Here is a 226,092-nt window from a genome sequence, read left to right on the forward strand (position 1 = left end):
CGGGCCACCCACGCGGGCAACCGCACGTCGCGAGCCGCGCTCCGCCGGGCGGCGTGCATCTTCGCGCGGGCCTCGTTGAGCTGGGTCGCCTGGTCGAGATCCGGGCCCATCCGGAAGCCCGCGTTGATCAGCTGGATGCCGGTGGCGACCGCGTCTTCCAGCGTTGAAGTGCGGTAGCGGACCATTTCGCCGACCGCGACCGATTCGCCGGGCAACGCGGCCGGGATCCCGCGGCGCAATCCGTCGGCAGCGATGTCCTGCAGCAGCGCCGAATTCCCGGCCGCCCACTTATTGTCCTCATCGGACAGTTCGTAGCGGCGGGTGACCGCGCGAACCAGCTCGGCCGCGTCGAGCGCGACCCGGCGGTCGAGGTACGCCCGGTGCACCCGGTCGTCCACCAGCTGCCCGCCGCGCAGGCCGAGCGACGCGAGCGCGACCCGGGTGTCCCTGGTGCGCGTGACGGCGGAGTTGTGCTTGCTCAATTCCTCCAGCTCGACGCTGATGGTCTGGCTCATGATCGTGGAGGCGACCTTCGCCAGCGCGGTGCCGAGCATCGGCGGATCCGCCGGATCGCAGGTCATCGGCTTGGCTTCGCCGTCGACCGTCGGGACGACGTACAGCAGCAGCCGTCGCACATCCGTCGACGAAGAGCGTTCGAAAATCTCTCGCAACGCCGGTCGCAAGGGCTTGTTCACCAGCACGCCGCCGTCGGCGAGCCAATGCGAACGCACCAGCTCGGTGTAATCGGTCATGTCCGGATGCAGCCGGTCCGCCGCCTCGGGGCCGATCGGCATGCGCGACAGTTCGAAGGCACCGGGGAAGGACGCGCTCGACCGGGCGGCGAGCGCGAGCGGGCCGTGCACCTGGTTATTCCACAATGGACCGTCGAAGCGGAACAGCATGCGATGTTCGGTGTCCCGCACCCGGTTTCCGAGCGCGTCGTCGTACTGGGTGGTCTCGCCGTCGAGCATGGTGCCGGTGAGCAACACGGTCACATCCGGCGGCTCAGTGGGCACGACGCCGGACCCGGTGATGTCGTGCATCGCCTGGACGAGTCCGCCCAGCAGCACCTTGTCTCCGTTCAGCACCGAACGCGGCCGCGTCTCGCCGGGGTCGCGGATCAGATTCTCCAGCGACCCGGCGGAGAACCAGGTGTCGCGCAAGATCGCGGGCGTCGACCGGTACGCCTCCGCCAGTCCGAGACACGCGGCGTTGATGCCGCCCGCGCTCGTTCCGGTGAGCACGTCCAGGCGCACCGAAGCGTGCAAAAGGTCGAGCAGTTTCCGGTAGCCGTTACTTTCGTCCGGCGTGCGCGAAGCGTGCAGCAACGCCGACGTCTCGGTAGCGACTCCCCCCATCCACACTGCCAGGCTGGATCCCCCCACCATGGCCATCGCGATCCGGATTTCCTGCGGCCACGGCACCGCCGTCTCACCCATGAGGGTCAGTCTCCCGGCCCAGCCCGCTCCTCCACAAGGCCCAACCTCGTGAGTGTTTATGCCGGTTCTAACCGGGTTTGCCACTCACGACACCTACGTGGCGAGATGCTCCAACACCAGCACCTGCGCCTCCCCCACCGCGAACCCGAGCACCGCCCCCGTCGCGATGAGAATCCATTCGTCCTGCTGGAAAGCCGGGCGCAGCAGCTGCTCGAACTCCTCGGGCGACAATTCCTTCATCTTGCCGACCAGCACGTTCCGGATGTCCATCGCGTCGGTGGCGTAATCCTCGATGTAGCGCATGGTGTCCGGCAGCCGGGTCATGATCTGCTCGGAGATGGCCAGCTTCATGTCCTGGTAGCGGCGGCTGCCGATAGCGAAGACCAGCAACGGTTTCGCCACGTTCGCCGCCCGGCCCAGCTCGCGGTCGAGCTGCCGCTGGATGAGCGCGAGCACCCGGTCGGAAAGCGGGCCCTGCAGCACCGCCTCGATGACGTTGTGCGGCGTGATGATTTCTTTCGCGATCAACTCGCCGTAGGCCTCGGCGACCTCCGCGCGCCGCTTGAGGAACAGACCCTGCCAGGTGACGCCGAAGTATTTCTTCGGCTCCAGCGGGTAGAAAATCATCCGCAACGCGAGCCAGTCGGTGAACCAGCCGGTGAAGAGGCCGAACAACGGCATGATCGGCGGGAATTTGAACAGCACCCAGGCGACCATCTGGATGACGCCGATCAGGCCGCCGAACACGAGTCCGGAGCGCGCGATGAACTTGAACTCCTCCGCGCCCGCTTCCTGGAAGATCCGGTTGAGCAGCCGTTTGTCCTTGACGAGGCTGGTCACCACCATGCCCTTGAGGTCGAACACACTGTCCACATCGGACTGAATGAGTTCGAGCACGGCCTTGACCATGTGCGGCGATTCGGCCTGCACGCGCTGGATCACCAGCCGCTGCACGCCGACCGGCAGCGATTCCCACAGGCCCGGCTGATAGTGCCCGGCCACCTCGCGCACGATGTCCTCGACCGCCGCGAGCAGCGGTTTCTCGATTTCCTTCGCGATCCGGTCCGCGTCGAGCCTCGCGACGACCTCGGCCGGTTTGATCAGCTGCTCGGTCATCGTGTCGCAGGCGATGCTCGCCATCCGCGCGGCCCGTTTGGGCACGATGCCCTGCCAGCCGAGGAAGGGCTTGACGCCGATGAACTCGACCGGCTGGAACATCATCCGGATCGCGACCAGCTTCGTGCCGTACCCGATCAGCGCGGCGACGATCGGAATGGAGACATAGAGCGGCCAGTGCCGGACGAAGTCGTCGAGAATGCCCGAGACGAACCCGCCCATCGGGTTCAGCCCAGGCTCGGGTCGCAGGCCTGCCAGAACTGCGCGCCGAGCCGCGAGACGTGGATGGTGCGGCGGATGATCTTGATCCGCTTCACCTGCTTCTCCACCTCGCGGACCGACTCGTCGGTCAGCAGGATCTCGTACTGCGTCTCGAGCGAGGGCACCTCCTCGTCCAGTTCGACCAGCCCGAGGCCGATCAGCCGGGTCACGTAGCCGGGCACCTGGTCCGGCAGCGACACCCCGGCCGCCTTGCCGACCGTCGAGGCGTTGCGCAGCACGATCCGGCCGGTGCCGCCCATGGCGCTGCGCTCGGCGACGTCGATCGCGGGGAACGGGGAGCCGTCCGACAGCGCGGCGAGGATGCGCGCTTCGTCGGGCGTGAGCTGGCGGAGAATGATCGCGTACAAGTACTCGCGGGCGCGTTCGCGGCCGAAGCCGATGGAGTGGTTGAGCAGTTCGGCCATCGCCGCGCGCAACGGTTCGACGTGGTCGCGGGCGGGCACCAGCGTCACGGTCGTCTCGACGGCGCGGCTGCCGACGTCGGCCCGGTTCATCGCGGACGCCGCGGTCAACGCCGCGTGATAGGGATCGTCGACCTCGTCGAGGCGGCGGCGCAGTTCGCTCAGCAGGCCGCGTTCGACTTGCTTGAGGCCGCGTTCGGCGGTGTCGATCCCGGGGAGTTTGCGGGTCAGGTCGAAGCCGGTGCGCGCCGCCCATCCGGCGAGCTGGCCTGCCCGGCGGGCCAGGTTGGCCACGTCCTCGGCGGTGCCCCGGCCGTTCGGTCGCTGGTAGTCCACGGGCTGCTCCCCTCACTGTTCGCGCTGATGCTACCTGCGAGTAGGCCGAATGGCCCTGTGATGCCTGGCCGGTGGGTGTTGGATGACGCGCATGACCGCGCCGTGGGGACCGCCGATCGACGTGCTGCCGCTGCTCGTCCGCGAAGAACAGGCGCTGATCGGAGTTCTCTCCGACCTCCGGACGCCCGAGTGGGCCCTGCCCGCGCTCGGCGAACGGACGGTGCACGACCTGACCGCCGACATCCTGGGCCGCAAGCTCAGGCGGCTCTCCCGGGACCGGGACGGCCACTTCGCGGAGGGGTCGTCTTGGGTCTCCGCCTGCCGGCAACTGTCGCCGGAGGTGCTGTTCGCGATGCTCGTGGACAGCACGACACAGCTGACCGAACTGTGGAAGCACCGCGACCTGGACGAACCGGCCGCGGCGCCGTTGTGGCTGACGGTCGCTCGCGACTACGCGGCGCAGTGGGTGCTTCAGCAGCAGGTCCGGGAGGCCGCGGCAGCTCCGCTGCTCGACGAGCCGGAGTTCCGGACGCCGGTGGTGGACACGTTTCTGCGTGCGCTGCCGCAGATGCTGCGAACGGTGCCCGCGCGGGCCGGACGTCAGGTGGCCTGTGCGGTGGAGGGAGCCGGGCGATGGACTCTCCGCGCGACCTCGGCGGGCTGGACGATCGACCGCGGCGCTGCGACGTCACGGTCTCCGCTCGCCTCTCTGGTTACCGACGCGGACGCGTTCTGGCGGCTGTGCAGCGGGACGTTGCCCGCATCGGACGTGGGCGCGCGAGTGCAGGTCAGCGGGGATCCCGCGGTGTGCGAGATCCTGCTGAGCCTGCGAGCGCCGGAATGCGGCTGACGGTACCGGTCAGCGCCGTCGGCGGGCCTGCTTCCGCAACTGGAGGATGCGAGCGCCGCCGATCAACGCGACCAGCGCGGCACCCGCGATCGCGGCGAACAGCATCGCCACCGCGAGCGGCATGCTGCCGGACGCGCCGAGGAAGTGGACGGTCGCCGTGTCCAGGTTCTGCAGGATGAACACCAGCAGGAACGCCAGCACGACGATCGCCACGATGACGGCGATCCAGGTGCCGCTGATCCGAGTGGACTTGACCTTGCCCCGGCGGCCCGCGGGTTTCGCGGCGGGCGGGCGCGGCCCGGGTTCGGCTCCCGGTGCGGTGCCCGGGGCGGCGTGGTCGAGTGCGCCGGGCACCTCAGTGCCCGGCGCCTCGGGAATTTCCGATTTCGCGGCCCCGTCGGGACCGTCGTTTCGCGCGTGGGACATATCGTGATTGTCCGCCCACTCGCCGTGCTGCGCTAATTCAGAGCTTGGCGTCGACCTCGCGCAGCACCCGGAGCGTGTTGCGGCCGGCGAGTTTCGCGCAGTCCTCGTCGCTCCAGCCGCGTTCCATCAGCGCGGCGATGAGCACCGGGTACTTCGACACGTCCTCGAGGCCTTCCGGCAGCTCGCCGACGCCGTCGTAGTCGCCGCCGAGCCCGATGTGGTCGATCCCGGCGACCTCGCGCGCGTGCTCGATGTGCGCGACGACGTCCTCGATCGTCGACTTCGGCTTGGGCGGCGCGTCCCAGGTCTCGGCGAACCGGCCGCGCTGGCCGAGGTCGAGGAACTCCTGCCCGGCGGCGGTCATCGCGTCCCGGAGCTGGTTGTCCCACTCGGTAACCGCGGCGGAGATGAAGGCGGGCACGAAGGTGATCATCGCGACGCCGCCGTTGCCGGGCAGCTGGGCGAGCACGTCGTCGGGGATGTTGCGCGGATGGTCGTTGACCGCGCGGCACGACGAGTGGCTGAAGATCACCGGCGCGCTCGACACCTCGATCGCGGCGCGCATGGTGCTCGGCGCGACGTGCGAAAGGTCGACCAGCATGCCGATCCGGTTCATCTCGCGCACGACCTCGCGGCCGAACTCGGTGAGCCCGTCGTGCTCGGGCTTGTCGGTTCCGGAGTCCGCCCAGGTGGTGTTGAAATTGTGGGTCAGCGTCATGTACCGGACGCCGAGCCTGCGCAGAATCCGCAGCACCCCGAGGGATTCGGCGATGCTGTGCCCGCCTTCGGCCCCGAGCAACGACGCGATCCGCCCGCCGGAGAACGCCGCCTCGGCCTCGTCGGCCGTGGTCACCAGCCGCAGCCGCTCGGGGTAGCGCTCGGCCAGCTGGTAAACCACCTCGATCTGTTCCAGCACCGCGGTGACCGCGCTGTCGCCCTTGAACTCGCACGGGACGTACACCGACCAGAACTGCAGGCCCAGCTTGCCTTCGGCGAGTTTGGGGAAGTCGGTGTGCAGCGTCGGCTGCGGGACCGTGAGATCCACGCCCGCCACCGCCTCGACCGGGTTCGGGCCCGCTTTGTCGCGGAGCGCCCACGGCAGGTCGTTGTGTCCGTCGGCGAGGATCGTGGAGGCGAGCAGGTCTTGCGCGCGAGTCAGCTCGGTCATGCCCCGACCCTAGCGAGCCAGTCCTTCGCCGTGCTGATTCCTTCGACGGTCACCTGATGCCCTCCCGGCCAGCGATGCGTCGCCACCTCCGCGTGCCGCTCGCGGAACTGGCGGACGAGTGCGTCGTTGGCTGGCAGCGGAGCCATCGGATCCTGCTCGCCGTTGGAAAGGAATATGCGAGTTCCGGTGAGATCGAGGCGCGGCAATTCCGGCAATGGGGACATCGACGAGAACAGAATCGCTTCCCGGAGCGCGTCCGGCCTGGTGAGCGCTACCGCGGCCGCGATGTTCGCGCCATTCGAGAATCCTACCGCCACCGCCCTGCCGAACCCGTACTTTTCCCGTGCCTCGTTGAGGAAATCCGCCAGTTCGTCCGCTCGCGCCCGGACGTCCTCGTGATCGAACACGCCCTCCGAAAGCCGCCGAAACCACCGCGCCGCCCCGTTTTCCGAAACCGGCCCCGTCGGCGCGAGCGTCCCCGATTCCGGGCTCAGCTCGTTCGCCACACTGAGCAAATCGTCTGGACCACCACCGGTTCCGCGCAGGAGAACAAGCACCGGGAGGTCCGGGTCGCCCTCGGCGTACCGGTGAATCATCGTCGCTCCTTTGTGGACACCTCAGCCTTCGTTGTCCAGAGTAACTTCTCGCGCGCAAGATGTATTCCGGGTAGACTCCGGAAGATGACCCCGGATCCGCAGACGGACGACGACGAGATCGTGACGTGGTGGGGCCTCGTGATCGAGGGCTATCTGGCCACGCAGAACGCACTGATGGGAGAAATCGCCGAACGGTTCGGCCTGGCTCCCGCGTCGTTCGACATCCTGCTGCGCCTGGTGCGGTCCCCGGAACACCGCATGCCGATGACCCGCCTGGCGACCGAAGCCGCCCTGTCGAGCGGAGGCTTCACCAAGGTGGCGGACCGCTTGGTCGCCGCGGATTTGATCTGCCGCATCCCGAGCCCGGAAGACCGCCGGGTGACGTTCGCCTCCCTGACCGAGCACGGGTTGGAGGTGGCGCTCAAAGCGAGAGCCGCGTGCGCGGAAATCTTGCGGCGGATCGTGCTCGGGCCATTGGGGCCTGATGCCGAGGGGCTGGCGGAGGCGATGCGGACGCTGCGGTCGGTGAACGGGTGATCGCGGGCTACCCGGGTCATGGATAACTGAAGCCGTCGGCCTCCAGCCGACGCCGGAGGACCGTCAAGCAGCGATGCCGGATGCGGCTCACGCTCGACGGGGAGATGCCCAGTTCGGCGGCCAATTGGTCGTGCCGCAGTTCCGGGCAGTGCGCCAGCAGGAGCATCATCCGCCGGTGGCGTTCCGGGAACTTCGCCACCGCGCGCCACAGCGCGGTCGCCAGTTCGCCAGCCAAGGTTTCCGTCTCGGGCGACTTCGCCGGTTCGTGTGCATCCAGGTGCGAGTCGTCGACCAGCTTCACCCGCGCGCGGTTTTCGGCTGCCCGGAGCGCCTGCCGCCACGCGACGGTCGTCAGCCAGCCGGCCAGGCCGTTCGAATCCCGCAAGTCCGGCTGGCGGGTGAGCAATTCCAGCCAGGCCGTTTGGCAAGCGTCGTCCGCGTCGGCGCGAAAGCCCGGGTTCGCGCCGACGATCCGGTTCATCCTCGTCAACAGACGGCGTACTTCGTCCTCGCTCCGCATTCCTCGCACGGGAAGGCTGACGAGCCAGGCCGCGCGGCGGATCCGGTTCAGCTGGGCGAATGCCGGATTGAGTGATCAACTTCGGCTGGATGTATCCAAGGACGAGCGAGTGTCTCGGGCACCTGAAATCAGGTCGCGGCAGGTCGATAAATCGACCGAGGCAACCGCGTCAACTCCGAGCGACCGCCTCCGCATAAGCCGCCGCCAAGCGTTCCGTGGCCGTTGGCCCGTCTCCGTCCGGCCGGGGAATCCCGAGATGCCGCTCCCGGAGCTCCGCCATGAATTCCTCCCACAGCGGCGGGCCGCCAGCTTCCAGGAGTTCCGCCCGGACGCGCAATTCCGGCGTCGTCGGCCGATGCCGCAACCCCCAGCTTCCCAACGCCACCAAAACCGGCACCAGCTGAATCGCCGCCTCAGTCAAACTGTAAGTCGCGCGCTGCCCGCGACCGGCTGAATCGCGCGTGAGCAATCCGGCTTCGGTCAGCGTGCGCAGCCGGTCGGCGAGGATATTCGACGCGATTCCTTCCTCCGACTGCGATTGCAACTGCCGGAAATGCCGCCGGTCGCCGAACATCACGTCGCGCAGGACCAGCAGGCTCCAGCGGTCGCCGACGACCTCGATCGCGGCGTTGATCGGGCACCCCGAGCGCGGGCCGTCCGGCATCGCATACCTCCTCCAAACCACTTGCACTTTACCATCGCCTCCGGCATAGTGCTTGCAAAAGACAAGCAGGGGGTATCGATGCTGGTACGCGTCCAGTGCTTCAACGTTTCCGCCGACGGCTACGGCGCCGGTCCGGACCAAACGCTCGAGCAGCCGTTCGGCCATCCCGACCCGGGACCGCTCTTCGCCTGGGCCGGGGCCACCGCCAGCTGGCCGATGCGCGGCGAACCCGGCGGCACTCGCGGGCTCGACGACTACTTCACCCGCGACATGCACCGCGGTGACGTCGGCGCGGAAATCATGGGACGCAACAAGTTCGGCCCGTACCGCGGGCCGTGGGAGAACCACGACTGGCAAGGCTGGTGGGGCGACGAACCCCCGTTCCGCGCGCCGGTCTTCGTCCTCACTCACCACGTACGACCCTCGATCACCCTGGGCCAGACCACTTTCCACTTCCTCGACACGACCCCGGAGGAAGCACTCGCGCAGGCAAAGAAAGCCGCCGGCGACAAGGACGTGCGGATCGGCGGCGGCGTCAACACGGTGCGGCAATTCCTCGAAGCCGGTCTCATCGACACGCTGCACATCGCCGTCGCACCGGTCGAACTCGGCGCAGGAGAACGGCTCTGGGCGAGCCCGGACGAACTGACCGACCGCTACCACCTCGAGAAAATCCCCAGCTCCAGCGGCGTCGTGCACCACTTGTTCTGGCGCAAATAAACTCAACGCAGGCCGGGCATCAGCCGTAACGCATTACCGGACAGAACACCGTCCAGGACCTCCGCGGGCAACCCCAAATCGGCGACCGCACGGACATTCACGGCAGTTCCCGGCACCCCAGGCCAGTCAGTGCCGAAGATCCATTTCCGGGCCAATCGCACGAGATCGAACCGCGCGTAATACTCCGGCAGTTTCTTCGGCGGCAGCCCGGCGAGGTCGAGCCACACGTTCGGCCTCGCCTGGGCCATGAACGCCGCCACGTCGTACCACCAGCCGCGGCCGCCGTGCGCGAAGACGAAGTTCACCGACGGGAAGTCTTCGACCACATCAGACAGCAGCGAAGGATCCCCATAGCTGGCACGGGATCCCGGAAAGACCGATAGTCCGGAGTGGAGGATCACCGGAATCCCGCGTTCGGCGCACAAGGCGTAGACCGGGTACAGCTCCTTGTCCGCCGGGGAAAACGCGCCGTGCACCGGATGGATCTTCAACGCCACCGCACCCAGCGCGAGCTGGCGTTCCACCTCGTCGACCAGCGGATGGTGCAGATGCGGATTCACATTGGCCACCAGGCGGAACCGCTCGGGGTTGTAAGCGACCAACGGCAGATTGTCTTCGATCGCCTGAATGCCGGTAGCCCGCGGACTGTATTCGCAAAACAGCAGCACCCGGTCGACGCCCTCCTGCGCCATGAGGTCGTCCATCGCCGCGGGGATCACCGCGCCGTCCGCGTCGTACACCGTGCGCCACGGGTACTCGCCGGCGAAGTCGCGCGCCCAGTCCAGCCACGCGGGCTTGAGCGTGGGCAGCCGCGGGGTGTGCACGTGGGCGTCCACCACGAAATGCTCGTCGATCATGCCGGCCAGTCGATCACGATTGCGGCTGCGGCACGAGCAGCGACTCGCGCACCATCTCGCGGATCACGTTCCGCCGGATCTTCCCGGTCGCGGTCTTCGGCAACTCGGCCATCTCGACCACCCCGCGCGGCCGTTTGAACGCGGCCAGCCCCTCCCGGCAAAACTCGATCAGCTCCTCCGCGTCTACGGTGGACGAAGGGGCGGCGACAACGCAGGCGACCGGTTTGTCCAATCCGTCCTCGTCCGGCGCGGCGACCACCGCCACCTCGGCAACGGCCGGATGTTGCAGCAGCCGTTCTTCCACTTCGGACGGAGACACCCAAATCCCGCCCGCCTTCAGCATGTCCCCGAATCGGCCGAGACACGTGTAGGTGCCATCCGAGTTGCGCACGTAGCTGTCGCCGGTCCGCAGCCACGGGCCCTGGAAAACCTGTTTCGTAGTCTCGTATCGCGCCCAATACCCGGTGGCGATGGACGGTCCGGACACGAACAGCTCACCCGGCCGTCCCGCTTCCGAAATCACCGCACCCTGCTCGTCCCGGATTTCGACCGAGTACCCCGGCACCGCCACGCCGGTACTGCCCGGCCGCACCGCACCCGGCTGGTTGGACAGGAAAATATGCAACGCCTCAGTCGACCCGATCCCGTCCAGGATCTCCACCCCGAACCGCTCACGGAATCGCTTGAACAACGCCGACGGCAACGGCTCGCCAGCCGAAACCGCGTACCGCACCGAGGAAAACGAATCGTCCGGCACGTCGCTGGCCAGCAGCGCCGCGTAGAACGTCGGCACTCCGAAGAACAACGTCGGCCGGTCCGCCCGCGCCCGTGCGGCAATGAGCCCCGGCGTCGGACGCGCCGGTTCCAGCAGCGTCGTCCCGCCACAGGAGAGCGGGAAGAACGCCGAGTTTCCTAGCCCATAAGCAAAAAACAACTTGGGCACGGACAGGAACCGGTCCGAAGAGGACACTCCCAGCACCTGTGAGGCGTAGGTCGAGCACACCGCGCGAATGCTCCCGTGCCGGTGCATCGCGCCCTTCGGCTTGCCGGTCGTGCCGGAGGTGTACAGCCACAGCGCGGGCGAATCCTCCCAAGTCGGCGAGGCCACGACATCGTCCGTCGGGGTCAACGGCCACCGGTGCGTCCGCACTCTGGCGGGGAACTCCGCCGGATCGGCCCGGTCGAGCACCACATCGGTCACCTCGGGCGCACCGGTCAGCGCGCCCGCCGCCTGCGCGGAAAACTCCCCGGACACGCACAGCACCCGCGCCCGCGAATCGGCGAGCACCTGGCCCAGTTCGAGCCCGGTGACCATAGTGGACACCGGAACCGCGACCGCGCCGACGAGCATCGCGCCGAGGATCCCGCTCAGCAGTTCGACGTCGTCGACCATGCAGAACATGACCCGCTCCTCCGGACGCACGCCGAGCGCACGCAGTCCGGACGCGACCCGGTGGGTCTCGGCGGCGAGTTCGCCGTAGCTGAGCGTGCGCCGCGGCGAGACGACCGCGAGCGCGTCCGGACGGCCTTGGCCGAGCAGGTACTCCGCGGCGTTGAAATTCGCGGGAACCGTCATCGGTGCCCCCTCAGGTGAGGTACACGTACTCGTAGTCGAAAGGTTTGCCGTTGATGCCCTGCCTCGGCGGCGCGACCCAGCTGGCGATCTTCCCGCGCTCGTACACCGGGTGCATGAGCGACCGGACGAACGTCAGGTCCTCGGCCGTCGGCAGCCATTTGCGCCGCGCTGCCTCCCACGTGGCCTCGTCGACGATGCTGCCGTCCGGAGTAACGTGGTGGCCGGAGTTTATGCCCACCTCGCGGTTGAAACCAGGGTGCGGCAACGCGAACCGGAAGTCGATGCCCGCGTCGCCGAGGATCTTGTTCCACCGGTTGACCCCGGTTTGGCAATCAGCGGTGTACTCGGCGCGCAAGTCGAGATTCAGCAGCAGAATGGCCTGCAATTCCTCGGACGTCCAGGTCCCGTCGTCGCGCGGACGCTCAAGCAGGCGGCTGTCCTCGGTGAGTTTGTGGTCGTCCTTGCGCCGCGTCTCCTGCCAGCGGCCCTTGAGCCCCGCGGTGTAGTAGTTCGCCGCGTTCGTCGACGTTTCACTGCCGAACAGGTCGAGCGACACGGTGTAGTGGAAGTTCAGGTACCGCTGGATCACGTCCAGCGGGATCCCGCCGTGCGACGCGATGTCGTAGGTGTCGTGCTCGCGGATGAGTTCGGCGCTGCGCTGCACCACCCGGTCGACGCCGGTGGTGCCCACCATCATGTGGTGCGCCTCCTCCTTGAGCATGAACTCGCAGGTGCGCGACAGCGGGTCGAACGAGCTTTCCTTCAACGTGCCGAGCTGGTATTTCCCATCGCGGTCGGTGAAGTACGTGAACATGTAGAACGCGAGCCAGTCGGCCGTTTCCTCGTTGAACGCGCCGAGGATGCGCGGCGCGTCCGGACTGCCGGAGTTGCGCAGCAGCAGGCCCTCGGCCTCATCCCGGCCTTCGCGGCCGAAGTACGCGTGCAGCAGGTACACCATCGCCCACAGGTGCCGGCCCTCTTCCACATTCACCTGGAAGAGATTGCGCAGGTCGTACAGCGAAGGTGCGGTGAGCCCGAGGAGTCGCTGCTGCTCGACCGACGCCGGTTCGGTGTCGCCCTGGATCACGATCAGCCGCTGCAGGTCGGCCCGGTATTCGCCGGGCACCTGCTGCCACACCGGTTCGCCGGCGTGCTCGCCGAACGCGATCCGCCGGTCCGGTTCCCGTTCGGCCAGGAAGATGCCCCACCGGTAGTCCGGGACGTTGACGTGGTCGAAGTGCGCCCAGCCGTCGCGGCCGACGCTCACCGCGGTGCGCAGGTAGACGCCCTCGGTCTCCAGCGTGGGCCCCATCTCGCCCCACCAGTTCATGAACTTCGGCTGCCAGCCCTCCAGCGCGCGCTGCAGCCTGCGGTCGTCGGCGAGCTGGACGTTGTTCGGGATCTTGGCGTCGTAGTCGATCTTTTCGGGCATCGGTTCAGACCCGCTTCCTGTCGAAGACCGCCTTCTGCCCGGTGCCGTAACGACGCAGCGCGCCGTCGGGCCCGGAGGCGTTCGGTCGGGTGAAGATCCAGTTCTGCCAGGCGGTCAGCCGCCCGAAGATCTTGGTTTCGATCGTTTCCGGGCCGACGAACCGGTGGTTCGCCTCCATCCCGGTGAGTGCGTCGGGCGACAGCGAGGCCCGGCCCTCCAGCGCGATCCGGATCTCGTCCTCCCAGTCGAGGTCGTCCGGCGCGTCGGTGACCAGGCCGAGTTCGACGGCTTCGGCGGCGCTCAGCGCACGGTCGCGTTCGCGGGCCAGCCACGTCAGATGGTCGTCGTCGCCGTAGAACCGCGACTGGAGCCTGGACAGTCCGTTGCCCATCGGGAAGACGCCGAAATTGGCTTCCGACAGGGTGATCGACGCGCGTTCCGGCGAGTCCTCGTCGTCGATCGGCGGCCCGTCCAGCAGGTACTGCCGATCCGCCGCGAAGGCCAGTTCGAGCAGGCTGCCCGCGAAACAGCTGCCCGGTTCGATCAACGCGATCAAGGTACGGCTGGTGACGTCCAGCCGCTTCAGCGTGCGCTTGTAGTAGTGCAGGATTTCGTTGCTCAGCCAGTCTTTTCCGCTGAGCACGACCTCCTCGTGCGCGAGCACCTGCTCCGGATCGCCTTCGGTGCGCAGCACCCAGGTGCCGAGTTCTGGTTCGTTCGTGCGCAGCCGCAGGATCGCGTCGTCCAGCTCGCGGGTCATCCGCAGCAGCCAGCCGTCGAGCCGAGGTTCGCCGTCCGGACCGAGCACAGTGAGCGTGACCAGTGAGTTCGGCCGGTCATACGCGATCCGGACGTGCCGGTACTCGATGCCGTCGTCGGTCACCGACGGGTCCAGCGGGGCCAGCTCGATCCCCTGTTCAGCGGGCAGCCGGTCGGATTCGGCGGCCAGTTCGTGCGCCCGCGACAGCACCTTCTCGCGGAACCCGACGCGCGGCACCAGCTCGTCCACCAGCCGCCAGTCGACCGCGGTCCGGCCCTTGACCCCGTCCGGCCGCGTCGCGAACACGTCCGCGAGGTCCCGGCGAACCCGCCGTTTGTCGACCACCCGGGTGAGCCCGCCGGTGCCGGGCAGCACGCCGAGCAGCGGCACCTCGGGCAACGCGACGGTGGACGAGTTGTCGTCGACCAGCAGGATCTTTTCGCAGGCCAGCGCGATCTCGTAGCCGCCGCCGGCGCAGCTGCCGTTCACCGCCGCCACGTAGGTCTGGCCGGAGAACTCGGTCGCGTCCTCGATGCCGTTGCGGGTCTCGTTGGTGAACTTGCAGAAGTTCACCTTCCACTCGTGCGGCGACGCGGCGAGCATCCGGATATTGGCCCCGGCGCAGAACACCTTGTCCTTGGCGCTCGTCACGATCACCGCGCGCACCTGCGGATGTTCGAACCGCAGCCGCTGCGTGGCGTCGTAGAACTCGATGTCGACGCCGAGGTCGTACGAGTTGAGCTTCAGCTCGTACCCGGGCACGAGGCCGCCTTGCTCGTCGACGTCCATCTCCAGCCAGGCGACCTCGCCGTCGACGGCAAGCCGCCAGTGCCGGTACGTGTCCGGATGCCGCTCGAATGTGACAGGTGTGGTGGTGGTCACGTCCTCGATTGTCTACATGGTTTCAACGAACGTCAATGTTGTGTAGACATTTGCCCGGCGATGCTCACCCGGTTGAGCCGCATCGCCGCCCAGCACCCGAATACCCACAGCGCGAGTGCCGCGAACGTGTCGGTGAAGATCGTCGCGAACCAGAACGCCGGGACCCGCGGCACGCCGACGAGGAAATGCCCCGCGCTCGCCAGTCCAGACAGCGAGTAGACCAGCAGAAACGCCAGCGAACGCCAGTACTGGCCGCGTGCGTAGGCGCGATAGCCGAGTGCGCCGAACACAGTGAAGACCACCCAGCTGACCGCTACCACGACCTGCGTGACCGGCACGCTGATGCCCGGGATCTGCGGGTAATCCACCGCGCGCACGACGTTGTGGGTGTAGTGCAGGACCGTGCTGACCAGGGTGAACGCCAGAATCACCCGCAGCGGGCCGAGTCCTTTCTCGCGCAGAACGTCCATACTGCTCGCCCCCTTGCGATTTGATAGATCGCTCTAGCGGGAGAGTACCCGGACGGCGGCGACCGGCCAAGCCGTGCGCGAAACTGGAGCCATGACCGAGCAGACCATCGAGGCCGACGGCATCACCCTGTGCCACGAATCGTTCGGCGATCCGTCCGCGCCGCCGTTGCTGCTGGTGATGGGCCTTGCCGCGCCGATGATCTGGTGGGACGACGAGTTCTGCGAGCAGCTCGCCGAGGCGGGTTTCCACGTGCACCGGTTCGACAACCGCGACGTCGGGCGCTCGCAGTGGTGGACCGGCCGGGCCAGCCTGCCGCTCGCGTACTTCCTGCGGTCCGCGCCGTACTCGCTCGGCGACCTGGCCGACGACGCGGGCAAGCTGCTCGACGCGCTCGGCATCGAACGCGCGCACGTGGTCGGCACGTCGATGGGCGGGATGATCGCGCAGGAGTTCGCGATCCGGCATCCGCGGCGCGTGCGGACGCTGACCTCGATCATGTCGACGACCGGCGCGCGGAACGTCGGCCTGCCAAGCCCGCGCGCCGCGCTCGCGATGCTGGCCCCGGGGCCGCGCACGCGCGAGGACTACGTGACACAGCTGGTGCGCACGTCAAAGCTGATCGGCTCGCGCGAGTACCAGTTCGACGAGGACCATTTCCGCCAGCGCGCGGAACGCACCTACGACCGCGGTCTCAACCCGGCGGGCGTGTTCCGGCAGCTCGCCGCGATCCTGTCCGCTCGCGACCGGACCGCCGATCTGCGCCGGCTTTCCGTGCCGTCCCTGGTGATTCACGGCACGGCCGATCCGCTCGTGCACATGTCCGGCGGCCGCGCGACGGCCCGCGCGCTGGGCGCCGACCTCGATCTCGTGCCCGGCATGGGACACGACCTGCCGCGCGAGGTGTGGCCGCGCGTGATCGCCGGGATCAAACGGCTCGCTACCCGCTGATCGTCACCGAGCCCAGGTTCGAGAAGTGCGCGGCGACGCGGGAGCCTGGGCGCAATTCGACGGCGTCGGTCATGCCGCCGGTCAGCACGAGCCAGCCCGGTTCGAGCGCCAATCCGCGTGCGGCCAGCGAATTCGCCGCCAGCGCCAGCGCCTCGGCCGGGTGGCCCTGCACGGCGGCCCCGGTCGCGGTGTCGACGATCTGACCGTCTACTTCGAGCAGCGCGGCTTCCAGTGAAAGGTCCAAAGAGGACGGTGGACGGCCGACCGAGCCGAGCCCGAACAGCGCCGACGAACCGTTGTCCGCCACGACGTCCGGCAACGTGAACCGGTAGTCGCGGTACCGGCTGTCGATGATCTCGATTCCGCCGTACACCTGGGAAACCGCGGCGAGAGCGGTAGCCGCGGTGACGCCAGGACCGGCGAGCCGTTCGCCGAGTACGAACACCAGTTCCGGCTCCGCGCGCGGGTGGATGAGCTGCGGCGTCGGGGCGCCCGCGGGCAGCACCATCGCGTCGGTCAGCCACGCGAGCAGCGGTTCCTCGACGCCCATCCGCTGCTGCTTCGCCCGCGACGTGAGCCCGAGCTTCACCCCGATCAGCGTCTCGCCGCGTTCCTGACGCAGCCGCAGGGCTTCGTCCTGGATCGCGTACGCGGTGGCGAGGTCGAGGTCCGGCCAGGTGTCGGTGAGCTGCGCGCTCTCTTCGGTCCGGTTGAGCAATTCCTGCGCTGCAGCAACGATATCGGCGGTCACTTGTCCTCCTCCGGCGCGAACACCGCGGTCACGCTGCCCAGGCCAGCCATGGTCGCCACGACGGTGTCGCCGGGGCGGACGGTCTGTGCGGCGGTCATCGACCCGGGCAGTACGACGTGGCCGGGCTCCAGCGTCACGCCGAGCGGGCCGACCGTGTTGGCCAGCCACACCAGGGCGTTGATCGGCGAACCCAGCACCGCACCGCCCGCGCCGGTGGCCGCGAGCTGGCCGTTGACATGCAGCGTGCAGCCGGCGAGCCGCAGGTCGACGTCTCGCAGATTGGTCGGGCTGCTGCCGAGGATGACGCCGCCAGACGACGCGTTGTCCGCGACGGTGTCGAAGATCGAGATTTTCCAGTCTCGGACCCGCGAATCGACGATCTCCAGCGACGGAAGCACGAAGTCGACCGCGCGGACAGCGTCGGCGACGGTTACGCCCGGACCGCGCAGCGGCGCGCCGAGCACGAACGCGATCTCCGGTTCGATGCGCGGCTGCAGGAACCGCGTCGTCGGGATCGGCTGGTGTTCGAGCAGGAACATCGAGCTGGTGAGGTGCCCGAAGTCGGGCTGGTTCACGCCCATCTGGCGCTGCATCGCCGCGGACGCGAGGCCGACCTTGTGGCCGCGCACCACGTCGCCCGCCGCCACCCAGGCGCGGACTTGCTCCTGCTGCACGCGGTAGGCGTCTTCGATGGTGCCGTCGGGAAAGGTCTTCACGAGCGGATCGATCGGCTCGTGGCGCTCGTACGCGCTCCTCAGCAGCGCGACGGCGTCCTGCAGCTCAGCGGGTTCCACGGGCCGAACTTTGCCTGACCGCGCCGCCTGAGCCAACCCGGCCGTTCCATTCACCGGTACGGACGAGTTCTCTCGCTCGCTAATCTCTTGCGTGCGAGAGTTTGTCGGCGTACCGTACTTCGTGTTGGCTCCCAGAGAGGACGTGACCTGCCATGGCACCCACCGAGACCGAAGTCGCCCAGCTCGCGCAGGCCCGCGACCGGCTGCGGGAGCAGCACCTGCACCCCGCGGCGGAACGCCCGGCGACGGTCGGCCGCGGCATCCACCACACCGCGCTGCTGTCCAGCGACGTCGAGCGGACGATCACCTTCTACCAGGACATTCTCGGCTTTCCGCTCACCGAGCTGATCGAAAACCGCGACTACCCGGGGTCGAGCCACTTCTTCTTCGACGTCGGCAACGGCAACGCGGTCGCGTTCTTCGACCTGCCCGGCCTCGACCTCGGCCCGTACGCGGAGGTGCTCGGCGGGCTGCACCACCTGGCCCTGTCGCTCACCCCGGAAGCGTGGGCGGGCGCGCGCTCCCGGCTCGACGCCGCCGGCGTGAAGTACCAGGAAGAAAGCGGCACGTCGATCTACTTCGCCGACCCGGACGGCGCCCGGATCGAACTGATCGCGGACGAGCTCGGCGAGATGTACGGCTCGAAGATCGGCTGAACCACTGGACTCGGCACCCCGCCGGGTTCAGAGTGTTGGCCCATGGGCGACTGGGCGGCTTCGCGGCAGAAGGCACGGCTCGACCGGCGGGAAGCGATCGACGAGCTGATCGCGCGAGTCCGCTTCGAGGTGCGACTGCACCTGGCGGAGCCGACCGCGATCAGCCGGTACGACGATCTCGCCGAGGTTTTCGCCCTCGGCCACAGCGAGTGCGCCGCCTTGCTGGCGCACCGCCGGTTGCTGCCGTGGTGGGAACGACGGCTGCTCACACGATTCGCGCGTCGGCTGCACGGCCGCGCGATCGCGGGCAGTGTCGCTGACGTGCCCGCGGGCGAGGCTGTCACTGGTGCTTTCCGCGTGGAGATCGCCCGCCTTCTTCCGGACGCCGGCGACACCGGTGCCCGCTATGACCTGCAAGGACGCGGTCTGCTGACCGTCCTTCGCCTAGCGCTCGGCGCCCGCGGCGAAGCGTGGCCAGACCGGCACGAAGTCGCGTCCACTGTCGCGCGCAATGTTCTGGTGTGCAGCACCGCGTTCCTGCGGCGGTCGCCCTGGCACGTGCTGTGGCCGGTGTATCGCGTCCGCGGCCTGCGGTTGTGGCGGTTGTGACGTGGCGGAATCGTTCGCTGGGCGGGGATGTTGAGGAGAGTATGAAGCCTGAAGAAATTCTCGCCAGCGCGCGCACGATCGCCGTGGTCGGCCTGAGCCGCGACCCGGGCAAGGCCGCGCACGGCGTACCGGCTTCGCTGCAGGCGCACGGTTTCCGGATCATCCCGGTGCATCCGACGGCGACGGAACTGCTCGGGGAGAAGGTTTACCGGTCGCTCGAGGATATTCCGGAGCCGGTGGATCTGGTGGACGTCTTCCGTCCGGCCGACGAGGCACCGGACATCGCTCGTTCCGCGGTGGCGATCGGGGCTAAGGCGTTGTGGCTGCAGCAGGGGATCGTGTCGGCGGAGGCGCGGCGGATCGCTTCGGAGGCCGGGTTGGAGTATGTCGAGGATCGGTGCACTGCCGTGGTTCGGGCGGTCGCGGGGATTTCGCTGGCTTGATTTCCGGCTGTTTGCCGAGGGAGGACCCGCGCTCCGGAACCGACCGGAGCAGTGCCGGTCACGGGTTGACCCCAGAAGACGGCCGCAAGATCGCGATGTCGCCGACTGTGTGCCGCACGTCGAAGAACCGTTCGGTGATCCGCCAGCCTTCGGCGGTTCGCCGTAGCCGGTCCCGGTAGACCCCGAAGCACTCATAGGGGGCCAGCGCGGCGCGCTCGCCCGCGCCGTAGTGGTACACCCTCGCCTTGCACCGGGCGATCGCCTGGTCGCCGTCGAGCTCCACGATATGGTTGCCCAGCAGGTGTTGCGAGGGACCGCATCCATCGAGGAAGGACCGGATGGAGGCCACGATCGCGGCCCTGCCGTTCAGCGCCTGCCCGCCGTAGCGGCCGACGGCGTCGGCGGTGAAGACCTGATCGAGCGAATCCCAGTCCCGCTCGTCCAAGCTGTAGCTGTAACGGTTGACGACCTCGACGATCGCGTCGCGATCGCTGATCTTCGGCGCAGCCATTGCACTCCTCTTGCCGATTTACCGCTGCACGCTAGGGATCGAACGACTGCGCGGACGCGCCCGGTCCCGCTCAGCGGGCAGGCCGGAACGGACCGCCACGGGGCGTCGGTGCGGTCCGTGCCGATCCCGGTCACGGCAGCCGCAAAGTCCGGGCCGCTGGCATTTCACTGATGCGGGCGCAGATCCTTGGCCGAATTTAATCGACGGAATGCTTCGGAACGGTTGGGAGTCGCGATGAAGTCCGCGATGATTCGCGCGCATTCCCGGGGGCTGTGCACTGACGTGTCGCACTCCACGTCGTAATCGCCATGGGCGTGCACGATCGGATACTGCCGCTCCGCCAGACCGGCGGGGCGGTCGCCTCGCACCCGCTCGCGTCGTTGCAGCTCCGGCAGCGGGCAATGCACGCCGACGAAAGTGACTTCCTGCTCCTGCAACACTTCCAGGCAATCGGCGAGCCAATGCGGCCGGAGTACGTGGTCTGCGATCACGCCGTTGCCCGCCGCCGCGAGCCCGGCCAGCATTCGGTGGTAGCCGCGCACAGTCCGTTCGAAAACCTTGTCGAACTCCGGCGTGCCGAATTCGGGCGTCTGCGCCCGCGATCGCATGCTGTTGACCGCGTCCCTCGGCAGGGAGAAATACGGACCCGGCAGCAAATCCAGCAGTTCCGCCGCGATACTCGACTTGCCGGAACTGGACGTGCCGTTGAGGAGGATGACGTGTCCGCTCATCCGACGAGCCGGTAGCCCACCCCGCGCACCGTTTCGATCGTCCGCGTCCCGAACGGCGCGTCGATCTTCCGCCGCAAATACCCCACGTAAACCTCGACCACGTTCTCGTCCCCCTCGTAATGCGCGTCCCACACGTGCCCGAGGATCTCGTTCTTGGTCAGCGCCGCTCCTTGCCGCCGCAGCAGAAACTCCAGCAGCCCGAATTCCCGCGCGGTCAGCTCGATCCGCGTCTCTCCTCTGTGGACAGTGCGCGCGGCCGGGTCGAGCCGCAGATCCCCCGCGGTCAGCACCGCCGGGCGAGCCGGTGCGCCCCGTCGAAGCAATGCCCGCAGCCGAGCCAGCAGAACGACGAACGAGAACGGTTTCGAGAGATAGTCGTCCGCGCCGAGATCGAACGCGTCAGCCTCGTCGTACTCGCCGTCCTTCGCCGTGAGCATGAGCACCGGAGTCCAATTTTCCGCCGCCCGCAAGCGTTTCAGCACTTCGTAGCCGGAAAGCTCGGGAAGCATGATGTCGAGCACCACGGCGTCGTAATCGTGCTCCATCGCCGACCAGAGCCCGTCCCGGCCGGTGTGCGCCACGTTCACCGTGAATCCCTCGGCGACCAGGCCGCGGCGAAGGGTTTCGGCGAACTCCAGCTCGTCCTCCACGATCAGCAACCGCATGCTCAGTCCTCCTCGATCCGGGGCAGTTCGATGCTCGGCAGTTCGATCACGAAATGCGCGCCCGGGTAACTCGGGTCGGCCACGTCGACGTACCGCGCGCGGCCGCCGTGCCGGGCCGCGATGCCGGCCACGATCGACAGGCCCAGCCCGGTCCCGCCGCGTCGTCGCGAAGCATCCAGCCGCACAAACCGCTCGAACACTCGCTCCCGGTCGTCTTCGGCGACGCCCGGGCCGTCGTCGCTCACCTCCACTACGACCATCTCATCTTGCACCGAGCTCGCAATCCGGATCCGCTCGCGCGCGTGCCCGCATGCGTTGTCGACGAGGTTGCGTACGGCGCGACGCAGCTGCGCCTCGTTGCCACGCACCTTCGCCGGCCCTGCGCGCACTTCGATCTCGACAGCCGCTTCGCCGCGTACGCGTTCGGCTTCGGCACGGACGATGTCGTCCAGATCGACTTCAGTACGTGCGGGCCGGTCGGTGGCGTCGTCGGTGCGCGCGAGCATCAGTAGGTCGTCGACCAGCTCCCGCAGGCGCGCGGTCTCGCGCGTGATCACCGGCACCAATTCGTCGGTGGTCTCGGGGTGCTGGTTCGAAACGTCTAGCGCGGTGCTGATGGTCGACAGCGGCGAGCGCAGTTCGTGACTCGCGTCGGCGACGAAACGGCGTTGCGCGGCCTGTGCGGACCCAAGCCGCTCAAGCATCTCGTTGAGCGTGACAGCAAGCCGGTGCACCTCGTCGCCTCCAGGAGGCAGCGGTACGCGCAACGCGAGGTCGCGCGTCGAAATCTCGGCGACAGTGCGCCGCATCCGCTCCACTGGGCGCAGCGCGGATCCGACAGAGCGGTACACCGCGAAGCCAGCGATACCGAGCAGCGGCAGCGAGATCAGCCCTAGCAGCAGCGTAAGCCGAGCAGAGGCTTCAGTGACCGGCTCAAGGGACCGGGCGGAGATGACGGTGAACGGTCCGCCCGGCCCGTTGACGCCTTCCGAGACCAAGCGGTAGTCGCTGCCGTCGCCGTCTAAGCCGAGCGGCAGCGTCTCGACGGTCTCCTGTCCCGGAGCCGGGCGCGCAGCGGTGATGGCCGGACGGCCGACGATCGCCGGGTCGCTCGCGATCGGCGTGCTTCGCGGCCCGAGGACCTGCGTCACGGCTTCGGTGTCCCCAGTGCTCGCGACGTCGCTCGGAGATAGATCTCGCGCGCCCGCGCGCACGAGTTGGACAGCAACCTGCCGCGCGGTACTTCGCGCGCTCTCGGTGACGCTTCGGTCGAGGGACTGTTGCAGCAACAGCACCACGACGACGCACGCGGTCGCGATGGCCAACGCGAGCGCGAGCACGGCAACCCCGGTTGTCCGCATTCGGACACCTGCGGCAGCGAGAAGTCTCACGCACGCAGCGTAACGAGCGCGGAGGGACGTCATCGGGCGCGGCGCGCGGCCAGCCGTTCCGAGCGCAGCGTGTCCACCTCAGTCAGGTCCAACGGCTTCAGCGCATGGCCGAGCACCCACGACAACAGCAGGTCAGCAAGCTCGGGATTGCGCGCCAGCGCCGGGCCGTGGAGGTAGGTGCCGAGAACGTGATCGGTGACCGCGCCCTCGCTGCCGTCGCCGTTGCCGGTGCCCCGGACGACGCGGCCCAGCGGTGCGCTGCCCGGGCCGAGCACGCTCGCGCCCTGATGGTTCTCGAAGCCGGTCAACGGCGTCTCAAGCAGGTTCGGTTCGACGATCAGCTCAGCCACCGCACGCTGCTCCGCCGGCTCGGTGACCAGGTCGAGCAGCCCCAGCCCAGCGTGTTCGATGCCGTCGACGCCGCGGAAGCGCGTGCCGAGAATCTGCAGACCAGCGCACACCCCGAACACCGGACGTCCAGCGTCCGCCGCGCTCCGCAGGCCAGCCGAGTTGCGCAGGAAGTCCGCGGCCAGCACCTGCGCCATGTCCTCGCCGCCGCCGAGCAGGTAGAGGTCCAAAGTGGACGGAACCTCGGAGTCCAGCGAAACCGGCACCACCTCGGCGTCGTAACCGCGCCACTGCAAGCGTTTGCAGAGCACTTGCGCGTTCCCGGAATCGCCGTACGTCCCCAGCACCTCGGGCAGCAAAAGGCCGATTCCGACGGTCGAATCAGACATCGGGCAACCGGTCCACCAGGTCACGGAAGGCGGTGTAGTTCGCGACGAGTTCGACCCCGCCCGGCGGCAGCGTGTCGATCGCGCTGACCGGGTCCGGGGCCGACCAATGCGGCACCTCGGCATAGCAAAGCCGCACCGCGAGATCCGCGGACCGCTCGCCGGCCACGACGACCTGACGGCCGCGCAACCGCTCGAAGTGCACGTCCCAGAGCCACGACAGGTCACGGCCGTCCGCCTCGTGCGCGTTGACCGCGACGACGACCGGAGTGTCCTCGTCGAGCACACGCAACGTTTCGGCCCAGCCAGCCGGGTTTTTCGCAAGCATGAGCCGAACTGAATGCCGCGTGCGGCGAATCGTGCGGTAGCGGCCGCCGATGTCGGTGATTGTGCGCAGCCGAGCCGCGGCGGTGTGCGGCGGCACGCCTACGCAGTGCGCGGCAGCGAGCGCGAGAGCCGCGTTGGCCCGGTTGGCCTCGCCGGGCAGCCGCAGGTCGAGGTCGACTTGCCTGCCGCCGGGCGTGTGGACCAGGTCGCCGTCGAGGTTCCAGGTCGGCTCCGGGCGGGCGAAAGCGCACACCGCGCACCGCCATTCGCGATCGGTGTGCGTGATCGCGCCGCCGCAGCGCGGGCAGGAGACGGAATCGCCCGACCAGCGCCGTCCGGTGCCGACCCACACCGGGCGCGCCGCCGCCGAGGCCGCTGACGTGACCAGCACGTCGTCGCAGTTCGCGACCACGACCGTGCGCGACAGCCCGGCGAAGGCGGCACGGAGGTCGCGCTCCATCATCCGGACCTCGCCGACGCGGTCGAGCTGGTCACGGCTGAGATTGAGCAGCACGAGCGCCGCGGGCTGCACCTGCTCGGCCACCCACGGAACGTAGGTTTCGTCCACCTCAAGCACCGCGTACGGCGCGTCCGGGCGGGCGGCGAGCGCGGCCACGAGACCGTCGGGCATGTTCGCTCCGTCGCCGTTGTGCGCGACCTCGGCGAGCGCTTCGAGCGCGCGGGTCAGCATCAGCGACGTGGTGGTCTTGCCGTTCGTGCCGGTGACGATCACGACCGTGCGATCGCGGCCGAGCCTGCGCAGCGCCTTGGGGTCGAGCCGCAGCGTGACGCGGCCGCCGATCACCCCGCCGCGGCCCAACCGGGCGGTACGGGAAAACCACGCGGTCATCCGCCCGGCGGCGACCGACGCCCGGGTGCGCAGACGTGTTGACATCACGACAAACCGTGCGGCACGAGCGCTGTGATTTTCCTGAGAGGGTGACTCCAGTCTCCGTTACCCTTTGTAAGCAGTCTTACCGATCGGAGGTTGAACCATTCGGCGCAACCTTGACCTTGCCCAATGACAGAGATCGGTCAAGATCTTCCGTCCATACATCGGAGGTGTTAGCGTCCAACCCCGCTTGATGGCACCACGCACCGGTGACCGGGAACGCAGAGCGACAGGCGGAGGGCGAACGTGGACGCAGCAGCACGCGGGCTGGACCAAAGCGGCACCCTGGAGCGCGGGCTGGCGGTGCTCGAACACGTCGGCCAGCACCAGGAAATTTCCACGAACGCGCTCGCCCGGCAACTGGGGTTGTCCCGCAGCGCCGCCTACCGGATCGTCGGCACGCTGAAGCGGCTGGAGTACCTGGAGGCGGACACCGTCACCGGACGCGTGCGGCTCGGCACCCGGCTGGTCGAATTGGGCGCCCGCGCGATGGCGGCGACCGACCTGCACCGCTGCGCGCCGCGGTATCTCACCGCGCTGGCCGAACGTTCCGGAGAGACGACGTACCTCGCGGTGCCGGACAACGACGCGATGGTCTACGTCGCGACCGAGCGCAGCGCCAGCGCGGTCACGTTGTCCTGCCGCCTCGGCACCCGGCGGCCGCAGCACGCGACGTCGCTGGGCAAGGCCTGGCTGGCCGCCTTGCCGGAGGCTGACCGGGTGGAGCGCGTGCGCCGGATGAAGCTGGACAGCCTCACCCTCAAGACCATCAACGACCCGGTCCGGCTGCTGGACGAGCTGGCGCGCACGCGGCGTCGCGGCTGGGCCGTGGACGACCTGGAGAACGAGCCGGACGTCGGCTGCGTCGCGGCGGCCGTCCGGGACCACTCGGGCCGTCCGATCGCGGCGATCAGCGTTGCCGGGCCCGCGCCGCGGGTGATGCGCCGGGCGGACGAACTGGGCGCGACGGTGGCCGGGACGGCGGCCGCGTTGTCGATGCGGCTCGGGTACGTCCGAAACCGCTGAGACCGTTCGGGCGGAGCGTTCGGAGACATCGGACCAGCGGCCCGGGGATGCGGAACTGGGCGCGTCGGCAGCCGGGACCGCAGGCACGTCCGACACCGCTGAGGCCATTCACGGGATCGAGTCGGGCAGCCAATTTCCGTCGTCGCTACCTGCGAAAACAGGTTGTCCACAGGCGTGTCGACTTGTGGACAACCCTGGGGATGGGTGGCAGTGCCACCGGGAATTGTCGGCCCGGTGGCGGATCGTTGCGGGCATGTCGATCACTGCCGCACCGCACGGTGCCCCGCTACCTCGTTCCCGCTTCCAGCTTGCTGCACGACTCGGCCCGCTCCAGCAGCAGCACGCGCTCCCGCTCGTTGCCGGTCATCTTCGCCGCGCGCTCGAACTCGGCGCGCGCCTCGTCCCGGCGGCCCAGTTTGTACAGAAAGTCACCGCGCACGCTCGGCAGCAGGTGGTAATTCTTCAGCGCGGGCTCAGTCAGCAATTTGTCCACCAGCGCCAGCCCGGCTTCCGGTCCCTCCGCCATCGAGACCGCGACGGCCCGGTTCAGCTCGATCACCGGAGACGGCGTGAGCTGCGCAAGACCCGCGTACAGCGCCGCGATCCGCGCCCAGTCGGTCTCCTCCGGCGTAACCGCGATGGCGTGGCACGCGGCTATCGCGGCCTGCGCGGAATACGGCCCGTACGTTCCGTCCGCCAGCCGTTCGGACCGGGCCAGCGCGGTGAGCCCGCGTTGGATCAGCAGGCGGTCCCAACGGCTGCGGTCCTGGTCCATCAACAGCACGGGTTCGCCGTTCGGACCGGTACGCGCCGCCGAGCGCGACGCCTGGATCTCCATCAGCGCGACCAGTCCGTGCACTTCCGGTTCGGCGGGCATCAGACCGGCCAGCACCCGGCCGAGCCGCAACGCGTCCTCGCACAGCGCGGGCCGCATCCAGTCGTCGCCGCGCGTGGCGGAGTAGCCCTCGTTGAAGATCAGGTAGATCACTTCGAGCACGGCCGGGACCCGAGCCACGCGCTCGTCGCCGACCGGCGTTTCGAACGGCACCTTGGCCTCGGCGAGCGTCTTCTTCGCCCGCACGATGCGTTGCGCGACAGTGGATTCCTTCACCAGGAACGCGCGGGCGATCTCGTCGGTGCTGAGCCCGCCGAGCATGCGCAGCGTGAGCGCCACCCGCGCCTGGGTGGACAGCACCGGATGGCACGCGGTGAACACCAGCCGCAGCAGGTCGTCCTCGATCTGCTCGTCGTCGAGCACCGCGTCGAAGTCCGGCAGCACGCCCTCGCCGAGCTGTTCGGCTTCCCGGCCGATCTCGTCGAGCTTGCGGCCGAGGGTTTCGTTCCGCCGGAACAGGTCGATGGCCCGCCGCTTCGCGATGGTCATCAGCCAGGCGCCAGGGTTGCGCGGCACCCCGGTCTCCGGCCACTGTTCGAGCGCGGCGACGAGCGCGTCCTGCGCCAGTTCCTCCGCGAGGCCCACGTCGCGGGTCATCCGCGCGAGGCCGGCGATCACCCGCGCCGACTCGATCCGCCAAACGGCCTCTACCGCACTTCGCGTGTCCACCGGCCCATCAGACCGGCCCGGCCCGCCCGAGGCAACCCTCGGGCGGGCGCGGCGTCAGAGCTCGCCCGCCATCGGACGGATCTCGACGGTGCCCGCCCGCCGGTCCGGATTGGGCGCCCGCTTCATCAGCTCGACGATTTCGGCGAGCGACTCCCCCTCCAGGATCCACACGCCCGCGACGAGTTCCTTGGTCTCGGCGAACGGGCCGTCGACCACGCTCGGCTCCGCGTCGCCGTCGAACCACAGCAGCCGGGCGCCTTCCGCGCTAGGCGTCAGCCCGGCGGCCTGCACGAGGTGACCGGATGCGGCGAGGTCCTCGTTGAACCGGCCCATCTGCTCGATCAATTCGGCGCTCGGCGCGGCTCCCGCTTCCGATTCCTGACTGGCTTTCACCAGCACCATGAACCGCATCAGTTCTGCGCAGCCTGCTCGCGCAGCTTCTCTTCGGCCTCGCGCAGCTCCGGGGTGAGGTTGTCGCCGAAGTCCTCGGCGTCGAAGATCCGCCGGATCTCGATCTCGTGGTGCGCCCCGTCGGTGTTGGGCACCCGCTTGATCCACTCCACGGCTTCCTCGAGCGAACGGACCTGGAGGATCCAGAACCCGGCGATCAGCTCCTTGGTCTCGGCGAACGGACCGTCGACCACGCTGGGCTCGCTGTCCCCGGAGAACTTCACCCTGGCTCCCTCGGAGCTCGGAGCCAGCCCCTCGCCCGCGAGCATCACGCCGGCCTTCACGAGTTCCTCGTTGAACTTGCCCATCTCGGCGAGCAGTTCGGTGCTGGGCATCTGGCCGGCTTCGCTCTCTTCGCTGGCCTTCATGATCACCATGAATCGCATCTTCGGTTCCCCTTCGCTCTCGGCTTGCTTCCACCACTGCGTCGAACGGGCCGGGGCCGGATCGACAAGGTCTTCGAACTTTTTTTCTGGTCGCGAAACTAGCAGGTCAGGCGAACCTCGGAGGACAAAACGGGCATGGGAGAATCGTTGTCCGTGGCAGTACTTCCCGAAGCTCTCCGCGCCGCCCTCGACGACGAGCTGGCCCGGTTCCCCGAATCCCGGCTCGCGCAGGCCGTGGACCGGCTCAGCAAGCGTTATCGACAAGGCGACTCGGCGACGTCGCCGATCCTCTCCTCGGAGCTGGATGTCGCCGCGTATGCCGGGTACCGGATGCCAGCGACGTACGCGGCAGTCAGCGCGGTGCTGGGCGAGGTGGCTGCCGCAGCCCCCGGATTCGTCCCGAAGACGCACGTCGACATCGGCGGCGGCACCGGAGCAGCCGTGTGGGCCGCTGCCGACGTCTGGCCGTCGCTGGAGAAGTGCACTGTCCTGGAGCAGGTGGCTGCCGCGCTGGCGCTGGGACGCAAGCTAGCGGCGAGCGCCGATGAGCCAGCCGTCCGCACCGCGGTCTGGCAGCGCGGGCTGGTCGATTCCGCGTCCGCGGCACCGGAGGCCGACCTGGTCACTCTGTCGTACGTCCTCGGCGAGCTTCCCGAACGCGGCCGTGCCGACGTCGTCAAGTGGCTCGCCGCGAAGGCTGGCACGGTCGTGCTCATCGAGCCCGGCACGCCAGCGGGGTTCGCACGGATCCGCGAGGCTCGCGAAGTCTTGCGCGAGATGGGCCGCAGCGTGGTGGCACCGTGCCCGCACGATGATGTCTGCCCGATCAAACCGGGCGAGGACTGGTGCCACTTCTCCGCACGGCTTCCCCGAAGCGGGGTGCACCGGCGGATCAAATCCGGCACGCTGGGATTCGAGGACGAGAAGTTCTCGTACGTGGCGGCCACGTCGGCACCGGTCGACCGTCCGTCGGCCCGGATCATCCGGCATCCGCGCAAGCACAAGGGGTTCGTGCAACTCGACCTCTGCACCGTCGACGGGCTCGCGCCCGGCACCGTCGTGTCGAAGCGGCACGGCGTGCGGTACCGCGCCGCTCGCGACGCGGAATGGGGAGACGCCTGGAGCGTGGAGTAACCCGGCTTCTCCGGCTGCGATGTCTGGTTGGCCGCGTCGGCTCCGACTGTCTGGTGTCAGCGGATCTGAACCGGAGAGGACACCCCATGGACTTCCACGAGCGTTGCGCCGAGATCCTGCGGCAGACGGAACTGCTCACCGCGGCCGTCGAAGGCGCGGACCGGACGGTGCGGGTCGCGGCGTGCCCGGAGTGGAATCTCGGACAGTTGCTCGACCACGTCAGCACCGGGCACCGGTGGGCGGAGGAAACCGTGCGGACGCGGGCCGGCCATTGGCTGCCCGACGACCACCTCCGGAATCCGGTGGACACCGCACGACCGGAGTCGTGGCTTGTGGACGGGGCGAAGGCGTTGGTGGCGACGCTGCGCGAAGCGGGTCCGGACGCGGAGGTATTCACGCCGGTCCCGAACGGGCCGCCGCGGGCGGCGTTCTACGCGCGCCGGTTCATGAACGAGACGCTGATCCACCGCGCCGACGCGACGCTGGCCGCGGGCGGGGAATTCACCGTCTCGCCGGAAGTCGCACACGATGCGATGGAGGAATGGCTGGAGCTCGGGTCGCTGCCGCAATTGCTGGAGTACGTTCCCGAACGCCGCACACTGCTCGGCCCGGACCGCACGATCCACCTCGCGCCGACCGACCACACGGCGTCCTGGACGGTCGATCTGACCGGCGATCAGCTGGCCTGGCATCCGGGTCCGCCGGCGAACGCGGCGGTCACCGCGGCCGCGCCGCTGGGCGACCTGCTGCTGATGGTCTACGGCAGGCTGTCGCCGGAGATCGCGCACCGCATCGGCGACACCGAATACCTCGACCGCTGGCTCTCGCTCGTCGGCTTCGGCTGAGCCGGTCAGTCCCAGCGGATCGGGAGGCTCTTGATCCCGTTCTGGAAGTTCGACCGCAGCCGGCGGGGTTCGCCCGCGAGCCGGACCTCGCCGAGCTGGTCGAACACCGCCGCGAACAACGCCCGCATCTGCATCCGCGCGAGGTGCGAACCGAGACAGAAATGCGGGCCGTGGCCGAAGGTCAGGTGCTCGCTCGGCGCACGCGTCACGTCGAACACGTCCGGATCGGGAAAGACCGTCTCGTCGCGGTTGGCCGAGGAAAACCACACCACGACCTTGTCCCCAGCCTTGATGTCCACATCGGACAGTCGAGTGTCCTCGGTCGCGGTGCGGCGGAAGTGCATCACCGGCGTGTGCCAGCGCAGCATCTCTTCGACCGCGCCGGGAAGCAGGCTTCGATCGTCGAGAAGCTTGCGGTACTGCTCGGGATGCGCGAGCAACGCGGCCATCCCGCCGGGAAGGCCGTTGCGCAGGGTTTCGTTGCCCGCTACCGAAAACAGCCAGAAAAGGTTCTCGAACTCTTCGATCGACACGCGGCCGCCGTCGTCGTCCACGTAGTGCATCAGGTTGCTCATCACGTCGTCGCCGGGGTGCTCGCGTTTGTGCTCGCCAAGCGCGTGCGCGTAGGCGTAGAGGTCCGGCATTCCGGCGCGGCTGCGCGGATCCGGCATCTGGCCGTCCGGGCCGGGTTCCGGGCGCACGGCCAGCGCGGCACGGGCGAGGTCGGTGACATCGTCGGTGTTGACGGTAGCGCTCACCGCGTATTCGGCGTCCTGGAAGCCGATCACGCGGTTGCTCCAGTCGAACATCAGCCTGCGATCCTGTTCGGGCACGCCGAACACCTCGGCGAGCGTGAGCAACGGCAGATCGGCGGCGATGTCCTTGGCGAAATCGCATTCGCCGCGATCGGCCACCGCCGCGACGAGATCCCGTGCCCAGCCTTCGATCCGTTCCGTGATCCGGCCGACCGCGCGCGGAGTGAACGCCTTCGTGAGCAGCCCGCGCAGTCTGCCGTGCTCGGGCGGGTCCATGTTGAGCATCATTCGGCGCACGTACCGCAGGTCCTCCGCGGTAGCCGGGTCGCGGATCTGCGTACCGCCGGACTGCGACGAAAACACCGCCGGAGTGCGGAGCACGTGCCGTACGTCGGCGTGGCGCAGCACCGCCCAGAAATCGTCGATCCGCGTCACCGGCGTTTCCCGGCGCAGACGGGCAAGCAGGTCGTAAGGCACGCCCGTGACGTAGGTGTCCGGGTCGGCGATGACAGCACTCGACACGTTTCGACCCTAGCCCCGAGACCGCCGCCTGCGGAAAGATCCGTCCGGTGGAAAAGCTGAAGCTGCGCGTCACCGGAGAAGGCGAACCGCCGATCCTGCTCCTGCACGGGCTCGGCGCCACCGGCGCGGTCTGGGACGGCCTCGCCGGCCGGCTCGACCAGCGACTGCTCGCGCCGGACCTGCCCGGCCACGGCGGCTCGCCGCGACTGCCCGAGTACACGTTCAAGGCGCTCGCGGCCGCGGTCGCCGAGGCGCTGGACGAGCCAGGTCCGATCGCCGTCGTCGGCCATTCGCTCGGCGGTGTCGTCGCGCTCGAACTGGCGAACGGCCGCTACGGGCTCGACGTCAGCAGTGTGCTGGCAGTGGGCATCAAGGTGGAGTGGAGCAAAGACGACCTTGCCCGCGCCGAAGCGATGGCAGCCCGTCCGCCGCGGCTGTTCGACACTCGAGAGGAGGCGGAAACCGCCTATCTGAAGATCTCCGGGCTGACCGGCCTGGCTCCGGCAGACCCGGACGGCGTCACCGAAACCGCCGACGGCTGGCGACTGGCCCTTGATCCATCCGCCTTCGGCGTCGGCCGCCCGGAAATGCCGAGCCTGCTGGCGGCCGCGCGCTGCCCGGTGGTGCTCGCCACCGGGGAAAACGATCCGATGTGCCGTCCCGAGCAACTGCGGGCCCTTGTTCCCGAGGCAGTGGTCCTGTCCGGGCTCGGGCACAACGCGCACGTCGAGGATCCGGCCGCGGTGGCGGCGCTGCTCACACCGCGCAGCGACTGAGCAGGCGCTTAGACTGGCCGGGTGACGACGATCGATCCGACCCGGACCGGGCTAGACCAGCTGCTGAAGCTCGAACCGCTCGAGCTGAACCTGTTCCGCGGCTGGTGCCACCAGGGTTCGCCGCAGCGGGCGTTCGGCGGTCAGGTCGCGGCGCAGGCCCTCACCGCGGCCGGCGCGACCGTGCCCGCGGCGCGGCACGTGCACTCGCTGCACGGTTATTTCATCCGCGGCGGACGCACCGACATGCCGATCATCTACGAGGTGGAGCGCACTCGAGACGGCGGTTCGTTCACCACGCGCCGGGTCGTCGCGATCCAGAACGGCGAGAGCATTTTCAGCCTGTCCGCGTCGTTCCAGACCGAGGCGGAAAGCAGTGCGCACCAGGCGCGGATGCCGGACGTCCCAGCCCCGGACGAGGCGGGCGTCGTCGAGCAGGACCGCTCGCCGATCGTGCTGTCCGCCATCGAGGTCCGCTTCGTCAGCAGCCCGGAAACCGGCCTGCCCGACACCGGCCGCGGCCCACGTCAGCAGATCTGGGTCCGGGCGAAGGACGCGCTGCCGGACGCCCCGCTGGCGCACGTCTGCGCGCTCACCTACATCTCCGACATCCGCCTGGCAGGCACCGCCCTGCTGCCCCACCGCGACGACCCGGGCGAACCCCAACTGACGTCGCTGGACCACGCGGTGTGGTTCCACCGTCCGTTCCGCGCGGACGAATGGCTGCTGTTCGACATGGAAAGCCCCAGCTACGCGAACACGCGAGGCCTGACCCACGGCGAATTCTTCACCACCGACGGACGTCTCGTTGCCTCAGTGACGCAAGAAGTGCTGCTGCGCAGGCGCTGACTCAGTCCGATGTAGACAGTTCAGCCAAGCCGAACCCGCACCGGCCCGGCCGGTTCCGCGGCAGCCTCGGCAACCGGCTCGCGCAGCACCTTTGACAACTGCCACGCCTCAAGCCCGGCGAGCACGGTGTTGGCGACGACGAGCACCAAATACAACCCGGCCTGCACCGAAAGCCGGAACGGATGCTCGTCGGAAGCTCCCGCCAGCAACGAAATGTGGCACGCGACAACGACCACCATCGATGCCGCGGACAGCCCGCCGAGCACGATGAGCAACACCCGCAGCACCCGGGTGCGCCGCCAGTTCAGGTAGCCGGTCTGGACCAGATCCGGAGTGCTGACCATGACCAGCCCGCAGCCGTAACCGGAAAACCCGCCGACCACCCCGCCACCCGCGACCAGCGCGGTCGTCAGGTGATACGAAACCGGCACCCGGTAGGCGGCGAGGATCGCGGCCACGCAGACCAGCAGCCCCAACGGCAGGTGCGGCCAGCCGTACCAGGGAAGCCGCCGCTCCATCCGGAGAATCGTCGGCAGATCGATATCGCGGTACGCCTCGGGGTCGCGCAAAGCCATTCGCACCGTTCCTCTCGTCCCGGAAACCCCCGGTGTGTGCGCGGTGACCGGCGAAGCCTAGGGCAGGCCGCCCGGCCGTGCAAAATCCACCTGAACCCGCCGCCAAGAGGCGCCAGGTCACCAGCCCCTTACTTTGGCACCAGGCCCCCGTCCCACCCGCCGACCGGGAAACCCCGCGTGACCCACGCCACCCGCCAGCTCACGCGCATCCTCTCGACCAGCAGGAACTTTCTCCGAATCCGCATTCACTTCTTGCGCTTCCTCCAGGGTTGTCCCGGGATGTCCGGTAGAGCGATTTTCTGTCGGTGGTGCAAGTTAGGCTGCAGGCATGAACACCGACGCACCCACCGTCGCCGCCGAAGATCTCGCCCAAGGCCAGTGGTTCTGGCACGAACCCGCTCCCGGCCTGCGTTCCTGGCCGCTGCAGGTGGCCACGGCCGAGATCCTGGAAGACGCAGTCCGCATCATCACCACCGACGAGGTCCGGGAACTGGTCTCGTACGCTCGCGACCGCCGGGTCCGGCTGGCCGTCGCCTCCTGAACTGAAACACCAACAGCACCACCACTGGGGAAATCTGGGGGACCGGGCCGCCGCGCACGCGAACGGCCCGTCCAATATGGACACCACGTCCGATGCCCCGGCTTTTCGGCCGGATCTCGCGCTGAATTTCCTTACATTTTCGGCAGAACCTGCTGCCCTGCACCCCGCCGCGCCCGTCCACGACGGTCACAACGCGCTCCACTCACTCCGCGATACTCGCCGCGCCCCGGGTCACCGCCGGCCACGCCACATCCACTGCGATCGCTGTCTCGGCCACTGGTTTCTCGGTGCTCCACTGCGCTCGTTGCGGCACACCGCTGCTCCGCGCCGGGATTGCCAATCCACATTGGCACCCACGACAGAATCGGCCGACTGCAGCGCCTGCACCAACGCACACCCGCGCAGCACACCGCATCACGTGGCGTCATCTCGCGCGGCATGCCTGCGGCGCATCGATAGTCACGGTGCCGTCACGTCAGACAATCACGCGGCGTCGTTAGCGCAACGGACCTGCCCCGATCGCCACGGAACCCTCACATCCCGCAACCATGCGGCACATCACGCGAAGTTGCCTAGCACAGCACGCTTGCCGCACGACCGCGTCGCGACCGTCGGCGGTAGCGCGTGAATCCGTTGCCCTGCAAGCAGACCTCACCAGCGTCGATCCGCCGGTTCTGCATGAAAGGCAAGCGCGACCGACCCGGTAAGCCACCCCCGCCGACCGTCGCTCGGCGCAATGAGCCGCGGGTCAGCGGGAAAGGACGCCTTGCAGCAAGACGTCCAAGAGGTGCCGAGCGCGGGTGTCCCACTCGTCCTCGTCCAGGCGCGTCAGGTAGCCGGACAAGATGAAGAAGTCGCGGGCGTCGATGTCGGGGCGGATGGCCCCTTCGGCCTTCCCTGCGTCGAGCAGGAGCGTGATGGCGTCGCCGAGCGGGCCGTGGCTTTCTTCGGACAGGCCTTTCCACACTGCGGTTTCCAGTGCCGCGAAGACGCCGCGCTTGACTCGTGCGTACTCGGTGATCCGGTCGAACCAGCGCGACAGCGCCTCGACCGGTTCGCTGGCAGCCAGCAGTTCCGGAGCCAGCGCGACCAAGTCCTCCACCTCCTGCCGGTACACCTCGGCAAGCAGGTCCTCGCGCGTGGGGAAGTGCCGGTAGAGCGTTCCCTGCCCGACACCGGCCGACTTGGCCACCGCGTTCAGCCGCAGTTCTCCCGAGGAGGCGATCGCTTCGCGGGCGATCTCGACGATCCGCTCCCGGTTCTCCCGGGCGTCGGCCCGCTGAGCCGCGCTCATCGCCGACGACCCGCACCAGTGGAAACGCACATACCGCCACGGTATCGCGGACCACACGAGAGCTGCATAATCTGCGGCCTGGCACGCCCGGCGGCGACCAGGCGCTCGCGGGGAGCATCTCGCTCGCTAACGACCAATCGGCAGCTGGGGAAACGGCGGCCCCGCCAATGTCCGGGGGCAAGAACAGCCGCCTTCACGCTCGACGGCGTCCCCACCCCAACGACCAAGAGCTCCCGGAGAACAGCAGCCGTTGCGCCCGCCGACGACCATGAGGCCCCGGGAACGAGCGGCGTCCCCGACCTTGACGACGAACAGCACACCGTTCCCGACCCCGCCAACCCCAGCCCAAGACTCCGAACAGGACGCCACCCGCCCAACCCCTTCTCCACCAACCAACCCCGCCCATTGATAACCCTCGCCCCCCGGTTAAAACACGCCGCGCATAACTCCCGGTTTCGATTGACAAGCCTTCCGGCCCCGGCAGAGGCTGATCACAAGCTGCCAGCGCCCGGAGCGGTCCGGTTACCCTGTCAACGAGCCGAAAACCGCACCGAAAGGCGAGCCCCGGCGCTGAAGCGTCAACCGTCACGAGTTCCCTAGTGAGGAAAACGATGTCTCTCGAGCACTCCGCACTGTCCGACAGCAGCCAGGACCGGCGGGTGGCCGCGTTGGAGGAGGCCGTCGCGGGGCTGGTGCGGCGGGTTGAGGTGCTTGAGGCCGAGGCGGAGATCCGGCGGGTGCAGGCGCGCTACATGTTCCTCTGCGACACGCCCTGCCCCGAGTTCGGCATCGACGGCGACGACGAGCGCATCGATCTCATCATGGAGCTCTACACCGAGGATGCGGTCTGGGAGGGCGTCGGCGAGTACTACGACGGACAGTTCGGGCGGGCCGAAGGCGCCGCGGCTATCCGGGCGCACTTTCAGCGGTTCTGGGGCGAGAAGAAAGATCCCGAACTTCTCCTGAACGCCCATTATCTCACCTCCGAGCAGATTCACGTGGACGGCGACGAGGCCACCGGGCAATGGATCCACATGCAGCCGTGGCTGTTTTCCGACGGGAAAGCGCTCCTGCGGTCCAGCCGGTTGAACAACGCGTTCCGCCGCGTCGGCGACACCTGGCGGATCACCCGCACGCGCACCGAAAACGTCTTCATCGCCCCGCTGCCGGAAGGCTGGGCCAGCGACTATCCCTCGGCCTCGGTGCTGATGAAGCCATGAGCGACGACCCGGTCGTGCACGTGGTGGACGACGACGAGGACCTCCGGCAGTCCCTGGTGTTCCTGCTGGAGAGCGTCGGCGTGCAGGCATTGACGTACCCGGACGCCCAGACCTTCCTCGACGAATTCGATCCGGCCGAACCCGCGGTCGTGATCGTCGACGTGCGGATGCCTGCGATCAGCGGTTTTCAGCTGCAGGAAAAGCTCGCGGAAATCGACTGCCCGGCTCCGCTGATCTTCTGTTCCGCGCACGGCGACATTCCGATGTCGGTCCGCGCGCTCACCGCGGGGGCGGTCGATTTCCTGGAGAAGCCTTACCAGGCCCAGCGCATGGTCGAGGTGGTCCAGACCCAGCTCATCGAGGCCCGCCGCCGGTTCGCGGAGCATGCCGAGCGGCAGGCGGTCCGGGCTCGGCTCGATACGCTGACTCAGCGCGAGCGCGAGGTGCTGCGACTGGTCGTCGACGGCATGCCCAGCCAGGCGATCGCGCACCGGCTGGGCACCAGCGTCAAAACCGTCGACGTGCATCGGGCGCGGATCAAGGCGAAGACGTCAGCGGACAGCCTGGGGACGCTGGTCCGCGACATCCTCACCCATCGCGTCACCGTTTGAGCGCGGTCTCCGTCCAGCGGCCGGTGACCAGCAGAGCGGTCTCCTCCCACGAACGGCCGACTAGCTGCAATCCCAGTGGCAAGCCAGCCTTGTCGCGCAGGCCTGGGACGGCGATGACCGGCAGGCCCAGCGCCTGCCACGGGCGGCTGAGCACGGGATCGCCGGTCGCGGTCAGACCGGGAGGGGCCGAACCGAGCGCGGCAGGGGCGAGGACGGCGTCATAACCGCCAACGACCTCAGCGAGCCGCGAAGCACCGGAAGCGACGACGTCCAGCGCGGCCTCGTACTCCGCGCGCGGCATCTCCGCGCCAGTACGCAGCAGTTGCGCGAGCGGGACGCTGAGGCGGTCCGCGGAAGCCAGCTCAACAGCGCGTTCCCGCGCCGCTTCGTAGGCCATCACCACGGGGTGTGCGGCAGTCAAAGCAGCGACCAGAGCAGAATCCGGGAATTCGTCGACCACGGCACCGGCGGCGCGCAGCCGGGAAACCGCAGTACCAAGCGCGGTCTCCATCGCTGGGCTCATGCCGGTCGGAGACCACACCAGCAATCGCGGTGCCGAGGAAGCAGCGGCCTCCGGCTCTCCCGACAGCGCTGACCAGGCCAAGGCCAGGTCGGAAACCGTCGCGGTGAACATGCCGTGGCTGTCCAGGCTCGGGCTCAGGCCGGTGACGCCGTCGACCGGGAACCGGCCCCGGCTCATCACCAGCGAGGCGACTCCGCAGAATGCGGCCGGTCGCGTAACCGAGCCAGCGGTCTGCGAACCCAAAGCCAGCGGGACGTGTCCGGCGGCAACGGCGGCGGCGGAACCGCTGGAGGAACCGCCAGGGGTGTGGCCGGGCGCCGCGGGATTATCCGTGGGACCGGGCGCGAAGAAAGCGAATTCCGTGGTGACCGTCTTGCCGATCGGGACCGCTCCGGCTCGACGCCATTCCCGGACGATCGAAGCGTCCACAGTGGCCGGTGAGACATCCGCGCGCAGGACGGAGCCGCAGCGGGTCGGCAGTCCGGCCAGGTCGATGATGTCCTTGACGCCCAACGGAACTCCGCCCAACGGACCCGTCGAAGCAGGCACGTAGGCCGACGAAACCCAAGCGGCGAAGGAAGCCGCCGCGATCCTCGAGCGCGCCTCCGCCACGGCGGCTTCCGGTGTCGTCCGGCCAGCGGTCAGGTCGGCGACCAGCGCGCGCAGCGACCACGGGCCGGTCACGGCTGGGTCCAGGCGGCGTCGGCGGTCCAGTAGTCCATGCCGCTCGCGCTGACCGCGTGCCGCCAGTCGGACGTCCGCCGCAGCAGCGGTTCGACGCGCGCGGTGGCCTCGTCGGCGGCGTCCGGGCCGTCGGCCGGGACCTGCCAGTGCACCCAGTCCAGTTCGCGGCCGTGCTCGTCGTGCACGAAGAGGTCGACGTGCCGCCAGCCGTAGCCGTGCGTGTCGTTGTAGCAGGTCAGGGTCATCCGGTCCACGGGTTCTCCTCGATCAGGCGCTGAGTGCGGCAAGCCGGTGGAAGCGGCGCTGGAAGTACACCAAAGCACCGCTGTCCGGCGCGGTCAGCACCTTCTCGATCTCGACGAACAGCACCGAATGCGACCCGTGCTCCTGTTCGCCGACGATTCGGCCGACCAGCGAGGCCGCCGCGCCGCGCAGGACCGGGGCGTCCTCGCTGTCGAGGTCCCAGCAGTCCCGGTCGAAGCGTTCGGCGGTCGGCACCTTGGTCGCGCCTGCGAAGTGCATGGCCAGGTCCTCCTGGCCGGGGCCGAGGACGTTGACGCAGACCTGGCCGTTGCCGACCAGGATCGCGTGCGACCGGCTCGACCGGTTCACGCACACCAGCACGGTCGGCGGGCTGTCGGTGACCGAGCAGGCGGCGCTCACCGTCATCCCGGCGAGGCCGTGCGGGCCGGCGGTGGTCACGACGTTGACGGCCGCGGAGAGGTTGGCCATCGCGGTGCGGAATTCGCGCTGGGTCCGGGTCAGCTCGGACACGGTGCCTCCTAGGACTGGGGCCGGGACTCCGCTGACCGTACAAAGCCGCACCGGTACCGGGATATCGAGAACTTCCCCGGCGTAGCTGAAGAATTCCTAACCCGGGCCGGTCGCGGGCAGTGCGAAGCCGAAGCGCGAACCGCCGCCCGCGCGGTGTTCGGCCCAGATCGTCCCGTGCTGGCGGGTGATGATGCGGTGGCTCAGCGCCAGCCCGATGCCGCTGCCGCGTTCCTTCGCGGTGAACGACTCGTCGAACGGATTGCGCGGGAAGCCGCGGCCGCGATCGTCCACGGTGACCACGCCGGTGTCGCCGTCGCGGCGCGTGGTGAGCACCAGGCTGCGCCGCTGCTGCGGGCACTGGGCCATTTCCTCGATCGCGTTGAAGCACAGGTTCAGCACGACCTGGCCGGTCAGCACGCGTTCGCAGTGCACGGGCACCGCTTCGCCCGCCCGGTCGAAGGTCACCTCGATCGCGGCCGGTTCAGCTCGCAACCGCACGAAATACAGGCATTCCTCGACGATCTCGTTGAGGTCGGCGACCTGCTCCACGTGCTCCAGATGCCCGACGAAAGCGCGCACGGACGACACGATCTGGCTCGCCCGCTCGATCTGCCGGACGGCGCTGTCGATGCCGTAGACGACGGGCGCGGCATCGAGCGTCCGCGACCGGACCCCGGCCAGGAAGTTGCCCGCGGCGGCGAGCGGCTGGCTCAGCTCGTGCGCGATCGCCATCGCCATGTCGCCCATCGCGGTGTAGCGCGCCAGGTAGTTCTCCCGGTGCAGGTCGCGCTCGCGCTGCACCTCGCCGCGGATGCGCTCGGACACGTCGTAGAGCAGCAACAGAAACGCGTCTCCACCAGGCTCGCGAAGCCGTTCGACGCTTCCTTCCAGCCACACCCGGCCCTGGATTTCCAGCCGCACCTGCGTGGCTGGCACCGCGCGTTCGCGGACCTCGTCCCAAGTGGCCGGACGGTCGTCGAGACGCAGGCCGGCGTAGTCGGTCAGGCGGCCGAGCGGCTCATCGGGCGTCGCCCCGAACAGCGCGACCGCGGAGTCCGTGGCGAACCGCAGCTCGCCCGAGCCGTCGAGCATCAGCGCGACCGCCGACGTCTGCCGGGCCAGCGCGTCCACCCAGGACGTGGTCAACCGCAGCTCACGCTCGATTTCCTGCTCGCGTTCGATGTCGCGGAACTGCACCATCACCGCCGGGCCCTGGGCCAGCTCGACCCGCGTGGCGACCGCGTCCGTCGGAATCACCCGGCCGGATTTCGTGCGGTAGTGCCATTCGATCCGGCTGACCCCCTTGTCGACCGCCTCCTGCAGCCACGCCCGCCCGATCACCCGGTCGTATTGCTGCGCGGAGCTGCTCATGTGGTTCGCCTTCAGCGGCCGCAGCTCGGTGACGCTCCATTCGAGCATCTCGCAGGCTGCCGGGTTGGCCCACAGGATGTTCTTCGTCGCGCCGTCGTGCACGAGCACGCACGTGCGGCTGGCGTTGAGCATCGCGACGAAATCGTGCGTCGTCAGCTCGGGCGCGCGCGGGTCTGCCTCCATCGGCTCAGCGTAAAGCCCCTGGCTGGCGGCTCGCACTGAAGAAATCCCCTACGCCCGCTCAGGCACTACCAATTCCCGCGCGCCGCCGTGGTTCGTACCGTCGGAGCGACCGCACCGGCATTCTGAGGAGCAGCGATGAGCGAAGTCACCATGGAGGAGGTGCTCGCCGAGCTCGCCAAGCGCAAGGACGAGTTCCAGCAGCAGCGCTACGTTCCGCGCGACTTCATTGACCGGCTCAAGCAGCTCGGCATCTACCGGGCCAGCACGCCGGCGAAGTTCGGCGGCAACCCGCTCCCGCCGGCCGAATTCCTCCGCCTGATCGAGCGGATTTCCACTGTGGACGGTTCGACCGGCTGGGTCGCCAGCTTCGGCTCGTCGCTGATCTACCTCGCCGCGCTCCCGCTGGACACCCAGGCAGAGCTGTACAAGGACGGTCCGGACGTGGCGTTCGCCGGCGGTCTTTTCCCGGTCCAGCCCGCCCCGGCGACCGAAACCGGCTTCCGCGTGGACGGCCGGTGGAAGTTCGCCAGCGGCTGCATGGGCGCGGACATCCTCGGCGTCGGCATCCCCGGCGACGAATCGACCGGCGGGAAACCGCGCACCGCGCTGCTGCGGCCCGAGCAGGTCGAAATCGTCCAGGACTGGGACGTCGTCGGCATGCGCGGCACCGGGTCGTTCGACCTGGTCGTACGCGACGTCGAGGTCCCGCGCGAGTGGACGTTCATCCGCGGCGGCGCGCCCATGGTCGACGAGCCGCTCTATCGCTACCCCACAATCGCTTACGCCGCACAGGTTCTCGCCATCGTCGGCGCAGGCGTCGCGCGTGCCGCGCTCGACCACGCCCGTGAGGTCGGCGCTGGGTACACCGGCGTCACCGGAGCGCCGAAGCTCGCCGACCGCGGCTACTACCGCACCGGGTACGCCGACGCCGAGGCCGCGCTGCGGTCCGCCCGTGCCTGGTTCTACGAGGTCAGCCACGAGGTTTGGGACACCGTCGTCTCCGGCGACGAGGCCACCGACGAGCAGAACGCCCAGCTGCGGCTTTCGTCCGCGCACTTGGCGAAGACGGCGTCCGAGGTCGTGTCGAAGCTCGTCGAGATTTCCGGCACCGCGCCGATCTACTCGACGCACCCGCTGCGTGGACTTCAAGGCGACGCACTGGTACCCAAGCAGCATGCGTTCCTGGGCCCGGCCATCCACGACGCCGCCGGCGCGGTTCTCATGGGACAGCCGCCGACCAGCCCCGGATTCCGCTGACCAGCCACCACCACGACGAGGAGTCTCCGACTGTGAGCACGCAGCCCCTGCGGGTGCTTTTCTGCATCGGCATCAACCAGAACTTCTTCGACCTGCCCGCCGACGACATCACCATCGGCGACGTCTGGCAGTCCTTCGTGTCCATGATGGACCAGCTGAAAGCGTTGCCGGGCATCACTTTCATCGGCGACATCGACGACGACGCGCACATGGTCGGCCCGTCTGACGGCTGGCCGTGGACCTGCTACATCCTCGCCGACGCCGACAGCCAGGAAACCGTCAAGGCCGGGTGCAACCTGCTGCGCACGACGGAGGTCGGCAGCAATGGCGTCAAACTGTGGCGCTTCGCCAAGATCGAAGCCCGGATCGGCCGTCCGCTGACCGTCCGCGAAGACGTCGACCTGCCTGAGTGAAATCGGAGAACTCATGACTGAGAACGCGAAAGTTCCCGCCGATTTCGCTGAGAGCCCCCGGGTCGCCGCCCGGCTTTACACCGACCCCGAAATCTTCGAGCGCGAGATGACGCAGATCTTCGAGCGTTCGTGGGTGTGGGTCGCGCACGAAAGCGAATTGGCGCAGCCCGGGAACTTCAAATCCACTTACGTCGGCCGCCAGCCGGTCATCGTGACGCGGGACCGCAAGGGCACCCTGCACACGATGCTCAACCGCTGCCGTCACCGCGGCGCGAGCCTGTGCGAGAAGCCGAGCGGCAAGGCCAACGGCTTCACCTGCCCGTACCACGCCTGGAGCTACGGCCTCGACGGCAAGCTTCGCGGCATCCCTTATCCTGACGGCTACGAAGGCGTGCTGGAAAAGGGCGAGCTGTCGCTGAAGAAACTGCGCACCGAGTCCTACGGCGGCATGGTTTTCGCGACCTTCGCCGAAGAGAGCGAGTCCCTTGAGGACTTCCTCGGCGACGCGAAACTGTGGATCGACCGCTTCATGAAGCAGGGCGGCGGCTACCCGATCAAGGTGCTGGGCAAACACCAGTTCAAGTTCCGCGGCAACTGGAAAATCCAGCTGGAGAACACCACCGACGGCTATCACTTCCCGATCGTGCACCGGTCGTGGATGGCTTCGGTGGACGCGGAAACCGCCGACATGATGTCGTTCATGACCGATCCGTCGGCGATCACGCATTCGCTCGGCAACGGCCACAGCGTCATGCAGATGGTGCCGGAACACTCCGATCTGGACGTCGACGACGGCACCGAACCGCTCCAGGGCCGGTTCGACCACGTCGTGGCCGAGCTGTCGAAGACGCTGGACGAGGCGCAGGTGCGCAAGGTGGTCCGGGCCATGCACGGCACCGGGTTCAACCTCAACCTGTTCCCGAACGTTTCGATGTCCGCGGCGTTTTTCCGCGTGCTGCGGCCGATTTCGGTCAACGAGACGCTGATCGAACACGTCGCGATCGGTCCCGACGGACCGCCGGAACTGGACGTGGTCAACCGCGAACGGCTGCGCATCCACGAACACTTCCAGGGCCCGTTCGGCTTCGGCACACCCGACGACGCCGAGGGCTGGGACCGCGTGCAGCGCGGGGCGCACGGCGGCCCGGACCTGCCGATCCTGGTCAACCGCGGACTCGCGCGGGAGAAGGCGAGCCCCGAAGGCTGGCCGACCTCGCACGTCACCGACGAAACCGGCATGCGCGCCGCGTACGCCCAGTGGAAGGAGATGATGGGCGATGACTGAAACCATCCCCGTCACGGACCCTCGCGTCGCGCGCGCCGTCGAGCTGGTCAACCGCGAGGCGGAACTGCTCGACCGCACGGAATACCACGAGTGGGAGAAGCTGTTCTCCGAAGACGGCATTTACGTCATCCCGATCGACCGGGAAACCGACGATTTCGCCGGCTCGCTGAACATGGTCTACGACGACGCGCGAATGCGGCAGATGCGCGTCGCGCGGATGACCGAGGGCTACGCACTCGCCGCTGTCGATTCCGCCCGCACCGTGCGAACGGTGTCGCGCTTCGTGCCGGAATCCGTCTCCGACGAAGAGGTCGTACTGCGTTCGGCACAGATCCTGGTCGCCTACAAGCGAGGCAACCACGACCTGTGGGCTGCGGATCTGGTGCACCGCATCCGGTTTTCTCCGGAAGGCCCCGAAGGCGACCGGATCGCGTTGAAGGTCGTCCGGCTGGTCAACAGCGACGAAGCCGTTCCGGCCGCGGGATTCCTGCTGTGAGCGCGCCGGAGGAGCCGCACGTCGCGGTAGTCACCGGTGGTGCGAACGGGCTCGGCGAAGCGATCGTCCGGCAGCTGCACGCCGAGGGTTACCGCGTCGCGATCGTGGACGTCAACGGAGAAGCGGCCGAAAAGCTTGCCGCCGCCCTTGGCAACTGCCGCGGCTACGCGGTCGACGTACGGGACCGGGCGGCGCTCGCGCAACTGAAGGACGACGTCGTCCGCGATTTCGGCAGTGTGCAGGTGCTGGTCAACAACGCGGCCCGCACTCAGGCCGCCCCGCTGATGGAGATCACCCCGGAAGACCTCGACGCGGTCCTCGCGGTCAACTTCACCGGCACGTTCACCGCCTGCCAGATCTTCGGCGCGTACTTCGCCGAGCAGGGCTACGGGCGGATCGTGAACATGGCGTCGCTGGCAGGCCAGAACGGCGGCACCGCGACCGGCGGGCACTACGCGTCGTCCAAGGGCGCGATCATGTCCGCGACCAAGGTGTTCGCGCGCGAACTCGCCTCGCGCGGGGTCACCGTGAACTCCGTGTCCCCCGGCCCGTTGGACAGCCCGATGGTGCATTCGATCGTCGGCGAGGACAACCTCGAGGCCTTCACGAAGAACATCCCCGTCGGACGGCTCGGCGACCCGGCGTTCATCGCTCGGATGGTGTCGCTGCTCGCCTCGCCCGGCGCGGCCTCGGTCACCGGGGCCTGCTGGGACGCCAACGGCGGCCTTTACCTGCGCTGAACCGCTTGAAACGGAGAGCCGATGCCGAACACCGTGGTCCGCGTGGCCGAGGTCGTCGAGGAAGCGCCCGGAATCCGGGCGCTTCGCCTCGTGCGCGCCGACGGCCTGCCGTTCGACCCGCATCCCGCCGGTGCGCACGTCGACGTCACCGGCCCGACCGGGATCCTGCGCCAGTATTCGCTGTGCGGGCGGCCGGACGACACGTCGTCGCTGCTGATCGCGGTGAAACGGGAGCCGGATTCGCGGGGCGGTTCCGAGGCGCTACACGCGGTCGCGGAGAACGACAAGCTCGAGATCGGCGAGTCCCGGAACCTGCTTTCGCTGGCTCCGGACGCCGAGCGGCACGTGCTGATCGCGGGCGGCATCGGCATTACTCCGTTGCTGAGCCTGGCTTATCAGCTGCACGCGGACGGTGCGGAATTCGAACTGCACTACTTCGCGCGCAGCCGGGAGTCAGCGGCTTTTGTTTCCCTGCTTGAAGAACGAGCGGAATTCCGGGATCGAGTGCTGCTGTATTTCGGCGTACCGCGCGACGAGCAGCCCGCTGTGCTCACGGAAGTGGCGGCTGGACTCGGCTCCTGCGGGCACGTCTACACCTGCGGTCCGGAAGGGTTCATGGAGCAGGTCACCGGCGTGTTCGCGCCGGTGGTCGGCGAAACGCGGGTGCACGTCGAACATTTCACCGCGGCCGAGGTCGACACGAGCGGCGACCAGCCGTTCACCGTCGAACTCGACACCGGCGAGGTGTTCGAGATCCCGGCCGACCGGTCGATCCTGTCGGTGCTGACCGACAACGGGATCGAGGTGTTCAAATCGTGCGAGGAAGGCATCTGCGGTTCGTGCGTCTCCGGGGTGCTGGAAGGCACGCCGGAACACCGCGACCAGTGTCTTTCGGCCAGCGACAAGGCTTCCGGCGACCAGATGGCGTTGTGCGTGTCGCGGGCCCGCTCCGAAAAACTGGTGATCGAACTGTACTGAGCCACCGGCGGCCGGAATCCCCGGGATTCCGGCTGTCGCGTCTATTAATTGATCGATTTTATTTATCAATCCGCCGCAAATCGGACTTTGCCTCCTTCGTCACGCTTTCCCTAAGCTGTGTCCACCGTTTCCCCACCACCGGACACTCCGCGCATTCCGCGCGAGACGACGAAAGGCCTGCCATGGCCAAGCGCGACGAAGCGCACTCTCCCGGCGTGCTGCGGCTCGGATTCGCCGCCGGCGTCGGCACTTCCCTGGAAATGTACGATTTCTCGATCTACGGCACCGCGGCGGCGCTGGTGTTCGGATCGGTGTTCTTCAAAACCGGCAACGCCTGGTTCGGCACCTTCATGAGCCTCGCGACCTTCGCCATCGGTTTCGTGATGGCCCCGCTCGGCGCGGCGCTTTTCGGCTGGCTCGGCGACCGCCGAGGCCGCCGCACCGCGCTGTACGCCGCGTTTCTGCTGATGGGTTTCGCGACGCTGGGCATGGGCGTGCTCCCGCCGTACGCGGTGATCGGCATCGCCGCGCCGCTGCTGCTCGTCGGACTGCGCCTGCTGCACGGTGCCGCCCGCGGCGGGGAAAGCGCCGGCGCGGCCGTCTTCGCCGTTGAACACGCCCCGGAAAAACGGCGCGGCCTCTACGGTTCCTTCGTCGCACTAGGCTCACCGATCGGGGTCGTGCTGGCGAACCTGGCTTTCGCACTGGTTCTCCTGCTGCCCAACGACGACATCATGAGCTGGGGCTGGCGTCTCCCGTTCCTCGCCGGCGGCATCGTGCTGGCGATCGGCATCTGGGTCCGCCGCGGCGTTTCGGAAAGCCCGGAATTCGAGAAAATGGCCGCCGCGGAAACACGCGCGAAAAAGCCGCTCGCCGACGTACTCCGCTCGAATTGGCGACGGCTGCTGCTGATCGCCGGGGCGAACCTCGGACTCACCGCCTGCACGTTCGCGCTGGTCACGTTCATGCTTTCGTACGCGACCGCCGCCGCCCCGGAAGGCCTCGGCCTCCCGCGCGCCCCGATCGTCACCATTTCGACGATCACCCTGCTGTGCCACGCCGCGGCGAACGTCGGAGCCGCCTGGCTGTCCGACCGGATCGGCCGCAAACCGGTGATGCTGACCGGCTCGGTCCTGTCGATCATCGCCGCGCTCGTGATGTTCCCGATCGCGTCGGCGGGCACCATCAGCTCGGTATTCGTCGCGTTGCTCTTGGGTTTCACCGCCACCGGAATCCTCTTTGGACCGATGTACACCTGGTTCGCCGAACTGTTCCCGCGCGAGCAGCGACAGTCCGGCCTCGGCGTGGGCTACCACGTCGGCGCGGTGCTGGGCGGCGGCCTTTCCCCGATGATCGCCAACCGGATCGTGGCCGCGACCGGCGACGCCCTCGCGGTCGGCTACTACCTGGCCGCGCTGCTCGTGCTGAGCCTGGTCTGCCTGCTGATCCTCCCGGAAACCGCCCCCGCGCGGCGTGCCGCGAAACCGGCTCCCGAACTGGTCAGCTGACGCGGGCTCGGGAGTGGCGGTGCCGGTTCTAACCGGCACCGCCACTCCCGAGTAAGACTAGGCACCATGCGTGAGATCGACGAAGTCCTGGACGCGGTCGGCCCCCGGTTGCGAACCCTGCGCAACCGGCGCGGCATCACCCTTGCCGACCTGTCAGCGGAGACCGGCATCTCGGAAAGCACCCTGTCCCGCCTGGAAAACGGCCAGCGCCGGGCCAATCTGGAACTGCTGCTGCCGCTCTCGCGCGCCTACGACGTGCCGATCGACGACCTGGTCGGCGCGCCCCGCGCCGGCGACCCGCGCGTCCACCTGCGCCCGATCCACCAGCATGGGATGACTTATGTGCCGCTGACCCGGCGACCGGGCGGCGTGCACGCGTACAAAATGCTCATCCCCGGCCGCTCGGCCGAACCCGCTTTGAAAACCCACAGCGGTTACGAATGGCTGTACGTCCTCAACGGCCGCCTCCGCCTGATCGTGGGCGCGAAGGACCTGACCGTCCCGCCCGGCGAGGCAGCGGAGTTCGACACGACGGAACCGCATTGGCTCGGCTCAGCCGACGGCGGCGCGGTCGAACTGCTGATCCTCTTCGGACTCCAAGGCGAGCGAGTGCACGTGGAACCGCGCCCGAATTGATTACGGACATCGCGTAACACTCGTGGCGATCAGTGCGACCTGTTTGTGCACGTTCGATCACGAAAGGCTCGCATGTCCGCCCCTGACTATCCTCAGCCGCCCGCGCCCTATCCGACCCCGCCCGCCCAGCCGAAGAACGGCCTCGGCACCGCCGGGTTCGTGCTCGGATTGCTCGGCCTGATCTTCTCGTTCATCCCCGTCATCGGGCTCGTCGCGTGGCCGCTGGTGATCCTCGGGATCATCTTCTCCGCGCTCGGCTTCGTCCGGAGCCGGTCCGGAAAGGCCACGAACAAGGGCCTCTCCATCGCCGGTCTCGTGCTGTCGGTGATCGGCCTGGTGCTGTGCATCATCTGGCTCGCGACGGCCGCCAAGGTGGTCAACGAGGTCAACAACGAAGCGAACCGCACCGTGACGGTCCACTACGAGGTCTCCGGCACCGCGAAGGACGCCTCGATCACCTACACCACCTTCGGCGACGGCAGCGCGTCCACCAACCAGGAGCAGCCGAAGGCCCTGCCGTGGTCGAAAGACATCTCCACGAAAGGCCTGCTCAAGGGCGGCTCCCTGTCGGTGACCACCGGCACCGAGGGCGGAGAGGTGACCTGCAAGGTCACCGTGGACGGCAAGGAAACCAAGACGGCTAAGGCGTCGGGCAACTTCGCGACCGCCTCCTGCGACGGCTTCTGACTGGTGCGGAGAAGGGTCCGCCGGGCCCTTCTCCGCACCGGCAGCTATCGACGACGCAGCAGGCGAACCACAATCGCCACAGCCACGAGTGCCGCGGCGGGCAACGCAGCCTTCTTCAGCAGCACCGGCGCCACTGCGGCCCCGAGATCGACGGCTTCAGGCTCGGCCGGGGAGAAACCCGGGTCATTCAGGGCTTCCGCGAGCCGGGCGGTGAACTGCTGGACGATCCGGTCGCTCACCTCGGCGAGGATCCCGCGGCCGAACTGCGCGGGGCGGCCGGTGAGCGCGAGTTCGGTGCGCACCCGCACCAAGGTCCCGGCCGGATCAGGAGCCAGCACGGCAGTGACCGTCGCGGACGCAGCGCCAGTGCCACGGCTTTCGCGGCCTTCGAGGTCAAGCACGATCGTCTGAGCGGCCTCGTCGCGGTTGACGGTGCCCGAGCCCTGATAGCTCATCCGCACCGCCCCGACCTTGACTTCGACTCGTCCGGAGAACGACTCCCCGTCCAGCCGGTCGAAGACCGCGCCGGGCAGGCACGGCGCGACCCGTTCGAGGTCGAGGAACAACTGCCAGGCCGCGGCCGGGGTCGCGGGAACGGTGAAAGAGTGGTCGAGACGCATCGCGTTCTTTCCGTTTCGTGAGTGCGGATCAGGCGGACCGCAGCAGGTCGCGCACCCGGCTCGGCGAGAGCGGGCCGCGGCGGACCACCACGCCGTGCGGGCGCAGGGCGTCCTCGACCGCGTTCGCGAGGACCGCTTGGGGCGCGATCGCGCCGCCCTCGCCGAGTCCTTTGACGCCGAGGTCGTTCATCGGACTCGGCGTGTGCAGTTCGTCGAGGTCGAGATCGGGGATCTCGGACGAGGTCGGGACGAGGTAGTCCAGGTACGTGGCGGTGCGCGGCTGGCCGTCCGGCCCGTAGATCATCTCCTCGTAGAGCGCGCCCGCGATGCCCTGCGCGATCCCGCCGGTCACCTGGCCCTCGGCGATCAGCGGGTTCACGATGACGCCCGCGTCGTGCACGACGACGTACTTCCGGACGGCCACCTCTCCGGTGCGCTCGTCGACCTCGACGACCGCCGCGTGCGCCCCGCTGGACACCGCGAACCCCGGCGGGCGGAAATGCACGGTTTCGGACAGCTCGGCACCGGAGATGTCGTCAGACATCGGGGCGCCCGCGACCAGTTCCGCGAGAGTCAGCGACGGTCCGGTCTGGACTCCGCGAACGGTGAACACCCCGTCGGCAAGGTCGAGATCGGTCGCGGCCACCTCAAGCCTGCGCGCCGCTGCCGCGAGCGCCTTCTCCCGCAGAAGCAGTCCGGCTCGGTGGGTCGCGTTGCCCGCGTTGACCAGCGCGCGGCTGGCGATGGTGCCGACCCCGAAGGAAGTGGCCGCGGTGTCGCCGCCGACGACGTCGATCTGCCGCGGCGACACTCCGAGCGCGTCCGCGGCGATCTGCGCCATCGCCGTGCGGTGGCCCTGGCCCTGCGACGGAGTGCCGATCGCCAGCTTGACCCGGCCGCTGGGCGCGAGGTCGATCCGGGCGGTCTCGAACGGGCCGAGTCCGGTGGCCTCGATGTAGAGCGCGAACCCGACGCCGACGCGTTTCCCTTCCACCGCTCCCGATTCCTGCTGGGTTCGGACCGAGGGCAGGTCAACCTTCGCCACCGCGCGGCGGAGCAGCTCCGGGAAGTCGCCGGAGTCGTAGACCTGCGGCTGGCCGGACCGGTCGACCAAGCCGGTCCGGTACGGCATTTCGCCAGGCCGCACCAAGTTCCGCGCGCGCAACTCCGCAGGCTCAAGGCCGAGAGCGGCGGCGAGCCGGTCCATCGCGCGCTCCATCGCGAACACCGCTTCAGGCCGCCCCGCACCGCGATACGGAGTCGAGAACGTCGTGTTCGTGAGCACTCCAGCCACGTCGATCTCGACGTTCGGCACGCGATACGGACCGAGCAGGTGGCACAGCGAGTTGTAGGGCACCACGAGGCCAGTCATGTTGTACGCGCCGAAGTTGACCGTGACCCGGTCGCGCACGCCGAGGAGCCGTCCGTCCGCGTCGGACGCCAGTTCGATGCGATGGATCTGCTCGCGGGCGTGCGACGAGGCGGTGAGATTCTCAGTGCGGTCCTCGCGCCAACGTACCGGTCTGCCGAGGCAGCGCGCGGCGTGCGGGACGATCAGCTCTTCGACGTACAGGATCCCTTTCTGCCCGAACCCGCCGCCGACGTCGACAGCGAGCACCCGCACGTCCTCGGCTTCGAGCCCGAGCGTGCGCGCGATCGAATCGCGAAGCCGGTGCGGCGTCTGGGTTCCCGACCACACAGTCAGCTCACCGCGATACGGGTCCACTTGTGCCGCGACGGCACGGGTCTCGATCGGAGAGGCGACATACCGGTGCGCGTGGAATTCCTCGCTGATCACCGTGTGAGCGGCACGAAACGCGGCGTCCGGATCGCCGACGCGGGCCGTCACAGCAACCGCGGTGTTGTCCTGAAGATCTTCGTGGATCAGCGGTGCCTCGGGTTTCAGCGCCTCTTCCGGATCGACCACCACCGGCAACGACGCGTACCGCACGTCGATCAACTCGAGCGCGTCCTCTGCCAGGTAACGGTTCTCGGCGAAGACAACGGCGACCGGCTGGCCCACGTAGGCCACCTTCTCGCGGGCGAGCAGCGGCATCGGCGTCAATCGCACCGTTGGATCGACGGTCTCCGCGAGACCCGGCGGGATCCGTAATTCCTCGCGGTTGAGCAAGGGGTCAAGCCCCGCCAAGTCTTCTCCGGTCCAGACGGCGGTGACGCCCGGCGCCGCGAGTGCCGCCGACACGTCCACGGAAACCAGGCGCGCGTGCGCTTCGGGACTGCGAAGGAACGCCGCCTCCAACGAGCGCGGAAGAGCTAGATCGTCGACGTATCGGCCTTGCCCGCGCAGCAACCGATCGTCCTCGACGCGAGCCATCGGGCGGCCGATCCAACCGGATTTTCCCGTCATCAGGCGGATTCCTCTCCGAATTGCGCGTCAAGGGCTTGAGCCACGGCACGACGGATGTTGCGGTAGCCGGTGCATCGGCACAGATGCCCGCTGAGCGCGTCGGCGACCTCGGCTTCGGTGGGCCGGTGTTCGGCCGACGCGAGTGCGGTCGTGGTCATGAGGAGCCCGGAAGTGCAGTAACCGCACTGCATTCCGTGGCATTCGTGATAGGCGCGCTGCACGGCGGTGAGCGGCGCGTCGCCCGGCGCGAGGCTTTCGACAGTCTGGATGTCCGTGCCTTCGCACTGCACGGCGAACATCAGGCACGCGCGCACAGGTGCTCCGTCCACGAGGACAGTGCACGAGCCGCAGACCCCGTGTTCACAGCCGGTGTGGGTACCGGTCAGCCCCAGCCGATCGCGCAGGAAATCGGAAAGCAGCAGCCTGGATTCCACTTGCGCGGCAACGGCTTCCCCATTCACAGTCAGGCGGACGGCGTGCCACGCGGACGGTTCGGGCAGTGGCGGATTGCCGGGTGTGTTCATCGAGTGCGCTCCCAAGCGATGGTGACGGCGCGGGTCAGCAGGTGGGCGGCGGCTTCGCGGCGGTACTCGGCGCTCGCGTGCACATCCCCGGCCGGTTCCAGCCGGCTTTGGACGGCACGCGCGGCCGCTGCCAGGTCATCGGCGTCGAGCGTGGTTCCGGTCAATGCGGCTTCGGCGGGCAGCAGCCGGACAGGCACCGGTGCCGCCCCACAAAACACAACCCGTGCTCCGGCGACAGAATCGGCGGCGCGATCGAGCAGGACACCGACTCCGATGGTGGCGAAATCACCGTGCCGCCGCGCCAGTTCCTCGAACGCCCAGCCTCGTTCAGGAGGCTGCGCGGGGAAAACGACCTCGGTGAGCAATTCGTCGTCGGCGAGCGCGGTCTGAAACGTGGCGACGAAGAACTCGGCCGCGGGCACCGTGCGGGTCCCCGCTGGCCCGGCGAGCACGAACCGCGCGGCCAGCGCGACCGCGACGGCCGGGAGTTCAGCGGCCGGATCGTGGTGGGCCAGACTGCCGCACACCGTTCCGCGCTGACGGATCTGCGGATGCCCGATGCGGTCGATCGCGGCGGCGAGCAACGGCCAGCCGCGACGGACGGCCGGGGTGGCCGCGACCGCCGACTGCCGGGCCGCGGCACCGATCCGCAGCTCCCCTTCGGCGCCGACCACGCACCGCGCGAGACCGCCGATCCGGGTGATGTCCACCAGCACCTCGGGCCTGGCCAGCCGCATCGACAGCATGGGCACGAGCGATTGGCCGCCGGCGAGCACCTTGGCCTCGCGGTCTCCGTCGGCCAGCAGCGCGACGGCCTCCGCGACAGTGGCAGGGGCGGCGTAATCGAAGGGGCTCGGTTTCATGCTGACCCTCTCCGGTCAAGTTCGTTGAGCTCTAAGATAGTTACACCAAAGATTTACCGCCGCAAGGATCATTCGCAGATTTCCTCGGCGCAGCCCTGGTGCCAGATCCTCGCAACTCGCCGCAATATTCAGTCCCACCTGGGACATAGCCACTCCTTCCGTCATCCGAAAGCTCTCTCTTGATCATGAACAGATGTTCAAACTCCACCGATTAAGATGGCCGCCATGAGCGCCGACGACGCCCCGCCGCCCCAGGGCGAGACCGCGGGTCGCCGCGGCCGCCCCCAAGATCCGGAAGGCAACCGGCGCGCTGTGCTGGACGCCGCGCGCCGGCTGTTCGCCGCACGCGGCTACGAGGGGACGTCGATCCGAGAAGTCGCGGCCGAGGCAGGCGTGACGGCGGGCTCGGTGATGGCGTACTTCGGTTCGAAGGACGGCCTGTTCCGCGAAATCGTCGGCGGGAGCACGGGCATCACCGTCGACATCGTCGCGGCGGCTGCGGACGGCCCGGCCCGGCTGTCACACGCGCTGGCCAACGCCTACCTCGAACGCTGGGACCGTACGCCGGCCGAACATCCCTGGGCCGCGCTGATCCGCTCGGCGGTCACCCACGAAGCGAGCGCTGAGCAATTACGCGCCATCCTTGACGAACAAGTCACCCAACCGCTTGCCGAACTGCTGGCTGACGCGCCGGACGCGCGAGAGCGGATCGCGCTTGTCCGCAGCGTGCTGTTCGGCGTAGTCATGGAGCGGTACCTCTTCGCGCACGAGCCGGCTCACTCGGTGCCGAGCGCAGCGTTCGCGCCCTATTTCGCCGAAGCGATGTCGGCGGCCTTGGACAGTGCGCACCCGCCTGCCGCGGACACGGTCGACCGCATCCTGGACGAGTGGCGGACCGAAACCCCCGGATTGGACGTGTCCGCGTTCGCCGTTTTCGGCAGGCTGCACCGGTGTTCAGCGCTGTACCGGGCCTCGGTGAGCCGGATCACGGAGAAACACGGGATCAGCATGGCGGCGTTCGACGTCCTGACCGCACTGCGCCGGGCAGGCGCGCCGTACCGCCGCACCGTGGGCGAGATCGCGGAATCCGCACTGGTGAGCCCAAGCGGAGTGACCCTGCGCGCGGACAAATTGGAGGAGGCAGGCCTGGTAGTCCGCGAACGAGACGGCAAGGACCGCCGGGTCGTCCACCTCCGCCTGACCGAATCCGGCCGGGCGCTGATCGACCGCGTGGCACGCGAGCATTTCCCGAGGGAGAACGAACTTCTCGGCCAAGTGGGCAGCGCGGAACGGACCGCGTTGTCGAGACTGCTAGGGCTGCTGGAAAAGTCCCTCTCCTCGGCGGATCCGGGCTGAACCGAAATCTGGTACCGCGAAACAGGCTCGAAACTGGCTCTGGCTGGCACCAGATGGATCTCGCACAGTGAGAGGAAGCACTGAGCGAACCCACCAGCGAGGCAGTCATGTCGGCCCAGATCCTCCCGCTGAACCACCGCGAGCGAGCCACTCTCACCGCCGTCGGCCTAGGCCGCGCCGAAATGACCTGCAGCTGCGAGCCCGATCTCTACATCGACGGCGTCCCGTGCTGCGACCAATTCACCGCCCACCGCCTCGCCCGGTTCGCCTTGGTGGTCCCGCTGCGCGCAGGCCGCCGCGGCGAGCGCGTTCCGGCACTCCTCACCGACGCCGGTCGAGCCGCGATCGATTTGCCTGCCGCTGACGTCCCGCGGTCCGCTGCCTGAACCCACCGCGCACCGAACGTTCGGCAAGCAGCCTCGGTCCGGGCGAAGAAACCCGGCTCGAGCCGCTTTGTCGCGCCTGCTCTGTCGTTTCGGATACGGCATTCTCGCGTCATGGCATACCTCAACGGCACAGCCGAGCGAGTGGTGGACGACGAGTTCCCTGGCTGGGTCGAGGTCCGGTTCTCCGGGGCCGACGGCGCCGAGAACACGCTCGTGGAGAAACTGCCGGTACTCGACGGCGACCTCACGACAGCGTCAAAGTACCCAGCGTCGGTTCGCATCCCTTGCCGCGTGGTAAAGACCGAAGCCAACGGCACCGTGGCTGTGGTCGAACTGGAGCACGAAGCCACCGACCTCGGTGGCCGAAACGTGTTTCGAGTGCCAGCGGACGCGGTTATTACGGGCCCATGATCGAGACGGAGCCGGCAAGGGGGTTCGAACCCCTGACCTTCTGTTTACAAGACAGATGCTCTACCAACTGAGCTATACCGGCACGCACCCGGCGACGGGCGCGCCAAAAGTATATCGGGCCGCTCCCGCCGCACCTGGACAACCCGCCCTAACCCCCAGGTCAGCACCGAAAATCGGCAAGATCCAACCCCATGCGGCACGATCGGCTAGAGGTGTGGCGGACACCACTGCAACAGCTGGGGCGGTACGGCCGATGGTCCCCGGGAACGAACGAGGAGGTGGGGATCGATCATGAAGATCAACGAGCGTGCCGGCCAGGGGACTGCGCGCAGACGGTGGCCGATTCTCGAGCCTCCGCACCCGCGGTCCAGCCAGCGGCATCGGCCGAATCTGCTGCGCCGTCGCGCTTGGCACATTCTCGAGGCTCCGACGGCGGAACAACCCGCGGTCGAGTCCGAAGAGGCGATCGGTCCCAAGCCGCCGGACGACGCGACCGTCAACTTCGTTCTGGATCTCACGCTGCGGATCGGCGAAGTGCAGATGGCCAGCGGCGCCGGGGCTTCCGACGTCACCGCGACCATTCTCGCGCTCACCTCCGCGCTCGGGCTGCCGCACTGCGAGGTCGACGTCATCTTCACGTCGATCACCGTCACCTGTCACCGCGGGACCGACCTCGCGCCGGTGACCGCGTTGCGAGTGGTCCGTTCGCGCAGTCTCGACTACACCCGGCTGACCGAAACCGAGGCGCTCGTGCGCCAGATCGTCCGCGGCCGCACCGGGGCCGAGGAAGCGGTCACCGAACTGGACCGGATCACCTCGGCGCCGCACCCGTACGCGCGCTGGACCGCGACCGCTGCCTGGGGCGGACTGGCCGGGTTCATCACGCTGCTGCTCGGCGGCGGCCTCGACATCGCGCTCGTCGCCGTGGTCATCTCCGCCGCGGTCGACCGGATCGGCAGGCTGCTCAACAAGGTCAACCTGCCGTTCTTCTTCCAGCAGGTGGTCGGCGGGCTGTTCGCGACGCTGTCGGCGATGATCATCGTCAGCAGCAACATTCTCACCACCGACCGGCCGACACTCGTGGTCGCGGCGGCGGTCACCGTGCTGTTGTCGGGGCTCTCCACGGTTTCCGCGGTGCAGGACGGGATCACCGGGTACTACGTCACCGCGTCCGGACGCACGATGGAAACCGCGTTGATGAGTGCCGGGTTGATCGCGGGCGTCGTGCTCGCGCTGCGGATCGCGGTGATGCTCGAACTGCCGCGCACCCCGTTGCCCGACGTCCCCGTCTCGACCGCGCAACACCTGCCGATCATCGTTGTCGGCGGGGCCGGCGCGGCCGCCTGCTTCGCGCTCGCCTCGTACTCGAAACTGCGCGCGATGCTCGTCGCCGCCGCGGCGGGCGGGATCGGCGCGCTCGTGTACGGCGCGTTGATCATCGCGACGCTCGACGCGGTGAGCGCTTCGGCGATCGCGGCGACGCTCGTCGGGTTCTGCGGGGGCGTGATGGCGCGGCGGCTGAAAGTTACTCCGCTCGTGGTCGCCGTGTCCGGGATCACTCCGCTGCTCCCCGGCCTCTCCACCTATCGTGGTCTATACCAATTAGCGGTTTCGCCAGGCGGGAACATCTCGACCCTGATGACCGCGGTCGCCATCGGGCTCGCCCTCGCGGCGGGCGTTGTACTGGGCGAATACCTCGCCCAGCCGGTCCGCACCGGGCTCGGCAGGCTCGAGCGGAAGCTCTCCGGCCCCCGGCTCGCCGGGCCGATGGAGCCGACCGAACGGCGTTTGGAGTAACCAGTTGGTCACCGGCCGGTCACTCCGCGCGCGCTAGGGTTTCTCTTGGGGCCGCGACCCGCCGATGACGAGGGAGCAGCTGGAGTGACTGACGCGATTGCCGACCGGAACAGCGCACCGTCCGCGGATTTCGTCGTGGTGGCCAACCGGCTGCCCGTCGACCTCGAACGGACCGCGGACGGAGAACAGCGCTGGACAGCCAGTCCCGGCGGGCTGGTCTCGGCACTCGAACCGTTCCTGAGGTCCCGCAAGGGCGCGTGGGTCGGCTGGCCGGGCGTGCCGGACGTCGAGGTGGACGAGTTCGACGACGACGGGCTCGTCCTGCACCCGGTGTCGCTCACCTCGGCCGAGGTCCGCGACTACTACGAGGGCTTCTCCAACGCCACGCTCTGGCCGCTCTACCACGACGTGGTCGCCCGGCCGGTCTTCGACCGGGCGTGGTGGGACAGCTACGTGAAGGTCAACCAGCGTTTCGCCGAGGCCAGCGCCACCGTCGCGGCCCAGGGCGCGACCGTGTGGATCCAGGACTACCAGCTGCAGCTGGTGCCCCGGATGCTCCGCGAACTGCGGCCCGACCTGCGCATCGGCTTCTTCCTGCACATCCCGTTCCCGCCGGTCGAGCTGTTCATGCAGCTCCCGTGGCGCGCGGAGATCGTGCGCGGCCTGATCGGCGCGGACCTGATCGGCTTCCACCGGCCCGGCGGCGCGCAGAACTTCCTGTGGCTGGCCCGGCAGCTCGTCGGCCTCGAACCCACCCGAGGCGCGGTCGGCGTCCGGTCCCGGCCGGGCATGGTGCAGGTCGGCGACCGCACGGTGCGCGTCGGCGCGTTCCCGATCTCCATCGACGCGGCCGGCCTCGACTCGCTCGCCCGCAGCAAAGGCGTCGGCGAGCGCGCCAAGCAGATCCGGCGCGACCTCGGCAACCCCAAGGCGGTGCTGCTCGGCGTCGACCGGCTCGACTACACCAAGGGCATCGACCTGCGGCTGCAGGCTTTGCACGAACTGCTGCACGAGGGCCGGCTCGAACCCGGCGACGTCACGTTCGTGCAGCTGGCCACGCCGAGCCGCGAACGCGTCGAGCACTACCAGCGGATGCGCGGCGAGATCGAGCAGATGGTCGGCCGGATCAACGGCGAGTTCGCCCGCGTCGGCCACCCGGTCGTGCACTATTTGCACCAATCCGTGAACCGCACCGAGCTGGCCGCCTTCTTCTCCGCGGCCGACGTCATGGTGGTGACTCCGCTGCGCGACGGGATGAATCTCGTCTGCAAGGAGTACGTCGCGTGCCGTCCCGATCTCGGCGGCGCGCTGGTGCTCAGCGAGTTCGCCGGCGCGGCGGCCGAACTGACCAGCGCTTTCCTCGTCAACCCGCACGATCTGGACGGGGTGAAGAACGCGTTGGAGGCTGCCATTACGCTCGACCCCGCCGAGGGCCGACGCAGGATGCGCGCCATGCGTCGCCAGGTCCTCACCCACGACGTCGACCGGTGGGCGCGTTCGTTCCTCCAGGCGCTGGGTGCCGAACCGGCCGACTGACCCCCTCCCCCGTACCGCGCTGGACCTCCTGAGGAGGAGTGTTGACCGCCGAGGCGTTGCCCGCGGAACTACGGCGCGCGATCGTGCAGATCGCCCGTACCCCGCGCCTGCTGGTCGCCTGCGACTACGACGGCACGTTGGCCCCCATCACCGCGAACCCGGACGAGGCGCGGCCGCTGCCTGAGTCCGTGGGTGCGTTGAGATCTCTCGCCGGCCTGCACGAAACGACCACCGCCGTGATTTCCGGCCGGGCCCTGCGGGACCTCGCGACCCTGTCGCGGCTGCCGTCCGAGGTGAACCTGGTCGGCAGCCACGGATCCGAGTTCGACATCGGCTTCATCCACGCCCTCGACGAGGACGCGAAGGCGCTGCACCGGCGGCTCGAGCACGAGCTGGAACAGCTGGTGCTCGACGTGCCCGGGGTGTCGCTGGAGGTCAAGCCGGCGAGCATCGCGGTGCACGTGCGCCGCGCCGAGCACAACGCGGGCCGACGCGTCCTCGCGGACGTGCACGAGGGCCCGTCGAAGTGGGAAGGCGTCACGACCACCGACGGCAAGGAAGTCGTCGAGCTGGCGGTCGTGAAGACCGACAAGGGCAACGCGCTGGACACCCTGCGCCACCAGGTCGGGGCCACCGCGGCGGTCTTCCTCGGCGACGACGTCACCGACGAGAAGGCGTTCGCCCGGCTGGCCGGTCCGGACCTCGGCATCAAGGTCGGCGACGGCGAATCGCTCGCCGAGTACCACGTGCCCGACACCGTCGACGTCGCGATGGTGCTCGCGTTCCTGCTGGAAGAGCGGCGCAACTGGCTCTACGGCGAGTCCGCGACGCCGATCGAGCGGCTGTCGCTGCTCGCCAACGAGCGCTCGGTCGCGCTGGTGACGCCGGACGCGAAGCTGACCTGGCTGTGCCACCCCGGCCCGGACGCCCCCGCGGTGTTCGCCGACCTGCTCGGCGGTCCGGGTGCCGGGCATTTCTCGATCAAACCGCACCGCAACGGGCTCCCGCTCGGCCAGCGGTACCTGCCGAACACGATGACGGTCGAAACGCGCTGGTCGCGGCTGCTCGTCACGGACTACCTCGAACCGGAGAGCCCCGGGCACCGCACCGACCTCGTGCGCGTGATCTCCGGCGAGGCGGTGGCACAGGTCGTGTTCGCGCCGCGGCCGGAATTCGGCGGTGTGCCGGTGAAACTGGTCGCCGAGGCCGAGGGCCTGCGCGTCCTGGGCACCTCGGAGCCGTTCGTGCTGCGCTCGCCCGGCGTCGAATGGTCGATCGCCTCCGACGGGCTGCAGGACACCGCGACCGCGCTCGTCCAGCCGACGCCGGAGCAGCCGGTGGTGCTCGAATTGCGGTGCGGCACCACGGAGCTCGCCGCGCATGAACTGTCCGAAGTGGACCGCCGGGACCGGGCGGGCCGGTACTGGAGCGACTGGGCGGCGAAGCTCAAGCTGCCGACCGTCCAGACCGAACTGGTGCGCCGTTCCGCGCTGACCCTGCGCGGGCTGGTCAACACCGACACCGGCGGCGTGCTGGCCGCCGCGACGTCGTCGCTGCCGGAGGAGATCGGCGGGGTCCGCAACTGGGACTACCGCTACTGCTGGATCCGCGACGCCGCGATGACCGTGCGCGAACTGGTGCACCTCGGTTCGCACGAGGAAGCCGAGGGCTATCTGAAGTGGCTGCACGGCGTGCTCGCCACGCTGGCGGGCCCGGAGCGGCTGCACCCGCTGTACACGCTGGCCGGAAGCGTCATCGGCGCGGAGGCGGTCATCGAATCGCTGCCCGGGTACGCCGGTTCGCGGCCGGTGCGCGTCGGCAACCTCGCCAACCACCAGGTGCAGCTCGACGTGTTCGGCCCGGTCGTGGAACTGGTCGCCACGCTGGCTGAGGTCCGCGGCGAACTGCGCGACGAGGACTGGCAGATGGTGCGCGCGATGGCCGAGGCCGTCACGCGGCGCTGGAACGAGCCGGACCACGGCATCTGGGAAGAGCGGCACGTGCCGCGGCACCGGGTGTACTCGCGGGTGATGTGCTGGGTGACCATCGACCGCGCGGTGCGCCTCGGCGACGAGTACGGCCGCGACGTCCCGGGCGCCTGGCCCCAGCTGCGCGACCGGATCAAGGCCGACGTGCTCGAGCACGGATGGAACGAGGAGGTGCAGGCGTTCACCACCGCCTACGACGGCACCGACCTCGACGCGGCGTCCCTGTTCGTGGGCCTCACCGGCCTCATCGACCCGGCGGACGACCGGTTCCAGAAGACCGTGACGGCGATCGAAGCCGAACTGCGCAGCGGTTCCACGGTGTACCGCTACCGGCGCGACGACGGCCTCCCCGGCGGGGAAGGCGGCTTCCACATCTGCGCGGCCTGGCTGATCGAGGCGTACCTGTGCACCGGGCGGCGCAACGAGGCCGAAGAGCTGTTCGCGCAGATCGTCGACGCGGCGGGCCCGACCGGGCTGCTGCCGGAGCAGTTCGACCCGGTCGCGGAGCGTTCGCTCGGCAACCACCCGCAGGCGTACTCGCACATCGGGCTGATCCGGTGCGCGAATCTGCTGGCAGAGAAGGCTTGATCAGGCAAGACCCTTAGCACGCCTCGGTGACAAGTGCCGTGAAGGCCGCCTTGCCGGAATCGCATTCCGTTAAGGTGGTCTTCACGAGCATTTGCACGTTCGTTCGGGTTGCCGGCGCGGAGGTGATGCGGTGAAGCAGTACTACGGGCAGCAGTCCGCGGAGTACGCCCCGCTGCCGCCGTTGTTCGCCGCCCGGGTGCGCGTCGCTTCCGTGGTCATCGGGGTTTCGCTGGCGATCGGCACGCTGCTCGTTTTCGGGATCACCGCGCTCGTGAACCGTCCGCTGCACGGGCACAGCCTGCCGCGCGGGCTGCTCGGTCTCGTCGCGCTGCTGCTGCCGATGCTGTCCGTGCTCGCCATCGCCGTGGTGGTGCTGTCCGCGCGCCGCTGCCTGCAAGGCGACTACCTGGTGATCGCCAGGGCCCGCGGCACGCGCACGGCGCTGACCACCTGTTTCACCGTGCTGTCGGGCAGCTGCCTGATCGCGCTCGGGGTGTCCGCGCTGGTGGATCTCTGGGGCAACCACGGCAAGCTCGGCTTGACCGAACTGCTCGCCACCTTCGCGAATTTCGCCATCGGCCTGATCGGCTACAGTGCCGGGCTCTGGTTCGTGCGGCCGTCGGTGAGCACGCTGGAGAAGTTCAGCGACCACCCCATCTGGTGAGGCCGTGAACGCTCGCCAGCCGTGCGGGCAAGAACAGGCATGCAGGTGACCCATGACGGTCCCGAGCCGGTGTCGGCCGGCCCGCAGGACCGCCCCGACCTGGGCGGACCCGATCCCGCCCCGGCTTTCGGGCGGCTGTTCGACGCGCACGCGGCGACCATGCACCGCTACCTAGCGCGCCGCGTCGGCCCGGATACCGCGCACGATCTCGTCGCGGAGACGTTCCTCGTCGCGCTGCGCCGCCGGGAGTCCTACCAGCCGGAGCTGGGCACCGCGCGCTCGTGGCTGTACGGGATCGCGACGAACCTGCTGCGCCACCACGTCCGCAGCGAAACCCGGGCGCTGCGAGCGACGGCGCGGCTCGCGAATTCCGGCGACCGCGGCCACGGCGGGCACGACAACCGGGTCGCCGAGCAGGTGGACGCACAGGCCCGCGCGGGACAGCTGGCGGGCGCGCTCGCGAAGCTGAGCGTTGCCGACCGCGACACGCTGCTGCTGGTCTCGTGGGCCGGGCTGGAACCGGTCGAAGTCGCCGAGGCGCTCGGCATCCCGCCGGGCACCGTGCGTTCGAGGCTGCACCGGATCCGCAGATGGCTGCGCACCAACGCAGGCGCATCGACCCGCGAGGAGGCGAAAGACCAGTGAACGACGACACCGTGCGGCATCTGTGGTCCGACGCCGAACTCGACGAGGCCCTCGCCGCGCTGCACCCGCACGAGACGGCCACCGACCGCGCCGAACTCGACCGGGCCCGCGCGAGCATGATGCGGGCCGCCGCGGCCGTGAGCGAATCCGACGAACCGGTTGTCCCGCAACGGAAAAAGCGCTCCGGCGCGTGGCGGTTGATCGCCGTCGCCGCCGCGGTCGCGGTGCTGACCGGCGGCGTGGTCGTGGTGCGGGAACTCGCCAGCGCGCCGACGACGCTGGCTCCCGCGGGCCCAGGTTCCCCGCCGGAGAGCCGGGAAGCGGGCGCGCCGTTCACCCACCTCGTGACCAGGTACAGCCACACCGCGCTAGTGGGCGGGACCAGTGTGTTCCGGGTCAAGGAACAGGTGGACCTGTGGATCCCGGCCGACCCCTCCGGAATCTGGAAACGCCGCTGGACCCGCTCCGAACCGCCGACGCTGCTCGGCGGGGAGCCCCGGGACAGCGCGAAACTGCCCGGGCCGTCCCAGGCTGAGGAGTCGGCGCCCGGCGGGCGGTTCACGCCCGACGCCCGCTTTCCCGGAGATTCGCCCGCCGGCGCTCTTGGCTGGTCCCGGCCGACCCCGGAATTCGTCGCGAGCCTGCCGACCGACGCGACCATGCTGGCCAATCGCCTCCTGAAGGACCGCATCCCGCCGACGCTGTCGCCCGCGGGCGACGGGCCGCTGCCGCAACCGTCGACCTACGGCACCACGAAGGTCCCCAGCCGCATCAGCTATCCGTCGGCGACCGGGATGATCCTGAACGTCCTCGCTTCCGGGTACGCGTCGCGCGAGCTATGGGGTGCCTTCCTGAAAGCGATGGACGACCCGACGCTCGGCTTCCAGCTGGTGCAGATCGCTCCGGACTTCGTGCAATACGCGGTACTCGCCGGCCCGTACAAAGTGCTCGTCTCAATCAACCGGAAGCGGCTTCAGCTGACCGACCTCCAGGTGCTCTCCGCGAGCTCCGTCACCGGGTTCTCGCCCGGCATTCTGGTCAGCTCCGCGCAGTTCTCCTCCGAGACCACCGACCGGACGGGAGGCTGATCATTTCGCGTGGTTCGCCGCGTTGAGCGCACTCGCCACGTCGGGCACCTCCAGCACCCGGATGCCGTCCGGGAGCTTGCCGGAATCCGGCGGCACCAACGCGTGCGTGAAGCCGAGCCGGGCCGCCTCGGCCAGCCGCCGCCCGACGTTCGGCACCCGCCGGATCTCGCCCGCCAGCCCGACCTCGCCCACCGCCACCAGCCGCGGCGACAGGGCCACGTCGTGCAGCGAAGAGGTCAGCGCGAGCACCAGCGCCAGGTCGATGGCGGGCTCGGTGATCTTCATGCCGCCGACCGTGGCGACGTAGACGTCCTTGTCGCCCAGCTTCATCCGGCCGCGTTTCTCCATCACGGCGAGCACCATGGCGACCCGCGCCGAATCGAGGCCGCTCACCGCGCGCCGCGGCTGCGGCATGCCGCTGCTCGACACCAGCGCCTGCACCTCGCCCAGCAGCGGCCGTTTCCCTTCGACCGCGACCGTGACCGCGGTCCCCGGCACCGGCTCTGCCGTCCGGCTCAGGAACAGGCCGGACGGATCGGGCACGCCGACGATGCCTTCCTCGGTGAGCTCGAAACAGCCGATCTCGTCCGCCGCGCCGAACCGGTTCTTGATGCCGCGCACCATCCGCAGCGTCGAATGCTTGTCGCCCTCGAACTGCAGCACCACGTCCACCAGGTGCTCCAGCACGCGCGGACCGGCGACCGAACCGTCCTTCGTGACATGTCCCACGAGCACGACCGGCAGCCCGCGTTCCTTGGCGAGCGCGACGAGCCCGGCGGTGACCGCGCGAACCTGCGTGACCCCGCCTGGCGAGCCCTCGACCTGCGGCGATGCCATGGTCTGGACCGAATCGACGATCAGCACGCCCGGCTTCACCGCGTCGACGTGTCCGAGGATCGCGGACAGATCGCTCTCCGCCGCGAGGAACATCTCACCGTGCACGTTGCCGGTGCGCTCGGCGCGCAGCCGGACTTGTCCCGCGGATTCCTCGCCGGTGACGTACAGCGAACGCCCTGCCGTGACCGCCCATTGGTAGGCGACTTCGAGCAGCAGCGTGGATTTGCCGACCCCGGGTTCACCGGCCAGCAGCGCGACCGCGCCGGGCACGAGCCCGCCGCCGAGCACCCGGTCCAGCTCCGGCACGCCGGTGGCCTTCGCCCGGGCAGCCTCGACGTCGACCTCGGCGATCGGCCGGGCGGGCGCACTGGGCGCTCCGGCGGCCACCCGCGCGATCGCCGGTTTCGCCGAGCCGCGCTCCTCGAGCGTGCCCCACGCCTGGCATTCCGGGCAGCGACCGACCCACTTCGCCGTTTCGTACCCGCATTCCGCGCACCGGTGGACGGTGCTGGTCTTCTTCACCACGCCGCGAGGCTATCGGCGGACACCGACAGAAATCGCGGCGACGCGGTCAGGAGCCCGCGTGCGCGGGCGCGGCCACCGGCAGCTCGACCACGATCGGGCCGGCGTTCTGGAAGGTGAAGGTGACCTTGATCGTCGCGCCCGGCCACAGCGGCTGCTTGAGGCCCTGCAGCACGACCTTGCCGGTGCCGAGCTGGCTCGCCGCGCCGCCGTTCTCGCCCGCCTGCGGCGTGTTCGACGCCGAGTTGGGGGCCGAGTTCGCCGAGCTGTTCGGGGCGGAGCCGGGCGCGCCGCCGGCGGGCTGGTTCGCCTCGGAAGCCGGGGTGCTGTTGGCCGACTCCGACTGCGCCGGGGCGCCCTGCTCGACCGCGTCGGCCGGGCCGATCACGAGCGAGTGCCCGGCGACGATCGCCGTGTCCCCGGAGATCTGCGCGGGGCCGGAGGAGCCCTCGGAGGTGACCGAGACGAGCTTGTCGTCCTTCTGGCCCTGGTTGATCACGGTGAGCGTGAGCGGGGCGGGCGAACCGGCCGCGTAGCCGGGGCCCTGCGCCGGGTACTGCACCGCGACGTTGCGCAGCACGATCGTCTTCACCTGGGCGTAGGTGCCGTTGACGGCGGGCTGCTGGGTGTCGGTCTGGGTGATCTGACCGGCTCCGCAACCGGCGAGCACGAGTGCGGCGCCGAGCGCCGACACGCCTGCGCCGAGCACGCGGCGATTCTGCAGCCTCACGTCAGAGTCCTTCCCTTTCACGGCCTCGTCCTTCCCGAAGACTAGCCGGGCGGTTCTCCGCGCGCGGAACCGGTGTGCGTTCCCGGCCGATCGACTGTCCACAAAGGATCCCACGGCACTGGTCGGGGCGCTGTCGGCTCACCTGCATGAGCACGGCGAAAACCGGTTTGTCAAGCCCTGCTCAGGCCGCTGACCTGCGACGACGATCCCGGGTCGCTAGGTGGCCGCCGAACAGCCGTGATAGGATGGAGTCAGCGAAAGGGGCAGAGGACACATGGTTTTCAAGGTCGGAGAGACCGTCGTCTACCCGCACCACGGTGCCGCACTCATCGAAGCGATCGAGACCCGCGTGATCAAGGGCGAGGAAAAGAAGTACCTCGTCCTCAAAGTCGCGCAAGGGGATCTTACGGTTCGCGTGCCCGCGGACAACGCCGAGATCGTCGGCGTGCGCGATGTCGTCGGGCAAGAGGGACTGGACAAGGTCTTCGATGTTCTGCGTGCTCCGCACACCGAAGAGCCCACGAACTGGTCTCGTCGGTACAAGGCCAACCTGGAGAAGCTCGCCTCCGGCGATGTGAACAAGGTGGCCGAAGTGGTGCGCGACCTCTGGCGGCGAGAAAAGGACCGCGGACTTTCAGCCGGCGAGAAACGCATGCTGGCGAAGGCACGGCAAATCCTGGTCAGCGAGCTCGCGCTCGCGGAGGGCACCGACGAGGGCAAGGCGGAAACGCTCCTCGACGAGGTTCTAGAGACCGCGACGGTCTGACCCTGGGTCCTCCGGTTCGCCGCCGAGGCAACCGGTTCCCTACGATCACGACCTGATGAACCCACAGGTGCACAGCGTCGCGTTCGTGACTGTCGCGCACCGTCCGGCCGATCCCGAGCTCGCGCTCGCGGCGGTCGGCGGCGCAGCACTACTCACGCACACCGTGCGGGGGCTGCTCGGCACACCGGAAATCGATCTGGTGGTCGCCGCAGCCCCCGAGCGGTGTGCGAAGTCGTTTTCCGAGGCATTACGCGGCCTCGACTGCCGGGTCGTTCCCGGCTCCTCGCTCCGGCAGGTCTTCGCCGCCGTCGAGCCGCTGCTTTCCCCGGACGCCGTCGTGCTGGTGCACGACGCGCTGCGGGCGTTCACTCCACAACAGACAGTCCGGAACGTGCTGGACGCGGTCCGGGACGGCGCGCCCGTCGCGGTGCCGGTGCTGCCGATGTCCGACACGGTGAAAACCACCGACGAATCCGGAATTGTCACCGCCACCGTCGATCGCGACGGTCTCCGCAGCGCGCAAACCCCGGTGGGTTTTTCCCTTTCCGCTTTCCGTTCCGCACTCGCCGATTCCGCTGACCCCGGTCTCGCCGACACCGCGGGCGCGGCCACCGTCCCCGGCGATCCGGACGCGATGCGCGTCGCGAGCGCCTTCGAACTCACCCTCGCCGAAGCGCTCGTCGCCGGCGGGGACCGAGAGGATCCCCTGTGACCGATCTGCGGGTAGGCAACGGCGTCGACGTCCATCCGATCGAGCCGGGCCGCGAATGCTGGATGGCCGGTCTGCAGTGGCCGGGCGCCGACGGCTGTGCGGGCCACTCGGACGGCGACGTCGCGGCACACGCCCTGTGCGACGCCCTGCTGTCCGCCGCGGGCCTCGGCGACCTCGGCGCGGTCTTCGGCACCGGAGACCCGCGCATGGACGGCGCGCACGGCACCGACATGCTCGTCGAGGTGCGTGCGTTGCTGCGAGCCGAAGGCTGGCAGGTAGCCAATGCCACCGTGCAGGTCATCGGCAACCGCCCGCGGATCGGGAAGCGGCGCGACGAGGCGCAGCAGGTGCTGAGCGACGCGGTCGGCGGACCCGTGAGTGTTTCCGGGACGACGTCGGACGGGCTCGGGCTCACCGGACGCGGCGAGGGCATCGCGGCGGTCGCGACCGCGCTGCTGGTGCGCGGCTGAGCGAAATGCGCTCGCGCGGGAAATCGTGATATTCCATTTTCCCCGATACTTGACCAGCGAGAACAACACGGCCCGGTAAAATGATCTTCGCCGCTCGGGCAAAGATCTCCGCTAACTTCTGCGCGGGTACCCGTCGCTCATTATAATTATTTCGCGACGTTTGCGGCGGCAGGGAGCGGGGCCGCCCGGCCAAAGGGGGACGATGCCCGTCGATGCGCATCGATTGTCCGGAGTACGTTCGATCACCGGGAGGCTGGTCGAGGAACTGCTGTCCCGTCCGGGAGGACAGAGCAGACCGCTGCCGATCGCGGTCGCGCTCGGCGTGCGCGGATCAGGGAAGTCGGCACTGCTGGAGGAATTGCGCACCCGGTGCGAGGACATCCCGCACGCGCTCGTCGATTTCGAGCGGCGCGACTGGGAGCAGATTCAGCCGAGGGAACTGCTGGGCCACTTGGCTTTTGATCTCGGCAGGCAATGGCGGCAATTCGGCCGTATCGCGTTTCCCCGGCTGTGGCTATGCATGCTCGTGCTCAGCGCGCCGGTCGAACTCGGCGACCGACGGGCCGCGCTGCGCAAACTCCGGGATCTGATCGCGAAAAACCAGCCGCTGGAACGCAATCGCGACGCGATCGTGGACGTGGTGAAGCTCGTCGGCGGCGTCACGTCAGGCAACAGCCTTCCCGGTTGGAACGAGGCGACCGAACTGCTGCTGCGCGGGCTCAGCTGGTACGACCGGCGGCGGCTGATGGGCAAGGTCAAGGCCATGCCGACCGGGCACGGCAACCACCAGGATTTCCTGATCGAAATCGCCAAGCACGCGCACGGCGACGACGAGGACCGGGCCGCGGTCGACGCGATCATCTGCGACGCCTTCCTCGCCGACCTGCGCCGCGCGTACTCCGGCATCTCCGGCACCCGCCGGACGATGAATTGCCTGGTATTGCTGGACAACGCGCACACGAAGGGCGGACAGGACTTCCTGCGCGCGCTCGCCGAGGCGCGCAGGCACACGCCGGACCAGGCCGATCCGCTGGTGGTGATCGCGACGAGCCGGACGTGGAATCCGGACTGGGGCGAGAGCTGGTCGATGGTCACCGCGCATCCCGGCAGCGACCGGGAGATCCGCCGGAACCCGGAGCACCGGACCAGCGGGCTTGACTGGCCGGTGCCGCGGCTGCCCGCGCACGTGGAAACCGATTGGATCCCCGGCCAGCCGGACAACCGCTGGTCCCCCTGGTACCTGCTGGAACTCGGCACGCTTTCCAGCGGCGACGTCGTCGATGTCGCCGCCGCGCACGACGTGCACCCGACGTCGCGGCTGCCGCGGTTCCTGTCCCGGCTCACCGACGGACACCCCGGCGCGGTGCGGGAGGTGCTGCAGACGCTCGCCGCGCGGTACGAGCCGGCCAATCCGAACACCTTGCGAGAAGCCTTGTACACCAAGGTAACCGCCGAGGACGGCAGTGATTCCACCTTGCTCGCCGAGATGTGCGACTATCTGCTGCAAGACTTTTCCACCGCGAGCCGTCAGGAACTCGTCACCGCGAGCGCCGCGGTCGACGTGGAAATGCTGTTCCACAAGGAAATTCTCGATCTGCGCAATCCGATGGGCGAGGGACCGCTGTTCAAGCAGCTCGCCGATCAGCTGTGGCTGCGGGCGGATCCGGACGATCCGTCGCGCTACGTCCTGCATCCGTGGCTGCGCCGGCTGCTGCTGCGGAAGCTGGCGACGCGCGCCGACGATCACCCGCTGAGCTGGGAAAAGGTGCACACGCGCTGCCGTGATTTCTACGAGAAGAACGGCCGCGTCGCCGCCGCTCGCTACCACGACCTGGCGCTCGAGAACGTCGACGCGGTGGTGACGCATCTGTGCAAGCCGCTCGTCGCGCCGCACGCCGAGTTCGACGTGCCGACCGCGGAGGCGTGGCTGGCCGAACTGGACACGATCACCGCCGCGCCCAACCGGCTGGTGGAGAACGCCGATCCATACACCCAGGTACAGCAGCGCGTCGGCGAGTGGGAAGGCGAACTGGAGACCACCGTGGCGTGGCTGGTCGTTTCGCTGTGGCTGGCGCGCGATCCGCTCGGTGACCCGGGCGGCACCCTCAACGCCACGATCGAGAGCGGATTCCACCATCTGGCCCAAGGCCGGGGACGAGGATCAATGCTGCTGCACGAGCGAGCGGAGCGCTACCGATGACGCAACGGATCAAACCGCCGCGGCCGGCCTGGGCGAAGTGGCTGTGGGGCGGCGGCGCGGTGCTGCTGGTCGTGGTCATCGTCGTCGCCGCGTTCGTCGTCGTCCCGGCGATCAGCGAGGCGAACCGCACGTGCGGTGCCGGCGTCGAGGAACGCGGTGAGAATTCCGAATGTATTGGCGCGACTGACGGCGAATTCGTGTTCTCTCCCGACCTCGCGGATGTGGAAAACAGAATTCATCAGGAAAATGCCGAAACCGTCGGGTCCGGGAAGCCGTACGTGACCATCGCGGTTCTCCTGCCGATGACGCTCACCGACCACGACATCCTCTCGCACGAATGGGTGCGCCATCAGCTCGAAGGGGCGTACGTCGCCCAGCACCGGGCGAACAAAACGCAGTCCTGGGGCAGCGTGCCGCTCATCCGGCTGCTGCTGGCCAACCCCGGCAGCCAGCTCAAACAGTGGGAGCCGGTGGTCGACGACCTGATCGGCCGCACCGGAGCCGACCGGATCGTGGGCGTGACCGGCATCGGGCTGAGCCTCGACACCGCGCGCAGCGCCATCCAGAAGCTGTCCGACCACCGCATCCCGGTCGTCGCCTCGCACCTTGCCGCCGACGAGTTCTCGCAGATCCCCGGGTTCCTGCGGGTCTCCCCGACCAGTTCGACCTACGGTAGTTCGATGGCGGGCTACGTGAAGCCGACCGCGCACACCGCGACCGTCGTGCAGGACCAGAACCCCGGCGACCTGTACCCGAAGACGCTGGCCACGGCGTTCACCAAGACGTTCGCCGACGCCGCGCACCGGATCGTCGGGCGCACCGAGTCCTACGACTCCAGCCTGCCCGGGATCGAGAACACGTTCCTGCAGATGATGCCCAACATCTGCGGCGACAACCCGGACGTCGTGTACTTCGCCGGCCGCGAGGACCACCTGAAGTCGTTCGTCGCGCAGCTCGCCCAGCGCCCCTGCCTCGATAAACACCTGACCGTGTTGACCGGCGACCTCGCACAGGTCGGCCCGCCCGGCCCGGAGATGCGCCGCGGTCTGCAGGCGAACGTCACCGTGCTCGCGCCAGGGCTCGCGCACCCGCAGGCCTGGCGCGACCATCCCGAGTCGTTCAACAAGGCGGCCGTCGCGAGCTTCGAAGAACCAGGATGCGACGGCTGCTTCACGGCGGTCTTCCCCCGCGAACGGCTGGACGACGGCATCGCGATCCTGGCGCACGACGCGGTGCTGACCGTGGTCTGGGCCATCCGCGGCATCCCGCGGGTGTCTCCGGAGCAGGTCACCGCGCAGGACGTGCTGCAAGCGCGGAACCGGCTGCACGGACAATCCGCGGTGCCGGGAGCGAGCGGCATGATCTCGTTCGACGACCGCGGCGACCCGGTGAACAAGGCGGTGCCGATCCTGAAGGTGCGGCTCGACGCGACGCCGGAATTCGTGGAGCTGTACGTCCCGGCGGGCTGAGTTCCGCGGAGGTGAGCCAGGCACCACAAACGGGCGGCATCGCACCCTGATCGCCGGATAAGGTTGGAGCGTGGCCATCAACGCGGTGTTGTTCGATTTCTCCGGCACTCTTTTCCGGCTTGAGCAGCAGGACGGCTGGCTCGACGACGTGCGCGACGACGACGGCTCCGCGCTGGACGTCGAAGCGCAGACCGAGCTGATGCGGCGGATGACCGCACCGGTCGAGCAGTCCGTCGAACTCGACGAGGAGCACCTGTACGCCTGGCACAACCGCGACCGCGACCCAGAGCTGCACCGGAAGGTGTACCTGGAGGTCCTGCGGCTGTCCGGCGTGCCTCGGCGCGACCAGGCCGAGGCACTGTACGCGCAGCTCATCGCACCGGACCAGTGGACGCCGTACCCGGACACCGAGGCCGCGCTCAAGGCGGTCGCGAGCAGCGGGCGCAAGGCAGGCGTGCTGAGCAACATCGCGTTCGACATCCGGCCCGCGTTCGGCCAGCGCGGCTGGGACGCGCACGTCGCCGAATTCACCCTGTCCTTCGAGGTCGGAGCGGTGAAGCCGGAGCCAGAGATCTTCCAGTCCGCGATCGAGCAGCTCGGCGTGCGCGCCGAGGAGACTTTGATGGTCGGGGACAGCGAGGAAGCCGACGGCGGCGCCCGTGCGCTGGGCTGCCAGTTCGCCCTGGTCGACCCGCTGCCCACCGCGCAACGGCCGGACGCGCTGCTGGGCGTGCTGCGGGAGCACGGCGTGCTCTGACGTCCTGCGACGTCTCCCACAATCGCCTCGACGGGCCCCGGTACCCTTTACCTCGTGGCTTTGCACCTGTACGACACCGCGACCCGTGCCCCTCGGGAGTTCACTCCCGTCCGCAGCGGAACGGCGTCGATCTACGTGTGCGGTGCCACCGTGCAGGGAGTACCGCATATCGGGCACGTCCGCGGCATGCTGAACTACGACGTGCTCCGCCGCTGGCTGCTCCACAGTGGACTGGACGTGCTGCTGGTCCGCAACGTCACCGACATCGACGACAAGATCCTCACCAAGGCGGCCGACGCCGGCCGGCCGTGGTGGGAGTGGGCGGCGACGCACGAGCGGGCGTTCGAGAAGGCGTACGAGGATCTCGGCTGCCTTCCGCCGTCGGTCACGCCGCGCGCGACCGGGCACGTCACCCAGATGGTCCAGCTGATGGAGCGGCTGATCGAAGCCGGGCACGCGTACGCCGTCGACGGCGACGTGTACTTCTCGGTGAAGTCGTTCCCGGAGTACGGCACGCTGTCGGGACAGCAGCTCGACGAGGTCCAGCAGGGCGAGACGCCGACCCGCGGCAAGCGTGATTCGCGCGACTTCACGCTGTGGAAGAGCGCGAAGCCGGGCGAGCCGTCGTGGCCGACGCCGTGGGGCGACGGGCGTCCCGGCTGGCACCTGGAGTGCTCGGCGATGGCGACCAACTACCTCGGCGCCGAGTTCGACATCCACGGCGGCGGCGTCGACCTGGTGTTCCCGCACCACGAGAACGAACGCGCGCAGTCGAACGCGGCGGGCGACGGGTTCGCCCGCTACTGGCTGCACAACGCGTGGGTGACCATGTCCGGCGAGAAGATGTCGAAATCGCTGGGCAACACGGTCTCGATCCCGGCGATGCTGGAGCGCTACCGGGCGCCCGAACTGCGCTACTACCTGGTGCAGCCGCACTACCGGTCCACTGTCGAGTACTCCGACGGCGCGGTTTCCGAAGCCGCGCAGGGCTACCGGCGGATCGAGGCGTTCCTGCGCCGGGCGGAGTCGGCGGGCACGGTGAACGTCGGCCCGGTCTCCGCGGAATTCGCCGCGGCGATGGACGACGACCTGGCCACCCCGGCCGCGTTCGCCGTGGTGCACAACACGGTCCGCGACGGTAACGCCGCCCTCGACGGGGGCGACACCACCAAGGCGCTCGAATTGGCAGGCACGGTCCGCGGGATGACCGGCGTGCTCGGTCTCGACCCGCTGTCGCCGGACTGGGCGGACGGCGGCTCGGACACCCCCGTTCGCGACGCGCTGGGCACGCTCGTGGAAGCCCTGCTGGCCGAACGCCAGGAGGCCCGTGCGGCGAAGGACTTCGCCCGCGCGGACGCCGCCCGCGACCGTCTCGTGGCGGCGGGGATCGCGGTCGAAGACACCCCGAACGGTCCGCAATGGACGGTCAGGAACTCCTGACCTCCTCCGCGGCAGCAGAGATTGAGGATTCATGGCAGGCAACTCACAGCGCAAAGGTGCCATCCGCAAGACCGGCACCAAGAAGGGCGCCGTCGTCGGTTCGGGCGGGCAGCGGCGCAAGGCGCTCGAGGGCAAGGGCCCGACGCCGAGGGCCGAGGACCGGCCGGGGCACAAGGCGTACCGCGCTGCCAACGCCGCCAACAAGCGTGACCAGGCCCGGCAGAAGAAGGCCGACCGGCCGGAGCTGATCGCGGGCCGCAACCCGGTCGTCGAGGCGCTGCGCGCGGACGTGCCGGGCACGGCGCTGTACGTCGCGCTCAACATCGACATCGACGACCGGGTCAACGAGGCCGTCCGGCTGGCGGGCGACAAGGGCATCTCGATCCTGGAGATCCCGCGCGAGGAACTGGACCGCAAGACCAACCGGGCCATGCACCAGGGCCTCGGCCTGCAAGTGCCGCCGTTCGAGTACGCGCACCCGGACGACCTGATGCAGGCCGCGCGCGACTCGGGCAGCACCCCGCTGTTCGTCGCGCTCGACGGGGTCACCGACCCGCGCAACCTCGGCGCGGTAATCCGGTCCGCCGCCGCGTTCGGCGCGCAGGGCGTGCTGTTGCCGGAACGCCGCAGCGCCGGAATGACCGCGGTCGCGTGGCGCACGAGTGCCGGTACCGCGGCGAAGCTGCCGATCGCGGTCGCGACGAACCTCACGCGCCAGCTGCGCGCCTGGGCTTCGGACGGCCTGATGATCGTCGGCCTCGACGCCGACGGCACCGTCGACATCGACGCCCTCGACCTGGCCGCGGACCCGCTGGTCGTCGTCCTCGGCTCGGAAGGCCGCGGCCTTTCCCGGCTGGTCCGCGAGACCTGCGACGCGACCGTCTCGATCCCGATGGCGGCAGGCGTGGAATCGCTGAATGCCTCGGTCGCGGCCGGGGTGCTGCTGGCCGAGGTCGCCCGCCGCCGCCGGATCGCCGGACGCGTCTGAGTTCGCTGGAATCACCGGCCTGTTATCGCCGATAACAGGCCCGAAGACGCCGCGGCAGGCGTCAGCCCCCGGCGATCTATCGGCTGTTCGGAGGCAAGGACGGCCTGCTCGACGCCATTACTGTTCAGGATTACCTGGAAGCGAAAACGGCTCAGCCTCCCGCCGAGGACCCGCTGGAGGACCTGCGGCGGGGCTGGGACCAGCACCTGGAATTCGGACTGGCCAACCCCGCGCTCTACCTGCTGATGACCATCCGTCCGGGCCCTTCGCCCGCGCCGGAGAAGTCCCTGGAGATCCTCGCGGCGCGAGTCAGCCGCGTCGCTTCAGCCGGACGGCTCCGGGTGCCAGAGTCTCTAGCGGCGGCTTTGGTCCACGCCGCCGGCTCGGGAGCGACTTTGAGCCTGATCTCGACGTCGCCGGATTCCCGCAACCTCGCGGTGTCGGTCGCGGCCGGGAAGCGGCGATCAGCACCGATCGGCCGGTGTCCCGGACCCCCGGGCCAGCCGCGGCGGCTACGGCTTTGCGGGCGGTGTTGCCGCAGGTGTCGGGGTTGAGTGCGGCGGAGAACGCCTTGATGGGCGAGTGGCCGGACCGGATCACCGACTAAGTTCGGCGGAAGGCTCGCGTGTCTTCTGGTTCGCCCTCTCGCGCTGTTGCTTTCCCACGGTTACCGCTCAGCTGTCCCTAGTCTCGGCAGTATCTGCACGGCCACCGGCCTTCTGCCGCTGTCCTGGCGTTGCCGCATCACACCACCGCCGTTCCACCCCAATCGCCGCCCCTCGCGCTGCCGCATCGCGCGCCCACCCGCCCTGCCGCTCAACCATCGCCCCAGGCCACCGCCCCACCGGACTTCCTCGGCTCCCGGCCGCGGTCAGCTTCCCTGCTCGCCCCGCGCGAAGGGCGAAATCCCCCCAAATCCGTCACCCTCGGTGATTCGTGCTGTGATCCGTCGGGCATCGCCCCGCGAAGCCACCCGCTCGGGCTAAGGTCTCCTCCGGAACCGAGGGGGTCCGTCACCGATGTCGTTCGTTTCGCCGCTGTTCTTGTGGTACTTCATGCCCGCGGTGCTGATCGCGGTCCTGGTGTGCCCGCGCAGCTGGCGCAACGGCATCGTCGCGGTCGCGAGCCTGCTGTTCTACACGATCGGCGCCGGCCCGTACCTGTTCCTGCTGCTGCTCTGCATGGCGGTGAACTTCCTGGCCGGACCGGCGCTGGAGCCGAGCCCGTGGGACGTCCGCGGCACGCGCCGGAAGCGGATCCTGATCGGCGTCATCACGCTCGACGTCCTCGTGCTCGTCATCTGGAAGTACGCCGGTTTCGCGACGCAGCAGATCGCGGCCGTCGCGCACTGGTTCGGCGGCGACCTGGGCGTCGCGAACATCGTGGTGCCGATCGGCATTTCCTTCTACACCTTCCACCACATCTCCTACGTGGTGGACATCTACCGCGGCGAGCGGCACGCGCTGCGCAACCCGGTGTCGTTCGCCGCGTACATCGCGATGTTCCCGCAGCTCGTGGCGGGTCCCATCGTGCGCTACCGGGAGATCGCCGACCAGCTGCCGCAACGGCGTTCGCACCGGCTGGACGACATCGCCGCGGGCTTCCCGAGGTTCGCGCTGGGCCTGTGCAAGAAGTCGATCATCGCCGACTCGCTCAGCCCGATGGTCGAAGCGTGCTTCTCCACCCCGGCGAACCAGATGACGTTCACGACGGCCTGGCTCGGCGCGATCGGCTACACCCTGCAGTTGTTCTTCGACTTCTCGGGTTACTCGGACATGGCGATCGGCCTCGGCCGCATGCTCGGCTTCCGGCTGCCGGAGAACTTCGCCCGCCCGTACTCGTCGGTGACGATCACCGAGTTCTGGCGCCGCTGGCACATGTCGCTGTCCCGCTGGTTCCGCGACTACGTCTACATCCCGCTGGGCGGCAACCGCTCAGGCGCCGGAAAGACGTACCGGAACCTGTCGATCGTCTTCGTGCTGACGGGTTTCTGGCACGGAGCGCAATGGACGTTCCTGATCTGGGGCTGCTACCACGGCGCACTTCTGGTCATCGAACGCCGCTTCCGCCTCGGCGACGCTCCGGCCAGCCCGGTCGCCCGCATCGCCCGCCGTTTGCTGACCCTGATCCTGGTCGTGTTCGGCTGGGTCTTCTTCCGCTCAGCCGACCTGGGCCACGCGCTGTCGATGATCGGCCACATGCTGATCCCGGATTTCGGCGGCCTCGGCGACGTCGTGGAAAGCGCGCTGACGAACCAGCGGCTGGTGATCCTGCTGCTGGCGCTGATCGTGTTCGTCCTCCCGGCCCACCCGGTGACCGGCCCGCTGCTGGAATCGTCCCGAACCCGCGGAGCGACGGCGCTCCGGATCGGGGTCATGACGGTGGGACTGGTTTACGCGGCGATCTTGGTGGCCACGGGGACGTTCAGCCCGTTCCTGTACTACCAGTTCTGACCGCCGCGCCGTGCCTCTTGGCGGCGCCCATTCATTCTGATTGACGCCCGGGACGGCCGGACGCGAGGATGGCCGAATGGGGTTGGCAGTCAGTCGCGACGGCGGACAACGGTTCCGTGATCAGCATTTGAGCGCGTGGGACTTCACAGCTGATGCCGTGCTGGTTCGCTGCCCTCGTTGTGCGCACTGCGCGAAAGTCGTCGTCAAACCCGGCACGCCGACGACTGAACATCCGGTGCGGTCCCCTCGACGGCTGGCGTGCGGTCGTTGCGGCTGCGTTCAGGATGCCCGAGATCCTGTCCAGCTCGGGCCGGCCTATCCCGGAATCGTGCGCGATCCCTTCCTGCGGCAACCGCTGTGGCTGCAAACCGACATCGACGGGCAAGTGTTGTGGGCTTACAACGAACGACACCTCGACTACCTCGAGGCATACGTCGCCGCTCGGCTTCGAGAGGGGTACCTGACCGCGAACCACGCGCGAATCTGGATGGCCATGGCCGACAGACTCCCCACCTGGCTCAAGGCCGCGAATAACCGCGAAAGGATCTTGCGCAGCATCGCTCGCATGCGCACGTCTCTTAGCTGATCGTCCGCACGGCCTGGCGAAGGCAGTTCCGCGTCCGGTACTGGCAGTTTGGCCTTCGCCGCACAACAACCAGCGCACGTCGAGAGTAAGCTTCGCCCGTTGCCTAGCGAGAGGCCCGGAAACAATGACCGACGCGACCGAGCCGCCGGAGCTGGCTTCGACTCCGAATGTAATCCCGTACGTCGACCCGCACAATGGTCCTCGGCGATTGCTCACGATCGACATTTCCACGTTTATGTACCACGCTGGCGCGTACATCCCGTTCGTGGGAATCGACGGTCGGCAGTACGTCGTTTCCTGGGGTGCGGTGTCGTTCGAAATTCCGGCTGACCGCAACGTCCATGTCAGCGTGCACCTGCAGAGCAACCGCGGAACCGGGTACACGCCGTCGCCGTTCGCGTCGATTATTTTGTACCCGAACCCGTTGCCGCAACGCCTGGCGACTCAGTTCGCGAGGGAGGGCATGGGAGCGCTCGTCCCGCTGCCGTAAGCCCGCGGAATGGCCCGCATCGAATAGAATGGAAGAGGGCCACCGAGGGGGAATCATGGGTTATCCCGGCATGCCCGCACCTGCCGGCCAAGCGCGGATCCCTGCCCTGGTGCTCGCGGGCGTGCTCGAGATCATCGTGCTGTGGGCCGAGGCCGCGACCATGATCAACCACAGCTGGAACAGCGGGAGCTATGTGCATCCACTGCTGGCCGTGCTGAGTATCGCGGTGCTGGCCGGAGCGGTACTGCTCGCGACGCGCGGTCTGCGGCCCCCTCACTTCCTCGTGGTGCCTGCCGTTGCGCAAACGGTGGTGGCGATTGTTTCGTTGTCGCGCTTGCTTTCGCGGCACGTGCTTGCCGTCGTGGAAACTCAGACGGGAGTTGCCGCGATCGTCGCGGGGCTGGCGGCGATCGCAATGCTGCTGCCTCCGGTCGCCAAGCTTCTTCCGGGCGCGCAACCTGCCGAAGCGGGCTACGGTCCATCGGCCTGGACGGCACCGAGCGCGCAGTTCACACCGCCGGGGTATGCCGGGCAAGTTCCGCAAGCCGGGTACGCGCCGCAGCCTGGCGCGGATACCCCGGGCAGCCTGGGTTTTCACCACAGCCCGGTGTTCCCGGGCAGACCGGCGTTCCACCGCAGCCCGGTGTTCCCGGGCAGACCGGCGTTCCGGCGCTGCCTGGTGCTCCTGCGCAGCCGGGGTATCCACCACAGCCCTCGGCCTCGGCCCAGTCTGGATACCCGGCGCAACCCGGGCTGGTGAATCCCTTGCCGCAGAACGGCTACCCGCCCCAAGCGCCCCCACCACAGCCTGGCTACCGGTCCCAGGTGTCCCCCCGACACAGCCTGGCTACCCGCCACAGCCCGGGTATCCGCCAGCCCAGGGCGGCCAGCAAGGCGAGCCGCCACCCGCTTCCTGATCAGGTCAGCGTTGACCGTATCCCTTCAGTTTTTCCACCACGTGCTCGATTTCCGCTGGCGGCAGCAAAGTGGGGGTGCCAGCGGAGCGGGCCAGCAGCCACAGTTGGCAGACCCATTCCAATTGCTGCGCCCGGCTGTACGCACTCGTCAACGAATCGCCATAGGTGATCGTGCCGTGGTTGGCCAGGAGGCAGCCTCGGCGGGCGTCCAGGGCTTGCAGCATCGCGTCGGCCAGTTCGGTGGTGCCGTAGGTCGCGTACGGAGCCACTCGGGCGGTCGGGCCGATGGTGGCGAGCATGTAGTGGATCGGCGGGACTTCGGCGACCAAAGTGGACACTGCGGTGGCGTGCACCGAATGCGTGTGCACGACCGCGTTCACCGGGGCGGATTCCGGATCGGTGGCGCGGGTGTACACGGCCAGGTGCATCGGAAGTTCGCTCGTCGGCTTCAATGCGCCGTCGGCGATCTTGCCGTCGAGATCCACCACGGGGATGTCAGCGGGGGTGAGGGCGGCGTAGTCGACGCCGGTCGGGGTTACCGCGACCAGGTCGCCAGCCCGCGCCGACACATTGCCTGACGTCCCGACGACCAAGCCGTCCGCGGTCAGGCGGCGGGCGTACTCGCATACCGCGGCACGCTCGTTCTCCAGGATCATTCACAGCCTCCACAGTCCGCGCGCGGCAGACAAGGAAGCCTGGTAGTCGGCGTAACCGCGCTCGTAGTCAGCCACATTCTCGGACCGGGCCTCGACCGTTCGCGAGTTCGCGGCCCAGCGTTCCCGATCGTACGGCGTTCCCAGCGCGTCCGCGGCGGTGAGCACGGCACCGCGCGCGCCGACGCCGGGATCGCTCGGGATCACGACCGGACGGCCGAGTACGTCAGCGAAAATCTGCAGCCATTCGGGCGAACGGACTCCTCCGCCGCAGGCGTAAAGCTGCCCCGACAGACCGGCGGCGTCAAAGCAATGCCGCGCGGCGTAAGCGATCGATTCGCACAGCGCCCGGACCAGGTCGGCCCGGCCGGTTTCGAGGCTCAGCCCGGAGAACTGTGCGCGCGCTCCGGCGTCGACGAACGGTGCGCGTTCGCCCGATACCGAAAGGAACGGCAGTGCGCGTACCCCGCGAGCACCTGGCTTGCTGCTCGCCAGCAGCGGGTCGATTTCCTCGACGCTGATGCCCAGCAACTCGCAGGCCCAGTCGATGCCTGCCGTGCCGACCATCGCGGGCATCGCGTGCAGGTATTCGTGCTCGTCAGGCGTGCACAGGAACATGCCCGCGGGTTCCGCCTCGGGATCGAACGTCGGGTCGGAGGTGAGCACCTGACAGGCGAGCGTGGTCCCAGCGGTGAGGATGCCGTCGCCCGGTTTCCGCACACCAGCGCCGATCGCGCTGGCTGGCAGATCGAATGGTCCTGCGGTGACAGGCAATCCCACTGGCAGCCCGAGTAATTCGGCACCGCGCTGGTCGAGGCGGAACACTGACTTCGCCGGGGCTGGTTTCGCGAAGAGCGACCGGCGATGGCCCAGCCCGCAGGCCTCGATCGCGCCGTCGTCGTAGCTGCGCGTGGCCGGGTTCAAGAACGGCAGCGACGCGTCCGAGACATCGACCGTGATCTCGCCGGTAAGCCGTTGCAATACCGCGTCCACGCAGTATCCGGCCACCGCGGCACGGTCGAGCACCTCGGGTTCCTGAGTGTCCAAATAGGACATAATGGCCGCGGTGCAGCCGGGGAACATGCCGGAACCGGTGCGGCGGAAGACTTCCGCGGTCACGCCATCGGCCTGCCATTTCGCGAGCACCGTGTTTGCCCGGCCGTCGAGCCACGAGATGGCCGGGTGCACTGCCGTGCCCGCTTCGTCGCGGAGCCAGAGCCCGTCGCCTTGCCCGGTCAACGCCAACGCGGACACCGGCTCGGGCAGCGCCGCCGCGACCTCGCGCACCACCGTCGCGACCGTGCCGACGACCTGGTCGAGATCCTGCTCGACCCGGCCACCGGGCAGATGGTGCACCTCGGACGGCGTGCACGCGCTCGCGATGGAGCTGCCGTCCTCGTCGAACACCACGGCCTTGGTGAGCGACGTCCCGATGTCGACCCCGACAATCACGGCCGTCGCTCCAGCACCTCAGGATTCGCGAGGTTGGCCAACTGCTCGCCACGGGCGTACCGGCCGACTTCCGCGGCGACGATCGCGGCCGCTCGCTCGGCGGTCTGCCTGCTCGCGCCGGCGAGGTGCGGGGTCGCGATCACGTTGGGCGCGTCGCGCAGCGCCCAGTCCGCGGGCGGCGGTTCGACGTCGTAAACGTCGAGGGCGAGCGCACCGAGCCGGCCGGAACGCAGGGCGTCGGGAAGCGGCGCGTAGTCGAGCAGGCCACCGCGAGCGGTGTTCACGAGGACCGCGCCTTCTGGCAGGAGGGCGAGTTTGCTCGCGTCGATGAGGTGCCGGGTCTCCTCGGTGAGCCGTGCGTGCAGGCTCACGACGCGGCTCTGCCGGAGCAGTTCGTCAAGCTCGACGAGCTGTGCGCCATCGGCTTCGACAGCGGCACGGTCGGCGTAAGGGTCGGCCACCAGGACGTTCGCCCCGAACGCGACGAGCACCTTGGTGACCCGGGACCCGATCGCGCCGTACCCGACGAGCCCGACCGTGGTGCCGCCCAGCTCCAGCCCGGCCTGGTCGTAGGCGTAGTAGTCGCCGCGCCAGGTGCCGGCGAGCAGTTCGGCCGAGGAGGTCGAGATCCGCCGCATCGCAGCGAGGATCATGCCGACCGCGAACTCGGCCGCCGCACCCGCGTTGCGTCCCGGCGCGTACGTGACGGCGACTCCGGCCTCAGTGGCGGCTACGAGGTCGACGTTCACCGGCCCGCCGCGGCACACCGACACGAGCTTGAGCTCTGGCGCGGCAGCGAAGACCTTCTTGGTGAACGGGGCCATCTGCGTGACGACGGCCTCGGCATCGGCGAGTGCCTCGATCACCTGGTCTTCGGTACCGCTGGCCTCCAGCACGTTGCCGACCGGCCCGAATGGCTCGACCGGCCACGGCAGCGTCAGCTCAGCGACCTCGTGGTCGCCGCCGAGCTCCGCGCGGACGGCTCCGGCCAGCAGGCCGGGGCTGACGAAGTGGTCTCCCGCAGCGAGAATGTGCAACTCTGCTCCCTCACTCGCTCTGTGCCGATTGTGCGCCACGACGGACGCCTAGGTCAGTGGGCGTTCTCGTATTCGGTGATGTGCGCGACCTTGGTCGCGCTGGCCGACGCGGGATCGAAGCGGTATCCGACCCATTCGGCCACGATCTTCTTCGCCACCTCAGGACCGATCGCCCGCGCTCCGAAGGTGATCACCTGGCAGTCGTTCGATTTGATCGACCGCTCGGCGGAGTACGAATCGTGCGCGACCGTCGCCCGCACGCCCGGCACCTTGTTCGCCGAGATCGCCATGCCGATGCCGGTGCCGCACACCAGGACGCCGCGGTCTGCCTCACCGCGTGCGATGGCTTCCGCCGCGGCCAGTCCCAGCAACGGGTACGCCCGGTCGTCCGCCGCGTCCGGCACGCCGAGGTCGGTCACCTCGGCGACTCGTTCGTCGGCCTGCAGCAGGTCGCGCAGCTGGTTCTTCAGTTCGACTCCGGCATTGTCGGCCGCCACCACGATGCGCATCAGTCCGCGCTCCTTTCCAGCTCCTCGCCGACAGCCGTGACCAGCAGCGAGAACGACACCGCACCCGGGTCCGAATGACCCTCGCTCCGTTGCGCGAGCCGCGCCGCGCGTCCCTTCGCCGGACGCAAGTGCGCGGTCTCCTGCGCGCCTACGACCGCGGCTCCAGCGGCTTTCCGCCAGGCTTGCACTACTTCCGAACCCGCCTGCTCCCGCAACGTGGCCCGGAACGGCTCGATCGCGTCGAGCATTGTCTTGTCGCCCAGTTCGGCTTTGCCCAGCTCGCAGAACGCGCGAACCGCGCCGTCGACCGCGTCGGCGAGCATCGCCGTGGTGATGTCCCCGGCTTCGGCACCGCTCAGACCGGCACCGGTTTCCGCCAGCAGCACGCCGTACAGCGCGCCCGAGGCACCGCCAGCCGCATCGGCGAACGCCGTACCGGCAGCCAGCAGCGCACCGGAAACCGTGTCCGGTTCGCGCCGCGCGGCAGCGACGGCGGCACGCATGCCGCGGGTCATGCCGAGCCCGTGGTCTCCGTCCGCGGCCACCGCGTCGAGCCTGCCCAATTCCGCTTCGTTGTCTTCGATGCTGAGCAAAGCCGCGGTGAGAACCCGATCGACCACACTGGTCCCTGGAGCCTCCGCGGTCAGCAGCTCGTCCACTGTGGACTCAAGCTCGACCGTGGCCAGCTCGGCACCGCTGGTGCGGTAGCCCGGGGTGTCACACGGCGCGGCGTACAGCTCGGCCAATTCGTCGTCCAGCACCAGGATCGACAGCGAAACCCCGGCCATGTCGAGCGAGGTGACGAACTCGCCGACCTCGGAATGCACCGGGCTGAGCCCGGCCTGGGCGAGCCGTTCGTGCACGCGGGTGTAGGTGACGAACATTTCCTCGTACTTGGTGCGGCCGAGCCCGTTCACCAGCACGACCACCCGGCCGTCCCCGTCCGGCAGCTCTGGCAGGAGACCGTCGACCAATTCGTCCGCCAGCTCCGCCGCGGACAACCGGCCCACTGTGCGTACGCCCGGTTCACCGTGAATTCCGAGGCCCAGTTCCATTTCCTGGTCCGCGACTGTGAACAGCGGCGCGTCCGCACCGGGCAGCGTGCAACCGCCGAACGCGACGCCGAACGTCCGTGTGCGAGCGTTCGCCTTGGCCGCGACCTCATATACCGCGTCGAGGCTGTAGCCGCGCTCCGCCGCCGCACCGGCGATCTTGAAGACCAGGAAATCGCCCGCCACGCCGCGACGTCGCCCCGGTTCGGTCGCCGGGCCGCTCGCGATGTCGTCGGTGACCAGGATGGTGCGGCTAGGGATGCCCTCCGCCGCCAGCCTGCGTGCGGCGAGTCCGAAGTGGAGCACGTCGCCTTGGTAGTTGCCGAAACCGAAGAGCACGCCAGCGCCGTTGTCCGCCGCCCGCGCCGTGCGGTAGACCTGCTCGGCACTCGGGCTCGTGAACACGTCGCCGACGACCGCGCCGTCGGCCAGACCAGGGCCGACGAGGCCCGCGAACGCCGGGTAGTGACCGCATCCGCCGCCGATCACGACCGCGACCTTCGAGCTCGCCGGAGCCTCGCGGCGGACGACGCCGTAAGCGTCCGGCACCTTCTGGACCGTGCGGCCGTACGCGGTGACGAACCCGTCCAGCCACTGCCGTTTGAACGTGTCCGGAGAACCCAAGGTGGTCATGGTTCAGTCCCTCGCAGCCACCGGCTCGCCGGCCAGGTAGGCCAGGAGCTTCAGTCGGACGTCGTCATTGCTTTCGGCCACCGCGCTCGCCAGCTCCAGCGCGTCCGGCTTCGGCGGGTACGTCGGGTTGGGCAGCGCGATCACGGTGAGCCCGGCCGCGGCCGCCGCCCGGATGCCGTTGCTGGAGTCCTCGACTCCGAGACATTCGCTGCCTGATTTGCCGAGCCGGGCCGCCGCTTCCAGGTACACGTCCGGGTTCGGCTTGCCCCGCGCGACCTCGGCGCTGGACACCGTCGCGGTGAACTCGCCGGTGAGCTGGTGCTTTTCGAGCACCGCGTCGATCACCCGGCGGGCCGCCGACGACGCGAGCGCGACCGGGACCCGCTCGCTCACCTCGCGCACCATCGCGCCCGCACCGGGGAGCAACGGCGCTTCGCCCGCGTCGATCGAGGCGATCATGCCGTCGACCACCGCGCGTTCCACTTCGTCCGCCTGGTCCGGCACCCCGCACCGGCGAGCGAGATAGCCGGCCCATTCGGGCGCGCTCATGCCCTGCACCGAGGCCGTGTCCTCCGCCGTCCACTCGACCTGGTGACGAGCGGCGAAAGCGACCCAGTTCTCCTCCCAGAGGTGTTCACTTTCCACCAGGACACCGTCGAGGTCGAACACCACCGCGTCGAGAGTCATCCACCAGATCCCTTCAGAGAGCGAGCCCGTTTCACACGAGCAATGTTAAGTTAACAGCGACGATGAGAAGTTCGCAAGAGTATTCACACAAGGAGGGCGCGAGTGGGCGCACGGCTGCTGCTGGCCAGGCACGGGCAGACCGAATGGCACGCGGAGAACCGCTACGCGGGCACCAGCGAGGTAGCGCTGACCGAAGAGGGGCTCCGCCAGGCGGACGCGCTGGCCGCGTACGCCCGCCGGGTGAAACCGGACGCGCTGTTCTGTTCACCGCAACGACGTGCCCTGCGCACGATCGAACCGGCGGCCGAGGCGCTTGACCTGGTCCCGGAAATCGTCACTGACCTGCGGGAAACCTACTTCGGCATCGCCGAGGGCCGCACGCGCGACGAGGTGCGCGAGACGGATCCCGATGCGGTCGAACGCTTCCTCGCCGATCCGATCGCCGGCGCGTTCCCCGGTGCCGACGATCCGGCCGAGGCGGCCGGGCGCGGGGCTCGCGCGCTCCGGTCGATTGCCGCCGCGACCAGCGGAACCGCCCTGGTCGTCGCGCACAACACGCTGCTGCGGCTCACGCTCTGCCAGCTGCTCGGCATTCCGCTGTCCCGCTACCGCAGCGTGTTTCCCCGCCTGGACAACGCGGCCGTCACCGAACTGGAGGTGAGCGGTGACCGAACCGCCCTGGTGCGCTTCAACCTCCCAGTGGAACCGCGATAATCACGGCATGTCGAGCGAAAAGCCTGCCGCCCATCCCCGCGAGAACCGTCAGCAGAAGCTGACCGAGCACGTGTTCCGGCAGGGTTCGGCGACCATCGGCGAGCTCGTCGACCTGCTCGGCGTCAGCATGATGACGGTGCACCGGGACATCGACGAACTGTCCCGGCGCGGCTTGGTCCGGAAGTACCGCGGCGGGGTCTCGGCGATGCCGTCGACAGTGTTCGAGAGCAACGCCGAATACCGGATGAACGCGCACGTCGACGCCAAACGGGTGATCGCGATGCACGCGGTGGAGCAGGTCGAACCGGGCATGTCAGTGCTGCTCGACGATTCCACCAGCGCGCTCGCGCTGGCGAGGCTCCTGGTCGACGTGACGCCGCTGACCGTGGCCACGAACTACCTCGCCGCGATCGACGTGCTCAAGAACGTGCACGAACTGCGGCTGATCTGCATCGGCGGCGACTACTCGCCCACCCACGATTCGTTTCTCGGCATGCAGAGCATCGAGTCGATCGAGCGGCTCTCGGTGGACATCGCGTTCGTGTCCACCTCGGCGATGAGCACGTCGATGAGCTTCCACCAGGAGCCCGAGATCGTGATGATCAAGCGGGCGATGCTGGCCGCGGCGCGACACAAGGTGCTGCTGATGGACCACAGCAAGATGAAGCGCACGGCGCTGCACCGGCTCGCCCCGCTGGACGACTACGACCTGCTGATCGTGGACGAGGGCGCCGATCCGCACTACGTCGACGAGATGCGCAGCCGGGTCGAGGTGCAGGTCGCCGAAGATCCCGAGAACTGATCGACGTCATAACACTCTTGCGTGCGAAGTTCACACAGTCCATGATACGTTGGATCTCGACGTCATGGAGGCGTGTATGAACGAGTCGGCAACAGCGGAGTTGCCCAAGACGGGCTTCGGGCGCTTGCTCACGAAATGGGGGCTGCCCGCGCCCCTGTTCCTCGGGTATGTCGGACTGCTCCTGTTCATGATCGGCGACGGAGTGGAGTCCGGTTTCATCGCGCCGTACATGGCGGACAACGGCGCGGGCACGGAAATCAAGGCGTCGTACGTGATCACCGTGTACGGCGTCGCGGTCATGCTGGCGTCGTGGCTGTCGGGCGCGCTGTCCGAACTGTGGGGACCGCGCCGGGTCATGGTCATCGGCCTGGTCATCTGGCTGGTGTTCGACGCGCTGTTCCTGACGATCGGCCTCGCCGGCGGGAACTACGCGGCGATGCTGATCTGCTACGGCATCCGAGGCTTCGGCTATCCGATGTTCGCGTTCGGGTTCCTGGTGTGGATCACCGCGGTGGCCCCGGTCGCCCGGCTCGGTGCGGCGGTCGGCTGGTTCTACTTCGCCTTCACCGGCGGCCTGCCCACGCTCGGCGCGCTCGTCGCGAGCTTCACCAACCCGCTGTTCGGCCACTACGGCACGCTGTGGGTGGCGGTCGTGCTGCTCGGCGTCGGCGGTCTCGTGGCGGTGCTCGGCGTCCGGCAGCGCACGGGGTACCGCAGGCTCGCGCCGCCGGACGTGAAACCGGTGCAGAGCCTGGTTTCCAGTGTCTCGATCGCGTGGAAGAAGCCGCGGGTCGGCGTCGGCATGATCGTGCGGGTCATCAACACCGCGCCCGAATTCGGCATGCTCGTGTTCTTCCCGACGATCTTCATCTCCCAGATCGGATTCGGGGAAAGCCGCTGGCTGCTGCTCGTGTCGGTGATCTACGGGACGAACATCTTCTTCAACCTGATCTTCGGCGTGCTGAGCGACCGGATCGGCTGGCGCACCACGATTTTCTGGTTCGGCGCGATCGGCTGCGCGATCTCGATCCTGCTGCTGTACTTCGTGCCGGTCGCGATGGGCTCGCAGTACTACTGGCTCGCGCTGATCGTCGGCGCGCTCTACGGCGCGACGCTCGCCGGGTTCGTGCCGATCTCCGCGCTGTTGCCGTCGCTGGCCCCGGAGCACAAGGGCGGCGCGATGGCTCTGCTGAACCTCGGCGCGGGTGCGGCCGCGTTCGTCGGACCAGCGATCGTGTCGCTGTTCCTCGGGCCGGCCGGTGCCGCCGGAGTCGTCATCATCTTCGCCGCGCTGTATCTGGTGGCCGCGGTGCTGGTGCGATTCCTGAAGCTGCCTGAGGAAACCGAGAAAGCACTCGCGAACGACGGCAGCTTGCAAGACGTCGAAGAGAGGGTCAGCACGGCGTGAACGAGCAGGTCTCGGTCGGCATCGACGTCGCCACCGCGGGGGTTCGCGCCTTCGCGGTGCGCGGCGGCTCGGTCCTCGCCACCGCATCGGCGTCGCTGCCGGCGCCGGTGCGGGCGGGCGATGGCCGCAGCGAACAGGATCCGTCGGCGTGGTGGCCCGCGGTCGGTTCGGTGCTGAACGAGGTCACTGCCGCGCTGCCCGGACGCGGCGCGGAAGTCTCGGCGGTGGCGATCGCTGCGACGTCCGGAACGATCGTCGGCGTCGATGCCGCAGGCGAACCAGTGACACCCGCATTGATGTACGACGACCGGCGCGGAGCGGATTACAACGCGAAAGCCGTGGAGCTCGGTGCCGAACGATGGCGGAAACTGGGTTCAGGCGTCTCGCCGACCGCGGCGCTCGGCCGGATCGCCTGGCTGGCCGAGCACACCGAGGCGGTCGCCGTCCGGCACACGCCGGAGATGATCGCGGCGAAACTGACCGGACATCCGGTCGCGGCGGATTGGTCGCACGCGCTCAAAAGCGGTTACGACCCGCTGGCTGAGGAATGGCCGGCCGAGGTGTTCGCCGGATTGGGCGTGCCGGACGGGATGTTGCCGCCGGTGGTCGCGCCGACGCGCGTGCTCGGCGAGATCTCGGTGCCGGTCGCCGGATTGCCCGCCGGATGTCTCGTGGTGGCGGGCATGACGGACGGATGCGCCGGACAACTGGCCGCGGGCGCGGTCGAACCGGGGCGGTTCGTGGGAATTCTCGGGACCACGTATGTCCTGAAGGGAGTCACGGAATCGTTGGTACCGGACCCCACGGGAGTCATGTACAGCCATCGGCATCCGGACGGCTGGTGGTTGCCCGGCGGCGCTTCGAACACCGGCGGCGAGTCCGTTTCGGACAGTCCGCGGCTCGCTGAGCTGGATGCGGCCGCCGCTGCGCGCGGTCCGGCAGAGGCGGTGGCTTTCCCGTTGCGGCGCAAGGGAGAACGCTTTCCCTTCGCACACGGTGACGCGGCAGGTTTCGTGCTCGGCGACCCAGTTGACGAGGTCGAGTTGCATCGGGCTCGCCTGGAGGGGGTCGCCTTCCTGGAGCGGCTCGCCTTGGACCACTTGCGGCGGCTGGGCGTGCCGGTTCGCGAACCGCTTCTCGCGGCGGGCGGCGGCAGCAAGAGTCCTTTGTGGACGCAAATTCGGGCTACCGTGAGCGGGCTTGGGTTACGGGTCGCACCGCAGGCGGAAACAGGATACGGCGCGGCGCTCCTGGCGGCGGCGGGGTACACGTCGGGTGGTCTGAGTGCGGTGTGCGCGGGAATGCCGGCGGGGTCGTTGATTGAGCCCGTGGCCGGTGAGGCTGCGGCGATGTTGGTTTCGTACCAACGGTTTTGCCGGAAGCTGAGGGACCGTGGCTGGATTGACGACGAGCTGTTCACCGTGGCGGCGGGGTGCTGCGGCTGAGGCTTGGTATTGCCGCGGGTTCGGTTCGAAGCAGGCACCCGCGCAACCGCCTAAGGAGGAATTGGCCTGAATCGTCGAGACTCAGAACGCCGGGGAATCACTCCGCGATCACCACGGTGTCTTCGCGGTCGGGCGCGCGCCGCACACGGCCAACCAGGACCGTCAGGACGAGGCCGCAGATGGTCAAGCCTGCGGCGACGAGGTAGATGGGCCGGGGACCAGCGGTCGAGTCGGCGATGAGGCCGCCGAACAGGCCGGCGCAGGCGGCGGCGACCTGGTAGCCGGAGGCATTGACTGCCATGGCCAGCGTCGGAGCTTCGGCGGCGGTCGCCATCACGCGGGCTTGCATCCCGGGGATGATCGCGAAACCGAGGAGGCCGATCGCCACGACTGCCACCGCGGTGAATGTCTCGGAGGTCGCGACGAACCAGCTGCCCACCAGGATCGCGGCCAGCAGGCTGAGAAGAAGAGGCTGGAACAGCCGCGGGTTGCGGTCATAGAGCGTGCCGCCGACGAGGTTTCCGATCGTCGCGCCGAGGCCATAGGCGAGGAGCAGGATCGGCAGCCGGGCGGCGGGGTGCCCGCCCAGGCCCGTGAGCAGCGGGGCCAGGTAGCTGAACACCATGAGCACCCCGACGTTGCCGATCGCGGTGATGGCCAGCGCCATCAGCACCGGGCGGCGGCGCAGCATCCGCAATTCCGAGACCGCCGAGGTCCGGTTCTCCTCGCTTGGCGAGGCGAGCTGCCAGAACACCAGGCCAAGCCCGATCAGGCAAGCCACGGCGATCACCGCGAACGTCGCGCGCCAGCCCCACTGACGGCCGATCTGAGTGCCAATCGGCGCCCCGAGGATCATGGCCGCGTTCATCCCGAACGCCAGCCGGGCAACCATGGTCCCGGCTCGCTCCGGTGGCGCGGAGGTCACCGCGATCACGATTGCCTGGGCGAAAAAGGTCGAGGTCACCAGTGCGGTGACCACTCGAGCCGCCAGCAGCAGCGAGAAATAGGGAGCGGTGGCGGAGACCGCGTTCCCCGCCACCGCGACGGCCAGCAGGACAAGCAGCAGCCGCTTCCGGTCAACCCCGGCAGTCAGCGCGGTGAGCAGCGGGCCGCCGATGATCATGCCGACGGCGTACGCCGTGACCAGCAGCCCCGCGGTACCGACGGTGACCTGAAGGTCGGCGGCGACCTCCGGCAGGATCCCGGCCACCACGAACTCGCCGGTGGTGATGCTGAAGACGCAGAACATGAGGATGGCTAGTCGAAGCATGCCCGCACGCTAAACTCTCACGTCGACGTGAGAGTCAAGCCAAGCAGCGAAGGAACCCAGGTGAAGATCGGGGAGCTGGCACATCGGACGGGCGTCAGCGTGCGAGCGCTGCGCTACTACGAGGAAAAGGGCGTGCTGAGGCCGGACCGGACGCCCAGCGGGTACCGGATCTTCGCCGACTCGGACATCCGCAAGGTGGCACACATCCAGACCCTCCTCGCAGCGGGCCTTGGCATGGACCTCATCGGCGAGATCCTGTCTTGTATGGCAGGCGAGTCACTGCTGCTGGACGCTTGCCGCGAACGACTCGAAGCAGAGCGCCGCCGGATCACCGGCGACATCGACCAACTCGTCCACACCCGGTCGCTGCTCGACAACTTGCTCGCAACCACGAGCACCGCGTCATCCCGGGCGTCCTGACGCACAACGACGCGGGACAGGTCAGGAGCGGCCCGCCCGAGGACGGCCGGGGCGGCGGCCATTGCCGTTGCCACTGCGCGGGGTCGGCGATTCCGCGGACTTGGCGGATTGCGGGTCGGCGGGCGACTGTGCGTCCGGAGTTGCTGCGGATGGGCGCGGAGTTGGCTGGGGCAGGGCGGGTGCGGCAGCCGACGCAGGTGCGTCAGACGAAGCCTCCGAAGGTGCCGAAGCAGGCGCGTCAGCTGGTGCTGAAGCGGCTTCCTCTTCCTGCGTACCGAGGAAGCGCAATGCCTCCTGGACCGCCTCGTTGGTGGCGGCGATCCGGTCGGCAACCTTGGTGCGCAGATCCAGGGCCAGGGTGCGCGATTCGGTGGCTTCGGTTTGCTTCTGGAGAGCGTCGGCGAGGGCGGTTTCGGCCTGGGCCTTCTTGATGGCGATCTCTTCCGACGCTCGGCGGTCGGCTTCGGCACGAAGTTTGGCGGCCTCGGCTTCGGCGGCGGCGTCGGTTTCGGCGCGGACTCGGGCCGATTCCTCGTCGGCAGCGAGGCGAGCGGCTTCGGCGGCAGCGTCTGCCTCGGCGCGGGCCTTGGCGGCTGCGTCGTCGGCTTCGGTGCGGACGCGGAGGGCCTCGACGTCCTTCTCGTCACGGATGCGGCGGGCTTCGGCGTCGGCAACAGCGCGGGCGTGCTGAGCTTCGGCGTCTGCCTTGGCGCGGGCTTCCGCGGCAGCTTCGTCGGCCTGGGTGCGGGCGGTCAGCGCCGCCTGGTCTGCCTCGGCGCGGGCTGCGGCGGAGAGTTCGTCGGCTTCCGCGCGGGCACGGTCGGCGGCTTCGGTGCGGGCGGCGATCTCGGCGTCAGCAGCGGCGGTGCGAGTGGCAATGTCCTCGTCAGCCGCAGCGGTGCGGGAAGCGATGTCCGCGTCGGCAGCAGCGGTCCGAGTGGCAATGTCCTCATTAGCCGCAGCCGTGCGCGACGCGATGTCCGCGTCGGCAGCAGCAGTGCGCGTGGCGATGTCTTCGTTGCCTGCCTTGAGCCGTGCTTCCAAGTCCGCCAGGCGGGTCGCGATCTCCTCGTCCGCGGCGGCGGTCCGGCTCGCGATGTCCGCTTCCGCAGCGGAGATCCGGGACTCCAGATCCGCTTGCCGCGCAGCGAGGTCCTTCTCCGCGGCCGCGACGCGGGCGTCCAGGGCCTCCGAGCGCGCGGCCAAATCGGCGTGGGTCTCCGCGAGCAGACGCTGGCGTTCCGCTTCCGCTTCTTTGGCCGCTTTGTCCGCTGCCCGTTGGGTTTCGTGGGCGTAGCGGTCCGCTTCAGTGCGGGTTGAGGTCGCGTCCGCTTCCGCGGAACGGCGGAGGTCGGCGATTTCCTCCTCGGCCAGTTGCACCATCATCCGCACGCGCTCGGAGATCGCGCCGGCACCCGCCGGGCTCGACGTGACGCGGACCAGCGCGGCCTTCGCTTCGGACAGCTCCGACTGGGCCGTCGTCAGGGCCTTCGTGAGCTCGCCCGCGGTGGCCACCGCCTCGTCGCGGCCGTGGGAGGTCGTCTTGAGCTCGCTGGTCAGCTGGGCGATGCGGGTGTCGACCTGATGCGGGTCGTATCCCTTCCGGGTAACAGCAAAGGCGGGGTGCTGCGGCTTCTCGGGCGCGACCATCGGGCCACCTTAGTGATCGGGGCACCTGCGGCACGTACCGCCAAACGGCTGTATTACGAAGCGCGAAACCCGACGTCACGCATGGCATCCTGTCCCCTCGACGTACGCGCGGGCGAACGGGGCAGACGCATGGACCTTTCAGCCATCGCCGCCGACCTGGCCGCGCACTGGCACGTGTACGCGACCATGCCGTTCATCGCGGCGCTCATCGGCTACCTGACCAAACGCGTCGCGATCGAGATGATGTTCCGGCCGCTCGAGTTCCGCGGCATCCGGCCCTTCCTCGGCTGGCAGGGCGTCATCCCGGCCAACTCCCGGCGGATGGCCACCACCGCGGTCGACCTGCTGACCAAGAACCTCCTCGACCCACGAGAGGTCTTCGCGCGGCTCGATCCGGAGGAAATGGTCGCGCAGCTGGAAGAACCGCTGCTGAAGGCGGTCGACGAGGTCACCCGCGAGGTGTTCGAGACCTACCAGCCGCGACTGTGGGAAATGCTGCCCGCTCGCGCGCAGCAACTGCTGGTGGACCGCGTCCGCGCGCAGGCTCCCGTGGTCGTGAAGCGGCTGATGCGCGAAGTGGCGTCGAATGTGGACGAAGTTCTCGACGTCAACGACATGCTGATCAACGCCATGGTCCGGGACAAATCGCTCACCTGCCGGCTGATCCGCGAGGTCGCCGCGCCCGAGTTCCGGTTCATCGCGCGCAGCGGAATCGGCTTCGGATTCGTCATCGGACTCGTCCAGCTCATCGCGTGGGCGCTCACGAAACAACCGGTGATCATGCCGATCTTCGGTTTCGTCACGGGCTTCGTCACAGACTGGCTCGCGCTCAAAATGATCTTCTACCCGCGGCAGCCACGGCGGTTCTTGTTCTTCACCTGGCAGGGCATGTTCCAGAAACGCCGCGCGCAGGTCGCCGCGGACTACGGCGCGCTGATCGCGGAGGAAGTTCTCACCGCGGGCAATGTGCTGGAGGCCGTGTTGACCGGGCCGCGGGCGGACAAGCTGTTCGCGCTCGTCACGCGGGAGGTCCAGCGGACCGTCGACGCGCAGGCCGGTCTGGCGAAACCGCTGGTCGCGCTGGCTGTCGGCGGGCGCGAGTACCAGCAGATGAAACAGGCCGCCGCGGAGAAGGCCATCGCGTATCTGCCGGAAACCGTCAAGCACGTCGAGAGTTACGCGACCGACGCGCTCGACGTCCGCAACACCATCGTCGAGAAGATGCAGCAGCTGACACCGCTGGAGTTCGAGGGCATTCTCCGGCCGGCGTTCAAACAGGACGAATGGAAGCTGATCGCCGTCGGCGCGGTGATCGGCGGGCTCGTCGGCGAACTGCAGGTCCTGCTCTTGCTCCACTAATCGCGCGGGTTACCGTTCCGTAGGCAACACGGAGGGGACGCGCGTGCACACTTTCGCCGAGCACTGGCCGGTGTACGTCTCCATGCCGTTCATCGCGGCGCTGATCGGCTACGTCACCAAACGCGTCGCGATCGAGATGATGTTCCGGCCGCTCGAATTCGTCGGCCTGCGGCCCTTCCTCGGCTGGCAGGGCGTGCTGCCCGCGAACGCCGAGCGGATGGCGACGACCGCGACCGAAATGCTCACCACCAACCTCGTCGACCCGAAGGAGATCTTCGCCCGGCTCGACCCGGAGCAGGTCGCGAAGGAGATCGAACAGCCGCTGCTGCGCGTGGTCGAGGACGTCACCCGCGAGGTGATGGAGACCTACCAGCCGCGGCTGTGGGAAATGCTGCCGTCCGGCGCGCAGCAACTGCTGCTGAAACGCGTGCAGGCCGAGGCGCCGCGAGCGATCACGAAGATCATGCGCGAGATTTCCCAGAACATCGAGGACGTACTCGACCTCAAGCACATGGTCGTCACGAACCTGGTGCGCGACAAGGCTTTGCTGAACCGGCTGATCCGCGACATCTCGCGGCCGGAAATGCGGTTCATCGCGCGCTCGGGCATCTGGTTCGGGTTCATTCTCGGCTGTGTGCAGCTGCTGGTCTGGGCGCTGACGAAGTCGCCGATCGTGCTGCCGCTGTTCGGCCTAGGGATCGGCTGGCTGACCGACTGGCTCGCGCTCAAAATGATCTTCCTGCCGCGCGAGCCGAAACGGTTCTTCGGCTTCTACAACTGGCAGGGCGTGTTCCAGAAGCGCCGCGACGAGGTGGCCGCCGACTACGGCGACATGATCGCGCGCGAGATCATCACCGTGCCGAACCTGCTGGAAGCCGTGCTGCGCGGGCCGAAATCGGACCGGCTGTTCTCGCTGATCAGCCGCGAAGTGCAGAAGACGATCGACGCGCAGGCGAGCGTCGTGAAGCCGTTCGTCGCGATCGCGGTCGGCACGAAACGGTTCCAGGAAATGAAGCAGGTCGCCGCCGCGAAAGCCGCCGAGCGAGTGCCGGACACCATCCGGCACGCGGAGACGTACGCGATCAACGCGCTCGACGTCCGCAACACCATCGTGGACCGGATGCGCAGGCTCAGCCCGCTCGAATTCGAGCAGCTGCTGCGGCCCGCGTTCCGGCAGGACGAATGGAAGCTGATCGCGGTCGGCGCGGTGATCGGCGGGCTCGTCGGCGAGCTGCAGGCGTTGCTGCTGCTCGGTTAGGACGCGCACGCGATACGGTTTCCTTCCGGAACGGGGAGGGAGACCCGGGTGGACGCGGTGCTGGACGACCTCGCGCGGCACTGGCCGGTGTACGTCTCGATGCCGTTCGTCGCCGCGCTGATCGGCTACGTCACCAAGCGCGTCGCGATCGAGATGATGTTCCGCCCGCTCGAATTCGTCGGCATCCGGCCGTTCCTCGGCTGGCAGGGCGTGGTCCCGAAGCACGGCGGCCGGATGGCCGCGATCGCGACCGACCTGCTCACCGCGAACCTGCTCGACATCGAGGAGGTCTTCGCCCGCGTCGACCCGGTGATCATCACCCGCGAACTCGAGCAGCCGCTGCTGCGCGCGGTCGACGGGATCGCCCGCGACGTGCTCGAACAGCACCATCCGCGGCTGTGGGAGGTCATGCCCACGCTCGCCCAGGAACTGCTGATCAAACAGGTGCAGGCGAGCGCGCCGCAGCTGGTGCGGGAGTTCCTCGACGAGGTCCGCGACAACCTGGACGAGGTCCTCGACGTCCGGCACATGACCGTCGAACGGCTCACCCGCGACCGCGCGCTGCTGGTCCGGCTGATCCGGGAGACGTCCCGGCCGGAGATGACGTTCATCGCGCGCGCCGGGATCGTCTTCGGCTTCGTGCTCGGCCTCGTCCAGGCCCTGGTGTGGGCGCTGACCCGGCAGCCGCTGGTGCTGCCGATCTTCGGCGGCGCGATCGGGCTGTTCACCGACTGGCTGGCGATCAAGATGATCTTCCTGCCGCGCGAACCGGTGCGGCTGGGCCGGGTCATCCTGCAAGGCAAGTTCCAGCGCCGCCGCGCCGAGGTCGCCCGGCAATACGGCGAACTGGTCGCCAACGAGGTGCTGACCGTCCCGAATCTGCTCGACGCCCTGCTGCGCGGCCCGAAGTCGGACCGGCTCGTGGCAATGGTCGAACGCGCCGTCGGGCATGCGGTGGACGCGCAGGTCAGCGCCGCGAAACCGGTGGTCGCGCTCGCCGTCGGGGCACAGCGGCTGCAGGAGATGAAGCACGCCGCGGCGCAGCGCGCGCTGGCTGAGCTGCCGTTGACCGCGCGCTACGCCGAGGGGTACCTGACCGAGGCGATGGACGTCGCGAAGATGGTGGAACAGCGAATGCTCGCGCTGACGCCGCTGGAGTTCGAGGGCTTGCTGCGGCCGGCGTTCCGGCAGGACGAATGGAAGCTGATCGCGGTCGGCGGCGTGATCGGGTTCCTCGTCGGCGAGCTGCAAGTCCTCCTCATGCTCGGCTGACTTTTCGGTGGTTGTTCGCGCCAGGCTCACTCGAACTGACTAACCTCAGTGACGTGTCCGAGCCACCGCAGCTGCCCGCAGTCCACGAGGCCTACCTGCCCCGCGAGCACGCGCTGCATCGCCCGCGGCACGGCAAACGGCAGCTGACCGCGCTGGTCAGCGCCCTGTTGTTCTTCGTCACGCCGACCATGCTGTGGGTCGTCGGGGTCCGGCCGAGCGAGATCGAAAACCACAAGCTCGCCGGATTTCCCAGCCTCGGCGAAGGGTTCGGGTTCTTCACCAACCTCCCCAAATGGGCGACCGACCAGCTGTCGTTCCGGGCTGGTGCGATCAACGCGGCGAACGGGATCAGCGAGGGCGTCTTCGGCGAGGCCGCACCGCTCGACCAGGGTTCCGCGTCGAACAACGGCCCGATCCCGGCGCCGCCGCTGCAGCAGCCGGGCACGCCGAACACCGGCCCGTCGCTGCCGAGCGGGCCGGGCTCCAGCCAGGCCGGATACCGCAAGGTCGTCCAAGGCACCGACGGCTGGCTGTACTACGGCTACGACTCCGAGGCGAAATGCACGCCGGCCCAGGACATCGACACCACGATGAAGCGGATCGACGAACTGCGCTCGGCGGTCGAGGCGTCCGGGCGGAAGTTCGTGTTCGTGGTGACGCCGGACAAGACGACGATGGTGCCGCAGTTCCTCCCCGCGAGTTATCCGGGCAAGGAATGTTCGCAGGCCGCCTCGCCGAACGACTGGTACAAGATCACCACCGAAGGCCACTCGCTCGACCTGCGCCCGCAGCTGGCGGCCGAAGCGGCCAAGGTCGGCCACCCGATCTACGCCCCCAACGACACGCACTGGCGCGACGAAGGCGGCCTCGTCCTGACCCGCGCACTCGCCGACACGATCAAGCCGGGCGCGACGAACAGCTGGCTGAGCGCCCCGGACGGCCAGTACGACGCCGTCGCGGACCTGCCGCTGCTGCTCGGCCAAACCGGCGTCAAGACGAACACCCGCTACAACCTGCGCCCGGACGGCGTCACCGACCGCGCGGGAGAATTCGTCGGCAGCATCGACCAGCCGGTGCACCGCTCGGCCGCGCCGATCGTCGGCACGATCGACCAGCCGACCCTGGTCTACGGGGACTCGTTCAGCCTCGCGTCTTCGCGGTATCTGGAGGCGGCGTTCACGAATCTCACGTATTTGGCGTATTCGACGGACAAGACGCCGCAGTCGCAGGCGGTGGACCAGTTCGTGAACTCGCACGTGGTCGTGTTGCAGGCGGTGGAGCGGAATGTTTCGGGCGGGTTGGTGCCCTTTACCGACGAGGGGTTCATTTCGGCGGTGAAGACGGCACTGGCGCAGCACCCGATCCGGTAACCGCTTCTTCAAGGCCGGGCACGGCTACGGCTAGCCGACCGGGACCGGGGCCGCTTCCACCGGGCTCGTCCGCACCCCGCGCCGACGGTCGCGGACCCACGCGATCACCCGGCACACCAGGTAGATCAAGAACGAAATCGAAGTCACGAACGCGCTCACCGGCAACCCCGGCGCGAGCGACAGCACGATCCCGCCCAGTGCGGCGACCTCCGCGAACACCACGGACAACACCGTCGCGCGCAACGGGCTCGCCGTCACCCGGGCAGCTGCCGCGGCGGGGGTCACCATCAAAGCGACCACGAGCAGTGACCCGACCACCTGCACGCTCAGCGCCGTCGCGACGCCGACCAGCAAGGAGAACAGCACCGTCAGCGTCTTGACCGGGACGCCGCGCGCCTCGGCCACCGCGCGATCGACGCTGGCGAACAGCAGCGGGCGGTAGATCAGTGCCAGCACTGCCAGCACCGCGGCGGCGGAAATGACCAACGCGGTCAGGTTCGTGCTGTCCACGGTGATGATCTGGCCGGTGAGAATCCCGAACTTATTCGCGGACCGTCCTTTGTAGAACGACAGCAGCAGGACGCCCATGCCCAGCCCGAAGGACAGGATCACCCCGATCACCGAATCGCGGTCGGCGTCGCGGATTCCCAGGATTCCCAGCAGCAGCGCGGCAGCGACGGCACCGGCCAGTGCGCCGTATTCCACGCCGACGCCCAGCAACAATGCTCCCGCCGCGCCGGTGAAGGCCAGTTCGGACGTGCCGTGCACCGCGAAGGACATGCGGCGCATCACGATCAGCGGGCCGAGCACTCCGGCCAGCAAGCCGAGCACCGCGGCCGCGATCAGAGCGATGCGGACGCTGTCCAGTTCCGCGATCAGCTCCCACGTCTTGGCGAAGTCGAACATGCCGTCCAAGGCTCAGCCCACTGCTTCCTGCTCGTGGTGATGCGGTTCGTCCTCGCACAGCGCGCTCTGCGCACCGGCGATGTGAATCTGCCCGCCGACGCGCAGCACCTCGATCTTCGTTCCGTACAGATCCGACAGCGTCTCCGAGGTCATCACCTCGTCCGGCTTGCCGATCCGGAACTGGCCGTTCACCAGGTACAGCACGCGGTCGACGAACTGCAGGACCGGATTGATCTCGTGCGTCACGAACAGCACGGCGGTCCCGGCTTCGCGGCGGCGCGCGTCGATCAGTTCGCTGACCGCGTGCTGGTGCGCCAGGTCGAGCGACAGCAGCGGTTCGTCGCACAGCAGCACCGTCGGGTCGCCGACCAGCGCCTGCGCCACCCGCAGTCGTTGCTGCTCGCCGCCGGAGAGCCGGCCGACCGGCTGTTTCGCGTAGCGCGTGCCGCCGACGGATTCGATTACCGACGCCACCCGGCGTTTCCGGGCGCCCATTCCGGCGAGACCCGGACCCCAGCGGTGCCCGTCCAAACCGAGGCCGACCAGGTCGACGCCGCGCAGCGTGAGCGAATCGTCGATCGCGCGCTGCTGCGGGATGTAGCCGACCTTGCGGTTCGCCCCTCCCGGACGCCCGCCCGCGATTTCCACCGTGCCCGCCGACAGCGACTGCATGCCCAGCAGCGCCTTGAGGAAGCTGCTCTTGCCGGAACCGTTCGGGCCGAGGACGGCCAGGAATTCGCCCGGCTCGACGTCCAAGTCCAAACCGGACCAGAGGGTGCGGTCGCCGAAGGCGAGCCCGGCCCCGCGCACGCGGACCGCGGGGCCGGCTTCCCGAAGCTGGACGGACATCAGCTGTTCAGAGCCCCCGACAGCGAGTCCACATCCTTGGTCATCCAGTCAATGTAGCCCGTGACGTTCGCCGGGAGCGTCTCGGATACGTCGACCACCACGACCCCGGACGCCTTCGCGTCGGCGACTGCCTGCTTGGTCAGCGGGGTGACCGTCTGCACGTTGTTGACCAGCGCCTTCACCTGCTTCTCCTTGATCAGCTTGGTGAACTCGGAGACCGCCGCGGCGGGCACGTCGGTCTCGTTCTCGATCGCGTCGGAGAAGGCCTTCGGGGTGGCGTCGCCGATGTTCGCGGTCTTCAGCAGGTAGTGCGCGACCGGTTCGGTGACGACGACCTTCGTGTCCGGGTGCGCGGCGCCCAGCGCGGACGCCTTCTTGATCAGGCCGTCGAGCTGGCTCTTGAAGGACTTGGCGTTTTCGTCGAACTTCTGCTTCGACGCGGGCTGGATCTCGCCGAGCGCGGCGGCGACCTGGTCGGCGACCTTCGCGACACCGGGCAGGTCGTACCAGACGTGCTCGTTCTCCTCGCCCGGCTTGGCGATGTCGTAGGCGACCAGTTTCTTCGCCGAGGCCGCCTCGCCCGACAGCTTGGTGAAGAACTCGTCGTACCCGCCGCCGTTGGCCAGCGTCAGCTGCGCCTTCTTGGCCGCGAGCGCGTCGTCGGCGGTGGACTCGTACGAGTGCGGGTCGGCGGAGGGATCGTGAATGATCGACGTGACCTGCACTTTGTCACCCCCGACGGCGGACGCGACGCTGCCCCAGACATCGGTGGACGCGACGACCTTCACCTGGTCGCCCGTTCCCCCTCCCGCCCCGGAACCGGACGAGGACGACGTGCTGGAGCACGCGCCGAGCGCGAACACAGCCAAAGCCGACGCGGCGGCGAGGACGCTCGTGGTGCGGCGGGAAGTCATCGGGCACTCCTGGGTCGAACTGCTAATGGAAACCGTTGTCAGATTCACTTTACCCCATCCGAACGGCGAGCCTCACTCCACCGGGTGGCCACACCCGCTCTTGATCACCGAGAGGATCGAGACGCTCACCACAGGGGTGTCGCTTCTGGAAAACGATCTGAACCGTTACGGTTTGCGGATGGGCCGTCCTATTCGCACCCGGAGGCAGGCGACATTGGCGTCGCTCGCGGCGGAACTCGGGGTGTCCAGGACCACCGTGTCCAACGCCTACAACCGCCCGGATCAGCTCTCCCCCGAACTGCGCCGCAGGGTGCTCGAGACCGCGCGGCGGCTCGGCTACCCCGGACCCGACCCGGTCGCGCGCTCGCTGCGCACCCGGAAGGCGGGCGCGGTCGGACTGCTGCTCACCGAGAACCTGTCCTACGCCTTTCGCGACCCGGCCGCCGTCGGCGTGCTCGAAGGACTCGCGCTGGCCTGCGAAGACGCGGGCGTCGGCCTGCATCTCGTGCCGGCCAGCCCCGGTCGCGAGGACCTCGCCGCGGTGCACCGCGCGGGTGTGGACGGGTTCGTCGTGTACTCCGTGCCGGACGACGATCCGCATCTCGCGGCCGTCCTGGAACGGCCCGTGCCGACGGTGATCATCGACCAGCCCCGCATCGAGGGCGTCGACCGCGTCGGCCCGGACGACGCGGCCGCCGTCACACAGCTCGCCGACCACTTGGTGGCGCTCGGCCACCGGCAGATCGGCGTCCTCTGCATGCGGCTCGGCCGCGAGCGCAACGACGACTTCGTGACGTCCGAACGGCAGAGCGGCGCGCACTTCCACGTGCAGCGCACCCGGCTGGAGGCACTGGCGACGGCGTTCTCCTCGGCTGGCGTCGACTGGGCGACCGTGCCGGTGGTCGAGCGCTTCGACCACACGGTGGACGACGGCGCCTCCGCCGCACGTCAGCTGCTGGACGCGTATCCGCAGGTCACCGCCCTGGTCTGCACGTCGGACATCCTCGCGCTCGGTGCGCTGGCCGAAGCGGCGCGACGCGGGCTGCGGGTGCCGCTCGACCTCACGGTGACCGGTTTCGACGGCATCGCCGAGGCGGAGCGCTCCGGGCTCACGACGGTGCACCAGCCGGTGCTGGAGAAGGGCAAGGTCGCCGGACGGCTGCTGCTCAGCTCGGCCGAGCGGGTCGGGCCCAAGGTCATCACGCTGCCGACCGAACTGCGGGTCGGCCGCACGTCGGCGCCGCCGCGGACGGTCGAGGAGCCCTGGTTCGGCGGCTGAGGTCGTGAGTGGCAATCACGGTTAGAACCGTGATTGCCACTCACAAGTCACCCCAGCCTTTGCCGTGATTTCCGGCCCACCGCATTGTGCGCGCGCCCCCGGCCCGGTTCCATGGACGGAACCGCCCCGCTCCCGCGGGGAAGCGCAGGCCGAAAGGTGCCCCATGACCTCCATCGACGTGCTGCTCAAGCGTAATCAGGAAATCGGGAACATCGTCCCCGGCGACCGGTCCTCCCCCAAGCCGTCGCTGCAAGTGTCGATTCTGACCTGCATGGACGCCCGGATCCGGGTGTTCGAGATCTTCGGCCTGCTGCAGGGCGAGGCGCACGTGCTGCGCAACGCGGGCGGCGTGGTGACCGACGACATGATCCGTTCGCTCGCGCTCAGCCAGCGCAAGCTCGGCACTCGAGAGGTGCTGATCGTCCAGCACACCGACTGCGGCCTCTCCACGGTCACCGAGGACGAGTTCAAGGACGAACTGGAGTCGGCGACCGGACTGCGGCCGACCTGGGCGGTCGAGGCGTTCCGCAAGGTCGAGGACAGCGTGCGCACCTCGGTGGAGCGCGCCCGGCGCAGCGACTTCCTCCTGCACAACGACAACGTGCGCGGATTCGTCTACGACGTGAAGGCCGGGAGCCTGACCGAGGTCAAGTAAGAACCGTCGTATTCAATGGCGGGGTGGCAGTAGACACCGATGTTCTGATCGAGTGGTTCGCCGACGTCGGCCGGGACCTGCCCTGGCGGGAACCGGACTGCTCGGCGTGGGGCGTGCTGGTCAGCGAAATCATGCTGCAGCAGACGCCGGTCTCGCGCGTCCAGCCGATCTGGCTGGAGTGGATGGCCCGCTGGCCGGTGCCCTCGGCGCTGGCCGCGGAGACCACCGGCGAAGTCGTGCGCGCGTGGGGCAAGCTCGGCTACCCGCGTCGCGCGCTTCGGCTGCACGCCGCCGCCACCGTCATCGCTCAGGAACACGGCGACGTCGTGCCGTCCGATGTGGACACATTGCTCGCGTTGCCCGGCATCGGCGCGTACACGGCGCGCGCGGTCGCGGCGTTCGCGTATGGCAAGCGTGCGCCGGTGGTGGACACGAACGTCCGACGGGTCGTCGCGCGTGCCGTTCATGGCGCGGGCGACGCGGGCCCGGCGTCGAATACCCGCGACATGGCGGACGTCGAGGCGCTGCTTCCGGCCGAGGACGCGCCCGCGGCGAAGCTTTCCGCAGCGCTGATGGAGCTGGGCGCGCTGATTTGCACCGCCCGGTCGCCGAAGTGCGCGGACTGCCCGATTTACGCCGAATGCGCCTGGCAGCACAACGGCCGTCCCGAGTACGCCGGCCCGGCCAAGCCGGTGCAGAAGTTCGCCGGGACCGACCGGCAGGTCCGCGGGCTGCTTCTGGACGTCCTGCGCGGTGCCGAGGGACCGGTCGAGAAGGCGCGGCTGGACCTGGTGTGGCACGAAGCCGGGCAGCGCGACCGGTGCCTGGATTCGCTGCTCGTGGACGGTCTGCTGGAGCAAACCCGCGACGGGCTCTTCGCGCTTCCCGGGGAACACTGACGCACTACGACGAAAGTCGGCAAAAAGTTGTCCCCTCCGGGGTGCCGGGTTAGCTTTCCCCAGTCGCACTTCCGGGCTGAGGAGTTCCGCATGGGGGAAGCAACGCGTCGTGCCGTCTTGAAGGGCGGCCTCACCGTCACTGCCGTGGGCGCTTTGGGCTGCGCAGGGGCGAAATCCGCGGCGGCGGCGACCACTCCGGTCATCCATTCGACGGCCGAGTGGAACGCCCGGCCGCCGTCAGGCGCGATCGTGGTGGAGAACCACAAGCCGACGTACATCGTGGTGCACCACACCGTCGATCCGGGCAACAACACCGACTACTCGCTGGCGCACGCGCTGCAGATCTCGCGGGACATCCAGAACTTCCACATGGACACCCGCGGCTGGATCGACACCGGCCAGCAGTTCACGAACAGCCGCGGCGGCTTCGTCACCGAGGGACGGCACCGCAGCCTCGAAATCCTCCGCGGCGGGACGCAGCACGTTCAGGGCGCGAACGTCGCCAACCACAACAGCGAATGCATCGGCATCGAGAACGAGGGCCTCTACAGCACGGTCGACGTTCCGGTCGCGCTGTGGAACTCGCTCGTGCAGTTGATCGCCTACATCGCACACCTTTACGGCATCACGCCCGAGTTCATCAAGGGCCACCGCGATTTCAACTCGACCGAATGCTGCGGCCAGGTGCTCTACGACCGGCTCCCGGAGCTGCGGAAGGCGGTCGGCCAGCAGCTCGGCCTGTCCGTCGCGCGGCTCGACGCTCCGGAATGGCCGCTGCTCAAACCGGGTGACACCGGCCCGCGGGTGATGACCGCACAGCGATTCCTGCGCGCCGCCGGGTTCGGCGTGCCCACCGACGGCGTGTTCGGCAAGGCGACCGCGGCCGCCGTGTCCGCGCTGGCCGCTGAGCACGGGCTTTCCCGCGACAGTTGCACCGCGGCCCGGGCCAGCGACGAATCCGGCTACCTCGGCTCGGACGTCTGGCCGCTGATCGTGCCGGCGGACCGCTCGACCGCCGCGTGGCGCACCGAGCTGGCCCGCTGACCGGGGACGCCTCACGTGTGCCAGCGAGGGCGGCACGCGTGGGGCGTCACAGGCCGGACAGGAACGCCTCCACCGCGCCGCGATAGGTCTCCGGCGCCTCGGCGTGCGGCACATGCGCCGAACCGGGCACGACCAGGTGCTTCGCGCCCGGCACCCGCGCCGCGACCTCGGCTTGCTGACCGGCGGGCATCGCGGTGTGCTCGCCCTCGACCAGCAGCAGCGGACAGCGGATGCCGTCCACAATGGACCAGTAGTTCCCGCGACCCCATTCGGCGGCGATCTCGTACAGGTTCTCCAGGTCGGCGATCAGGTGATAGCCGTCCTCGCGTTCCTCGACGCATTCGGTGAAGTAGTCGCCCGCAGCTCCGAAGAACTCGCGCACGTGAGCCAGCGATTCGAACGGCACCGGCCAGCTCTCGAAGTAGCCGCGCCAAGTCTCGACGGTGCGTCCGCGCTGGTCCGGCGCGAAATCCTCGCTGACGACCGCGCGCACCAGCTCCGGATGCTTCGCCGCGGTGGCCCACGCGTGCAGTCCGCCCATCGAATGCCCGATCAGCACGGACGGACCGACGTCGGCGAGCACGTCCGCGACGTCCTCGGCGAACTGCTCGGTGGTCCACGGCCCGATGTGCGGCGCCCGGCCGTGCCCGCGGGCGTCGAGGGCGCGCACCCGGCCGTATCGCTTGAGCCATTGCGCGACCGGCCACCACGTGCGAGCGCGGCCCATCAGCCCGTGCAACAGCATGATCGACACGCCAGAGCGTTCGTCGCCGCCGAAGTCGATCAGGCCTGGTCGCATTAATCCTCCCGGGTTTTCCCGGCTACCTCATCACAAATCTGCCCCTAGGGTGAAGGAATGCGCAGCCGCCAGTCCGCCGTCCTCGCCCTCGCCGGCGTGCTTGCGCTGTCCGCGTGCAGCCCTGCCGAACCCGCCGCTCCACTGCCGCCGATGCATCCGAAGCCAGGTGCGAGCAGCGCGGGCGACCCGTATTTCCCCGACGACGGCAACGGCGGGTACGACGCGCTCGACTACCACGTCGACGTCAGCTACGACCCGCCGAGCGGCCGGCTCGACGGCGACACCACGGTCTCCGCGAAAGCCACCCAAGACCTCAGCCGCTTCGATCTCGACCTGCGCGGGCTGGACGTCTCGGGAGTGGAGATCGACGGGAAACCGGCGAAGTACAGCCGGGAGAAGAACAAGCTGGTCGTGACTCCGGCCGAACCGCTGCGCTCGGGTTCGACGTTCCGGACGCGCGTGCGCTATTCGGGTGTTCCGGCGAAAACCCCGCACGACGGCGGATCGGAGAACGGCTGGGCCCGCTCCGAGGACGGCGGCGCGTACCTGGTCGGCGAGCCGCATTCGGCGTCGTTCTGGTACCCGGTCAACGAAACCCCGCGCGACAAAGCGACCTTCACGCTGACCGCGCACGTGCCCACCGGCTGGACGGTCATGTCCAACGGCCGGGAGCAGGGCACCAGCGCCAAGGACGGCAAAACCACCACGACGTGGGCGGATCCGAATCCGGTGGCCAGCTACCTGACCACGATCGCGATCGACAAGTTCACCGTGCAGCGGTCCACGCTCCCGGACGGCACGCCGATCGTTTCCGGCTACGCGCCGGGAGCCGAAGCGCGCGAGGCCACCGGCGACCGGCTGCCGGAAGTGATCTCGTTCCTGGAGAGCAAGTTCGGCAAATACCCGCAGAGCGCGGCCGGCGGGATCTACCTCGACGAGGACATCCACTTCTCCCTGGAAACGCAGACCCGTCCCACTTATGCGAAATGGGCGGAAATCCTGACTTTGGTGCACGAGAACGCGCACCAGTGGTTCGGCGATTCGGTGTCGCTCAACTCGTGGGCGGACATCTGCCTCAACGAGTGCTTCGCGTCGTACGCGCAGTGGATGTGGGGCGAACGCGAGGGCCAGAACCTGGACGACCGCTACCGCGCGGCCGTCGAGATCACCAAGGGCAGCACGGACTTCTGGGGCCAGAAGCTCGTCGACATGGGGCCGGAGCACCTGTTCGAAGGCGCGTACGACAAGGGCATCCTCGCCGTGCACGCGCTGCGCCGGGAACTGGGCGAGCCGGGGTTCGAGAAGGTGCTGCACGAATGGGTCGGCCAGCATCGCAACGGCAACGCGACGTGGGCGGACTTCGAGAAGCTCGTGTCGAAGGTCGCCGGACGCGATGTGAGCGGATTCCTCAACGACTGGTTCCACGGGTCGAAACTGCCGTCGGACACCGACCTTTACCCAGGCGCGTTGCGGCCCTGACTGCCGAGCAACGACCTGGTCAGACTGCTGCGAGAGTCGTTCATCTCGGCTAGGGCCGCGCCCAGTTCCGGGTCGCCGACCCGCACGGGTTCATCGGGTCGGAGCGCCAGCGCGCGCAGCGACGCCCGGCGAAGCAGTTCCTTCATGAACGACGCCGTGACGCCTTCCGTCGCCTCGACGACTGGCGTCAGGTCGGCCGTCAGCTCCAGGTCCCGCGAATACAGCCGCAGCAGCGCTTCCCGTCCCGCGGCGTCCGGCAGCGGCACCTCCACCGCCAAGTCGACGCGGCCGGGCCGGTCGGCCAGCGCTTTCTCCAGGCTGCTCGCCCGGTTGGTGGTGAGCAGGAAGGTGACATCCGCGTCGCCGCCGACGCCGTCCATCGCGTCGAGCAGGCTGAACAGCAGCGGCGTCGGGCCGTGCGCGAGGTCGCGGTCCTCGGCGATCAGGTCGACGTCCTCCAGCACCATGACGCTCGGCTGCAGCCGGCGCGCCAGCGAAGCGGCTTGCGAGATGAACCGCATCGCGGCACCGGTCAGGATCACGACCGTGCAGTCCGGGAGCTGGCCCATCAGGTACCGCACGGTGTGCGTTTTCCCGGTGCCCGGCGGACCATGCAGCAACAGGCCGCGCTTCAGATGCTGACCCGCCTCGGCGAGGCGCGCGCCGTGTTCCGCGATGCCGAAAGTGTGCCGTTCGACCGCTTCGAGAACGCCCGCCGGCAGCACCACGTCCTCCTTGCGCAGCTCCGGCCGCGGCAGGAAGGTGACCAGCTCGTTGTTGCGGTGCTCGCTCAGCCCGAAGGCGATCACCTGGCCGCGCAGCACGTCGTGGTCGGTCATCAGCGCTTCAATGCGGTCGCGGGTCTCGGTGGCCGCCCGCCGGTCCTCGGCGATCACCTCGAGGCGGCAGTTCATCTGGCCGTACTGCGGGGCCGAGCCGCGCACGCCGACCAGCACCGGCGAACCGTCCGGCGCGACCGTGCCGACCAGCCCGAGCTGGACGACGTCCGCCGCCTCGTCCGGTCCGACCGCGACCGTCGCGTAGTCCACCGCGCCCAGTTCGTAGTGGCCGTGCTGCTTGGCCGTGACCAGCATGCCGACCAGGTCTTCGTGCCCGCGCAGACCGCCCGCGATGCCGAACCAGTCGGTGCCGATCCCGTGCTCGGCGAGGTACGCGTCGACCCCGGCCTGGATGGTGGCGTGCTCCCAGTTCTCGAAGCTGTGGGTGACCACCAGCGCCTGCGCGAGCGGCACGCCGAGGTGCCCGGTGACGCGGTCGATCAGCTCGTTCGAACCGCCCGAACCGGCCGACTCGGCCGCGGCTTTCACGAGGAGCTGCAGGTTGCGGGCCAATTCGGTGCTAAAGACTTCGTCGTCCCCCATGTGAGCAGAGTGGCACGAACCGCGAAACCAGGCCAGCCGTAAGTACGCTGGGGGCATGGCAGTGGTCAAGATCAACGCAATCGAGGTCCCCGAAGGCGCCGGCCCGGAGCTGGAGAAGCGCTTCGCCGCGCGGCTGCACTCCGTCGACAACCAGGAGGGGTTCCTCGGCTTCGAGCTGCTCCGCCCGATCGCGGGCGAGACGCGCTACTTCGTGTACACGAAGTGGGAAACCGAGGAGCACTACCAGGCCTGGGCGGGCGGTCCGGCGCGCGAGGCGCACGCGGGCGAGCGCAAGAACCCGGTGTCGACCGGCGCGAACCTGCTGGAATTCGAGGTCGTGCAGGCATCGAAGCCGGGTGAGTGACGAACTCGCCCGCGCCGCCGAGCTGATCTCGGACGCCGGCGCGCTGCTCGTGTGCGCCGGCGCCGGGATGGGCGTCGACTCCGGCCTGCCCGATTTCCGTGGCGGGGAAGGGTTTTGGCGGGCGTATCCGCCGTACGCCGGGCTCGGGCTGCGGTTCGAGGAGCTGGCCGACCCGCGGCATTTCGCCTCGGACCCGGAACTGGCCTGGGGTTTCTACGGGCACCGGCTCGACCTGTACCGGAAAACGGTGCCGCACCGCGGGTTCGGCCTGCTGCTCGAATGGGGACTGGCGAAACCTGGCGGCGTGCGGGTTTTCACGTCCAATGTGGACGGACAGTTCCAGGCGGCGGGATTCCGGCACGTCGCCGAGGCGCACGGGTCGATCCACCACCTGCAGTGCCTGGCCGGGTGCTCGCGGGAGATCTGGTCGGCCGCGGACCTGGCGGTCGACCTGGACGAGGCGACCATGCGCGCCCGGCCGCCGTTGCCGTCGTGTCCGCGGTGCGGCAGCCTGGCCCGGCCCAACATCCTGATGTTCGGGGATTTCGACTGGGTTCCGGACCGCAGTCAGGAACAGCTGGACGAACTGGCGGCTTGGCGACGCGCGCATCGCGGCGCGGTGGTGGTCGAAATCGGTGCCGGACAAGCGGTTCCGACCGTACGGCGGTATTCCGAACTCGCCAGCGCGGCAACGGGCGCACTGATCCGGATCAACCCGCGCGAGCCGCGGATCCGGCACGGACGCGGGATTTCGATCCCCGCCGGAGCGCTGGAGACGCTGATCAAGCTCGCTTGAGCGCCAGCAACGGGAACGGACGACCGTCCGAATCGGTCTCCTGCCTGCCCACGACCTCAAACCCGTGGTGCAGATAGAAACCGACCGCCTGCGGGTTCTGTTCGTTCACATCCAGCGTGAGCCCCGGGAACCGGTCCAGCGCCGCACGCAGCAACGCCGACCCGACCCCGCGACCGCGGAAATCGTCGTGCACGAACAGCATTTCCAGCTTTCCTTCGGCGATCCCGGAGAAACCCGCCGCGATTCCGTCGACCTCCGCCACGGTCAGGTCCACTTCCGGGAAGTAGAGCGGGACGCGCGTGGCGTAGTACTCGACGTCCGCCGGCGCCAGGAAATGGTGCGTCGCCTCGACTGCGCTGCGCCAGATCTCCAGCAGCCGCGGGTATTCGACCTCCCCGTTGCTTGGCCGCAAGGTCGTCATGGCAGTTGCACCTCCGCGTAAACCGCCCGGTGATCGCTTCCGGGCACATCGAGCACCTGGTAGTCCCGGATCGCGACCCGGCGGTCCACCAGCACGTGGTCCAGCGGCACGAGCGGAACCGCCGACGTCGACCAGGTCGGGACGAGGCCGTCGCCGCGTGCCTCCGCCGCGTCGACGTATCCGCGGGACAGCACCGTCCGCAGGGCCGCGTGGTCGAGAGTCGCGTTGAAATCGCCTGCCACCACGCGCAGGCCGTGCTCGCCGATCGCGCGCGACAGGTCCCGCATCTCCTGTTCCCACTGGTAGTACCCGGAATCCGGCGAACGCGGATGCGCGGCAACGATCTCCAACGTCGTCCCGCCGCCGAGGTCGGCCGCCGCGCCGGGTTGTTTCTGGGCCGAATCGCCGGTGTAGTCCTCTTCGGTGAGCGGATACCGCGACACGATGCCGGAACCGTCCACCCCGGACGCCGGGTGCATGACCCGGTACGGCAGCGTCTGGAAAAGCCCGGCTTTCTCCAGTCCGGACATCGCGGCAGGCGTCATCTCCAGCAGGTTCAGCACGTCGACCCGCTGTTCCCGGACCAGCCGCACGAGCGCCGCCGGATCGGCCTGGCCGAGGTAGAGGTTGGCCGCCAGCACCCGCACCGTCTTCCCGTTCGCCGCCGGCTGGTCGTCGGACATCACCCGCGGCGCGACGTACACCGCCAGCAGCGCCGACAACGCGAGCGCGACGCCACCGGCCCACCAGCGCCGCAGCACCAGCGCGAGTGCGGCGAGCAGCACGCCGTAGACCACGACGTACGGCGTCAGCGCCAGCAGCGCGGTCAGGTACCAGCTGCTGCCGTCCCAGCCGATCGTGCGCAGCAGAGCCACCGTCAGCAACGGCAGTCCGACCAGCACGAGCAGACCCGTGACCAGCCGGGTTCGCGTCCGCGCCTCCATCACCATGATCGAAGAGTATGCCGGGCAGGCACTGACAGGTCCGTGTCAGCGCCGTGTGCGCGGCTTGCCAGCGCCTGGATCCACTGTGTGCTGGAGCGACACAGGAGGAGGCATCATGTCGCACGCGATCCAGGCCGAGGGCCTGGTCAAGCACTACGGGGAGACGAAGGCGCTGGACGGGGTGGACCTCGAGGTCCCGTTCGGGAAGGTGGTCGGGGTGCTCGGGCCGAACGGCGCGGGCAAGACAACCGCGGTCCGCATCCTGGCCACCCTGCTGAGACCGGACGCGGGACACGCCACGGTCGGGGGTTACGACGTGGTCCGCGACCCGGTCCGGGTGCGCGGGCTGATCGGGCTCACCGGGCAGTACGCGTCGGTGGACGAGGACCTGAGCGGCACCGAGAACCTGGTGCTGATCGGGAAGCTGCTGAATCTGTCCCGGGCCGACGCCCGAGCGCGGGCAGCCGAACTGCTGGAGCGGTTCGAGCTGACCGACGCCGCCAAGCGGCCGATCCGGACGTATTCCGGCGGCATGCGGCGCAGGCTCGACCTGGCGGCGAGCCTCGTCGGCCGTCCCGCCGTGCTGTACCTGGACGAGCCGACCACCGGACTCGACCCGCACGCGCGCAACGAGGTGTGGCGGGTCGTCCGCAGCCTCGTCGCCGACGGGGCGACGGTGCTGCTCACGACGCAGTACCTGGAGGAGGCCGACCAGCTGGCCGACCGGATCACCGTGTTCGACCACGGCCACGTGGTCGCCGACGGCCGCGCCGACGAGCTGAAGCGGCGCGTCGGCGGGCAGACGCTGCAGGTGCGGCCGACGTCGCTGCGCGACCTCGACGAGGTCGACCGCATCCTGGCCGAACTCACCGGCGTCCGCCCGGTCCGCGACGACGCGACCGGACTGCTGACCGCACCGGTGTCCGACCCGGTGCTGCTGTCCACGCTGGTGCGCCGGCTCGATTCGGCGGGCATCACCTCCGACGAACTGGCGCTGCGGCTGCCCAGCCTCGACGAGGTGTTCCTGGCCCTGACCGGGCATGGCGCCGAAGACCCGAAGCCGGAGCGCGAACTCGAAGGGAGCCGGTCGTGACCACCGCAACCGCCGTGGCGGCCCCGCCCCGGCACATCAGCCCGATCCAGGGCACGAAGCACGCGTTTTCGCTTGCCTGGCGGGGAATCCTGAAGATCCGCAAGAATCCGGAACAGCTGGCCGACGTCACGCTGATGCCGATCATCTTCCTGCTGATGTTCACCTACCTGTTCGGCAACGCGCTGGGCGGTTCGATCGAGAACTACCTGCAGTCGTTCGTGCCCGGCCTGATCGTGATGAACGTGCTGCAGGCGTCGCTGACGGTCGGCACGCAGCTCAACACCGACATCACCAAGGGCGTCTTCGACCGCTTCCGCTCCATGCCGATCGCCCGCTCGGCCCCCTTGGTGGGCGCGGTGCTGGCGGACCTCGTGCGGTATGTGGTGTGCCTGGCGGTGCTGCTGACCGTGGCGACCGTGATGGGCTTCCGCGTGCAGACCGGTCCCGGGGAGTTCGTCCTCGCGATCCTGCTGGCGGTCGCGTTCGGCCTGTGCTTCTGCTGGGGTTCGGTGTTCGTCGGGATGCTGATGAAATCCCCTGGCGCGGCACAGGGCCTGATGTTCGTCTTCATCATGCCGCTGACATTCGGCAGCAACGTGTTCCTTCCGACGGCCACGATGCCGGGCTGGCTCAAGGCGTGGGCGGACATCAGCCCGGTGAGCCTGATGTCCGACGTGATGCGCGGCCTGCTCAACGGCGGCGTCGCCTACGGCGGCTCTCTGCTGGGCGCACTGGCGTGGATGGCCGGTGCGGTCGTGGTGTTCTTCCCGCTCGCGACGTGGGCCTACCGCAAGCGGGTCTGAGGGCGTCCTGCACGGGGGTGGGGACGCTGTGGTGAGTGTCTGTGTCCGGGTTCCACAGCCGGGCACAGGCACTCACTTTTGTTTTGGCGGGGTCCATGGCTGCCGATTTCGGCTGATAAAGCCGCGCATGACGTCGACAGCCAGCCAATGGCCTCGCTCCTGCGCCTCCGCAAGGACCGACAGGCCCTGGTGGCGACGGAGCGGGTCGGCTCCGCGGGCGAGAAGGAAAGCGGTGACGTCAACGTGCAATGGCTTGCCGCTTTGAATGTGGTTGTCGACTTCGGCGTCGATGGCGTGCCGCAGCAGCGTCCAGCCGTCCCCGCTGTCGTCCTCGACGTCATGACCGGCGTCGAGAATGTCCCGCAAGCGAGGCAGGTCTTCAAGTTCGACTGCTTGGTGAGCTGCTGACCACACGCCGGAACTCCTTCGCGCTCTGTGGGCGCCGCAGGTTATCGCGCAGCCTTCATCCCGCCTTGTTGACCGCGAGATGGCCGGTCAACCACTCCCCATTGCCAGACCCGATGGCTGCCTTCTCTTCCTCGTTGAACGGTGCCTTCTCCGGAAACGACCGCGCGACACCGCCGCTCGTGTCCAGGTAAGGAAAACCGCCGGGCCGGGTGCGGAAGGTGCAGGGATAGTCGCTCGAATAGAGCATCCGCCCGGTCCCGACCACCTCCGCCGTCCAACGCAGCCAGCGTTCGCTGACCGTTCCGCTGCCCGCGCCCGCACCGGTGCTTGGGGGCCGAAGTGCAGGGGGACGCGAAGGCATGCGGCGGTTCCGAGAGGTCGTCGAACTCCGGGGCGTCGGCCAGTTTGTCGCCGGTGCGGCCGTACCGCATCGCGCCGCGGGAACCCAGGCTGACCGCGTGTTCCAACTCCTCGACGTTAGTTATCGTCGAGAACAGGCGAGCGTTCCGCCTGGACCGCCTCGATCGCCTCCGCCCGGTCCAGCTGCGAGGTTTCGGCCACGAGCGCCTCGTACCGTTCCACGCCCAGCTCGCTGGTCAGGTTCTCGATGAGCTCCCGGACCTCCGGGCTTCCCAAGTCGAACCGTCCGCGCACCACCGCGCTCAGCGCGAGCAGCCGCGCGGACGACTCCAGCCGCCCCTGCTGGTACCGGATCCGCGCCAGCAGTTCGACCACGCCCGCCAGGTCCGGCATGTCGAATCGTCCGGCCGCCTGCTCGATGACCGCGAACACCGCTGGTTCCGCATCATCCGGACGGCCTTCGGCGAGCAGCAACCCGGCCTCCATGGTGCCAAGCCATTCCGCCTCGAAACCTTCCGGCGCAGGCCAATCCGCGCGCGCCGACTTCATTTCCCGGAACACCTCGCGGGCCTCGGCGACGTTGTGCTCGCGGATCAGCAGCTCAGCACGGCCGAGCAACACGATGAGGCGCAATCCGCTGTTGCCGCCGGAAGCCGCGTAGCGTTCCGCGGCCTCCATGTCCCGCCACGCACCCTCTTGGTCGCCAGCCCGCGAGCGTTCCACCGCCAGCCGCCACCACTGCTGCACGATGTCGTCCTTTGACCGCAGCTCCATCACCAGCCGCAGGCCCTCGGTGTACGCGGCGATCGCCGCTTCGTGGTCACCGGACTGCGACAGCGCCGCGGCTCGGAAACCGTGTGTCATGCCGAGACCCCAGCGGTCGCCGACCTCGGCAAAGCCTTGGTGCGCAAGCTCTCGCGCCCGGTCCGCTCCTTCGAGGTCGCCCATGTCGCCGAGGACGAAACTCTCCGCCCAGTGTCCGGCGGCGCGGCCCCAGACGTCGTCCCGTTCGACGGCCCGGCGGATCTCGCGCTTCGCCAGGTCGCGTTCGCCGTTGAGGTAGGCGATTATCGGCAACCCCACCCACAGCCACGGATTCCGTTCCACCGCACCGGTCCGCACGCAGTCCTCGATCAGTTCGGGAACGTCCACCTTCTCGTGCGGACCGGCCATGACCCGCATCAGCACCTGGATCAACCGCAGGCTCGCCGCCATGTCCGGCGGCAGCTCTCCGCTCAGTTCGAGCACCTCGTCCACGAACAGCGCGCCCCGCTCGTTCTGGCCGACGATATTGAGATACCAGAACAATCCGAACAACAGCCGGGCCGCCGAACCCGCGGAGTCCGACTCGATCGCCGCCCGCAGCGCAGCGGTGAAGTTATCGCTTTCGTGCTCGTACACGTCGATCGCCTGGAGCTGGTCCCGTCCGCGCAGCAGCGGTTCGTTGCGGTCGGCCAATTCCGTGTAATAGGCGACCATCGCCGCCCGCATCCGATCCTGTTCGCCGGACTCGACAAGCCGCTCGGTCGCGTAGGCGCGAAGAGTTTCCAGCAGGCGGTAACGCATGCCCACTACGTCCACAATGGACTTCTCCACCAGTGAACCCAGTACGTACACGATCTCTTCCGCGGGCAGTTCGTCGTCCGAGCAGACGTTTTCCACCGCCTCCTCGGAAAAACTCGCCGCGAACACCGCGAGCCTGCGCGCGAGCCGGACCTCCGCGTCACTCAGCAGATCCCAGCTCCACTCCACCACCGCGCGCAGCGTGCGCTGGCGCGGCAACGCCGTCCGGCTGCCGGAGGTGAGCAAGCGGAACCGGTCGTCGAGGCGTTCGGCGATCTGTTCGGCGGTCATCGACCGCAGTCGCGCGGCGGCCAGTTCGAGCGCCAGCGGCATTCCGTCGAGCCGTCGGCAGATCTGCCGTACTGCGTCCACTGTGGACTCGTCGAGCCGGAATCCCGGACGTACCGCCATCGCGCGATCGAGGAACAGCCGGACGGAATCGAGGGTGCCGACGTCCGAGGGCGGCGCGGCCTCGTCCGGCACCGGCAGCGGACCGAGCGGGCACAACGCTTCCCCAGTGATCGCCAACGGCTCCCGGCTCGTCGCGAGCACCCGCAACGCCGGCAGCCGACGCAGCAAATTCTCGGCCAGCTCCGCGGCGGTGTCCACGAGGTGTTCGCAGTTGTCCAGCACCAGCAACGCTTCCGTGCCGCCGAGCGTCTCCACCGCGTGTTCGAACGGATCGACCTGCCGACGCCGCGCGTCGGTCTCCGTGGTCCGAAGGTCGCGGACCTCCAACGCGTTCAGCAGCGCGGCCAGCACGTCTTCCGCATCCCGCACGCCGGCCAGCGGCACGAACCACACCAAACCGCGCGAGCGCGCCGGATGCCGCGAAGCCGCTTCCGTCGCGAGCCGCGTCTTGCCGGCCCCGCCCGGGCCGACGAGCGTGACCAGCCGGGATCCTTCGAGCAGTTCGGCCAGCAGCTTCAGTTCGTCAGTGCGACCGATGAAGCTGGTCAGCCGCTGCGGCAACCGGTCGACCACCGCGGCGACCGGCGTGTACTCGCCGCGCAGGGCACGCAGATGCACTTCCTGCAGTTCCGCCGACGGGTCCACGCCCAGTTCGTCCGCCAGCGTCGTTCGGATCGCGGAGTACGCGGCGAGCGCGTCGGCCTGCCGTCCAGCGGCGGAAAGCGCACGGATTCGCAAGCCGGCCAACCGTTCCCGCAGCGGATGCGCCTGCGCGGCGGCGGTGAGTTCCGCGAGCACGTCCGCGTGCCGGCCCAGCCGCAGTTCGGCTTCGAACCAGTCCTCAGTGGTCTCCGTGCGCCGCTCTTCCAGCAACGTCGCGGGCGCGGCGGCGAACGGCGCGTCCAGCACATCCGCGAGCGCCGGTCCGCGCCACAACGCGAGTGCGGCGGCGAGCGATTCGGCGGCAGTGCCGTCCCGGCCAGCGGCAAGTTCACGGCGCCCTTCGGCGGACAACTGCTCGAACCGGTGGAGATCCACCGCTTCCGGCGGCACCGCGAGCCGGTAACCGCCGTTGACCGACTCCAGCTCGGCACCCGCGGGGCGCAGCACCCGACGCAGCCGCGAGACCAGCGACTGGAGCGCATTGGCGGCGTCCGCAGGAGGTTCCGCGCCCCACAGTCCGTCGATCAGCGCTTCGGCGGGAACCGCGCGGCCCGCGTCGAGCGCGAGCCGGGAAAGGAGCATGCGAAGGCGGGCTCCGCCGATGTCGATCGGCGTGCCGTCCTCCCCCTCCGCTCGCAGCGGGCCAAGCAGCGCGACGCGCATGAGGTCCAGCTTTCCAGACAACGCGCGGCTCGTGTCGGGGCCCGACGGAAGTGTGGACTTTCGGGACAATCTGCCGCCAAGCGGTTACTGCCCGGCTTCCCGGCGCTACGTTGCGGAGGATTCACCCGCAGACACAGGAGCGCCCATGAGAGCACTGCACCGCTGGCGTCGCCCGGCAGTGACCGTCGCAGCCACCCTCACCGCATTGACGCTCGGCACTGGGATCGCGTCGGCCGGACCGGGAGGCTGGGACAAGCCAACGCCCGGTTCGGACGGCGCCGGAGACAGCTACTACCCGCAAGACGGCAACGGCGGGTACGAGGTCTCCGACTACGACCTCAGGATCAACTACGCTCCCGACACCCACCAGCTCGCCGGAGTCCAGACGGTCCACGCGAAGGCGACCCAGTCGCTCAGCTCGTTCGACCTCGACCTCCGCGGCCTCACCGTCGACGCGGTCCGGGTCAACGGCGCGCCCGCGAAGTTCACCCGTACCGGCGACCACGAACTCGTGATCACGCCGAAGATGCCGCTGTGGAAGGGCCTGCCGTTCACCACCGAGGTCGCCTACCACGGCGTCCCGGTCGCGATCGACGACCCGAACCTCGGCAAGAACGGCTGGCAGTTCACCAAGTCCGGCGGCGCGTTCGCGGCCGGCGAGCCGAAGTCGGCCACCACCTGGTACCCGGTCAACGACACCCCGCGCAACAAGGCGAAGTTCCGGCTGTCGATCACCGTCCCGAGCGAGTGGGGCGTCATCGCCAACGGACGCGAGGTCGGCAAGTACCGGACGCGCGCGGGCACCACGCACGTCTGGGCGGAGGACACCCCGACCGCGTCGTACATGACCACGGTCGCGATCGACAAGTGGACGTTCAACAATCGCAAGCGCGCCGACGGCACCCCGATCGTCAGCGCGTACGCGCCGGGCACCACGGACGCCACGAAGCAGGCCGACGCGCAGTTGCCGGAGGTCATCGACTTCCTCGAATCGAAGTTCGGCAAGTACCCGGTGGACGCCGCGGGCGGCATCTACCTGACTGAGCCGATCGGGTTCTCGCTCGAGACGATGAGCCGCCCGATCTACTCCGGCCGCGCAGGCAACATCAGCACGATCGTGCACGAGAACGCGCACCAGTGGTGGGGCGACACGGTCGCCGTCGACCACTGGAAGGACGTCTGCCTCAACGAATGCTTCGCGTCCTACGCGACGTGGCTGTGGGCGCAGAAGAACGGCACGGATCTCGACGCCAAGTACCTCAGCACAGTCGCCTCGGCCAGCGACGCGTTCTGGGACGGCAAGCTGTACGACATGGGGCCCGGCCACGAGTTCACCTACGTGTACTCCAAGGGCCCGGTCATGCTGCACGCGCTCAGCAAGTACCTGGGACAGGACGCGTTCGACCAGGTGCTCAAGACCTGGAACTCCGTGCACCACGACGGAAACGCGAGCATGCAGGACTTCCAGAAGTACTGTGAGAAGGTGTCCGGCATGGACTTGCAGGGCTTCTTCGACGCGTGGATCTACGGCAACGGCAAGCCGTCCGACGAGTTCCTTTACCCGGGCGACCTGAAGCCGGCCGCCGGATGACGGTTCTGCTGACGGGGTTCGCGCCCTTCGCCGGAGCGGCGACGAACCCCTCTTGGCAGGCAGCTTCGCTGGCAGCGGTGCGGCGGACGGACACGGTGGCGGTAGAGCTGCCGTGCGAGTTCGACGCGTCGCTGCCGGCGCTGCGGGCCGCGATTCTCGCGCACCGGCCGGAGCTGGTCGTCTGCGCCGGGCTGGCCGGCGGACGCGAGCACGTCACGCCGGAGCGAGTGGCGATCAACCTGATCGACGCCCGGATCCCGGACAACGCCGGTGCGCAGCCGGTCGACGTGCCAGTGGTCGGGGGCGGGCCGTCCGCATACTTCACCACGCTGCCGGTGAAAGCGGCGGTCGCGGCGATCGAGTCGGCGGGGCTGCCCGCGGCCGTGTCGTACACCGCCGGGACGTACGTGTGCAATCAAGTCTTCTACGGCTTGATGCATCTGATCGCGACGGAGTTTCCCGGACTGCGCGGCGGTTTCGTGCACGTGCCGGAGGAAGCGCGGATGCCGCTGGACTCGATCGCGCGAGCGCTCGCGATCGTGGCGGACACCGCTTTGACCGTGCACGAGGACGTGACCACGTCGGCAGGCACTCTGCACTGAGCTCTATTCGCCAGGCTGGACGGTCTGCTCGAAGAACTGCACCAGGTCCCGCGGCCGTCGGCTGGTGTGCGACGGGCTGGTGTCCATCACCGTGCCGACCACCGGGATGCCGTCGGCCTGGTAGATCAGCAGCCCGAGCTTCGGCCCGACCCCGGCGACGTAGCGGCCGCTCAGCCCGGTGCGCGTGCGCCAGGTGTCGGTCTCGACGCGGCCTGTCATGTCCTTGCGCGCACCGGGCTCGACCTGGGCGAGAGTGAGTCCTTCGTGGAACGCGACGGTGGTCTTGTCCGGGAAGCGGCACAACGCGCTGCGTACCGCGCCCAAGGCTTTCGCCAGTTCCGGGTCGTCGGAGCAGGTGGCGCGGGTTTGAATGGTCGGACCGGCCAGGCGGCGGATGCACTTCGTGAGCCCGTTTTCGCCGGGGAGCGCTGGTTGCGAACCCGCGCAAGTGATCGGCGGGGCGACTGGTTGATTCGCCGCCGGTTTGTCGTCGCCGCGGGTGACGAGAACGGCGGTCACGATTCCGGCGACGACCAGCACGGTCAGCGCGATCGCGCCGATGATCAGCGGTTTGCGGGACTTCTTCTTTTGTGGCTGCCATCCAGGCGGCGGTGGCATGGGTGCTGAGGGCCGCTGGACCGGGCCGGGCTGGTACTGGACGGGCGGCCAGGATGCCGGTGCATGCGGTGCCGGCATCGGCGTTGCCGCTGCCGGACGCTCGTCCACGTGATGCAACCCGAACGCGACCGCCGTCTCCGGCTGGTCCTCGGTCGTCGGGACCACGCCGAGCGTCGACCCGACCAGCGAGGCCAGCAACGGCATCCGGCTGGGCCCGCCGACCAGATACACGCCACCGAGCCGATCCGGCGTGAGCCCGGCCCGCGCGATCGTCGCCGCGAGCATTTCCGCACTGCGCAGCAGGTTCGGCCGAACCAACGCTTCCAACTCGGCACGGGTGACGAGAACATCGCCGAACGGATCCGGCATCGGCACCTCAGTGTGCGCGTGCCGGGAAAGACTTTCCTTGGCATCACGGACGTCTTGGAGCAGCACCCGCTGCAGCCGCCGGTCACTGGTCGTCTGCGGACGGAGAAGCCGTTGCCACTGCGCCGGATCCGCGTGCGACACCGATCGTCCGATATGGACCAGCAGGGCTTGGTCGATGTCCAGGCTGCCGAGATCCGGCAACCCGTCCTCCGCCAGCACCGCGGTCCCCGCGCCGACAACCGCACAGTCGAACGTGCCCGCGCCGAGGTCGTACACCGCGATCGGCCCGCTGGGCGCGCCCGTTTCGCGCAGAGTCGCGTAATGCGCCGCCGCCGCGACCGGCTCCGGCACCAACCGCGCCTGAACGAACCCGGCCTTGCCCGCCGCCGCCCGAAGCGTCTGCTGCCGCTGCGCACCCCAACCGGCCGGATGCGACAACCGCACCTCGTCCGGAACCCCGGAAAGCTGCCGTTCGGCCTCCTCGCCCATCCGCCGCAACACCGCGGCGAACGCGTCGACCACTGGCACCGCCCTGTCGCCAAGCAGCAGCTCACCGTCGTCGATCCGCCGTTTGGGATGAGGCTCGAACCGGCTGGGATCCAGCCGAGCCCGCCGCTCCGCGTCCTGCCCGACGACGAGCCGCCCGTCCTCCTCCGCGTACACCGCGGAAGACATGGTGACCGACCCGTCGACCTCAATAGCCCGCGGCCCGCGCCCGAAGGCCGCCAAGACGCCGACCGTGCTGGAAGTACCGAAGTCGATCGACAGGACGTCCACGCAGTTCCCCTCCCCAAATCCCCACCGCAATCGTCTCACGAGCGCGAGTGCGAGCTACCGCCGAAACACGGTTGCCAAGCTAAGTGACCATGACGCCGACCAGCCGCGACCTCGTGAGTGGCAATCCCGGTTAGAACCGCGATTGCCACTCACGACCGACGCGCTACCCAGCGAAAAGCGTCGCCGGAAAAGGCGTCTCCCGGTCCTCCAGCAGCCGCCCGTAAAAGTCGTTCATCGCCACCGCCACCGCAGCATGGCGAGCCACCACCTCGGCGACCGGCGACGGCAACGCAAGCTCCCCGGCAGCCGCCTGACGGACCGCGGCCAAGCGGCTCTCTCGGTCCCAGGTTCCGCACACCTCGGTCACCAGCCAGTTCACCAAATACATCGACCCATAAGCCCGGTCATGCCCCGCATTCAGCTCCGCGAACGCCACCTCCTGCGCAGTCAGATCGAACCGGCGCGCGAACGACAGGCCGAAATCGGTCAGGACGAACCGATCGCCGTCGGTCAGGAAGTTTTCGAAGTGGTTGTCGAAGTGCAGGACTCCCTGCGCGCGAAGGAACGAGAGCGTATCGGCGATCTGCGACGCAAGGCGCTCAACCTGATCCAGACGGCCAGGCAGCCACCGATGCACATTGGCCGGAAAATACTCGCAGAACAAAACCACGCTCGACGACGCGTCCCGCAATTCCGTGAGCCGCCTGCGGACCGCATCAGAACCGCCCCAGTACTCGACGTCTTCCTCCAGCGGGCGATCTGGCACCCGTCCCGAAGGAACCGGCAGGATCCGCCAATGGTGCAGTAAAGGGAAGTTCTCGCACTGACCACTCAGGACCCAGCCGTTAGCCATGACGTGCAGCGCCAGCTCCCGCCAAGCCGATCCCTCCGGCGAGCCGAGGCCGTAATGGCAAAAGGCAGGCAAGCCATACAGATTGGCCGTGGAATGCGGATGCCGCCGCTCCAGCGCGGTAAGCGGCACCCGCTTCGCGAAGACCGGGACCCCGTCGACATCCAGCCGGGCACCGGTGCCGCCGATACCCTCGGACACCACGTCAGCGGATTCCAGCCGCTCGGCGAGCTGACGGTCGCTCAGCAGCGAAAGCGCGGTGCTCGCCGTGGCGTGGCGCGAGATTCTCGAAGAAGACCCCATCACCCGACAATAGAGAAAAGGGCGGCTCCCCAACCTGGGAGCCGCCCTTTTTCTTTACTTAGCTCACTCGTTCTCGGACTCGCCGTTCTCGGCGGCTCCGATGCTCACCGGCGGAGCGTCGGGAACCGAAGACGGACGCTTCTCCCCGCGGAAGGTGAAGTGCGCCTCGTCGTCGCGGTCCTCGGTGTTGCCGCTCCAGCCTTCGACGTCGACCACGATGATCTGACCCGGCTCGACCTCGCCGAACAGGATCTTCTCCGACAGCTGGTCCTCGATCTCGCGCTGGATCGTGCGACGCAGCGGCCGGGCGCCGAGCACCGGGTCGAAGCCGCGCTTGGCCAGCAGCGCCTTCGCCTTCTCGGTGAGCTCGATCTCCATGTCCTTGGCCTTGAGCTGCGTCTCGACCCGGCCGATCATCAGGTCCACCATCTGGATGATCTGTTCCTGGTTGAGCTGGTGGAAGACGATGATGTCGTCGATCCGGTTCAGGAACTCCGGGCGGAAATGCTTCTTCATTTCCTCGTTGACCTTCTGCTTCATCTTCTCGTAGCGGTTCGTCGAATCCGCTCCGGAGGAGAAGCCGAGGCTCACGGACTTCGAGATGTCCGAGGTGCCCAGGTTCGAGGTGAAGATCAGCACGGTGTTCTTGAAGTCGACCGTCCGGCCCTGGCCGTCGGTGAGCCGACCGTCTTCGAGCACCTGCAGCAGGGTGTTGTAGATCTCCTGGTGCGCCTTTTCGATCTCGTCGAAAAGCACCACCGAGAACGGCTTGCGCCGCACCTTCTCGGTCAGCTGCCCGCCCTCTTCGTAGCCGACGTAGCCCGGAGGGGCACCGAAGAGCCGCGAAGCGGTGTAGCGGTCGTGGAACTCGCCCATGTCGATCTGGATGAGCGCGTCGTCCTCGCCGAACAGGAAGGACGCCAGCGCCTTCGACAGCTCGGTCTTACCGACACCGGACGGACCGGCGAAGATGAACGAACCGGACGGGCGCTTCGGGTCCTTCAGACCCGCACGCGTACGGCGGATCGCCTGGGAGACGGCCTTGACCGCGTCCTCCTGGCCGATGATGCGCTTGTGGAGCTCGTCCTCCATGCGCAGCAGCCGGGTGGTCTCCTCCTCGGTGAGCTTGAACACCGGGATGCCGGTCCAGTTGGCCAGCACCTCCGCGATCTGCTCGTCGTCCACCTCGGCGACGACGTCGAGGTCGCCGTCCTTCCACTGCTTCTCGCGCTCGCCCTTCTGGCCGAGGAGCTGCTTCTCCTCGTCGCGAAGGCGCGCGGCCCGCTCGAAGTCCTGCGCGTCGATCGCGGACTCCTTGTCCCGGCGCACGTCGGCGATCTTCTCGTCGAACTCGCGCAGGTCCGGCGGCGCGGTCATCCGGCGGATGCGCATCCGGGCGCCGGCCTCGTCGATCAGGTCGATCGCCTTGTCCGGAAGGAACCGGTCGTTGATGTAGCGGTCGGCCAGCGTGGCGGCCGCGACCAGCGCCGAGTCGGTGATCGAGACGCGGTGGTGCGCCTCGTACCGGTCGCGCAGGCCCTTCAGGATCTCGATCGTGTGCTCGAGCGACGGCTCGCCCACCTGGATCGGCTGGAAGCGGCGTTCCAGCGCGGCGTCCTTCTCGATGTACTTGCGGTACTCCTCGAGCGTGGTCGCGCCGATCGTCTGCAGCTCGCCGCGGGCCAGCATCGGCTTCAGGATCGAGGCCGCGTCGATCGCGCCCTCGGCGGCGCCCGCGCCGACGAGCGTGTGCAGCTCGTCGATGAACAGGATGATGTCGCCGCGGGTCTTGATCTCCTTGAGCACCTTCTTCAGGCGCTCTTCGAAGTCGCCGCGGTACCGCGAACCGGCGACCAGCGAGCCGAGGTCGAGGGTGTAGAGCTGCTTGTCCTTGAGCGTCTCGGGCACCTCGCCCTTGACGATGCTCTGGGCAAGGCCTTCGACGACGGCGGTCTTGCCGACGCCCGGCTCGCCGATGAGCACCGGGTTGTTCTTGGTCCGGCGGGACAGCACCTGCATGACCCGCTCGATCTCCTTGCCGCGCCCGATGACCGGGTCGAGCTTGCCCTCGCGGGCGAGCACGGTCATGTTGCGGCCGAACTGGTCGAGCACCAGCGAGGAGGACGGCGTGCCCTCGCCGCGGCCCGAGCCGCTCTCGGCGGACTTCTCGCCGGTCTGGTAGCCCGACAGGAGCTGCAGCACCTGCTGGCGGACCCGGTTGAGGTCCGCGCCCAGCTTCACGAGCACCTGGGCGGCGACGCCCTCGCCCTCGCGGATCAGGCCGAGCAGGATGTGCTCCGTGCCGATGTAGTTGTGGCCGAGCTGCAGCGCCTCGCGCAGCGACAGCTCCAGCACCTTCTTCGCCCGCGGCGTGAACGGGATGTGCCCGCTCGGCGCCTGCTGGCCCTGGCCGATGATCTCCTCGACCTGCTGGCGCACGCCCTCGAGGGCGATGCCCAGCGACTCCAGCGCCTTGGCGGCGACACCCTCACCCTCGTGGATCAGACCCAGGAGGATGTGCTCGGTGCCGATGTAGTTGTGGTTGAGCATCCGGGCCTCTTCTTGGGCCAGGACGACCACCCGCCTCGCGCGGTCGGTGAACCTCTCAAACATGCGCACTCCCTCGACTGCTGCGTCGGCGGCCCGTAACCTCCGCGGATCGCGTCCGCGGCGGACAGCACCGTGAGACCACTCTAGTAGCCAAGCGGTCGCGCTTGCGTACCACTAGGGCTTCTGGCGGCCCGTTCGCACCCGGACGGCGACCCGGTCGGTCACCGCTGTTCATCCGGTTGCGCTGCACCTTTACTCCCTCACGAACGTACGGGACCGGATCAGGATTCCGCCCCGGCACCCCTGTCCGCTCAGCGCGAACACCCCCGCGCGTCCGGGTGGTCTCACTCCTTGACCACCCGATTGGCGCAATCTCGAGCCGTATGTAAGGTTAGGCACACCTAATGCATACGGCCGGAACGGGAGGTGGCCCGGTGAACCCGCAGCGCTCGCGCGACGACGCCCGCGAGATCGGCGACGGTCTCGAGTCCTCCCTGCTGCGCACCAGCGCCCGGTACGAACTGCGCCGCGACGTCCCCGAGGGCTGGTTCCGCTGCGCTGACCTCCTGGAACAGCCCGAGCTGTTCGTCGAATGGCGGTCCCGGCTGACCGACTGGCTCCTTGACCAGCACGGCGCGGCACCCGCGCGCACGGCGGCCAGCTACGTGATGTCGTGGTACCTGTACGTCCCCGCGTACGTGGGCGCGTTGCTGCTGCACCACGAGCGCCGGGTGCCGTCGCTCAAGCCGGAGCAGCTCGCGTTTGGTCTCGGCCCCGACCGGCCGCATCCCGAGGGCATGGCCGTGCTCGGCGACGCCTTCTACTGCCTGCCCACCGACCCGGGCGGCGTCCGCCCGGAGGCCACCGTCGTACGCGACGAGCGCGCGCTTGCCGCGGTGCTGCGCGCGCAGTTCGTCGGTCACGCTGCCCGCTTCGTCCGCGCCTACGCGCCTGGCACCCGGCTCGGCCGCCGCATGCTCTGGGCGGCCGCCACAGACGCGTTGGACGGCGCGCTGTGGCGGGTTGGCCGGCAAGGCGGGACAGCCGAGGCCGAAGGCGCTGGCGTCGCGGATGCCGCGCTGGTGCTCGACGCGCAGTATCGCCCGCTGACCTCGGCGTCCACCTTGCGGATGGCGGTCAACGACGACGGATATCGGGTTTGGGAACGGCGGCGAGAGAGCTGTTGCTTCTCCTACCTCCTACCCGGCGAAGCGGAATGCGAAAGCTGTCCGCGCATCTGCCCCCGATGATCTCCATCGAGTGGAATTTCAGGCGTATGGGTCCCGGCCCGTCGCGCCCAGCGCCCGATGCAGCACCGGTGCGGTTTCCGGCACCGCGACTTCCGGACCGAAAACGCCGCCCTTGCGGGCCTCTTCGCCCATCCCCGCCGCGAACGCGAGGACGACTTCGGCGGTTTCGTCCGGACAGTTCAGCTGAGTGCCGCTCGCCCGCGTGAGGTCCCAGGCGTGCACGACCAGTTCGCCGAGCACCATGTCCCCGACGACCGCGGCGGGCAGCTCGGAGCCGCCGAAGGTGATGGTGCCGGTCCACGCTTCCGGCGGAGCGAGCGCGGCGAGCACGTCGTCGGTCATCGCTTCCAATGCCTTCGGCCAGTCGTCCCCGACGAGGGACGCCTCGGCCTCGCTCGGCGCGGGCGGTTCGTAGGGCTCGTGCCGGATCGCGGCGGCGAGCCACGGACCCCAGTAGAGAAGGTGGTTGAGCAGGCCGCGAACGTCGTACTCGGCGCATGCGGTGGGCGCGGTCAGCGACGGGGCGGCCGCCGCGACGCGCCGCAGTTCGGCGGCGGCGGGGGCGAGCAGTCCGGAGTGATTCGACATGCACCCAAGCCAACCACGCAGCACGGCGGCCGTCTTGAAATTACGCGACGCTCTACTGTTTTCAGCCATGCGGCGGATCCCGAGCGGCATCCTCAACGAGCGGACGGCTCGCACCAAGTTCACGCTGACCCGGCATCCGCCCGCCCCGGAACTGCGCGATTTCGTGGAACACCACTGGATCCTGCGCTGGGACCTGACCGAACCCCACGACCAGCACGTGCTGCCCAATCTGTCGGTGCACGTGACGTTCTTCCCCGGCGCGTGCGGGGTTTACGGTCCGGCGCACCAGCTTTTCACGCACCGGCTGCACGGACGCGTGCACGGCATCGGGGCCAGGATCCGGCCCGGCTGCTTCCGCCCGTTCCTCGACGCCCCGGTGCGCACCCTCGCCGATCGCGCGGCGGACGTGGCCGAGGTCTTCGGGCCGGCCGCCGCGGCCGCGGAAGAATCCATCCGGAATGCGCGGACGGACGAGGAAATGATCACTGCAATCGACAACTTGCTGATCGCACGCCGCCGTCCCATTCCGCACGCGCCCCGGACGGCCGCGGAGGCAGTGGAAACAATCGCCGCGGATCCGGGGATCACCAGGGTCGCGGAACTGGCGGCGGCACTCGGACTGTCGGTCCGGGCAGTGCAGCGGTTGTTCGCCGAGCACGTCGGAACAACGCCGAAGTGGGCGATCCGGATTTACCGCCTCAACGAAGCCGCGCGGTTGCTCGCCGCACCGATCCCGCCGGATTACGCAGATCTGGCGACTCGGCTGGGCTATAGCGACCAACCTCACTTCATCCGCGATTTCGCCGCAGTGACCGGAACCCCTCCCGCGGAGTACGCCCGTTCCGCTCGCCGGCTGATGTCGAGCACGCCGGACGGCGCAAAGCCGGGAAACTAATGCGGAACGCCAAACGGCCGCCGGGAATGTTCCCGACGGCCGTTTGGCGTGCAGTGCGCGAAGACTCGGTCTCCGCCGCGGTGCGTTCTCCCGGTTCGCTAACCGGAGGACCGCATCCGCGAGTTCCGGAAATGCCCGGTCAGTTCTTCTTGTGGTAAGCCTCGACGACCTCCGACGGGATGCGCCCGCGGTCGGAAACCTGGAAACCGTTCTTGCGGGCCCACGCGCGAATCGCCTGGTTCTGCTCGCGGTCGACCGCGGCCGGGCGGGCCGGGGACTTGCCGCCCGCGACCGGACGCAGCGGCGCGCGCTTGCGGCCGCCGGCGCGGCGAGCGTGCTCGACATACTGTGCGAGCGCGTCGCGCAGCTCCTCGGCGTTTTCGCCCGACAGGTCGATCTGGTAGCTCACACCGTCCAAACCGAACTCAACGGTCTCTTCCGCCTCACTGCCGTCGAGGTCGTCGACCAGAGAGACCAGCACCTTCTGTGCCATCTGATTCCTCCTGCGGGGCTTACCCGAATGATCTGGCTACATGATCTGGTTTCGGGGCAAGCCCCGAGCTACAGAAGTCTTTGACACCCATATTAATACCCGCTTGCCCCGCCGTAGGCAAATCCGCATTGAGAAAATCCGACCGTGCGGCGGGGCCGCGAGCTATTCAGGCCGTACGAGCGGGAAGAGGATCGTCTCCCGGATACCGAGCCCGGTCAGTGCCATGAGCAGCCGGTCGATCCCCATTCCGACCCCGCCGCTCGGCGGCATTCCGTACTCGAGCGCGCGGAGGAAATCCTCGTCGAGACGCATGGCCTCGCTATCCCCGGCGGCCCCGAGCCGCGCCTGTTCGGTGAGCCGCTGCCGTTCCACCACTGGATCCACCAGCTCGGAGTATCCGGTCGCGAGTTCGAAACCGCGCACGTACAGGTCCCACTTCTCGGCCACGCCCTCGCGGCTGCGGTGCTGCCGGGTGAGCGGAGAGGTCTCGAGCGGGAAATCCCGGACAAATGTGGGTTCGTGCAGTCCGTCGCCGACGAGATGTTCCCACAGTTCTTCGACGAGTTTGCCGTGCGCTAGCTTGGGATCCACCTCGATCTCGCGCGCCGCGGCGATCTTGTGCAGTGCTTCGGCCGGAGTATCCGGCGTCACTTCCTCGCCGAGTGCTTCCGAGAGCGACTCGTACATGCCGAGTGTCGTCCATTCGCCGGAAAGGTCGTACTCGGTTCCGTCGGCGAGAGTGACGACCTGGGTGCCGAGCACGTTCTCCGCGGCCTCCTGGATGAGTTCGCGGGTCATCACGGCATTCGTGTCGTAAGTGGCGTACGCCTCGTAGTACTCCAGCATCGCGAACTCCGGCGAGTGCGAGGAGTCGCTGCCCTCGTTGCGGAAGTTCCGGTTGATCTCGAAAACCTTCTCGATCCCGCCGACCACACAGCGCTTGAGGTACAGCTCCGGCGCGATGCGCAGGAACAGATCGAGGTCGAAGGCATTGGAATGCGTGACGAACGGCCGGGCCGCGGCACCGCCGTGCAGCGTCTGCAGCATCGGCGTCTCGACCTCGGTGAATCCCCGGCGGTGGAACGACTCGCGCAGCGAGCGCATCACGCCGGAGCGCGTGCGCACCACGTCGCGCGCCTTCGGCCGCATAATCAGATCGACATAACGCTGGCGGATTCGCGTTTCCTCGGCCAGCTCCTTGAACGCCACCGGCAGCGGGCGCAGCGACTTCGCCGCGATCTGCCAGCTGTCGGCCAGCACGGAAAGCTCGCCGCGCTTCGAGGTGATCACCTCGCCGTGCACGAATACGTGATCGCCGAGATCGACATCGGACTTCCACGAAGCGAGAGACTCGGGCCCAACCTGCGCGAGGCTCAGCATCGCCTGCAGTTCCGTGCCGTCGCCCTCACGAAGAGTGGCGAAACACAGTTTGCCCGTATTGCGGAGAAACATGACGCGACCGGTGACGCCGACCGACTGACCGGTGCTGGTGTCGGCTTCGAGACCGGAATGTTCGGCACGGATCTGCGCGAGAGTGTGCGTGCGCGGAACCTCTACCGGGTAAGGATCGGCGCCCTCCGCGATTATCCGGTCGCGCTTGTCCCGGCGCACCCGCATCTGTTCGGGCAGGTCGTCATCGGGCAGTGCGTCGGACGCGGGGAATTCGGTCATGGCCATAGCGTACGAACACGCTGGTGAACCGCGTCAACCGGATTCCCCTTCCGGGGCACTCACGGTATTAGGGTGGTTACTCGTGAGCGATCCCGGCACTGATGCGGAACTGCACGCCCGGCGGGCTTCTTCGTTCGGGGACCAGGCGAGCGCCTACGCCCGGCACCGGCCGGACTATCCGCGGGCGGCACTCGAATGGGGCATGTCCGGAGCAAACCGACCGGTACGCGACGTGCTGGACCTCGCGGCGGGCACCGGAAAACTCACCGAGGGTCTGGCCGCTCTCGGCCGCTCGGTCACGGCGGTGGAACCCGATCCGGGCATGCTCGCCGAACTGTCCCGGCGGCTTCCGGCCGTCCCCGCGCTGCTCGGCAAGGCCGAGGACATCCCGCTGCCGGACGAATCGGTGGACGCGGTGTTCGTCGGACAGGCCCTGCACTGGTTCGACTTGGCACCGGCGTTCGCGCAGATCCGCCGGGTCCTGCGGCCGGGAGGGGCCGTGGTGGCACTGTGGAATCACGAGGACGAATCCGTGCCGTGGGTGCTCGAATTCGCCCGGCTGGTCCGCACCGGCATCAGCCGCGGGTTCGCCGATTCGGAGCAAACGCTGCGTGCGGACGGCTTCGGTCCGTTCGAACAGGACCGGTTCGCGCACACGCACCGGCGCTCGATCGATTCGCTGCTGGCGACCGTGGCCACGCATTCGCATCTGCTGATCGCGTCCGAGCAGGACCGCGGCCAACTGCTCGCGCAAGCCCGCGCTTACCTGGAAACTGTTCCGGAGACCGGAACAGGTGAATTCGATTACCCGCTGGTCACCACTGTTCTACGGGCTCGCCGGAGTTGAGCGGCGACCGAAATCACCACCTCGCTCCGGCTCCGGAGTGCTAATTTCGGAAGCGGCGGTGCTCCCGCCCCGGACGAGCGCGTCGTACCCGGTGACGACAAGACGGCGCAGTGAACGCATCCGTCACTGCGAAAGGTTCTTGATCATGGCCTGGCTCGTTCTCGTCGTTTCCGGATTTCTCGAAACCGTGTGGGCCGCGGCGCTCGGCGCCTCGAAAGGCTTCAGCAGGCTCTGGCCGAGCGTGCTGTTCGGCGGCGCACTGCTGCTCAGCATGTCCGGCCTCGCGTATTCCTTGCGCGAAATTCCGCTCGGCACCGGGTACGCGGTGTGGGTCGGCATCGGCGCGGTGGGGACCGCGGTGTACGGGATCGTCGCGATGAACGATCCGCTCACCGTCGGCCGGATCACCTGTCTCGTGCTGATTGTCGCCGGGGTCGTCGGGCTGAAACTGTTCCACTGATCTTCAGCCGAGCGCGATCTCCAGCCCGCGCAGCCGCTCCGGCGCGGAAATCACGTCGATCCCGGTAATCCGGTCGCCGTCGAAAACGAACGTGAGGACCACGGCCAGCCGCCCGCGCGGGGCGAGCACCAGCCCGGGAACGCCGTCGACCACCGCGACCTGCGTGCTGCGCGCGACTTCCGAAGCGAGCAGCGCGCCCTTGCTGACCGCTCGGACGCCGCGTAGCACCACGGGTGCCGCGCCGGTGTCCGAGTGCAGCACGACGTCAGGGTCGAGCACCTTCAACAGTCCCGCGAAGTCTCCCTCGCGAGCAGCGGCCAGGTACGCCTCGACGACTCCGCGCCGCTTGCTCGCATCGGCCGGCCCGGCTTCGCCGCCACGCACCCGGCGGGCCCGGCTGGCCAACTGCCGGACAGCCGCCGGACTGCGGTCCAGGATGTGCGCGATGTCCTCGAAGGGCACGGTGAACATGTCGTGCAGCACGAACGCGATCCGCTCGGCCGGGCCCAGAACGTCGAGCACCACCAGCATCGCCAGGCCGACGGAATCGGCCAGCTGGGCTTCTTCGGCGAGGTCCGCGCCGTCGTCGCGGCGGTCGAGCGGGAACGCGTCCAGCGAATCCTCGCGGCGGCGTTCACGCGTGCGCAACAGGTTCAGGCACACCCGGGCCACCACGGTCGTGAGCCAGGCAGGCAAATTCTGCACTGCGGAAATGTCGGCGCTGTCGACGCGCAGCCAGGCTTCCTGCACCGCGTCGTCGGCCTCGGCAAGCGAGCCGAGCATGCGGTAAGCGACCCCGCGCAACCGCGGCCGCTCTTCCTCGAATCGGGCCGCGAGCAGCGCGCGAGCATCCACCTGTCACCCCTCCCCCGCCCCACCGCCAGCCTCGACGGAGCGGGCAAGCCGGGCTGTCACATTTCGGCCACGGGCGGGTTCATCCCAGTAGGACACCCCCAGTGCCCAAGCCCAGCGGCACTGTACCCGGAAGGAATTGTCATGACGACGATCTTGGTCACCGGCGGCACCGGAACTCTCGGCAAGCTGGTCGTTCCCGCTCTCGGCGACGCGAAGGTGCGCATCCTCAGCCGCACCGCGAACGGCCCCGGCCGGTTCGCTTGCGACCTGATGACCGGCGAAGGCCTGGCCCCCGCGGTCGACGGCGCCGACGTGGTCGTGCACCTCGCGGGCGGTCCGAAGGGCGACGACGTGGCGACGGCGAACCTGGTCCGCGCTGCCGAACGCGCCGGGGTCGGCCACCTGGTTTTCATTTCGGTGATCGCCGCGGACGCGGTGCCGCTCGGCTATTTCCGCCGCAAGCACGAGGCCGAAGAGCTTGTCGCGGCGTCGGAGGTGCCGTCGACCATCCTGCGCGCGGCCCAGTTCCACGGTTTCTGCCTCAATGCCGTGCAGACAGCGGCGAAACTGCCGGTCGTGCCGGTTCCCGCGATCAATTTCCAGCCGGTCGACGCACGGGAAGTGGCCGAGCGGATCGCGCGGCTGGCGCTCGGCGACCCGGCCGGGCGAGTTCGGGATCTGGCCGGGCCCACGGTGTACGGCATGGGCGAGCTGGTCGACAAATATTTGCGGGCTAGCGGGCGGCGACGGCTGAAAATGCCGGTGCGCATTCCCGGCGCGGCCGGAAAGGTCTATCGCGCGGACGGCAACCTCAACCTCGACGCGGACACCGGCACCCGCACTTTCGAGGATTACCTCGCCGAGCAGTTCGGCTAACGCACATTCCGTTCGTACACCAGCCGCAGGCCGAGCAGCGTCAGGTCCGGCACGTGCTCCTTGATCGTCTCGGATTCGCCCAGCACCAACGGGGCGAGCCCGCCGGTGGCGATCACCGTGACCGGATCCGAGCTGTCGTGCTGCAATTCGCGCACGATCCGCCGGACGAGCCCGTCGACCTGACCGGCGAACCCGTACAGAATGCCGGACTGCAGGCACTCCACGGTGTTCTTGCCGATCACCGAACGCGGCGGGACGAGTTCCACCTTGCGCAACGCGGCCGCGCGAGCGGCGAGCGCGTCCACCGAGATCTCGATGCCCGGGGCGAACGCCCCGCCGAGGAATTCGCCCCGGGCCGAGATCGCGTCGACATTTGTAGACGTTCCGAAATCGACGACCACGCACGCGGTGGCGTGCAAATGGTGCGCGGCAAGGGTGTTCACGAGCCGGTCCGCGCCGACTTCCTTCGGATTGTCGACCAGCAGCGCGACGCCGGTGCGCACGCCGGGCTCGACCACGACCTTCGGCACCCGCGCGTAATAGCGGCCGAGCATCACCCGCAATTCGCGCAGCACCGCGGGAACCGTGGACAGCGCGCTGATCCCGGTGACCGCGTCGGCGTGCGGGCCGAGCAGCCCGCGCACGGTGAGCGCGAGTTCGTCCGCGGTCATCCGCGCGTCGGTGCGCATCCGCCAGTCACCGACCAATTCGGCGCCCTCGTAGAGGCCGAGCACGATATTGGTGTTGCCGACGTCGACAGTGAGCAGCAACGAGGTCTTCCTTACTGCGGCTCGCGACCGCCGCCGGTACAGGTCAGTTTTCGGCGTGCAGCAACGCGTCGAGCCGGCGCGCGTCCGCGGTTTCGGCCACCGGGAAGGTCATCGTGTCCTCTTCGGGCAGCGTGACCGTGCCGCTCAGCAGGCCCGATCCGTCCGGGGCGTGCGCCGGGTCGGTTCCGCGCTCGACGATCCGGTTGTAATCGTCCACAAAGATCACTCGCGGCCGGTACGCGCGCGCCTCCGCGTCGTCCATCTGCCCGTAGGCGATCAGGATGACGAGGTCGCCGGGGTGCACCAGATGCGCGGCGGCTCCGTTGATGCCGAGCACGCCGCTGCCGCGCTCGCCGGTGATGACATAGGTCTCCAGCCGCGCGCCGTTCGTGACATCCACAATGGACACCTGCTCGCCTTCGAGCAGATCGGCGGCCTCCATCAGGTCCTCGTCGACCGTGACCGAGCCCACGTAGTGCAGGTCGGCCTGGGTCACCGTGGCCCGGTGGATCTTCGATTTCAGCATCGTGCGATACATCGCAGACTCTCCCTATTCCCCTGCGTCCGGATCCCCGCTCGGATGTTCCACGGCTTTTCCGAGCAGCACTCCCGCGTTGTCGATCAGCCGGGTACTCCCCACCCGGGCAGCGACCAGCAACCGCGCCTCTCCATCGACGGGAGCCGGCCCCAAATCGGTTCCCCTCAATTCCAGGTAATCCACTTCCACCTGGGGACGGGCCTCGAGCGTCTTCCGCGCCATGTCCAGCACGGCGTCAGCTCCCTCCCGCCCGACGTACGCGCCGGCAGTCAGCGCGGCCGACAGCACCACAGCGTCTTCCCGCTGCTGCGGCGTCAGGTAGACGTTGCGCGAGGACAGCGCGAGGCCGTCCCGCTCCCGGACCGTCGGCACCCCGATCACGCGGGTGCCGATGTTCAGGTCTTCCACCATCTTCTTGATCAGCACCAGCTGCTGGTAGTCCTTCTCCCCGAAGAACGCGTAATCCGGCCGCAGCAGGTTGAACAGCTTCGCGACGACCGTCAGCACCCCGGAGAAATGCCCGGGCCGGGCAGCGCCCTCCAGCTCGTCGCCGAGGGGGCCGGGATTCACGGTGACCATCGCGTTGTCCGCGTACAGGTCCGAAGCCTTCGGTGTGAAGGCCAGTTCGACACCCGCTTCGGACAATGTCGCCAAGTCGGCTTCGAGCTGGCGCGGGTACGCCTCGAAGTCCTCGCCCTCGCCGAACTGCAACGGGTTCACGAAGATCGACGCGGCGACGACGGTGTTCGGCAGCCGCTTCGCACGGCGCAGCAACTCGCGGTGCCCGGCGTGCAGCGCGCCCATCGTGGGCACCAGCGCGACCTTCCGGCCGAGGCTGCGCAGCCCCCAGGTCACCTTGCTGATGTGCTCGGGCGGCTGGAACGTGTTGAGCGTTCCGCGCTGGAATTTCGGTGTCGTCACGGGGTCTGTCCTTCAGCGGGGTCGGCGAGAAGATCGGTCAGTTCGCCCGCGGCCGCGGGATCGAGCAGGCCCGCGGCGCGCGACCGTTCGGCCGTGCGCCGGGCCAGTGCCCGGTAGGCAGGGGCGATCTGCGGCGCCCGGTCCGTGAGCACGTCGAGGTGCTTGCGGACGGTGCCGAGATCACCACGCGGGACCGGTCCGGTGAGGGCGCGGTCCCCGTGGCGAAGGACATTGTCCAATGCCGCCGAAAGCAGCGGTGCGACGAGTCGTTCCGGATGCCCGATTCCGGCGTCGCGCAGGGTTTCGGTGCAGTCGGCGACCAGCGTCATCAGGTGATTCGCGCCGTGCGCCAGCGCCGCGTGGTACAGCGCCCGCGCGGATTCGGGAACCCGCACCGGTTCGGCGCCCATCTCGACGGCGAGCGCCTCGCCGACGTTCCACGCCGCGTCGTCGTCCGGCGCGGCGGTGACGCCGATGCTCGCCGCGACAAGACGTTCCAGGTCTTCCTCGCGGCCGGTGAAGGTGAGCACCGGATGCAGCGCGAGCGGCAGCGCACCGGCTTCCGCGACCGGCGCCAGCACGTCGATGCCGTGCGCACCCGAGGTGTGCACCACGATCTGGCCCGCCCGTACCGAATTCGTAGCGACCAGACCACGGACGGTGCCGGCGAGCGCGTCGTCGGGCAACGCGAGCAAGACGAGATCGGCTCTCCGCACGACCTCGTCGGGCGGCAGCAAGGGGACATCCGGCAGCAGCCGTTCCGCACGGTTCAGCGAAGCCGCGGACAGCCCCGAGGCGGCGACTACGGTGTGGCCTGCCCTGGCCAATGCCGCACCGAGGACACTGCCCACCCGGCCGGCGGAAACGACGCCCACGGCAAGGCGGGCCGGTCGGTTCATGGCGTGCGCCTGTGGACGCTCATGGCTCGAAACTCCTCATGTTCGTTCCAGTCCCGCTCTTTCGTCGCGGGTACCAGACGACGGCGCGAGAGTAGCCCCGCCCCGGCCGGATCGCGGTGCCTGGGTGACCAGCTTCACCCGGGGCGGCCAATCGCGCCCGTACCTTATTGGCGTTCCGCTTCTCGCGGTCGCCGTGCCCGCGAATCCCCCGGTGGAACGCCACTTTTGCCACGGTCGAGCTACCCCGGACGGGGAATGTTCACCGACTGTCGCGATTGTTCGCCAATCGCACAGCATCCGCCCGCGCGTCCCGCAGTGCCTGCAACAACTCTTCCTGCCGCTGCCGGTCCTGCTCGGTGCGCAACCGGGTACGCCGCAAGAATGCGAGCTCAGTCACGCTCGCCTGATATCGCCCCACCGCCCGAGCCGCCGCCCGCCCGGACTGCTTGCGTGCCTGCTTCCGCCACTGCCGCCGTCCAGGCAAACTGGCGAGCAACTCGATCTCCGACGGCGCGATCCACCGCGCAGCCGCCATCTTCGGCAGTGCGGCGGCGACGATCCGCTGTTCTCGCCGACGCTGCAACACGATCACGTAGATCGCGGCGATCAGCAGCGGCAGAATCACCAGGAAATACAGCGTGAGGAAGGACTTTCCGCCGTTGAGCGTGGCCGCCGCGTTCCAGAGCGCGTGCAGGAACACTCCGGCGAGATACCCGGCCAGCGGCGCGAGAATCCGAACCCACCGCTGCGCGTACCGAGCCGCGATCCCGAATCCGATGCCGGTCATCGCGGTGAACAGCGGATGCGTGAACGGCGAAAGCACGCCCCGCACGAGGAAAGCGGCGAGCACGCCAGAGCTGGTCCCGTTGCCGAAGCCGTGGTCAGCGAAGGCGCGGCCGAAGTAATAGATGTTCTCGGTGAAGGCGAACCCGGCGGCCGCGAAACCCGCGTAGACCACGCCGTCGACGATCCCGTCGAATTCCTCGTTGCGCCGCCAGAAGATCAACAGGACGAAAACGCCCTTCGCGGCTTCTTCGACCAGCGGCGCGGAGACGAGCGCACTCACCTTGCTGCCATTGCCACCGCCGAGAAGCAGATCACCGAACGCCTCGGCCCCGGTATTGATCAACAACGCGGTAACGGTGGCAATGCAAGCGCCCCAAGCGAAAGCGATCAGAAGCAGCTTCGCCGGCTCCGGTTCCCACCGATCGACCCAGAGCAACCCAGCGACCACCACGCCCACCGGCACCAACGCAGCGACCACCCCGATCGCGACCGCCAGCCACCCGACGCGCGCGGTCGCGAGCCCGAAGAGAAAGAGCCCGCACAACGCCACGACGATCAACCCGAGCACCGGAAGGAGCACGGTGAGGTGCCGAGAACGAGAGCCCGTGGCCGCAGACCCAGGCGGCGTGGCAGAAAGGGTGCCGTTCACGAGCGGTCACCATACGCAGGCCCCCCAAGGGATGCCGGTTGGACGCACCGGTTTCAGCCCACCGCGCGATGCCGCCCGCGCCCCTCGTCCCCCGCCCAGAAGTCCGCGAGGGCCACCCTCACTGACTCTGATTCCCTCACGACCCTCCACCAGCCGTGAGAGGCCCCTTCACGACCCTAGATTCCCTCAAGGAGCCCTTCACGGACCGCCGCCCCCCGCCCGCCGGGATGCGCCCCAATGTGGCATTGGGTGCGCCAGACGCACCGAACGCCACATTGGGTGCGTCACATGCACCCAACGCCACATTGGGGCGCAAGCCCCACCACCTACGACACCGCAGCCGACGCACCCAACCAGCGAGGCACCCAGCCCCTCCCCCAACCCCGATACAAAGCCGCCCTGCGGTTCGGGGGTGCTTGTCAAGGCATCTTTCCCGCCTTGACAAGCACCCCCGAACCGTCAGCACAATGGGCCAACGGGGTGCCCCACGCAACCCAAGACCGGGCCGATGTCGCCACCAGGCGACGAGCCAACTCAGTCCTCCGCCCGACGCCGCCGCCGAGGACTCCCCTCAGTCTTCCCATTAGCCGCAAGCAATTCAGTAACCGACCGCCCCGACGCGTGATGCCCCGAACCAGCCTCCTCAGCAGGCGCCTGCCAAGCAGGCGGTTCCCCCTCCGGCCGCCTCCGACGCCCACCGCCCGAAGCCGGAGCAGCCTCAGCCTCAGGCCGCCGACGCCGCCCCCCAGTCCCACTGCTCACCGAACTGCGAACCGACTCCGGCAATGTCGGATTAACCGCATCCGCCCCAGGAGCCCCATGCCGCCCAGTAGGCGTGTCCTCCGCCAACGGCGACAAATCCGACCGCGAGAACTGCTCCAACCGAGACGGAGCCCGAGTCTGCGACTCAACCGCGGTTTCCTTCTCCGGCACCGCCTTCTCCGCCTTCTTCGGCGCAGGTTCAGCATGTCGAGCAGGCTCAGCAGGCCGCGAAACCGCAGTCTGCTCAGCAGCGTCCGGCCGCTCCTCCCGCTGCGGCGCGGGCCGCGCCGCCAGCCGAGGCACCGCTCGCTCCTCCTTGACCGGCTCCGGCTTGCTCACCGGCGCGACAGTCCGAGTCGGCTGCGCCTCGGGCCGCCGAGGCGGCTCCGGCACGTCCTTCTGCGGCCGAGCAGCCCGCGGACCCACCGGCCCCCGAGGCTCCCGGACCCGCTCAGCCTCACGCGGCAACGGCTCAGTCACATTGCGCGCCCCAGGACCGTCCTGTTCAAACGGCTCCGGGATGACGTGCGACCCAGAGTCGCCCGCCGAACGACGCTCGGCTTCATACGGCTCCGGTGCCCGCTCACCGCGCGGTTTCGGCGCAGCCCCGCGAGGCCCTCGCTCAGCCTGCGGCTCCGGCGCACCGCCACGAGCGGACCGTCCGGCATGCGGTTCCGGTGCCCCGTTTCGCGGCTCCCGTGCGGCGAAAGCGTCTGCCACACTGGCGCGTCCCTCGTGCGGGCCCGAGTCGCCGCGGGGCACGAACGCCTCCGCCAGGTTGGCCCGCGGATCGCGACCGCCACGCGGAGCGGGACTGTCCGCTTCGACCTCGTCCTCGAACGGCTCCGGCCCGGCAGGCGGTTCCGGACGCTTCGGCTTGAGGCGCGGCATCTGCTGAGTACGCAGCTGAGTCGAACGGTCGTCATTCGGCCCGGAACCGTTCAATCCAGCGCTGATCGAGCCGTTCGCGCCGGAAGTCCCCTTGGCGCCATTGGTCTTCGCGGTCCCGTTCGCGGGCGTCCGGCGGCGCTCCGCGGGAGCCGCGTCGAGAACCCGGTCCATGAATTCGGTGGGCCGCTCCGGAACGTCGACCACCGGCTTCTTCGGAGCGAGCAGCTGAGCCGGTTTCTTGCCATTGCCGTTCTTGGTTTCCGAACCGGCCGAAACGAGCCGCTGCTCGTCGTTCAGCGCGCGCATCCGGGTCGCCTGCGCGGTGAGCGCGACGCGTTCGAGCAGCACTTCGCCGCCGAACAGCGATTGCAGGCTTTCGCGGAGCGCAGCCACTTCGGCACGCAGCGCATCCAATTCTTCGCGTGATTGTGCCTGCGCGGCCTCGCGCGTTTCCGTCTCGAGTTCGAGTTCGTACTCCCGCCGGGCCGCGATCTCGCGTTCCAGCTCGAGTTCGTATACCGCCTGCGCCTCGGCGACCGCGTCCTCGCTGTGCGCCGCGTTCTTGCGGGCCCGCACAGCCAGGAAGGCGCCGATCAGGGCAGCCCAGAGCGCCGCGACGATCCCGAGCCGGAGGTACCGGAGGTCGTCGCTGAGCACCAATGCGAGGGTGGCGCCGACGGCGAGGAGCAATCCGACGACAAGCCACGGCCTGCCAGGGCGGCGGCCGTGCGAGTCGTCACCCACGCCAGTCATGCCTGACACCGTACCTTCCGGTGATCCGAATGAGACCTAGTCGGTACTTCGAGCGGCGCCATCGAAGCGTTAACCGGTCGTTCCCCTGCGGTCCTCCGGTGGCGTCCGGCAGCAGTGTTCGAGCCACAAACCGGCAGCTACGAGCAGCGCCGACGACACCGTTCCGACCACCGCCGACTTGCTGTCGGAGACCGCCGCGACGAGTTCGTCACGTCGCGGGAAAACGTAGAGGAACGCGGCCAGCCAGCCGCCGCCGAGAAACGCTCCGGCCAGCGACGACGCCTTCGCCAGCGCCACCGCCCGCGCGATCCCGACCGCGTCGCCGTGCACCCGGCCCGACTTGATCCGCGACCGGATCGAGAGGGCCAAACCCGCCTCGGCGATCGCGAGCACCGCGAAGGTCACCCCGGCGAGCAACGGCAGCTGCGGCAGATCGCCGTAAGCGGCCTGGAACAGCACGTAGACCACGGCGAGGCCGAGGACCGCGGCCACGACCAGGTCCCGGGACCGCGTGAAGTGCATGGCTCCACCGTACCGAGCCCGTTCTGGCAGGCTTGACTCTCCAGCGACTGGAGACTCCACGATGCCTGACATGCCTGCCACCACGGTCTTCACGATCGGCGAACTGTCCCGGCGCACCGGGCTGCCGGTGAAGACCATCCGGTTCTACTCCGACGAGGGCCTGCTCCCGCCCACGCAGCGGACCGGCGCCGGCTACCGGCTGTACGACGCGCACGCGCTCGCCCGGCTGGAGCTGGTGCGGACGCTGCGCGAGCTGGGCATCGGCCTGCCCGACGTGTCCCGCGCACTGGCGCGCGAGACGACGGTGCGCGACCTGGCGACGAGCCACGTCGACGCGCTCGACGAGCAGATCCGGCGGTTGCGGCTGCGCCGCGCGGTATTGCGCGCGGTGCTGAAACGGGATTCCGAGCTGGAGGAAGTGAAACTGATGAATCGCATCGCCCAAATGCCAGACGAGGAACGCCGCCGTTTGGTGGAAGAGTTCTGGGCCGAAATGATGCAGGGGCTCGATGTCGATCCCGAGTTCTACGCGCGAATGCAATCGGCGAAACCGGATCTTCCGGATGATCCGACGCCGGAACAGCTGGAGGCCTGGATCGAGTTCGCCGAACTCGTGCAGGACCCCGGCTTCCGGCAATCCATCCGCACGATGAGCGAGCGGCATTCGGCCACGCGGGAAGCGGGAGAGTACGAGCAGCCGACCAAGGCGCAGCAGGAAAACTGGGCCGCCTGGATGACCGACGCCCGGTCCGCGCTCGACGCGGGCCACGCGCCGGACTCCCCGGCCGGACAGGCGCTGGCGGACGCGATCGCGACCGCCTCGGCCCGGCCGGACCAGGACCCGGCCGACCCGGCGGTCCGTTACAAGATGGCCGACGGAATCGCCGTCGGGGCGGATCCACGCGCCGAGCGGTACTGGCAACTGCTCGCGACCATCAACGGCTGGCCCGCGATCCCCAGCCGCCAGGAGGAAGTGCAGTTCCTGCTGGCGGCACTGCGGGCCTCGTAATCGGCTGGCCGGGCCTAAGACAAGGTCAGGTCGGGCCGCAAGACCACGCCCGCTCGGTCGGCTTCCGGCAACCGAGCGAGCAGGTCGGCGGCCCGGCCGTGCCCGGGAACCTCGGCATCCGGGTCGATCTCGAGCCACGGGATCAGCACGCTCGCCCGGTCCGGCGTCCCGGGGTGCGGCAGCAGCAGCTCCGGATCATCGGAGAGCACCCCCTGCACTGTCACTATGTCGACATCCAGCGTCCGCGGGCCCCAGCGCAACTCGCGCACCCGGCCCGCTGCCTGTTCGGCCGCCTGCCCGGCGCGCAGCCATGCCCAATGGTCGCGCGCCGGGTCGTCGACGATGCACAGCGCATTGAGGAAATCCGGCTGGTCTTCGACGCCCCAGGCTTTCGTCTCGTACACGCCGGACACCGCGACGAGCGCCGGGCGCACCGCGTCCACCGCGCTGCGCAAGTAACCGAGCCGGTCGCCAAGGTTGGAGCCCAGCGACAGGACCGCGCGGCTCACCGCTCCCGCCGGACGGTGACCGCGACGTCGTCGAAGGTCAGCGGGATCGGCGCGGAGGGCTTGTGCACGGTGACCTCGACGGCGGTCAGCCGGTCGTCGCGCATGACCTCGTCGGCGATCTTCCCGGCGACGCTCTCGATCAAGTCGTACGGCTCCCCGGCGACGATCCCCGCCGCCAGTTCGGCCAGCTCGCCGTAGTGCAGCGTCTTGGTCAGGTCGTCCGACGCCGCGGCGGGCCCGAGGTCGAGCCACGCGACGATGTCGATGCCGAATTCCTGTCCGTCGCGCTTCTCGTGGTCGAAGACCCCATGCCGGCCGAACACGCGCAGTCCCGTGAGCGTGATGCGGTCAGCCATCGGCCCGTCCTTGCTGCCAGGCCGCGGCCACCGCCACGGCGTCCAGTGAAGCTCCCACCTCGTGCACTCGCACGCCCCAAGCACCCGCAGCCGCGGCCAGCGCCGAGATCGACGCGGTGGCGACCTCGCGACCGTCCGGCGGCCTCGGCACGCCGTCCTTTCCAGACAGCAACCGGCCGAGGAAACGTTTGCGCGAAGCACCCACCAAAACCGGGAAACCCAACTCCAGCAACGAACCCAGTCCGTGCAGCAACGCCCAGTCGTGCTCGGCGTGCTTCGCGAACCCGAGACCGGGATCGAGCACGATCTCGCTTTCGGCGACCCCGGCCGCGATCGCCTCGTCGACCCGCTGCAGCAGCTCGCCGCGCACTTCAGCGACTACGTCGGTGTACGTGGCCAACGCGTTCATGTCCTTGCTGTGCCCGCGCCAGTGCATCAGCACCCACGGCACCTTGGTCTCCGCCGCGACCCGTCCCATCGCCGGATCGGCGAGCCCGCCGGACACGTCGTTGATCACCTTCGCGCCAGCCGCCACCGCAGCCTCCGCGACCGCGGCCCGCGTGGTGTCGACCGACAGCACGACGCCCTCGGAAGCCAGCTGCCGGATCACCGGCAAGATGCGCGCGGCCTCAGTCTCCGCGTCGACTCGCGAAGCGCCCGGCCGCGTCGATTCGCCGCCGACGTCGATCAGGTCCGCGCCGCGCGCCCACATCTCGCGCGCGTGCTCCAGCGCCTGGTCGAGATCGAGGTAGCGGCCGCCGTCGGAGAACGAATCCGGCGTCACGTTCAGCACGCCCATCACGGCGCACCGCCCCGGCCGGGGGATCACCGGCGCCCCCGGATCAGCTCGATCGCCTCGGCCCGCGACGTCGCCGACGACCGCAGCATCCCGCGCACCGCCGACGTCGTGGTCCGTGAACCCGGCTTGCGGATCCCGCGCACCGACATGCACAAATGCTCGGCCTCGACGACCACGATCACGCCGCGCGGCTCCAGCCGCCGCACGAGCGCGTCGGCGATCTGCGAGGTGAGCCGCTCCTGCACCTGCGGGCGGCGAGCGTAGAGATCGACCAGCCGGGCGAGCTTCGAGAGCCCGGTCACCTTGCCGTCGCCGTTCGGGATGTAGCCGACGTGGGCTACTCCGTGGAACGGGAGCAAATGGTGTTCACAGTTCGAATACATCGGGATGTCCGTGACGAGCACGAGCTCCTCGTGCGATTCGTCGAACGTCCGCGCCAGCACCTCGTCCGGATCGGTGTAGAGGCCGGCGAACATTTCCTGGTAAGCGCGAGCGACCCGGGCCGGGGTGTCCTGGAGACCGTCCCGATCCGGGTCTTCGCCGCAGGCGAGCAGCAGCTCGCGAACGGCGCGCTCCGCCCGGTCGGAATCAAAGACCGGGCGGATGCCGTCTTTACTGCTTGTCTGATCCGTCGACGTCACGCCGATGCTGCCCCTCGTCCGGCTGCTGGCCGTTCGCGCCGTCGGCGAACCAGCCCTGCTCACGCGGACGGTCTTCGGCGGGGCGCCACGGCTGCTGGCCGCCCGGGGACGTCGCCGGGGTCCAGCCCGGAGGCGCCCCGTAGTTCGGCGGTCCGCTCTGCGCACCGCCCGGGCCACCGGGCTGGTAGCCGCCGCCTGCCGGACCGCCCGGCTGCTGCTGACCACCATACGGCTGGCCCCAGCGGCCGGTGCCGTTCGGCCCGCCCGGACGACCGCCGTTCGGCGGCGGGGCGTACGGGTTCGCGTTCGGGTCCGGGGCCTGGTACGGCGGGCCGCCGGGCAGTTCGCCCGCGCCCGGAGCCGTGCCGACCGGGGTCGGAGCGGGCTGCAGGGCAGGCTTTTCCTTCTCCGGAGCGGGCGGGGGCCACGGCTCGCCCCGCTCCATCGCCAGCTCGCCAGGGGTCTTGATCGGCGGCTTGTCCGACGGCGTGCGCTCGCCGAACTCGTTGAAGACGGTGATGTGCGGGCGCTTCTCGACCGTCGCGAAGATCCGCTCGAGGTCCTTGCGCTGCAGCGTTTCCTTCTCCAGCAGCTCCATGACCAGGTTGTCGAGCACGTCGCGGTAGGTGTTCAGCACGTGCCACGCCTCGGTGTGCGCGGTCTCGATGAGCTTGCGCACCTCCTCGTCGATCTCGTGCGCCACCTCGAGCGAGTAGTCGGCCTGCCGGCCCGCGGACCGGCCGAGGAACGGGTCGCCCTGCTCCTGGCCGTACTTCACCGCGCCCAGCCGCGCGCTCATGCCGTATTCGGTGACCATCGCGCGGGCGATCTTCGTCGCCTGCTCGATGTCCGAAGAAGCACCGGTGGTGGGCTCATGGAACACGAGTTCCTCGGCCGTGCGACCGCCCATCGCGAACACCAGCCGACCGATCATTTCCGACCGGGTCATCAGCTGCTTGTCGTCCTCGGGCACCAGCAGGGCGTGCCCGCCGGTGCGACCGCGCGGCAGGATCGTCAGCTTGTACACCGGTTCGATGTCCGGCATCGCCCACGCGGCGAGCGCGTGCCCGCCCTCGTGGTAGGCGGTGATCTTCTTCTCCTTCTCGGAGATGATCCGGCTCTTGCGCGCGGGACCGCCGACCACCCGGTCGACCGATTCCTCGAGCGCGGCGTCGGTGATCACGTGCCCGTTCTCGCGGGCAGTGAGCAGCGCGGCCTCGTTCAGCACGTTGGCCAGGTCCGCACCGGACATGCCGACCGTGCGCTTGGCCAGCCCGGTCAGGTCGGTGCCCTGCGCGATCGGCTTGCCCTTGGCGTGCACCTCGAGGATCGCCTTGCGGCCGAGCAGGTCCGGCGCGGACACCGGGATCTGCCGGTCGAACCGGCCGGGGCGCAGCAGCGCCGGGTCGAGGATGTCCGGCCGGTTGGTGGCCGCGATCAGGATGATGCCGCCGCGGGCGTCGAAGCCGTCCATCTCGACCAGCAGCTGGTTCAGCGTCTGCTCGCGCTCGTCGTGGCCGCCGCCGAGGCCTGCGCCGCGCTGGCGGCCGACCGCGTCGATCTCGTCCACGAAGATGATGCACGGCGCGTTCTGCTTCGCCTGCTCGAACAGGTCACGCACACGAGACGCACCGACACCGACGAACATCTCGACGAAGTCCGAACCGGAGATCGTGTAGAACGGCACGCCCGCCTCGCCCGCGACAGCACGCGCGAGCAGCGTCTTGCCGGTGCCGGGCGGCCCGTAGAGCAGAACGCCCTTCGGGATCTTCGCGCCGAGCGCCTGGTAGCGCGCCGGGTTCTGCAGGAAGTCCTTGATCTCGTACAGCTCTTCGACCGCTTCGTCAGCGCCCGCGACGTCGCCGAAGGTCGTCTTCGGCATGTCCTTGTTGAGCTGTTTCGCCTTCGACTTGCCGAAGTTCAGGACGCGGTTCCCGCCGCCCTGCGCGTTGTTCATCATCCACATCAGCAGGCCGAGCACCAGCGCCAGCGGGATCGCGAAGATCAGGATCTGGGTCAGCAGGCTCTGCTGGGTGACCTTGGTGGTGAACTTGACGGGCTGGCCGCCGTTCTGCGCGGCGATCAGCTTGTCGTAGATCTCGTGCGTGGCGTTCGCGGGGAACTGCGCGATGATCTGGTCAGTCTGCTGGCCCTCGACGTCGATCTTCTGCGTGAGCAGCAGTTTGAGCTGCTGCTCCTTGTCCTCGAGGCTGGCTTCCTTGATGTGGTTCTGGGCGACCTGGTTCATCGCCGTCGAAATAGGAGCCTGGGTGTAGCCACGATCGCTGTCGAAGATCGTGTTGTAGGCGAACAACGCCAGCAACCCCGCGACGATCCACAGCAGTGGGTTCCTGAGCACGCTCTTCCGGTTCATACGACTCGGCCCTTGCGGCCTCGACCCTCCCTGGTTGGGCGGCTCCTGTGATACCCGCCATCGCGATCTTGACAACCCGTGGGCGCCGCAGGGCACCCGTCCCACCAGGGTACCGTCCGGGCGGGCGGAGAAGCCTGGCGAGCCTCTCGCAGGTCAACGGCCAATCCCGCGCGAGGGTTCCCGTTCCGGGAGGAGACGTCGCCCGGCTACCGGGTGTCCACCGCCACCGAAGCCACCATTTCACCCAGCCTGCTCCGCAGCGTCGCCGGGTCCGCCGGGGCGACGATGACCCATTCCCGGCCGTCCGAACCCGCCCTCGACAAGCTCAAATACCGTCCGGTGGCGGTGTCGAACCAGCCGAGCACCCGGGACCGCTGCCGGTGTCCCAGCGAGGACCGGCTGTTCGCTGCGAGCTGACCTCCGCGCAGCCGCGGCTGGCCCGCGATGAGCCCGTAGGTCTCGCGCGGATCGACCGTGGCGCGTTCGCTGAGCGACTGCCGCTTCGCCCGCCGGCCGCCCTTTTCCTCGGGCTGGCCGCCGCCCGCGGCGACCGGAACCCGGATCGGCTGGGTGTGCAGCGCCTCGTCCAGCGGAAGCGTGACCGACGCCTCACTGCCGCGCGGACCGCCGGGCAGCAGTTCGACGATCGTGGACACCAGCCCGTCCGCCGGGATCGCGCGCAGCCAGATGCCGTCGGCGTCCTGGATCGCGACCACGCCGGTGCGCTCGTCGCCCGCCGCGAGCAGCGCGACCGGATGCGCCTCGAACTGCGGGATGTGCAGCGCGTCGATGGAGTGCGGGGCGCGCGCGAGCAGCGTCAGCCAGTCCTCGACGTCGGGTTCGACCCGGCCGCGCGCGTCGCGGATGCCGCGGGCCTTCAGCTCAGTGTCGACCCGGTGGCGCAGCGACACGCGCTCGTCCTCGGTCGCGCCGTGCGAGCGCACGCGCAGCGGGTAGGGCAGCTCGCCCAGCTCCATCGACTCCCACAGGAAGTCGAATGCCAGCGGCGAGAAGAACTCTTGGTGCATCCGGTGCTGCTCACCCTCCGGTCAACGATTTCCGGCCCAGCGTAGCGCCGGATCGGCAGTCTTCAAGCGCCCCAATGCCACTTTGGGTGCATCCCACGCACCCAATGTGGCGTTCGGTGCGTCAGATGCACCCAATGCCACATTGGGGCGCTTTCAGCCGAGCGGGAGTCGATCGGGCAACGCGGGTCAGAACGCGCCCGCGCTGGCCTGGTCGGCCACCCCGGCGAGCATTTCGCCGAGCCGGTGCCGCAGCGTCGCCGGGTCGGCGGGCGCGATGGTGATCCAGTCGCGGCCATCGTGACCCTGGCTCGCCTGCGTGAAGTACCGGCCGGTTTCGGTGTCGAACCAGCTCAGCACCGTCGACCGGCTGCGGCCGCCGAGGCGGTTGCGGGCGTTCGCGCCGATCTGGCCGCCGCGCAGGCGCTGCTGGGCGTGCAGCCGGGCGAGTGCCTTGCGGTCCTCGTCCACGCTCGCGCGGCCGGAGGCGTCGACCTGGTTGCCGCGCCGCTGCATGAAGTCGACTCCGGAAGCGCCGACCAGCTGCTCCAGCGGCACGGTGATCGACTTCTCGGTGCCGCGCGGAGCGCCCGGCAGGAGCGAGATGATCGCGGTGGCCAGTCCGTCCGGCGCGCACGGGTGCAGGTGCAGCCCGCGCTGGTCCTGGACGGCGAACAGGCCGTCGCCGTTCGCGCTGCCCGCGACCGCGAGCAGCGGTTCGCCGTTCGGGTCGAGCAGCTGGACGGTGTCGAGGCTGACGTCTGGCGACGCGAGGATGCCGAAGTAGTCCTCGACGTGCGGAGCGGGCCTGCCGCGGTCGTCCGCGAGCCCCCGGTCAGCCAGTGCGCCGAGTGTGCGCGTGCGCAGCGCCGAGCGCTCGTCCATCGTCGCGCCGTGCGAACGGATCCGCAGCGGATACGGCAGCTCGCCCAAACCGGCCGACTCCCACAGGAAGTCCACCTCGATCGGCGCGAGCAACTCCGCGTTCGGCATCGACCAACCCCCTACCCCACGTGTTTGCGAACGCTCGCGGGCGCGTGACCGGTCCGGTCACGCGCCCGCGAGCACTGCGTCAGTTGTCGTCGTCCGACCACGCGCCGATGACCGGCGGCGGGGTGGCCTGGTTGGCTCCGAACGCGTCGTCCGGGTCCGGTTCGATGAGGAACGAAGCGTGCGTGTGCTCCTCGTCCTCTTCGCCCGCGCCGTGCGCGCCCGCTCCGCCCATGCCGCCCATCGGGCTCATGCCGCCCTGCGACTGGCCGATGGTGCCGCTCGCCGGGACGACGCCCTGCTGCTGCGGAGCCGCCGACGCGGCGCTCTGCCCGCTCTGGTGCTCGGACGCCGCGGAGGTCTTGCCTTCCTCCTCCTTGCGCGAACCGCTGCGGTTGCCCTCGCCGAGCTTGCCGCCGGCGAACCCGGCGCCCGCGCCGATGGCGCCAAGGCCGAGCGCGGAACCGAGGCCGCTGCCGCCCGTGCTCGCGGGCGTGGCCGCGACCGGGGCCGCACCGACGCCGGAAGAGGCGCCGACGCCCACTCCGGTACCGCCGGCGAGCGCGCCGCCCTCGAGACCGGACGTGCCGTACTTGCCCGAGTCGGCCGAGACGTGCGCCGGAGCGCCGTGCCCGGCGACCCCCGCACCGCCGGCCGCGCCGTGCGCGCCCACCGTGCCGAAGCTGGCAGGCGAACCGAGCGCGCCCGGGCCGTCGGTGTGGCCGATGTTGTTGACGTTGTTGAACGAGTTGCCGTTGAAGTGCGTCGCGGTCGGCTTCATGCCGAGCGATTCCGGGCCGAAGCTCGGGGTGGAGCCGTCGACCTCGCTCATCGCCTGGGTGTAGGCGTTGAAGAACGCGACCTGCTGCGCCTTGACGTCGTTCGCGGCGTCCGCCTGCGCCTTCTGGTCCGCGGCCAGCGCGGCCGGGCCGCCCGCGAGCGCGGCCGTCATGGCCTGCTTCGGGTCGTAGTCGCGCGGGGCGGGCATCTTCTTGACCTCGGCGGCCGCGGCGGCCTGGCGGGCCATCCGGTCGGCCATCGTGTGCGCGGCGTCAGAGGCCTGCGTGCCGGAGTTGGCGATCGCCACGAGCGCGCCCTGCGCACCCGCGGCACCGTGGCCGACCCACACGTTGCCCAGTTCGGTGATCGCGTTGTACAGGTCGTCGGACGCCTGCTTCAGCTCGGTGCCGTGCTTGGCCCAGTGCTGCCCGGTCGCCTCGGCGGTGCCCGGGTCGTTGTCCGTGGTCGCGCCGACGTAGAGCTGGTGGCTCTCCTGCGACTGCCAGTTCGGCGGGTTGCCGATCGCGCGGTCGCCGCCGATCTCGAAGCCGCCGGAGCTGCTGCGCGCCGACGCGACGATGTCGTTGGCCGCCGAGTTCGAGCCCATCGCGACGGCGGAGCCGGGCGCGGGGACCGAGGACGAGGTGCCGTAGCCGGAGGTGTTGTAGCCCGATCCGTCCGGGACGGAGCCGCCCGGGGCCGAGGTGTTGGTGTTCGGTGCCATGACTGCGTGATCCCCCTAGGACGTCAGGCCTTGTTGCGGAACGGGTCGGCGGCGGACTGGTCGATCTCGTGGTAGCGGGCCATCGCCGCGACGATGCCTTCCTCCGCGGCCTGGTACTGGCTGAGCAGGTTCTGCAGCGCGGACGAGTAGGAGTCGCCGCCGCCGTCGGCGCGCTGCACGAACTTGGTCGCCATCGCCTTGCCGACCGGGTTCGCGCCGAGCTTCGGCGGCTGCGCGAGCGTGCCCGCGCTGTTCAGGAGAGCTTCGATCGCGTCCCGTCCGGTCCGGATCTTCTTCAGCACGGTCTGCGCGGCATCCGGGTCGATCCCGACCTGGCCGTTGACAGCGGCGTTCTTGAACGCCGCGGCATCCGCCGAGCTGTTGTTGCCCATCTGCCCTCTCTCCGTTCCCCCGCGCGAGGACCAGCCCGTCGGCTGGTGTCACTCGTCCGCATGGCAATAGGTCTTCGCATAGGTTAACGCACCTGGTCGAGCCCTATGACGCGATTTCGGGCTTCCGGGTTCCGCACCCGAAAGGATTATCGCGAACCGGGCTGAACCGGACTATCCGGACGTGTAGACGTGCGGATCGAGCGTCCCGATGTAGGGCAGGTCGCGGTAGCGCTCGGCGTAGTCGAGGCCGTAGCCGACGACGAACTCGTTGGGGATGTCGAAGCCGATGTACTTCACCGGCACCTCGACCTTCACGGCTTCCGGCTTGCGCAGCAGCGAGACGACCTCGAGCGAGGCCGGGTTCCGGCTCGCCAGGTTCTTCAGCAGCCAGGACAGGGTGAGCCCGGAGTCGACGATGTCCTCGACGATGAGCACGTCGCGCCCGGCGATGTCGCGGTCGAGGTCCTTCAAGATCCGCACCACCCCCGACGACGAGGTCGAAGACCCGTAGGACGACACGGCCATGAACTCCAGCTGCGTCGGCACCGGAAGCGCCCGCGCGAAGTCGGTCATGAACATGACGGCGCCCTTGAGGACGCCGACCAGGAGGAGGTCGCCCTGGCCGTTTTCCGGGTGGTCGGCGGCGATTTTCGCCGCCAGCTCCGCGATCTTGTCCTTGATCTGCTGCTCGGTGATGAGCACGGAGGCGATCTCGCCCTCGTACACGGGTCATTCCCCTCGGGTGGTGGGTTCGGGTCCGGCAAGCGAGAGCCTGCCACGCCGCCGTCGAGCCTCCAAGTTGCCCGGCAGCCACACTCCGCCCTGACCCCGCCAGCGGGCCACGAGCGCGTCGACCGAACGCAGGTGCGCGTCGGTCAGCTCGCGAACCCCGGAGTCCAGCAGCCACCTGCGGAGAACCCGTCTGCGCAGCGCAGCGGGCTCGGCTGCGAGCACGGCTACGTCGAGGTCGTCTTCGCGCTCCGCGCGCTCGTGGACGCGCGCGGCGAGTGTGTCCAACGCCTCGGTGTCCTCGCGCAGTTGTGCGGCCGTACGGGCTAAAGCTGGAGCGACTCCACCCGACAGCACGTCCTCCAGGAGCGGCAGTGCTTCCGTACGCAGCCGTACGCGGGTGAAGCGGGGATCGGCGTTGTGCGGGTCTTGCCACGGCGCTAGGCCGAGTTCTGTGCACGCCGCCACCGTTTGCGCGCGAGTGATGCCCAGCAGCGGACGGCCCCACGGCGGATCGTGCGGACGCATGCCCGCCAGCGACCGCGGTCCAGAACCGCGACCTAGACCGAGCAGCACCGTCTCAGCTTGGTCGTCTTGGGTGTGGCCGAGCAGTACGAGCCCTTCGCCGTTTGGCAACGCTTCGCGCAGCGCGTGGTACCTCGCGGCGCGCGCGGCTGCTTCGGGACCGCCTTTGCCCACGACGTGTACGGCATGCACTTCGACGACGTCGATGCCAAGGCTCTTCACGACTGTTGCCGCTTCGGCCGCAACGACGGCTGAATCGGCCTGCAGGCCATGGTCGACGACGAGCGCCCGCGTACGAACGTCTCGGTGCCGAAGGACGTACGCCGTCGCTTCAGCGAGCGCTAGGGAGTCCGCGCCGCCCGACACCGCGACGCACACTTCGCCGGGGACAGCGACTGTCGCAAGGAAATCGCGGACCGCTGTCCGGACCGCGGCGAGCGCGCTCACCCGTGCAGGCGCCGCACCCAGGCCGCGGGGTCGGCGATCTCGGCGCGGGTCGGCAACGTGTTCGGCGAGCGCCAAACCTTGTTGAACCCGTCCATCCCGACCGCGTCGACCACGTGCCGCGTGAACTTCGCGCCTTCCTCGTACTGGCGGATCTTCGCGTCGAGGCCGAGCACCGCGCGCAGCAGCCGGTCGAACAGCCCGCCGCCCTGGCGTCGCGCGGTGAATCGCGCCCGGATCTGTTCGACGCTCGGCACGACCTGCGGGCCGACCGCGTCCATCACGTAGTCCGCGTGGCCCTCCAGCAGCGTGGACAACGCCAGCAGCCGGTCGAAAACCGAACGCTCCTTCGGCGATTGCAGCAACTCCGCGATACCGCCGCCCTTGCCGCGATTGCGCAGCGCGTCGGGCAGCCTGCCGACCAGTTCGGCCAGACCGTCGGTGGAGCTCTCCGCGAGCCCGGACACGAGCCGTTCGACCTCGTCGGCGAAGTAGTCGCGCAGCCACGGCACCGCGGTGAACTGCAGCCGGTGCGTGCACTCGTGCAGGCAGACCCACAGCCGGAAATCGTGCGAGGGGACCTTCATCGCGCGCTCGGCGGCCACCACATTCGGCGCGACGAGCAGCAGTTCGCCCTTGTTCTCGGGGCCGCCGAACGGGTCGTACTGACCAAGCACGCGCGACGCCAGGAACGCGAGCAGCAATCCGGTCTGCACGCCGGCGCCGGACGCCAGGATCGGGCCGAGCGGACCGCCTTGGGCCGCGGGCAGCGCGCGTCCGGTGAGCACGCCGAGACCCGATGCCGCGGACCGGACCCAGCCAGGCCGGTCGACCACGGTGCCCGGCAGCAGCGGCAGGTCCTGGCCGAGGCCAGTCAGCTCGCGGACATGCCCTTCCGCCTCGGCGGTCAGCTCGCGCAGGTCGACGACCGCGCGGTCCGCTTCGCCGCGCGCGACCTGCGGGCCGCCGCGCACCAGCAGCGCGCCGGTGGCGGCTGCCCGGTCCCAGTCGACCATGGGCCGCCGTCGGGTCTCGGTTTCCTGGCTCACCCCTCCGACGCTACCTTCCGGCCGGAGATTGTGGGCAGCTCAGCCGAGCCGGTTCAGCGAGTCGGCGCAGTGCGCGCTACTTGCAGCCGCAACCCCGCAAGGCCGTCGCCAGCACGTCGAGCGCCGCCTGCCCGGAGTTCTTCTCCGAACCGTTGGACATGAACGCGAAGGCGAGCACGCGGTTGTCGCTGTCGAGGACATACCCCGCGAGGGTGTTGACGCCGGTGAGCGTGCCGGTCTTGGCGCGCACCCAGCCCTTGCCCCCTTGGGTTTCGCCCGAGTGGTAGCGGCCGTGCAGGGTGCCTTCCGGGCTGCCCGCGACCGGAAGGCCCGCCAGCAGCGGACGCAGCTTCGGCGTATTCGGGTCCTTGCCGTCCGGACCGGCCGCCGCGGCGAGCACCTGTGCCAGCAGCCTGGCGGGCACCTTGTTCTGATTGGACAGTCCACTCGTGTCGAACAGCTGGAGGCCGTTGACGTCGAAACCGTGGTCTGCCAACACCTTCTTCACCGCGGCGGAGGCACCGGCGAACGACGCTTCCCCGCCGGTGGCCATGGCGACCTGGCGGCCGAGCGAGTCGGCGAGCACGTTGTCGGAGATCTGCAGCAGCGCGTACGCGAGATCCGGCAGCGGAGCCGACTGGACTTCGCCGAGCACCTTCGCGCCGTCCGGAGCCTTGGCGGCGCCGGCCGGGCTCGCGCCGAGCTTGTCCGCGACGAGCTGGGTGAGCGCGGTCCCCGGGTTGCCCGAGCGCATGGTCTCGTCGACCTTCGGGTTGCCGCGGCCGCCGTCGGTCATGGCCGGGACGATCGGGGCGCCGTACAGCGACGGCGCGTCGCCCGGCTCCCAGCCCGGCGCGGTGTTCGGACCGCTGAAGGCGCTCGCGTCGAGCTGGACCTTCTTGACGTCGCCGCCTGCCTTCTTGACCTGGTTGACGAGGTCGTCGACGTGCGCCGCGCCCGGGTAGAGCGGCGAATCGGTGCCGACCGGCAGCGCGGTCAGCGACGGGTCGCCGCCGCCGACGATGACGACCGTGCCCGGCTGCGCGCCCTGGACGATCTTGGTGGAGATCCGCTTCGTCGGCTCCATCGCGAGCAGCGCCGCGGCGACGGTGAGGATCTTCGTGGTCGACGCCGGGGTCAGCGGGGTGCTCGACGCGTGGTCCCACAGCACGGTGCCGTTCGCCGGGTCGATCACGCTGCCGCTGAGCTGCGAAAGCGCGGCCGCCCCTGCCGGCCCGGAGAGCTTCGCGGCGACACCGTTCGCGGACGGTCCCTGACCGGACGTGTCCGGGCCGTGCAGCGCGAGGCTGGCGTCGGAGGGGTCGGGCGCGCTGCCCTTCGGCGCGTTCGGCGCCCACGGCAACCCGAGCCGGTTGGACACGGCGGGCACGGCCGACGCGCCGCCCGCGGCGGCCAGCAGAAGCAGCACGACGAGCGCCAGGATCAGCGCCTTCCGGCGAGACTTCTTCGGCGCGTCACCCGCGGCCGGCGCCGGCCCGGCACCGGCGGGCGGCTCCGGCGGCGTCTGCTCCGCATCGGCGCGCGGCGGAATCTGCTCCGGACCTGGGCGCTCGGCGAATCCGTCCGCGGGCCGGGGAATGCCGACGGTCGCCTCGGACGGCCCCTCCGGCACCTCGGGTGCCACCCGGAAGCCTTCGGCCGGACGCGGGATCCCGACAGTCGCCTCGGCCGGGAACTGGCCTCCGGACGGATCGATCCGCATCGGCCGCACCTGGCCGCCGCCCGCCGGCGGGACAGTGCCGGGCGCTGGTTCGGGCAGGGCGGGGCGGACCGGGATCTCGATCTGCTGCGACCACGGTTCCGAACCGGATTCGTTCCGGTTGGCCTGTTCGTCCCCGCGCCCTTCGGGCTGACCCCGGTGTTCCTGAGCTTCATTGCCCGGACGACCGGGCTGAGCGGGGTTGAGCCGCGCGGCGGCCGACCCGGGGACCGGACCCGATTCGCCCCGGAAGCCGGGATGGTTCTGCTCCTCCCCGCGGCCGGACTGAGCCTGACCAGCGGCGCGGGCCCCCTGCGTCCCGTCGCCGCCACGACGCTGCTGAGCAGGGCCGGCCGCGTCGCCGGAGTCGTTGCGGAAGGCGGTCCAGCCCTCCTTGGCCGGCTCCTGCCCCTGCTCGTCCCGCGCGACGACCGGCCGGAACGCCGCCCAGCCCTGGTTGTTTTCGCCCGTTCCCGGCGTTTCGTCCCGGAACGCGGCGAACTGCCCTGGCTTCCCCGCGGGCTCGGCGGCCTCGGCGGGCTGGCCGGACTGGAACGGATTCCACCCCTGCCGCTCGTCCGAAGCTCCGGCTCCAGCGGGCTCGAACAGCGAGTTCCCCGGCTTCCGCGCGGCCTGCCACGCGGGCGAGGACTGCTGCTGCTCACCCTGACCAGGCGAAACGTTCGGCTGCGCCCGGACCGTCTGCTCCGCGGTCCCTTCCCCGGACGGCCTCGGCTGCTGCTGCGAAACCTGAAAAGTCTTCTCCGCGGATCCCTCGGCGACCGTCGCCTCAGCGTCGGGACGGCCCGCGTTGTCGCCCGGCCGCGGCACCCCGGCCGTGAACCGGGTCGGGCCCTCCACCGGCACCCACGGCGCCTGCGGTTTCGGCTGCTCGGTCCGAGCGGGCACCGAGGTGCCGCTCATCCGGTCCGCGAGGTTCGACCTAGGCGGTTCCGGCGGCGTCGCGGGGGCGTCCGAGGGCGCGTTGAGCCCGGGGACCTCCTCCGGTTCGACCTTGGGCCGGAACCACGATCCCGGCCCGTCTCCCGGTGTGACATTCGGCACGGAAAGCTGCGCGGTGGCGCCCGCGTCGCGCTTGGGCAGGGGGAGGCGGGAGGTCGCCCGGTCCGCCTGGGACGAGGTGTCCTCGTCGCCCGTGGGCCACCTCGGCTGGTCGTTTTCCGGCACCCACCACTCCTTCTCACCCGCCCCCGGAGGGGCCAAGGTCACATGCCGTCTGGCCGACATCGGCGCGACCGGCCGACGGGGCGTAGTCCACACTAGTGACGTCAACGAGGTCATTAGGTTGCCGCCCACGAGCGCGTGGGACACCGAGATTCAAGAAGCAGCGAGGACGGCCGTGGAATTCGACGTCACGATCGAAATCCCCAAGGGGGAGCGCAACAAGTACGAGGTCGACCACAAGACCGGTCGGATCAAGCTCGACCGGACCCTGTTCACCGCGACCCAGTACCCGGCCGACTACGGCTTCATCGACGACACGCTCGGCCAGGACGGCGACCCGCTCGACGTGCTCGTGCTCGTCCAGGAGCCGACGTTCCCCGGCTGCCTGATCCGCTGCCGCGCGATCGGCATGTTCCGGATGACCGACGAGAAGGGCCCGGACGACAAGGTCCTCGCCGTCCCGACGAACGACCCGCGCCTTGAGCACCTGCGCGACATCCACCACCTGAACGAGTTCCACAAGCTCGAGATCCAGCACTTCTTCGAGGTCTACAAGGACCTCGAGCCGGGCAAGAGCGTCGAGGGCTCGTCCTGGGTGAGCCGCGCCGACGCCGAGTCGGAGATCGCCCGTTCGTACGAGCGCGAGAAGGACCGCCTCGCCAAGGAAGAGATCAACGGCGAAGAGCACCACTGACGCACGCGAAAAGGGGCCGTCCACCTGCCTGGTGGACGGCCCCTTTTTACTGCCCGCTCAGCCCGCGAGGGCCAGTTCGCCCGCTTCCTGCTCGGCGCGCTGCTCCATGGCCGACTTGTCCGAGAGCGGCTTCTCCCGCAGCAGCCAGACCAGCGCGAACCCGACGGTCAGCACCGCGCCGCCGATCAGGAACACCGTGCTCATCGAGCTGGAGAACCCTTCGAGGATCGGCCGGGCGAGCACCGGGTCGAGCGTCGACAGGAACGAGGTGTCGTTCACGTCGAGCCCGCCGCTCGCCATCTGCCGGGCGAACTCCGGGTGCTGCGCGAGCGCCGCGGTGTAGGCCGGGGAGGCCATCGCCGAGCGGACCGCCGCCGCGATCCGGTCGCCGACCGTGCTGAACAGGATCGACAGGAACACCGCGGTGCCCGCCGTGCCGCCGATCTGCCGGAAGAACGTGACCGACGAGGTCGCGACGCCGATGTCGCGGGGCGTGACGTCGTTCGTGGCGGCAAGGGTCAGCGTCTGCATGGTCGAGCCGAGGCCGAGACCGAGGACGAACGCGATGGCCATGACCACGCCGAGCGCGGTGTCCACCCCGATCATCGAGAACGCGTACACCGCCGCGGCCATCAGGCCGAGTCCGGCGACCGCGAAGCCCTTGTACCGGCCGGTCCTGGTGATGATCCGGCCGCTGCCGAGGCTCGCGACCATGATCCCGAGGGTGAGCGGCAGCATCTGCAACCCGGCCTGGGTCGGCGTCGCGCCCTTGACGATCTGCAGGTACAGCGGCAGCGACATCATCGCGCCGAACATCCCGATGCCCTGGATCACGGTGACCAGCGTCGACACCCGGAACACCCCGCTGCGGAACAGCCGCAGCGGCAGCAGCGCGGCGTCGCCCATCCGGCGTTCCTGCCAGACGAACAGGGCCACGCCGAGCGCGCCGACCAGGTACATCGCCAGCGACGCGGGCGAACCCCATCCCCATTCGCGGCCCTGCTCGGCGACGAGCAGCAGCGGCACGAGGCCGACCGTCAGCGCGCCCGCTCCGAGGAAGTCGACCTTCTGGTCGACGCGGGTGTGCGGGAGGTTCAGCACCTTGCTCACGACGACCAGCGCGGCGAGCGCGATCGGGACGTTCACCATGAACACCCAGCGCCAGCCGGTGAGGCCGGCGAACGAGTCGAGTCCGGCGAAGAACCCGCCGACGACCGGGCCCGCGACGCTCGAGACGCCGAACACGGCCATGAAGTAGCCCTGGTAGCGGCTGCGTTCCCGCGGCGAGGTGATGTCGGTGATGATCGCCAGCGCGAGCGACATCAGTCCGCCGGCGCCGAGGCCCTGGAACGCGCGGAACGCGGCCAGTTCGTACATCGATCCGGCCATCGCGCTCGCCAGCGAACCGGCGAGGAACAGCGAGATCGCGGTCAGGTACATCGGCTTGCGGCCGAAGAGGTCGGACAGCTTGCCGTACAGCGGCGTGGAAAGCGTCGCGGTGATCAGGTAGGCGGTGGTGGCCCAGGCCTGGAGGCTCTGTCCGTGCAGTTCGTCGGCGATGGTCTTCATCGCCGAGGACACGATGGTCTGGTCGAGGGCCGCCAGGAACATGCCGAGCATCAGTCCGGACAGAACCGTGAGGATCTGCCGGTGTGAAAGCCGTCCGTTCGTGGTGGCGCCCCCTTCCGCAGTGGCGGTGTCGCTCATGGTGGTCTCCCTCAGTGCCGTACTAGTTGCTTGTATCTCTCAACTACTTGCTCGCCACAACTGTTCCCGAAAAGCTTGCATTCATCAACCAAATATCGTGTGACGCTAATCTCTCGCCGGGCGATGTCGAGAACGGGCGGACGGCTCCGTCCCTGGCGCGAACGTGGCCGGCAAGGAGCCGCCACCAGCACGAAGGAGAACCACGATGGCCAAGTACCTGCTGCTCAAGCACTACCGCGGCGCGCCGGCTTCGGTGAACGACGTCCCGATGGACCAGTGGACGCCCGAGGAGGTCACCGCCCACATCCAGTACATGCGCGACTTCGCGGACCGGCTCGTGGAGACCGGCGAGTTCGTCAGCGAGCAGGCCCTGTCCTCGGAAGGCACCTGGGTCCGCTTCGACGGCGAGGGCCGCCCGCCGGTCACCGACGGCCCGTTCGCCGAGACCAAGGACGTCATCGCGGGCTGGATGATCATCGACGTCGACAGCTACGAGCGCGCGCTCGAACTGGCCGGAGAGCTCTCCGCTGCTCCCGGCGCGGGCGGCAAGCCGATCCACGAATGGCTCGAACTGCGCCCCTGCTACGGCGTGACTCCCTCGGTGACCGAGTGAACGAGGAGTTGCTGCGGGAGCTCGTGCCCGCGGTGATCGGCATCCTCGTCCGGCGCGGAGCGGACTTCGCGTCGGCCGAGGATGCCGTGCAGGAAGCGCTGATCCGCGCATTGGACGCGTGGCGGGACGACCCGCCGCGCGACCCGAAGGCGTGGCTCATCGCGGCCGCGTGGCGCCGGTTCCTCGACGCCACGCGGTCGGAATCCTCGCGCCGGGGCCGGGAAGTGGCGATGGACGCCGAGCCGCGACCCGGTCCGGCGTCCGCAGTGGACGATTCGCTCCAGCTCTACTTCCTGTGCGCGCACCCGTCTTTGACGCCGTCGTCAGCCGTCGCGCTCACCCTGCGCGCGGTCGGCGGGCTGACCACGAAGCAGATCGCGCAGGCGTATCTGGTGCCGGAAGCGACGATGGCGCAACGGATCAGCCGCGCGAAGAAGACGGTGTCCACCGTGCGCTTCGACGCGCCCGGCGACGTCGCGACCGTGCTGCGCGTGCTGTATCTGGTGTTCAACGAGGGCTACTCCGGCGAACTCGACCTCGCCGCCGAGGCCATCCGGCTGACCCGGCAGCTCGCGGCGGGATTCGACCATCCGGAAGTGGCCGGTCTGCTCGCGTTGATGCTGCTGCACCACGCCCGCCGGGCCGCGCGAACGAAGCCGGACGGCAGCCTCGTGCCGCTCGCCGAACAGGACCGCGGTGTTTGGGACACCCGGCTGATCGCCGAGGGCGTCGACATCCTCCAGGCGGCACTGGCCCGCGACCAGCTCGGCGAGTACCAGGCCCAAGCCGCGATCGCCGCGCTGCACGCCGACGCTCTCGCGGCGGAGGAAACCGACTGGGTGCAGATCGTCGAGTGGTACGACGAACTCCTCGCGCTGACCGACAGCCCGATCGTCCGGCTCAACCGGGCGGTCGCGGTCGGCGAGGCGGACGGGCCTCGGGCCGGGCTGAAGGCGCTGGCGGAACTGGACGAGAAGCTGCCGCGGTATCGCGCGGTGGCGGCTTATCTGCACGAACGCGACGGGGATCTGGCGACCGCCGCGCGGCTGTACCGCGAAGCGGCGGAGAAAGCACCCAATGCGGCCGAGCGCGATCACTTGATCAGGCAGGCAGCGCGGCTTAACAACTCGTGAGTGGCGATCACGGTTAGAACCGTGATCGCCACTCACGACCTCACTCGCTGTAGCCCGGGATCGGGAACGGCTGCAGGAACTCGCGGATCTCCGCGGCGATCGTGTCCAGCGCGCCGTCCTGCTGCGCGGCCGCGGCGGTCACCGTCCGGTCGATCCAGTCCGCGACCTGCACCTGGTGCTCCGGCTTGAGCCCGCGGGTGGTGATCGCCGACGTGCCCAGCCGGATGCCGGACGGGTCGAACGGCTTGCGCGGGTCGAACGGCACGGTGTTGTAGTTCAGCTCGATGCCCGCGCGGTCCAGCGCCTGCGCGGCGGGCTTGCCAGGCACCGCCTTGTTCGTCAGGTCGATCAGCAGCAGATGGTTGTCCGTGCCACCGGAGACGAGGTCGTACCCGCGCTCGACCAGCGCTTCGGCCAGCGCCTTCGCGTTCGCGACGATGGTGTGCGCGTACTCGGAGAACGACGGCTGCTGCGCCTCCCCCAGCGCGACCGCGATGGCGGCCGTCGTGTGGTTGTGCGGGCCGCCCTGCAGACCGGGGAACACCGCCTTGTCGACGGCCTTCGCGTGCTCGGCGTCGGAAAGGATCATCGCGCCGCGCGGACCGCGCAGCGTCTTGTGCGTGGTCGTGGTGATGACCTGCGCGTGGCCGACCGGCGACGGGTGCGCGCCGCCCGCGATCAGGCCGGCGATGTGCGCGATGTCGGCGACCAGCACGGCGTCGACCTCGCGGGCGATCTCGGCGAACGCCGGGAAGTCGATGGTGCGCGGGATGGCGGTGCCGCCCGCGAAGATCAGCTTCGGCCGGTGCTGGCGGGCGAGATCGCGGACCTGGTCGAGGTCGACGCGGCCGGTTTCCTTCCGGACGCCGTAGCGGACCGGCGTGAACCACTTGCCGGTCGCGGACACGCTCCAGCCGTGCGTGAGGTGGCCGCCGTCGGGCAGCGCCATGCCGAGCACGGTGTCGCCCGGCTTGGCGAACGCCAGGTACACCGCGAGGTTGGCCGGGGAACCGGAGTACGGCTGGACGTTCGCGTGGTCGGCGCCGAAGACGGCCTTCGCGCGCTCGATCGCCACCTGCTCGACCTGGTCGATGAACTGCTGGCCCTCGTAGTAGCGCTTGCCGGCGTAGCCCTCGGAGTACTTGTTGGTGAGCACGCTGCCGGTGGCTTCGAGCACCGCCTGCGAAACGTAGTTCTCGGACGCGATCAGGCGGATCTTGTCGTGCTGGCGTTTCGCCTCGTCCTCGACCAGACCGGCGATCTGCGGGTCCGCCGCGGACAGTGCGGACAGGGCGGGCTGGTGTGTCATGGCGTACTCCGGCTCTGCAGTGGCCCGCACCCAGGCGCGCGGTGCCGGCCTCGTCGTCGCTCCCCGGTGGTGCTCCACCTCTTGAATGGCGCCAGTCGCTGCTGCGGGACGAAGTTTAGTGCACCGCGCCAGCCCCGTCCGGTCCGCGGGAAGCGCTCAGACCTGCTCCAGACCGCCGCGGTGCCGCCGGGCGAGTTCCTGGTAGACCGCCGCGTTGTGGTCGACCCACACGCGAGCGGAATCGGTGAGCTCCACGAACTTCTTCGCCGGGCTGCCCATCGCGATCGTCTCCGCCGGGACCTCGGTGCCCGGTGTGACCGTCGACCCCGCGGCGACGAACGCGCGCGGTCCGATCACCGCGCGGTCGAGCACCGTGGAACCGTTGCCGATCAACGCCTGTTCGCCCACCGTGCAGTCGTGCACGAGGCACTGGTGCCCGACGGTGACGTTGCGGCCGACCTCGGTCATCTCGGGTCCGGAGTGGATCACCGAATTGTCCTGGATGTTCGCGCCCTCGCGGATGACGATCGGGCCGAAGTCCGCGCGGATCACCGCGCCGTACCAGACCGAAGCGTCCTTCTCGACGGTCACGTTGCCGATCAGGGTGGCGGTGGGGGCGATCCAGGCGTCCGGGTGGACCTGCGGGCTGACGCCGTCCAAGGAGAACAAAGGCATGCCAGGAGCCTAAGCGGCGTCAGCGATACCCGGCGAAGCAGAGCGCCTCGATGTCGCCGCGGAGGCTTGCGGACGACCTCGGCCGGACGCGTTGCTGCACCACCGCGCCGAGCAGATAGCTCAGCAGCGAACGGGCGCGGGCGCGCGGATCGTCGACGTCGAGCGGGCCGAGGAGTTCGACGAGCAGTTCGGTGATCGAGGTGAGCATGGCGTCGATCGCCTGCGGATGCTGCGCGCGGCCGGCCGCGATCCAGTACTCGAACCAGAGGAACGCACCGCGCGGGTGGTCGGCGAATTCGGCAAGGTAGGCCTCGGTGACCGCGAAAAGCCGTTTGCGCGGGTCGGAGTGCTTGTCCGCGACCTTGCGCAATTCCGCGGCGAAAGTGTTGATGTGCGCGGCCATCGCCCGGTCGATGAGCACGTCGATGTCGGCGAAGTAGTAGTGGATCGCGCTCTTGGTGAGCGGTCCGGCCTCGGCGATCGCGCGTACCGTGCAGCCGGCGAGCCCTTCGCGGGCGAGGACCTTGCGAGCCGCTTCGACGATCAGTTCCTGTTTCTGCAACTGGTTGGGCGACAGCTGGGTGCTGCGACCGGGTACGGCGCTCACGGTGATCCTCGTTACGTTTGTCAGGACGGCAGCCCTGAATCCTAGGCCAGTCGTCCCAACGTCTTCCGGCGGGTGAAAAACCGGATTGGCCACCCCGGTCCGCGCAGCGGACAATGCCCGGCATGGTGATCTCAGGGGACAAGGGGCTCAGCGAGGCGGCACGCCGTCAGCTGGAGAAGGAAATCGCGGATCTGCGCGCGCAACGCGAGGCGCTATCGCCGCAGCCGGGCGAGCAGGAACGCACGGGGGACGCCGCCGACCAGGCGGACGTGATCGACCGCGCCGAGGCAGCGGCGCGACTGGACCGGCAGATCGCCGACGTCACCGCGAAGCTGGAGCACGGCGCGTACGACAGCTCGCTGCTTCCCGACGGCACGCGGGTTTCGCTGCGTTTTTCCGACGGTGACGAGGAAGAGTTCACTGTGGTGACCCTTCCCGGCGAGGACGCGGACGCGATCACCTCGGACAGCCCGCTCGGCCTCGCGCTGGCCAACGCGAAGGCAGGCGAGGAAATCAGCTACCGCACCCCGCGCGGGCAAGCCACCGCGACGGTGCTGAAGCTGACCCCGCCCGCCAACTGACCACAGAGGACAGACAGTGGCCGCCCCGGTTTCCGGGGCGGCCACTGTTATTTGTCGGCGTTGGCCACCGTTTCGACCTGATAGGCGAACACGCCGTCGGTCTCGACCGCGACGTGCCAGCCGTCGCAGTCCTTGTCCATCCGCTTGTGCTCGCCCGCCGGCCACCAGTCCGCGGCGAGCGTCGGAGCCTTCGCCTCGGCCTTTCCCGGCTTGCACAACTCGGGCAGGTCCGACGGACCTGGCTGATAGCGCAGAATCCGTTCCGAACCGGTGGTGCGGATCAGTTCGGTGACCGATTTCGCGTCGTCGGGCACCCACGACGGGAGCCGGGCGTCCGCGTTGGCTTTGCCCTGCTTTCCGTTGTCGTAGGAAACCGCCTTCACGTGGCCGTTCGACTTCTCCTCGATCGAGGCACCGAGGCCGCACGACGCGACCGTGGCCAGAGCCGCGATCCCGGTCGCGGCCAGTACCGCCTTGTTCCGCACGCTGTTCATGGCTTCCAGTCAACCGAGACTGGTATGCCCCGCCCTCGTTCCTCCGGCCCTTTGCGGCTGGCCAGTCGGCCGACTCCGTCCCTCAGATGAGTGAAATCGCGGGTCATTCTTCGCGGTCGAGATGAGCCCGCAGCGCGGCGAGCGGACCGTCCCAGTCCCGCGCGAGCGCGGCGAGGAACTGCTGCGCGACGCGCATCGGCGCGGAATCGAGCCGGTACCGCACCCGGCGGCGTTCTCCGGGTTCCGCGGCGACCAGCCCGGCGTCGGACAGCAGGCCGAGGTGCTTGGCGATCGCCTGCCGCGTGATCGGGAGCCGCGCCGCCAGATCCGTCGCCGTCGCCGGACCGCGCGCGGCCAGCTCGGCGAGGATCGCACGCCGGGTCGGATCGGCGAGCGCGGAGAAAACCTGCTCGGCGACCGCTTCGGAGTCAGCTGCCATCGAGATTGGCCGCCAGCTCGTCCAGTTCGCGCGCCCAGCCTTCGACGTGCGAACGGTAGGTCGCCGGGTACTGGCTGTCCGGCAGCTGCGCGAACCCGGATTCGACGACGGTGAGCTGGGTCCCGCCGCCGTCTGCCCGCAGCGTGAACTCGACATACGTGCGGCGCGGGTCGTCCTCCGGCATCCCGTCGACCTGCCAGGTGAAGCCGAACACCGCCGGCTCCCCGACGCGCTCGACCCGGATCTCGGCACTGCGGTCGCCGATCCACGCGACGCGGCCGAGCCCGCCCGGACGCAGGTCGATCTCGGCCTCGTCGCCGAACCAGGCGCTCAGGCCGTCCGCCGTGGTCAGCGCCGTCCACACCGCCGCGGGCGGCTGCGCCAGCTCGACCGTCCGCTCGATGCGGTCGGGAAACCCCATGTCGTGCTCCTTCCGGGCCGAGCCTAGGCAACCACACCCCATTGACGCAACCGGTCGGTTGCCATAGTGTCGCAACCGACTAGTTGCATTATCTCGCGAAAGGAAGTCCGATGAACTCCTTCACCACCGAACTGACCGTTGATCGCACCCCCGAGGAGGTCTTCGCCGCGGTCACCGACGTCCGCGGCTGGTTCAGCAAGACGATCACCGGCACTGCGACCGCGGTCGGTGACGCGTTTTCTTTTGTGGACAAGGGAATCCCGTCGACCCAGATCCGCGTCACGGAACTCGTGCCCGGCCGTCGCGTCGCCTGGCACGTCGAGGACGCGTACGTCGCCTTCGTCGACCAGCACGACGAATGGACCGGCACCCGGATGAGCTTCGACATCTCGCCGGGCCCGACCGGAACGACGCTGCGCTTCACGCACCACGGCCTCACTCCGGACCAGGCTTGCTACCGCGAGTGCTCGCGGGGCTGGACGAACTGCGTCAACACGAGCTTGCACGCGCTGCTGACGACTGGCGTCGGCGAGCCGATCCCGGAATCCGCTGCCCCGGAAGGACATCTGGCCGAGTAATTCCCTTACGGAAGCTGAAGATCGGAAGTGTCGCGCTTGGCGTGCAGCTCCCACAGCGCCTCCGCGATATCGGCCGGATCGATCTCCGGAAACTCCGAATTGGGTGCGATCGCACCCGACAGCAGTGCGGCGTGGACGCCGCTGCCGCGGATCATGGCTCCGATTTGGAGCGTCGCCGCGTGCACCCCGTCGGGCGCGATTTCGGCCGCCAGACTCTGGATGTAGTTACGGGTCGCGGCCATCGCCGGGCCGATGCCGCTGAGGACAGGCGCGGGCTGAGTGGCCGAGACGCTCTGGCTGATCAAAATGCTGCCCTCGCCGCGGGCGCGCAGTTCCCCCGCCACGGCCTGGACCAAGGCGATCGGGGTGAGGAAATACAGGTCGAGCAGCCGCTGCGCGGTCGTGGTCGTCAGCTCGGCAGCGGGCGTGAATCCGTTCAGATCCAAAGGCGCGTACGACACCACGTCGATCCGCGCGAAGCGGTTCCGGATCGCGTCGACCAGCGCCGGAATCTCCGCCGGACGCGCCAGATCCGCTGGAAACGCCGCGGCTTCGACGCCTTCCGCGCCCAGCTGATCAGCCAGCGCGGCAAGCCGTTCGTGGTTGCGCGCGACAAGCGCGACCCGAAATCCCGCACCGCCGAAGCGCCGGGCGATCGCGGGACCAAGGCCGGTGCCGGCACCGAGGAGAACGAGGGTCTTGGCCACGGAACCTCCGTAAGTTGATGTCGGCCTCAACTTTGGCGCCAAGTTGAGGACGTTGTCAACTTCCTCCCGCGGACCTACGATGACCTGGTGAAAACGGAGGGGAAGCCCACGCTGCGCCGAGACGCCCGCCGCAACCAGGAGCGGCTTCTCACCGCGGCGGCGGAAGCCTTCCGGGAGAAGGGTTTGACGGTGCCGCTGGAGGAGATCGCGCAGCGGGCGGGCGTCAGCGCCGGAACCCTCTACAACCGCTTCGGCGGGCGGGAAGCGCTGATCGACGCGGTGATGCCGGAACTGGTCGCCGAGCGGATGGACGAGGCGATGCGCCGGGCGGAGGCGGTCGACGATCCGTGGGAATCGTTCGTCACCTACGTGACCGTCCTGTGCGAACAGCAAGCCGACGACCCCGCGTTCCGGGACGCGATCAGCAGGCAACTCCAGGACGCGCCTGAACTGACCGCGCGCTGCACGGCCGAACTCGCCAAATCGGTCCGGCTGCTCGAACGCGCGCAACAGTCCGGGACGCTGCGCCCGGATGTCACGTCCGACGATCTGATGCTGCTGATCTTCACGAACGCGCTGATCGTGCGCGAGACCGTCGAGGCAACCCCGGACGCGTGGCGGCGCACGCTGTCGTTCAGCCTCGCCGGACTGCGCGCCGGTTGTGGTAGTTAGGACGCATGCGAAGATCCTTTTCCCTGGCGGAATTCTCATGAACGATGACGTTTCCCAGAACCTCGTCGTCTTCCGGATCAAAGGTCTCCCCGAACCAGTGCTGGCGAGCGCGCCCACCCAGGCCGAGGACGCGGTCGAGCAGGCGTGGGCGAGCATCCGGCAGCAGCACAAGGTGCGCGGGTCCGCGGTTTTGGCCGTGTACAGCGAATGGCAGCCTTCCGCGGCGGACCAGAAATTCATGGCCAAGAATTTCCGGAAGGCCGAATGCACTTACAGCTTCGCCCGGCCAGGTCCCGGTGAATGGGACCGTGCCTTCGCCGAAGCCCGCACCGCAATGGCCGAAGCCGAGCAACGGAAAAGCGCCGAGGAGATTCTGCCGGTCCTCTGGAGCGCGTCCTCGCCACGCGCCGGGCTGCTCGACGCACTCCCGCATCGCCCACTCGTGCCCGGCAAGTTGTCGGTCGCGCTCGCGGTGGTGTCGCGGACGCCCGAGGGCAAAATCGGGATGCACCACATCACCCGGCATCAGCAGGAGGAAATGGGTGCACCGCTCGAGAAACTGCTCGACGTCGGGTTCAGCAGCCTGGTCCGCGGGCTGAAGTTCGAGGTCCGCAGTTCGGGCGAGGACGTACTGGTCTCGCTCGCCAGAGAAAACCAGCTGGCGGCGTCCGCACTCGCGCTGCCCGATCTGCACGCCCAACTGACGCCGCATCTCGGAACGGGAGACTTGATCGTCGGTCTGCCCTGCCCGGACGAGATGTACGTCGCGAGGGAGGGCTCCGGTTTGGCGGACACCGTCCGGGAGCAGGTGCTCAGTTCGCCGTACGAGACGACGGAACTGGTCCCGTCCGTGTTGCGGCTCGGGTCCGGCGGGTTGGAATTGCTCGCCGAACGAAGCGGTTCTGCCGAAAGTCGGGGGTAACGCGGGCCGGACGGGCAATGTGCGGCGGGCGGCCGGTCGACACGCTGTCCAGCATGCTCAGATTTCGGTTTCTTACCGTCGTGGCGGTGTTGTTGCTAGGGCTGGCCGCCCCAGCGTCGGCCGCCGAGCCCGCCGCACTGCTCAGCCCGGAAGGCAAGTATCCGCTCGGATTGCGCACCCTCCACCTGACCGACACCAGCCGGGCTGACCCCTGGGTACCGTCCGAACGCCGCGAACTCATGGTTTCCCTGTGGTATCCCGCGTTCCCGATTGGCGAGCGGGCCCAGTACCTGACCGCCGCCGAGTCCGCGGCGACGGTCAAGGGCCTCGGGCTGGACCTTCCGGCGGACGCAGTGCAACGGGTCGGCGTGCATGCGCGGAAGGACGCGCCCGCACTGCCGTCCGCCGGCCGTGGCTGGCCACTCGTGCTGCTCTCCCCCGGCGCGGGCAACAGCCGCACGACGCTCACGACGTTGGCCGAGAACCTGGCCGCCAACGGGTTCGTCGTCGCGGCGGTCGACCACGCTTACGAGGCGTACAACGTCGAGTTCCCGGGCAGCCGGCTGGTGCAGTGCATCGCGTGTCAGGCCCCTGGCGAACCGTGGCCCGCGGCGATGGAGGACCGGGCGAAGGACATTTCGTTCGTGGTGGACACGGTGCTCGGGCAACGCTCGCCGCGGATCGACCGGGCTCGCGTCGGCATGGCCGGGCACTCCGCGGGCGGCGGGGCGACCGCGTTCACGATGGCCGCGGACCGGCGGGTCAAGGCGGGCGTCTCCCTGGACGGACCGCTCTCCCGGCCGGTCGCCCTGGACCGCCCGTTCGCGCTGCTCACCAGTCCGATCGGGGAACAGCAGTTCGGCGCGGGCTGGGACGCGGGCTGGCCGGCACTGACCGGCTGGAAGGAACGCAGGCACCTGCCGCGGACCGGGCACTCGTCGTCGACCGACAACGGCTATCTCACGGTCCTGCTCAACCAGAAGGACAAGGTGCCGCCCGCCACGTGGCAACGGCAGTACGGCAGCGGGGACGCGACCGCGTCGCTCGAGTTCTTCCGTGACTACCTGACCGCGTTCTTCCAGGCACGGCTCAGCCGGATGAACTAGTGCTTGGCCGGGCGTCACGGCGAGAAACCAGGATCCTCCCCGGACGGGTGAACCTGTGGAGGTTCCTTCTTCCCCCGGCCAGGCGTCCTGGTCACCCACTTAGCCACCCGCCACACGAGTCAGGCCCCATCCGAAGTGTCTCGGATGGGGCCTGACCTGCGGAGCCGCCTGGGGGAATCGAACCCCCGACCTATTCATTACGAGTGAATCGCTCTGGCCGACTGAGCTAAGGCGGCATGCCGCTGTGCGACGGTCATCAGTGTAGCGGAGGCGTGGTGCGTCACCTTGCGGGGGCCGCGTCGTTAGGCTCCTATGACTTCGGTCTCACCCCCCGACCCGGCGATCCACTGGAGGACCCGGCACATGCAGCGAAGACTGCCCCGTGCGCTGGCGGTACCCGCAACTGCCGCGTTGCTGCTGCTCCTGGCCGCGCCGGCCGGTGCGCAGGACATTCCGACGACGCCGATCCCGCAGCCGAACAACCCCTCGCAGCCGCCCGCGTCCGCGCCCATCGGGCCGCAGCCGCTCGGGCACGCGGTGGGCGACGCGGGCACGGCGCTCGGCGTTCTGCGGTTGCTGCCGAACTCGGTCACCACGAGCACGATCCTTCCCGGCTTCGGCCAGACGCTGCCGAAGCAGTCCGCGCTCGAGGCGGGCATGGGCCTGTCCAGCGCGTCGGCGAACTCGGAGGCCTACCTGGCCTACGAGAAGTCGATCGCGCAGTCGTCTCCGTTCGGGCTGGCCGTCGGGGGCCAGGCTCCGCAGACGCCGGGCAGCCTCGTGCAGACCGCGCTGCCGGACAACCCGAAGGAGATCAGCGGGGGCCTGAACGCGCCGTCGAACCCGTTGCTCAACGTCGGGCTGCTCAACGGCACCGCGCACGCCCGCTGGAGCGAATCGCTCGGCCCGTGCGTGGACACGATCGCCGACGCCAGCACGTCCGTCGCGAGCCTGTCGCTGCTGAACGTCATCCCGACGTTGCCGCAGGTCCCGTTGCTCGGCAGCGGCGGGCTGAACCTGCCGCAGGGCACCCAGCTCGCGCAGGGCTTCGACCCGAAGAGCGGGCTGCAGAGCCTCGGCGGCCTGCTGCCCGGCAGCGGCCAGACGCCCGCCGCGGGTACCGGGTCGCTGCTGAGCCTGCCGAACACGCTGTCGTCGCGGTCGCAGGTCAAGCTTGTCGACATTCCCGGTTCGAAGAACAAGGCGGTGCAGTCGAGGTCCACGCTCCAGGCGGCGGACATCAACATCCTCAAGGGCACCCCGCTCGAGCTGAACCTCAAGGTGGCCAGCCAGCCGACGCTCACCGTCACCTCCACTGGCGACGCGAAGACGTCCAAGGTGGACTACCAGGCTCCGGTGATCACCATCGCGGCCGGCGGCAAGACGCTGTACACGCTCGACGCGGCGCACCCGACCAAGGACATCCCGATCGGCCTGCCGCTCTCGCAGCTGAGCGACCAGTTCGGCGCGCTGGACAACGTGCCGGTGGTCGGCGGTCTCGTCGCCACCGCGACGAAGGGCCTGCAGCAGCTCGGCGACACCACCGGGAAGGTGCTCGACCTCGGCGTGCTGCGGCTGAGCATCGCGAACCTGGACCAGAAGCAGTCCGAGGCGACCACACCGTTCAAGGGCTACCAGCTGGGCGCGGCCGCGCGGCTGCTCGACGTGCAGGTGCTGCCGACGAAGAACCTGAAGGACCTGCTGCCGAAGCAGGCGGGCGACAACCTGCCCTCGTCGCTGGCGCAGTTGTCGCTCGGCGAGCAGATCGCCCGCGCCTATGCCCCGACCGGCGGCGTCGTGTGTGGTTCGACGACGACTCCGCCTGCCCCGCCGCAGGGCGGTGCCGCACCGGCGGGTCCGGTGAAGCACCTGGCCTACACGAACGGCGCGTACGACACGGTGCCGCTGTTCTGGACGGGCACGGCGATGCTGCTGATGGGCGTCGTGATGGTGGCGGCGTTCCCGAACCGGCGGCGTCCCGCGCTGGTGCTGAAGCGGCCGAACGGCGGTCCGGACACGCCGTTCAAGCCGTCGCCGCATCCGCGCGACTGAACCCAGGCAAGGAAACGGCCCTCTCGCTGACTGGCGAGGGGGCCGTTTCCGTGAGCGGCAATCCCGGTTCTAACCGTGATCGGCACTCACGAGGTCAGCCTTGGCGGAGGGTGGTGACCATGGCTTCCACGGCGATCCGCGGCTTCACGTTCAGCCCGATCGCCTCGCGGCACTCCAGCACGGCTTCCAGGCGGCGCAGCGTCGACTCCGGCGACCAGGAAGCCGCGGCCGAGTTGATCTGGTCCGCGTGGTCTGGATGCGTCAACGTCGCGCCGGAACGCGTGGTCGTCACCAGGACGTCGCGGTAGAAGCCTGCCAGGTCGACCAACGCGAGGTCGAGCGTGTCGCGCTGGGTTCGCGTCGCGCGGGACTTCTGGCGCTTCTCCAGCTGCTTGACCGCGGCCTCGGCGGCGCGTTTCGCTCCGGCGACGCCCTTGCCAGTGCCGTCGCCGCCCATCGCGGTACGCAGTTCGGAACGTTCCTGCTCGTCGCGTCCCTTGCTTTCCTCGCCCGCGTCCGCTTCCGCCGCGCTGATCAGCTGGTCAGCGCTGGTGAAAACGTCGTCCGGACGGCGCAATCCGAGCGGAATCCGCAGCACGGTGGCGCGACGCTGCCGAGCGGCTTCATCGGTGGCGAGGCGACGCGCGCGGCCGACGTGGCCGTTGCACACCGCTGCGGCCCAGTTGGCGCGCTCAGGCTCGACGCCGTCCCGGGAGATCAGCACCTGCGCGATCGCCTCGGCGGGCGGGGTGCGCAGCGGAACCAACCGGCACCGCGAACGGATGGTGACCGAGACGTCCTCCGGGTGATCCGACGGCGCGCACAACAGGAAAACTGTGCGGGCGGGCGGCTCTTCCACGGCTTTGAGCAGCGCGTTCGAAGCGCCCTCGGTGAGCCGGTCGGCGTCCTCGATGATCACGACCTGCCACTCACCGGTCGTCGGCCGGCGCGCCGCCGCTTGCACGAGCGCGCGCATCTCAGCGACCGAAATGGACAGTCCTTCCGGGACGACCAGCCGCACGTCCGCGTGGGTCCCGGCCATCGTCGTACGGCAGCCGGGGCAAGCGCCGCAACCGGTCCCGGTGCTGCACTGCAGGGCCGCGGCGAATGTGCGCGCGGCGACCGAACGGCCGGATCCCGGCGGTCCGGTCAGCAGCCAGGCGTGTGTCATCGCCGCTGGCGCGACAGCTTCTCCGGCAACGATCTTGGCCGCCGCGGCTGCCGCGGCGGACAGCGTTTCCACGGCAGGCTCCTGGCCGACAAGCTCAGTCCAGACACCGATCGGGGTCGTCACCGATCCTCCACTTTGGACACCGCGGGCAGCGCGTCCGCGCCGTTCTGCGTCGCTTCCGCTTCGGCGGCCGCCGCCTCGGCGACGTCCGCGACAGCCGCGTCTTCGGGCTCTTCCTCCGGCGGTTCCGCGGGCGCGAGCCCGGCGAGCGAGCCGACGAAGACCGACTGGACGGCGCTGCGGACGCGGCCCGCGACGTCGCCGTCGGAGCCCTCGGCGTCGACCACCACGTACCGGTCCGGGTCGGCGGCGGCCATCTCGGCGAGCAGCTTCTGCACCCAGAGCTGGTCCTTCAGCGACGGCTGCGGGTCATCCGGATGCTCGGAGTCGAGCAGCACGGTGAGGTCCGGGCGGAGACGTCCGGTGGCCCAGTCGACCAGGCCTTCCAGCTCGTCGCGGTCCAGCTCGCCCGCCGCGGACAGCGACGCGAGCGGGGAGTCGACAAAGCGTTCCATGACGACCACGGACCCGGCGTCGAGCGCGGGCTGGATCTGGCGTTCCACCAGCTCAGCGCGCACGGCCGCGGCGACGAGCGCCTGCGCGCGCACCCCGGTGAGCGCCGCGTCCGAGACGAGCGTGCGGAAGCGCTGTTCGCCGAGCGCCGGATCGGCGGTGAGGACAACCGGCCGGGTGCCGGTGCCGAGCCACCGCGCGAGGCGAGCGGCCTGCTCGGCGGTGTTGACCGCGGTGGTGCCCTCGATGGCGATCAGGAAGCCGTTGACGCGGCGCGGGTTGCGGCGCAGCGCGTTGCGCAGGTCGCTGAAGATCTTCTCGGTGCGCCGCTCGTCCATCTGCCGGTAAGCGATGATCCCGAGCAGCACGGCGAGCAGGCCGCCGCCGAGGATGACCGGACGGGTGCCGTCGACGATGATCGGCGTGCCGAAGAGGGTGACGTTGCGCTGCCGGACCAGGCCGATCAGCACCGGCGTGACCACCGTCGCGCCGAACAGCACGATCTTGAGCATCGCCTGATAGATCGCGTTGATCCGGCCGCGGATCGCGTCCTCGACGCGGGAGCCGATGATCGTGACACCGGTGAGGAAGGCGGTGCCGGCGCAGATGCCGACGAAGGCGACCGCGCCGACCGAGATCGCCAGGTGCGGCGACAACGCGACGACGCCGAGCGCGAGCCCGGCGAGGACGATCGAGATGCCGAACAGCCGGTCGTGCGGGAGCCGGTGCGCGAGCTTCGGGGCCAGCGCCATGCCGAGCGCCAGGCCGATGAAGACAGCCAGCATCAGCAGGTTGAACGCCGCGTCGCCACCGAGCAGGGACGACGAGTACGGCTTGGCCGCGCCGATGACCGCGCCGCCGGCCGCGAACGCGCCGAAGGCACCGATCAGCAGACCGCGGACGATCGGCGTGCTGCGGACGAACTTCAGCCCGTCGCGCATCATCGCCCCGAAGCCGAACTTCTCCTCGTCGGCCCGCTTGACCTTCTGCTGCGGCGTCGAGTGCACGTCGCGCAGGGACAGCTCGGGGATGCGGGTGGCGACGAGAATGCCGCTGATCAGGTACAGCAGGCCGGTGATGACGACGACGACCTTGGCGATGTACAGGTCGACGCCGGGGCCCTGGAACAGGTGGAACGTGGAGTTCGCGCCCTGGATCAGCGCGTTCGCCCCGGCGGCGGTGATGACGGCGAGGCCGTAGGTCATCACCATGCCGAGCTGGTTGGCGGTCTCGACCTGCTCGGGGCGGCGCAGCAGGTTCGGCACCGCCGCGTCCTTGGACGGGATCCACATGATCGAACAGCAGCCGACCAGGAAGTTCGCCACGAACAGCCACCACGGCGCCCCGACGACGGCGATCGACAGCAGGAACCCGCAGCGCAGCAGGTCGCAGATGACCATGATCTTGCGCCGGTCGAACCGGTCCGCGAGCAGGCCGCCGACCGGCGCGAATAGCAGACCGGGCAGCAGCGCGGTGACGATGACGCCGACGAACGCGTAGTTCTGCGCGGAGTAGTTGTCGAGGAGTTTGGTGCTCAGGCTGGTGAGGTTCAGCAGGTTCAGCCAGTCGGCGACACTGCACAGATACGTGACGCCCCACAGCCGACGAAACGGTTTGATCGCCAGCACTCGGCGGGCCCGGTGAATCGTGGACGTCCCGCCCGATCCGCCCGGGCCGGTGCCAGGCACCGACCGTACGCCCTCGCTGATACGCCCACCCCACTTGTCACGGCGGAGTCAGGCGACCCCTGCGGATCCCCCGACCGTGTAGCCGCCAGGGTAGTCCCGCCGCGCACGCGAGTACGGCACGCCCCGTGATATACGAGGTCAGCGGGGGTCAGCCGAACAGCCCCTTCACACTGCTCACCAGGCTAGCGATGAGCTCGATCGCGACAATTCCGAACACGATGAGCAACACCACAGCGAGCACCACGCCCGCCGTGCTGCTGGAGGGACGCCCGAAGCTGGGCATGCTGATCGAGGGCAGCCCACGCCGGCTCTGCCGCTCGGCGAGCTCTTCCTCGATGTCGTCGTCGGCGATCTCGGTAACCCGCTTCGGCCGCGGCCGGGGCACCTTCTTCAGCAACTGCGGAGCCTTGGTCGGCCACGTCCGCTGCCGGGGCAGCAACCCGAGAGGAACCAGATCCGGCCGGTCGGAAGGCGGAATCGGATTCGGCGTCTTGACGACTTCCTTCTTCTTGGCTTCCTCTTTCAGCGCGGCCTCGACCATCCGCTTGACCTCTTCGGGGTCGTGCTGAACCGGCTTGGCGGTCGGCAACGGCCGAGGCGCACGGCTGGACGCCATCTCGAACCCGGACAACGGATCGGAGAACCGCTCGCCCCCGACCTCGCCGACGTCGCCGGCCAACGTCCCGTCCCGGTCGGGCCCGGAGGCGGGAAAAAACGGAGTCCCGTCGCTCGTGCTCATGGTGACCACCTCACTACGGAATGTCCGCCGAGTCCAGTGTCGGCGAGAGTACCGGTCCCCGCATCCACCCAATGGCCGCAGAACCACTACTGCCCGCGCCCGGGGGAAGGCACGCCACCCGGACCAGTGACCGCCGACAGACGGCCGGGTGGAGGGGTTTTGACAGGCCGGAACTGATCGGGTTGAGGGTGGAGCAGGGTTGGATTTTAGGGGGCACGGCTGGCTGGTTGTGGGGGCTGGGGTGACCGGCGGGCACGGCTGGCTGATTGCCAGGCGCCGGGGTGACCGGCGGGCACGGCTGGCTGATTGCAGGGGCCGGAGTGACCGGTGAGCACGGCTGGCTGATTGCACGGGCCGGAGTGACCGGTGAGCACGGCTGGCTGGCAGGGCAAGTCGGCTTGACTGACAAGCCCTGCCGAACTGCCAGCCAAGCCAACAGAGCCTCGCGCACACGAAGCGTGCGAGACGTCGGCAACTCGGCAAGGCGGCCTTGGCTGGGAGCCCTGCCGGATTGCCGATCACCCCGCGCCCTGGCGGCCCGACTGGCCTCGCCCACCGGGCCGCCAGGGCGCGCTTGCCACGTCGACCGGTGCCAGATCGGCCGGGCCGGTCGGCGTAGACGAACCGACCGGGTCCGCCCCGAGCGGACACTGAGCGCCACCGAGCCAGGCTCACCCCAGCCAACCGCGGCCGAAGCGCAGCCTCGACCAGCGCAGTTCGGCCTGGCTGGCCCACCGACGCTCAGCCAGACCGACCCCGGCTCCAGCCGAACCACCCCGGCCCCAGCCAGACCGCCCCGAGCCCGGCCCGACAGGCCCCGGACTCCGCCGACCAAAACCAGTCCGGCCGTCATCACCTCCGCTCAAGCATGGCTGCGCACCGCCTCGACGATCCAGGCCTCCGCGGTCCCCCGGGTAGCCGGGGACCACGTCACCACCCATCCGCCGCCCGCTCCCCGCGGCGCGGCCCGGAACTGGTACCGCCCCTGGTCGTTGTCCACCAATCCGAACGCGCCGTGCGGGTACTCCGCCAGCACCGCGTCCCGTACGGCCAGGTCCACCAGCACCGTCCCCTGCCGGGGCCGGGCCACTGCTTGCCGGATGACGTCCAGGTCTCCCCATGCCGCCCTCGGGATCAGGCCGCTGTCGTCCGTCTCTATGCGCACGGCGGGCCCAGGGCCGGGCGGACGGTCCGGCAGACCGTCGAACACCCATCCGGGCAGGGCGCTGAGCATCCCGGACCGCAGCCGCGCCCGGCGGCCCAGTTTGCTCATCACCGTGGTGAAGTCCTCGTCTCCGAAGAACCGCACCTCCCACGGCTCCTCGCTCGCCGGGAACACCCCGGTGACCACTCCCCGGATGAATCCGCCGCGCAGCACTCGGTACAACTCGACCGCTTCGGCGGTCACCTCGCCGTCGGCGGCGAGACCGAGCGCGGCCATCCCGGCGACGAATCGCGTGTACTGCTCCACCTCCTCGGCCAGCCCGGCTCCGAGCATCGGCCCGAACGACTGCCGGACCTCGTCGGCCAAGCTCAGTCCCGAAGCCGCTCCGGCGGGCTCCTCCTCGGCCAGCACGGGCGGCACCTCGAAATGCGGGTCGTAGAACTCCATCACCGAAGGCCGCTGCGGCATCTCGGCCCGCAGCGGTCCGATGACCTCGTCGATGACGTCGAAGACGACGGGTGCTGAACTGCTCACCCCGTCATTGAACACCCTGGTACCGACAATTTCTCGAACTTTTGTTCGAGTCAACCCATCCGTGCGCCGAGCGGTCGGTCAACGCCGCGACACCGGCTCGCCGACACGCATCGTGGGTGCGAGGAAACCGACCGTGACCACGAGGGCTCCGACAACGGCGAGCGTCCAGTGCAGGCCGATCCCGCCGCTCAGGCCGCTGACCAGCACCGGGCCGGCGAGGAACCCGAGGTATCCGCACGCCGCGACGGCCGCGATCGCGCGACCGGGCGCTTCCGGCTGCTTGCGTCCGGCCGCGCTCCACGCGAGCGGCACGATCCCGGACACACCGAGCCCGACCACGGCGAACCCGATCACCGCGAGCACCGGCACCGGAACAGCGACCACCAGCAGGAACCCGGCGACCGTCACCGCGGTCGCGACCCGCATGAACAGCACGCCGCCGACGCGCTCGACGACCCGGTCGGCCACCGTGCGCACAGCGATCATCGTGATCGAGAACGCGAAGTAGCCCAGCGACGCGACGGCCGCGCTCGCTGTGGTGACCTCCCGGAGGTAGACCGCGCTCCAGTCGTTCACCGTGCCCTCCGCGACGAAACCGCAGAACGCGATCACGCCCAACGGGATCAACGCCTTGCTGGGCAAGGCGAACGCCGCCTCGCCCTGTCCACGGTCAGCACCCGGCAAGAACTGCGAAGCAGCGAAAATCCCGAGCACCAGCAGCACCACGCCAGCACCGGTGAAGTGCGCTTCGATCGGCACCCGCCAGAGCTCCATCAGCGCCGCGACGCCCGACCCCGCCAATCCGCCGATGTTCCAGAAAGCGTGGAACCCAGCGAAAATCGGCCGCCCGTAAGCCTCTTCGACGCGCGCGGCGTGCGCGTTCATCGAGACGTCCAGCAGGCTGTTGCCCACTCCGAGCACCACGAGCGCGGCGACGAACAACGGCAGGTCCGGCGCGAAGGCGACGAGCGGCAATCCGCCGCACAACACCGCGGCCCCGCAAAGAACCCCGCGCCTGCTGCCGATCTTCGTGATCAACGGCCCCGCGGCCAGCAAGGCGACCACCGATCCGGTGGCGAGTCCGAACAGGCCGATCCCGAGTTCTCCAGCGCTGAGGCCGAGTTTCCCTTGCACCGCAGGCACTCGAGCCGCCCACGAAGCGAATGCCGCACCGCACACCGCGAAAGCCACGGAAACCGCGGCACGAGCGCGCTGTGTCTCCCCCATCCATCCCCCTGACACGAGAAAGGGCCACCCGGAGTTTTCCAGGTGGCCCTTCAGATCCTCGTTACTTCGACTTCGTCGCCGTGCTGCTCCGCTTCGCCGGCGCCTTCTTCGCAGTAGTCGACTTCGCCGCTGTCGACTTCGTCGTGGTCGACTTCGCCGGAGCCTTGCGCGTCGTCCGCTTCTTCGGAGCCGGCCCCTTCGCGCGCTTCTCCGCCAGCAGTTCAGCCCCGCGCTCCGCGGTGAGTTCCTCGATGCTGTCGGACTTCCGCAGCGTCGCGTTGTACTCGCCGTCGGTCACGTACGGGCCGAAGCGACCGTCCTTGACCACCATCGGCTTGCCCGACACCGGGTCGTCGCCGAGTTCCTTGAGCGGCGGACGCGCAGTGGCCGACCGGCCGCGCTGCTTCGGCTCCGAATAGATCTTCAGCGCCTCTTCCAGCGTGATCGAGAACAGCTGGTCCTCGGTCTGGATCGACCGCGAGTCCGTGCCCTTCTTCAGGTACGGCCCGTAGCGGCCGTTCTGCGCGGTGATCTCGTCGCCCGACTCCGGATCCTTGCCCACGACGCGCGGCAGCGAAAGCAGCTTCAGCGCGTCGTCGAGCGTGATCGTCTCGATCGACATCGACTTGAACAGCGAGCCCGTACGCGGCTTCGGCAGCTTCGCCTTCGCGGCCTTCTTCTGCGCCGCCGTGGCGTCCTCGGGCAGCTCCGGCTCAGGCAGCAGCTCGGTGACGTACGGGCCGAAGCGACCTTCCTTCGCCACGATCTCGTGCCCGCTGACCGGGTCGGTGCCCAGCACGCGGCCTTCCTGCGGCGTCGCGAAGAGCTTCTCCGCGATCTCCGCGGTCAGCTCGTCCGGCGGCAGGTCTTCAGGCAGGTTCGCGCGCTGCGACTCGCCGTTGACCTCGCGCTCCAGATACGGCCCATACCGGCCGACGCGCACCACGACCTGGTGGCCTTCGGCGTCGCTGAACATCGGGATCGAGTTGATCTCGCGCGCGTCGATGCCCTCGACGCTGCCGTCGACCAGCTTCTTCAGCCCGCCGAGCCGGCCGACCGAGCCCTCGACGCCGAAGTCCCCGCCGAAGTAGAACTTCGACAGCCATTCGACGCGGTGCTCGTCGCCGCTGGCGATGCGGTCCAGTTCGTCCTCGAGACCGGCGGTGAAGTTGTAGTCCACCAGCCGTTCGAAGTGCCGCTCCAGCAAGCCGATCACCGCGAACGCGACCCACGACGGAACCAGGGCCGAGCCCTTCTTCCAGACGTAGCCGCGGTCCTGGATGGTCTTGATGATCGACGCGTACGTCGACGGGCGGCCGATGCCCAGCTCTTCCAGCTTGCTGACGAGGCTCGGCTCGGAGTAGCGCGCGGGCGGCGACGTGGAGTGGCCGTCCGCGGACAGTTCGGGCGCGGTCAGGCCCTGGTCCTTGACCAGCACCGGAAGCCGGCTCTGCTTGTCGTCAGCCTCGCCGCCGGCCTCGCTGTCGACTGCCTCGACGTACGCCTTCAAGAAGCCGGCGAAGGTGATCGTGCGACCTGAAGCAGCGAAGGTGCACTCCTCGCCGGTCGCCGCGGTGCCCACGATGCGCACCGACATCGTGGTGCCCTTCGCGTCCGCCATCTGCGACGCGATGGTGCGCTGCCAGATCATCTCGTAGAGCCGGAACTCGTCGGTGTCCAGCTCTTTCGCGACCTGGCCCGGCGTACGGAAGACCTCGCCCGACGGACGGATCGCCTCGTGCGCTTCCTGCGCGTTCTTCACCTTGCGCGTGTACTGGCGCGGCGACGGCGAGACGTACTCCTTGCCGTACAGCTGCGTTGCCTGGCTTCGCGCGGCCGTGATCGCCGACTCCGACAGCGTCGTGGAGTCGGTACGCATATAAGTGATGTAACCGTTCTCGTACAGCTTCTGCGCGACCCGCATCGTGCGCTCGGAGGTGAAGCGCAGCTTGCGGCCCGCCTCCTGCTGCAGCGTCGACGTCATGAACGGCGCGTACGGCTTCCGCGTGTACGGCTTCTCTTCGACGCTCGCGACCTTGAAGTCACGCTCGTTCAACGCCTGGGCCAGCGCCCGCGCGTCCGACTCGCCGAGCACGCGGATATCCGCGGCGTTGCCCTTCAGCTGACCGTTGGAGTCGAAGTCGCGACCCGTCGCGAGGCGGGAGCCGTCGACCGCGACAAGACGCGCGGGGAACGTACGCGGCGAAGCGTCCGCACCGGCGTCCATGGTCGCCGAGATGTCCCAGTACGACGCCGAGGTGAAGCGCATCCGCTCGCGCTCGCGCTCCACGACGATCCGCGTCGCCACGGACTGCACGCGGCCCGCCGAGAGCTTCGGCATGACCTTCTTCCACAGGACCGGCGAGACCTCGTAGCCGTAAAGCCGGTCGAGGATGCGGCGGGTTTCCTGCGCGTCGACGAGGTCAGCGTCCAGCTCGCGGGTGGCCGCGGCGGCGGCCTGGATGGCCTGCTCGGTGACCTCGTGGAAGACCATCCGGCGCACCGGGACCTTGGGCTTCAAGGTCTCCAGCAGGTGCCAGGCGATGGCCTCGCCCTCGCGGTCGGGGTCCGTCGCGAGGTAGAGCTCGTCGACGTCCTTCAGCAGCCCCTTCAGCTCGGTGACCTTGGACTTCTTGTCCGGGGTGACGATGTAGAGCGGCTTGAAGTCGTTGTCGATGTCGACGCCGAGCCGGGCCCACGATTCGCCCTTGTACTGCGCGGGGACGTCAGCGGCGCCCCGGGGCAGGTCCCGGATGTGCCCGACGGAGGACTCGACGACGTAGTTGCCGCCGAGATAGGGGGCGATCTTGCGGGCCTTGGTTGGCGACTCGACGATCACCAGCCGGCGTCGATCGGCACCGTTGCCCCCGGTACCGCTCTTCTTGGTCCGTGTTCCTGCCACGCTGCCCTGCTCTCCACTCATCTCCGCGCCGCCGCAGCGGCGCTCTCACCCCTGCACCAGAGGGGTACTGCGCCCGCGTCTCGACCTGTCAGTGTGCACGTCCCCGGTGTCCGCGCAGCGCCGAGGTGCCCTGACGAGCCGCCGGGGCCTTGCCCGTCGGATCGCCGCTGACCTCGGCGATGTTTCTCCTCCACACCTAGCACGTGATGTCGGACACGTGCCGTGCAGGGTAACCGGTCATAGCACCGATACCCTCCGTTAGACGGTGGCGGGTCCAAGTCTGGCGACGGTTCACTTATTCCTCCCCCCAGCCGAAAGGAACCCACCATGATCCGCCGACTGGTTGGCGCCGCGATCGCCGTCGCGGCGACATTCGCGCTGGTCACCGCCCCTGAAGCAAGTGCGGCGACCACCACGTTCACCGGTGCCGTGGCGCTGTCCAACTGCTCCGGTTCGGTCGTGAAACCGGCCGCCACGCCGATGGACGCGCCCGCGATGGTCCTGTCGAACGGGCACTGTCTCGAGGAAGGAATGCCCGATCCGGGGCAGGTGATCGTCGGGCAGGCCTCGAACCGCTCGTTCGACCTGCTTTCGCCGGACGGGCAGAGCTCGGTGGGCACCGTGACCGCGACCAAGGTCGTCTACGCGACGATGACCGACACCGACATCTCGCTCTATCAGCTGAGCGACACCTACGCCGACATCCAGCAGAAGTACAACGTGCCGCCGCTCGAACTGGTCAACACCCATCCGCAGGCGGGCACGCCGATCGACGTGGTGTCCGGGTACTGGAAGCAGATCTACTCCTGCTCGATCGACGGCTTCGTGCACGAACTGCACGAGAACAACTGGGTCTGGAAGGACTCGATCCGCTACGTGCCGGGCTGCGCGACCATCGGCGGCACCTCCGGTTCTCCGGTCGTCGACCGCAACACCGGCAAGGTCATCGGCGTGAACAACACGTCGAACGACAACGGCGAGAGCTGCACGCTGAACAACCCGTGTGAGGTCGACGAAGCGGGCAACGTGACCGTGCGGCCGAACTACAAGTACGGCCAGGAGACCTACGGAATCCCGGCCTGCCTGACCCCGGCCAACGAGATCGATCTCAACCAGCAGGGCTGCACCCTGCCGAAACCGTAGAGCGCTTCACCGGGTCCCCCATCGCTTGGCGGTGGGGGACTTTTTCTGCGCGACTACCCCACAGCCTCCAGTAAATACTGTGCAGGACTCTCCGCTGGAACGCCTCGACGCGACTCTCCCGACGTCCGTTCGCGGCGCTCCCCGGCTGGCGGCAGCTCCGGCCACGCCGCCTCCGCTCCAGCCGGAGGTTCGCCGATCAGCTCCAGCAGACCGGCCAGCTTCCGTCGCCCGCTGACGCGTACCGCAGGCTGCTCCGCCTTCGGCCCGAGCAACCGCGCGTGGACGCCCAGCGGCGCGAGCGCGCCCAGCAGCTCCTCGTGCATCCCCGGGGCCAGCGGATCGACGCCCAGCAGGTACCCGCCGGGTTCGGGACGACCTGCCGCGAGCGCCCACATCCGCAGCATCGCGCCGCTCAGCCGGAAGCCGCCGGGCACCGCCTTGCCAGAATCGTCCTCCGCCGGACCGGTGTGGCCCGGCCGCAGCCACTGTTCGGCGAGCCCGAGCAGATCGACCCGGAACGACGTGCGCACCTGCGGACTGCCGCATTCGGCCACCGCGACCTGCGCGTCCGCGCCCCGGCTGCGGCATTCGCGCGCCAGCACCCGAGCCCGCCACGACTCCTCGACCAGCACCGACAGCCGTGCCGCGGTGCGGCCGAACCCGGTGATCTGCCCTTGGCAGCACAACAGCCCGGCCAGGTCGGGCAGGCCCGGGCCGGTCGCCTCCGCCGAGAACAGCGAGATCGTCCGATCCACGCCGCGATGATAGAACACAAGTTCGATTGAAGGCGAGCCGCACGCCGAGGCTTTCCCCGATCGGTCAGCAGGTGCTGGGTGCGGGGCTCCCGGCGAACCGACCGGCGAGCCAGTCCAGCGCCGCGGGCGTGGCGGCGAGGTAATTCGCGATGTGGCCGAGCGCGGTGCCGGGCAGGACCGCGGGAAGCTGGAGGTTGTCGACTCGCACGGTCGCGCCGCGCCGGCACCAGTCGGCGGCGGTGGCCCGGACGGCCGAGGCGGGAACGATGTCGTCGTTGTCGCCGGTCGACATGAGCACCGGGGCGGACGGCGGGATGGCGCCGAGCCGGTGCGAGGCGAGGATGGCGCGGGTTTCGGGGTTCGCGTTGAGCATCGCGGTGATCGGCTCGCCGTGTGCGGTGAAGTCGCCGGAGCGATGAAAGCCGTAATCGAGCGCGGTTTCCACGACGCATTGCCCGGCGACCCTCTGGAGCATGGCCTTTCCGGCCCGGTTGAGACCGGACTGGATGATCGGCGCGGCGTGCGGATAAGCGGCGACGAGCCCGTTGAGGTAATAGCCGAGAACACCGGAAAGCAGCGTGCCGGAAAGCTTGTCGGAGAGCGCGGCGAGATCAGTGGGGGCAGCGCCCACATAGGAACCGCGGAGGTCCAGTTCCGGCGCGTAGGCACCGGCCGCCTCGGCCGCGCCGCCCGCGGCACCACCGCCCTGGGAGTATCCCCAGAACGCGACCGGACCCCCCGCTGGAGCCGGGGTGCCCGGCAGCCGCTGGGCGGCGCGGGCGGCGTCGATGACCGCGTGCCCCTCGGCGACGGGGTTGAGGTAGGCGTGCGTGCCGGGGGTGCCGAGCCCTTGGTAATCGGTCACGACGACCGCGTAGCCGCGACTGAGCAAGCTGCTCATGGCGAGGACCTCGTAGCCGGCCATGAGGTCGAACGGCGGCCGGTAGTGCACCGCTGTGTTGAGCAGTTTCGACGGCGCGCACTGATCGCCCTGCCCGTGAGTGCCGATCGCGAGAGAGACCAGCGGACGCGGTCCAGAGCCGCGCCACGCCGCGGTTGGCGCGAGCATGGTGCCGGTGACCGCGATCGGCGCGCCGTGCACGTCGGTGCTGCGGTACATGAGCCTGGTCGCCTTCGCCGGCAGCGGCAGCCCCAGCGGCGAGGGTTCGGTGCGGATCAGGTCGCCGGGCTTCCCCGCGGGCAGCGAAGCCGGCGGAGTGTAGAAGTCCGGCGCGGACGTCGCCGCGCCGGCCGGGCCGGGCGCGCCGAGCAGCCCCGCGACCGCGGCCAGTGCGGTCGCGGCCGCCCCGAGACGGCAGCGCGCTCGGTATTGCCGACGGGATGCCTGCTGCATGGCAAGTTCCTTCCTGCGCCACTGCTACGGAACGGCATGTCAGTTTCGGAACAATATGTCACCGCGAACCCGGAAACACCAGGTCGGTATATTAATACCGGCATAGCAATACCAGCCTGAGGAGGAAGCTTGTTCGAGGCCGCCGAACGCGTCCGGGTGCGTGCCGAGCTGATCGCCGCGGCCCGTCGCGACGCGGACATCACAGGCGCCGCACTGGTCGGATCGGCCGCTCGCGGCAGCGAGGACCGCTGGTCGGACATCGATCTCGTCCTTCAGCTCGCGGAAGACGCGGACGAGCCCGCAGTCGTCGCACGCTGGACTCGCTCGCTCGACGAGAAGTTCGGCGTGGCCGACACCCTCGACGTGACCTCGCGCGAGGGAGTTCGTTATCGGGTCTTCCTCCTCTATTCCTCGCTCCAGGTCGACTTGTCGTTCTGGCCCCACGATCTGTTCCGGGCCACCGAGGACGGCTTTCAGCTCGTTTTCGGCCAGGCCAACGAGCCGGCCAGCGCAGCGGCACCGGACAGCGAGCAGGTGATCGGCATGGCCTGGCTGTACGCGGTGCACGCCCGCTCGGCCATCGGCCGCGGCCGGACGTGGCAGGCCGTCCTGATGCTCGACGACCTTCGAGACCAGATCATCGCCCTGGAATGCCTGCGGCACGGCTTGAATCCTTGGCACGGACGCGAAGTCGACCGCCTGCCCGCCCCAGTGCTGGCGACGCTGCGAGACGGCCGGGCGGCGTCGGTCAGCTTGACCGAGCTCGAACGGTCTCGGCAGGCACTGCTTCAGCACTACCTCGCCGCCGTCGCGCACCATGATGCGGAGCGCGCGGTCGCCCTTCGGCGGGCACTCGATCAGCGTGGCGCGGGCGGAACCACCAACTGCTGACAGCCCGCCGCCCTCTTGCCCGCCGCGGACAGGGCTGGCGTCGCGTCCAAGCCTTTGAGGACGTCGAGCCGGGAAATCTGGTCGATAGCCGATTTGGCGTCGTCCAGCGCCGCTTTCACCGCGTCGGGCGTGTCGGCCGCGTCGAGTTTGCCGCGCACCTCGTCAGCCTGGTGCCGCACCGACGCGAACTGGCCGAGCAAAGCCGTGCGCGCCGGTTCGCCGCCGGGCAGCGGAGCGGGGCCGACCCGGTGCAGTCCGGCCACGGTCTGGTCGATGCCGGTGGCGACCGACGCCAGCAGATCGCTCGACGTGCGAGTGGCCTGCGCTGACGAACTCGGATCGATCGAGGGCAGATTCGCCAGTGCGCGAACCAGATGCGTGACCGCGCCGCAGTACCCGTCGGCCCATTTCGCGGCCGGATCGGATTGGCCCGCCGCTTCCGCGTGCCCGCCGGACACGACCTGCTCGGTCGGCGGCGGCGGTTGCCCGCAGCCCGTGAGCCCTATCCCGATTCCTGTTGCCAGCGCGGCTAAACCGGTCCACCGCGGCCGCACCCGCACCACTCCTGTCCGTCGAGATCCGTGTCCTCCGCACGGTACCGACCCGCCAGTAGTCCGCAACTCGCCCCGGGGAGCGGACGCGAACGGGCCCGGCACGCCAAGGCGTACCGGGCCCGAATGGAGCAACGCGTCAGGCTTTCGCCTCCGCCGGAGTCTCCGACATGACGCTGCCGCGCCGCTTGGACACGACGATCGCCGCGACGATCACCGCGACCGCGACGACCGCGATCACGATCCGCCACGTGGTGTCCGCGCCGCCGCCGAGCGTCAGCGTGACCACCGCGGGCGCGATCAGCACCGAGACCAGGTTCATGACCTTGATCAGCGGGTTGATCGCGGGACCGGCGGTGTCCTTGAACGGGTCGCCGACGGTGTCGCCGATGATCGTCGCCTCGTGCGCGTCGGAACCCTTGCCGCCGTGGTTGCCGTCCTCGACGAGCTTCTTGGCGTTGTCCCAGGCGCCACCGGAGTTGGCGAGGAAGATCGCCATCAGCGTGCCGGTCGCGATCGCACCCGCCAGGTAGCCGGCGAGCGCACCGGTGCCGAGCCCGAAACCGACCGCGATCGGCGCGAAAACGGCCAGCAGACCCGGCGTCGCCAGCTCCCGCAGCGAATCGCGGGTGACGATGTCGACGACCCGGCCGTACTCGGGCCGCGTGGTGCCCTCCATGATCCCGGGGATGTCGCGGAACTGGCGGCGCACCTCGTACACCACCGCGCCCGCGGCGCGCGAAACCGCGTTGACCGCGAGACCGGAGAAGAGGAACACCACTGCCGCCCCGACGATCACGCCGACCAGCGTGTTCGGGCTGACGACCTGGTTGACGAACGAGGACACCGCGGTGACCGCGCCCTCGCCGCGTTCGGCCACGGTCTTCGCGATCGCGTCCGAATAGGACCCGAACAGCGCAGTCGCCGCCAGCACCGCGGTGGCGATCGCGATGCCCTTGGTGATGGCCTTGGTGGTGTTGCCGACCGCGTCCAGTTCGGTGAGGATCTGCGCGGCCTTCTCGTCGACGTCGCCGGACATCTCGGCGATGCCCTGCGCGTTGTCCGAGACCGGGCCGAAGGTGTCCATCGCGACGATGACGCCGACGGTGGTCAGCAGGCCGGTGCCGGCCAGCGCCACCGCGAACAGCGCGACGCCGCCGCCGAGCAGGTAAGCGCCGAACACGGCCGCGCCGATCACCAGCGCGGTGTACACGGCGGACTCGAACCCGACCGAGATGCCGGACAGGATCACCGTCGCCGCACCGGTTTCCGACGTCTTGCCGACGTCCTGCACCGGCTTGTGCTCGGTGCCGGTGTAGTAGCCGGTGATGCGCAGGATCAGCGCGGCGAGCACGATGCCGATGATCACCGAGACCGTCGCGATCACCGCGGGGTTGCCGGTGTTGTGCGCGTAGCCCTCGCCGAATTCGGCGAAGCTGTTCGGCAGGTACACGAACGCGGCGATCGCCGACAGCACCGCGGAAATGACCGCGGAGATGTAGAACGAGCGGTTGATCGTGACCAGGCCGCCCTCGCCCGCGCGCGCCTTGGTGATGTAGACGCCGATCACCGCGGTGATCACGCCGATGGCGGGCACGATCAGCGGGAAGATCAGGCCGGACGCGCCGAACGCGGAACTGCCGAGGATCAGCGCGGCGACGAGCATCACCGCGTAGGACTCGAAGAGGTCCGCGGCCATGCCCGCGCAGTCGCCCACGTTGTCGCCGACGTTGTCGGCGATCGTCGCGGCGTTGCGCGGGTCGTCCTCGGGGATGCCCTGCTCAACCTTGCCGACCAGGTCGGCACCGACGTCGGCGGCCTTGGTGAAGATGCCGCCGCCGACCCGCATGAACATGGCGATCAGCGCGGCACCGAAACCGAAGCCCTCCAACACCTTCGGTGCCTGGCCGGTGTAGACGAGCACCACGATCGCCGCGCCGAAAAGGCCGAGCCCGACGGTGATCATGCCGACCACGCCGCCGGTGCGGAACGCCACGCGCATCGCCTTCTCGCGACCGCCCTCCTCGCGCGACGCGGCCGCCACCCGCAGGTTCGCCTGCGTGGCCAGCCACATGCCGAGGTAGCCGATGGTGAACGAGAACGCCGCCCCGACCAGGAAGAAGATCGACCGGCCGACCCGTTCGCTCCAGTCGTCCGCGGGAAGCGCGAACAGGAGCAGGAACACGATCACGCCGAAGATGGCGAGGGTGTTGCGCTGCCGCTTCAGGTATGCGGCCGCACCTTCCTGCACTGCCTTGGCGATGTCCTGCATCTTGGCGGTGCCCTGGCCCGCGGCCAGCACCTCCTTGAGCAGTACGTAACCGATGGCCAGTGCGACAAGGGCGACCACGGCGACCACACCGACGATGGTGTAGCCACCCCCGGTGAGCGTGATACCGCCCTCCGCGAGGAACTGCCGGGACATTCGTCCTCCTGGGAACGCCGTTTGGCCAGCGCGGGCCCGTCGTACCCGGCGCGCCTGCACTGGCGGGGATCTGTGCCGAAGGACACGCTAGCCGTGCAAGCAATGCACGTCTCACATGACGCTCGCCACAGTGGGTGTGGATCGAGGGAGTGTATTGGTAGTGATCTGCGCGTCCGCAATGCGTCCCGGCGAGAGCACGTTCGGTAACCTTGTGTGATTGGTCACTGGATCGATCTCGGCCCGGTTTTGTCGGTGCCCTGTGCGAAGCTTCGGCACGTGGTGGGAGAGCGAGGACGGAGGCTGCTGGACCGGGTCACGGCGGGGATCCCGGCGCACGAGAATCCGGTGACGCACGTGTCCCGGCTGCCGGAACGCGCGGCCCGGCACGAGCCGTGGCCGGAGTGGGCGGAGCCGTCGGCGGTCGCGGCGTTCCGTGCGTCCGGAGTCGAAAAACCGTGGCGGCACCAGGTCGAAGCGGCTTCGCTGGCTCATGCGGGCACCCACGTCGTGGTGTCCACCGGCACCGCGTCGGGGAAGTCGCTGGCGTATCAGCTGCCGGTGCTCAGCGCGTTGGCCGCGGACCCGCGGGCGACCGCGCTGTACCTCTCGCCGACGAAGGCGCTCGGCGCTGATCAGCTGCGCGCGGTGTCCTCTTTGGACGTCCCGGGCGTACGCGCGGCGGCGTTCGACGGGGACACCCCGATGACAGAGCGCGACTGGGTCCGCGCGCACGCGAACTGGGTGTTCAGCAACCCCGACATGCTGCACCGCGGCATCCTTTCGGCGCACTCCCGATGGACGCAGTTCTTCCGCCGGTTGCGGTACGTCGTGGTCGACGAATGCCACAGCTATCGCGGCGTCTTCGGCTCGCACGTCGCGCTGCTGCTGCGCCGCCTGCGCCGAGTGGCGGAGCACTACGGCGCTTCCCCGGTGTTCGTGCTGGCTTCGGCGACCACTGCTTCGCCAGCCTCCTTCGCCACGCGGCTCACCGGCGTGGAGTGTTCCGCGGTCACCGACGACGCTTCGCCGCGCGGGGCGCGCACGGTCGCATTGTGGGAGCCGCCGTTGCTGGACGAACTGACTGGCGAGAACGGCGCACCCGTCCGCCGTCCGGCCGGCGTCGAGACCGCGCGAATTCTCACCGAACTGGTCGTCGAAGGCGCTCGATCCCTGGCTTTCGTCCGCTCGCGCCGCGGTGCTGAGCTGACCGCTCTGGGAGCACGCCGCCTCCTGTCCGAAGTGGACCCTCGGCTGGCGGATACCGTTGCCGCGTACCGGTCCGGCTATCTCCCTGAAGAGCGTCGTGCTCTGGAGCAAGCTCTGCTCTCTGGCCGCCTGTTAGGTGTCGCAACCACGAACGCCTTGGAACTGGGCGTCGACATCGCGGGCCTGGATGCCGTGGTTCTGGCTGGTTACCCCGGCACTCTCGCGTCGTTCTGGCAACAATCCGGCCGCGCCGGACGTTCGGGCGATGAGGCGCTCGTGGTGTTCGTCGCCCGAGACGATCCGCTCGACACCTATCTCGTGCACCATCCGGCCGCGTTGCTGGAACGCCCCGTCGAAACCGCCGTCCTGGACCCCACAAACCCGTACGTGCTAGGACCGCAACTCGCCTGCGCCGTCGCGGAGCTGCCGCTCACCGAACCCGAGCTGGAAACATTCGGCGGCGAGGCGGCCCGCGCAGTGCTGGCGGATCTGGCCGAAGAGAAGTTGCTGCGCCGCCGTTCCAGCGGCTGGTACTGGACTTCGCGCGACCGCCCACACGGAGAAGTCGGCATCCGCGGCTCAGGCGGCGACCAAATCGCGGTGGTGGAAGCGGACTCCGGCCGAATGCTGGGCACCGTCGACCCCGGTTCGGCTTGCTACTCCGTCCATCCGGGTGCGGTGTATTTGCATCAGGGGTCGTCGTATGTCGTCGATGAGCTGGACCTGGAGACGGGTCTGGCGCTAGTGCACGCGGAGGACCCGGACTGGACGACTTCGCCGCGCGAGATCGTGGACATCTCGGTGCTGTCGACAGAAGAACAATGCCGCCACGGCGGAGTGACGGTGTGCCTGGGCGAGGTCGCGGTGACGTCGCAGGTGGTGGGGTACCTGCGGAGGCGGCCGTCGGGCGAGGTGCTGGACCACACGCCGCTCGACCTGCCAGAACAGAGCCTCCACACGAGAGCGGTTTGGTACACGGTTTCGGGTGAGCTGCTGGAGTCTCCGGCTGGGTGTGGTGTCGGCGAAGCCGCTGCTGGGTCAACGAACAGGGCGGTGGTCGATGGGCCAGGCTTGCCTGGAAGCACCTCGCCAGCTGAGAAGGAGGACGGAACTGCTGCGGGGTCGGCAGCGAGCCGGGAGGTTGGCGGAGCGGCGGAGTTAGAGGGCGCATCGCCAGCCGCCGGGAAGTCCGGCCGCGCGGGTGCGGTGTCGGCGAGCGGCGGGCCAGTCGGAGAACCGGCGGGGACCGAGAGTGCATCGCCAACCGCCGGGGGGACCGGCGGGACGACTGTCGGGTCAGCGGCTAGTCATCCGGCCGGAGAACCGGCGGAAACGGGGAGTGCATCGCCGGTCTCCGGGGCCGCTGCGGGGGCAGCGACCAGCCATGCGACGGGCGAACCGGCGGGGACCGAGAGTGCATCGCCAACCGCCGGGGCAATCGACGAAGCCGCTGCGGGACCAGCGACCAGCCATGCGACGGGCGAACCGGCGGGGACCGAGAGTGCGTCACCAACCGCCGGGGGAATCGGCGGGACCGCTGCGGGGGCAGCGGCCCGTCGTGCGGCTGGAAAACCGGTGGGGACCGGGGGTGCCTCGTCGGTTGTCGGGGTAACCGGCGAAGTTTCGGGCGATCCGGCGGCTGGGCGGGGGCCCGCTGCCGGGGTCGAGATCGGTGTTGCGGTGGGACCGGTGGGGACCGGGGGTGCTGGCAGAGCACCGGGGGGCGCCGGATTGCTTCCGGCGCGCGTCCCCGGTGCCCTGCATGCCGCCGAGCACGCGGCGATCGGCCTGCTACCGCTGTTCGCTACGTGCGACCGCTGGGACATCGGCGGGGTGTCTACCGCGTGGCACGAGGACACCGGGGAGGCGACGGTGTTCGTGCACGATGGGCATCCCGGGGGTGCGGGGTTTGCCGACCGCGGTTATGCCGCGATTGTCCCGTGGCTGGCCGCTACGCGGGAGGCGATCGTCTCCTGCGAGTGCCCGACGGGCTGCCCGTCCTGCGTCCAGTCGCCGAAGTGCGGGAACGGCAACGATCCGCTGGACAAGGCAGGGGCGGTGGCCGTACTGGGAGCCGTGCTCGGGGCGTTGCGTCAGCACGGGGAACAGTGCGGCCACGGTGGAGCGTGAAAACTTTCTTCGGTTGTCGCGTGCTGCCTGCCGGGATGGAACCGGAAATCAGGCGGCGGCGCTCTCGACCAGCATCGAGGCGTGCTCGTCGGCGAGGGCGCGGACCAGCACGTCCTGCACCTCGGCGGCGGGCGGCAGCTGCCAGCCGCACACCTCGGGCTTCACGCGCCAGTGCACGACACCGTGCTGGAACGGCGACGGCGGCAGCGGGATGTAGCTGTCCTTGCCGTGCCACTGCACGGAAATCTGCTCGGCGAGTTCGGCGGGCAGGTGCTCGGAGGGCAAGGTGAGGAACAGCCACCGGCCGTTCGGCATCGCGACGATCGGGGCCGGGTGCCCGATGGAACGCAGCAGCCGAGCGGCGCGCTTGCCCAGTTCCTGGTCCACCTCGACCGCGTCGAGCACGGTGCCGGTCGCCACGAGCAGGCTGTGCGTGCGGTCGCTGAACCAGCTGGCGACCTCGTGGGCGTGCGAACCGACCAGCTCACGCCAGTCGTCGCGCACCGGCACCGGCCGACGCCAGGTCAGGTCGTCCCCCTCCGCGGTGATCGGCTCCGGGGTCGCCCCCGGAAGCACCGGCCAGCCGCGCCAGGCGAGGCCGATCGCCTCCGCACGCAGTTCGATGCGGAAGGCGTTCCGCCAGCTGTCCGGCCAATTCGCGTCCAACATTGCTTTCCTGCCTTCGAGGTCCGGTTTTCGCGCCGTCCGGGTCGGGGCCGTGGTGGCGCACGTCTCACTAAACGGCAAGTTGCACATTGCGGGGAAGACTCCACGCGACAACCGGCCGTTACCGAGCGATGAACGCCCAGTAGCCCACTGTCCGGCCGATAACAAGGTGCCGATCACCGGCCGCTGACCCCGCCGCCCGGCCCGCGAGAACGGGCCTACCACAGGATTCGACACTTTCCCGCCCTTTCGCACGCGTACTGAGGCATACCGGCGGACTACCCGCTGACCTGGGGATTTGACCGTTCGGCGTGCGCCAGCGACCGCTGCTCGTGTTCTTCGCCACTCGTCGTCGGTGCCGGACAGGTCCGGGCGAACCGGGGGTTCCGGGGACTGGTCACCGGTCCGGCCCGTCGCCGACGAGCGGTTCCGGCGGGTGACCAGAACACCGCTGACGGCGGCCCTCGGCGACGGGGCGAGCGGGGTGTACGGGGGCGGTTGGCAGGTTGCAACTCCCTTCGGTCGGGTCGGGCGACTTCGGTTCTTGGCGCGGACCGGCGGTTGCGCGCGGGGCTCCGGCAGACGAACTAGCGGCCTAGGCGGAGGCGGATCCGGCTAGCCGAGGTACTCCCAGCGGCCGGGGAGCACTCGGGGTCGCAGAAGAACGCCGGGGCCGGGTGCAAGGAACCAGCGGCCAGTCGCTGGGACCGGGCTCCCGCTGCACCTGAATAGGGCTACCCGGCCAGCAGCGGTGGCCGCGCGAGGAATCTGCGGCCAGCTGCGGAGCACGGCTACCGGACCGGAACTCGCCGCCTCTCACCACCGCCAACGGGCCAGCACCGGTCCAGTCGCGGAGCATGACTACCTGCCGGGGCCGCGCGTCGCAGCCGCTGAGCGTGGCTACCGGGACCAGCGCCGATCGGGGTGGCTCCGTCAGGGAGGCAGGTCTACCGGACCGGCGCGGGATTTTGCGGTGGGGGCTGGCAGGCCGGGGACGGGGGTGGTCACCGCGCGGACTTCGATGAAGGCGTCGCGGTCGTGCCAGCGGCAACTGGTGAGGACTGCGCGTTCGTGGTCGGCGACCTCCTTGGCTCGGGCGCAGGCGATGGTCGGTCCGGCGGCGGCGTGGGCTGCCGCGGCCAGTGCGCCCAGGTCGGCGGCGGCTTCGGTGCGGTGACGGGCGGTGATGGCCGCGGCTAGCCACCACACCAGGACTGTCACGGAAACCAGGGTTGCGGCAGCCAGTGCCGTCCAGATCGTGGCTAGGCCGGCGTCGGGTGGCTGTTTTTCAGTCATGAGGATGGGCCTGGTTCGAGGATGGCGTAGGCGGTTGCGCTCAGGTGGAGGGCGGACAGGGCGTCGGTGGTTACTTCGGCGGTGAGGCCGTCGCCGGTGCGGTGGATGGTGAGGTGTGCGCCGTGCGGGGCAATGGTTTGGACCACTGCGTCGGCGGCGCCTGGCTGCCCGGCTGCGGTCAGACGGGCGGCTTCGCGGGCCGCATCCAGGCAGCGGAGGTGTCCGGCGATCGCGCTGGTGCCCGCGAGCAGGATCGCCAGCACGGCGGTCAGCGCGCCCAAGGACAGGGCGGCTTCTACCGTGACGAATCCGCCGTCCCGGCGACGGCTGGCCATCAGGTGGCCACCGTCAGCGCTTTTTGCACCAGGCCGGCCAACGTCGCGGAGACCGAGTCTCCGCTGAGCAGCACGTAGAGCGCCACGGCGAACGCGGCCGCGGCTACCGTGCCGATGGCGTATTCGGCGGTGGTGGTGCCCTCGTCTCCGGGCAAGAACCACATGGTCGGATTCCCTTTCTGTCGTGGATGGGTTCACAGCAGGCCGCCGATTCGCCCGGCCAGGCCGAGCACTACCGGCAGCACGCCGAGGGCGAAGAACGCGGGCAGGAAGCACAGCCCGACCGGCAAGGCCAGGGCGACTCCGGCGCGTTCGGCGCGTTCTTCGGCCTCGACGCCCAGTCCGTCGCGGATGCGATGGGCCAGGTCGTCCGCGGTCGAGGCGAGGGCCGCCCCGGACCGCGCGGTTCTGGTGGCTGCGACTGCTAACTCGGCGAAGCCCGGGCGGGCTCGGAGGGGGGTCCAGGCGGGAGCCGGGTCCGCGCCAAGGGCTAGCAGGTTTGCTGTTGCGTGCAGGGCGGTTTCGGTGCCCGGTGGTGCGCCGGGCGCTACGGCTTCCAGTGCGGTCGGGACTGGCATTCCGGCGCGCAGGCAGGCGGCGAGCATGTCCAGTACTGACGCGGAACGGAGTCGTTCGAGGACGTCGTCTGGGTTTTTGGGGTGGCGGGATCGGCGTAGGAGCCACCATGAGCCTGCGCAGGCGGCTAGTCCTGCTGGGATTCCGGTGAGGATGGTTGCGGAGACACCTACGACGATTGCCGCGGCGGGGTGCCAGACCTCTGGCCGCGGGGTGCGGGGTGGGCCTTGGGGCCGGGCTAGGTGTCGGGGCGGGGCGCTTTCTGGCCAGAGCAGTAGTGCGATGGCGGCGAGAGCGAGGCTCAGGGCGGTCATGGGGTGGGCCTGCGGTTGGTGAGGACCCTGGACCAGGCTGTTCCTGCCCATAGCAGGGCCGCGCCCGCGACCAGGAATGCTTGTCCGATAAGGGTTTCGGTGAGGACGGCCAGTGGGTTGGCTCCGATGAGCTGGCCCACCGCCAGGCAGCCGACGGGTAGCACGGTCAGCACTATCGCGCTCATGCGTGGACCGGCCATTTTTGCGCGCAAGCGGCGCGTGAAGGCGATTTCGGCGTCGACGTCTCGGCGGGCGGCTTCGAGGGCGTCGGCGATGGGCAGGCCGTGGCGGCGGGCGAGGTTCCAGGATTGGGCGACGGCGGGGAGCGCAGGCGATTCCAGGGCTCCGTCCAGGCGGGCAGCGGTGGAGAGGTTGTGGAGTTCTCCGGCTAGTTCGGGGACGGCGTCTGCAGCTGCTTCGGCGGCCGTGACCGGGTGGGCGCCGGCGCGGAGTTCGGAAACCATCGTGCGGAGGACGGTCGCGGCGCGTTCGGCACGGGTCAGGGTTTCGGCGGTTTCCCTTCTGCTGCGCCATTCCTGACGGACGGCGAGCGTGAGCAGGGCGGTGGATATCGCGGCGCCGACTCCGGCCAGCGCCGCGGCGACGACGGCTGGGGCCAGCCAGAGGGCCTGCCGGGGCGGGACGGGGAGGCGGAAGTGGCGGCGGGGTGCCGGGAGGAGGCGGTTGGGGGTGGTGGGCCAGCACAGGATTCCGGTGCCTGCGCAGAGGAACGGCCATGCGGAGATCAACGGGGTCACCTCGATGCTGGGGCGGTTGAGTGCAGTTCACGCGGGATGCATGGCTGCGGGGGCGGGTTGGGGAACGGCGGGGCGAGGAAGGTGCGCGTGTTTTGAGAGCGGCGAGATGCTGTTGGGGAGGGTGCATGGGCTGGGGGCGGCACCAGGCATGTTGGGGAGCCGCAGGAAAGTGCGCATGGTCCGGCAGCCGCACCAGGTCGATGGGAAGCGGAAGGAGGGTGCGCCCGCACCGGGGTCGGCGCGAGGTCCATTGGGTGCGAGCCGACATGCGAGCGGCTGCGCGGGGCAAGCCGGAGCGAGCGCGGCGGGAGGCTAGTCAGGGGCGGGTTCCGGGGTTGTCAGGGCAGTAAAGAGGGAGCGACGGTTGGTCCAGTGGCCGTCGCGCCAGATGGGGTGGGTTTTTACTTCTCCGTGGTATCGCTGGAGTACTGCGACTTCCGTCAGGCGGCGGCCGGTGGTTGTTCGGCGCATGTGGAGGATTACGCGGACTGCTGCGGCTAGTTGGCTGTGCAGCGCATCTCTCGGCAATCCGCCTAGGGCTGCCAAGGCTTCCAGACGGGCCGGCACCTCTGCGGGGGAGTTCGCGTGCAGGGTGCAGGCACCGCCGTCGTGGCCGGTGTTCATGGCGTTCAGCAGGGAGCACACTTCTGCGCCGCGGACTTCGCCGACGATCAGGCGGTCTGGGCGCATGCGCAAGGCCTGGCGGACCAGCTCTGGGAGTTCAATGGCACCGGCACCTTCTACGTTCGCTGGTCTGGCGACGAGGCTTACGAACTGTGGGTGGGTCGGGCGTAGTTCTCCGGCGTCTTCTACGCAGACGATTCGTTCCGTTGGCGCTACCGCACTGAGCAGGGCGCTCAGGAGCGTCGTCTTCCCGGCACCGGTGCCGCCGGTGATCAGGAAGGCTAGGCGGTGTTTGAGGATTGCTTCGAGGATGTTCAGGGCGGTTGGGTCGATGGAGCCGTGGGCTTGGAGTGTGGCTAGGTCGTGCGTCACCGGGCGTAGAACGCGTAGGGACAGGCAGGTGCCGTTCGCGGCGATGGGTGGCAGGACGGCGTGGACGCGGATTCGGCCTTGGCGGGCGGGGAGCCAGCCGTCGACGTAGGGCTGGGCGTCGTCCAGGCGGCGGCCTGCGGCTAGAGCCAGGCGTTGCGCTAGGCGGCGGACGGCGTCCTCGTTGGGGAAGCGGACGGTCGTGCGGGTGAGGCCTGTGGGGCTGTCGGTCCAGACCTGGTCAGGGGCGGTGACTAGGACGTCGGTGATGGTGTCGTCCTCCAGCAATGGGGCTAGCGGGCCTGCGCCTACGAACTCGTCTCGGGCCTGGCGGACGGCGGCTAGTACTGCGTCGTGGCTTAGGGCACCGCCGGCTTCGGCGCGGACGGCTTCGGCTAGGGCGATCGGGTCGGTACCGCGGCTCTCGCCAGCCAAGCGGTGACGGACTCGTTCTACTAGGTCGGTGGTCATTTATGCGGCCTCGGCGGTCGCGAGGGGACGGAGGTTCGCCAGTACGGCGCGAGCGGCGGTGGCCAACGCGCCCTTCGGAGGCAGGTCGAACTCGCCGGATTCCAAGGTGGCGGCTACTCGGCGTTCCGGGGCCACGTCAGCGATCAACGGCGGGCCCAGCATGCCTGCGGTTTGCGAAGCCGCGACGCCGTCGATGCGGTGTCCACTTGCGACGACTGCGAAACGCTCGGTATGCGGGCGGAGGCGGGCCAGGACTTGTTTCGCTGCCATACAGGCACGGAACTCGACGGGAACGACTAGCACGACCAGGTCAGCGGTGGAGGCGACGGCAAGTGTGCCCTCGTCGAAATGGCGGGGCAAATCGCAGACGACGGTGCGGCCGGCCCGACTGCCTGCGGCGACCACCGCGGATAAGGCGCGAGGCGTCGGGCCGTCGCCGGAACGGCCGCAGGACAGCACGGGGAGCTTGCCGCGGCTGGGAAGTGAAGCGATCAGGGAAGGAACAGACACTCGGCCGGACAGCCGAACTTCGGGCCAGCGCAGGCCTTTCGTGTGTTCCAAGCCCAGCGGGAGATCCAATCCGCCGCCTAACGGGTCGCAGTCGACTAATAGCGCGGAGTCGGTGCGGGCGGCTTCGACGGCGACTGCGGCAGCCAGTACCGAGGTGCCGGAACCGCCTCGGCCGCCGACGAAAGCGATTACTGGGCCTGGGGATTCGGCCGGCTCGTCGGTGACGTCGGCGAACGCGCCGGTCAAGCCTGCTTCGTCGTCGGGCAGGCTGAAAACCCGGCGCGCGCCTAGGGCGGCTGCACGGCGCCAGGTATCCAGGCCGGGTGCGCCTTTGCAGACCAGCACGACGCTGTCGCGTGCCGGCATTGGCGGGCCGTCGACCGAAATGTCCTCGTCTAGCACCACGAGCGGAGCTCGCGTCCATCGTCCGCGTGCGGCAGCTAGATCTGGCGCGTGGTCGAACTCGCAGCCGACTACTGCGGCGACGCGGCGGATCTCTTCGAACACGGTGCCTTCGCCGGAGACGACGAGCGGATGTGCGGTGGCCATGTGCCCCTCCCCTGGGTTTCGCGGGCCGGACTTCCACCGTGGCTCACCGCCAGACGGCACGGCAATGCCCGTTTTTCCGTCATGTGGATAACCCGGGGGTTGTGGACAACTCGGGGTGCGAAATCGATCCAGCGCCGCGGACTGTCGGCCCGCACAGGACAATGCACGGCTCCGCGCATTCGGACGAGAAAACGATTGCTGCGGAGAAACTCCGGAAAATCAAGAGGAAAGAAGTAAATTTGCCGCGCCGGGCCGAGTAAGGGGTGCCACGGCCGGAGAAAACACCGGAAAGGTAAGCGCGCGGTTAATTGATCTTGCCCGTAAGGCGCGCGGCGAACGACCGAGACCGCCCAGGTCAGGGCGGCAAACACCGGCGGCACAACGTTTTCGGGGCAGACCTGAAAATTGTTCGCCGATGGGGAAAACGGAGGAGAATAGAAGGCGGCCCTCGCCAGGGGGGAGGGACGAGGGCCGCCAGGGGTTCAGCCCCGGGGGGTCGGACTGAACCAGCCCGGTTCAAGACCGGGTCCGTTCACTGTAACTCCGTTAGCTATGAGTTGGCTGTGTGAGTGACACATACGATTCGATAACGGCACCCGAGGCCGCAAGCGAGCCGATGTCATCGATTTTCCGGCCGTCGCCACGACCGGTGTGCTGCCAACAACGCGGCCCGGTACGCCTATCCTGATCACGTGGCCGAACCCCGCAGCGAAGAAGCACCCCGGCGCGTAGCCGCCTTCTTCGATCTCGACAAGACGATCATCGCGTCTTCCAGCGCGCTCGCGTTCAGCAAGCCGTTGCTGCGCGAAGGACTGATCAACCGCCGCGCGGCGCTGCGAAGTGCTTACGCGCAACTGGTTTTCTCGCTCGCCGGCGCGGACGCGGACAAGACCGAGCGGATGCGCGCCGAGGTTTCCGCGTTGTGCGCGGGCTGGGATGTCGCACAGGTTTCCGCGATCGTGCGCGAAACCTTGCACGACGTAGTCGATCCGCTCGTTTACGTAGAAGCGACCGACCTCATCGCACAGCACCTCGCCGACGGGCACGACGTGATCGTGCTGTCCGCGACCGGCGAGGAGGTCGCCGCTCCGGTCGCGGAGATGCTCGGCGCGACCCGCTGCGTCGCCACTCGCATGGAGATCGTCGACGGCCGCTACTCCGGCGAGGTCGATTTCTATTGCTACGGCGAGAACAAAGCCGTCGCCGCGAAGCAGCAAGCCGCCACGCACGGCTACGACCTCGCGGACTGCTTCGCCTACACCGATTCCAGCACCGACATCCCCCTGCTGGAGGTGGTGGGCCACCCGCACGCGGTGAACCCGGACAAGCTGCTGCGCCGCACCGCGGACGAACACGGCTGGCCGGTTCTCGCGTTCGAGCGGCCGATGTCGCTGCGCACCCGGATCCCGGCGAAGTCCGCGGGGATGGTCGCGCTCGGCGTGGGAGCCGTGGCGGCGGGCGCGACCTGGTACAGCCTGAGCCGGCGCCGCCGGTCCCGCGGCACCGGCGACTGAGCACCCGCACGGCGGTACCAATCCTGCGGTTTCCGCAGCTAGGTCCGTTGCTGAGGGTGGTGTTGTCACCGGATCGAGCCTCTGTACCGGTGCACCCGTACGCGCACTTGAAGTGACCGCGCTCACGGCGTAGAAAGTAGGTGCGGACGTTGATTCGGCCAGGACAGAGGTAGAAGAGAAGCCTCTGTCACCCCGGGCAACCTCCGTGCGCGGACTCCGGGTACCCACGCGCAGCACGCCGCGGGAGGCTCGTCGTCTAGGGACTGCGTACCGGGACGCCGGACGCCGAGTCCATGAAGGTACGACCAGAGTTGCACGCTTGGTCGCCCGAGATGTTCGCGCTGACTGGCGGCGCCCGTTGGCCTCGGCTGACGGGCGCCGCCAGTGTTATGTCCACGGCGGCGTCATCCACGGCCCCGCGCGGCAGGACCGAGCAAGGCTCGATGAAATCCGCGCGCACGCCGTCCTCCCAGGTGAACCCTCTCGTTCCTGCGCTCGGCCGATGGACAACCCCGTATCGCGGTGAGTAGCTTCCCGATACCGGTGCTGCCCGGTGGACGCTTCACGACTCGCGTCCGCACCCGCGGCAGCACGCGACACTGGGAGGCAATTCGTGACGAACCGACTCGCGCGCACGCGGAGGATGCAGGTGTTCGCCGTTCCCCTTGCGGGGGTGCTCGCCGTCGGGGGGTTGAGTTCCTCGGCGTTCGCGGCGCCGAAACAACCGCAGCAGACACCGCAAGAAACGGGCGCGCAGCTCGACGCCGCGGCCGCACAGGCGCTGCGCGGCATGAGCCTGGAAGAAAAAGTGGGGCAGCTGTTCGTCACGTGGGTGAACGGCAAGTCCGCGGACGAGGTCAACCCGAAGAACCAGACCGACTTCGGCGTCGACACCGCCGCGCAAGCCGTGCAGAAGTACCACCTCGGTGGCGTTATCTACTTCAACAACTCGAGCCGCGACAACTTCGACGACCCCACGCAGGTCGCGAAGCTGTCCAACGGCCTGCAGCGCGCGGCCATCGCCAGCGGCGCGCACATCCCGCTGCAGATCGGCACCGACCAGGAGGGCGGCACGGTCACGCGGATGGGCGCGCCCGCCACCGAGTTCCCCAACTCGATGGCTATCGCCGCCGGACGCGACACCGGCAGCGCGACCACGGCCGCCACGATCCTGGGCCACGAGCTGCGCGCGGTCGGGATCAACCAGGACTACGCGCCGGACGCGGACGTCAACTCCAACCCGGCCAACCCGGTCATCGGCGTCCGGTCGTTCTCCGGACGACCGGACCTGGCCAGCAGTTTCGTGACCGCGGAGGTCAAGGGCTACCAGAACTCGGGGCCGGCGAGCCAGACCGTCTCGTCCACCGCGAAGCACTTCCCCGGCCACGGCGACGCGGCCACCGACAGTCACACGGGGTTGCCGAAGATCAACCGCTCCGAGGCGGACTGGCGCGCGATCGACGTGCCGCCGTTCAAGGCCGCGATCGCCGCTGGCATCGACTCGATCATGAGCGCGCACATCCAGTTCCCGAGCCTCGACCCGTCCGGTGAGCCCGCGACGCTGTCGAAGCCGATCATCACCGGCAAGCTGCGCGGCGAACTCGGCTACAACGGCGTAGTGATCACCGATTCGCTCGAGATGCAGGGCGTGCGGGAGCTGCACAGCGACGCCGAAATCCCGGTCCTCGCCTTGAAAGCGGGCGTGGACCAGCTGCTCATGCCGGTGCACCTGGACGTCGCGGTCAACGCCGTGCTCGCCGCGGTGAAGTCCGGCGACCTGCCGATGCAGCGGATCGACCAGAGCGTGCTGCGGGTGCTTAAGCTCAAGCTGAAGCGCGGAATCCTGTTCTCGCCGTTCAACAACCCTGCGCAGGTCATGAAGAAGGTCGGCACGCCGGAACACCTGGCTGCCGCGCAGGGCATCGCCGACCGTTCGATCACCGCGATCGCCAACGACGCCGGGGTGCTGCCGCTCAAGCAGAAGCCGTCGTCGGTGCTGGTCACCGGCTGGGGCGCGACCACGACGCAAACGCTTGCCGATCGCTTCACCGCGCACGGCACGAAGGCGACCGCGCTCGCGACCGGGCAAACCCCGACCGACGCGCAGATCGCCGAGGCCGCGGCAGCCGCGAAGCAGAACGACGTCGTCGTGGTGCTGACCAACAACCTCGGCGGATTCCCGTTGCAGGGCAAGCTGCTTCAGGCGTTGATGGACACCGGCAAGCCGGTGGTCGCGGTCGCCGCGCAGATTCCGTACGACGCCGGTTACGCGAACCCGGTGCCGACCTGGCTCGCCACCTACGGGTACATCACGCCGTCGCTCGAAGCGTTGGCGAAGGTCGTGCTCGGCGAGACGAAGCCCAGCGGGAAGCTGCCGGTCGACGTCCCGGCCGGGGCGGACGTGCACACCGTCAAGTACCCCTTCGGACACGGGCTGACCTGGTGACTCTCAACCGCAGGAATTTCCTGGCCGTGCCGGCGCTCGCCGTCCCCGTACTGGCGAGCGGCTCAACGGCAGCACAAGCGGCACCCGAAGCACCGCAAGCCGAATTGCAACACCGGGTGCTCACCGGTGCTGAACAGTTCGCCGCGCAGGGCTGGCGTCCGCTCGCCGGACGCAAGCTCGGCGTGCTGTCCAATCCGACGGGCGTGCTCGCCAACGGCGACCACATCGTCGACTCGATGGTCGCGGCGGGCGTACGTCCCGTCGCGGCCTTCGGGCCCGAGCACGGCTTCCGCGGCAGCGCGCAAGCCGGTGGCTCCGAAGGCGATTACACCGACCCGCGCACCGGTATCCCCGTGTACGACGCGTACGGCGCGAACGCGGCGAAGCTCGCTTCGCTGTTCCAGAAGGCCGGAGTGGACACTGTCGTCTTCGACATCGCTGACGTCGGCGCGCGCTTCTACACCTATATCTGGTCGCTGTACACGGCGATGGTCGCCGCGGCGAAGGTCAACGCGGCCTTCGTTGTCCTGGACCGGCCAAACCCCATCGGCGGGCGGCTGTCCGGCCCAGTGCTCGACCCGAAGTTCTCGTCCGGTGTCGGGCTGAAGCCGATCGCACAGCAGCACGGCATGACCGTCGGCGAGCTAGCACGGTTCTTTGCCGCTGAGTTCCTTCCAGGCGAAGACGTGAAGCTGGCGAAGCTCGAAGTCGTCCAGGTACGCAGGTGGCGACGCGACAGTTTCTTCGCTGACAGCGGTCTGCGTTGGGTCCTGCCGAGCCCGAACATGCCAACGCCGGACACAGCGCTCGTGTACCCGGGCACAGGCATGTTCGAGGGCACTGTGTTCTCCGAAGGACGCGGCACGACCCGACCGTTCGAGATCATCGGCGCGCCCGGCCTCGACTGGCGTTGGCGCGAAGAGCTCGAGAAGCTCCGCCTGCCGGGCGCGGCGTTCCGAGAGATCTACTTCGTGCCCACCTTCGGCAAGTTCGTGAACGAGCCCTGCGGCGGCGTACAGGTCACCGTCACTGATCCGCGGGCCTTCGACGCCATCAGCACCACCGTTTCGATGTTCGTGACGGCCAAGCGCGTCGCGCCCGACAAGTTCGGCTGGCGGCCGGACCACATGATCGACAAGCTGTCCGGGTCCGACCGGCTGCGCACCATGGTCGACGCCGGCGCCGGGGTGGACGAGATCACCGGCGCGTGGCGCGCCGAACTCGCCGACTTCGCCCGCAGCCGCCGCCCCCACCTGATCTATCGCTGAGGAGAGCGGTCATGCGTGCTAGGAAAGTGCTCGTCGCGACATTGGCCGTACTGGTCGCGGCCACGACGACCGCGGGAGCAGCCACGATCGACAACCGGCACGGCGGCTTCGCCGGGCGTTTCGACCGTCCGCAGCACGGGTTCGCACCGGCGAGCACGAAGCTGCGCGACGGCAGTCCGAGCGAGGTCAACCTCGATCCGCAGCCGATCCGCGACGCGGAACAGTTCCTGAAGAGCTGGACGCAGCCGGACGCGAGCGGGCATCCGCACTTCTCCGGCGCGGTCGGCCTGCTCGCGCACGACGGCGTGGTCGTGGACCGTTACGCCGTCGGCGGCGCGCTCCGGTACGCCGACGCCAAGGGCACCGAGCTGCCGCCGGACCAGCAGGTCCCGATGCGTGACGACACCATTTTCGACATGGCGTCGATCTCGAAGCTCTTCACCTCGATCGCCGCGCTGCAGCTGACCGAACAGGGCAAGCTGGACGTCAACGCGCCGGTCGTGCGTTATCTGCCGGAGTTCGGCGTCAACGGCAAGCAGGACGTCACCGTGCTGCAGCTGCTCACGCACACCTCCGGGTTCGACGCCGATCCGTCTCCGTCGCTCTGGCAGGGCTATCCGGACATCCCGTCGCGGCGCAAGGCGGTGCTCGACAGCCCGCTCAAGAACGCGCCGGGCAGCACGTACTTGTACTCCGACCTCAACATGCTCACGCTCGGCTTCCTGATCGAGAAGCTGTCCGGCAAGCCGTTGGACCAGGTGGTGCACGATCGCATCACCGCGCCGCTCGGCATGGTCGACACCGGGTACAACCCGCCCGCGTCGAAGCTCTCCCGCATCGCCGCGACCGAGTACGAGACGACCCCGCCGCGCGGGCTGGTGCGCGGACAGGTGCACGACGAGAACGCCTGGTCGCTCGGCGGCGTCGCGGGGCACGCGGGCGTGTTCTCCACGGCCGGCGACATGGCCCTGCTCTCCCAGGCCATCCTCAACGGCGGCAGCTACCGCGGGCACCGGATCCTGCGGCCGGACACCGTCACGAAGATGCTGACGAATTACAACCAGCGCTTCCCCGGCGACGAGCACGGCCTCGGCTTCGAACTGGACCAGCCCTGGTACATGGGCGCGCTGGCGTCGCCGATCAGCGCGGGCCACACCGGCTTCACCGGCACCACGCTGGTCATCGATCCGGAATCGCGGTCGTTCGCGTTGCTGCTCACCAACCGCGTGCACCCCACGCGCACCTGGGGTTCCATCAACACCGCCCGCCAGGTCTGGGCGACCTCGCTCGCGAAGGCGATGGCCGTGCGGCCGGTCGCGGGCCCCGACGCCTGGTACGCAAGCCTGGGAAACAACGGCGTCGCTACGCTCAGCACACAACCGCTTCCAGCGGGTGCGCCACTGCGCGTGTCCTTCGCCGCTTTCGTCGACACCGAGGGCCCGAGCGACCCGTTGCAGCTCGAATCGAGCACCGACGGGGTTAATTGGCAACCTGTTCCGCTTCAGGCCCGTGGCCCGGGTGCACCCGATGACGAGACGTCCGCACTCGGCGGACACGGGCACCGCTCCTGGTGGCGGGTGTCCGCGGAGGTGCCCGCGTCCTCGGCTACCTCGCTCCGGTGGCGTTACAGCACCGATCCGAATTACACGGGACGGGGAGTTTCCCTCGATAGTGTGAAAGTCACCCAACGCGGCCACGTCGTTCTCGATGGTGAGCGAAACCCCTCGGAGCTGGCCTCTTCGGGCTGGAAATTGAGCGCTCGGTAGGCACCCCGCCGCGCATTGCCACCTTCGTGTCCCCACTCAGTGGAACAAGACTCCTTCGCTAGACACACTTAGTTGCCAAGTCGTTAGCTTGAGGTCGTTAACGCCGTGGACTCGGTTGGCGACTTTCTTGACAACGATTAATCGCAAACCGAAGTCCGCAGACACGGACGGGTTGTGGTTCTGCCGAAGGATGTGGGTAGCCTTGTCGCAAATGCCAACGGTTAGTAACTTTCCGACGGCGGATGATGCGGGATCCGTAATCAGCAGCGCACCCTCCGAGCACCTCGCAGGTCAGGCGACGGCGCGCGACGCGGATGCGAGCCCCCTGGTCCGCATTCGCTCGCTGCTGCCCGGACTCGCCCGGGCCGAGCAGCGGGTCGCGAAGGTTGTCCTGGAAGACCCGGCCGCTGTCGCGCGCCGCAGCATCACCGAGGTCGCGCTCGCCGCGAACACCTCTGAGACCACCGTTACACGCTTCTGCAAGGCCGTCGGGGTCGGCGGCTACCCGCAGCTGCGCATCGCGCTCGCTGCGGACACCGCCCGTACCGAGGCGCGCACCTCGCGCAACCTCGGCGGCGAGATCGGCCCCGGCGACGACCTGGCGTCCGTCATCGGCAAGGTCAGCTTCGCCGACGCGCGCGCCGTCGAAGAGACCGCAGACCAGCTCGACGTCGCCCAGTTGCAGAGCGTCATCGACCTCGTCGCCGAAGCAGGCCGGGTCGACGTGTACGGCGTGGGCGCAAGCGCTTTCGTCGCCGCTGACCTGCAGCAGAAGCTGCACCGGATCGGCCGCGTCAGCTTCTCCTGGTCGGACACGCACATCATGCTGACCTCGGCCGCCGTCCTGAAGCCGGGCGACGTCGCGGTCGGCGTCTCGCACACCGGCGCGACCACGGACACCGTCGAGGCGCTGCGGGTCGCGCGCGAGCACGGAGCGGTGACCGTCGCGGTCACCAACTTCCCGCGCTCGCCGATCACCGAGGTCGCCGACCACGTACTCACCACGGCGGCCCGCGAAACCACCTTCCGGTCCGGGGCGACAGCCAGCCGGATCGCCCAGCTGACCGTGATCGACTGCCTCTTCATCGGTGTCGCGCAGCGGCACATGGAGGCGTCGGTCAGCGCGTTGGACGCCACGAGGGACGCGGTCGGCTCGCACCGGCTCGGGGTCAGACCCGACGGTCGTCGTCGTCCGCGGGAAACCGGCAAATGAACCAAGAAGCGAGGATCTGATGTCCGTCCCCTGCCAGACGGTGCACGTCGATTCGCCTACCGAACAACGAAACCCGCGCACGGTGGACATCGATCTGATGTCCACCATGGGGATCCTCGGCGCGATCAACGCCGAGGACCGCCGGGTGCCGGACGCGGTGGCCGCGGTGCTGCCGCAACTGGCCCGCGCGGTCGACTACGCCGTGGATGCGCTGCGCGGCGGGGGGCGCGTGCATTACGTCGGCGCGGGCACCTCGGGCCGACTCGCGACACTCGACGCGGCTGAGCTGGTGCCGACGTTCAACGTGCCTGGCGACTGGTTCGTCGCCCACCACGCGGGCGGCGAGAAGGCGCTGCGGCAGGCCGTCGAGAACGCCGAGGACGACGCGGACGCCGGCGCGGCGGAAATCGCCCTGTCGGTGCAGCCGGGCGACTTCGTGCTCGGTCTCGCGGCCTCCGGGCGCACCCCGTACGTGCTCGGCGCACTCGCCGAGGCCAGCCGGATCGGCGCGCACACCGGGCTCGTCTCGGCGAACCCGCGCGCCGCGCAACCGGCGGGCGTGGACGTCCTGATCGCCGTCGCCACCGGTCCCGAGGCCATCGCGGGCTCGACCCGGATGAAGGCGGGCACGGCGCAGAAGCTGATCCTCACCGCGTTCTCCAGCGCGACGATGATCAAGCTGGGCAAGACGTACTCGAACCTGATGGTGAGCATGCGCGCGACGAACGCGAAGCTGCGCGGCCGCACCATCCGGATCCTGCAGGAAGCCACCGGCATGACGATGGCCGACTGCTCGGACGCGCTCACCGAAGCGGGCGGCGACCTCAAGGTGGCGCTCGTGCACCTGCTGTCCGGCAGCGACGTCACCCGCTCCGCCGAGGCGCTCTCCGCGGCGGGCGGGCACGTCCGCAAGGCGCTCGACTCGCTGCACCTGCGCGCCGGCTGAGCTTTACCCGATTGTCCGTGAAGGGCCCCTTGCGGGAATCTGATTCCCGCAAGGGGCCCTTCACGGCTTTCCGGCGAGCGAGAGGACGGCGATGACGCAGCGGCTCACTCGCGGCGACCGGTGGTCGATCGGCGGCATGGCGGCGGTGATCCTGCTGCTCAACCTCGTCGGCTGGGGTTTGCTCGTACTGGTTGTCGCGCCGGAGCATTACGCGCTCGGCGCGGGCGGCACGTTCGGCATCGGCCTCGGGGTCACCGCGTTCACGCTCGGCATGCGGCACGCGTTCGACGCCGACCACATCGCCGCCATCGACAACACCACGCGCAAGCTGATGGCCGACGGGCAGCGTCCGCTGTCGGTCGGGTTCTGGTTCTCCCTCGGGCATTCGACGATCGTCTTCGCGCTGTGCCTGCTGCTGTCGACGGGCGTCCGCGCGATCGCCGGGCAACTGGAGGACGGCGGCTCCGCGCTGCACGAGACGACCGGCCTGATCGGCACGTCGGTATCCGGGATTTTCCTGTACCTGATCGCGATCATGAACCTGGTCGTGCTCGTCGGGATCGCGCGCGTGTTCGCCCGGATGCGCCGCGGCGAACTGGACGAGGCGGAGCTGGAACGCCATCTCGACAACCGCGGCCTGATGAACCGGCTGTTGCGCGGGGCCACCAAAGCGGTGCGGAAGCCGTGGCACATCTATCCGGTGGGAGTCCTTTTCGGACTCGGTTTCGACACCGCGACGGAAATCGGATTGCTCGTCCTCGCCGCGGGCGCGGCCGCGTTTTCCTTGCCCTGGTACGCGATTCTCGTGCTGCCGATCCTGTTCGCCGCCGGAATGAGCCTGTTCGACGCCGCCGACGGCGTGTTGATGAACTACGCATACGGCTGGGCGTTTTCCCGGCCGATCCGGAAGATTTATTACAACCTCACGGTTACCGCGCTTTCCGTGGCGGTCGCGCTCGGCATCGGGACGATCGAACTGGTCACGCTGCTCGCCGAGAAGCTCGGCATCACGTCCGGCCCGCTCGCCGCGATCGCCTCGGTGAACCTGGACTACGTGGGCTTCGCGATCGTCGGGTTGTTCGTCGTCACCTGGTTGGCCGCGTTCGCGATCTGGAAATTCGGGAGAATAGAGGAGAAGTGGGCCGCGCGCCTGGGTACCGCCGACTGACACCTCAGGGGGCACCGTGAAGAGACAAGTGCTGGTACTGGCCAGGGCGCTGGCGCTTGTGCTCCGCAGGCAGACCGACGTGCCGCCGGACGGCGTCGCGATCCACTACAGCCGCACCATCCGCCCGATGTTCTGGGTGATGCTGGCGGTGAACCCGGTCGACATCGTCATGGTCGAGGTCGTGGTGAAGTCGGCACCGGTGCGGATCGCGTTGCTGGTGCTGGAAATACTGGGCGCGCTCTGGTTCCTGGCCCTCGTCGCGACTCTCTACAAATATCCGCACTCGGTCGGCCGCGACGGGCTGCGAGTGCGGTATCTGTCCTTCTTCGACCAGCGGATCCCGTTGGCCAGCATCGATTCCGTACGGCAGACGAGCCGGTCGCTCAAGGCGCGCGGCAGCGTCAGCGTGCCCGAAGACGGGGTGCTGGCCGTGGGAATCAGCCAGGCGACCAACCTCTCGATCGCCCTGCGCGAACCGCGACTGGTCGATCTGGGCCGCAAGGGCACCGTCGAAATCACCCAGCTCGACCTCTGGGCCGACGATCCGCGAGCCGCCGTCGCGGCGATCCGGGATCAGTTGCCCGCGAGCGTGTGAAGCTGCCGGGGGCAGCGGCGGATCCCCCTGCCGCCGCCCCGGCAGTACCCCCAGTACCCCAGCGTCAGAACGAGCCGACCGGCTGGCGGATCGCGGCGTTGAGCCGGTTCCACACGTTGATGCCCGCGATGGACAGCAGCAGCGACGAGAGCTCCTTCTCGTCGTAGATGTCCGCGGCTGCGTCCCAGACCGCGTCCGGGACCGGGTCCGTCCGGTCGGCCAGCCGGGTGACGTGCTCGGCCAGGTCCAGCGCGGCACGCTCGGCGTCGGTGAAGTACGGCGATTCGCGCCACGCGCCGACGCCCCAGATCCGCTCGTCCTTCTCGCCTGCCTCCTTCATCTCCCGCGCGTGCATGTCGACGCACATGCTGCAGCCGTTGATCTGGCTCACGCGCAGGTGGATCAGGTGGTGCGTGGTCGCCGGGACCGTGCTGTCGTTCGTGGCCTTGCTCAGCGCCATCAGCGCCTTCATCGCGTCCGGCTGAACCTGGATCGGGTGGGTCATCCGTGCCTGCATGGTGATCTCCTCCTGTCACGTCCGCCGTGTTCGGCGGGTCTTGTCAGTAGGACCCGGCCCGAGGAGAAGATGTGACAGTGCGGGACGAAAAACAGGACGAGAATTTTTGGGCGGCTCAGTTCGAGGAGCATCGGCCCAGGTTGCGAGCGGTGGCGTACCGGATGCTCGGTTCGTTCGCCGAGGCCGACGACGCCATTCAGGAGACCTGGCTGCGGGTGACGCGCTCCTCGGGAGAGGACGTCCGCAACACCGGCAGCTGGCTGACGACGATCGTGTCGCGCCAATGCCTCAACATGCTGCGCTCGCGCGCGACCCGCCGCGAGGATCCGCTGGACATCCGGGTGCCGGACCCGGTCGTGGAGACCGGGGACGGCGTCGATCCGGCGGAGCAGGAGGTCCTCGCGGACTCGGTGGGCCTCGCGCTGCTGGTGGTGCTGGAAGCGCTCGACCCGGCGGAACGGCTCGCCTTCGTCCTGCACGACATGTTCGCCGTGCCGTTCGACGAGATCGCGACGATGCTCGACAAGAACACCGCCGCGGTACGGCAGCTGGCGAGCCGGGCGCGCCGCCGTGTGCAGGGCGTGACCCCGGCGGGTCCGGCGGATCGAGCGCAGCAGCGCAAGATCGCGGACGCCTGGCTCACCGCAGCGCGCGGCGGCAACTTCGAGGGGCTCGTCGCGCTCCTGCACCCGGACGCTCTGCTGCGTGTCGACACCGGCGGGCTCGGCTCGAAGGTCGTGCGCGGCGCGGCCGAGGTCGCGGGCAGCGCGTCGCAGTTCCGCCCGGTCGGCCTGGTGTCGCAGTACGCGACCGTCAACGGCGGCCCCGGCATTGTCGCCCTGCGCGACGGGAAGCCGGTTTCGGTGCTGTCGTTCACCGTGTCCGACGGGTTGATCACGGAGATCAACATCCTCGCCGACGTCGAGCGAATTGCGGCGCTGAACTTCTGAGGTCAGCCGAGCCGGTCCAGGGCAGCTACCGCTTCGGCGGGCAGCTGCACCTGGCCGGCGGCGAGGTTTTCGGCGAGGTGTGCCGGAGTCGCCGTGCCCGCGATCAGGAGCGTGCCCGCGTAGCGCTGCAGCAGCCAGGCCAGCGCGACCTGCGCCGGGGTAACGCCGAGTTCGGTCGCGACGGCGGTCACGACTGAATTGCCGCGCACGTCTTGGCCCAGCTCGAACGCGGAGCCCAGCGGGAAGTACGGCACCCAGGCGATCTCGTGTCCCCGGCACAGCTCCAGGACCGGCTCGGTGGCGCGGGCGAGCACGTTGTAGGAGTTCTGCACGCAGACGATCCCAACCGGCAGCGCGTGCCGGAGCTGGTCGGCGGACACGTTGCTGAGCCCGAGCGAGCGGATCTTTCCCGCGTCGCGCAGGGAAATCAGTTCGGCGAGCTGGTCGTCGATGTCGACGAGCTGGTCGCCTTCCGCGATCAGGCCGGGTCCGGCGTCAGCGCGGCGCAGGTTGACCACGTCGAGCTGGTCGACGCCGAGCGAGGCGAGGTTGGCCTCGACCTGCGCTCGAAGCTGCTCGGGCTGTTGCGCGAGCTGGAGCCCGTGCGGGGATTCCTCGGCGCCGACCTTGGTCACGACGACCAGGTCGTCCGGATAGGGCGAGAACGCCTCGCGGATCAGGTCGTTGCAGCGGCCGTCGCTGTAGAACTGGGCGGTGTCCAGGTGGTTCACGCCCGCGCTCGCCGCGTCGCGCAGCAGTTTTACCTGGTCAGCGCGGTCGGTTCCGGGGCGGCCGAGCTGCATCACGCCGTAGCCGATCCGCGCGACCTCGTGGCCGGCGAGCTTCGCGGTGCCGCCTGGAGCAGTGGTTGCCGTCATGAGGAAAGACTCCTGCCGTGGCATAGTGGAAGTTGATGCGGAGGCGCCTCCGTATCACCACCGTAGCAGAACCGGAGGACCCTCCGCTTTGTCGAGCGCCAAGAAACCGCGCGCGGACGCTGAACGCAACCGTCTGCGCCTGCTCACTGCTGCCCGCACAGCGTTCGGCGAAGGCGACGAGCCCGTGACGCTGGAGCGCGTCGCGCGCGAAGCGGGTGTCGGCATCGGAACGCTCTACCGGCACTTCCCTACTCGTGAAGCGCTGGTCGAGGCGCTCTACCGGGACGAGTTGGCGCAGGTCGTCGCGAGCGCGCCGAAGCTGCTTGAGAGCGAGAAGCCGCTTCGCGCGCTGCGTCGGTGGATGGACCGCTTCGCCGAGTACGCGGGCACGAAGCACGACATGGCCGACACACTGCGCGCGATCATCGAGGCGGGCACCGTCGACATGACGCAGGTCCGCGCGGAGTTGACTGAGGCCGTCCAGTTGATCATGGACGCTGGGGTGGCAGATGGGACGCTTCGGGCGGACGTTCGCGCACAGGACGTCGTGGTGACCGTGGTCGGAGCGTGCAGCATGCGGACGCTGCCGGACGGGCCTGAACAGCTGGACCGGATGCTCGACCTGATCCACGCCGGAATCCGTCAACCGCCGAGCTGATGCACGCGCAGCGCGAGCTGGATCTCCAGCGAGCGTTCCGGTTCGCGCCAATCCTCGCCCAGCAGCACCGCTAGACGTTCCATCCGCTGCGCGACCGTGTTGACGTGGACGTGCAGGGTTTCCTTTGCCCGCGCCAAATTCCCGCCAGCCGCGTAGTATGCGCGCAGCGTGCCGACAAGGTCGGTGCCGCGGCGAGCGTCGTAGTCGAGGACTGGGCCGAGTGTCGCGTGGACGTAGCCGGACAGGTCGGAATGCCTGCCGAGCAGAACGCCGAGGAACCCGAGGTCGGCCATCGCCGCGCCGTCGCCTTCGCGGCCTAGAGCCAGCAAAGTATTAACGCATCGAACAGCTTCATTGTATGCCTGCGCCAACGCTTCGGGACCGCTCGCCGGGCCAGCCGCGCCGACGGTCACCGGACAGTCCACAACGGACTTCAACTCGGCGGCGATCCGTGCTGCGGCAGGATGATCCGGGGCGAGCGCGACGACTTGCTCCGCGTGGACGCCGACCAGATCGCCGTATCGAGCACAGGCGGCAGCGAGCCCGCGTCGAGAAATTCCCGAAGCGTGCGCGACCAAAACCGTGTGCGGCGAAGACAAATCGACGCCCAACCGACGTGCGCGAGCGATCAAGGAGCCTGGGTTACGGGTCGGCGCGGTGAGCAGGTCGGTCAGCAATTCGCCGCGTACTTGATCCTCGGCTTGTGCCACGGAACGACGCAGCAGCAACAACAATGCCGTGACAACCGCGGCCCGTTCAAAGAGCCGACGGTCGTCCCCGGCTAGCTCGGGGCGTCCGGAAAGTGTCAGGCTGCCGAGCAATTCCCGGCCTGCCCGTACCGCACAAACCCAGACGTCCTTTGTAGACACCGCGCGGCCATTGGCGTGCGACGAAGCTACTGCGGCAGCGTCAAAAGCGACCGAGGTACCGGCCAGCAGCCCGCCTTCCTCGTCGTGCACAGCGATCGAGCCGCGCAGAACTCCGGCCACTTCTGCTGCCACCGCGGGCAAATCCGCGCCACCGAGCACGAGGTCCATGAGGCGGTCGTGGGCGTCGTCGGCCCGGCGCATCGTCGCGTTGGCTGCGTTCAGTTCCGCAGCGGCCGAGCGCGTTTCTTCCAGGAGGTGCGCGGTGTCCAAGGCGATCGCCGCGTGCGCGGCCAGCGACGAAAGCAGTGCGACCTCCGCCGTCGAGAACGCTCGCGACGACCGGTCGGACGCGTACAGCACGCCCAGCACTTTGCCGCCGATCGCCAGCGGTACGCCGAGGATCGCCTTCAAACCCTCCTCGCGGACGCCCGCGTCGATCGGGTTCGTGTGCCGGAACCGCTCGTCCTCGAAGTAGTCCGCGGTCGCGTACGGGCGCGCGGTCTGCGCTACGAGACCGCCGAGGCCCTCGCCCATTCCCAGCACAATTTGCTGGAACAGCGCGGAAACCGACCCGTCCGTGACCCGGATGTACGTCTCGCCGTTCGCCTCGTCGTTGAGGCTGAGGTACGAAACGTCCACGCCCAGCAACGTCCGGGCGCGCCGGACGATCGATCGCAGCACCGCGTCCGGGTCGCGCAGCCGGGCGAGGTCGCTCGCGGTGTCGAACAACGCGGTCAGCTCGGCTTCCCGCCGCCGGTGCTCGCTGAGCGTCTCGCGGATCCGCAACGCCAGCTCCGTCGCCGAACCGATCGCGGCGGACTGTTCCGCGGACAAGCCCCGGGCAGCGACATGCGCCAACTGCTCGCTGCTCGCTCCGGCGGCGAGCAGTTCGAGCAGCCGGCGATACGCCTCGGCAGTGGGGTCCACACCCGTCATGCTGTCATTGAAGCCTGCCGTTCGGCCGCCGTCTCGTGCAGCGACGCGCCGCGCGTCTCGCGGGCGGCGAGCAGCGCGACCAGCGACAACAAGCACATCGCGACCACGTAGACCGAAACCGGAACCGTCGAGTGGTACGCCTCGAACAGCGCCACCGCGATCAACGGCGCGACCGCACCGGCCGCGATGGACGACAGCTGGCCGCCGACCGAAAGCCCGGTGTAGCGCACCCGCGTCGGGAATTGTTCCGCGAAGAACGCCGCCTGCGGCCCGTACATCGCGCCGTGCACGACGAGGCCGATCACCGCCGCGCCGATCACCGAACCGGTCGTGCGCAGGTCGAGCAGCCAGAAGAAGCCGAACGACCAGGCTGCCATCCCGACGACGCCGAACAGGTACACCGGCTTCCGCCCGATCCTGTCGGAAAGCAAGCCCCACAAGGGAATCGTCACGAAGTGCACGGCCGACGCGACGAGCACCGCGGTCAGGCCGGTCGCCTTCGGCAGGCCGAGCCCGGTGGTCACGTACACGAGGATGAACGCGGTGATCACGTAGTAGGACACGTTTTCCGCGATGCGCGCGCCGAACGTCACCGCCAGCGCACGGAAGTGTCCGCGGAAGACGTCGACGATCGGCGCCTGCGCACGCTCGTCCGCGGCGGCTTTCGCCGCGATGAACACCGGCGATTCCGAAACCGCCAGCCGGATCCACAGGCCGAGCACGACCAGCACACCCGACAGCAGGAACGGAATCCGCCAGCCCCAAGCTTGGAAAGTCGCGTCCGACTGCGCCGACGCCAGGATCGCGAGCACCGCCGTGGCCAGCAGGTTTCCAGCCGGAACGCCGGTCTGCGGCCACGACGCCCAGAACCCGCGCCACCGGTCGTCGCCGTGCTCGGACACCAGCAGCACCGCGCCGCCCCACTCGCCGCCGAGTGCGAAGCCCTGGATCAGCCGCAGCAGCGTCAGCAGCACCGGCGCGAGCGCGCCGACCGCGCTGTACGTGGGCAGCAAGCCCATCGCGAAGGTCGAGCCGCCCATCATCAACAGGCTCACGACCAGCAGTTTCTTACGCCCGATCCGATCGCCGAAGTGCCCGAACACGAGCCCGCCGATCGGCCGCGCGAGGAAGCCGACCGCGTAGGTGAGCAACGCCAGCAGGGTGCCGGTGAGCGGATCGGCGGTCGGGAAGAACAGCTTGTTGAAGACCAGCGCGGCGGCCGAGGTGTAGAGGAAGAAGTCGTACCACTCGATGGTGGTTCCGATCAGCCCGGCTCCGACGACGCGCAGCAGCTTTTTGTCCATAGTGGACTCCACTCCGTTGTGGGGAAAGGGGATTTCAGCCAGCGGTCCAGCCGCCGTCAACGGGAAGCGACGCACCGGTGACGTGTCCGGCGGACTCGCCGCACAGCCACACCACGAGCTCGGCGACGTCGGAGGGTTCGATCAATCGCTTGATCGCGGCCCGGCGCAGCAAAACCTGTTCGAGCACTTCCTCCGGCGGCACCCCGTGCTCGGCCGCCTGCGCTGCAAGCTGACCGGTGACGAGCGGCGTGCGAACGTAGCCGGGGTTCACGCAATTGCTGGTCACGCCATGCTCCGCACCTTCCAGAGCGGCCACTTTGGACAGTCCCTCGAGCGCGTGTTTCGCCGTGACGTAAGCGGCTTTGTACGGACTCGCCCGCACGCCGTGCACGCTGGACATGTTCACGATCCGTCCCCAGCCGCGCGCGTACATCGCCGGCAGGCACTGGCGGATCAGCAAAAACGGCGCGGTCACCATCAACGACTGGATGAAGGCGAACCGCTCCGCCGGGAATTCCGGCAACGGCGCGACGTGCTGCACGCCCGCGTTGTTGACGAGCACATCGACGTCCGCGGGCAGAGTCGCCAGCGCCGCCGGGTCGGTCAGGTCCACCACGTGCGCCTGTCCGCCGACCTCAGCCGCAGCCGCCTCCGCCCCGGCGACGTCCACGACGTGCACCTTGGCCCCGGCCGCGCCGAACGCCCGCACGCAGGCCAGCCCGATGCCACTGCCGCCGCCGGTCACCAGCGCGGTGCGTCCGGCGAGGGAACTGTCACTGGTCATGGCCGGAAACAGTAAGTCGCTCCGACCTGGGCGACCATGGCTCAATCGACCACAGAATGCCGTTCGACAGTGTGGTCAGGCCACACACGTCAGCCAGCGGCCGACGAGATGCTCCGCGCCTCGCTCGCCCCGGCTTCGAAGGACTCGCAGCAGAAGAGCAGCCACTCGCGCACGCCGTCGACGGTCCCGCCGGCGAACCCCTGCGCGAGCTCGACGTACCGCGGAACGCGCCGGAAGTACGCGACCTCCGGCACCGTCAACGCCTTCGGATCAAGGCCGGTCGCGACCATCGACAGCCGCGCCGCCGCTCGGGCGACCACTCCGTCCGCCGAACCGAACGGGGCCAGCGCGAGAAGTTCGCCGTGCACGACCGCGGTCAGCACCGGTCCCGGCACGGAAGTCGCCCCGGTGACGAGCTGAGCCAGCAACTCCAGCCGCTCGCCACCGCGCTGCGGACGGCCGAGCTGATCCGGATCGGACACCACGTCGGACGCGGCCAGCAAATGCAGCCGGGCCACTGTCTGCAACGGAGCCCGCCGCCAGGTCGGCAGCAACGACTCCAGCTTTTCCGCGACCCGCAACGCCCCGGCGAGCAGCGGGTCGGTCACCGAACCGTCTTCCGGCAACTCGGGATTGGCCCCGTCGATCCCCGCCGAAGCCCGTGCGGCACGAACCGAAGCCTCAGCCGCGGTCTCCGCCCCGCCGCGCAGGTTCGCGGGCAGCCGGTGCACGGCGAAGATCGCGTCCTGCGCGGCTTTGGCGGCCGCGGCGACGCCGTCCAGCTCCAGCAGCGGCTTCAGCGGATCACTCACGCGTCGAGCACCTGCCCCGCTCGCTCCACGACGGGAGGCAGCACCGACCACGGGAAGTTGATCCACCGGTCGGTCCGCTTCCACACGTACTCGCACTTCACCGTCGAAGCGGGCTTCTCGTAAACCACCGCGCACCGCACGTCCGCGACGTGGTCGGCGCAGAAGTCCCGGACCAGCTTGAGCGTCGCCCCGGTGTCCGCGACGTCGTCGGCGACCAGCACCTTCTTGTGTGTGAGATCCACCACGTTGGGCACCGGCGGCAGCATGACCGGAAGGTCGAGCCGCTGGTCGACGCCGGTGTAGAACTCGACGTTCATCACGTGCAGGTTCTTCACGTCGAGCGCGTACCCGAGCGCGCCCGCGACGAACAGCCCGCCGCGCGCGATAGAGAGGATGAGGTCGGGGACGAACCCGTCCGCGGCCACCTCCTGTGCCAGTTCCCGGCTCGCCGAACCGAACAACTCCCAGGTGAGGTTTTCTCGCTCCTCGGCCATGCGCGCTCTCTTTCTCCGGGTGGTCCAGGGAGCATAAGCGGCCGAATAGTGGACTGCTGAAATGACCGGTAAATGGCACTTCGACACAGCCACTTGCCGCCGTAGCGTGAGCCCGTGACCTGGAGCGAGCACCCCATTCTGTCCGGCCGCCACGTACGGCTCGAACCCCTCACGCCCGAGCACGCCCCCGGCCTGCTGGAGGCGGGAGCCGACCCGGGCATCTGGGCCTGGCTGAGCGTCCGTCAGCCCGCCGACCTCGGCGAAGCCGAGACGATGGTGAAGGACGCGCTCGCCGACCCGGACCGCCGCCCGTGGGCGCAGATCGACGTCGCGTCCGGCCGCGTCGCCGGGACGACTTCTTATTACCAGGTAGTAGCGAAGCACCGGATCCTCTCGATCGGGCACACCTGGATCGGCGCGGAATTCCAGCGCACCGCGCTCAACACCGAGGCCAAATTCCTCCTGCTGCGCAACGCCTTCGAGGACTGGGGAGCCCAGCGCGTCGCGTGGGAAACCGACAACCGCAACCTCCGTTCGCAACGCGCCATCGAACGGCTCGGCGCGCTGCGCGAAGGGGTGCTGCGGGCGCACCGGATCCGTCCGGACGGCACTACCCGCGACACGGTGCTCTACTCGATGACGGACGCCGAGTGGCCGGGCGCCCGTGCCCGGCTGCTCGCCCGCCTCGGCTGAGCCTCGCCGCACATCGCTTGGCGCTGTGCGCGCAACGTGGCTGCAACCTTGTCGTAGGCGGACTAACGTCGCTAGCGTTCCCTGAGCCGCGGGTTCGCACTACAGGAGGCTTTGCACCATGACCGAGCAGTCCCCAGCGTTGGACAACCTGCTCACCGAGAGCCGCACGTTTCCTCCCAGCGAAGAGTTCGCTGGTCAGGCGAACGCGAAGGCCGATTTGTATGCGACGGCGGATGCTGACCGGGAGCAGTTCTGGGCCGGGCAGGCGGAGCGGCTGTCGTGGGACACGAAGTGGTCCCAGGTATTGGACTGGACCAATGCGCCGTTCGCGAAGTGGTTCGTGGGCGGGAAACTGAACGTCGCGTACAACTGCGTGGACCGGCACGTCGAGTCCGGCCACGGGGACCAGGTCGCGATCCACTGGGTCGGCGAACCGGGCGACACCCGCGACATCACCTACTCGCAGCTGAAGGACGAGGTCTCGAAGGCCGCGAACGCGCTGTCGTCGCTGGGCGTCGTGGCCGGGGACGTCGTCGCGATCCAGCTGCAGATGGTGCCCGAGGCGATTTTCGCGATGCTGGCGTGCGCGCGGATCGGCGCCCTGCACAGCGTGGTGTTCGGCGGTTTCTCGCCGACGGCGCTGCGCGCGCGGGTGGACGACGCGGCGGCGAAGATCGTGATCACCTCGGACGGCCAGTACCGCCGCGGCAAGGCCGCGCCGATGAAGGCGAACGTCGACGAAGCCTTGCAGGGCGCGGAAACCGTGCAGAAGGTCATCGTCGTCCGGCGCACCGGCAGCGACCTCGAGGGCGAGACGCCGTGGACCGAGGGCCGCGACCTGTGGTGGCACGAACTGGTCGACGGACAGTCCACTGAGCACAAGCCGGAAGCGTTCGATTCCGAGCACCCGCTGTTCATCCTGTACACCTCGGGAACCACGGGTAAGCCGAAGGGCATTCTGCACACTTCGGGCGGCTACCTGACCCAGACCGCGTACACCCACAATGTCGTGTTCGACCACAAGCCGGGCGAAGACGTCTATTGGTGCACCGCCGACATCGGCTGGATCACCGGCCACTCGTACATCGTGTACGGGCCGCTGGCGAACCGCGTGACCCAGGTCGTCTACGAAGGCACGCCGAACACCCCGCACGAGGGCAGGCACTGGGAAATCATCCAGAAGTACAAGGTCTCGATCTACTACACCGCGCCGACGCTGATCCGCACCTTCATGAAGTGGGGCGAGGACATCCCGGCGAAGTACGACCTGTCGTCGCTGCGGGTCCTCGGCAGCGTGGGCGAGCCGATCAACCCCGAGGCCTGGATCTGGTACCGCGACAAGATCGGCGCGAACAAGACGCCGGTCGTCGACACGTGGTGGCAGACCGAAACCGGCGCGATCATGATCTCGCCGCTGCCCGGCGTCACCGCCGCCAAGCCGGGTTCCGCGCAGCGCGCGCTGCCGGGCATCTCGGCGAAGGTCGTCGACGACACCGGCGCCGAGGTCCCGCACGGCGGCGGCGGATACCTGGTGCTGGACAAGCCGTGGCCGTCCATGCTGCGCGGCGTGTGGGGCGACGACGAGCGCTTCCGCGACACCTACTGGTCCCGGTTCTCCGAGCAGGGCTACTACTTCGCGGGCGACGGCGCGAAGTACGACGAGGACGGCGACATCTGGCTGCTCGGCCGCGTGGACGACGTGATGAACGTGTCCGGGCACCGGATCTCCACCACCGAGGTCGAGTCCGCGCTCGTGTCGCACCCGACGGTCGCCGAAGCCGCGGTCGTCGGCGCGACCGACCCGACCACCGGACAGGGCATCGTCGCGTTCGTGATCCTGCGCGGCAACGCCGTGGACGGCGGGGACGACGCGGTGCAGGAGCTGCGCAACCACGTCGCGAAGGAGATCGGGCCGATCGCGAAGCCGCGCCAGATCATGGTCGTGGCCGAACTGCCGAAGACCCGCTCCGGCAAGATCATGCGCCGGCTGCTGCGCGACGTCGCGGAGAACCGCCAGATCGGCGACGTCACCACGCTCGCCGACTCGTCGGTCATGGACCTGATCTCCTCCGGACTGAACTCCGGCAAGGAGGAGTAAGTTCTTCACCGTCAGGAAGGGGCTCTCCCGGCTGGGAGGGTCCCTTCCTGCATTGATCCCCCAGAAGTGCGGGCATCGAACGCATGTTCTAAGATGCCCGCGTACCCAACCCAGATCCGGGCAAGGAGACGACACGAATGTCCGTGGAAGCCTTGACGCACGACGAGGACACTGCGGCCGGGCCGGCGGCGGCGTCATCGCCGCAGGCCGCCGGCACCCCGGAGGCCCCGGAAGTCGCCGAGCCCACTGCCGCTCCCGAGTCTTCGGACTCCGCCACCGCGGACGCCCCGAAGCCGGCGTCGGAGTCCACTGAGGAGACCCCGGCCGTCGAGTCGCCGAAGCCGAAGCGCGGCCGCCCGAAGGCCGCGGCGTCGACGGCGAAGAAGACCCGCACCGTGGAGCTGACGCTCACCGTCACCGGCACCGCGGACGGCGAGTGGCAGGCCGAGCTGAAGAACGGCGCCAAGTGGGTCGCGAAGGGCCTGGCCGTCCCGGCCGCGGCGGTTTCGCGGGCAGCGAAGGAACTGCACGACGACCTGTCCGGCCCGATCGACGAGGTCATCAACGCCGCCCGCGAGGCGCAGGCCGCGAAGGTCGCGCAGTTGGAGGCCGAACTGGAAGCCGCGAAGGCGGCACTGGCCGAACTCGACAACTGAGCCAGACCCGGTTCGCCCGGGTCCGGTGTCCACTGTGGCGCCGGACCCGGGCGTTCGTCGTTTCAAGCCCACGCCGCGGCTCCGTTCCGCAGACGCGCCTCAACGACACCCGCAGCGCCGCCTTAACGCCCGGGTAGTGGCCCCTGGCGCCCTCGATGGGCCCGCACGGACTTCCGCATCGCCTGCCCAGACCCGGCTATTCGCCCGGTCAGGCAAGGCACAATTCATTGAGGATTGCCTTTCTTAACCGAATTCCTGAACTCCGGGAAAATGTCGCGCGGAAACAATTTCCGTGATTCACTGAAGCGGTGACCGAAACGATGGGCGACGCGGTGCACGCGCACGAACCGCACGACGACGTCGGCGGCAAGCTGAACTGGCTGCGCGCCGGGGTTCTCGGCGCGAACGACGGGATCGTGTCCGTCGCGGGCATCGTCGTGGGCGTCGCCGGAGCCACCACCGACAGCACCACGATCCTCACCGCCGGAATTGCCGGGCTCGTCGCGGGCGCGTTTTCCATGGCGGGCGGGGAATATGTGAGCGTGAGCACCCAGCGCGACACCGAACGAGCGCTGCTGCGGCTCGAGAAGCACGAACTGAAAACGATGCCCGAAGCCGAGGAACGCGAACTCGCGCAGATCTACGAGGACAAGGGCCTCTCCCCGGAGCTGGCGAAGCAGGTCGCGCGCGAGCTGACCGAAAAGGACCCGCTGCAGGCGCATGCGGAGGCCGAACTCGGCATCGATCCGGACAACCTGACCAGCCCGTGGCAGGCGGCGTGGGCCTCGCTGCTGGCGTTCTCCGTCGGCGCGCTGCTGCCGTTGCTGGCGATCGCCTGGACGTCGGTCGGCGTCCGGGTCTGGGCGTGCGCGCTGGCGGTGGTCGTCGGCCTCACGCTCACCGGTTTCGTGAGCGCGAGGCTCGGCAACGCGCAGGTGGGGCGCGCGATCGTCCGAAACGTCGGCGTCGGCGCCCTCACCATGCTCGTCACTTACTTCGTCGGAGTGCTTTTCGGCACCACAGTGGGTTAGTGCCCCGGACCCCGCCCCGCCACCACCCTCAACGGAGCGGCTGCGCCGCGCTAGTGCACCCCTCGCATCAGCTTGCGGATGAACGGGATCAGCGCGAGCAGCACCACGCCGACCACGATCGCGGTGCCGCCGATGATGCTGAAGTACGGCACCTCGTCCTTGGGGTCATAGGACTGCGCGAGCTTGCCCGACATCGCCGTGCCCAGCGAAACCGACAAGAAGTTCAGCGCCACCATCTGCGTCCGGAACGCCTCCGGCGCGAGCTTCGTCGACAGCGAAAGCCCGACCGGCGACAGCATCAGCTCAGCGATCGTGAACACCAGCAGGATGCCGGCCAGCGCGATCAGCGGGCTGCCGTTCGTGCCGGTGTGCGCCATCGGCAGGAACAGCAGGAACGCCGCGCCCATGAGCACCGTGCCGAGCACGAACTTCATCGGCGTCGACGGCTGTTTCGGGCCGAGCTTCGTCCAGATCGCCGCGACGATCGGGGCGAACACGATGATGAACACCGGGTTGATCGAGTTGACCCAGGACACCGGCATCGTCCAGCCGAACAGGTCGCGGTCGAGCCGCTGGTCGCTGTAGACCGAGACGACCGTCGCCTGCTGCTGGTAAAGCGAGAAGAACGCGGCGCTCGCGATGTACATCGGGATGAACGACAGCACCCGGCTGCGCTCGTCCGAGGTGATCTTCTTGCTGGCCAGGATCGCGACGAAGTACACCACCGAGATCGCGACGACCACGTAGACCACGACGTCGGCGAGGTTGTCCGGGGTGACCACGCCGGACATGATCAGCGCGACGACCGCGGCGATGATCACCACGGCCACGCCGATCACGAGCGCGCGCTGCGAGGACGGAAGCGGGTTCGGCACCTCGGACGCCTTCGCGCCGAGATTCTTCCGCCCGATCGTGTACTGGATCAGCCCGAGCGCCATGCCGATCGCGGCGAGGCCGAAGCCGAGGTGGAAGCCGCCGTTCTGCTGGGCGAGCCCGGTCAGCAGCGGGCCGATGAACCCGCCGATGTTGACGCCCATGTAGAAGATCGTGAATCCGGCGTCGCGCCGCTCGTCGCCCTCGGCGTACAGCGTGCCGACCACCGAGGTCGCGTTGCCCTTGAGCCCGCCGGACCCGAGTGCGACGCACGCGAGACCGACGCCGACGCCGGTCAGTCCGGGCAGCACCGCGAGCGCGATGTGCCCGATCATCACCACGATGGCGCTGTAGAACAGCGTGCGTTCAGAGCCGAGCAGCCGGTCGGCGATCCACGCGCCGACGACCGTGGCGAGGTAGACCGTGCCGCCGTACGCGCCGACGATGCCGAGCGCGGCGCTCTGGTCGATCCCGAGGCCGCCCTTGTCGGCCTGGTAGTAGAGGTAGATGGCGAGGATGCCCTGCATCCCGTAGAAGGAGAAGCGCTCCCACATCTCCACGCCGAAGAGGTTCGCCAACCCCCTCGGGTGCCCGAAAAATCTGGTGTCGGCCTGGGCGTCGATAGGGGTGCTCACTACTGCCTCGTCCCTGTATTCAACATCGTTGTCGTTCTCTCCTCGCATGCTAGAAGGCGAACAGGTGAACGAAAAACCGGCGTCAGTATGGACTAGACAACTTGCCCGCCGCGACGGGCTGACCTGCGTTTGCGCGCGGCGCGGGCAGATGCGAGCGTCATCGGGCAGTCCCGGGTTGCCGTTCGTCACAACGGCCGGTAATCGGCGACTGCGGACGGTAAACTGGACATCGGTGTGCCGGGAAGTCTGGTCGGCGGGAGAGCCGCCGTCCCCACAAGGAGTTTTTCGTGACCCCAGCCCGCGCCGTCGCCGAATTCGCCCGTTTCCTCCGCACTGAGACGACCGGCGGGCTGATCCTGCTCGGAGCCACCGCGGTCGCGCTGGTCTGGGCCAACTCGCCGCTCGCGCCGGCTTACGAGGCGCTGCGCGACTTCCGGATCGGCCCGGAGTTCCTGCACCTCAACCTCACCCTCGGCGACTGGGCGAAGGACGGCCTGCTCGCGTTGTTCTTCTTCGTCGCGGGGCTTGAGCTCAAACGAGAACTGGTGGTCGGCGAGCTGTCCCGGTGGCGGCAGGCGGTGCTGCCGGTGATCGCCGCGATCGGCGGGATGGTCGTTCCCGCGGTGCTCGCGCTGGCGGTCGCCTGGGGCACGCCGGGCGTCGACCGGGCGTGGGCGATCCCGGTGGCCACGGACATCGCGTTCGCGCTCGGCGTGCTCGCGCTGACCGCCTCGAACCTGCCCAGCAGCGCGCGGGTGTTCCTGCTTTCCCTTGCCGTGGTGGACGACCTCGGCGCGATTCTCGTCATCGCGATCCTCTTCACCAGCAGTTTCAACCTGATCGCGGCGGCGGTCGCGGTGGTCGCGCTCGGGCTTTACGCCTTCTTGCAGCACAAGCGCGTCCGCACGCCGTGGCTGTACGTGCCGATCGCGCTGATCACCTGGGTCGCGGTGCATTCGGCGGGCATCCACGCGACGATCGCCGGCGTCGCGCTCGGGCTGCTCACTCGCGTCCGCGAGGACGAGGGCGAGGAAGAAGCACCCGCGGTCCGGCTCGAACACCGCTTGCAGCCGTGGTCAGCGGCGGTGGCGGTGCCGGTGTTCGCCTTGTTCGCCGCGGGGATCTCGGTGAACGGCGACGCGCTGTCGACGGTTTTCACCACCGCGTTGCCGCTGGCTGTCCTCATCGGACTGGTCGTCGGGAAGTTCGTCGGCATCTTCGGGGCGAGTCTGCTGGCAGTGAAGCTGCACGTGGCGGAAAAGCCCAGCGGAATGAGCTGGCGAGACGTGGCCGCGCTGTCCGTACTCGGCGGTGTCGGGTTCACCGTCAGCCTGCTGATCGCCGAACTCGCACTGCCCGGCGAAGCGGCTGAAGTGGCCAAAGCGGCGGTCTTGATCGCTTCGGCGATCGCCTCGCTGGCGGCGGCCTTGCTGCTCTTGCGGCGCAGCCGGGTACACGCGAAGGCGGCTTGATCCCGACACTCCCGCCGGTCCGTCGCGCCTCGCCTACGGTCACGTGGCACGATGACCCAGTGAGCAGCCCCAAACACGAGCGCACCAGCCCCGACGGCGTGGGGGCCGTGCCGTACCTGCCCCTGTCCAGCGACGAGGAAGCCGCGGCGAGCGAGCAGTCCATCGGCAAGCTCGTCGGCGACGCCACCCAGCACCTGTCGACGCTGGTCCGCGCCGAAATCGAGCTGGCGAAAGCCGAGCTGGCGCAGGAAGCGAAGAAGGCGCTCAAGGGGACAGTCTTCTTCCTGATCGCCCTCACCGTCTTTCTGTACAGCACCTTCTTCCTGTTCCTGCTGATCGCCGAGGGCCTGTCGGACTGGTGGGGCATCCGCTGGCCCGCGTTCGCGACGGTGTTCGGCCTGATGCTGGTCACCGTGGGCGCGACGGCGTTCCTCGGCTGGCGCAAGGTGAAGAAGCTGCGCGCGCCGGAACGCACGATCAGCAGCGTCAAGGAGACAGCCGAGGCGTTCAAGCGCAAGCCGGCCGAAGACGACGACCTGCCCTCGACGCAGGGCTGACGCCAGCCCTCGCGCGCGGTGGTGGAGCTGACGCCGGACCCGTCGAGCGTGCGGGTCGACGGCCCGTGGACGCATCGCGACGTCTCGGCCAACGGCATCCGCCTGCACGTAGCCGAATGCGGCGAAGGCCCATTAGTGCTGCTCCTGCATGGGTTCGCGGGTTTCTGGTGGACCTGGCGACACCAGCTGCCCGCACTGGCCGACGCGGGTTTCCGCGCGGTAGCGGTAGATCTGCGCGGCTACGGCGACTCGGACAAACCCCCGCGCGGCTACGACGCCTGGACCCTGGCGGGTGACATCGGCGGCCTGATCAAGACCCTGGGCGCCCGCCGGGCGCACCTGGTCGGCCACGCCTGGGGCGGCATGCTCGCCTGGACAGTCGCGGCTCTGCACCCGCGTCTCGTGTCCTCGGTGACCGCGATCGGCGCCGCGCACCCGCTGGCGTTCAAGTCGGCGGTGAAGCGCACCAGCAGCCAGATCCGCGCAGTCGGCCACCTCTTCCGTTTCCAGGTACCGATGGCCCCGGAGAAATGGCTGGTCCGCGACAACGCGGCAGCGGTAGAAGAACTGTTCGCGAAATGGTCCGGCGAGACCTGGCGATCCTCTTCGGACTTCACCGAGACGATGCCGCCGTTCCGCCAAGCCATGCTGGTCCCAGGCGTCGCCCACTCCGCGTTGGAGTACTACCGCTGGGCCTTCCGCGCCCAGTTCCGAGGCGAAGGCAGGCGCTTCACCGACGCCGTCGACGGCCGCATCACCGCCCCCGTACTGCAACTACACGGCGCGGACGACACCTGCATTCTCCCGGAAACCGCCTTGGCGTCAGTCCACTGGGCAGGCCCCCACAGCGAACCGAAAATCTGGCCAGGCATCGGCCACTTCCCCCACCTGGAAGACCCAGAGCGAGTCACCAAGTCCGTTGTGGACTTCGTCCGCTAACCGCTCGGGCAGAGGTACCGCAGCCGGACCGTCAGTTCGCGCAAGCTCCCGTAGCAACCCGCTCAGTCTGCGACGGAGCAGCGTCAACCGCACTGCGCACCTGATCCGCGGTCAACGTGAACCCAGTATCCGGATCCTCAACCGCAGCCCCGAAAACCACCCCGATGACATCCCCATCAGGCGTGATCATCGGCCCTCCGGAGTTCCCGCTCCGCACGGTTCCCCGAACAGTAAACACATCCCGCTGCACAGTATTAGCGTCATAAATATCCGGCCCGCGCAGGTTGATCCGCCCTCGAACCCGAGCCGGAGTAGCCGTATAAGGCCCGTCCAACGGATACCCCAACACCACGGCGTTATCCCCAGCCCGAGCAGTCTGCGGCGCGAACGGCAACACCGGCGCCCGCAACCCCGGCACCGCCAACACCGCAACATCGACCTCCGGATTGAAATACACAACCCGAGCCCGGTAGTCCCCCGAGGTCGACTCGATCCCGACCTCGTCAGTCCCCGCCACCACATGCGCGTTAGTCATCACCCGCTGAGGCGCAACGACAAACCCGCTACCCTCAAGCGCCCGGGAACAAGAAGGCGCATTCCCCCGAATCTTCACCACACTCGGATGCACCCGCTTGGCCACAGCCGACACATTCAACGAAGTATCCGGCGGCGGCGTATCCGCCGAAGGAGCTTTCTCAAACGGCGACAACGCAGACGGAAACCCGGACGCGTCAAGCAACTTCCGCAAGTCACTGGGAAGCCCCTGCGCCTCGGCGGGCATCAAGTCATTGACCTCGCCCAGCACCACCGACGAATTGATCGACTTAGCCAGCCCAGGAATCGCCGAAACCGTAGTCAACGGATTCGCGACCAGCCAGGCGACCACGAACACCGCAGCCGCCTGCAAGATCGCCCCGAGCGTCTTGTCGATGCCGGAAAGCTTGTCCGGATTGATCTTCTGCCGCAGCTTCCGCCCGACCCACACGCCGAGCGTCTCGCCGAGCACGATCAGGAACACGACCACAGCGAACGCGAAAGCCACCTTCGCGACCGGACTGTCGAAGAGACTGATCACGAACGGCGCCAGCTTCACCCCGGCCACCGCGCCCAGCGCGACGCCCACGAGCGCGGGCAGCGCGACGATCACGCCTTGGAACGCGCCGGAAACCGCCGCCATGACCGCGAGCAGCAGGACGACGACATCGACCCAGTTCACCGCGCCGTCACTCCTCGATAGTGCCGTCCCGAGCCGCCAACCGGCCCTGATGTTCGGCCCACGCTACGTCAAGCTCGCGCACATCGCCGGTGTCCCACTCCCGTTCCCAGCCGCCGAGCGAGAGCAGCACGGACAGCAGACCGGCGGTGAAGCCCCAGACGAACAGGCCGTCGACAGTGAACGCCGGCCCTCGCCACGACGCGTCGCCGCGGCGCACGGTGAACCGGTTGGCCGGGTCGGCGAGGTCGGCCAGCGAAACCCGCGCGACCGCCGCCGTCTCGGCCGGATCGACCGCGCGCACCGGCGACGGGGTGTGCCAATGCGCCAGCACCGGCGTGACCGCGAACCGCGACACCGGCACGAACAGCTCCGGCAGCACCGCGACCGGCAGGATCCCCGACGGGTCGACGCCG

Annotated in this window: 219 protein-coding genes, 2 tRNA genes and 1 riboswitch (2 of these 222 only partly in view); of the genes, 101 read left to right on the top strand and 120 right to left on the bottom strand. The window is 69.0% G+C overall.

Annotated features, from left to right (window positions below):
- The 3 genes from L3Q65_RS32340 to L3Q65_RS32350 all read right to left on the bottom strand — a co-directional run.
- On the bottom strand, positions 1-1,439 hold the start of the coding sequence (locus tag L3Q65_RS32340) for a patatin-like protein (protein ID WP_237597433.1). Its footprint begins 1,585 nt before the window's first position; the window shows 1,439 of its 3,024 coding nt (coding positions 1-1,439); it begins with the start codon at positions 1,437-1,439; its stop codon lies off the left edge, out of view.
- 93 nt (positions 1,440-1,532) lie between these two features.
- Positions 1,533-2,777, bottom strand: a complete 1,245-nt coding sequence (locus L3Q65_RS32345) for a DUF445 domain-containing protein (RefSeq protein ID WP_182896433.1) — start codon at positions 2,775-2,777, stop codon at positions 1,533-1,535.
- Between the two features lie 5 nt (positions 2,778-2,782).
- Positions 2,783-3,574: an Abi-alpha family protein gene (locus L3Q65_RS32350; protein ID WP_182896432.1), complete on the bottom strand. Its 792-nt coding sequence runs from the start codon at positions 3,572-3,574 to the stop codon at positions 2,783-2,785.
- A 91-nt stretch (positions 3,575-3,665) separates the two neighbouring features.
- On the opposite strand from L3Q65_RS32350, the gene L3Q65_RS32355 reads away from it, so the two are divergent.
- Entirely contained in the window at positions 3,666-4,424 is a 759-nt protein-coding gene (locus L3Q65_RS32355; protein ID WP_370648134.1) for a hypothetical protein, read from the top strand.
- Positions 4,425-4,433: 9 nt separating this feature from the next.
- Here L3Q65_RS32355 and L3Q65_RS32360 read toward each other — a convergent pair whose 3' ends face one another.
- From L3Q65_RS32360 to L3Q65_RS32370, 3 genes are read right to left on the bottom strand one after another with little or no spacing between them, the layout of a single operon-like run.
- Entirely contained in the window at positions 4,434-4,850 is a 417-nt protein-coding gene (locus L3Q65_RS32360) for a lipopolysaccharide assembly LapA domain-containing protein (RefSeq protein WP_182896430.1), read from the bottom strand.
- Positions 4,851-4,887: 37 nt separating this feature from the next.
- Positions 4,888-6,018: a dipeptidase gene (locus tag L3Q65_RS32365; protein WP_182896429.1), complete on the bottom strand. Its 1,131-nt coding sequence runs from the start codon at positions 6,016-6,018 to the stop codon at positions 4,888-4,890.
- Complete coding sequence (locus L3Q65_RS32370) at positions 6,015-6,614, bottom strand: alpha/beta hydrolase (protein ID WP_237597434.1); 600 nt, start codon at positions 6,612-6,614, stop codon at positions 6,015-6,017. Before L3Q65_RS32370 ends, L3Q65_RS32365 begins: the two co-directional genes overlap by 4 nt.
- Positions 6,615-6,698: 84 nt before the next feature.
- On the opposite strand from L3Q65_RS32370, the gene L3Q65_RS32375 reads away from it, so the two are divergent.
- Complete coding sequence (locus L3Q65_RS32375) at positions 6,699-7,151, top strand: MarR family winged helix-turn-helix transcriptional regulator (RefSeq protein ID WP_237597435.1); 453 nt, start codon at positions 6,699-6,701, stop codon at positions 7,149-7,151.
- Positions 7,152-7,167: 16 nt separating this feature from the next.
- Here the strand turns inward: L3Q65_RS32375 and L3Q65_RS32380 are convergent, their stop codons facing one another.
- Together L3Q65_RS32380 and L3Q65_RS32385 are read right to left on the bottom strand one after the other, a co-directional pair.
- Positions 7,168-7,671, bottom strand: a complete 504-nt coding sequence (locus tag L3Q65_RS32380) for an RNA polymerase sigma factor (protein ID WP_182896426.1) — start codon at positions 7,669-7,671, stop codon at positions 7,168-7,170.
- Between the two features lie 169 nt (positions 7,672-7,840).
- Positions 7,841-8,335 (bottom strand): helix-turn-helix domain-containing protein, encoded by a 495-nt coding sequence (locus L3Q65_RS32385; protein ID WP_182896425.1) that lies wholly within the window; start codon positions 8,333-8,335, stop codon positions 7,841-7,843.
- Positions 8,336-8,413: 78 nt separating this feature from the next.
- Here L3Q65_RS32385 and L3Q65_RS32390 point away from each other — a divergent pair, with 78 nt between their 5' ends.
- A complete protein-coding gene (locus L3Q65_RS32390) occupies positions 8,414-9,055 on the top strand; it encodes a dihydrofolate reductase family protein (protein WP_182896424.1) in 642 nt (213 codons plus the stop codon).
- 2 nt (positions 9,056-9,057) lie between these two features.
- Here L3Q65_RS32390 and L3Q65_RS32395 read toward each other — a convergent pair whose 3' ends face one another.
- The 5 genes from L3Q65_RS32395 to L3Q65_RS32415 are packed head-to-tail and all read right to left on the bottom strand — an operon-like array spanning position 9,058 to position 15,032.
- On the bottom strand, positions 9,058-9,912 hold the full coding sequence (locus L3Q65_RS32395; RefSeq protein ID WP_182896423.1) for an amidohydrolase family protein: 855 nt from the start codon (positions 9,910-9,912) through the stop codon (positions 9,058-9,060).
- 13 nt (positions 9,913-9,925) lie between these two features.
- Positions 9,926-11,488: a benzoate-CoA ligase family protein gene (locus L3Q65_RS32400; RefSeq protein ID WP_237597436.1), complete on the bottom strand. Its 1,563-nt coding sequence runs from the start codon at positions 11,486-11,488 to the stop codon at positions 9,926-9,928.
- Positions 11,489-11,498: 10 nt separating this feature from the next.
- A complete protein-coding gene (gene boxB / locus L3Q65_RS32405; protein WP_182896421.1) occupies positions 11,499-12,920 on the bottom strand; it encodes a benzoyl-CoA 2,3-epoxidase subunit BoxB in 1,422 nt (473 codons plus the stop codon).
- Positions 12,921-12,924: 4 nt separating this feature from the next.
- Positions 12,925-14,562, bottom strand: a complete 1,638-nt coding sequence (boxC, locus tag L3Q65_RS32410; protein WP_182896420.1) for a 2,3-epoxybenzoyl-CoA dihydrolase — start codon at positions 14,560-14,562, stop codon at positions 12,925-12,927.
- A gap of 32 nt (positions 14,563-14,594) precedes the next feature.
- Entirely contained in the window at positions 14,595-15,032 is a 438-nt protein-coding gene (locus L3Q65_RS32415; protein WP_237597437.1) for a hypothetical protein, read from the bottom strand.
- A 91-nt stretch (positions 15,033-15,123) separates the two neighbouring features.
- Between L3Q65_RS32415 and L3Q65_RS32420 the strand changes: the two genes are divergently transcribed.
- A complete protein-coding gene (locus L3Q65_RS32420) occupies positions 15,124-15,981 on the top strand; it encodes an alpha/beta fold hydrolase (protein ID WP_182896418.1) in 858 nt (285 codons plus the stop codon).
- Here the strand turns inward: L3Q65_RS32420 and L3Q65_RS32425 are convergent.
- Positions 15,971-16,732 carry a 2-keto-4-pentenoate hydratase gene (locus L3Q65_RS32425; protein WP_182896417.1) on the bottom strand — a complete coding sequence of 254 codons (762 nt, stop codon included), beginning with the start codon at positions 16,730-16,732 and terminating at the stop codon, positions 15,971-15,973. The genes L3Q65_RS32420 and L3Q65_RS32425 overlap by 11 nt on opposite strands.
- A complete protein-coding gene (locus L3Q65_RS32430; RefSeq protein WP_182896416.1) occupies positions 16,729-17,526 on the bottom strand; it encodes a 2-keto-4-pentenoate hydratase in 798 nt (265 codons plus the stop codon). Before L3Q65_RS32430 ends, L3Q65_RS32425 begins: the two co-directional genes overlap by 4 nt.
- Before the next feature lie 152 nt (positions 17,527-17,678).
- On the opposite strand from L3Q65_RS32430, the gene L3Q65_RS32435 reads away from it, so the two are divergent.
- The 3 genes from L3Q65_RS32435 to L3Q65_RS32445 are packed head-to-tail and all read left to right on the top strand — an operon-like array spanning position 17,679 to position 19,234.
- Complete coding sequence (locus tag L3Q65_RS32435; protein WP_237597438.1) at positions 17,679-18,182, top strand: VOC family protein; 504 nt, start codon at positions 17,679-17,681, stop codon at positions 18,180-18,182.
- A gap of 42 nt (positions 18,183-18,224) precedes the next feature.
- Positions 18,225-18,791, top strand: a complete 567-nt coding sequence (locus tag L3Q65_RS32440; protein ID WP_237597439.1) for a hypothetical protein — start codon at positions 18,225-18,227, stop codon at positions 18,789-18,791.
- Between the two features lie 41 nt (positions 18,792-18,832).
- Complete coding sequence (locus L3Q65_RS32445; RefSeq protein ID WP_237597440.1) at positions 18,833-19,234, top strand: CoA-binding protein; 402 nt, start codon at positions 18,833-18,835, stop codon at positions 19,232-19,234.
- A gap of 58 nt (positions 19,235-19,292) precedes the next feature.
- On the opposite strand, the gene L3Q65_RS32450 is transcribed toward L3Q65_RS32445, so the two are convergent.
- The 6 genes from L3Q65_RS32450 to L3Q65_RS32475 form a co-directional block, all read right to left on the bottom strand.
- Positions 19,293-19,745, bottom strand: a complete 453-nt coding sequence (locus L3Q65_RS32450) for a nuclear transport factor 2 family protein (RefSeq protein WP_237597441.1) — start codon at positions 19,743-19,745, stop codon at positions 19,293-19,295.
- Between the two features lie 164 nt (positions 19,746-19,909).
- The gene (locus L3Q65_RS32455; RefSeq protein WP_237597442.1) at positions 19,910-20,476 is read right to left on the bottom strand and encodes a chloramphenicol phosphotransferase CPT family protein; all 567 of its coding nucleotides are present in this window, start codon (positions 20,474-20,476) and stop codon (positions 19,910-19,912) included.
- Positions 20,473-21,141 (bottom strand): response regulator transcription factor, encoded by a 669-nt coding sequence (locus L3Q65_RS32460; RefSeq protein WP_037354559.1) that lies wholly within the window; start codon positions 21,139-21,141, stop codon positions 20,473-20,475. Before L3Q65_RS32460 ends, L3Q65_RS32455 begins: the two co-directional genes overlap by 4 nt.
- 2 nt (positions 21,142-21,143) lie before the next feature.
- Entirely contained in the window at positions 21,144-22,502 is a 1,359-nt protein-coding gene (locus L3Q65_RS32465; RefSeq protein ID WP_182896410.1) for a HAMP domain-containing sensor histidine kinase, read from the bottom strand.
- Between the two features lie 59 nt (positions 22,503-22,561).
- Positions 22,562-23,269: a type 1 glutamine amidotransferase gene (locus L3Q65_RS32470; protein WP_182896409.1), complete on the bottom strand. Its 708-nt coding sequence runs from the start codon at positions 23,267-23,269 to the stop codon at positions 22,562-22,564.
- A complete protein-coding gene (locus tag L3Q65_RS32475; RefSeq protein ID WP_182896408.1) occupies positions 23,262-24,488 on the bottom strand; it encodes a MurT ligase domain-containing protein in 1,227 nt (408 codons plus the stop codon). The genes L3Q65_RS32470 and L3Q65_RS32475 overlap by 8 nt, the downstream gene beginning before the upstream one ends.
- Before the next feature lie 243 nt (positions 24,489-24,731).
- Between L3Q65_RS32475 and L3Q65_RS32480 the strand changes: the two genes are divergently transcribed.
- Positions 24,732-25,511 (top strand): IclR family transcriptional regulator, encoded by a 780-nt coding sequence (locus L3Q65_RS32480; protein WP_081684630.1) that lies wholly within the window; start codon positions 24,732-24,734, stop codon positions 25,509-25,511.
- Between the two features lie 286 nt (positions 25,512-25,797).
- Here L3Q65_RS32480 and L3Q65_RS32485 read toward each other — a convergent pair whose 3' ends face one another.
- The 3 genes from L3Q65_RS32485 to L3Q65_RS32495 are packed head-to-tail and all read right to left on the bottom strand — an operon-like array spanning position 25,798 to position 27,911.
- Positions 25,798-27,075: an RNA polymerase sigma factor gene (locus L3Q65_RS32485; RefSeq protein ID WP_370648135.1), complete on the bottom strand. Its 1,278-nt coding sequence runs from the start codon at positions 27,073-27,075 to the stop codon at positions 25,798-25,800.
- 54 nt (positions 27,076-27,129) lie between these two features.
- Complete coding sequence (locus L3Q65_RS32490; protein ID WP_182896406.1) at positions 27,130-27,486, bottom strand: YciI family protein; 357 nt, start codon at positions 27,484-27,486, stop codon at positions 27,130-27,132.
- Complete coding sequence (locus L3Q65_RS32495) at positions 27,486-27,911, bottom strand: YciI family protein (protein WP_043827215.1); 426 nt, start codon at positions 27,909-27,911, stop codon at positions 27,486-27,488. Before L3Q65_RS32495 ends, L3Q65_RS32490 begins: the two co-directional genes overlap by 1 nt.
- Positions 27,912-28,046: 135 nt before the next feature.
- On the opposite strand from L3Q65_RS32495, the gene L3Q65_RS32500 reads away from it, so the two are divergent.
- Both L3Q65_RS32500 and L3Q65_RS32505 read left to right on the top strand, forming a co-directional pair.
- Complete coding sequence (locus tag L3Q65_RS32500; protein ID WP_370648136.1) at positions 28,047-29,045, top strand: small ribosomal subunit Rsm22 family protein; 999 nt, start codon at positions 28,047-28,049, stop codon at positions 29,043-29,045.
- A gap of 86 nt (positions 29,046-29,131) precedes the next feature.
- A complete protein-coding gene (locus tag L3Q65_RS32505; protein ID WP_237597444.1) occupies positions 29,132-29,890 on the top strand; it encodes a maleylpyruvate isomerase family mycothiol-dependent enzyme in 759 nt (252 codons plus the stop codon).
- Between the two features lie 5 nt (positions 29,891-29,895).
- Here L3Q65_RS32505 and L3Q65_RS32510 read toward each other — a convergent pair whose 3' ends face one another.
- Complete coding sequence (locus L3Q65_RS32510; RefSeq protein ID WP_182896404.1) at positions 29,896-31,167, bottom strand: cytochrome P450; 1,272 nt, start codon at positions 31,165-31,167, stop codon at positions 29,896-29,898.
- 47 nt (positions 31,168-31,214) lie between these two features.
- Between L3Q65_RS32510 and L3Q65_RS32515 the strand changes: the two genes are divergently transcribed.
- Positions 31,215-31,943, top strand: a complete 729-nt coding sequence (locus L3Q65_RS32515) for an alpha/beta fold hydrolase (RefSeq protein WP_182896403.1) — start codon at positions 31,215-31,217, stop codon at positions 31,941-31,943.
- Positions 31,944-31,964: 21 nt separating this feature from the next.
- A complete protein-coding gene (locus L3Q65_RS32520; RefSeq protein WP_037808080.1) occupies positions 31,965-32,789 on the top strand; it encodes an acyl-CoA thioesterase II in 825 nt (274 codons plus the stop codon).
- A gap of 20 nt (positions 32,790-32,809) precedes the next feature.
- Here L3Q65_RS32520 and L3Q65_RS32525 read toward each other — a convergent pair whose 3' ends face one another.
- Complete coding sequence (locus L3Q65_RS32525) at positions 32,810-33,364, bottom strand: hypothetical protein (protein WP_237597445.1); 555 nt, start codon at positions 33,362-33,364, stop codon at positions 32,810-32,812.
- A 328-nt stretch (positions 33,365-33,692) separates the two neighbouring features.
- Here L3Q65_RS32525 and L3Q65_RS32530 point away from each other — a divergent pair, with 328 nt between their 5' ends.
- Positions 33,693-33,905 carry a hypothetical protein gene (locus L3Q65_RS32530; protein ID WP_009084161.1) on the top strand — a complete coding sequence of 71 codons (213 nt, stop codon included), beginning with the start codon at positions 33,693-33,695 and terminating at the stop codon, positions 33,903-33,905.
- Between the two features lie 748 nt (positions 33,906-34,653).
- On the opposite strand, the gene L3Q65_RS32535 is transcribed toward L3Q65_RS32530, so the two are convergent.
- Positions 34,654-35,199 (bottom strand): TetR/AcrR family transcriptional regulator, encoded by a 546-nt coding sequence (locus tag L3Q65_RS32535; protein ID WP_182896472.1) that lies wholly within the window; start codon positions 35,197-35,199, stop codon positions 34,654-34,656.
- 611 nt (positions 35,200-35,810) lie between these two features.
- Between L3Q65_RS32535 and L3Q65_RS32540 the strand changes: the two genes are divergently transcribed.
- Both L3Q65_RS32540 and L3Q65_RS32545 read left to right on the top strand, forming a co-directional pair.
- Positions 35,811-36,419 carry a nuclear transport factor 2 family protein gene (locus tag L3Q65_RS32540; protein WP_370648137.1) on the top strand — a complete coding sequence of 203 codons (609 nt, stop codon included), beginning with the start codon at positions 35,811-35,813 and terminating at the stop codon, positions 36,417-36,419.
- Positions 36,416-37,030: a response regulator transcription factor gene (locus L3Q65_RS32545; protein WP_009084166.1), complete on the top strand. Its 615-nt coding sequence runs from the start codon at positions 36,416-36,418 to the stop codon at positions 37,028-37,030. The genes L3Q65_RS32540 and L3Q65_RS32545 overlap by 4 nt, the downstream gene beginning before the upstream one ends.
- Here the strand turns inward: L3Q65_RS32545 and L3Q65_RS32550 are convergent.
- The 4 genes from L3Q65_RS32550 to L3Q65_RS32565 form a co-directional block, all read right to left on the bottom strand.
- Complete coding sequence (locus L3Q65_RS32550; protein ID WP_237597447.1) at positions 37,020-38,237, bottom strand: amidase; 1,218 nt, start codon at positions 38,235-38,237, stop codon at positions 37,020-37,022. The two genes, L3Q65_RS32545 and L3Q65_RS32550, sit on opposite strands and share 11 nt — an antisense overlap.
- Positions 38,234-38,482, bottom strand: a complete 249-nt coding sequence (locus L3Q65_RS32555) for a hypothetical protein (protein WP_051171481.1) — start codon at positions 38,480-38,482, stop codon at positions 38,234-38,236. The genes L3Q65_RS32550 and L3Q65_RS32555 overlap by 4 nt, the downstream gene beginning before the upstream one ends.
- A 22-nt stretch (positions 38,483-38,504) precedes the next feature.
- Complete coding sequence (locus L3Q65_RS32560) at positions 38,505-39,011, bottom strand: flavin reductase (protein WP_182896399.1); 507 nt, start codon at positions 39,009-39,011, stop codon at positions 38,505-38,507.
- A 96-nt stretch (positions 39,012-39,107) separates the two neighbouring features.
- The gene (locus tag L3Q65_RS32565) at positions 39,108-40,565 is read right to left on the bottom strand and encodes a PAS domain-containing sensor histidine kinase (protein ID WP_182896398.1); all 1,458 of its coding nucleotides are present in this window, start codon (positions 40,563-40,565) and stop codon (positions 39,108-39,110) included.
- 135 nt (positions 40,566-40,700) lie between these two features.
- Here L3Q65_RS32565 and L3Q65_RS32570 point away from each other — a divergent pair, with 135 nt between their 5' ends.
- The 9 genes from L3Q65_RS32570 to L3Q65_RS32610 all read left to right on the top strand — a co-directional run bounded on the left by L3Q65_RS32570 (position 40,701) and on the right by L3Q65_RS32610 (position 48,565).
- Entirely contained in the window at positions 40,701-41,822 is a 1,122-nt protein-coding gene (locus L3Q65_RS32570) for an acyl-CoA dehydrogenase family protein (protein WP_237597448.1), read from the top strand.
- A gap of 32 nt (positions 41,823-41,854) precedes the next feature.
- The gene (locus L3Q65_RS32575; protein ID WP_182896396.1) at positions 41,855-42,235 is read left to right on the top strand and encodes a hypothetical protein; all 381 of its coding nucleotides are present in this window, start codon (positions 41,855-41,857) and stop codon (positions 42,233-42,235) included.
- Positions 42,236-42,248: 13 nt separating this feature from the next.
- A complete protein-coding gene (locus L3Q65_RS32580) occupies positions 42,249-43,520 on the top strand; it encodes a Rieske 2Fe-2S domain-containing protein (protein WP_237597449.1) in 1,272 nt (423 codons plus the stop codon).
- Positions 43,513-44,016, top strand: a complete 504-nt coding sequence (locus L3Q65_RS32585) for an aromatic-ring-hydroxylating dioxygenase subunit beta (protein ID WP_182896394.1) — start codon at positions 43,513-43,515, stop codon at positions 44,014-44,016. The genes L3Q65_RS32580 and L3Q65_RS32585 overlap by 8 nt, the downstream gene beginning before the upstream one ends.
- On the top strand, positions 44,013-44,756 hold the full coding sequence (locus tag L3Q65_RS32590) for an SDR family NAD(P)-dependent oxidoreductase (RefSeq protein WP_237597450.1): 744 nt from the start codon (positions 44,013-44,015) through the stop codon (positions 44,754-44,756). Before L3Q65_RS32585 ends, L3Q65_RS32590 begins: the two co-directional genes overlap by 4 nt.
- Positions 44,757-44,777: 21 nt before the next feature.
- Entirely contained in the window at positions 44,778-45,734 is a 957-nt protein-coding gene (locus tag L3Q65_RS32595; protein WP_237597451.1) for a PDR/VanB family oxidoreductase, read from the top strand.
- Between the two features lie 182 nt (positions 45,735-45,916).
- On the top strand, positions 45,917-47,242 hold the full coding sequence (locus L3Q65_RS32600) for an MFS transporter (RefSeq protein ID WP_182896391.1): 1,326 nt from the start codon (positions 45,917-45,919) through the stop codon (positions 47,240-47,242).
- A gap of 66 nt (positions 47,243-47,308) precedes the next feature.
- Complete coding sequence (locus L3Q65_RS32605; protein WP_237597452.1) at positions 47,309-47,878, top strand: helix-turn-helix domain-containing protein; 570 nt, start codon at positions 47,309-47,311, stop codon at positions 47,876-47,878.
- Positions 47,879-47,950: 72 nt separating this feature from the next.
- Complete coding sequence (locus L3Q65_RS32610) at positions 47,951-48,565, top strand: MmpS family transport accessory protein (protein WP_237597453.1); 615 nt, start codon at positions 47,951-47,953, stop codon at positions 48,563-48,565.
- Between the two features lie 44 nt (positions 48,566-48,609).
- Here the strand turns inward: L3Q65_RS32610 and L3Q65_RS32615 are convergent, their stop codons facing one another.
- Genes L3Q65_RS32615 through L3Q65_RS32630 form a run of 4 tightly spaced genes read right to left on the bottom strand, consistent with a single transcriptional unit; the run spans position 48,610 to position 52,940 of the window.
- Complete coding sequence (locus tag L3Q65_RS32615; protein ID WP_237597454.1) at positions 48,610-49,185, bottom strand: SRPBCC family protein; 576 nt, start codon at positions 49,183-49,185, stop codon at positions 48,610-48,612.
- A 28-nt stretch (positions 49,186-49,213) separates the two neighbouring features.
- Positions 49,214-51,553 carry a xanthine dehydrogenase family protein molybdopterin-binding subunit gene (locus tag L3Q65_RS32620; protein WP_182895723.1) on the bottom strand — a complete coding sequence of 780 codons (2,340 nt, stop codon included), beginning with the start codon at positions 51,551-51,553 and terminating at the stop codon, positions 49,214-49,216.
- Positions 51,553-52,077, bottom strand: a complete 525-nt coding sequence (locus L3Q65_RS32625; protein WP_237597455.1) for a (2Fe-2S)-binding protein — start codon at positions 52,075-52,077, stop codon at positions 51,553-51,555. Before L3Q65_RS32625 ends, L3Q65_RS32620 begins: the two co-directional genes overlap by 1 nt.
- Positions 52,074-52,940 (bottom strand): xanthine dehydrogenase family protein subunit M, encoded by an 867-nt coding sequence (locus tag L3Q65_RS32630; protein ID WP_237597456.1) that lies wholly within the window; start codon positions 52,938-52,940, stop codon positions 52,074-52,076. The genes L3Q65_RS32625 and L3Q65_RS32630 overlap by 4 nt, the downstream gene beginning before the upstream one ends.
- 225 nt (positions 52,941-53,165) lie before the next feature.
- Between L3Q65_RS32630 and L3Q65_RS32635 the strand changes: the two genes are divergently transcribed.
- From L3Q65_RS32635 to L3Q65_RS32645, 3 genes are all read left to right on the top strand, one after another.
- On the top strand, positions 53,166-54,296 hold the full coding sequence (locus L3Q65_RS32635; RefSeq protein WP_182895726.1) for a TetR family transcriptional regulator: 1,131 nt from the start codon (positions 53,166-53,168) through the stop codon (positions 54,294-54,296).
- Between the two features lie 107 nt (positions 54,297-54,403).
- Complete coding sequence (locus tag L3Q65_RS32640; RefSeq protein ID WP_182895727.1) at positions 54,404-54,682, top strand: hypothetical protein; 279 nt, start codon at positions 54,404-54,406, stop codon at positions 54,680-54,682.
- A 111-nt stretch (positions 54,683-54,793) separates the two neighbouring features.
- Positions 54,794-55,093, top strand: a complete 300-nt coding sequence (locus tag L3Q65_RS32645; protein WP_182895728.1) for a hypothetical protein — start codon at positions 54,794-54,796, stop codon at positions 55,091-55,093.
- A 9-nt stretch (positions 55,094-55,102) separates the two neighbouring features.
- Here L3Q65_RS32645 and L3Q65_RS32650 read toward each other — a convergent pair.
- Positions 55,103-55,175 (bottom strand) — tRNA-Thr (locus L3Q65_RS32650).
- A gap of 209 nt (positions 55,176-55,384) precedes the next feature.
- Between L3Q65_RS32650 and L3Q65_RS32655 the strand changes: the two genes are divergently transcribed.
- The 6 genes from L3Q65_RS32655 (at position 55,385) to L3Q65_RS32680 (ending at position 63,399) form a co-directional block, all read left to right on the top strand.
- Positions 55,385-56,890: a threonine/serine exporter ThrE family protein gene (locus L3Q65_RS32655; protein ID WP_182895729.1), complete on the top strand. Its 1,506-nt coding sequence runs from the start codon at positions 55,385-55,387 to the stop codon at positions 56,888-56,890.
- Positions 56,891-56,974: 84 nt separating this feature from the next.
- On the top strand, positions 56,975-58,426 hold the full coding sequence (locus L3Q65_RS32660; RefSeq protein WP_182895730.1) for a trehalose-6-phosphate synthase: 1,452 nt from the start codon (positions 56,975-56,977) through the stop codon (positions 58,424-58,426).
- A 41-nt stretch (positions 58,427-58,467) separates the two neighbouring features.
- Positions 58,468-61,002 (top strand): trehalose-phosphatase, encoded by a 2,535-nt coding sequence (otsB, locus tag L3Q65_RS32665; RefSeq protein WP_182895731.1) that lies wholly within the window; start codon positions 58,468-58,470, stop codon positions 61,000-61,002.
- Positions 61,003-61,132: 130 nt separating this feature from the next.
- Positions 61,133-61,666 (top strand): hypothetical protein, encoded by a 534-nt coding sequence (locus L3Q65_RS32670; RefSeq protein WP_182895732.1) that lies wholly within the window; start codon positions 61,133-61,135, stop codon positions 61,664-61,666.
- A gap of 39 nt (positions 61,667-61,705) precedes the next feature.
- A complete protein-coding gene (locus L3Q65_RS32675; protein WP_237597457.1) occupies positions 61,706-62,311 on the top strand; it encodes an RNA polymerase sigma factor in 606 nt (201 codons plus the stop codon).
- Complete coding sequence (locus tag L3Q65_RS32680; protein WP_237597458.1) at positions 62,308-63,399, top strand: hypothetical protein; 1,092 nt, start codon at positions 62,308-62,310, stop codon at positions 63,397-63,399. Before L3Q65_RS32675 ends, L3Q65_RS32680 begins: the two co-directional genes overlap by 4 nt.
- On the opposite strand, the gene radA is transcribed toward L3Q65_RS32680, so the two are convergent.
- On the bottom strand, positions 63,400-64,761 hold the full coding sequence (radA, locus tag L3Q65_RS32685) for a DNA repair protein RadA (RefSeq protein WP_182895735.1): 1,362 nt from the start codon (positions 64,759-64,761) through the stop codon (positions 63,400-63,402). It abuts the gene before it with no gap.
- 46 nt (positions 64,762-64,807) lie between these two features.
- Positions 64,808-65,488, bottom strand: coding sequence for a hypothetical protein (locus L3Q65_RS32690; RefSeq protein WP_237597459.1), 681 nt, complete (start codon positions 65,486-65,488; stop codon positions 64,808-64,810).
- Positions 65,489-65,762: 274 nt separating this feature from the next.
- On the opposite strand from L3Q65_RS32690, the gene L3Q65_RS32695 reads away from it, so the two are divergent.
- The 13 genes from L3Q65_RS32695 (at position 65,763) to L3Q65_RS32750 (ending at position 78,579) form a co-directional block, all read left to right on the top strand.
- Entirely contained in the window at positions 65,763-66,254 is a 492-nt protein-coding gene (locus L3Q65_RS32695; RefSeq protein ID WP_009084200.1) for a CarD family transcriptional regulator, read from the top strand.
- Positions 66,255-66,321: 67 nt separating this feature from the next.
- The gene (locus tag L3Q65_RS32700; protein WP_237600971.1) at positions 66,322-66,966 is read left to right on the top strand and encodes a 2-C-methyl-D-erythritol 4-phosphate cytidylyltransferase; all 645 of its coding nucleotides are present in this window, start codon (positions 66,322-66,324) and stop codon (positions 66,964-66,966) included.
- A gap of 5 nt (positions 66,967-66,971) precedes the next feature.
- Complete coding sequence (gene ispF, locus L3Q65_RS32705) at positions 66,972-67,436, top strand: 2-C-methyl-D-erythritol 2,4-cyclodiphosphate synthase (protein WP_237600972.1); 465 nt, start codon at positions 66,972-66,974, stop codon at positions 67,434-67,436.
- A gap of 202 nt (positions 67,437-67,638) precedes the next feature.
- Positions 67,639-69,636 (top strand): hypothetical protein, encoded by a 1,998-nt coding sequence (locus tag L3Q65_RS32710; protein WP_182895737.1) that lies wholly within the window; start codon positions 67,639-67,641, stop codon positions 69,634-69,636.
- On the top strand, positions 69,633-71,105 hold the full coding sequence (locus L3Q65_RS32715) for a hypothetical protein (RefSeq protein WP_237597460.1): 1,473 nt from the start codon (positions 69,633-69,635) through the stop codon (positions 71,103-71,105). Before L3Q65_RS32710 ends, L3Q65_RS32715 begins: the two co-directional genes overlap by 4 nt.
- 70 nt (positions 71,106-71,175) lie before the next feature.
- On the top strand, positions 71,176-71,862 hold the full coding sequence (locus tag L3Q65_RS32720; protein WP_182895739.1) for an HAD family hydrolase: 687 nt from the start codon (positions 71,176-71,178) through the stop codon (positions 71,860-71,862).
- A 54-nt stretch (positions 71,863-71,916) separates the two neighbouring features.
- Positions 71,917-73,302, top strand: coding sequence for a cysteine--tRNA ligase (cysS, locus tag L3Q65_RS32725; protein WP_237597461.1), 1,386 nt, complete (start codon positions 71,917-71,919; stop codon positions 73,300-73,302).
- A gap of 31 nt (positions 73,303-73,333) precedes the next feature.
- Positions 73,334-74,290: a 23S rRNA (guanosine(2251)-2'-O)-methyltransferase RlmB gene (rlmB, locus tag L3Q65_RS32730; protein WP_182895741.1), complete on the top strand. Its 957-nt coding sequence runs from the start codon at positions 73,334-73,336 to the stop codon at positions 74,288-74,290.
- Between the two features lie 481 nt (positions 74,291-74,771).
- Positions 74,772-74,897, top strand: coding sequence for a hypothetical protein (locus L3Q65_RS47425; RefSeq protein WP_255751076.1), 126 nt, complete (start codon positions 74,772-74,774; stop codon positions 74,895-74,897).
- A gap of 412 nt (positions 74,898-75,309) precedes the next feature.
- Entirely contained in the window at positions 75,310-76,743 is a 1,434-nt protein-coding gene (locus L3Q65_RS32735) for an MBOAT family protein (protein WP_182895742.1), read from the top strand.
- 76 nt (positions 76,744-76,819) lie between these two features.
- Complete coding sequence (locus tag L3Q65_RS32740; protein ID WP_237597462.1) at positions 76,820-77,329, top strand: hypothetical protein; 510 nt, start codon at positions 76,820-76,822, stop codon at positions 77,327-77,329.
- Between the two features lie 124 nt (positions 77,330-77,453).
- Positions 77,454-77,819, top strand: a complete 366-nt coding sequence (locus L3Q65_RS32745) for a hypothetical protein (protein WP_182895744.1) — start codon at positions 77,454-77,456, stop codon at positions 77,817-77,819.
- Positions 77,820-77,874: 55 nt separating this feature from the next.
- Positions 77,875-78,579, top strand: coding sequence for a hypothetical protein (locus L3Q65_RS32750; protein WP_237597463.1), 705 nt, complete (start codon positions 77,875-77,877; stop codon positions 78,577-78,579).
- Positions 78,580-78,741: 162 nt separating this feature from the next.
- Here L3Q65_RS32750 and L3Q65_RS32755 read toward each other — a convergent pair whose 3' ends face one another.
- From L3Q65_RS32755 to L3Q65_RS32780, 6 genes are read right to left on the bottom strand one after another with little or no spacing between them, the layout of a single operon-like run.
- Positions 78,742-79,392, bottom strand: a complete 651-nt coding sequence (locus L3Q65_RS32755; protein WP_182895746.1) for a class II aldolase/adducin family protein — start codon at positions 79,390-79,392, stop codon at positions 78,742-78,744.
- Complete coding sequence (locus L3Q65_RS32760; protein WP_237597464.1) at positions 79,393-80,841, bottom strand: FGGY-family carbohydrate kinase; 1,449 nt, start codon at positions 80,839-80,841, stop codon at positions 79,393-79,395.
- Positions 80,838-81,878 carry a 2-hydroxyacid dehydrogenase gene (locus tag L3Q65_RS32765; protein ID WP_237597465.1) on the bottom strand — a complete coding sequence of 347 codons (1,041 nt, stop codon included), beginning with the start codon at positions 81,876-81,878 and terminating at the stop codon, positions 80,838-80,840. Before L3Q65_RS32765 ends, L3Q65_RS32760 begins: the two co-directional genes overlap by 4 nt.
- Before the next feature lie 53 nt (positions 81,879-81,931).
- The gene (locus tag L3Q65_RS32770; RefSeq protein WP_037808168.1) at positions 81,932-82,387 is read right to left on the bottom strand and encodes a ribose-5-phosphate isomerase; all 456 of its coding nucleotides are present in this window, start codon (positions 82,385-82,387) and stop codon (positions 81,932-81,934) included.
- Positions 82,387-84,072, bottom strand: coding sequence for a dihydroxyacetone kinase family protein (locus tag L3Q65_RS32775; RefSeq protein WP_237597466.1), 1,686 nt, complete (start codon positions 84,070-84,072; stop codon positions 82,387-82,389). Before L3Q65_RS32775 ends, L3Q65_RS32770 begins: the two co-directional genes overlap by 1 nt.
- Positions 84,073-84,075: 3 nt before the next feature.
- A complete protein-coding gene (locus tag L3Q65_RS32780; protein WP_037808172.1) occupies positions 84,076-84,759 on the bottom strand; it encodes an HAD family phosphatase in 684 nt (227 codons plus the stop codon).
- 102 nt (positions 84,760-84,861) lie between these two features.
- Between L3Q65_RS32780 and L3Q65_RS32785 the strand changes: the two genes are divergently transcribed.
- The 4 genes from L3Q65_RS32785 to L3Q65_RS32800 all read left to right on the top strand — a co-directional run bounded on the left by L3Q65_RS32785 (position 84,862) and on the right by L3Q65_RS32800 (position 89,128).
- Positions 84,862-85,473 carry a histidine phosphatase family protein gene (locus L3Q65_RS32785; protein WP_237597467.1) on the top strand — a complete coding sequence of 204 codons (612 nt, stop codon included), beginning with the start codon at positions 84,862-84,864 and terminating at the stop codon, positions 85,471-85,473.
- A 7-nt stretch (positions 85,474-85,480) separates the two neighbouring features.
- A complete protein-coding gene (locus tag L3Q65_RS32790) occupies positions 85,481-86,275 on the top strand; it encodes a DeoR/GlpR family DNA-binding transcription regulator (RefSeq protein ID WP_182895751.1) in 795 nt (264 codons plus the stop codon).
- Between the two features lie 76 nt (positions 86,276-86,351).
- Positions 86,352-87,683, top strand: coding sequence for an MFS transporter (locus L3Q65_RS32795; RefSeq protein ID WP_182895752.1), 1,332 nt, complete (start codon positions 86,352-86,354; stop codon positions 87,681-87,683).
- The gene (locus L3Q65_RS32800) at positions 87,680-89,128 is read left to right on the top strand and encodes an FGGY-family carbohydrate kinase (protein ID WP_237597468.1); all 1,449 of its coding nucleotides are present in this window, start codon (positions 87,680-87,682) and stop codon (positions 89,126-89,128) included. The genes L3Q65_RS32795 and L3Q65_RS32800 overlap by 4 nt, the downstream gene beginning before the upstream one ends.
- 97 nt (positions 89,129-89,225) lie before the next feature.
- On the opposite strand, the gene L3Q65_RS32805 is transcribed toward L3Q65_RS32800, so the two are convergent.
- Positions 89,226-90,398 carry an MFS transporter gene (locus tag L3Q65_RS32805; protein WP_237597469.1) on the bottom strand — a complete coding sequence of 391 codons (1,173 nt, stop codon included), beginning with the start codon at positions 90,396-90,398 and terminating at the stop codon, positions 89,226-89,228.
- Between the two features lie 60 nt (positions 90,399-90,458).
- On the opposite strand from L3Q65_RS32805, the gene L3Q65_RS32810 reads away from it, so the two are divergent.
- On the top strand, positions 90,459-90,818 hold the full coding sequence (locus L3Q65_RS32810; protein WP_182895755.1) for a MerR family transcriptional regulator: 360 nt from the start codon (positions 90,459-90,461) through the stop codon (positions 90,816-90,818).
- Between the two features lie 21 nt (positions 90,819-90,839).
- On the opposite strand, the gene L3Q65_RS32815 is transcribed toward L3Q65_RS32810, so the two are convergent.
- Positions 90,840-92,468, bottom strand: a complete 1,629-nt coding sequence (locus L3Q65_RS32815) for a hypothetical protein (RefSeq protein WP_237597470.1) — start codon at positions 92,466-92,468, stop codon at positions 90,840-90,842.
- Positions 92,469-92,597: 129 nt separating this feature from the next.
- Between L3Q65_RS32815 and L3Q65_RS32820 the strand changes: the two genes are divergently transcribed.
- From L3Q65_RS32820 to L3Q65_RS32835, 4 genes are all read left to right on the top strand, one after another.
- Complete coding sequence (locus L3Q65_RS32820; RefSeq protein ID WP_182895757.1) at positions 92,598-93,827, top strand: DUF445 family protein; 1,230 nt, start codon at positions 92,598-92,600, stop codon at positions 93,825-93,827.
- Positions 93,828-93,909: 82 nt separating this feature from the next.
- Positions 93,910-95,085, top strand: coding sequence for a DUF445 family protein (locus L3Q65_RS32825; protein ID WP_237600973.1), 1,176 nt, complete (start codon positions 93,910-93,912; stop codon positions 95,083-95,085).
- A 48-nt stretch (positions 95,086-95,133) separates the two neighbouring features.
- The gene (locus L3Q65_RS32830; RefSeq protein WP_182895758.1) at positions 95,134-96,357 is read left to right on the top strand and encodes a DUF445 domain-containing protein; all 1,224 of its coding nucleotides are present in this window, start codon (positions 95,134-95,136) and stop codon (positions 96,355-96,357) included.
- A 53-nt stretch (positions 96,358-96,410) separates the two neighbouring features.
- The gene (locus tag L3Q65_RS32835; RefSeq protein WP_182895759.1) at positions 96,411-97,727 is read left to right on the top strand and encodes a hypothetical protein; all 1,317 of its coding nucleotides are present in this window, start codon (positions 96,411-96,413) and stop codon (positions 97,725-97,727) included.
- A 30-nt stretch (positions 97,728-97,757) separates the two neighbouring features.
- Here L3Q65_RS32835 and L3Q65_RS32840 read toward each other — a convergent pair whose 3' ends face one another.
- From L3Q65_RS32840 to L3Q65_RS32850, 3 genes are read right to left on the bottom strand one after another with little or no spacing between them, the layout of a single operon-like run.
- Positions 97,758-98,642, bottom strand: a complete 885-nt coding sequence (locus tag L3Q65_RS32840) for a metal ABC transporter permease (RefSeq protein WP_182895760.1) — start codon at positions 98,640-98,642, stop codon at positions 97,758-97,760.
- A gap of 3 nt (positions 98,643-98,645) precedes the next feature.
- A complete protein-coding gene (locus L3Q65_RS32845) occupies positions 98,646-99,482 on the bottom strand; it encodes a metal ABC transporter ATP-binding protein (protein ID WP_237597471.1) in 837 nt (278 codons plus the stop codon).
- Positions 99,482-100,396, bottom strand: a complete 915-nt coding sequence (locus L3Q65_RS32850) for a metal ABC transporter solute-binding protein, Zn/Mn family (RefSeq protein WP_237597472.1) — start codon at positions 100,394-100,396, stop codon at positions 99,482-99,484. The genes L3Q65_RS32845 and L3Q65_RS32850 overlap by 1 nt, the downstream gene beginning before the upstream one ends.
- A 178-nt stretch (positions 100,397-100,574) precedes the next feature.
- On the opposite strand from L3Q65_RS32850, the gene L3Q65_RS32855 reads away from it, so the two are divergent.
- The 4 genes from L3Q65_RS32855 (at position 100,575) to L3Q65_RS32870 (ending at position 104,273) form a co-directional block, all read left to right on the top strand.
- On the top strand, positions 100,575-101,675 hold the full coding sequence (locus L3Q65_RS32855; protein ID WP_037809317.1) for a LacI family DNA-binding transcriptional regulator: 1,101 nt from the start codon (positions 100,575-100,577) through the stop codon (positions 101,673-101,675).
- A 163-nt stretch (positions 101,676-101,838) separates the two neighbouring features.
- The gene (locus L3Q65_RS32860; RefSeq protein ID WP_182895763.1) at positions 101,839-102,330 is read left to right on the top strand and encodes a carbonic anhydrase; all 492 of its coding nucleotides are present in this window, start codon (positions 101,839-101,841) and stop codon (positions 102,328-102,330) included.
- 23 nt (positions 102,331-102,353) lie between these two features.
- Complete coding sequence (locus tag L3Q65_RS32865; RefSeq protein WP_237597473.1) at positions 102,354-103,229, top strand: A/G-specific adenine glycosylase; 876 nt, start codon at positions 102,354-102,356, stop codon at positions 103,227-103,229.
- Positions 103,230-103,319: 90 nt separating this feature from the next.
- On the top strand, positions 103,320-104,273 hold the full coding sequence (locus L3Q65_RS32870) for a peptidoglycan recognition family protein (RefSeq protein WP_182895765.1): 954 nt from the start codon (positions 103,320-103,322) through the stop codon (positions 104,271-104,273).
- A gap of 46 nt (positions 104,274-104,319) precedes the next feature.
- On the opposite strand, the gene L3Q65_RS32875 is transcribed toward L3Q65_RS32870, so the two are convergent.
- On the bottom strand, positions 104,320-105,072 hold the full coding sequence (locus tag L3Q65_RS32875) for an alpha/beta fold hydrolase (protein ID WP_237597474.1): 753 nt from the start codon (positions 105,070-105,072) through the stop codon (positions 104,320-104,322).
- 57 nt (positions 105,073-105,129) lie between these two features.
- Between L3Q65_RS32875 and L3Q65_RS32880 the strand changes: the two genes are divergently transcribed.
- Positions 105,130-106,551 (top strand): M1 family metallopeptidase, encoded by a 1,422-nt coding sequence (locus L3Q65_RS32880; protein ID WP_182895767.1) that lies wholly within the window; start codon positions 105,130-105,132, stop codon positions 106,549-106,551.
- On the opposite strand, the gene L3Q65_RS32885 is transcribed toward L3Q65_RS32880, so the two are convergent.
- Positions 106,527-107,933 carry an AAA family ATPase gene (locus L3Q65_RS32885; RefSeq protein ID WP_182895768.1) on the bottom strand — a complete coding sequence of 469 codons (1,407 nt, stop codon included), beginning with the start codon at positions 107,931-107,933 and terminating at the stop codon, positions 106,527-106,529. The two genes, L3Q65_RS32880 and L3Q65_RS32885, sit on opposite strands and share 25 nt — an antisense overlap.
- Before the next feature lie 55 nt (positions 107,934-107,988).
- Here L3Q65_RS32885 and L3Q65_RS32890 point away from each other — a divergent pair, with 55 nt between their 5' ends.
- Together L3Q65_RS32890 and L3Q65_RS32895 are read left to right on the top strand one after the other, a co-directional pair.
- Positions 107,989-108,297 (top strand): antibiotic biosynthesis monooxygenase, encoded by a 309-nt coding sequence (locus L3Q65_RS32890; RefSeq protein WP_067576852.1) that lies wholly within the window; start codon positions 107,989-107,991, stop codon positions 108,295-108,297.
- Complete coding sequence (locus L3Q65_RS32895) at positions 108,290-109,093, top strand: Sir2 family NAD-dependent protein deacetylase (RefSeq protein WP_182895769.1); 804 nt, start codon at positions 108,290-108,292, stop codon at positions 109,091-109,093. The genes L3Q65_RS32890 and L3Q65_RS32895 overlap by 8 nt, the downstream gene beginning before the upstream one ends.
- Here L3Q65_RS32895 and L3Q65_RS32900 read toward each other — a convergent pair.
- Both L3Q65_RS32900 and L3Q65_RS32905 read right to left on the bottom strand, forming a co-directional pair.
- The gene (locus L3Q65_RS32900) at positions 109,080-109,514 is read right to left on the bottom strand and encodes a GNAT family N-acetyltransferase (RefSeq protein ID WP_237597475.1); all 435 of its coding nucleotides are present in this window, start codon (positions 109,512-109,514) and stop codon (positions 109,080-109,082) included. The two genes, L3Q65_RS32895 and L3Q65_RS32900, sit on opposite strands and share 14 nt — an antisense overlap.
- Positions 109,511-110,464: an endonuclease/exonuclease/phosphatase family protein gene (locus L3Q65_RS32905; protein WP_237597476.1), complete on the bottom strand. Its 954-nt coding sequence runs from the start codon at positions 110,462-110,464 to the stop codon at positions 109,511-109,513. The genes L3Q65_RS32900 and L3Q65_RS32905 overlap by 4 nt, the downstream gene beginning before the upstream one ends.
- Positions 110,465-110,573: 109 nt before the next feature.
- On the opposite strand from L3Q65_RS32905, the gene L3Q65_RS32910 reads away from it, so the two are divergent.
- Positions 110,574-111,551, top strand: a complete 978-nt coding sequence (locus tag L3Q65_RS32910; protein ID WP_182895772.1) for an ATP-binding cassette domain-containing protein — start codon at positions 110,574-110,576, stop codon at positions 111,549-111,551.
- On the top strand, positions 111,548-112,354 hold the full coding sequence (locus L3Q65_RS32915; protein WP_182895773.1) for an ABC transporter permease: 807 nt from the start codon (positions 111,548-111,550) through the stop codon (positions 112,352-112,354). The genes L3Q65_RS32910 and L3Q65_RS32915 overlap by 4 nt, the downstream gene beginning before the upstream one ends.
- 72 nt (positions 112,355-112,426) lie before the next feature.
- Here L3Q65_RS32915 and L3Q65_RS32920 read toward each other — a convergent pair whose 3' ends face one another.
- The 3 genes from L3Q65_RS32920 to L3Q65_RS32930 all read right to left on the bottom strand — a co-directional run bounded on the left by L3Q65_RS32920 (position 112,427) and on the right by L3Q65_RS32930 (position 116,422).
- Positions 112,427-112,768 (bottom strand): ankyrin repeat domain-containing protein, encoded by a 342-nt coding sequence (locus tag L3Q65_RS32920; RefSeq protein ID WP_182895774.1) that lies wholly within the window; start codon positions 112,766-112,768, stop codon positions 112,427-112,429.
- Between the two features lie 49 nt (positions 112,769-112,817).
- A complete protein-coding gene (locus L3Q65_RS32925) occupies positions 112,818-113,009 on the bottom strand; it encodes a hypothetical protein (RefSeq protein WP_237597477.1) in 192 nt (63 codons plus the stop codon).
- Positions 113,010-113,239: 230 nt separating this feature from the next.
- Positions 113,240-116,422, bottom strand: coding sequence for a BTAD domain-containing putative transcriptional regulator (locus L3Q65_RS32930; protein ID WP_237597478.1), 3,183 nt, complete (start codon positions 116,420-116,422; stop codon positions 113,240-113,242).
- A gap of 145 nt (positions 116,423-116,567) precedes the next feature.
- Between L3Q65_RS32930 and L3Q65_RS32935 the strand changes: the two genes are divergently transcribed.
- Both L3Q65_RS32935 and pcp read left to right on the top strand, forming a co-directional pair.
- Positions 116,568-118,013, top strand: a complete 1,446-nt coding sequence (locus L3Q65_RS32935) for a M1 family metallopeptidase (protein WP_182895776.1) — start codon at positions 116,568-116,570, stop codon at positions 118,011-118,013.
- Positions 118,010-118,615, top strand: a complete 606-nt coding sequence (gene pcp / locus L3Q65_RS32940; protein ID WP_237597479.1) for a pyroglutamyl-peptidase I — start codon at positions 118,010-118,012, stop codon at positions 118,613-118,615. Before L3Q65_RS32935 ends, pcp begins: the two co-directional genes overlap by 4 nt.
- Positions 118,616-118,618: 3 nt before the next feature.
- Here the strand turns inward: pcp and L3Q65_RS32945 are convergent, their stop codons facing one another.
- From L3Q65_RS32945 to L3Q65_RS32955, 3 genes are all read right to left on the bottom strand, one after another.
- A complete protein-coding gene (locus L3Q65_RS32945) occupies positions 118,619-120,379 on the bottom strand; it encodes an Hsp70 family protein (protein ID WP_237597480.1) in 1,761 nt (586 codons plus the stop codon).
- 163 nt (positions 120,380-120,542) lie between these two features.
- Positions 120,543-121,532 carry a serine/threonine-protein kinase gene (locus L3Q65_RS32950; protein WP_182895779.1) on the bottom strand — a complete coding sequence of 330 codons (990 nt, stop codon included), beginning with the start codon at positions 121,530-121,532 and terminating at the stop codon, positions 120,543-120,545.
- 63 nt (positions 121,533-121,595) lie between these two features.
- Positions 121,596-124,145, bottom strand: a complete 2,550-nt coding sequence (locus L3Q65_RS32955; RefSeq protein ID WP_182895780.1) for an ATP-dependent Clp protease ATP-binding subunit — start codon at positions 124,143-124,145, stop codon at positions 121,596-121,598.
- A gap of 371 nt (positions 124,146-124,516) precedes the next feature.
- On the opposite strand from L3Q65_RS32955, the gene L3Q65_RS32960 reads away from it, so the two are divergent.
- A complete protein-coding gene (locus tag L3Q65_RS32960; protein WP_237597481.1) occupies positions 124,517-125,332 on the top strand; it encodes a (2Fe-2S)-binding protein in 816 nt (271 codons plus the stop codon).
- Between the two features lie 18 nt (positions 125,333-125,350).
- Here the strand turns inward: L3Q65_RS32960 and L3Q65_RS32965 are convergent, their stop codons facing one another.
- Complete coding sequence (locus tag L3Q65_RS32965; RefSeq protein WP_237597482.1) at positions 125,351-125,920, bottom strand: TIGR03086 family metal-binding protein; 570 nt, start codon at positions 125,918-125,920, stop codon at positions 125,351-125,353.
- Positions 125,921-125,987: 67 nt separating this feature from the next.
- On the opposite strand from L3Q65_RS32965, the gene L3Q65_RS32970 reads away from it, so the two are divergent.
- Positions 125,988-126,815 (top strand): helix-turn-helix domain-containing protein, encoded by an 828-nt coding sequence (locus L3Q65_RS32970; RefSeq protein WP_182895783.1) that lies wholly within the window; start codon positions 125,988-125,990, stop codon positions 126,813-126,815.
- Between the two features lie 139 nt (positions 126,816-126,954).
- On the opposite strand, the gene L3Q65_RS32975 is transcribed toward L3Q65_RS32970, so the two are convergent.
- A complete protein-coding gene (locus L3Q65_RS32975) occupies positions 126,955-127,308 on the bottom strand; it encodes an Lsr2 family protein (RefSeq protein ID WP_009084272.1) in 354 nt (117 codons plus the stop codon).
- 162 nt (positions 127,309-127,470) lie between these two features.
- Positions 127,471-128,979, bottom strand: a complete 1,509-nt coding sequence (lysS, locus tag L3Q65_RS32980; RefSeq protein ID WP_182895784.1) for a lysine--tRNA ligase — start codon at positions 128,977-128,979, stop codon at positions 127,471-127,473.
- An 82-nt stretch (positions 128,980-129,061) separates the two neighbouring features.
- Between lysS and L3Q65_RS32985 the strand changes: the two genes are divergently transcribed.
- Positions 129,062-129,826: a class I SAM-dependent methyltransferase gene (locus tag L3Q65_RS32985; RefSeq protein WP_237597483.1), complete on the top strand. Its 765-nt coding sequence runs from the start codon at positions 129,062-129,064 to the stop codon at positions 129,824-129,826.
- Positions 129,827-129,875: 49 nt separating this feature from the next.
- Positions 129,876-129,938, top strand: a riboswitch (guanidine-III (ykkC-III) riboswitch).
- 33 nt (positions 129,939-129,971) lie between these two features.
- Entirely contained in the window at positions 129,972-130,286 is a 315-nt protein-coding gene (locus L3Q65_RS32990) for a multidrug efflux SMR transporter (protein WP_037808251.1), read from the top strand.
- Positions 130,287-130,289: 3 nt separating this feature from the next.
- Here L3Q65_RS32990 and L3Q65_RS32995 read toward each other — a convergent pair whose 3' ends face one another.
- Positions 130,290-131,141 carry a sigma-70 family RNA polymerase sigma factor gene (locus L3Q65_RS32995; RefSeq protein ID WP_237597484.1) on the bottom strand — a complete coding sequence of 284 codons (852 nt, stop codon included), beginning with the start codon at positions 131,139-131,141 and terminating at the stop codon, positions 130,290-130,292.
- A gap of 141 nt (positions 131,142-131,282) precedes the next feature.
- On the opposite strand from L3Q65_RS32995, the gene L3Q65_RS33000 reads away from it, so the two are divergent.
- Positions 131,283-132,017, top strand: coding sequence for an SDR family oxidoreductase (locus tag L3Q65_RS33000; protein WP_237597485.1), 735 nt, complete (start codon positions 131,283-131,285; stop codon positions 132,015-132,017).
- Here the strand turns inward: L3Q65_RS33000 and L3Q65_RS33005 are convergent.
- The 7 genes from L3Q65_RS33005 to L3Q65_RS33035 all read right to left on the bottom strand — a co-directional run bounded on the left by L3Q65_RS33005 (position 132,014) and on the right by L3Q65_RS33035 (position 139,508).
- Positions 132,014-132,787 carry a type III pantothenate kinase gene (locus tag L3Q65_RS33005; protein ID WP_182895787.1) on the bottom strand — a complete coding sequence of 258 codons (774 nt, stop codon included), beginning with the start codon at positions 132,785-132,787 and terminating at the stop codon, positions 132,014-132,016. The genes L3Q65_RS33000 and L3Q65_RS33005 overlap by 4 nt on opposite strands.
- A gap of 43 nt (positions 132,788-132,830) precedes the next feature.
- Positions 132,831-133,325 (bottom strand): aspartate 1-decarboxylase, encoded by a 495-nt coding sequence (gene panD, locus L3Q65_RS33010; protein WP_182895788.1) that lies wholly within the window; start codon positions 133,323-133,325, stop codon positions 132,831-132,833.
- Positions 133,326-133,337: 12 nt separating this feature from the next.
- Positions 133,338-134,246 carry a pantoate--beta-alanine ligase gene (panC, locus tag L3Q65_RS33015; RefSeq protein WP_237597486.1) on the bottom strand — a complete coding sequence of 303 codons (909 nt, stop codon included), beginning with the start codon at positions 134,244-134,246 and terminating at the stop codon, positions 133,338-133,340.
- On the bottom strand, positions 134,243-135,145 hold the full coding sequence (locus L3Q65_RS33020; RefSeq protein WP_237597487.1) for a Rossmann-like and DUF2520 domain-containing protein: 903 nt from the start codon (positions 135,143-135,145) through the stop codon (positions 134,243-134,245). Before L3Q65_RS33020 ends, panC begins: the two co-directional genes overlap by 4 nt.
- Positions 135,146-135,404: 259 nt before the next feature.
- Positions 135,405-136,511 carry a PrsW family intramembrane metalloprotease gene (locus L3Q65_RS33025; RefSeq protein WP_037808268.1) on the bottom strand — a complete coding sequence of 369 codons (1,107 nt, stop codon included), beginning with the start codon at positions 136,509-136,511 and terminating at the stop codon, positions 135,405-135,407.
- Positions 136,512-137,114: 603 nt separating this feature from the next.
- A complete protein-coding gene (locus L3Q65_RS33030) occupies positions 137,115-138,986 on the bottom strand; it encodes a DUF6779 domain-containing protein (RefSeq protein WP_237597488.1) in 1,872 nt (623 codons plus the stop codon).
- Positions 138,987-139,055: 69 nt separating this feature from the next.
- On the bottom strand, positions 139,056-139,508 hold the full coding sequence (locus tag L3Q65_RS33035) for a DUF3180 domain-containing protein (RefSeq protein WP_182895792.1): 453 nt from the start codon (positions 139,506-139,508) through the stop codon (positions 139,056-139,058).
- Positions 139,509-139,578: 70 nt separating this feature from the next.
- Between L3Q65_RS33035 and L3Q65_RS33040 the strand changes: the two genes are divergently transcribed.
- Positions 139,579-140,517 (top strand): MerR family transcriptional regulator, encoded by a 939-nt coding sequence (locus L3Q65_RS33040; protein WP_370648138.1) that lies wholly within the window; start codon positions 139,579-139,581, stop codon positions 140,515-140,517.
- A gap of 14 nt (positions 140,518-140,531) precedes the next feature.
- Here L3Q65_RS33040 and folK read toward each other — a convergent pair whose 3' ends face one another.
- The 13 genes from folK to dacB all read right to left on the bottom strand — a co-directional run bounded on the left by folK (position 140,532) and on the right by dacB (position 154,762).
- On the bottom strand, positions 140,532-141,026 hold the full coding sequence (folK, locus tag L3Q65_RS33045; protein ID WP_182895794.1) for a 2-amino-4-hydroxy-6-hydroxymethyldihydropteridine diphosphokinase: 495 nt from the start codon (positions 141,024-141,026) through the stop codon (positions 140,532-140,534).
- Entirely contained in the window at positions 141,023-141,382 is a 360-nt protein-coding gene (gene folB / locus L3Q65_RS33050; RefSeq protein ID WP_037808275.1) for a dihydroneopterin aldolase, read from the bottom strand. The genes folK and folB overlap by 4 nt, the downstream gene beginning before the upstream one ends.
- Positions 141,375-142,181: a dihydropteroate synthase gene (gene folP, locus L3Q65_RS33055; RefSeq protein WP_182895795.1), complete on the bottom strand. Its 807-nt coding sequence runs from the start codon at positions 142,179-142,181 to the stop codon at positions 141,375-141,377. Before folP ends, folB begins: the two co-directional genes overlap by 8 nt.
- 26 nt (positions 142,182-142,207) lie before the next feature.
- Positions 142,208-142,822, bottom strand: coding sequence for a GTP cyclohydrolase I FolE (gene folE / locus L3Q65_RS33060; protein WP_182895796.1), 615 nt, complete (start codon positions 142,820-142,822; stop codon positions 142,208-142,210).
- Positions 142,794-145,196, bottom strand: a complete 2,403-nt coding sequence (gene ftsH / locus L3Q65_RS33065; RefSeq protein ID WP_182895797.1) for an ATP-dependent zinc metalloprotease FtsH — start codon at positions 145,194-145,196, stop codon at positions 142,794-142,796. The genes folE and ftsH overlap by 29 nt, the downstream gene beginning before the upstream one ends.
- Before the next feature lie 206 nt (positions 145,197-145,402).
- Positions 145,403-146,224: an ESX secretion-associated protein EspG gene (locus L3Q65_RS33070; RefSeq protein ID WP_237597489.1), complete on the bottom strand. Its 822-nt coding sequence runs from the start codon at positions 146,222-146,224 to the stop codon at positions 145,403-145,405.
- 186 nt (positions 146,225-146,410) lie between these two features.
- Positions 146,411-147,214, bottom strand: coding sequence for an ESX secretion-associated protein EspG (locus L3Q65_RS33075; protein ID WP_182895799.1), 804 nt, complete (start codon positions 147,212-147,214; stop codon positions 146,411-146,413).
- A 79-nt stretch (positions 147,215-147,293) separates the two neighbouring features.
- Positions 147,294-148,598 carry a hypothetical protein gene (locus tag L3Q65_RS33080; protein WP_182895869.1) on the bottom strand — a complete coding sequence of 435 codons (1,305 nt, stop codon included), beginning with the start codon at positions 148,596-148,598 and terminating at the stop codon, positions 147,294-147,296.
- Positions 148,599-148,738: 140 nt separating this feature from the next.
- On the bottom strand, positions 148,739-149,107 hold the full coding sequence (locus L3Q65_RS33085) for a hypothetical protein (RefSeq protein WP_182895800.1): 369 nt from the start codon (positions 149,105-149,107) through the stop codon (positions 148,739-148,741).
- A gap of 171 nt (positions 149,108-149,278) precedes the next feature.
- Positions 149,279-149,833, bottom strand: coding sequence for a hypoxanthine phosphoribosyltransferase (hpt, locus tag L3Q65_RS33090; RefSeq protein WP_037369179.1), 555 nt, complete (start codon positions 149,831-149,833; stop codon positions 149,279-149,281).
- A gap of 3 nt (positions 149,834-149,836) precedes the next feature.
- On the bottom strand, positions 149,837-150,808 hold the full coding sequence (gene tilS / locus L3Q65_RS33095) for a tRNA lysidine(34) synthetase TilS (protein ID WP_182895801.1): 972 nt from the start codon (positions 150,806-150,808) through the stop codon (positions 149,837-149,839).
- The gene (locus L3Q65_RS33100; protein WP_182895870.1) at positions 150,805-151,821 is read right to left on the bottom strand and encodes a zinc-dependent metalloprotease; all 1,017 of its coding nucleotides are present in this window, start codon (positions 151,819-151,821) and stop codon (positions 150,805-150,807) included. Before L3Q65_RS33100 ends, tilS begins: the two co-directional genes overlap by 4 nt.
- A 109-nt stretch (positions 151,822-151,930) precedes the next feature.
- On the bottom strand, positions 151,931-154,762 hold the full coding sequence (dacB, locus tag L3Q65_RS33105) for a D-alanyl-D-alanine carboxypeptidase/D-alanyl-D-alanine-endopeptidase (RefSeq protein ID WP_237597490.1): 2,832 nt from the start codon (positions 154,760-154,762) through the stop codon (positions 151,931-151,933).
- Between the two features lie 172 nt (positions 154,763-154,934).
- Here dacB and L3Q65_RS33110 point away from each other — a divergent pair, with 172 nt between their 5' ends.
- On the top strand, positions 154,935-155,453 hold the full coding sequence (locus L3Q65_RS33110; protein ID WP_037369183.1) for an inorganic diphosphatase: 519 nt from the start codon (positions 154,935-154,937) through the stop codon (positions 155,451-155,453).
- Positions 155,454-155,510: 57 nt separating this feature from the next.
- On the opposite strand, the gene L3Q65_RS33115 is transcribed toward L3Q65_RS33110, so the two are convergent.
- Positions 155,511-157,160 carry an MDR family MFS transporter gene (locus tag L3Q65_RS33115; RefSeq protein WP_182895802.1) on the bottom strand — a complete coding sequence of 550 codons (1,650 nt, stop codon included), beginning with the start codon at positions 157,158-157,160 and terminating at the stop codon, positions 155,511-155,513.
- 205 nt (positions 157,161-157,365) lie between these two features.
- Here L3Q65_RS33115 and L3Q65_RS33120 point away from each other — a divergent pair, with 205 nt between their 5' ends.
- The gene (locus L3Q65_RS33120) at positions 157,366-157,773 is read left to right on the top strand and encodes a YciI family protein (RefSeq protein ID WP_182895803.1); all 408 of its coding nucleotides are present in this window, start codon (positions 157,366-157,368) and stop codon (positions 157,771-157,773) included.
- On the top strand, positions 157,770-158,906 hold the full coding sequence (locus tag L3Q65_RS33125) for an RNA polymerase sigma factor (protein WP_182895804.1): 1,137 nt from the start codon (positions 157,770-157,772) through the stop codon (positions 158,904-158,906). Before L3Q65_RS33120 ends, L3Q65_RS33125 begins: the two co-directional genes overlap by 4 nt.
- Before the next feature lie 40 nt (positions 158,907-158,946).
- Here the strand turns inward: L3Q65_RS33125 and glyA are convergent, their stop codons facing one another.
- The 3 genes from glyA to L3Q65_RS33140 form a co-directional block, all read right to left on the bottom strand.
- On the bottom strand, positions 158,947-160,215 hold the full coding sequence (gene glyA / locus L3Q65_RS33130; protein WP_182895805.1) for a serine hydroxymethyltransferase: 1,269 nt from the start codon (positions 160,213-160,215) through the stop codon (positions 158,947-158,949).
- Positions 160,216-160,371: 156 nt separating this feature from the next.
- Positions 160,372-160,890, bottom strand: coding sequence for a gamma carbonic anhydrase family protein (locus L3Q65_RS33135; protein ID WP_182895806.1), 519 nt, complete (start codon positions 160,888-160,890; stop codon positions 160,372-160,374).
- Between the two features lie 19 nt (positions 160,891-160,909).
- Positions 160,910-161,497, bottom strand: a complete 588-nt coding sequence (locus L3Q65_RS33140; RefSeq protein WP_182895807.1) for a TetR/AcrR family transcriptional regulator — start codon at positions 161,495-161,497, stop codon at positions 160,910-160,912.
- A 122-nt stretch (positions 161,498-161,619) separates the two neighbouring features.
- Here L3Q65_RS33140 and L3Q65_RS33145 point away from each other — a divergent pair, with 122 nt between their 5' ends.
- Complete coding sequence (locus L3Q65_RS33145) at positions 161,620-162,078, top strand: GreA/GreB family elongation factor (RefSeq protein WP_037808306.1); 459 nt, start codon at positions 161,620-161,622, stop codon at positions 162,076-162,078.
- A gap of 47 nt (positions 162,079-162,125) precedes the next feature.
- Here L3Q65_RS33145 and L3Q65_RS33150 read toward each other — a convergent pair whose 3' ends face one another.
- From L3Q65_RS33150 to L3Q65_RS33160, 3 genes are all read right to left on the bottom strand, one after another.
- The gene (locus L3Q65_RS33150) at positions 162,126-162,572 is read right to left on the bottom strand and encodes a hypothetical protein (protein WP_237597491.1); all 447 of its coding nucleotides are present in this window, start codon (positions 162,570-162,572) and stop codon (positions 162,126-162,128) included.
- 103 nt (positions 162,573-162,675) lie between these two features.
- Entirely contained in the window at positions 162,676-163,011 is a 336-nt protein-coding gene (locus L3Q65_RS33155; RefSeq protein ID WP_182895809.1) for a helix-turn-helix transcriptional regulator, read from the bottom strand.
- Positions 163,001-163,432 carry an SRPBCC domain-containing protein gene (locus L3Q65_RS33160; protein WP_237597492.1) on the bottom strand — a complete coding sequence of 144 codons (432 nt, stop codon included), beginning with the start codon at positions 163,430-163,432 and terminating at the stop codon, positions 163,001-163,003. The genes L3Q65_RS33155 and L3Q65_RS33160 overlap by 11 nt, the downstream gene beginning before the upstream one ends.
- 110 nt (positions 163,433-163,542) lie before the next feature.
- On the opposite strand from L3Q65_RS33160, the gene L3Q65_RS33165 reads away from it, so the two are divergent.
- Positions 163,543-164,010: an SRPBCC domain-containing protein gene (locus L3Q65_RS33165; protein ID WP_237597493.1), complete on the top strand. Its 468-nt coding sequence runs from the start codon at positions 163,543-163,545 to the stop codon at positions 164,008-164,010.
- A gap of 5 nt (positions 164,011-164,015) precedes the next feature.
- Here L3Q65_RS33165 and L3Q65_RS33170 read toward each other — a convergent pair whose 3' ends face one another.
- Positions 164,016-164,717 (bottom strand): SDR family oxidoreductase, encoded by a 702-nt coding sequence (locus tag L3Q65_RS33170; RefSeq protein ID WP_182895811.1) that lies wholly within the window; start codon positions 164,715-164,717, stop codon positions 164,016-164,018.
- 87 nt (positions 164,718-164,804) lie between these two features.
- Between L3Q65_RS33170 and L3Q65_RS33175 the strand changes: the two genes are divergently transcribed.
- From L3Q65_RS33175 to L3Q65_RS33185, 3 genes are read left to right on the top strand one after another with little or no spacing between them, the layout of a single operon-like run.
- Positions 164,805-165,389 (top strand): TetR/AcrR family transcriptional regulator, encoded by a 585-nt coding sequence (locus L3Q65_RS33175; RefSeq protein WP_182895812.1) that lies wholly within the window; start codon positions 164,805-164,807, stop codon positions 165,387-165,389.
- A 37-nt stretch (positions 165,390-165,426) separates the two neighbouring features.
- On the top strand, positions 165,427-166,311 hold the full coding sequence (locus L3Q65_RS33180; RefSeq protein ID WP_237597494.1) for a hypothetical protein: 885 nt from the start codon (positions 165,427-165,429) through the stop codon (positions 166,309-166,311).
- A gap of 53 nt (positions 166,312-166,364) precedes the next feature.
- Positions 166,365-167,417: an alpha/beta hydrolase fold domain-containing protein gene (locus L3Q65_RS33185; RefSeq protein WP_237597495.1), complete on the top strand. Its 1,053-nt coding sequence runs from the start codon at positions 166,365-166,367 to the stop codon at positions 167,415-167,417.
- A gap of 162 nt (positions 167,418-167,579) precedes the next feature.
- Here L3Q65_RS33185 and L3Q65_RS33190 read toward each other — a convergent pair.
- A tRNA-Thr gene (locus tag L3Q65_RS33190) sits at positions 167,580-167,653 on the bottom strand.
- A gap of 127 nt (positions 167,654-167,780) precedes the next feature.
- On the opposite strand from L3Q65_RS33190, the gene L3Q65_RS33195 reads away from it, so the two are divergent.
- Positions 167,781-169,469, top strand: coding sequence for a hypothetical protein (locus L3Q65_RS33195; RefSeq protein WP_237597496.1), 1,689 nt, complete (start codon positions 167,781-167,783; stop codon positions 169,467-169,469).
- A 94-nt stretch (positions 169,470-169,563) separates the two neighbouring features.
- Here L3Q65_RS33195 and L3Q65_RS33200 read toward each other — a convergent pair whose 3' ends face one another.
- The 6 genes from L3Q65_RS33200 to topA all read right to left on the bottom strand — a co-directional run bounded on the left by L3Q65_RS33200 (position 169,564) and on the right by topA (position 179,489).
- Positions 169,564-170,763 (bottom strand): DNA polymerase III subunit delta', encoded by a 1,200-nt coding sequence (locus tag L3Q65_RS33200; RefSeq protein WP_237597497.1) that lies wholly within the window; start codon positions 170,761-170,763, stop codon positions 169,564-169,566.
- The gene (locus L3Q65_RS33205; protein WP_182895817.1) at positions 170,760-172,901 is read right to left on the bottom strand and encodes a dTMP kinase; all 2,142 of its coding nucleotides are present in this window, start codon (positions 172,899-172,901) and stop codon (positions 170,760-170,762) included. Before L3Q65_RS33205 ends, L3Q65_RS33200 begins: the two co-directional genes overlap by 4 nt.
- A gap of 148 nt (positions 172,902-173,049) precedes the next feature.
- Entirely contained in the window at positions 173,050-173,640 is a 591-nt protein-coding gene (locus L3Q65_RS33210) for a hypothetical protein (RefSeq protein ID WP_220508476.1), read from the bottom strand.
- 862 nt (positions 173,641-174,502) lie between these two features.
- Entirely contained in the window at positions 174,503-175,354 is an 852-nt protein-coding gene (locus L3Q65_RS33215) for an ESX secretion-associated protein EspG (RefSeq protein ID WP_237597498.1), read from the bottom strand.
- 63 nt (positions 175,355-175,417) lie between these two features.
- Positions 175,418-176,566, bottom strand: coding sequence for an MFS transporter (locus L3Q65_RS33220; protein ID WP_237597499.1), 1,149 nt, complete (start codon positions 176,564-176,566; stop codon positions 175,418-175,420).
- Between the two features lie 61 nt (positions 176,567-176,627).
- Positions 176,628-179,489 (bottom strand): type I DNA topoisomerase, encoded by a 2,862-nt coding sequence (gene topA, locus L3Q65_RS33225; RefSeq protein ID WP_237597500.1) that lies wholly within the window; start codon positions 179,487-179,489, stop codon positions 176,628-176,630.
- Between the two features lie 306 nt (positions 179,490-179,795).
- Here topA and L3Q65_RS33230 point away from each other — a divergent pair, with 306 nt between their 5' ends.
- Positions 179,796-180,611, top strand: a complete 816-nt coding sequence (locus tag L3Q65_RS33230; protein WP_182895822.1) for a serine protease — start codon at positions 179,796-179,798, stop codon at positions 180,609-180,611.
- Between the two features lie 53 nt (positions 180,612-180,664).
- On the opposite strand, the gene L3Q65_RS33235 is transcribed toward L3Q65_RS33230, so the two are convergent.
- Positions 180,665-181,366, bottom strand: a complete 702-nt coding sequence (locus L3Q65_RS33235; protein WP_182895823.1) for a hypothetical protein — start codon at positions 181,364-181,366, stop codon at positions 180,665-180,667.
- Between the two features lie 64 nt (positions 181,367-181,430).
- The gene (locus tag L3Q65_RS33240) at positions 181,431-182,720 is read right to left on the bottom strand and encodes a lipase family protein (RefSeq protein ID WP_237597501.1); all 1,290 of its coding nucleotides are present in this window, start codon (positions 182,718-182,720) and stop codon (positions 181,431-181,433) included.
- A 129-nt stretch (positions 182,721-182,849) separates the two neighbouring features.
- Here L3Q65_RS33240 and L3Q65_RS33245 point away from each other — a divergent pair, with 129 nt between their 5' ends.
- Positions 182,850-183,611: a nucleotidyltransferase domain-containing protein gene (locus tag L3Q65_RS33245; protein ID WP_237597502.1), complete on the top strand. Its 762-nt coding sequence runs from the start codon at positions 182,850-182,852 to the stop codon at positions 183,609-183,611.
- Here L3Q65_RS33245 and L3Q65_RS33250 read toward each other — a convergent pair.
- Both L3Q65_RS33250 and L3Q65_RS33255 read right to left on the bottom strand, forming a co-directional pair.
- Positions 183,578-184,165: a hypothetical protein gene (locus L3Q65_RS33250; RefSeq protein ID WP_182895826.1), complete on the bottom strand. Its 588-nt coding sequence runs from the start codon at positions 184,163-184,165 to the stop codon at positions 183,578-183,580. The two genes, L3Q65_RS33245 and L3Q65_RS33250, sit on opposite strands and share 34 nt — an antisense overlap.
- Before the next feature lie 136 nt (positions 184,166-184,301).
- A complete protein-coding gene (locus tag L3Q65_RS33255) occupies positions 184,302-186,587 on the bottom strand; it encodes a sodium-translocating pyrophosphatase (RefSeq protein ID WP_237597503.1) in 2,286 nt (761 codons plus the stop codon).
- Between the two features lie 276 nt (positions 186,588-186,863).
- Here L3Q65_RS33255 and L3Q65_RS33260 point away from each other — a divergent pair, with 276 nt between their 5' ends.
- Positions 186,864-189,923, top strand: coding sequence for a DEAD/DEAH box helicase (locus tag L3Q65_RS33260; protein ID WP_237597504.1), 3,060 nt, complete (start codon positions 186,864-186,866; stop codon positions 189,921-189,923).
- Positions 189,924-189,971: 48 nt separating this feature from the next.
- On the opposite strand, the gene L3Q65_RS33265 is transcribed toward L3Q65_RS33260, so the two are convergent.
- The 8 genes from L3Q65_RS33265 to ssd all read right to left on the bottom strand — a co-directional run bounded on the left by L3Q65_RS33265 (position 189,972) and on the right by ssd (position 196,391).
- Positions 189,972-190,592: a bifunctional DNA primase/polymerase gene (locus tag L3Q65_RS33265; RefSeq protein ID WP_182895829.1), complete on the bottom strand. Its 621-nt coding sequence runs from the start codon at positions 190,590-190,592 to the stop codon at positions 189,972-189,974.
- A gap of 930 nt (positions 190,593-191,522) precedes the next feature.
- Complete coding sequence (locus L3Q65_RS33270) at positions 191,523-191,885, bottom strand: Rv3654c family TadE-like protein (RefSeq protein WP_237597505.1); 363 nt, start codon at positions 191,883-191,885, stop codon at positions 191,523-191,525.
- The gene (locus tag L3Q65_RS33275) at positions 191,882-192,220 is read right to left on the bottom strand and encodes a TadE family type IV pilus minor pilin (RefSeq protein WP_237597506.1); all 339 of its coding nucleotides are present in this window, start codon (positions 192,218-192,220) and stop codon (positions 191,882-191,884) included. Before L3Q65_RS33275 ends, L3Q65_RS33270 begins: the two co-directional genes overlap by 4 nt.
- Positions 192,220-192,384, bottom strand: a complete 165-nt coding sequence (locus L3Q65_RS33280) for a DUF4244 domain-containing protein (RefSeq protein ID WP_182895832.1) — start codon at positions 192,382-192,384, stop codon at positions 192,220-192,222. The genes L3Q65_RS33275 and L3Q65_RS33280 overlap by 1 nt, the downstream gene beginning before the upstream one ends.
- A gap of 30 nt (positions 192,385-192,414) precedes the next feature.
- A complete protein-coding gene (locus tag L3Q65_RS47715) occupies positions 192,415-192,825 on the bottom strand; it encodes a type II secretion system F family protein (RefSeq protein ID WP_312872258.1) in 411 nt (136 codons plus the stop codon).
- 281 nt (positions 192,826-193,106) lie between these two features.
- Positions 193,107-193,859: a type II secretion system F family protein gene (locus tag L3Q65_RS33290; protein WP_237597508.1), complete on the bottom strand. Its 753-nt coding sequence runs from the start codon at positions 193,857-193,859 to the stop codon at positions 193,107-193,109.
- A gap of 321 nt (positions 193,860-194,180) precedes the next feature.
- Positions 194,181-195,332 carry a TadA family conjugal transfer-associated ATPase gene (locus L3Q65_RS33295; RefSeq protein ID WP_237597509.1) on the bottom strand — a complete coding sequence of 384 codons (1,152 nt, stop codon included), beginning with the start codon at positions 195,330-195,332 and terminating at the stop codon, positions 194,181-194,183.
- A complete protein-coding gene (gene ssd / locus L3Q65_RS33300) occupies positions 195,333-196,391 on the bottom strand; it encodes a septum site-determining protein Ssd (RefSeq protein WP_237597510.1) in 1,059 nt (352 codons plus the stop codon).
- 692 nt (positions 196,392-197,083) lie between these two features.
- Here ssd and L3Q65_RS33305 point away from each other — a divergent pair.
- From L3Q65_RS33305 to L3Q65_RS33340, 8 genes are all read left to right on the top strand, one after another.
- The gene (locus tag L3Q65_RS33305) at positions 197,084-197,905 is read left to right on the top strand and encodes an HAD family phosphatase (protein WP_182895837.1); all 822 of its coding nucleotides are present in this window, start codon (positions 197,084-197,086) and stop codon (positions 197,903-197,905) included.
- 643 nt (positions 197,906-198,548) lie between these two features.
- Complete coding sequence (locus tag L3Q65_RS33310) at positions 198,549-200,351, top strand: glycoside hydrolase family 3 protein (RefSeq protein WP_237600974.1); 1,803 nt, start codon at positions 198,549-198,551, stop codon at positions 200,349-200,351.
- Complete coding sequence (locus L3Q65_RS33315) at positions 200,348-201,619, top strand: exo-beta-N-acetylmuramidase NamZ domain-containing protein (RefSeq protein ID WP_237597511.1); 1,272 nt, start codon at positions 200,348-200,350, stop codon at positions 201,617-201,619. The genes L3Q65_RS33310 and L3Q65_RS33315 overlap by 4 nt, the downstream gene beginning before the upstream one ends.
- Before the next feature lie 11 nt (positions 201,620-201,630).
- On the top strand, positions 201,631-203,385 hold the full coding sequence (locus L3Q65_RS33320; protein ID WP_182895839.1) for a serine hydrolase domain-containing protein: 1,755 nt from the start codon (positions 201,631-201,633) through the stop codon (positions 203,383-203,385).
- Between the two features lie 211 nt (positions 203,386-203,596).
- On the top strand, positions 203,597-204,598 hold the full coding sequence (locus L3Q65_RS33325; RefSeq protein ID WP_182895840.1) for a MurR/RpiR family transcriptional regulator: 1,002 nt from the start codon (positions 203,597-203,599) through the stop codon (positions 204,596-204,598).
- A gap of 16 nt (positions 204,599-204,614) precedes the next feature.
- On the top strand, positions 204,615-205,544 hold the full coding sequence (locus tag L3Q65_RS33330) for an N-acetylmuramic acid 6-phosphate etherase (protein WP_182895873.1): 930 nt from the start codon (positions 204,615-204,617) through the stop codon (positions 205,542-205,544).
- Positions 205,545-205,635: 91 nt separating this feature from the next.
- Positions 205,636-206,712, top strand: coding sequence for a HoxN/HupN/NixA family nickel/cobalt transporter (locus L3Q65_RS33335; RefSeq protein WP_182895841.1), 1,077 nt, complete (start codon positions 205,636-205,638; stop codon positions 206,710-206,712).
- 16 nt (positions 206,713-206,728) lie between these two features.
- Positions 206,729-207,307 carry a hypothetical protein gene (locus tag L3Q65_RS33340; RefSeq protein ID WP_237597512.1) on the top strand — a complete coding sequence of 193 codons (579 nt, stop codon included), beginning with the start codon at positions 206,729-206,731 and terminating at the stop codon, positions 207,305-207,307.
- Between the two features lie 64 nt (positions 207,308-207,371).
- Here the strand turns inward: L3Q65_RS33340 and L3Q65_RS33345 are convergent, their stop codons facing one another.
- Positions 207,372-207,824 (bottom strand): carboxymuconolactone decarboxylase family protein, encoded by a 453-nt coding sequence (locus tag L3Q65_RS33345; protein ID WP_182895843.1) that lies wholly within the window; start codon positions 207,822-207,824, stop codon positions 207,372-207,374.
- A gap of 71 nt (positions 207,825-207,895) precedes the next feature.
- Between L3Q65_RS33345 and L3Q65_RS33350 the strand changes: the two genes are divergently transcribed.
- A complete protein-coding gene (locus L3Q65_RS33350; RefSeq protein ID WP_182895844.1) occupies positions 207,896-208,774 on the top strand; it encodes a sigma-70 family RNA polymerase sigma factor in 879 nt (292 codons plus the stop codon).
- 2 nt (positions 208,775-208,776) lie between these two features.
- On the opposite strand, the gene L3Q65_RS33355 is transcribed toward L3Q65_RS33350, so the two are convergent.
- Complete coding sequence (locus L3Q65_RS33355; protein ID WP_220508479.1) at positions 208,777-209,652, bottom strand: aldo/keto reductase; 876 nt, start codon at positions 209,650-209,652, stop codon at positions 208,777-208,779.
- Positions 209,653-209,740: 88 nt separating this feature from the next.
- On the opposite strand from L3Q65_RS33355, the gene L3Q65_RS33360 reads away from it, so the two are divergent.
- Positions 209,741-210,310 carry a TetR/AcrR family transcriptional regulator gene (locus L3Q65_RS33360; RefSeq protein WP_182895846.1) on the top strand — a complete coding sequence of 190 codons (570 nt, stop codon included), beginning with the start codon at positions 209,741-209,743 and terminating at the stop codon, positions 210,308-210,310.
- Here L3Q65_RS33360 and L3Q65_RS33365 read toward each other — a convergent pair.
- The 5 genes from L3Q65_RS33365 to L3Q65_RS33385 all read right to left on the bottom strand — a co-directional run bounded on the left by L3Q65_RS33365 (position 210,295) and on the right by L3Q65_RS33385 (position 215,509).
- Entirely contained in the window at positions 210,295-212,115 is a 1,821-nt protein-coding gene (locus tag L3Q65_RS33365) for a GAF domain-containing protein (protein ID WP_237597513.1), read from the bottom strand. The two genes, L3Q65_RS33360 and L3Q65_RS33365, sit on opposite strands and share 16 nt — an antisense overlap.
- A complete protein-coding gene (locus tag L3Q65_RS33370; protein ID WP_237597514.1) occupies positions 212,112-213,419 on the bottom strand; it encodes an MFS transporter in 1,308 nt (435 codons plus the stop codon). The genes L3Q65_RS33365 and L3Q65_RS33370 overlap by 4 nt, the downstream gene beginning before the upstream one ends.
- A gap of 34 nt (positions 213,420-213,453) precedes the next feature.
- The gene (locus L3Q65_RS33375; protein WP_182895849.1) at positions 213,454-214,203 is read right to left on the bottom strand and encodes a 3-hydroxybutyrate dehydrogenase; all 750 of its coding nucleotides are present in this window, start codon (positions 214,201-214,203) and stop codon (positions 213,454-213,456) included.
- A gap of 89 nt (positions 214,204-214,292) precedes the next feature.
- Positions 214,293-215,015 carry an oxidoreductase gene (locus tag L3Q65_RS33380; protein WP_182895850.1) on the bottom strand — a complete coding sequence of 241 codons (723 nt, stop codon included), beginning with the start codon at positions 215,013-215,015 and terminating at the stop codon, positions 214,293-214,295.
- Positions 215,012-215,509, bottom strand: a complete 498-nt coding sequence (locus L3Q65_RS33385) for a phosphoribosyltransferase (RefSeq protein ID WP_116204936.1) — start codon at positions 215,507-215,509, stop codon at positions 215,012-215,014. The genes L3Q65_RS33380 and L3Q65_RS33385 overlap by 4 nt, the downstream gene beginning before the upstream one ends.
- A gap of 114 nt (positions 215,510-215,623) precedes the next feature.
- On the opposite strand from L3Q65_RS33385, the gene L3Q65_RS33390 reads away from it, so the two are divergent.
- From L3Q65_RS33390 to L3Q65_RS33405, 4 genes are all read left to right on the top strand, one after another.
- On the top strand, positions 215,624-216,202 hold the full coding sequence (locus L3Q65_RS33390; protein WP_182895851.1) for a GNAT family N-acetyltransferase: 579 nt from the start codon (positions 215,624-215,626) through the stop codon (positions 216,200-216,202).
- Positions 216,203-216,320: 118 nt separating this feature from the next.
- Positions 216,321-218,300 carry an acetate--CoA ligase gene (gene acs, locus L3Q65_RS33395; protein ID WP_182895852.1) on the top strand — a complete coding sequence of 660 codons (1,980 nt, stop codon included), beginning with the start codon at positions 216,321-216,323 and terminating at the stop codon, positions 218,298-218,300.
- 137 nt (positions 218,301-218,437) lie between these two features.
- Positions 218,438-218,956, top strand: coding sequence for a DUF6319 family protein (locus L3Q65_RS33400; protein WP_182895853.1), 519 nt, complete (start codon positions 218,438-218,440; stop codon positions 218,954-218,956).
- A 308-nt stretch (positions 218,957-219,264) separates the two neighbouring features.
- Positions 219,265-219,987, top strand: a complete 723-nt coding sequence (locus tag L3Q65_RS33405; RefSeq protein ID WP_182895854.1) for a VIT family protein — start codon at positions 219,265-219,267, stop codon at positions 219,985-219,987.
- Between the two features lie 50 nt (positions 219,988-220,037).
- Here the strand turns inward: L3Q65_RS33405 and L3Q65_RS33410 are convergent, their stop codons facing one another.
- Entirely contained in the window at positions 220,038-221,495 is a 1,458-nt protein-coding gene (locus tag L3Q65_RS33410) for a peptide MFS transporter (RefSeq protein ID WP_182895855.1), read from the bottom strand.
- Positions 221,496-221,782: 287 nt separating this feature from the next.
- Between L3Q65_RS33410 and nhaA the strand changes: the two genes are divergently transcribed.
- From nhaA to L3Q65_RS33425, 3 genes are read left to right on the top strand one after another with little or no spacing between them, the layout of a single operon-like run.
- Entirely contained in the window at positions 221,783-222,967 is a 1,185-nt protein-coding gene (gene nhaA / locus L3Q65_RS33415) for a Na+/H+ antiporter NhaA (RefSeq protein ID WP_182895856.1), read from the top strand.
- 59 nt (positions 222,968-223,026) lie between these two features.
- On the top strand, positions 223,027-223,524 hold the full coding sequence (locus L3Q65_RS33420) for a phage holin family protein (RefSeq protein ID WP_116204929.1): 498 nt from the start codon (positions 223,027-223,029) through the stop codon (positions 223,522-223,524).
- Positions 223,525-223,545: 21 nt separating this feature from the next.
- Complete coding sequence (locus L3Q65_RS33425; RefSeq protein ID WP_237600975.1) at positions 223,546-224,463, top strand: alpha/beta fold hydrolase; 918 nt, start codon at positions 223,546-223,548, stop codon at positions 224,461-224,463.
- Between the two features lie 31 nt (positions 224,464-224,494).
- Here the strand turns inward: L3Q65_RS33425 and L3Q65_RS33430 are convergent, their stop codons facing one another.
- The gene (locus L3Q65_RS33430) at positions 224,495-225,679 is read right to left on the bottom strand and encodes a MarP family serine protease (protein WP_182895857.1); all 1,185 of its coding nucleotides are present in this window, start codon (positions 225,677-225,679) and stop codon (positions 224,495-224,497) included.
- Positions 225,680-225,686: 7 nt separating this feature from the next.
- Positions 225,687-226,092, bottom strand: the 3' portion of a protein-coding gene (locus L3Q65_RS33435; RefSeq protein WP_182895858.1) for a CoA pyrophosphatase. 311 nt of this gene lie beyond the right edge of the window; only the last 406 of its 717 coding nucleotides appear in the window; its start codon lies off the right edge, out of view — the gene reads right to left on this strand; its stop codon occupies positions 225,687-225,689.

Source organism: Amycolatopsis sp. FU40 (assembly GCF_021903635.1).
Taxonomy (GTDB): domain Bacteria; phylum Actinomycetota; class Actinomycetes; order Mycobacteriales; family Pseudonocardiaceae; genus Amycolatopsis; species Amycolatopsis dendrobii.

Coding starts and splice junctions, on each gene's coding strand:
- L3Q65_RS32955 (WP_182895780.1), bottom strand. CDS start 124,145: ATGTTTGAGAGGTTCACCGACCGCGCGAGGCGGGTGGTCGTCCTGGCC.
- L3Q65_RS32495 (WP_043827215.1), bottom strand. CDS start 27,911: ATGCGATTCATGGTGATCATGAAGGCCAGCGAAGAGAGCGAAGCCGGC.
- L3Q65_RS32615 (WP_237597454.1), bottom strand. CDS start 49,185: ATGCGTCTCGACCACTCTTTCACCGTTCCCGCGACCCCGGCCGCGGCC.
- L3Q65_RS32445 (WP_237597440.1), top strand. CDS start 18,833: ATGAAGCCTGAAGAAATTCTCGCCAGCGCGCGCACGATCGCCGTGGTC.
- L3Q65_RS32440 (WP_237597439.1), top strand. CDS start 18,225: ATGGGCGACTGGGCGGCTTCGCGGCAGAAGGCACGGCTCGACCGGCGG.
- L3Q65_RS33275 (WP_237597506.1), bottom strand. CDS start 192,220: ATGGCCAGCCGTCGCCGGGACGGCGGATTCGTCACGGTAGAAGCCGCC.
- L3Q65_RS32745 (WP_182895744.1), top strand. CDS start 77,454: ATGACCGACGCGACCGAGCCGCCGGAGCTGGCTTCGACTCCGAATGTA.
- L3Q65_RS33265 (WP_182895829.1), bottom strand. CDS start 190,592: ATGTTGGACGCGAATTGGCCGGACAGCTGGCGGAACGCCTTCCGCATC.
- L3Q65_RS32435 (WP_237597438.1), top strand. CDS start 17,679: ATGGCACCCACCGAGACCGAAGTCGCCCAGCTCGCGCAGGCCCGCGAC.
- L3Q65_RS32610 (WP_237597453.1), top strand. CDS start 47,951: ATGTCCGCCCCTGACTATCCTCAGCCGCCCGCGCCCTATCCGACCCCG.
- L3Q65_RS32525 (WP_237597445.1), bottom strand. CDS start 33,364: ATGGCTTTGCGCGACCCCGAGGCGTACCGCGATATCGATCTGCCGACG.
- L3Q65_RS33085 (WP_182895800.1), bottom strand. CDS start 149,107: ATGGGCAACAACAGCTCGGCGGATGCCGCGGCGTTCAAGAACGCCGCT.
- L3Q65_RS33000 (WP_237597485.1), top strand. CDS start 131,283: ATGACGACGATCTTGGTCACCGGCGGCACCGGAACTCTCGGCAAGCTG.
- L3Q65_RS32815 (WP_237597470.1), bottom strand. CDS start 92,468: ATGGTCGCGCCCGAGAAGCCGCAGCACCCCGCCTTTGCTGTTACCCGG.
- L3Q65_RS32735 (WP_182895742.1), top strand. CDS start 75,310: ATGTCGTTCGTTTCGCCGCTGTTCTTGTGGTACTTCATGCCCGCGGTG.
- L3Q65_RS33220 (WP_237597499.1), bottom strand. CDS start 176,566: ATGGGGGAGACACAGCGCGCTCGTGCCGCGGTTTCCGTGGCTTTCGCG.
- L3Q65_RS33035 (WP_182895792.1), bottom strand. CDS start 139,508: ATGCACTTCACGCGGTCCCGGGACCTGGTCGTGGCCGCGGTCCTCGGC.
- L3Q65_RS32605 (WP_237597452.1), top strand. CDS start 47,309: ATGCGTGAGATCGACGAAGTCCTGGACGCGGTCGGCCCCCGGTTGCGA.
- panD (WP_182895788.1), bottom strand. CDS start 133,325: ATGTATCGCACGATGCTGAAATCGAAGATCCACCGGGCCACGGTGACC.
- L3Q65_RS32900 (WP_237597475.1), bottom strand. CDS start 109,514: ATGACGACCTTGCGGCCAAGCAACGGGGAGGTCGAATACCCGCGGCTG.
- L3Q65_RS32540 (WP_370648137.1), top strand. CDS start 35,811: ATGTCTCTCGAGCACTCCGCACTGTCCGACAGCAGCCAGGACCGGCGG.
- L3Q65_RS32855 (WP_037809317.1), top strand. CDS start 100,575: ATGGGCCGTCCTATTCGCACCCGGAGGCAGGCGACATTGGCGTCGCTC.
- L3Q65_RS32905 (WP_237597476.1), bottom strand. CDS start 110,464: ATGGTGATGGAGGCGCGGACGCGAACCCGGCTGGTCACGGGTCTGCTC.
- ssd (WP_237597510.1), bottom strand. CDS start 196,391: ATGGCCACCGCACATCCGCTCGTCGTCTCCGGCGAAGGCACCGTGTTC.
- L3Q65_RS33400 (WP_182895853.1), top strand. CDS start 218,438: ATGTCCGTGGAAGCCTTGACGCACGACGAGGACACTGCGGCCGGGCCG.
- L3Q65_RS32415 (WP_237597437.1), bottom strand. CDS start 15,032: ATGGACGTTCTGCGCGAGAAAGGACTCGGCCCGCTGCGGGTGATTCTG.
- L3Q65_RS32820 (WP_182895757.1), top strand. CDS start 92,598: ATGGACCTTTCAGCCATCGCCGCCGACCTGGCCGCGCACTGGCACGTG.
- L3Q65_RS32420 (WP_182896418.1), top strand. CDS start 15,124: ATGACCGAGCAGACCATCGAGGCCGACGGCATCACCCTGTGCCACGAA.
- L3Q65_RS33230 (WP_182895822.1), top strand. CDS start 179,796: ATGATCCGCCGACTGGTTGGCGCCGCGATCGCCGTCGCGGCGACATTC.
- L3Q65_RS32890 (WP_067576852.1), top strand. CDS start 107,989: ATGGCAGTGGTCAAGATCAACGCAATCGAGGTCCCCGAAGGCGCCGGC.
- L3Q65_RS47715 (WP_312872258.1), bottom strand. CDS start 192,825: ATGCTCGCCGCCTGCCTGCGCGCCGGAATGCCAGTCCCGACCGCACTG.
- L3Q65_RS33310 (WP_237600974.1), top strand. CDS start 198,549: ATGCAGGTGTTCGCCGTTCCCCTTGCGGGGGTGCTCGCCGTCGGGGGG.
- L3Q65_RS32790 (WP_182895751.1), top strand. CDS start 85,481: ATGTCGAGCGAAAAGCCTGCCGCCCATCCCCGCGAGAACCGTCAGCAG.
- L3Q65_RS32505 (WP_237597444.1), top strand. CDS start 29,132: ATGGACTTCCACGAGCGTTGCGCCGAGATCCTGCGGCAGACGGAACTG.
- L3Q65_RS33165 (WP_237597493.1), top strand. CDS start 163,543: ATGAACTCCTTCACCACCGAACTGACCGTTGATCGCACCCCCGAGGAG.
- pcp (WP_237597479.1), top strand. CDS start 118,010: ATGACGGTTCTGCTGACGGGGTTCGCGCCCTTCGCCGGAGCGGCGACG.
- L3Q65_RS32770 (WP_037808168.1), bottom strand. CDS start 82,387: ATGCGCATCGTGGTGGCGGCCGACAATGCCGGAGTCGAACTGAAGAAC.
- L3Q65_RS32390 (WP_182896424.1), top strand. CDS start 8,414: ATGCTGGTACGCGTCCAGTGCTTCAACGTTTCCGCCGACGGCTACGGC.
- folB (WP_037808275.1), bottom strand. CDS start 141,382: ATGGCTGACCGCATCACGCTCACGGGACTGCGCGTGTTCGGCCGGCAT.
- L3Q65_RS33020 (WP_237597487.1), bottom strand. CDS start 135,145: ATGAACCGACCGGCCCGCCTTGCCGTGGGCGTCGTTTCCGCCGGCCGG.
- L3Q65_RS33040 (WP_370648138.1), top strand. CDS start 139,579: ATGCCTGCCACCACGGTCTTCACGATCGGCGAACTGTCCCGGCGCACC.
- L3Q65_RS33255 (WP_237597503.1), bottom strand. CDS start 186,587: ATGTCCCGGCAGTTCCTCGCGGAGGGCGGTATCACGCTCACCGGGGGT.
- L3Q65_RS32600 (WP_182896391.1), top strand. CDS start 45,917: ATGGCCAAGCGCGACGAAGCGCACTCTCCCGGCGTGCTGCGGCTCGGA.
- L3Q65_RS32675 (WP_237597457.1), top strand. CDS start 61,706: ATGCAGGTGACCCATGACGGTCCCGAGCCGGTGTCGGCCGGCCCGCAG.
- L3Q65_RS32710 (WP_182895737.1), top strand. CDS start 67,639: ATGCCCGTCGATGCGCATCGATTGTCCGGAGTACGTTCGATCACCGGG.
- L3Q65_RS32365 (WP_182896429.1), bottom strand. CDS start 6,018: ATGACCGAGCTGACTCGCGCGCAAGACCTGCTCGCCTCCACGATCCTC.
- L3Q65_RS33345 (WP_182895843.1), bottom strand. CDS start 207,824: ATGCAGGCACGGATGACCCACCCGATCCAGGTTCAGCCGGACGCGATG.
- L3Q65_RS33080 (WP_182895869.1), bottom strand. CDS start 148,598: ATGGGCTCGAACTCGGCGGCCAACGACATCGTCGCGTCGGCGCGCAGC.
- L3Q65_RS33295 (WP_237597509.1), bottom strand. CDS start 195,332: ATGACCACCGACCTAGTAGAACGAGTCCGTCACCGCTTGGCTGGCGAG.
- L3Q65_RS32780 (WP_037808172.1), bottom strand. CDS start 84,759: ATGACTCTCGACGCGGTGGTGTTCGACCTCGACGGTGTCCTGGTGGAA.
- L3Q65_RS32695 (WP_009084200.1), top strand. CDS start 65,763: ATGGTTTTCAAGGTCGGAGAGACCGTCGTCTACCCGCACCACGGTGCC.
- L3Q65_RS32360 (WP_182896430.1), bottom strand. CDS start 4,850: ATGTCCCACGCGCGAAACGACGGTCCCGACGGGGCCGCGAAATCGGAA.
- L3Q65_RS32805 (WP_237597469.1), bottom strand. CDS start 90,398: ATGCTTCGACTAGCCATCCTCATGTTCTGCGTCTTCAGCATCACCACC.
- L3Q65_RS33030 (WP_237597488.1), bottom strand. CDS start 138,986: ATGACTGGCGTGGGTGACGACTCGCACGGCCGCCGCCCTGGCAGGCCG.
- L3Q65_RS32860 (WP_182895763.1), top strand. CDS start 101,839: ATGACCTCCATCGACGTGCTGCTCAAGCGTAATCAGGAAATCGGGAAC.
- L3Q65_RS32395 (WP_182896423.1), bottom strand. CDS start 9,912: ATGATCGACGAGCATTTCGTGGTGGACGCCCACGTGCACACCCCGCGG.
- L3Q65_RS32715 (WP_237597460.1), top strand. CDS start 69,633: ATGACGCAACGGATCAAACCGCCGCGGCCGGCCTGGGCGAAGTGGCTG.
- L3Q65_RS33070 (WP_237597489.1), bottom strand. CDS start 146,224: ATGCACCAAGAGTTCTTCTCGCCGCTGGCATTCGACTTCCTGTGGGAG.
- L3Q65_RS32375 (WP_237597435.1), top strand. CDS start 6,699: ATGACCCCGGATCCGCAGACGGACGACGACGAGATCGTGACGTGGTGG.
- L3Q65_RS32450 (WP_237597441.1), bottom strand. CDS start 19,745: ATGGCTGCGCCGAAGATCAGCGATCGCGACGCGATCGTCGAGGTCGTC.
- L3Q65_RS33240 (WP_237597501.1), bottom strand. CDS start 182,720: ATGCAGCAGGCATCCCGTCGGCAATACCGAGCGCGCTGCCGTCTCGGG.
- L3Q65_RS32645 (WP_182895728.1), top strand. CDS start 54,794: ATGGCATACCTCAACGGCACAGCCGAGCGAGTGGTGGACGACGAGTTC.
- L3Q65_RS33195 (WP_237597496.1), top strand. CDS start 167,781: ATGCAGCGAAGACTGCCCCGTGCGCTGGCGGTACCCGCAACTGCCGCG.
- L3Q65_RS32470 (WP_182896409.1), bottom strand. CDS start 23,269: ATGTCTGATTCGACCGTCGGAATCGGCCTTTTGCTGCCCGAGGTGCTG.
- L3Q65_RS32965 (WP_237597482.1), bottom strand. CDS start 125,920: ATGTCGAATCACTCCGGACTGCTCGCCCCCGCCGCCGCCGAACTGCGG.
- L3Q65_RS32475 (WP_182896408.1), bottom strand. CDS start 24,488: ATGTCAACACGTCTGCGCACCCGGGCGTCGGTCGCCGCCGGGCGGATG.
- L3Q65_RS32595 (WP_237597451.1), top strand. CDS start 44,778: ATGCCGAACACCGTGGTCCGCGTGGCCGAGGTCGTCGAGGAAGCGCCC.
- L3Q65_RS33210 (WP_220508476.1), bottom strand. CDS start 173,640: ATGAGCACGAGCGACGGGACTCCGTTTTTTCCCGCCTCCGGGCCCGAC.
- L3Q65_RS33270 (WP_237597505.1), bottom strand. CDS start 191,885: ATGACTGAAAAACAGCCACCCGACGCCGGCCTAGCCACGATCTGGACG.
- L3Q65_RS33145 (WP_037808306.1), top strand. CDS start 161,620: ATGGTGATCTCAGGGGACAAGGGGCTCAGCGAGGCGGCACGCCGTCAG.
- L3Q65_RS32870 (WP_182895765.1), top strand. CDS start 103,320: ATGGGGGAAGCAACGCGTCGTGCCGTCTTGAAGGGCGGCCTCACCGTC.
- L3Q65_RS33370 (WP_237597514.1), bottom strand. CDS start 213,419: ATGGACAAAAAGCTGCTGCGCGTCGTCGGAGCCGGGCTGATCGGAACC.
- L3Q65_RS32345 (WP_182896433.1), bottom strand. CDS start 2,777: ATGGGCGGGTTCGTCTCGGGCATTCTCGACGACTTCGTCCGGCACTGG.
- L3Q65_RS32740 (WP_237597462.1), top strand. CDS start 76,820: ATGGGGTTGGCAGTCAGTCGCGACGGCGGACAACGGTTCCGTGATCAG.
- L3Q65_RS32975 (WP_009084272.1), bottom strand. CDS start 127,308: ATGGCACAGAAGGTGCTGGTCTCTCTGGTCGACGACCTCGACGGCAGT.
- L3Q65_RS32570 (WP_237597448.1), top strand. CDS start 40,701: ATGAGCGAAGTCACCATGGAGGAGGTGCTCGCCGAGCTCGCCAAGCGC.
- L3Q65_RS33335 (WP_182895841.1), top strand. CDS start 205,636: ATGACGCAGCGGCTCACTCGCGGCGACCGGTGGTCGATCGGCGGCATG.
- L3Q65_RS32555 (WP_051171481.1), bottom strand. CDS start 38,482: ATGACCCTGACCTGCTACAACGACACGCACGGCTACGGCTGGCGGCAC.
- L3Q65_RS32850 (WP_237597472.1), bottom strand. CDS start 100,396: ATGACTTCCCGCCGCACCACGAGCGTCCTCGCCGCCGCGTCGGCTTTG.
- L3Q65_RS33115 (WP_182895802.1), bottom strand. CDS start 157,160: ATGAGCGACACCGCCACTGCGGAAGGGGGCGCCACCACGAACGGACGG.
- L3Q65_RS32640 (WP_182895727.1), top strand. CDS start 54,404: ATGTCGGCCCAGATCCTCCCGCTGAACCACCGCGAGCGAGCCACTCTC.
- L3Q65_RS32625 (WP_237597455.1), bottom strand. CDS start 52,077: ATGAACACACCCGGCAATCCGCCACTGCCCGAACCGTCCGCGTGGCAC.
- L3Q65_RS32370 (WP_237597434.1), bottom strand. CDS start 6,614: ATGATTCACCGGTACGCCGAGGGCGACCCGGACCTCCCGGTGCTTGTT.
- L3Q65_RS33355 (WP_220508479.1), bottom strand. CDS start 209,652: ATGACGGCAACCACTGCTCCAGGCGGCACCGCGAAGCTCGCCGGCCAC.
- L3Q65_RS32500 (WP_370648136.1), top strand. CDS start 28,047: ATGGGAGAATCGTTGTCCGTGGCAGTACTTCCCGAAGCTCTCCGCGCC.
- L3Q65_RS32565 (WP_182896398.1), bottom strand. CDS start 40,565: ATGGAGGCAGACCCGCGCGCGCCCGAGCTGACGACGCACGATTTCGTC.
- L3Q65_RS32455 (WP_237597442.1), bottom strand. CDS start 20,476: ATGAGCGGACACGTCATCCTCCTCAACGGCACGTCCAGTTCCGGCAAG.
- L3Q65_RS32930 (WP_237597478.1), bottom strand. CDS start 116,422: ATGCGCGTCGCGCTGCTTGGCCCGCTGCGAGCGGAGGGGGAGGACGGC.
- glyA (WP_182895805.1), bottom strand. CDS start 160,215: ATGACACACCAGCCCGCCCTGTCCGCACTGTCCGCGGCGGACCCGCAG.
- L3Q65_RS32875 (WP_237597474.1), bottom strand. CDS start 105,072: ATGCGACCAGGCCTGATCGACTTCGGCGGCGACGAACGCTCTGGCGTG.
- L3Q65_RS33150 (WP_237597491.1), bottom strand. CDS start 162,572: ATGAACAGCGTGCGGAACAAGGCGGTACTGGCCGCGACCGGGATCGCG.
- L3Q65_RS32620 (WP_182895723.1), bottom strand. CDS start 51,553: ATGACGGGAAAATCCGGTTGGATCGGCCGCCCGATGGCTCGCGTCGAG.
- L3Q65_RS33325 (WP_182895840.1), top strand. CDS start 203,597: ATGCCAACGGTTAGTAACTTTCCGACGGCGGATGATGCGGGATCCGTA.
- acs (WP_182895852.1), top strand. CDS start 216,321: ATGACCGAGCAGTCCCCAGCGTTGGACAACCTGCTCACCGAGAGCCGC.
- L3Q65_RS32925 (WP_237597477.1), bottom strand. CDS start 113,009: ATGCTCTATTCGAGCGACTATCCCTGCACCTTCCGCACCCGGCCCGGC.
- L3Q65_RS32885 (WP_182895768.1), bottom strand. CDS start 107,933: ATGGGGGACGACGAAGTCTTTAGCACCGAATTGGCCCGCAACCTGCAG.
- L3Q65_RS32755 (WP_182895746.1), bottom strand. CDS start 79,392: ATGATCCTGGAGAACGAGCGTGCCGCGGTATGCGAGTACGCCCGCCGC.
- L3Q65_RS32355 (WP_370648134.1), top strand. CDS start 3,666: ATGACCGCGCCGTGGGGACCGCCGATCGACGTGCTGCCGCTGCTCGTC.
- L3Q65_RS32655 (WP_182895729.1), top strand. CDS start 55,385: ATGAAGATCAACGAGCGTGCCGGCCAGGGGACTGCGCGCAGACGGTGG.
- L3Q65_RS33385 (WP_116204936.1), bottom strand. CDS start 215,509: ATGGCCGAGGAGCGAGAAAACCTCACCTGGGAGTTGTTCGGTTCGGCG.
- lysS (WP_182895784.1), bottom strand. CDS start 128,979: ATGACCGAATTCCCCGCGTCCGACGCACTGCCCGATGACGACCTGCCC.
- L3Q65_RS32845 (WP_237597471.1), bottom strand. CDS start 99,482: ATGTCCGTCCAGCTTCGGGAAGCCGGCCCCGCGGTCCGCGTGCGCGGG.
- L3Q65_RS33280 (WP_182895832.1), bottom strand. CDS start 192,384: ATGTGGTTCTTGCCCGGAGACGAGGGCACCACCACCGCCGAATACGCC.
- L3Q65_RS32630 (WP_237597456.1), bottom strand. CDS start 52,940: ATGAAACCGAGCCCCTTCGATTACGCCGCCCCTGCCACTGTCGCGGAG.
- L3Q65_RS33120 (WP_182895803.1), top strand. CDS start 157,366: ATGGCCAAGTACCTGCTGCTCAAGCACTACCGCGGCGCGCCGGCTTCG.
- topA (WP_237597500.1), bottom strand. CDS start 179,489: ATGAGTGGAGAGCAGGGCAGCGTGGCAGGAACACGGACCAAGAAGAGC.
- L3Q65_RS32530 (WP_009084161.1), top strand. CDS start 33,693: ATGAACACCGACGCACCCACCGTCGCCGCCGAAGATCTCGCCCAAGGC.
- folP (WP_182895795.1), bottom strand. CDS start 142,181: ATGGGCGTGCTGAACGTGACGCCGGATTCGTTCTCCGACGGCGGCCGC.
- L3Q65_RS32400 (WP_237597436.1), bottom strand. CDS start 11,488: ATGACGGTTCCCGCGAATTTCAACGCCGCGGAGTACCTGCTCGGCCAA.
- boxB (WP_182896421.1), bottom strand. CDS start 12,920: ATGCCCGAAAAGATCGACTACGACGCCAAGATCCCGAACAACGTCCAG.
- L3Q65_RS33100 (WP_182895870.1), bottom strand. CDS start 151,821: ATGGTCGACTGGGACCGGGCAGCCGCCACCGGCGCGCTGCTGGTGCGC.
- L3Q65_RS32585 (WP_182896394.1), top strand. CDS start 43,513: ATGACTGAAACCATCCCCGTCACGGACCCTCGCGTCGCGCGCGCCGTC.
- L3Q65_RS33375 (WP_182895849.1), bottom strand. CDS start 214,203: ATGACCAGTGACAGTTCCCTCGCCGGACGCACCGCGCTGGTGACCGGC.
- L3Q65_RS33180 (WP_237597494.1), top strand. CDS start 165,427: ATGAACGATGACGTTTCCCAGAACCTCGTCGTCTTCCGGATCAAAGGT.
- L3Q65_RS32460 (WP_037354559.1), bottom strand. CDS start 21,141: ATGCGGTTGCTGATCGTGGAGGACGAGCTGGAGTTCGCCGAAACCCTT.
- ftsH (WP_182895797.1), bottom strand. CDS start 145,196: ATGAACCGGAAGAGCGTGCTCAGGAACCCACTGCTGTGGATCGTCGCG.
- L3Q65_RS32490 (WP_182896406.1), bottom strand. CDS start 27,486: ATGCGGTTCATGGTGCTGGTGAAAGCCAGTCAGGAATCGGAAGCGGGA.
- L3Q65_RS33185 (WP_237597495.1), top strand. CDS start 166,365: ATGCTCAGATTTCGGTTTCTTACCGTCGTGGCGGTGTTGTTGCTAGGG.
- L3Q65_RS33160 (WP_237597492.1), bottom strand. CDS start 163,432: ATGGGGTTTCCCGACCGCATCGAGCGGACGGTCGAGCTGGCGCAGCCG.
- L3Q65_RS32380 (WP_182896426.1), bottom strand. CDS start 7,671: ATGCGGAGCGAGGACGAAGTACGCCGTCTGTTGACGAGGATGAACCGG.
- L3Q65_RS32465 (WP_182896410.1), bottom strand. CDS start 22,502: ATGCGGACAACCGGGGTTGCCGTGCTCGCGCTCGCGTTGGCCATCGCG.
- L3Q65_RS32635 (WP_182895726.1), top strand. CDS start 53,166: ATGAGCGCCGACGACGCCCCGCCGCCCCAGGGCGAGACCGCGGGTCGC.
- L3Q65_RS33365 (WP_237597513.1), bottom strand. CDS start 212,115: ATGACGGGTGTGGACCCCACTGCCGAGGCGTATCGCCGGCTGCTCGAA.
- L3Q65_RS32580 (WP_237597449.1), top strand. CDS start 42,249: ATGACTGAGAACGCGAAAGTTCCCGCCGATTTCGCTGAGAGCCCCCGG.
- L3Q65_RS33155 (WP_182895809.1), bottom strand. CDS start 163,011: ATGGCAGCTGACTCCGAAGCGGTCGCCGAGCAGGTTTTCTCCGCGCTC.
- L3Q65_RS32910 (WP_182895772.1), top strand. CDS start 110,574: ATGTCGCACGCGATCCAGGCCGAGGGCCTGGTCAAGCACTACGGGGAG.
- L3Q65_RS33135 (WP_182895806.1), bottom strand. CDS start 160,890: ATGCCTTTGTTCTCCTTGGACGGCGTCAGCCCGCAGGTCCACCCGGAC.
- L3Q65_RS32950 (WP_182895779.1), bottom strand. CDS start 121,532: ATGGGGTCTTCTTCGAGAATCTCGCGCCACGCCACGGCGAGCACCGCG.
- L3Q65_RS32795 (WP_182895752.1), top strand. CDS start 86,352: ATGAACGAGTCGGCAACAGCGGAGTTGCCCAAGACGGGCTTCGGGCGC.
- L3Q65_RS33075 (WP_182895799.1), bottom strand. CDS start 147,214: ATGCCGAACGCGGAGTTGCTCGCGCCGATCGAGGTGGACTTCCTGTGG.
- rlmB (WP_182895741.1), top strand. CDS start 73,334: ATGGCAGGCAACTCACAGCGCAAAGGTGCCATCCGCAAGACCGGCACC.
- L3Q65_RS32825 (WP_237600973.1), top strand. CDS start 93,910: ATGCCGTTCATCGCGGCGCTGATCGGCTACGTCACCAAACGCGTCGCG.
- L3Q65_RS32880 (WP_182895767.1), top strand. CDS start 105,130: ATGCGCAGCCGCCAGTCCGCCGTCCTCGCCCTCGCCGGCGTGCTTGCG.
- L3Q65_RS32385 (WP_182896425.1), bottom strand. CDS start 8,335: ATGCCGGACGGCCCGCGCTCGGGGTGCCCGATCAACGCCGCGATCGAG.
- L3Q65_RS32970 (WP_182895783.1), top strand. CDS start 125,988: ATGCGGCGGATCCCGAGCGGCATCCTCAACGAGCGGACGGCTCGCACC.
- L3Q65_RS32535 (WP_182896472.1), bottom strand. CDS start 35,199: ATGAGCGCGGCTCAGCGGGCCGACGCCCGGGAGAACCGGGAGCGGATC.
- L3Q65_RS32545 (WP_009084166.1), top strand. CDS start 36,416: ATGAGCGACGACCCGGTCGTGCACGTGGTGGACGACGACGAGGACCTC.
- L3Q65_RS32990 (WP_037808251.1), top strand. CDS start 129,972: ATGGCCTGGCTCGTTCTCGTCGTTTCCGGATTTCTCGAAACCGTGTGG.
- L3Q65_RS32750 (WP_237597463.1), top strand. CDS start 77,875: ATGGGTTATCCCGGCATGCCCGCACCTGCCGGCCAAGCGCGGATCCCT.
- L3Q65_RS32775 (WP_237597466.1), bottom strand. CDS start 84,072: ATGACCACCTTGGGTTCTCCGGACACGTTCAAACGGCAGTGGCTGGAC.
- L3Q65_RS32935 (WP_182895776.1), top strand. CDS start 116,568: ATGAGAGCACTGCACCGCTGGCGTCGCCCGGCAGTGACCGTCGCAGCC.
- L3Q65_RS33320 (WP_182895839.1), top strand. CDS start 201,631: ATGCGTGCTAGGAAAGTGCTCGTCGCGACATTGGCCGTACTGGTCGCG.